This window comes from Streptomyces violaceus (genome assembly GCF_036014075.1).
Taxonomy (GTDB): Bacteria; Actinomycetota; Actinomycetes; order Streptomycetales; family Streptomycetaceae; genus Streptomyces; species Streptomyces violaceus.
Map to the genome: position 1 here is coordinate 2,512,902 of NZ_CP107911.1, position 230,686 is coordinate 2,743,587.

At 71.0% G+C, this 230,686-nt stretch carries 201 protein-coding genes, 5 tRNA genes, 5 pseudogenes and 3 riboswitches (2 of these 214 only partly in view); of the genes and pseudogenes, 73 read left to right on the top strand and 138 right to left on the bottom strand.

The features are described from left to right. On the top strand, positions 1 to 1,286 hold the 3' portion of the coding sequence (locus tag OG542_RS11080; RefSeq protein WP_328410334.1) for an NADase-type glycan-binding domain-containing protein. Its footprint begins 223 nt before the window's first position; the window shows 1,286 of its 1,509 coding nt (coding positions 224–1,509); its start codon lies off the left edge, out of view; the stop codon is at positions 1,284 to 1,286. A gap of 74 nt (positions 1,287 to 1,360) precedes the next feature. Here OG542_RS11080 and OG542_RS11085 read toward each other — a convergent pair whose 3' ends face one another. Beyond that, positions 1,361 to 2,800 (bottom strand): gamma-aminobutyraldehyde dehydrogenase, encoded by a 1,440-nt coding sequence (locus OG542_RS11085; protein ID WP_328410336.1) that lies wholly within the window; start codon positions 2,798 to 2,800, stop codon positions 1,361 to 1,363. Between the two features lie 164 nt (positions 2,801 to 2,964). Here OG542_RS11085 and OG542_RS11090 point away from each other — a divergent pair, with 164 nt between their 5' ends. The 7 genes from OG542_RS11090 (at position 2,965) to OG542_RS11120 (ending at position 9,787) form a co-directional block, all read left to right on the top strand. Then, on the top strand, positions 2,965 to 3,504 hold the full coding sequence (locus OG542_RS11090; RefSeq protein ID WP_184598469.1) for an Lrp/AsnC family transcriptional regulator: 540 nt from the start codon (positions 2,965 to 2,967) through the stop codon (positions 3,502 to 3,504). Between the two features lie 13 nt (positions 3,505 to 3,517). Beyond that, positions 3,518 to 4,885 (top strand): aspartate aminotransferase family protein, encoded by a 1,368-nt coding sequence (locus tag OG542_RS11095; RefSeq protein WP_328417864.1) that lies wholly within the window; start codon positions 3,518 to 3,520, stop codon positions 4,883 to 4,885. A gap of 206 nt (positions 4,886 to 5,091) precedes the next feature. Continuing rightward, positions 5,092 to 5,841: an ABC transporter ATP-binding protein gene (locus OG542_RS11100; protein WP_184598471.1), complete on the top strand. Its 750-nt coding sequence runs from the start codon at positions 5,092 to 5,094 to the stop codon at positions 5,839 to 5,841. Beyond that, positions 5,823 to 7,277: a hypothetical protein gene (locus OG542_RS11105; protein ID WP_328410340.1), complete on the top strand. Its 1,455-nt coding sequence runs from the start codon at positions 5,823 to 5,825 to the stop codon at positions 7,275 to 7,277. The genes OG542_RS11100 and OG542_RS11105 overlap by 19 nt, the downstream gene beginning before the upstream one ends. 110 nt (positions 7,278 to 7,387) lie before the next feature. After that, on the top strand, positions 7,388 to 7,795 hold the full coding sequence (locus OG542_RS11110) for a VOC family protein (protein ID WP_311127962.1): 408 nt from the start codon (positions 7,388 to 7,390) through the stop codon (positions 7,793 to 7,795). Positions 7,796 to 7,819: 24 nt separating this feature from the next. Beyond that, positions 7,820 to 8,941 carry an LOG family protein gene (locus OG542_RS11115; RefSeq protein WP_328410342.1) on the top strand — a complete coding sequence of 374 codons (1,122 nt, stop codon included), beginning with the start codon at positions 7,820 to 7,822 and terminating at the stop codon, positions 8,939 to 8,941. A gap of 183 nt (positions 8,942 to 9,124) precedes the next feature. After that, positions 9,125 to 9,787 carry an LAETG motif-containing sortase-dependent surface protein gene (locus OG542_RS11120; RefSeq protein ID WP_328410344.1) on the top strand — a complete coding sequence of 221 codons (663 nt, stop codon included), beginning with the start codon at positions 9,125 to 9,127 and terminating at the stop codon, positions 9,785 to 9,787. Between the two features lie 100 nt (positions 9,788 to 9,887). On the opposite strand, the gene OG542_RS11125 is transcribed toward OG542_RS11120, so the two are convergent. The 11 genes from OG542_RS11125 to rpsB all read right to left on the bottom strand — a co-directional run bounded on the left by OG542_RS11125 (position 9,888) and on the right by rpsB (position 21,364). Further along, on the bottom strand, positions 9,888 to 10,688 hold the full coding sequence (locus OG542_RS11125; RefSeq protein ID WP_328410346.1) for a maleylpyruvate isomerase family mycothiol-dependent enzyme: 801 nt from the start codon (positions 10,686 to 10,688) through the stop codon (positions 9,888 to 9,890). Positions 10,689 to 10,712: 24 nt separating this feature from the next. Then, positions 10,713 to 11,732, bottom strand: a complete 1,020-nt coding sequence (locus OG542_RS11130) for an ABC transporter ATP-binding protein (protein ID WP_328410348.1) — start codon at positions 11,730 to 11,732, stop codon at positions 10,713 to 10,715. Further along, positions 11,732 to 13,414 (bottom strand): ABC transporter permease, encoded by a 1,683-nt coding sequence (locus tag OG542_RS11135; RefSeq protein WP_328410350.1) that lies wholly within the window; start codon positions 13,412 to 13,414, stop codon positions 11,732 to 11,734. Before OG542_RS11135 ends, OG542_RS11130 begins: the two co-directional genes overlap by 1 nt. Beyond that, positions 13,390 to 14,427, bottom strand: coding sequence for a thiamine ABC transporter substrate-binding protein (locus OG542_RS11140; RefSeq protein WP_328417866.1), 1,038 nt, complete (start codon positions 14,425 to 14,427; stop codon positions 13,390 to 13,392). The genes OG542_RS11135 and OG542_RS11140 overlap by 25 nt, the downstream gene beginning before the upstream one ends. Before the next feature lie 124 nt (positions 14,428 to 14,551). Further along, a riboswitch (TPP riboswitch) is annotated at positions 14,552 to 14,658 on the bottom strand. Between the two features lie 39 nt (positions 14,659 to 14,697). Next, positions 14,698 to 15,804 (bottom strand): 23S rRNA (adenine(2503)-C(2))-methyltransferase RlmN, encoded by a 1,107-nt coding sequence (gene rlmN / locus OG542_RS11145; protein ID WP_184598485.1) that lies wholly within the window; start codon positions 15,802 to 15,804, stop codon positions 14,698 to 14,700. A gap of 76 nt (positions 15,805 to 15,880) precedes the next feature. Beyond that, positions 15,881 to 16,330 (bottom strand): SRPBCC family protein, encoded by a 450-nt coding sequence (locus OG542_RS11150; protein ID WP_328410353.1) that lies wholly within the window; start codon positions 16,328 to 16,330, stop codon positions 15,881 to 15,883. Positions 16,331 to 16,569: 239 nt separating this feature from the next. Continuing rightward, a complete protein-coding gene (locus OG542_RS11155; protein WP_328410355.1) occupies positions 16,570 to 17,697 on the bottom strand; it encodes a phosphatidate cytidylyltransferase in 1,128 nt (375 codons plus the stop codon). Next, positions 17,697 to 18,254 (bottom strand): ribosome recycling factor, encoded by a 558-nt coding sequence (gene frr / locus OG542_RS11160; protein WP_184598490.1) that lies wholly within the window; start codon positions 18,252 to 18,254, stop codon positions 17,697 to 17,699. The genes OG542_RS11155 and frr overlap by 1 nt, the downstream gene beginning before the upstream one ends. A 163-nt stretch (positions 18,255 to 18,417) precedes the next feature. Continuing rightward, positions 18,418 to 19,176 carry a UMP kinase gene (pyrH, locus tag OG542_RS11165; protein WP_311127943.1) on the bottom strand — a complete coding sequence of 253 codons (759 nt, stop codon included), beginning with the start codon at positions 19,174 to 19,176 and terminating at the stop codon, positions 18,418 to 18,420. Positions 19,177 to 19,360: 184 nt separating this feature from the next. Further along, positions 19,361 to 20,197 carry a translation elongation factor Ts gene (gene tsf / locus OG542_RS11170; RefSeq protein WP_193481951.1) on the bottom strand — a complete coding sequence of 279 codons (837 nt, stop codon included), beginning with the start codon at positions 20,195 to 20,197 and terminating at the stop codon, positions 19,361 to 19,363. Positions 20,198 to 20,371: 174 nt separating this feature from the next. Continuing rightward, the gene (gene rpsB / locus OG542_RS11175; RefSeq protein ID WP_328410357.1) at positions 20,372 to 21,364 is read right to left on the bottom strand and encodes a 30S ribosomal protein S2; all 993 of its coding nucleotides are present in this window, start codon (positions 21,362 to 21,364) and stop codon (positions 20,372 to 20,374) included. A gap of 273 nt (positions 21,365 to 21,637) precedes the next feature. On the opposite strand from rpsB, the gene OG542_RS11180 reads away from it, so the two are divergent. Continuing rightward, positions 21,638 to 22,207, top strand: coding sequence for a murein hydrolase activator EnvC family protein (locus OG542_RS11180; protein WP_328410359.1), 570 nt, complete (start codon positions 21,638 to 21,640; stop codon positions 22,205 to 22,207). A gap of 171 nt (positions 22,208 to 22,378) precedes the next feature. On the opposite strand, the gene OG542_RS11185 is transcribed toward OG542_RS11180, so the two are convergent. The 18 genes from OG542_RS11185 to proS all read right to left on the bottom strand — a co-directional run bounded on the left by OG542_RS11185 (position 22,379) and on the right by proS (position 36,986). After that, entirely contained in the window at positions 22,379 to 22,936 is a 558-nt protein-coding gene (locus OG542_RS11185) for a TetR/AcrR family transcriptional regulator (protein WP_311130407.1), read from the bottom strand. A gap of 93 nt (positions 22,937 to 23,029) precedes the next feature. Further along, positions 23,030 to 23,872: an RNA polymerase sigma factor WhiG gene (gene whiG, locus OG542_RS11190; protein WP_184598498.1), complete on the bottom strand. Its 843-nt coding sequence runs from the start codon at positions 23,870 to 23,872 to the stop codon at positions 23,030 to 23,032. 271 nt (positions 23,873 to 24,143) lie between these two features. Then, complete coding sequence (gene dprA, locus OG542_RS11195; RefSeq protein ID WP_328410361.1) at positions 24,144 to 25,304, bottom strand: DNA-processing protein DprA; 1,161 nt, start codon at positions 25,302 to 25,304, stop codon at positions 24,144 to 24,146. After that, the gene (locus OG542_RS11200; RefSeq protein ID WP_328410363.1) at positions 25,301 to 26,926 is read right to left on the bottom strand and encodes a YifB family Mg chelatase-like AAA ATPase; all 1,626 of its coding nucleotides are present in this window, start codon (positions 26,924 to 26,926) and stop codon (positions 25,301 to 25,303) included. The genes dprA and OG542_RS11200 overlap by 4 nt, the downstream gene beginning before the upstream one ends. Continuing rightward, positions 26,926 to 27,327, bottom strand: a complete 402-nt coding sequence (locus OG542_RS11205; protein WP_328410365.1) for a YraN family protein — start codon at positions 27,325 to 27,327, stop codon at positions 26,926 to 26,928. Before OG542_RS11205 ends, OG542_RS11200 begins: the two co-directional genes overlap by 1 nt. Positions 27,328 to 27,404: 77 nt before the next feature. Continuing rightward, positions 27,405 to 27,713: a DUF2469 domain-containing protein gene (locus tag OG542_RS11210; RefSeq protein WP_003993268.1), complete on the bottom strand. Its 309-nt coding sequence runs from the start codon at positions 27,711 to 27,713 to the stop codon at positions 27,405 to 27,407. A 56-nt stretch (positions 27,714 to 27,769) separates the two neighbouring features. Then, positions 27,770 to 28,294 carry an NUDIX hydrolase gene (locus tag OG542_RS11215; protein WP_193481945.1) on the bottom strand — a complete coding sequence of 175 codons (525 nt, stop codon included), beginning with the start codon at positions 28,292 to 28,294 and terminating at the stop codon, positions 27,770 to 27,772. Then, the gene (gene lepB, locus OG542_RS11220; RefSeq protein ID WP_328410367.1) at positions 28,284 to 29,063 is read right to left on the bottom strand and encodes a signal peptidase I; all 780 of its coding nucleotides are present in this window, start codon (positions 29,061 to 29,063) and stop codon (positions 28,284 to 28,286) included. The genes OG542_RS11215 and lepB (OG542_RS11220) overlap by 11 nt, the downstream gene beginning before the upstream one ends. Before the next feature lie 51 nt (positions 29,064 to 29,114). Then, positions 29,115 to 30,077 (bottom strand): signal peptidase I, encoded by a 963-nt coding sequence (lepB, locus tag OG542_RS11225; RefSeq protein WP_261680121.1) that lies wholly within the window; start codon positions 30,075 to 30,077, stop codon positions 29,115 to 29,117. Beyond that, positions 29,965 to 31,056 (bottom strand): signal peptidase I, encoded by a 1,092-nt coding sequence (lepB, locus tag OG542_RS11230; RefSeq protein ID WP_328410370.1) that lies wholly within the window; start codon positions 31,054 to 31,056, stop codon positions 29,965 to 29,967. Before lepB (OG542_RS11230) ends, lepB (OG542_RS11225) begins: the two co-directional genes overlap by 113 nt. After that, positions 31,049 to 31,777 carry a signal peptidase I gene (lepB, locus tag OG542_RS11235; protein ID WP_311127934.1) on the bottom strand — a complete coding sequence of 243 codons (729 nt, stop codon included), beginning with the start codon at positions 31,775 to 31,777 and terminating at the stop codon, positions 31,049 to 31,051. Before lepB (OG542_RS11235) ends, lepB (OG542_RS11230) begins: the two co-directional genes overlap by 8 nt. Before the next feature lie 45 nt (positions 31,778 to 31,822). Then, complete coding sequence (gene rplS, locus OG542_RS11240) at positions 31,823 to 32,173, bottom strand: 50S ribosomal protein L19 (protein WP_030852073.1); 351 nt, start codon at positions 32,171 to 32,173, stop codon at positions 31,823 to 31,825. A gap of 135 nt (positions 32,174 to 32,308) precedes the next feature. Beyond that, positions 32,309 to 33,142 carry a tRNA (guanosine(37)-N1)-methyltransferase TrmD gene (gene trmD, locus OG542_RS11245; protein ID WP_328410372.1) on the bottom strand — a complete coding sequence of 278 codons (834 nt, stop codon included), beginning with the start codon at positions 33,140 to 33,142 and terminating at the stop codon, positions 32,309 to 32,311. Beyond that, positions 33,142 to 33,684, bottom strand: a complete 543-nt coding sequence (gene rimM / locus OG542_RS11250) for a ribosome maturation factor RimM (protein ID WP_184598511.1) — start codon at positions 33,682 to 33,684, stop codon at positions 33,142 to 33,144. The genes trmD and rimM overlap by 1 nt, the downstream gene beginning before the upstream one ends. Before the next feature lie 81 nt (positions 33,685 to 33,765). Further along, the gene (locus tag OG542_RS11255) at positions 33,766 to 34,005 is read right to left on the bottom strand and encodes an RNA-binding protein (RefSeq protein WP_115744409.1); all 240 of its coding nucleotides are present in this window, start codon (positions 34,003 to 34,005) and stop codon (positions 33,766 to 33,768) included. Positions 34,006 to 34,007: 2 nt separating this feature from the next. Beyond that, a complete protein-coding gene (gene rpsP, locus OG542_RS11260; protein ID WP_311127932.1) occupies positions 34,008 to 34,427 on the bottom strand; it encodes a 30S ribosomal protein S16 in 420 nt (139 codons plus the stop codon). A 284-nt stretch (positions 34,428 to 34,711) separates the two neighbouring features. Beyond that, positions 34,712 to 35,320, bottom strand: coding sequence for a hypothetical protein (locus OG542_RS11265; RefSeq protein WP_184598513.1), 609 nt, complete (start codon positions 35,318 to 35,320; stop codon positions 34,712 to 34,714). A 250-nt stretch (positions 35,321 to 35,570) separates the two neighbouring features. Then, entirely contained in the window at positions 35,571 to 36,986 is a 1,416-nt protein-coding gene (gene proS / locus OG542_RS11270) for a proline--tRNA ligase (protein ID WP_328410375.1), read from the bottom strand. A gap of 199 nt (positions 36,987 to 37,185) precedes the next feature. Here proS and OG542_RS11275 point away from each other — a divergent pair, with 199 nt between their 5' ends. After that, a complete protein-coding gene (locus OG542_RS11275) occupies positions 37,186 to 38,040 on the top strand; it encodes a methyltransferase domain-containing protein (protein WP_328410377.1) in 855 nt (284 codons plus the stop codon). 139 nt (positions 38,041 to 38,179) lie between these two features. Continuing rightward, on the top strand, positions 38,180 to 38,782 hold the full coding sequence (locus OG542_RS11280) for a hypothetical protein (RefSeq protein ID WP_328410379.1): 603 nt from the start codon (positions 38,180 to 38,182) through the stop codon (positions 38,780 to 38,782). Between the two features lie 82 nt (positions 38,783 to 38,864). On the opposite strand, the gene ffh is transcribed toward OG542_RS11280, so the two are convergent. The 5 genes from ffh to nsdA all read right to left on the bottom strand — a co-directional run bounded on the left by ffh (position 38,865) and on the right by nsdA (position 46,485). Continuing rightward, positions 38,865 to 40,415, bottom strand: coding sequence for a signal recognition particle protein (gene ffh, locus OG542_RS11285; protein WP_261680128.1), 1,551 nt, complete (start codon positions 40,413 to 40,415; stop codon positions 38,865 to 38,867). Between the two features lie 81 nt (positions 40,416 to 40,496). Continuing rightward, entirely contained in the window at positions 40,497 to 42,944 is a 2,448-nt protein-coding gene (locus tag OG542_RS11290) for a [protein-PII] uridylyltransferase (protein WP_328410381.1), read from the bottom strand. A gap of 28 nt (positions 42,945 to 42,972) precedes the next feature. Beyond that, complete coding sequence (locus OG542_RS11295; RefSeq protein WP_030231663.1) at positions 42,973 to 43,311, bottom strand: P-II family nitrogen regulator; 339 nt, start codon at positions 43,309 to 43,311, stop codon at positions 42,973 to 42,975. After that, complete coding sequence (locus OG542_RS11300; protein ID WP_311127928.1) at positions 43,308 to 44,651, bottom strand: ammonium transporter; 1,344 nt, start codon at positions 44,649 to 44,651, stop codon at positions 43,308 to 43,310. Before OG542_RS11300 ends, OG542_RS11295 begins: the two co-directional genes overlap by 4 nt. 340 nt (positions 44,652 to 44,991) lie before the next feature. Continuing rightward, entirely contained in the window at positions 44,992 to 46,485 is a 1,494-nt protein-coding gene (nsdA, locus tag OG542_RS11305; RefSeq protein WP_328410384.1) for a transcriptional repressor NsdA, read from the bottom strand. A gap of 446 nt (positions 46,486 to 46,931) precedes the next feature. Between nsdA and OG542_RS11310 the strand changes: the two genes are divergently transcribed. Beyond that, a complete protein-coding gene (locus OG542_RS11310; protein WP_261683557.1) occupies positions 46,932 to 47,597 on the top strand; it encodes a bifunctional DNA primase/polymerase in 666 nt (221 codons plus the stop codon). Between the two features lie 102 nt (positions 47,598 to 47,699). On the opposite strand, the gene ftsY is transcribed toward OG542_RS11310, so the two are convergent. Then, complete coding sequence (ftsY, locus tag OG542_RS11315; protein WP_193481931.1) at positions 47,700 to 48,899, bottom strand: signal recognition particle-docking protein FtsY; 1,200 nt, start codon at positions 48,897 to 48,899, stop codon at positions 47,700 to 47,702. Between the two features lie 152 nt (positions 48,900 to 49,051). Here ftsY and OG542_RS11320 point away from each other — a divergent pair, with 152 nt between their 5' ends. Both OG542_RS11320 and OG542_RS11325 read left to right on the top strand, forming a co-directional pair. Then, positions 49,052 to 50,023, top strand: coding sequence for an LLM class flavin-dependent oxidoreductase (locus tag OG542_RS11320; protein ID WP_328410386.1), 972 nt, complete (start codon positions 49,052 to 49,054; stop codon positions 50,021 to 50,023). 67 nt (positions 50,024 to 50,090) lie between these two features. Beyond that, positions 50,091 to 50,237: a hypothetical protein gene (locus OG542_RS11325; protein ID WP_328410388.1), complete on the top strand. Its 147-nt coding sequence runs from the start codon at positions 50,091 to 50,093 to the stop codon at positions 50,235 to 50,237. 212 nt (positions 50,238 to 50,449) lie between these two features. On the opposite strand, the gene OG542_RS11330 is transcribed toward OG542_RS11325, so the two are convergent. The 4 genes from OG542_RS11330 to OG542_RS11345 all read right to left on the bottom strand — a co-directional run bounded on the left by OG542_RS11330 (position 50,450) and on the right by OG542_RS11345 (position 56,744). After that, a complete protein-coding gene (locus tag OG542_RS11330; RefSeq protein WP_261684007.1) occupies positions 50,450 to 51,868 on the bottom strand; it encodes a sugar porter family MFS transporter in 1,419 nt (472 codons plus the stop codon). Between the two features lie 222 nt (positions 51,869 to 52,090). Further along, positions 52,091 to 55,669, bottom strand: coding sequence for a chromosome segregation protein SMC (gene smc, locus OG542_RS11335; protein ID WP_328410390.1), 3,579 nt, complete (start codon positions 55,667 to 55,669; stop codon positions 52,091 to 52,093). A 210-nt stretch (positions 55,670 to 55,879) separates the two neighbouring features. Further along, positions 55,880 to 56,083 carry a hypothetical protein gene (locus tag OG542_RS11340; RefSeq protein WP_030852030.1) on the bottom strand — a complete coding sequence of 68 codons (204 nt, stop codon included), beginning with the start codon at positions 56,081 to 56,083 and terminating at the stop codon, positions 55,880 to 55,882. Positions 56,084 to 56,462: 379 nt separating this feature from the next. Continuing rightward, entirely contained in the window at positions 56,463 to 56,744 is a 282-nt protein-coding gene (locus OG542_RS11345) for an acylphosphatase (protein WP_189727968.1), read from the bottom strand. A gap of 162 nt (positions 56,745 to 56,906) precedes the next feature. Here OG542_RS11345 and OG542_RS11350 point away from each other — a divergent pair, with 162 nt between their 5' ends. Beyond that, on the top strand, positions 56,907 to 58,055 hold the full coding sequence (locus OG542_RS11350) for a CAP domain-containing protein (protein WP_328410392.1): 1,149 nt from the start codon (positions 56,907 to 56,909) through the stop codon (positions 58,053 to 58,055). 69 nt (positions 58,056 to 58,124) lie between these two features. Next, complete coding sequence (locus OG542_RS11355; RefSeq protein ID WP_189727964.1) at positions 58,125 to 58,523, top strand: winged helix-turn-helix transcriptional regulator; 399 nt, start codon at positions 58,125 to 58,127, stop codon at positions 58,521 to 58,523. On the opposite strand, the gene mutM is transcribed toward OG542_RS11355, so the two are convergent. The 8 genes from mutM to recG all read right to left on the bottom strand — a co-directional run bounded on the left by mutM (position 58,513) and on the right by recG (position 65,779). Further along, the gene (gene mutM / locus OG542_RS11360) at positions 58,513 to 59,373 is read right to left on the bottom strand and encodes a bifunctional DNA-formamidopyrimidine glycosylase/DNA-(apurinic or apyrimidinic site) lyase (protein ID WP_328410395.1); all 861 of its coding nucleotides are present in this window, start codon (positions 59,371 to 59,373) and stop codon (positions 58,513 to 58,515) included. The genes OG542_RS11355 and mutM overlap by 11 nt on opposite strands. A 75-nt stretch (positions 59,374 to 59,448) precedes the next feature. Further along, positions 59,449 to 60,243, bottom strand: coding sequence for a ribonuclease III (gene rnc, locus OG542_RS11365; protein ID WP_311130406.1), 795 nt, complete (start codon positions 60,241 to 60,243; stop codon positions 59,449 to 59,451). A 19-nt stretch (positions 60,244 to 60,262) separates the two neighbouring features. After that, positions 60,263 to 60,436, bottom strand: coding sequence for a 50S ribosomal protein L32 (gene rpmF, locus OG542_RS11370; RefSeq protein ID WP_003951102.1), 174 nt, complete (start codon positions 60,434 to 60,436; stop codon positions 60,263 to 60,265). Between the two features lie 2 nt (positions 60,437 to 60,438). Further along, the gene (locus tag OG542_RS11375) at positions 60,439 to 61,083 is read right to left on the bottom strand and encodes a YceD family protein (RefSeq protein WP_184598546.1); all 645 of its coding nucleotides are present in this window, start codon (positions 61,081 to 61,083) and stop codon (positions 60,439 to 60,441) included. A 128-nt stretch (positions 61,084 to 61,211) separates the two neighbouring features. Continuing rightward, a complete protein-coding gene (locus OG542_RS11380; RefSeq protein ID WP_328410398.1) occupies positions 61,212 to 62,279 on the bottom strand; it encodes an ATP synthase F0 subunit B in 1,068 nt (355 codons plus the stop codon). A 58-nt stretch (positions 62,280 to 62,337) separates the two neighbouring features. Beyond that, the gene (gene coaD, locus OG542_RS11385) at positions 62,338 to 62,817 is read right to left on the bottom strand and encodes a pantetheine-phosphate adenylyltransferase (protein WP_053668759.1); all 480 of its coding nucleotides are present in this window, start codon (positions 62,815 to 62,817) and stop codon (positions 62,338 to 62,340) included. A 26-nt stretch (positions 62,818 to 62,843) separates the two neighbouring features. Beyond that, a complete protein-coding gene (rsmD, locus tag OG542_RS11390; protein WP_328410400.1) occupies positions 62,844 to 63,431 on the bottom strand; it encodes a 16S rRNA (guanine(966)-N(2))-methyltransferase RsmD in 588 nt (195 codons plus the stop codon). A gap of 110 nt (positions 63,432 to 63,541) precedes the next feature. Next, positions 63,542 to 65,779, bottom strand: a complete 2,238-nt coding sequence (gene recG, locus OG542_RS11395; RefSeq protein ID WP_328410402.1) for an ATP-dependent DNA helicase RecG — start codon at positions 65,777 to 65,779, stop codon at positions 63,542 to 63,544. Positions 65,780 to 65,967: 188 nt separating this feature from the next. Between recG and OG542_RS11400 the strand changes: the two genes are divergently transcribed. Next, positions 65,968 to 67,806 (top strand): HSP90 family protein, encoded by a 1,839-nt coding sequence (locus OG542_RS11400; protein WP_328417871.1) that lies wholly within the window; start codon positions 65,968 to 65,970, stop codon positions 67,804 to 67,806. Next, positions 67,803 to 70,745: a tetratricopeptide repeat protein gene (locus tag OG542_RS11405; RefSeq protein ID WP_328410404.1), complete on the top strand. Its 2,943-nt coding sequence runs from the start codon at positions 67,803 to 67,805 to the stop codon at positions 70,743 to 70,745. Before OG542_RS11400 ends, OG542_RS11405 begins: the two co-directional genes overlap by 4 nt. Before the next feature lie 9 nt (positions 70,746 to 70,754). On the opposite strand, the gene OG542_RS11410 is transcribed toward OG542_RS11405, so the two are convergent. Then, entirely contained in the window at positions 70,755 to 72,566 is a 1,812-nt protein-coding gene (locus OG542_RS11410) for a DAK2 domain-containing protein (protein WP_328410406.1), read from the bottom strand. A 246-nt stretch (positions 72,567 to 72,812) separates the two neighbouring features. Between OG542_RS11410 and rpmB the strand changes: the two genes are divergently transcribed. Then, a complete protein-coding gene (rpmB, locus tag OG542_RS11415) occupies positions 72,813 to 72,998 on the top strand; it encodes a 50S ribosomal protein L28 (RefSeq protein WP_004924906.1) in 186 nt (61 codons plus the stop codon). Positions 72,999 to 73,084: 86 nt separating this feature from the next. Here the strand turns inward: rpmB and thiD are convergent, their stop codons facing one another. Together thiD and OG542_RS11425 are read right to left on the bottom strand one after the other, a co-directional pair. After that, the gene (gene thiD, locus OG542_RS11420) at positions 73,085 to 73,876 is read right to left on the bottom strand and encodes a bifunctional hydroxymethylpyrimidine kinase/phosphomethylpyrimidine kinase (protein ID WP_328410408.1); all 792 of its coding nucleotides are present in this window, start codon (positions 73,874 to 73,876) and stop codon (positions 73,085 to 73,087) included. Next, positions 73,873 to 74,838, bottom strand: coding sequence for a thiamine-phosphate kinase (locus OG542_RS11425; RefSeq protein WP_193481917.1), 966 nt, complete (start codon positions 74,836 to 74,838; stop codon positions 73,873 to 73,875). Before OG542_RS11425 ends, thiD begins: the two co-directional genes overlap by 4 nt. 206 nt (positions 74,839 to 75,044) lie before the next feature. Between OG542_RS11425 and OG542_RS11430 the strand changes: the two genes are divergently transcribed. After that, on the top strand, positions 75,045 to 75,278 hold the full coding sequence (locus tag OG542_RS11430; protein ID WP_193481916.1) for an Lrp/AsnC family transcriptional regulator: 234 nt from the start codon (positions 75,045 to 75,047) through the stop codon (positions 75,276 to 75,278). 20 nt (positions 75,279 to 75,298) lie between these two features. Further along, complete coding sequence (locus tag OG542_RS11435; RefSeq protein WP_385867185.1) at positions 75,299 to 75,817, top strand: DUF3515 domain-containing protein; 519 nt, start codon at positions 75,299 to 75,301, stop codon at positions 75,815 to 75,817. A 24-nt stretch (positions 75,818 to 75,841) separates the two neighbouring features. On the opposite strand, the gene OG542_RS11440 is transcribed toward OG542_RS11435, so the two are convergent. The 3 genes from OG542_RS11440 to OG542_RS11450 are packed head-to-tail and all read right to left on the bottom strand — an operon-like array spanning position 75,842 to position 78,869. Continuing rightward, entirely contained in the window at positions 75,842 to 76,999 is a 1,158-nt protein-coding gene (locus OG542_RS11440) for a D-alanine--D-alanine ligase family protein (protein ID WP_328410410.1), read from the bottom strand. A 59-nt stretch (positions 77,000 to 77,058) separates the two neighbouring features. Further along, positions 77,059 to 78,069, bottom strand: a complete 1,011-nt coding sequence (locus OG542_RS11445; protein WP_328410412.1) for an NAD(P)H-dependent glycerol-3-phosphate dehydrogenase — start codon at positions 78,067 to 78,069, stop codon at positions 77,059 to 77,061. Beyond that, positions 78,066 to 78,869, bottom strand: a complete 804-nt coding sequence (locus OG542_RS11450) for a lysophospholipid acyltransferase family protein (protein ID WP_311127912.1) — start codon at positions 78,867 to 78,869, stop codon at positions 78,066 to 78,068. Before OG542_RS11450 ends, OG542_RS11445 begins: the two co-directional genes overlap by 4 nt. Positions 78,870 to 79,028: 159 nt before the next feature. Between OG542_RS11450 and cofC the strand changes: the two genes are divergently transcribed. Together cofC and OG542_RS11460 are read left to right on the top strand one after the other, a co-directional pair. Then, positions 79,029 to 79,667 carry a 2-phospho-L-lactate guanylyltransferase gene (cofC, locus tag OG542_RS11455; RefSeq protein WP_328410416.1) on the top strand — a complete coding sequence of 213 codons (639 nt, stop codon included), beginning with the start codon at positions 79,029 to 79,031 and terminating at the stop codon, positions 79,665 to 79,667. A gap of 9 nt (positions 79,668 to 79,676) precedes the next feature. Further along, a complete protein-coding gene (locus OG542_RS11460) occupies positions 79,677 to 79,880 on the top strand; it encodes a hypothetical protein (RefSeq protein WP_184598572.1) in 204 nt (67 codons plus the stop codon). A 72-nt stretch (positions 79,881 to 79,952) separates the two neighbouring features. On the opposite strand, the gene OG542_RS11465 is transcribed toward OG542_RS11460, so the two are convergent. The 4 genes from OG542_RS11465 to leuC form a co-directional block, all read right to left on the bottom strand. After that, the gene (locus OG542_RS11465) at positions 79,953 to 80,597 is read right to left on the bottom strand and encodes an HU family DNA-binding protein (RefSeq protein ID WP_189727937.1); all 645 of its coding nucleotides are present in this window, start codon (positions 80,595 to 80,597) and stop codon (positions 79,953 to 79,955) included. A 136-nt stretch (positions 80,598 to 80,733) separates the two neighbouring features. Continuing rightward, positions 80,734 to 80,964 carry an SCO5555 family protein gene (locus OG542_RS11470; protein ID WP_193481910.1) on the bottom strand — a complete coding sequence of 77 codons (231 nt, stop codon included), beginning with the start codon at positions 80,962 to 80,964 and terminating at the stop codon, positions 80,734 to 80,736. Between the two features lie 277 nt (positions 80,965 to 81,241). Then, positions 81,242 to 81,835: a 3-isopropylmalate dehydratase small subunit gene (gene leuD, locus OG542_RS11475; RefSeq protein ID WP_193481909.1), complete on the bottom strand. Its 594-nt coding sequence runs from the start codon at positions 81,833 to 81,835 to the stop codon at positions 81,242 to 81,244. Between the two features lie 6 nt (positions 81,836 to 81,841). Beyond that, positions 81,842 to 83,272 carry a 3-isopropylmalate dehydratase large subunit gene (leuC, locus tag OG542_RS11480; protein ID WP_193481908.1) on the bottom strand — a complete coding sequence of 477 codons (1,431 nt, stop codon included), beginning with the start codon at positions 83,270 to 83,272 and terminating at the stop codon, positions 81,842 to 81,844. 196 nt (positions 83,273 to 83,468) lie between these two features. Here leuC and ndgR point away from each other — a divergent pair, with 196 nt between their 5' ends. After that, complete coding sequence (gene ndgR, locus OG542_RS11485) at positions 83,469 to 84,185, top strand: IclR family transcriptional regulator NdgR (RefSeq protein ID WP_184598579.1); 717 nt, start codon at positions 83,469 to 83,471, stop codon at positions 84,183 to 84,185. Positions 84,186 to 84,373: 188 nt separating this feature from the next. Here the strand turns inward: ndgR and OG542_RS11490 are convergent. The 9 genes from OG542_RS11490 to OG542_RS11530 form a co-directional block, all read right to left on the bottom strand. Next, positions 84,374 to 84,446: transfer RNA gene (locus tag OG542_RS11490), tRNA-Glu, on the bottom strand. Positions 84,447 to 84,474: 28 nt separating this feature from the next. Continuing rightward, positions 84,475 to 84,546: transfer RNA gene (locus OG542_RS11495), tRNA-Gln, on the bottom strand. Positions 84,547 to 84,566: 20 nt separating this feature from the next. Then, positions 84,567 to 84,639, bottom strand: a tRNA-Glu gene (locus OG542_RS11500). Positions 84,640 to 84,680: 41 nt separating this feature from the next. Next, positions 84,681 to 84,753 (bottom strand) — tRNA-Glu (locus OG542_RS11505). Positions 84,754 to 84,774: 21 nt separating this feature from the next. After that, positions 84,775 to 84,846, bottom strand: a tRNA-Gln gene (locus tag OG542_RS11510). A gap of 92 nt (positions 84,847 to 84,938) precedes the next feature. Continuing rightward, entirely contained in the window at positions 84,939 to 85,670 is a 732-nt protein-coding gene (locus OG542_RS11515) for an HAD family hydrolase (RefSeq protein WP_311127909.1), read from the bottom strand. A 203-nt stretch (positions 85,671 to 85,873) separates the two neighbouring features. Further along, a complete protein-coding gene (gltX, locus tag OG542_RS11520) occupies positions 85,874 to 87,358 on the bottom strand; it encodes a glutamate--tRNA ligase (RefSeq protein ID WP_328410419.1) in 1,485 nt (494 codons plus the stop codon). Continuing rightward, positions 87,351 to 88,127, bottom strand: a complete 777-nt coding sequence (locus OG542_RS11525) for a fumarylacetoacetate hydrolase family protein (RefSeq protein ID WP_328410421.1) — start codon at positions 88,125 to 88,127, stop codon at positions 87,351 to 87,353. The genes gltX and OG542_RS11525 overlap by 8 nt, the downstream gene beginning before the upstream one ends. 173 nt (positions 88,128 to 88,300) lie before the next feature. Then, a complete protein-coding gene (locus OG542_RS11530) occupies positions 88,301 to 88,492 on the bottom strand; it encodes a hypothetical protein (protein ID WP_328410423.1) in 192 nt (63 codons plus the stop codon). A 602-nt stretch (positions 88,493 to 89,094) separates the two neighbouring features. Between OG542_RS11530 and OG542_RS11535 the strand changes: the two genes are divergently transcribed. From OG542_RS11535 to OG542_RS11570, 8 genes are all read left to right on the top strand, one after another. After that, on the top strand, positions 89,095 to 92,991 hold the full coding sequence (locus OG542_RS11535; protein WP_328410425.1) for a sensor histidine kinase: 3,897 nt from the start codon (positions 89,095 to 89,097) through the stop codon (positions 92,989 to 92,991). Between the two features lie 9 nt (positions 92,992 to 93,000). Next, positions 93,001 to 93,414, top strand: a complete 414-nt coding sequence (locus OG542_RS11540; RefSeq protein WP_030231800.1) for a roadblock/LC7 domain-containing protein — start codon at positions 93,001 to 93,003, stop codon at positions 93,412 to 93,414. Between the two features lie 111 nt (positions 93,415 to 93,525). Continuing rightward, positions 93,526 to 93,921, top strand: a complete 396-nt coding sequence (locus OG542_RS11545) for a DUF742 domain-containing protein (protein WP_053668780.1) — start codon at positions 93,526 to 93,528, stop codon at positions 93,919 to 93,921. Then, on the top strand, positions 93,902 to 94,477 hold the full coding sequence (locus OG542_RS11550) for a GTP-binding protein (protein ID WP_104781463.1): 576 nt from the start codon (positions 93,902 to 93,904) through the stop codon (positions 94,475 to 94,477). The genes OG542_RS11545 and OG542_RS11550 overlap by 20 nt, the downstream gene beginning before the upstream one ends. A 377-nt stretch (positions 94,478 to 94,854) precedes the next feature. Continuing rightward, positions 94,855 to 98,163, top strand: coding sequence for a sensor histidine kinase (locus tag OG542_RS11555; RefSeq protein WP_328410427.1), 3,309 nt, complete (start codon positions 94,855 to 94,857; stop codon positions 98,161 to 98,163). A 10-nt stretch (positions 98,164 to 98,173) separates the two neighbouring features. Next, a complete protein-coding gene (locus tag OG542_RS11560) occupies positions 98,174 to 98,587 on the top strand; it encodes a roadblock/LC7 domain-containing protein (protein ID WP_003993185.1) in 414 nt (137 codons plus the stop codon). Positions 98,588 to 98,681: 94 nt separating this feature from the next. Beyond that, complete coding sequence (locus tag OG542_RS11565) at positions 98,682 to 99,260, top strand: DUF742 domain-containing protein (protein WP_184598587.1); 579 nt, start codon at positions 98,682 to 98,684, stop codon at positions 99,258 to 99,260. Further along, positions 99,241 to 99,822, top strand: a complete 582-nt coding sequence (locus tag OG542_RS11570; protein WP_009314218.1) for a GTP-binding protein — start codon at positions 99,241 to 99,243, stop codon at positions 99,820 to 99,822. The genes OG542_RS11565 and OG542_RS11570 overlap by 20 nt, the downstream gene beginning before the upstream one ends. Before the next feature lie 158 nt (positions 99,823 to 99,980). On the opposite strand, the gene OG542_RS11575 is transcribed toward OG542_RS11570, so the two are convergent. The 4 genes from OG542_RS11575 to OG542_RS11590 form a co-directional block, all read right to left on the bottom strand. Further along, positions 99,981 to 100,175, bottom strand: coding sequence for an acyl-CoA carboxylase subunit epsilon (locus OG542_RS11575; protein ID WP_020271460.1), 195 nt, complete (start codon positions 100,173 to 100,175; stop codon positions 99,981 to 99,983). A gap of 35 nt (positions 100,176 to 100,210) precedes the next feature. After that, positions 100,211 to 101,794 carry an acyl-CoA carboxylase subunit beta gene (locus OG542_RS11580; RefSeq protein ID WP_184598588.1) on the bottom strand — a complete coding sequence of 528 codons (1,584 nt, stop codon included), beginning with the start codon at positions 101,792 to 101,794 and terminating at the stop codon, positions 100,211 to 100,213. A 154-nt stretch (positions 101,795 to 101,948) separates the two neighbouring features. Further along, positions 101,949 to 104,336 carry a polysaccharide lyase 8 family protein gene (locus OG542_RS11585; protein ID WP_328410431.1) on the bottom strand — a complete coding sequence of 796 codons (2,388 nt, stop codon included), beginning with the start codon at positions 104,334 to 104,336 and terminating at the stop codon, positions 101,949 to 101,951. A 156-nt stretch (positions 104,337 to 104,492) separates the two neighbouring features. Then, positions 104,493 to 105,332, bottom strand: a complete 840-nt coding sequence (locus tag OG542_RS11590) for an SDR family NAD(P)-dependent oxidoreductase (RefSeq protein ID WP_328410433.1) — start codon at positions 105,330 to 105,332, stop codon at positions 104,493 to 104,495. 372 nt (positions 105,333 to 105,704) lie between these two features. Here OG542_RS11590 and OG542_RS11595 point away from each other — a divergent pair, with 372 nt between their 5' ends. Both OG542_RS11595 and OG542_RS11600 read left to right on the top strand, forming a co-directional pair. Then, positions 105,705 to 106,310 carry a YceI family protein gene (locus OG542_RS11595; protein ID WP_328410435.1) on the top strand — a complete coding sequence of 202 codons (606 nt, stop codon included), beginning with the start codon at positions 105,705 to 105,707 and terminating at the stop codon, positions 106,308 to 106,310. A gap of 217 nt (positions 106,311 to 106,527) precedes the next feature. Further along, positions 106,528 to 107,313 carry a S1 family peptidase gene (locus OG542_RS11600; protein WP_328410437.1) on the top strand — a complete coding sequence of 262 codons (786 nt, stop codon included), beginning with the start codon at positions 106,528 to 106,530 and terminating at the stop codon, positions 107,311 to 107,313. A 513-nt stretch (positions 107,314 to 107,826) separates the two neighbouring features. Here the strand turns inward: OG542_RS11600 and OG542_RS11605 are convergent. Beyond that, entirely contained in the window at positions 107,827 to 108,405 is a 579-nt protein-coding gene (locus OG542_RS11605; protein ID WP_328410439.1) for a YdeI/OmpD-associated family protein, read from the bottom strand. A gap of 39 nt (positions 108,406 to 108,444) precedes the next feature. Then, positions 108,445 to 109,029 (bottom strand): TetR/AcrR family transcriptional regulator, encoded by a 585-nt coding sequence (locus OG542_RS11610; protein ID WP_328410441.1) that lies wholly within the window; start codon positions 109,027 to 109,029, stop codon positions 108,445 to 108,447. A 71-nt stretch (positions 109,030 to 109,100) separates the two neighbouring features. On the opposite strand from OG542_RS11610, the gene OG542_RS11615 reads away from it, so the two are divergent. Next, a complete protein-coding gene (locus OG542_RS11615) occupies positions 109,101 to 110,039 on the top strand; it encodes a DMT family transporter (RefSeq protein WP_311127899.1) in 939 nt (312 codons plus the stop codon). 164 nt (positions 110,040 to 110,203) lie between these two features. After that, on the top strand, positions 110,204 to 111,376 hold the full coding sequence (locus tag OG542_RS11620; protein ID WP_328410444.1) for a Cmx/CmrA family chloramphenicol efflux MFS transporter: 1,173 nt from the start codon (positions 110,204 to 110,206) through the stop codon (positions 111,374 to 111,376). A 72-nt stretch (positions 111,377 to 111,448) separates the two neighbouring features. On the opposite strand, the gene OG542_RS11625 is transcribed toward OG542_RS11620, so the two are convergent. Continuing rightward, a complete protein-coding gene (locus OG542_RS11625; protein WP_328410446.1) occupies positions 111,449 to 112,813 on the bottom strand; it encodes a hypothetical protein in 1,365 nt (454 codons plus the stop codon). A gap of 172 nt (positions 112,814 to 112,985) precedes the next feature. On the opposite strand from OG542_RS11625, the gene OG542_RS11630 reads away from it, so the two are divergent. Further along, positions 112,986 to 113,645 (top strand): SLATT domain-containing protein, encoded by a 660-nt coding sequence (locus tag OG542_RS11630; RefSeq protein WP_311127896.1) that lies wholly within the window; start codon positions 112,986 to 112,988, stop codon positions 113,643 to 113,645. A 345-nt stretch (positions 113,646 to 113,990) separates the two neighbouring features. Here the strand turns inward: OG542_RS11630 and cimA are convergent, their stop codons facing one another. The 4 genes from cimA to OG542_RS11650 form a co-directional block, all read right to left on the bottom strand. Further along, a complete protein-coding gene (gene cimA, locus OG542_RS11635) occupies positions 113,991 to 115,595 on the bottom strand; it encodes a citramalate synthase (RefSeq protein WP_311127895.1) in 1,605 nt (534 codons plus the stop codon). Between the two features lie 302 nt (positions 115,596 to 115,897). After that, positions 115,898 to 117,145, bottom strand: a complete 1,248-nt coding sequence (locus tag OG542_RS11640; protein ID WP_328410449.1) for a hypothetical protein — start codon at positions 117,143 to 117,145, stop codon at positions 115,898 to 115,900. 286 nt (positions 117,146 to 117,431) lie between these two features. After that, the gene (locus tag OG542_RS11645) at positions 117,432 to 118,520 is read right to left on the bottom strand and encodes a branched-chain amino acid aminotransferase (RefSeq protein ID WP_193481889.1); all 1,089 of its coding nucleotides are present in this window, start codon (positions 118,518 to 118,520) and stop codon (positions 117,432 to 117,434) included. 244 nt (positions 118,521 to 118,764) lie between these two features. After that, positions 118,765 to 119,808 (bottom strand): 3-isopropylmalate dehydrogenase, encoded by a 1,044-nt coding sequence (locus OG542_RS11650; protein ID WP_328410451.1) that lies wholly within the window; start codon positions 119,806 to 119,808, stop codon positions 118,765 to 118,767. A 153-nt stretch (positions 119,809 to 119,961) separates the two neighbouring features. Between OG542_RS11650 and OG542_RS11655 the strand changes: the two genes are divergently transcribed. Further along, positions 119,962 to 121,539, top strand: coding sequence for a purple acid phosphatase family protein (locus OG542_RS11655; protein WP_328410453.1), 1,578 nt, complete (start codon positions 119,962 to 119,964; stop codon positions 121,537 to 121,539). A 46-nt stretch (positions 121,540 to 121,585) separates the two neighbouring features. Here the strand turns inward: OG542_RS11655 and OG542_RS11660 are convergent, their stop codons facing one another. From OG542_RS11660 to OG542_RS11675, 4 genes are all read right to left on the bottom strand, one after another. Next, positions 121,586 to 121,717 carry a hypothetical protein gene (locus OG542_RS11660; RefSeq protein WP_010048656.1) on the bottom strand — a complete coding sequence of 44 codons (132 nt, stop codon included), beginning with the start codon at positions 121,715 to 121,717 and terminating at the stop codon, positions 121,586 to 121,588. Positions 121,718 to 121,963: 246 nt separating this feature from the next. Continuing rightward, a complete protein-coding gene (locus OG542_RS11665) occupies positions 121,964 to 122,506 on the bottom strand; it encodes a GNAT family N-acetyltransferase (RefSeq protein WP_328410455.1) in 543 nt (180 codons plus the stop codon). Positions 122,507 to 122,582: 76 nt separating this feature from the next. Next, entirely contained in the window at positions 122,583 to 124,214 is a 1,632-nt protein-coding gene (gene pruA, locus OG542_RS11670; RefSeq protein ID WP_328410457.1) for an L-glutamate gamma-semialdehyde dehydrogenase, read from the bottom strand. A gap of 34 nt (positions 124,215 to 124,248) precedes the next feature. After that, a complete protein-coding gene (locus OG542_RS11675; protein ID WP_193481884.1) occupies positions 124,249 to 125,175 on the bottom strand; it encodes a proline dehydrogenase family protein in 927 nt (308 codons plus the stop codon). Positions 125,176 to 125,365: 190 nt separating this feature from the next. On the opposite strand from OG542_RS11675, the gene OG542_RS11680 reads away from it, so the two are divergent. The 6 genes from OG542_RS11680 (at position 125,366) to OG542_RS11705 (ending at position 133,154) form a co-directional block, all read left to right on the top strand. Further along, positions 125,366 to 126,751, top strand: coding sequence for a PucR family transcriptional regulator (locus tag OG542_RS11680; protein WP_328410459.1), 1,386 nt, complete (start codon positions 125,366 to 125,368; stop codon positions 126,749 to 126,751). A gap of 102 nt (positions 126,752 to 126,853) precedes the next feature. Beyond that, complete coding sequence (locus tag OG542_RS11685) at positions 126,854 to 128,167, top strand: vanadium-dependent haloperoxidase (RefSeq protein ID WP_328410461.1); 1,314 nt, start codon at positions 126,854 to 126,856, stop codon at positions 128,165 to 128,167. Positions 128,168 to 128,253: 86 nt separating this feature from the next. Further along, positions 128,254 to 129,747, top strand: coding sequence for an ABC transporter substrate-binding protein (locus OG542_RS11690; RefSeq protein ID WP_328410463.1), 1,494 nt, complete (start codon positions 128,254 to 128,256; stop codon positions 129,745 to 129,747). Then, positions 129,744 to 131,513, top strand: coding sequence for an ABC transporter permease subunit (locus OG542_RS11695; protein WP_328410465.1), 1,770 nt, complete (start codon positions 129,744 to 129,746; stop codon positions 131,511 to 131,513). The genes OG542_RS11690 and OG542_RS11695 overlap by 4 nt, the downstream gene beginning before the upstream one ends. Beyond that, positions 131,503 to 132,471: an ABC transporter ATP-binding protein gene (locus tag OG542_RS11700; protein WP_328410467.1), complete on the top strand. Its 969-nt coding sequence runs from the start codon at positions 131,503 to 131,505 to the stop codon at positions 132,469 to 132,471. The genes OG542_RS11695 and OG542_RS11700 overlap by 11 nt, the downstream gene beginning before the upstream one ends. Further along, entirely contained in the window at positions 132,468 to 133,154 is a 687-nt protein-coding gene (locus tag OG542_RS11705) for a dipeptide/oligopeptide/nickel ABC transporter ATP-binding protein (RefSeq protein ID WP_328410468.1), read from the top strand. Before OG542_RS11700 ends, OG542_RS11705 begins: the two co-directional genes overlap by 4 nt. Here the strand turns inward: OG542_RS11705 and OG542_RS11710 are convergent. Beyond that, a complete protein-coding gene (locus OG542_RS11710) occupies positions 133,141 to 133,719 on the bottom strand; it encodes a TetR/AcrR family transcriptional regulator (RefSeq protein ID WP_193481879.1) in 579 nt (192 codons plus the stop codon). The genes OG542_RS11705 and OG542_RS11710 overlap by 14 nt on opposite strands. A gap of 112 nt (positions 133,720 to 133,831) precedes the next feature. Here OG542_RS11710 and OG542_RS11715 point away from each other — a divergent pair, with 112 nt between their 5' ends. After that, on the top strand, positions 133,832 to 135,373 hold the full coding sequence (locus OG542_RS11715; RefSeq protein ID WP_328410469.1) for an MFS transporter: 1,542 nt from the start codon (positions 133,832 to 133,834) through the stop codon (positions 135,371 to 135,373). A 7-nt stretch (positions 135,374 to 135,380) separates the two neighbouring features. On the opposite strand, the gene serA is transcribed toward OG542_RS11715, so the two are convergent. From serA to OG542_RS11745, 6 genes are all read right to left on the bottom strand, one after another. Further along, positions 135,381 to 136,970 (bottom strand): phosphoglycerate dehydrogenase, encoded by a 1,590-nt coding sequence (serA, locus tag OG542_RS11720; protein WP_311127882.1) that lies wholly within the window; start codon positions 136,968 to 136,970, stop codon positions 135,381 to 135,383. Between the two features lie 220 nt (positions 136,971 to 137,190). After that, on the bottom strand, positions 137,191 to 138,189 hold the full coding sequence (gene ilvC, locus OG542_RS11725) for a ketol-acid reductoisomerase (RefSeq protein ID WP_248507267.1): 999 nt from the start codon (positions 138,187 to 138,189) through the stop codon (positions 137,191 to 137,193). A 121-nt stretch (positions 138,190 to 138,310) separates the two neighbouring features. Then, positions 138,311 to 138,835, bottom strand: a complete 525-nt coding sequence (gene ilvN / locus OG542_RS11730; RefSeq protein WP_193481876.1) for an acetolactate synthase small subunit — start codon at positions 138,833 to 138,835, stop codon at positions 138,311 to 138,313. Positions 138,836 to 138,856: 21 nt separating this feature from the next. Then, positions 138,857 to 140,707 carry an acetolactate synthase large subunit gene (locus OG542_RS11735; RefSeq protein ID WP_311127881.1) on the bottom strand — a complete coding sequence of 617 codons (1,851 nt, stop codon included), beginning with the start codon at positions 140,705 to 140,707 and terminating at the stop codon, positions 138,857 to 138,859. A gap of 225 nt (positions 140,708 to 140,932) precedes the next feature. Then, on the bottom strand, positions 140,933 to 143,944 hold the full coding sequence (locus OG542_RS11740) for a putative bifunctional diguanylate cyclase/phosphodiesterase (RefSeq protein ID WP_328410474.1): 3,012 nt from the start codon (positions 143,942 to 143,944) through the stop codon (positions 140,933 to 140,935). 336 nt (positions 143,945 to 144,280) lie between these two features. After that, positions 144,281 to 145,231 carry a 2-hydroxyacid dehydrogenase gene (locus OG542_RS11745; protein ID WP_311127879.1) on the bottom strand — a complete coding sequence of 317 codons (951 nt, stop codon included), beginning with the start codon at positions 145,229 to 145,231 and terminating at the stop codon, positions 144,281 to 144,283. A 77-nt stretch (positions 145,232 to 145,308) separates the two neighbouring features. On the opposite strand from OG542_RS11745, the gene OG542_RS11750 reads away from it, so the two are divergent. Together OG542_RS11750 and OG542_RS11755 are read left to right on the top strand one after the other, a co-directional pair. Further along, entirely contained in the window at positions 145,309 to 146,307 is a 999-nt protein-coding gene (locus tag OG542_RS11750; RefSeq protein ID WP_311127878.1) for an aldo/keto reductase, read from the top strand. Between the two features lie 100 nt (positions 146,308 to 146,407). Then, a complete protein-coding gene (locus OG542_RS11755) occupies positions 146,408 to 147,613 on the top strand; it encodes a PQQ-dependent sugar dehydrogenase (protein WP_311127877.1) in 1,206 nt (401 codons plus the stop codon). Between the two features lie 234 nt (positions 147,614 to 147,847). Here OG542_RS11755 and OG542_RS11760 read toward each other — a convergent pair whose 3' ends face one another. From OG542_RS11760 to OG542_RS11790, 7 genes are all read right to left on the bottom strand, one after another. Continuing rightward, positions 147,848 to 148,030 (bottom strand): DUF6191 domain-containing protein, encoded by a 183-nt coding sequence (locus OG542_RS11760; protein ID WP_328410477.1) that lies wholly within the window; start codon positions 148,028 to 148,030, stop codon positions 147,848 to 147,850. Between the two features lie 48 nt (positions 148,031 to 148,078). Continuing rightward, on the bottom strand, positions 148,079 to 151,123 hold the full coding sequence (locus OG542_RS11765) for a helix-turn-helix transcriptional regulator (protein WP_328410479.1): 3,045 nt from the start codon (positions 151,121 to 151,123) through the stop codon (positions 148,079 to 148,081). Positions 151,124 to 151,260: 137 nt separating this feature from the next. Beyond that, the gene (locus OG542_RS11770) at positions 151,261 to 151,446 is read right to left on the bottom strand and encodes a hypothetical protein (protein WP_311127874.1); all 186 of its coding nucleotides are present in this window, start codon (positions 151,444 to 151,446) and stop codon (positions 151,261 to 151,263) included. Positions 151,447 to 151,642: 196 nt separating this feature from the next. Further along, complete coding sequence (locus tag OG542_RS11775) at positions 151,643 to 152,206, bottom strand: hypothetical protein (RefSeq protein ID WP_311127873.1); 564 nt, start codon at positions 152,204 to 152,206, stop codon at positions 151,643 to 151,645. A gap of 35 nt (positions 152,207 to 152,241) precedes the next feature. Next, positions 152,242 to 152,814, bottom strand: a complete 573-nt coding sequence (locus tag OG542_RS11780; RefSeq protein ID WP_311127872.1) for a GNAT family N-acetyltransferase — start codon at positions 152,812 to 152,814, stop codon at positions 152,242 to 152,244. Next, the gene (locus OG542_RS11785; protein WP_328410481.1) at positions 152,792 to 155,038 is read right to left on the bottom strand and encodes an MMPL family transporter; all 2,247 of its coding nucleotides are present in this window, start codon (positions 155,036 to 155,038) and stop codon (positions 152,792 to 152,794) included. The genes OG542_RS11780 and OG542_RS11785 overlap by 23 nt, the downstream gene beginning before the upstream one ends. 158 nt (positions 155,039 to 155,196) lie before the next feature. Beyond that, positions 155,197 to 155,658, bottom strand: a complete 462-nt coding sequence (locus tag OG542_RS11790; RefSeq protein WP_328410483.1) for a hypothetical protein — start codon at positions 155,656 to 155,658, stop codon at positions 155,197 to 155,199. 191 nt (positions 155,659 to 155,849) lie between these two features. On the opposite strand from OG542_RS11790, the gene OG542_RS11795 reads away from it, so the two are divergent. Next, entirely contained in the window at positions 155,850 to 156,653 is an 804-nt protein-coding gene (locus tag OG542_RS11795) for an SAM-dependent methyltransferase (protein WP_328410485.1), read from the top strand. A gap of 61 nt (positions 156,654 to 156,714) precedes the next feature. On the opposite strand, the gene gatB is transcribed toward OG542_RS11795, so the two are convergent. From gatB to OG542_RS11845, 10 genes are all read right to left on the bottom strand, one after another. Then, the gene (gene gatB / locus OG542_RS11800) at positions 156,715 to 158,229 is read right to left on the bottom strand and encodes an Asp-tRNA(Asn)/Glu-tRNA(Gln) amidotransferase subunit GatB (protein WP_328410487.1); all 1,515 of its coding nucleotides are present in this window, start codon (positions 158,227 to 158,229) and stop codon (positions 156,715 to 156,717) included. Positions 158,230 to 158,244: 15 nt separating this feature from the next. Continuing rightward, entirely contained in the window at positions 158,245 to 158,484 is a 240-nt protein-coding gene (locus OG542_RS11805) for a hypothetical protein (RefSeq protein WP_184598645.1), read from the bottom strand. Continuing rightward, complete coding sequence (gatA, locus tag OG542_RS11810) at positions 158,481 to 159,974, bottom strand: Asp-tRNA(Asn)/Glu-tRNA(Gln) amidotransferase subunit GatA (RefSeq protein ID WP_311127867.1); 1,494 nt, start codon at positions 159,972 to 159,974, stop codon at positions 158,481 to 158,483. Before gatA ends, OG542_RS11805 begins: the two co-directional genes overlap by 4 nt. A gap of 5 nt (positions 159,975 to 159,979) precedes the next feature. Then, the gene (gene gatC, locus OG542_RS11815) at positions 159,980 to 160,276 is read right to left on the bottom strand and encodes an Asp-tRNA(Asn)/Glu-tRNA(Gln) amidotransferase subunit GatC (protein WP_095936815.1); all 297 of its coding nucleotides are present in this window, start codon (positions 160,274 to 160,276) and stop codon (positions 159,980 to 159,982) included. Positions 160,277 to 160,404: 128 nt separating this feature from the next. Continuing rightward, complete coding sequence (locus tag OG542_RS11820; protein WP_328410489.1) at positions 160,405 to 162,702, bottom strand: putative bifunctional diguanylate cyclase/phosphodiesterase; 2,298 nt, start codon at positions 162,700 to 162,702, stop codon at positions 160,405 to 160,407. 257 nt (positions 162,703 to 162,959) lie between these two features. Continuing rightward, positions 162,960 to 165,155: an NAD-dependent DNA ligase LigA gene (gene ligA / locus OG542_RS11825; RefSeq protein WP_311127865.1), complete on the bottom strand. Its 2,196-nt coding sequence runs from the start codon at positions 165,153 to 165,155 to the stop codon at positions 162,960 to 162,962. 15 nt (positions 165,156 to 165,170) lie between these two features. Next, positions 165,171 to 166,178: a methionine synthase gene (locus OG542_RS11830; RefSeq protein WP_328410492.1), complete on the bottom strand. Its 1,008-nt coding sequence runs from the start codon at positions 166,176 to 166,178 to the stop codon at positions 165,171 to 165,173. A gap of 147 nt (positions 166,179 to 166,325) precedes the next feature. Next, the gene (locus OG542_RS11835) at positions 166,326 to 167,024 is read right to left on the bottom strand and encodes an SDR family oxidoreductase (protein WP_311127863.1); all 699 of its coding nucleotides are present in this window, start codon (positions 167,022 to 167,024) and stop codon (positions 166,326 to 166,328) included. 182 nt (positions 167,025 to 167,206) lie between these two features. Further along, complete coding sequence (locus OG542_RS11840) at positions 167,207 to 167,746, bottom strand: LOG family protein (protein ID WP_184598654.1); 540 nt, start codon at positions 167,744 to 167,746, stop codon at positions 167,207 to 167,209. Next, on the bottom strand, positions 167,743 to 168,546 hold the full coding sequence (locus OG542_RS11845; RefSeq protein ID WP_328410495.1) for a class I SAM-dependent methyltransferase: 804 nt from the start codon (positions 168,544 to 168,546) through the stop codon (positions 167,743 to 167,745). The genes OG542_RS11840 and OG542_RS11845 overlap by 4 nt, the downstream gene beginning before the upstream one ends. Positions 168,547 to 168,625: 79 nt before the next feature. Here OG542_RS11845 and OG542_RS11850 point away from each other — a divergent pair, with 79 nt between their 5' ends. Both OG542_RS11850 and OG542_RS11855 read left to right on the top strand, forming a co-directional pair. Continuing rightward, entirely contained in the window at positions 168,626 to 168,949 is a 324-nt protein-coding gene (locus OG542_RS11850; RefSeq protein ID WP_328410497.1) for a DUF427 domain-containing protein, read from the top strand. 61 nt (positions 168,950 to 169,010) lie between these two features. After that, complete coding sequence (locus OG542_RS11855) at positions 169,011 to 169,793, top strand: alpha/beta fold hydrolase (RefSeq protein WP_328410499.1); 783 nt, start codon at positions 169,011 to 169,013, stop codon at positions 169,791 to 169,793. 11 nt (positions 169,794 to 169,804) lie between these two features. Here the strand turns inward: OG542_RS11855 and mnmA are convergent, their stop codons facing one another. Then, positions 169,805 to 170,935, bottom strand: coding sequence for a tRNA 2-thiouridine(34) synthase MnmA (gene mnmA / locus OG542_RS11860; protein WP_311127859.1), 1,131 nt, complete (start codon positions 170,933 to 170,935; stop codon positions 169,805 to 169,807). Positions 170,936 to 170,995: 60 nt separating this feature from the next. Between mnmA and OG542_RS11865 the strand changes: the two genes are divergently transcribed. Further along, positions 170,996 to 171,661, top strand: coding sequence for an N-acetylmuramoyl-L-alanine amidase (locus tag OG542_RS11865; RefSeq protein ID WP_311127858.1), 666 nt, complete (start codon positions 170,996 to 170,998; stop codon positions 171,659 to 171,661). 34 nt (positions 171,662 to 171,695) lie between these two features. Here OG542_RS11865 and OG542_RS11870 read toward each other — a convergent pair whose 3' ends face one another. The 4 genes from OG542_RS11870 to OG542_RS11885 form a co-directional block, all read right to left on the bottom strand. Further along, a complete protein-coding gene (locus OG542_RS11870) occupies positions 171,696 to 172,295 on the bottom strand; it encodes a hypothetical protein (protein WP_328410501.1) in 600 nt (199 codons plus the stop codon). Then, on the bottom strand, positions 172,292 to 173,461 hold the full coding sequence (locus tag OG542_RS11875; RefSeq protein ID WP_328410503.1) for a cysteine desulfurase family protein: 1,170 nt from the start codon (positions 173,459 to 173,461) through the stop codon (positions 172,292 to 172,294). The genes OG542_RS11870 and OG542_RS11875 overlap by 4 nt, the downstream gene beginning before the upstream one ends. Before the next feature lie 140 nt (positions 173,462 to 173,601). Next, positions 173,602 to 173,868, bottom strand: coding sequence for a DUF4190 domain-containing protein (locus tag OG542_RS11880; protein ID WP_311127855.1), 267 nt, complete (start codon positions 173,866 to 173,868; stop codon positions 173,602 to 173,604). A 50-nt stretch (positions 173,869 to 173,918) separates the two neighbouring features. Beyond that, positions 173,919 to 174,086 (bottom strand): hypothetical protein, encoded by a 168-nt coding sequence (locus tag OG542_RS11885; RefSeq protein WP_311127854.1) that lies wholly within the window; start codon positions 174,084 to 174,086, stop codon positions 173,919 to 173,921. Between the two features lie 115 nt (positions 174,087 to 174,201). On the opposite strand from OG542_RS11885, the gene OG542_RS11890 reads away from it, so the two are divergent. Beyond that, on the top strand, positions 174,202 to 174,840 hold the full coding sequence (locus OG542_RS11890) for a TetR family transcriptional regulator (protein WP_311127853.1): 639 nt from the start codon (positions 174,202 to 174,204) through the stop codon (positions 174,838 to 174,840). A gap of 99 nt (positions 174,841 to 174,939) precedes the next feature. Here OG542_RS11890 and OG542_RS11895 read toward each other — a convergent pair whose 3' ends face one another. Both OG542_RS11895 and OG542_RS11900 read right to left on the bottom strand, forming a co-directional pair. Further along, on the bottom strand, positions 174,940 to 175,344 hold the full coding sequence (locus OG542_RS11895; protein WP_328410506.1) for a hypothetical protein: 405 nt from the start codon (positions 175,342 to 175,344) through the stop codon (positions 174,940 to 174,942). Positions 175,345 to 175,475: 131 nt separating this feature from the next. Then, positions 175,476 to 176,336 carry a thioesterase family protein gene (locus tag OG542_RS11900; RefSeq protein ID WP_328410508.1) on the bottom strand — a complete coding sequence of 287 codons (861 nt, stop codon included), beginning with the start codon at positions 176,334 to 176,336 and terminating at the stop codon, positions 175,476 to 175,478. A gap of 143 nt (positions 176,337 to 176,479) precedes the next feature. Here OG542_RS11900 and OG542_RS11905 point away from each other — a divergent pair. Next, positions 176,480 to 177,246, top strand: a pseudogene (locus tag OG542_RS11905) (hypothetical protein). Here OG542_RS11905 and OG542_RS11910 read toward each other — a convergent pair. The 9 genes from OG542_RS11910 to OG542_RS11950 form a co-directional block, all read right to left on the bottom strand. Further along, positions 177,137 to 177,811: a trimeric intracellular cation channel family protein gene (locus OG542_RS11910; protein ID WP_189727788.1), complete on the bottom strand. Its 675-nt coding sequence runs from the start codon at positions 177,809 to 177,811 to the stop codon at positions 177,137 to 177,139. The pseudogene OG542_RS11905 and the gene OG542_RS11910 sit on opposite strands and share 110 nt — an antisense overlap. Positions 177,812 to 177,873: 62 nt before the next feature. Further along, positions 177,874 to 179,010: an ABC transporter ATP-binding protein gene (locus tag OG542_RS11915; protein WP_311127851.1), complete on the bottom strand. Its 1,137-nt coding sequence runs from the start codon at positions 179,008 to 179,010 to the stop codon at positions 177,874 to 177,876. A gap of 14 nt (positions 179,011 to 179,024) precedes the next feature. Continuing rightward, positions 179,025 to 180,107: an ABC transporter ATP-binding protein gene (locus OG542_RS11920; protein WP_328410513.1), complete on the bottom strand. Its 1,083-nt coding sequence runs from the start codon at positions 180,105 to 180,107 to the stop codon at positions 179,025 to 179,027. After that, positions 180,104 to 181,114, bottom strand: coding sequence for an ABC transporter permease (locus OG542_RS11925; RefSeq protein ID WP_193481846.1), 1,011 nt, complete (start codon positions 181,112 to 181,114; stop codon positions 180,104 to 180,106). Before OG542_RS11925 ends, OG542_RS11920 begins: the two co-directional genes overlap by 4 nt. 90 nt (positions 181,115 to 181,204) lie before the next feature. Then, a complete protein-coding gene (locus OG542_RS11930; RefSeq protein WP_328410515.1) occupies positions 181,205 to 182,938 on the bottom strand; it encodes an ABC transporter substrate-binding protein in 1,734 nt (577 codons plus the stop codon). Positions 182,939 to 182,979: 41 nt separating this feature from the next. Further along, positions 182,980 to 183,978, bottom strand: coding sequence for an ABC transporter permease (locus OG542_RS11935; protein ID WP_193481844.1), 999 nt, complete (start codon positions 183,976 to 183,978; stop codon positions 182,980 to 182,982). Positions 183,979 to 184,320: 342 nt separating this feature from the next. Beyond that, entirely contained in the window at positions 184,321 to 185,121 is an 801-nt protein-coding gene (locus OG542_RS11940) for an enhanced serine sensitivity protein SseB C-terminal domain-containing protein (RefSeq protein ID WP_328410519.1), read from the bottom strand. Positions 185,122 to 185,283: 162 nt separating this feature from the next. After that, a complete protein-coding gene (locus OG542_RS11945; RefSeq protein ID WP_328410521.1) occupies positions 185,284 to 186,072 on the bottom strand; it encodes an enhanced serine sensitivity protein SseB in 789 nt (262 codons plus the stop codon). A gap of 444 nt (positions 186,073 to 186,516) precedes the next feature. Further along, the gene (locus OG542_RS11950) at positions 186,517 to 187,191 is read right to left on the bottom strand and encodes an AAA family ATPase (protein ID WP_328417873.1); all 675 of its coding nucleotides are present in this window, start codon (positions 187,189 to 187,191) and stop codon (positions 186,517 to 186,519) included. Positions 187,192 to 187,367: 176 nt separating this feature from the next. Beyond that, a riboswitch (glycine riboswitch) is annotated at positions 187,368 to 187,468 on the top strand. Between the two features lies 1 nt (position 187,469). Then, a riboswitch (glycine riboswitch) is annotated at positions 187,470 to 187,596 on the top strand. A gap of 38 nt (positions 187,597 to 187,634) precedes the next feature. Here OG542_RS11950 and gcvT point away from each other — a divergent pair. The 6 genes from gcvT (at position 187,635) to OG542_RS11980 (ending at position 194,201) form a co-directional block, all read left to right on the top strand. Next, positions 187,635 to 188,756: a glycine cleavage system aminomethyltransferase GcvT gene (gene gcvT / locus OG542_RS11955; RefSeq protein ID WP_328410523.1), complete on the top strand. Its 1,122-nt coding sequence runs from the start codon at positions 187,635 to 187,637 to the stop codon at positions 188,754 to 188,756. A 101-nt stretch (positions 188,757 to 188,857) separates the two neighbouring features. Further along, positions 188,858 to 189,235, top strand: a complete 378-nt coding sequence (gcvH, locus tag OG542_RS11960) for a glycine cleavage system protein GcvH (protein WP_184598686.1) — start codon at positions 188,858 to 188,860, stop codon at positions 189,233 to 189,235. 14 nt (positions 189,236 to 189,249) lie between these two features. Next, on the top strand, positions 189,250 to 190,527 hold the full coding sequence (glyA, locus tag OG542_RS11965) for a serine hydroxymethyltransferase (RefSeq protein ID WP_184598687.1): 1,278 nt from the start codon (positions 189,250 to 189,252) through the stop codon (positions 190,525 to 190,527). A gap of 103 nt (positions 190,528 to 190,630) precedes the next feature. Continuing rightward, positions 190,631 to 191,998, top strand: coding sequence for an L-serine ammonia-lyase (locus OG542_RS11970; protein ID WP_311127843.1), 1,368 nt, complete (start codon positions 190,631 to 190,633; stop codon positions 191,996 to 191,998). A 102-nt stretch (positions 191,999 to 192,100) separates the two neighbouring features. Continuing rightward, entirely contained in the window at positions 192,101 to 193,513 is a 1,413-nt protein-coding gene (locus OG542_RS11975) for an MFS transporter (RefSeq protein ID WP_328410527.1), read from the top strand. Between the two features lie 130 nt (positions 193,514 to 193,643). Next, complete coding sequence (locus OG542_RS11980; RefSeq protein WP_193481833.1) at positions 193,644 to 194,201, top strand: glycoside hydrolase family 25 protein; 558 nt, start codon at positions 193,644 to 193,646, stop codon at positions 194,199 to 194,201. Between the two features lie 13 nt (positions 194,202 to 194,214). On the opposite strand, the pseudogene OG542_RS11985 reads toward OG542_RS11980, so the two are convergent. Continuing rightward, positions 194,215 to 194,592: pseudogene (locus OG542_RS11985) on the bottom strand (NADPH-dependent F420 reductase); the annotation flags it as partial. Positions 194,593 to 194,802: 210 nt separating this feature from the next. On the opposite strand from OG542_RS11985, the pseudogene OG542_RS11990 reads away from it, so the two are divergent. Next, positions 194,803 to 196,434 (top strand): annotated as a pseudogene (locus tag OG542_RS11990) (IS200/IS605 family accessory protein TnpB-related protein). 5 nt (positions 196,435 to 196,439) lie between these two features. Here OG542_RS11990 and OG542_RS11995 read toward each other — a convergent pair. Both OG542_RS11995 and OG542_RS12000 read right to left on the bottom strand, forming a co-directional pair. Continuing rightward, positions 196,440 to 196,719, bottom strand: a pseudogene (locus tag OG542_RS11995) (NAD(P)-binding domain-containing protein); the annotation flags it as partial. An 88-nt stretch (positions 196,720 to 196,807) separates the two neighbouring features. After that, positions 196,808 to 197,071 carry an FCD domain-containing protein gene (locus tag OG542_RS12000; protein ID WP_311127840.1) on the bottom strand — a complete coding sequence of 88 codons (264 nt, stop codon included), beginning with the start codon at positions 197,069 to 197,071 and terminating at the stop codon, positions 196,808 to 196,810. Between the two features lie 5 nt (positions 197,072 to 197,076). Here OG542_RS12000 and OG542_RS12005 point away from each other — a divergent pair. Continuing rightward, positions 197,077 to 197,292 (top strand): annotated as a pseudogene (locus OG542_RS12005) (ABC transporter ATP-binding protein); the annotation flags it as partial. A gap of 74 nt (positions 197,293 to 197,366) precedes the next feature. Here OG542_RS12005 and OG542_RS12010 read toward each other — a convergent pair. Continuing rightward, entirely contained in the window at positions 197,367 to 197,579 is a 213-nt protein-coding gene (locus tag OG542_RS12010; protein WP_031144255.1) for an EF-hand domain-containing protein, read from the bottom strand. Between the two features lie 56 nt (positions 197,580 to 197,635). Next, positions 197,636 to 198,550, bottom strand: a complete 915-nt coding sequence (locus tag OG542_RS12015) for a MerR family transcriptional regulator (protein ID WP_328410532.1) — start codon at positions 198,548 to 198,550, stop codon at positions 197,636 to 197,638. Between OG542_RS12015 and OG542_RS12020 the strand changes: the two genes are divergently transcribed. After that, complete coding sequence (locus tag OG542_RS12020; RefSeq protein WP_408057747.1) at positions 198,549 to 199,271, top strand: GNAT family N-acetyltransferase; 723 nt, start codon at positions 198,549 to 198,551, stop codon at positions 199,269 to 199,271. The two genes, OG542_RS12015 and OG542_RS12020, sit on opposite strands and share 2 nt — an antisense overlap. Here the strand turns inward: OG542_RS12020 and OG542_RS12025 are convergent. The 6 genes from OG542_RS12025 to OG542_RS12050 all read right to left on the bottom strand — a co-directional run bounded on the left by OG542_RS12025 (position 199,225) and on the right by OG542_RS12050 (position 205,481). After that, a complete protein-coding gene (locus OG542_RS12025; RefSeq protein WP_328410536.1) occupies positions 199,225 to 199,842 on the bottom strand; it encodes an ADP-ribosyltransferase in 618 nt (205 codons plus the stop codon). The two genes, OG542_RS12020 and OG542_RS12025, sit on opposite strands and share 47 nt — an antisense overlap. A gap of 91 nt (positions 199,843 to 199,933) precedes the next feature. Beyond that, on the bottom strand, positions 199,934 to 201,112 hold the full coding sequence (locus OG542_RS12030) for a YncE family protein (RefSeq protein ID WP_328410538.1): 1,179 nt from the start codon (positions 201,110 to 201,112) through the stop codon (positions 199,934 to 199,936). A 112-nt stretch (positions 201,113 to 201,224) separates the two neighbouring features. Further along, positions 201,225 to 201,728, bottom strand: a complete 504-nt coding sequence (locus tag OG542_RS12035) for an ATP-binding protein (RefSeq protein WP_261682114.1) — start codon at positions 201,726 to 201,728, stop codon at positions 201,225 to 201,227. 272 nt (positions 201,729 to 202,000) lie between these two features. Further along, positions 202,001 to 202,768, bottom strand: coding sequence for an enoyl-CoA hydratase/isomerase family protein (locus OG542_RS12040; RefSeq protein WP_193481824.1), 768 nt, complete (start codon positions 202,766 to 202,768; stop codon positions 202,001 to 202,003). A 79-nt stretch (positions 202,769 to 202,847) separates the two neighbouring features. Further along, entirely contained in the window at positions 202,848 to 204,080 is a 1,233-nt protein-coding gene (locus OG542_RS12045) for a L,D-transpeptidase (RefSeq protein WP_328410541.1), read from the bottom strand. A gap of 156 nt (positions 204,081 to 204,236) precedes the next feature. Next, positions 204,237 to 205,481, bottom strand: a complete 1,245-nt coding sequence (locus tag OG542_RS12050) for a L,D-transpeptidase (RefSeq protein WP_328410543.1) — start codon at positions 205,479 to 205,481, stop codon at positions 204,237 to 204,239. A gap of 188 nt (positions 205,482 to 205,669) precedes the next feature. On the opposite strand from OG542_RS12050, the gene glgX reads away from it, so the two are divergent. Then, on the top strand, positions 205,670 to 207,937 hold the full coding sequence (gene glgX / locus OG542_RS12055) for a glycogen debranching protein GlgX (protein WP_328410545.1): 2,268 nt from the start codon (positions 205,670 to 205,672) through the stop codon (positions 207,935 to 207,937). A gap of 189 nt (positions 207,938 to 208,126) precedes the next feature. After that, a complete protein-coding gene (locus OG542_RS12060; RefSeq protein ID WP_328410547.1) occupies positions 208,127 to 209,533 on the top strand; it encodes a sulfatase family protein in 1,407 nt (468 codons plus the stop codon). On the opposite strand, the gene OG542_RS12065 is transcribed toward OG542_RS12060, so the two are convergent. Genes OG542_RS12065 through OG542_RS12080 form a run of 4 tightly spaced genes read right to left on the bottom strand, consistent with a single transcriptional unit; the run spans position 209,530 to position 213,116 of the window. Further along, complete coding sequence (locus OG542_RS12065; protein ID WP_328410549.1) at positions 209,530 to 210,177, bottom strand: response regulator transcription factor; 648 nt, start codon at positions 210,175 to 210,177, stop codon at positions 209,530 to 209,532. The two genes, OG542_RS12060 and OG542_RS12065, sit on opposite strands and share 4 nt — an antisense overlap. Then, a complete protein-coding gene (locus OG542_RS12070) occupies positions 210,170 to 211,423 on the bottom strand; it encodes a sensor histidine kinase (RefSeq protein WP_328417875.1) in 1,254 nt (417 codons plus the stop codon). Before OG542_RS12070 ends, OG542_RS12065 begins: the two co-directional genes overlap by 8 nt. A gap of 44 nt (positions 211,424 to 211,467) precedes the next feature. Beyond that, positions 211,468 to 212,217 (bottom strand): ABC transporter permease, encoded by a 750-nt coding sequence (locus OG542_RS12075; protein ID WP_328410551.1) that lies wholly within the window; start codon positions 212,215 to 212,217, stop codon positions 211,468 to 211,470. Further along, positions 212,214 to 213,116: an ABC transporter ATP-binding protein gene (locus OG542_RS12080; RefSeq protein WP_328410553.1), complete on the bottom strand. Its 903-nt coding sequence runs from the start codon at positions 213,114 to 213,116 to the stop codon at positions 212,214 to 212,216. The genes OG542_RS12075 and OG542_RS12080 overlap by 4 nt, the downstream gene beginning before the upstream one ends. A 184-nt stretch (positions 213,117 to 213,300) precedes the next feature. Between OG542_RS12080 and OG542_RS12085 the strand changes: the two genes are divergently transcribed. From OG542_RS12085 to OG542_RS12115, 7 genes are all read left to right on the top strand, one after another. Beyond that, entirely contained in the window at positions 213,301 to 215,094 is a 1,794-nt protein-coding gene (locus OG542_RS12085) for an ABC transporter ATP-binding protein (RefSeq protein ID WP_328410555.1), read from the top strand. Further along, complete coding sequence (locus OG542_RS12090) at positions 215,091 to 216,941, top strand: ABC transporter ATP-binding protein (protein ID WP_328410557.1); 1,851 nt, start codon at positions 215,091 to 215,093, stop codon at positions 216,939 to 216,941. The genes OG542_RS12085 and OG542_RS12090 overlap by 4 nt, the downstream gene beginning before the upstream one ends. Positions 216,942 to 216,963: 22 nt before the next feature. Then, positions 216,964 to 218,718: an ABC transporter ATP-binding protein gene (locus OG542_RS12095; RefSeq protein ID WP_328410559.1), complete on the top strand. Its 1,755-nt coding sequence runs from the start codon at positions 216,964 to 216,966 to the stop codon at positions 218,716 to 218,718. Next, on the top strand, positions 218,715 to 220,487 hold the full coding sequence (locus tag OG542_RS12100; RefSeq protein WP_328410561.1) for an ABC transporter ATP-binding protein: 1,773 nt from the start codon (positions 218,715 to 218,717) through the stop codon (positions 220,485 to 220,487). Before OG542_RS12095 ends, OG542_RS12100 begins: the two co-directional genes overlap by 4 nt. 153 nt (positions 220,488 to 220,640) lie before the next feature. Further along, on the top strand, positions 220,641 to 222,722 hold the full coding sequence (locus tag OG542_RS12105; RefSeq protein WP_408057748.1) for a M4 family metallopeptidase: 2,082 nt from the start codon (positions 220,641 to 220,643) through the stop codon (positions 222,720 to 222,722). Positions 222,723 to 222,972: 250 nt separating this feature from the next. Further along, on the top strand, positions 222,973 to 224,616 hold the full coding sequence (locus tag OG542_RS12110) for a M4 family metallopeptidase (protein ID WP_328410565.1): 1,644 nt from the start codon (positions 222,973 to 222,975) through the stop codon (positions 224,614 to 224,616). Between the two features lie 69 nt (positions 224,617 to 224,685). Next, positions 224,686 to 225,207, top strand: a complete 522-nt coding sequence (locus OG542_RS12115; RefSeq protein WP_328410567.1) for a DUF1990 domain-containing protein — start codon at positions 224,686 to 224,688, stop codon at positions 225,205 to 225,207. Positions 225,208 to 225,256: 49 nt separating this feature from the next. On the opposite strand, the gene OG542_RS12120 is transcribed toward OG542_RS12115, so the two are convergent. Beyond that, positions 225,257 to 227,875 (bottom strand): glycosyltransferase family 1 protein, encoded by a 2,619-nt coding sequence (locus tag OG542_RS12120; RefSeq protein WP_328410569.1) that lies wholly within the window; start codon positions 227,873 to 227,875, stop codon positions 225,257 to 225,259. Between the two features lie 289 nt (positions 227,876 to 228,164). Between OG542_RS12120 and OG542_RS12125 the strand changes: the two genes are divergently transcribed. Together OG542_RS12125 and OG542_RS12130 are read left to right on the top strand one after the other, a co-directional pair. Continuing rightward, entirely contained in the window at positions 228,165 to 229,367 is a 1,203-nt protein-coding gene (locus OG542_RS12125) for a S8 family peptidase (RefSeq protein ID WP_328410571.1), read from the top strand. A 215-nt stretch (positions 229,368 to 229,582) separates the two neighbouring features. After that, positions 229,583 to 230,686, top strand: partial view of an alpha-1,4-glucan--maltose-1-phosphate maltosyltransferase gene (locus OG542_RS12130; RefSeq protein WP_328410573.1) — the 5' portion only. Its footprint extends 1,017 nt past the window's final position; the window shows 1,104 of its 2,121 coding nt (coding positions 1–1,104); it begins with the start codon at positions 229,583 to 229,585; its stop codon lies off the right edge, out of view.

Sequence of the window (230,686 nt, forward strand, 5' to 3'; positions counted from 1 at the left end):
GCGGCGCCTCCTCGTCCCCCTCGCCCGAGCCCGGCTGGGACGCCTTCGCCCGGCCGGACGGCGGGACGGGTCTGGCCCGCGCACCCCGCGACCGGCTGGGCACGGGCACGGCGACGCAACAGGCCTCCGCCCGCGCCGCCACCCCCGAAGCGGCCCCCCGTCATCCGGACCACCACGGCACGCCCGACGACAACACCGGCAGCCCCCACACCCACGCCCGCCCCGACACCACCGCTCACCCGGACACCACCCCCCGCTCCCCCTCCCCGACCACCCCACCCCCGGACGAAACCGCCCCCACCGAGCCCCTCACCGAGCCCATCCCCCCGGCCACACAGACCCCGCACCCCACCGACGCCGACGCCGACGCCGACACGCACGGCATGACCGACCGCGCCCGCAGCCTCCTCATCCCGGTCGGCGACCCCGAACCGCAGCCCGCCCCGCACCCCTCCGTCACCCCGGTCCTGCCCGGCCGCCCCGAGCCCCAGCGCCCGCAGGCCGTACGCGCCCCCGGTCAGGAACACGGCATGGACGGCGGCGCCCCCTGCCCCTGGTGCGCCACAGGCAACCGGCCCGAGCGGCACTTCTGCGCCCGGTGCGCGATGCCCATGGCCGGCGACGGACCGGCCGGCCCGGTCCGGCTCCCCTGGTGGCGACGGCTCGGCCCCTTCGGCAGCCAGGAGGCCCCGTGGGCGGGCGATCGCCCCCGGCTGCGCCGTGCCTTCGACCGTGTCCTGTCCTGGCTGGGCATCGTGCTCGTGCTGTCCCTGCTGATCGTTCTGGTGATCAACATCCCCCAGGGCATCCAGGCCACCCGCGACCACTTCGCCAAGCGCGCCGAGGTGTCCCCGGACCGCTACGCCGCGTCCCGCTACTTCCCGGGCCACAAGCCGGACCTGGCCTTCGACAAGCTCAACGACACCTGGTGGGGGCCGGGCGTGTCCCAGGCGGGCGAGGGTCAGTGGGTCGAGGCCCGCTTCGACCAGCCGACCCGGCTCCTGGACCTGATCATCACGCCGGGTGTCTCCACCCGCCCCGACAAGCTCCGCGAGTCGGCGCTCCCGCACCGCGTCGAGGCCACGATCACCGGGGCCGACGGCAAGAAGACGACCCGTCAGCTCACTCTCGACCAGGGCGCGGGCCCCCAGCGGCGTGCCTTCCGCGTGGGCGCGGTCACCGCCGTCCGCTTCACCATCGAGTCCGCCCACGGCATCTCGGCGAGCAAGCAGGTCGCCATCGCGGAGATCGAGTTCTTCGGCCCGTCGAGCGCGAACTCCTCCTGACCCCGGGCCCTCTCACCGACACCGCGGCCCCGGACGGAAACCAACCGTCCGGGGCCGCGGCGCTGACCGGGTGACTACGCGTCCAGCGACGTCATCACGTGCTTGATCCGCGTGTAGTCGTCGAAGCCGTACGACGAGAGGTCCTTGCCGTAGCCGGACTTCTTGAAGCCGCCGTGCGGCATCTCGGCGACCAGCGGGATGTGGGTGTTGATCCACACACAGCCGAAGTCGAGCTTCTTGGACATGCGCATCGCGCGGCCGTGGTCCTTGGTCCACACGGACGAGGCGAGCGCGTACTCGACGCCGTTGGCCCACGTCACGGCCTGGTCCTCGTCGGTGAAGGACTGGACGGTGATGACCGGGCCGAAGACCTCGTTCTGGATGATCTCGTCGTCCTGCTTCAGACCCGAGACGACGGTCGGCGCGTAGAAGTAGCCCTTGTCGCCGACCCGCTTGCCGCCGGCCTCCACGCGCGCGTGCGCGGGCAGCCGGTCGATGAAGCCCTCGACCTGCTTGAGCTGGTTGGGGTTGTTGAGCGGGCCGAACAGCACGTCCTCGTCGTCCGGCTGACCGGTCTTCGTCTCGGACGCGGCCTTCGCCAGCGCGGAGACGAACTCGTCGTGGATGGACTCGTGGACGAGCACGCGCGTGGCGGCCGTACAGTCCTGGCCGGCGTTGAAGTAGCCCGCGACCGAGATGTCCTCGACGGCCTTCGCCATGTCGGTGTCCTCGAAGACCACGACCGGTGCCTTGCCGCCCAGCTCCAGGTGGACGCGCTTGACGTCCTTGGAGGCGGACTCGGCGACCTGGATGCCGGCGCGCACCGAGCCGGTGATGGAGGCCATCGCCGGGGTGTCGTGCTCGACCATCATGCGGCCGGTGTCGCGGTCGCCGCAGATGACGTTGAAGACGCCCTTGGGGACGATCGAGCCGATGATCTCGGCCATGAGGGCCGTCGAGGCCGGGGTGGTGTCCGACGGCTTCAGGACGACGGTGTTGCCCGCCGCGAGCGCCGGGGCGAACTTCCACACGGCCATCATCATCGGGTAGTTCCACGGCGCGACCTGCGCGCAGACGCCGACCGGCTCCCGGCGGACGATGGAGGTCAGGCCCTCCATGTACTCGCCGGCCGAGCGGCCCTCCAGCATCCGCGCCGCACCCGCGAAGAAGCGGATCTGGTCGACCATCGGCGGGATCTCCTCGGAGCGGGTCAGCCCGATGGGCTTGCCCGTGTTCTCCACCTCGGCCGCGATCAGCTCCTCGGCGCGCTCCTCGAAGGCGTCCGCGATCTTCAGCAGGGCCTTCTGGCGCTCGGCGGGCGTGGTGTCACGCCAGCCGGGAAAGGCCTCGGCGGCCGCCGCCATCGCGGCGTCCACGTCCGCCTGCCCGGACAGCGGAGCGGTCGCGTACGCCTCACCCGTCGCGGGATTGACCACCTCGGTGGTCCGTCCGTCGGCGGCGTCCCGGAACTCACCGCCGATGTAGTTGCGCAGACGACGAAGCTCGGTGCTCACTGCCGGCCCTCCAGTTCGGATGTCCAGTACTTGAGACACCCACCCTAGCCGCCCGGTCCACGTTTTCAACACCCCCACTCCCTTCAATCGTGCGGAATCCGCAGGCTTTGGCAACCTAAACAACGGATTTCATCGATCACGCCTTGCGGAAGTGACGAGACCTCGTGCACAGTGAGCGCGTGGCCAGTCGAAGCGCAGAACAGAAGGGGTCGCGGGAACTCCGCGAGTCCTCCCGCGAGTCCAGGAACGGCAGCTCGCCCCAGCTGGACGCCGTCTCCCTCGCCATCATCGAACAGCTCCAGGAGGACGGCCGCCGGCCGTACGCCGCCATCGGCAAGGCCGTCGGCCTCTCCGAGGCGGCCGTGCGCCAGCGCGTCCAGAAGCTGCTCGACCAGGGCGTGATGCAGATCGTCGCCGTCACGGACCCGCTCACCGTGGGCTTCCGCAGACAGGCGATGGTCGGCGTCAACGTCGAGGGCGACGTGGAGTCGGTCGCGGACGCGCTGTCGGCCATGTCCGAGTGCGAGTACGTCGTGATGACCGCAGGCTCCTTCGACCTGATGGTGGAGATCGTCTGCGAGGACGACGACCACCTCCTCGAGGTCATCAACAAACGCATACGGGCCGTGCCCGGAGTGCGCTCCACCGAGAGCTTCGTCTACCTCAAGCTCAAGAAGCAGACCTACATGTGGGGAACCCGATAACCGTGAGGACCCGATAGCCGTGAGCAAGGACCTCTCCCAGTCCGCGTACGACCACCTGTGGATGCACTTCACGCGCATGTCGTCGTACGAGAAGGCCCCCGTACCCACCATCGTCCGTGGCGAGGGCACCTACATCTACGACGACCAGGGCAAGCGCTACCTGGACGGTCTCGCCGGACTGTTCGTGGTGCAGGCCGGGCACGGTCGTGTCGAGCTCGCCGAGACCGCCTTCAAGCAGGCGCAGGAGCTGGCGTTCTTCCCGGTGTGGTCCTACGCCCACCCCAAGGCCGTCGAGCTGGCCGAGCGCCTCGCGCACCACGCGCCGGGCGACCTGAACAAGGTCTTCTTCACCACCGGCGGCGGTGAGGCCGTCGAGACCGCCTGGAAGCTCGCCAAGCAGTACTTCAAGCTGGTCGGCAAGCCCACCAAGCACAAGGTCATCTCCCGCGCGGTCGCCTACCACGGCACCCCGCAGGGCGCCCTGTCCATCACCGGCCTGCCGGGCCTGAAGGCCCCCTTCGAGCCGCTGGTCCCCGGCGCGCACAAGGTGGTCAACACCAACATCTACCGCGCCCCGATCTTCGGCGACGACCCGGAAGCCTACGGCCGCTGGTGCGCCGACCAGATCGAGCAGCAGATCCTCATGGAGGGCCCGGATACCGTCGCCGCGGTCTTCCTGGAGCCGGTGCAGAACGCGGGCGGCTGCTTCCCGCCCCCGCCCGGCTACTTCCAGCGGGTCCGCGAGATCTGCGACCGGTACGACGTACTGCTCGTGTCCGACGAGGTCATCTGCGCCTTCGGCCGACTGGGCACGATCTTCGCCTGCGACAAGTTCGACTACGTCCCGGACATGATCACCTGCGCCAAGGGCATGACCTCGGGCTACTCCCCGATCGGCGCGTGCATCATCTCCGACCGCCTGGCCGAGCCGTTCTACAAGGGCGACAACACCTTCCTGCACGGCTACACCTTCGGCGGCCACCCGGTCTCCGCGGCCGTGGGACTCGCCAACCTCGACCTGTTCGAGCGCGAGAACCTCCCCCAGCACGTCCTCGACAACGAGGGCGCGTTCCGCTCCACCCTGGAGAAGCTCCACGACCTGCCGATCGTCGGCGACGTCCGCGGCAACGGCTTCTTCTACGGCATCGAGCTGGTCAAGGACAAGAACACCAAGGAGTCCTTCAACGAGGAGGAGACGGAGCGCGTCCTGTACGGCTTCCTCTCCAAGGCGCTGTACGACAACGGCCTGTACTGCCGTGCCGACGACCGCGGCGACCCGGTCGTCCAGCTCGCCCCGCCGCTGATCTCCGACCAGTCGACGTTCGACGAGATCGAGCAGATCCTCAGGGTCACCCTCTCGGAGGCCTGGACGAAGCTCTGAGCGTCGTCGCTCCGATCGTCTGACTGGATGATCAACACCAGCCCCGGTGCCGCCCGTTCGAGTGAGAAACGGCGGCCCGGGGCCGCGTGCTGTCCGGCGTCCCGCCGCCTACTGCCTAGCGTGCCCAGTGACTGATCGGCCCCGCCTTCGTTCCCCCGCACGGGGGATGGCACGGGAACTACGGATCTGAACCGAGGTGTACGCCCATGGAGGCCCCGCCGGACAACGACGTGCTCTGGGCACGCGCCCTGCACTTCCAGCACCACGACGGCTCGCCCGCGCTCTGCGGCGTCTCCCTCGGCGTCCGGGAGAGCGAGATCCTCGCCGTCAGCGGCCCGCGCGGCAGCGGCAAGACGACCCTGCTGCGGTGCCTGTCCGGCCTGGCTCCCGTCCGGCGCGGCGAGGTCTGGTTCAACAGCGTGCCCGTGCACACCATGGGCGCCCTCACCCGCGAGCGGCTGCGCCGCGACCGCTTCGGCTGGATCGACCCGGTCCCCTCGCTGGTCCCGGAACTCAACGCCTGGGAGAACGCCGCCCTGCCGCTGATGCTGCGCGGCACCAGCCGGCGCCGCGCCAAGAGAGCGGCCCTGGAGTGGCTGGAGCGCCTCGACATCGGCGACGGCGCCCGCAAGCGCCCGCACCAGCTGGTGCAGGCCGAGCGCCAGCGGGTGTGCATCGCCCGCGCCCTCGCCCCGGCACCCTCGGTCCTGTTCGCCGACGAGCCGACGGCGCCCCTGCACCGCGCCGACCGCGCCCACGCGCTGCGCACCCTCACCACGGCGGCCCGCTCGCACGGCATCACGGTCGTCCTCGCCACCCACGACCCGGACACCGCGGCCCTCGCCGACCGCACGGTCTTCCTGCTCGACGGGCGGCGCGTGCAGACGGTGCACCTGCCGCCGGTCGCCGAGACCACCGAGCCGGAAGGCCGGGCGGCGTGCTCGCTCTCCGTCTGACCCGCGCCGCCCACCCCGCCGTCCAGCTGCGCCGCCTCCTGGTCGCGGCGGCCTCGGCGGGCACGGGTTTCCTGCTGCTCTGCGCCCTGGGCTACGCGCTGGGCCACCCCGGCTCCCCCGGCGCCGCCCTGCTGCGTCTGGCCTGGTGCGCGGCGCCCCTCGCCGCCACGGTGTACTTCGCCCTCGCGGTGGCCCGCACCGATCCCGGCACCAGGCCCCGCACCGGCCTCTCCGCGATCGGCCTCGGCCCGCTGCGCCTGATGGCCGTCTCGGCGACGACGACGGCCCTGTCCTGCACCCTGGGCTCGATGCTGGCCCTGCTGTTCTTCCTGCACCTGCGGGGCGACCTGACGGGCCTGCCGTTCGACGGCGCGGCGGCCGAGGCCCTCGCGGCGGACCAGCCGCTGCCGCTGCCGGGAGCCCTGACGCTGCTGGCGCTCGTGCCCGCGGGCTCGTCCATCGCGGTGGTGCTGGCGCTGCGGCCCAGGGAGCAGCGGGCGGCCGCGGCGGCCAGGGTGGTGTACGGCCGCTTCGGCGCGTACCGGCGCACAAGCACGCTCGAGACCTTCGGGGCGTACGGCCGTTTCGGCCGGCAGATCACCCGACCCGGGGGCGCCCGCGCCGGCGAGCCCGCCGGGCAGCAGAGCGGCCCCCCGCAGGCCCGGGCCGGCGAACCGGCCTCGGCGGCGACCGTCGCGGACGCCGGGAGCACGGTGAGCACCATCGAGGACCCCGCTCAGCCGTCCGCCCGGCACACCGCGGCACCGGACACCGCGGACACCCCCGCTGCGTCCGAGGCGGTGCTGCCGGACGCCGTCACGGCCGGTGGTTCCCCCACCGCCGCCCCCTCCGGCCTCCCCTGGGGCATCACCGTCCTGGCCGCGGGGCTCGCCGTGGAGACCTACGCGAGCCGTACCGCCCCCACGGCGCCCGACCTCACCTTCTCCGGCGCCTCCCCCGGCGTCATGGCGGGCTGGACACTGGCCACCGTCGGCCTGGCCCTGGCCGGTCCCGGCCTGACCCACCTGTGCGGCCGTCTGCTCCAGTCGGCCCGCCCCGGCGCCCTGCGGCTCCTGGCCGGCCGCATCCTCATGACGGAGGCCACCCGCATCGGCCGCCCCCTGGGCGTGGTCTGCGCGGTGCTGTCGGCCACGTACGCGATGGCACTGCTGCACGCCCCGGACGGGCTGTCGCTCGGTCCGCTCACCCTCCTCGGCGTGCTCCTCGTGACCGGCTGCACCGTGGCGACGCTGCTGACGGCCGCGGTCGAGGCCCGTCAGGCCCGGGCCGACACCACCTCCGCGCTGCTGCGGCTGGGCGCCCCCGCGACCATGCTGCGCAGTGCCGCGGCCCTGCGCGCGGGCGCGCTGCTCGCCCTGTTCGCACCGCTCACCCTGACGGTCGCGGAGCTGGCGGCGCTGCCGCTGGCGCGCTGAGGACTCGTGTGAAAACTCGTACGAAAAAAATCTCCGGACCGCGATGAGTTCCGCGCCGGCCCCCGGTCTATCCCCGCGTAACGACACGGACCTGATGGGAGAGACCGGACATGTACCAGCAGATGATCTTCGTGAACCTGTGTGTCAGCGACGTCGCCGCCTCGAAGAAGTTCTTCTCGGAGCTCGGCTACACGATCAACGAGCAGTTCAGTGACGACACCACCGCCTCGGTCGTGATCAGCGAGACCGTCGTCGTGATGGTGCACACCGCCGAGAAGTACTCCCAGTTCACGAAGAAGGAGATCGCGGACTCGAAGAAGACCAGCGAGGTGCTGATCGCGCTGAGCGCCGAGAGCCGCGAGAAGGTGGACGAGCTGGTCGGGAAGGCGGTCGCGGCCGGCGGCTCCGTCTCCGGCGAGACCCAGGACCACGGTTTCATGTACGGCCGCGCCTTCGACGACCTGGACGGCCACACCTTCGAGGTCGTGTGGATGGACCCGGCGGCCGTCCAGGGCTGAGACGTGCTGTGCCAGCATGGGCGGGTGCAGACGATGCCCGCCCATGCGGCCCACCATGACGACCGTGAGATCGAGACGCTCGAGGAGTTCGACGCGACCGTCTCGGCGCGCGGCACACTCGCCGGTCACCGCGTCCAGGCCGTCGACCTGACGGACCGTACGCGCGAACTGCTCACCACGGACACGGCAGGCGCGATCTTCCTCGGCTGCGCGATGCGCGAGGAGGCGGCCGCCAAGATACGCGCCGACGGCGCCTTGGTCTTCCCGCCTGTCCCGGATCTGCCCTTCGACCCGTACCGCGGCCTGGTCTACTCGCCGGACGATCTCTTCGCGTCGCTGGCGGACGGCTACGAGGCCACGCCCGACGCCCGCGCCTACGCCTGGTTCCAGCGCACGAAGGCCGACGGCGACATCTACGCGTCCATGCTGCGCGCGGTCCACGACGACTCCGTCTCGGACGCGCTCGACGAACTCCTGTCCGGCGCCCGGGTCGTGGGCGTGATGGGCGGCCACGCGATGGCCCGGGGCACCGAGGAGTACGCGGGGGCGGCGCGGCTCGGCCGCGAACTGGCCCGCGCCGGTTTCACGGTCGCCACCGGCGGCGGCCCGGGCGCGATGGAGGCGGCGAACCTCGGCGCGTACGCGGCCCCGTTCGGCGACGAGATGCTCACCGAGTCACTGGAACTGCTCGGCAAGGCACCGCACTTCACGCCGTCGATCACCCAGTGGGCAGCGGCGTCCTTCGAGATCCGCACCCGCTGGCCGCAGGGCGGCCGCTCCGTGGGCATCCCGACCTGGTTCTACGGCCACGAGCCGCCGAACGCCTTCGCCTCGCACATCGCCAAGTACTTCGCCAACGCCACCCGCGAGGACGGCCTGCTGGCCCGGTCCACCGCGGGCGTGGTGTTCCTGCCGGGCGCCGCCGGCACCGTGCAGGAGATCTTCGACAACGCGACGCCGAACTACTATGAGTCGCGCGGCGAGCCGACGCCCATGGTGCTCGTGAACCGCGCGCACTGGACGGAGAAGCTGCCGACGTGGCCGCTGCTCCAGTCGCTGGCCAGGGGGCGTTCGATGGAGGCGCGGATCGCGCTGGTCGAGCGGATCGAGGAGGCGCCGGAGGCGTTGAAACGCCTCGGCGGTTAATAAGCAGGCAAAGCAAGTGCTTGCAACCTGCATATGCGTTGACACTACTTATGCAGCGCTTATAAACCTGTGAGTCTCCTGGTAGTGCTGATGTTCCGTCACCACTGCCTCAGCCCCCCGCTTTAACACATCCTGTAAAGGACAAACGTGGCAGTTCTGTCCGTATCTCCCCGCGCACGTGCCGTGCGCGTCCTCGGTGTCGTCACCGCCTCGGCCGCGCTCGCGCTCGGTGCCGCCGGCAACGCGCTCGCCTGCAACATCAACGAGTTCTCCGCCGAGGCGAAGTGTGACGGCGACAAGGGCGTCATCACCGTCACCGACGTGGACCCCGCCGGCATCGCGGCGACGGTCACCGTGTACCTGCAGAACAACGGCGCCGACGCGAAGAAGGTCGGCGAGCAGGTGGTCAAGGGCTCGCGCGAAGGCACCACCATCACCTTCACCGAGGACTGGAAGCCGAACGCGGAGTACCGCATTCACGTGAAGGCCACTCCGTACGTCGACGAGGACATCAAGCCGAACCTCGTCACCCCGGCCACCGCCTGCAAGAAGAAGGAGGAGGAGCCCCCGGCGACTCCCCCGGCCACGCCGACCCCGTCGGCCCCATCGGCCTCCCCCTCGAAGCCGGCCGAGGAGACCGACACCCCGGCTCCTACGCCGTCCGAGAGCGAGAGCACCACGCCGGCGGGCAACGCGCCCGGCCCGGCCGGTGACTCCAACCTCGCCGAGACCGGCGCCAACTCCAACACCGGCATCATCGCCGGCATCGCGGCGGCCCTGGTCGTCGTCGGTGGTGGCGCGGTGTTCTTCGGTATGCGCCGTCGTGGGGCGAGCAGCGACAGTTGACGCCCGCGCTTCCGTGCACGGTGGTGGCCCGTCCCTCTCGCGAGGGGCGGGCCATCGCCCTTCCCGAACCGCCGCGCGGGGCGGCGTGTCCGTCCCGGCCCTATCCGAACGTCGCCCGCTCCAGCCAGAACTCCAGCAACTCCCGTTCCCCCAGCACCTCCAGCTCCGGAGCATCCAGCGGCAGCCGCCGGTAGAACGCGAGCAGGACGGAGGTGAGCGGCCCGCGCAGGGCGACCGTGGCCTTCTCGTGGCCCCGGCGCCAGGTGACACCGTCCTCGGTGAGCGCGACCAGCCACTCGGCGTTCACCTCAGGCCCGGTGTCGGTGGCGTGCAGATGGATGCTGCGGCCCGGGCCGCGCAGTTCCCTCGCCGCCTCGTCGTGCGGGTCCGTCCGCTGCACGTACTCCACGATCTGCAGCCACTCGTCGATCGCGTCGGCGGCGATGTCGGGCGCGACCTCGTAGGGCAGTCCGGCGGCGAGCGTGGCGTCCGCCCGGTGCACGGTGATCTCGTGCGCCATCCGGCGGGCCCAGAACCCGGCGCTGAGGATCCCCGCCCAGCCCCACACCTTCGCGTCCGGCCCGGCCTCCCGCAGCGCGGCGACGACCTGCTCGCCCGCTTCCCCCAGCCAAGCGTCCAGCGCGGCGGCGTCGCCCCGGACCTCGGGCCCTTCGGCGCCCGGCACCTCCTCCTCGGGCACCTCTTCCTGCGCCCGGGTCCGCACCATGAGTTCCACCCAGCGCAGGGCGCCGCCCGTGTGCCGGACCAGCTCCTCCAGCGACCAGTCCGGGCAGGTCGGCACGGTGGCGGACAGGTCGGTCCCGGAGGTCACCATCGACCTCAACTGGCCGATCTGATGGGCGATTTCGTCGCAGTAGCGCTCGTGTGCGAGGAGTGTCATGCCCGCACCATAAGCGGGCGGCGATCAGTCGAGCACGGCGATTTCCGCCGCGTCGAACTCCACCCCGACCTCGTCCCCGACCTCGGGCGCCGCCCGCAGCGCGCACGCCGCCTCCAGGCGCGGGGCGTCTTCCGGCTGGAGGTGGACGGCGACATGGGTGCCCTTGAAGGTGCGGGCGGTCACCGTACAGCGCAGACCCTCGTCGGCGGGCACCAGGCGTACGCCGGCGGGCCGCACCAGGAGGGTCCGCGTGCCCTGCGGGGCACCCTCCGGCACCGGCACCTTGCCCCACGGCGTGTCCGCGGCCTCCGCGCCCACCGTCGCCTCGACGACGTTCTCGAAGCCGAGGAAGCGGGCCACGAACGCGTCGGCCGGCCGCTGCCACACCTGAAGCGGCGTACCGGACTGGGCGATCCGCCCGTCCCGCATCACCACGACCCGGTCGGCCAGCGCGAAGGCCTCCCCCTGGTCGTGCGTCACGGCGAGCACGGTCGTGCCCAACCGGCCGAACAGCTGGCGCAGTTCCACGACCAGCCGCTCCCTGAGCGACCGGTCGAGCTGGCCCAGCGGCTCGTCCAGCATCAGCAGCTTGGGGCTCGGCGCCAGGGCCCGGGCCAGCGCCACCCGCTGCTGCTCCCCGCCGGACAGCGCGGCGACGGCCCGGCGGGCCGCGCCCGGCAGCCCGACGAGGTCCAGCAACTCCTGTACGTGCTCGGCCCGCTGGCGCTTCGACACCCCGTGCATCCGCAGCCCGAAGGCGACGTTGCCGCCCACGTCCCGCTGCGGGAACAGCTGGTGGTCCTGAAACATCAGCCCGACTCCGCGCCGGTGCGCGGGCACGCCCGCCTGGTCGCGCCCGTCGAGCGACACCCGCCCGACCTCGAGCGGTTGCAGCCCCGCCACCGCCCGCAGCAGCGTCGACTTGCCGCTGCCGCTGGGCCCGAGCACGCACACGATCTCGTGCTCGGCGACCTCCAGATCGACGGCGTCCAGCACGGCCCGCCCGCCGAAACGGACCGTCGCGCCCTCCAGCGCCAGCAGCATCAGAACTCCCCTGTCCGGTCGGCGGTCCTGAGCCTCTCCAGCACCAGCAGGGCCACGGCGCACACCACCATCAGAATCGTCGAAAGGGCCATAGCCTGGCCGTAGTTGAGGTCCCCGGGCCGCCCCAGCAGCCGCGCCACGGCCACCGGCAGCGTCGGGTTGTCGGGCCGCGCGATGAACACCGTCGCCCCGAACTCCCCGAGCGACACCGCGAAGGCGAACCCGGCCGCGATCAGCAGCGCCCGCCGCACCATCGGCAGGTCCACCTCCCGCCGCACCCGCCAGGGCGAGGCCCCCAGCACCGAGGCCGCCTCCCGCAGCCGCACGTCCACCGCCCGCAGGACGGGCAGCATGGTCCGGACGACGAACGGCACACCGACCAGCGCCTGCGCGAGCGGCACCAGGATCCACGAGGACCTCAGATCCAGCGGCGGCTCGTCGAGGGCGATCAGGAACCCGAACCCGACGGTCACGGCGGACACCCCGAGCGGCAGCATCAGCAGCGCGTCGAAGCCGCGCACGAACCGCCCGGCGTCCCGGCGGGTGAGGGCCACAGCGGCGAGGCCGCCGATCACCACGGCGATGACGGTGGCGGCGACGGCGTACTCCAGCGAATTGCCGATCGCCTCGATCGGCGGCACCAGGAACACCCCGCCGTCGGCCCTGGTCAGCGCACGATAGTAGCCGAAGCCGGGCGCGTCCAGGGACCGCTGGACCAGCACGGCGAGCGGCAGCATCAGCAGCACGACGACCGTGACCAGCACTCCGCCCAGCAGCGCCCACTGCCCGGCGCCGCGCGGCCGGCGCGCGGTCACCGACGCGTCCACCAGCCGCAGCGCGGTCTCCCGCCGCCGCACGGTCCAGGCGTGCAGGGCGAGGATCCCGCCCACGGCCACGAACTGGATCAGCGTCAGCACGGCCGCCGTGGACAGGTCGAAGATCTCCGACGTCTGCCGGTAGATCTCCACCTCGAGGGTCGAGAAGGTGGGCCCACCGAGGATCTGGACGACACCGAAAGACGTGAAGGTGAACAGGAAGACCATGAGCGCGGCGGCGGCCACCGCGGGCCCGAGCGCCGGCAGCGTGACCTGCCGCCAGGCCTTCCAAGGGGACGCCCCGAGCATCCGCGCGGCCTCCTCCTGCCGCGGGTCGAGCTGCGCCCAGAGCCCGCCGACGGTCCGTACGACGACCGCGTAGTTGAAGAAGACGTGCGCGAGCAGGATCGCCCACACGGTGGTGTCCAGCCGTACGCCCCACAGCTCGTCGAGCAGCCCGCCCCGCCCGACCAGCGCCAGGAACGCCGTACCGACGACGACCGTCGGCAGCACGAACGGGACGGTCACAGCCGCGCGCAGGACCTGCTTGCCCCGGAAGTCGAAGCGCGCGAAGACGTACGCGCCGGGGAGCGCGATCAGCAGGGTGAGCGCGGTGGAGACGAGCGCCTGCCAGGTGGTGAACCACAGGACGTGCCGGACGTCGGGCTGCGCCAGCACCTCCCCGATCCGCCCGAACCGCCAGGCCCCGTCGACCTTCAGACCGCGCGCGACGATCGCGGCGACGGGATAGGCGAAGAAGACGGCGAAGAACGCGACGGGCAGGGCGATGAGCCCGAGCCGCGCCGCGCTCCCGCGCCGGTCCTTGCGGACGGCTGCTTCGGTTACTTCAGTACGAGCGAGGTCCACGACTTGACCCACTGGTCACGGTGGTCGGCGATCTTCGCCGGGTCCATGGTCTCGGGATCCTTGGCCTGCGGCCCGTACTTCACGAACTCCGGCGGCACCTGGGCGCCCTCGCGCACCGGGTACACGTACATGTTGAGCGGCATGTCCTCCTGGAACCGCTCGCTGACCAGGAAGTCCAGGAACGCCTTGCCGCCCTCGGTGTTCTTGGCGTTGCTCAGCAGCCCCGCGTACTCGACCTGCCGGAAGCAGGTGCCCTGCGCGACGCCGGTCGGCGCCGCGCTCGGCTTCGGGTCGGCGTAGACGACCTCGACGGGCGGCGAGGAGGCGTACGACACGACGAGCGGCCGGTCGCCCTTGGCCTTCTTCCCGCCGGCCGAGCCGGAGAACTCCTCGTTGTAGGCCTGTTCCCAGCCGTCGACGACCTTCACGCCATTGGCCTTGAGCTTCTTCCAGTAGCCCTCCCAGCCCTCGTCGCCGTACTTCGCGGCGGTGCCGAGCAGGAACCCGAGGCCGGGCGAGGAAGCGGAGGCGTTCTCGGTCACGAGCAGGTTCTTGTACTGGGGCTTGACCAGGTCGTCGAAGCTCTTCGGCGGGTCGAGCTTGTGGTCGGCGAAGTACTTCTTGTCGTAGTTGACGCAGATGTCACCGGTGTCGACGGGCGTGACCCGGTGCTTGCCCTGGTCGGCGCGGTACTCGGGCTTGATCCGGTCCGAGCCCTTCGCCTCGTACGGCTGGAACAGGCCGTTGTCGAGGGCGCGGGACAGCAGGGTGTTGTCGACGCCGAAGAAGACGTCGCCCTGCGGGTTGTCCTTGGTCAGGATCGCCTTGTTCACGGCCTGCCCGGCGTCACCGTCCTCCAGAACGTCGACCTTGTAGCCGGACTGCTTCTCGAAGGCGGCGATGACGCCCTTGGACGCGGCCCACGAGTCGTGGCTGACGAGGGTCACGGTCTTGGAGTCGCCGGAGCCCTGGTCGCCGCCGGACGACCCGCACGCGGCGAGCGTGCCGGCCATACCGAGCCCGGCGACCACAGCCGTCAGCCGCTTCTTGTTGTTGCTCACTGGATTCCTCCTGGATGACCAGGAGAAGACGCGGCCCCGCCCGGGAACTCAAGGGATCCCGGGCAGGGCGCAACAGCTCGAGTGATGACCGATCTCCCTACCCAGAATGACCTGGGCCAGGTTCGGAGGGTCTGCGGCCGTGTGCCGCACTCTCAGCGCTGTGGCGCTCCCCTGTCGGAATATGCAGGTGTCGGATATGCAGATGTTCTTACGCCGGTCAGACTACCGTTCGGTGGCCGCGAGCTGACCACACGCCCCGTCGATCTCCTGTCCACGGGTGTCCCGGATCGTCACCGGCACACCATGGGCGGCGATGGCCTCGACGAACGCCTTCTCGTCCTCGGGCCGTGAGGCCGTCCACTTGGACCCGGGCGTCGGGTTCAGTGGAATGAGATTGACATGCACGGGCTTGCCCTTGAGCAGCCGCCCGAGCCGGTCACCCCGCCAGGCCTGGTCGTTGATGTCCCGGATCAGCGCGTACTCGATGGACAGCCGCCGCCCGGACCTGGCGCTGTACTCGAACCCGGCGTCCAGCACCTCCCGGACCTTCCACCGCGTGTTCACGGGGACGAGGGTGTCGCGCAGCTCGTCGTCGGGCGCGTGCAGCGAGATGGCGAGGCGGCACTTGAAGCCCTCGTCGGCGAAACGATGGATCGCCGGGACGAGACCGACCGTCGAGACGGTGATCCCCCGCTGCGAGAGCCCCAGCCCGTCGGGCTCGGGGTCGGTGAGCCGCCTGATGGACCCGATGACCCGGTTGTAGTTGGCGAGCGGCTCGCCCATGCCCATGAACACGATGTTGCTGAGCCGCGCCGGACCGCCGGGGACCTCACCGTCCCTGAGGGCCCGCATGCCGTCCACGATCTGGTGCACGATCTCGGCGGTGGACAGATTCCGGTCCAGCCCCGCCTGCCCGGTCGCGCAGAACGGGCAGTTCATCCCGCACCCCGCCTGCGAGCTGATGCACATCGTCACCCGGTCCGGATAACGCATCAGCACGGACTCGACGAGCGTCCCGTCGAACAGCCGCCACAGCGTCTTGCGCGTGGTGCCCTGGTCGGTCGACAGATGCCGCACGACGCTCATCAGCTCGGGCAGCAACGCCTCCTGCAGCTTCCCCCGGGCACCGGCCGGAATGTCGGTCCACTGCTCCGGCTCGTGCGCGTACCGCGCGAAGTAGTGCTGCGAGAGCTGCTTGGCACGAAACGGCTTCTCCCCGACAGCCGCAACGGCCTCCTTGCGCTCGGCAGGAGTGAGATCGGCGAGATGCCGCGGCGGCTTCTTGGCTCCGCGCGGGGCGACGAAAGTGAGTTCTCCGGGCTTAGGCATGACCGAACCAGTGTCGCAGATCCCCGGCGGTGGCCCGTGCCCGCCTGCCCGCCCGCGACACCGGAGGGCACACGCCCTACTCGCCCACGTGCTCCAGCCGCTCCTTGAGGAGCTGCTCGTTGCGCGGGAGTTCCTTGCGGACCTGGGGTCGCATGACGAGCGGTACCAGGACCTTGCCGACGCCGTGGCCCTCGAAGTCGACCTCGATCGTCACGTGGGAGCGCTGTCCCTCGTCGAACGGCTCGACCTCGCCGTGCACCCGCGCCCGGACCGGGCCGTCCACACCGCGCATGCCCCAGGTGTGGGGCGGGTCGTACTCGACGACCTCCATGGTCATCGGCATAACGCGACGGCCGACGTGCCGGGTGACCCGGAACCGGGAGCCGATGCCGAAGGGCCCCTCGTCGAGGCGTTCCGCGGACACGGCGCTCAGCTGCCACTCCGGCATCCGCGGTGTGTCCATGACGTAGTCGTAGACGTCCTCGGGACGCCGGTCGACATCGATGCTCTGTCGAATGGTGGACATGATGGCCCCCTTTGCGGTGTACACCTGAATCGTCCCACTTGCCGCCCTTCGATGCCTCCCCGGAACGACAGCGAGCTCCCGCCCACAAGGACGGGAGCTCACTGGACGAGGTCCACTCAGCCGGACCCCACGAAGAGCACGAACAACAACCACACCACCGGAGCCTGGGCAACAGCGAATCCAGCCGGTCCATGCTGTATCCATGTGCCGCTACCGCGGCGCGGCGCCATGACCCGGCTTCAGCCAGACCCAACGAACAGCACGAACAACAACCACACCACCGGAGCCGTGGGCAACAGCGAATCCAGCCGGTCCATGATGCCGCCATGACCGGGCAGCAGCGTGCCCATGTCCTTGATGCCGAGGTCCCGCTTGATCATGGACTCGCCGAGGTCGCCAAGCGTGGCGCTGACCGCGACCGCGAGGCCGAGCACCAGACCCTGCCACCAGGCACCGTCGTCGATGAGGAACTCCATGCACAGCGCGCCCGCCACCATGGCGAAGGCGACCGCCCCGAGCAGGCCCTCGCGGGTCTTGCCGGGGCTGATGCGCGGGGCGAGCTTGTTCCGGCCGAAGCGCCAGCCGACGGCGTAGGCACCGGTGTCGCTGACGACCGTGAGCAGCAGGAAGGTGAGCACCCGCTGCGGCCCGTCGTCCGCGGTCAGCATCATCGCGACGAAGGTCGCCAGGAACGGCACGTAGAACGCAGCGAAGACGCCCGCTGTCACGTCCCTGAGGTAGCCCTCGGGCGGTTCCGTCATGCGCCAGACGAGCACGGCCAGTGTGGTGAGCGCCATGGCGACCCAGGCGCCCTCGGCGCCTCGGACGTACCCGGCGACGACCATCGCTGCACCGCCGAGCGCGAGCGGAACGAGCGGCGCCCGGATGCCCTTGCGTTCGTCCAGCCGCTTGGTCAGCTCCCACAGGCCGACCACGACGGCGACCGCGACGACGCCGACGAACACGGCCTTGACGACGAACAGCGACGCGACGATCACCGCGCCGAGCCCGACCCCGACCCCTATCGCGGCACTCAGGTCGCGACCCGCGCTCTTCTTCGGCGGCTTGGGTGCCGGCTGCGAGGCGTCGGGCATGGGTTCCGGATTCGTCTCGTTTCGGACCGGGGGGCCGCTCATCCGAGCAGCCCTCCGGTCGTCATCCTGGTTTTCGCCGTGGCCGGCTACGTCAGGCACGATGGGCATGGGGCGAGTCTGAGGCGCTTCATACGCATCGTATGCGGGACCCGCCGGGGCGGCTCCCTGGACGTGCCCATGGCCAGGGCTCTGTACGTGCCCGTGGCCATGCCCTTGGTCGGTGGGCCCCCAGTAGCCGGCCTGTGGCGGCGCCCCCCAGGAAGAGTCGTTCATCAGACCTCGAGCAGCTCCGCTTCCTTGTGCTTCAGGAGCTCGTCCACCTGCGCGACGTACTTCGCGGTGGTGTCGTCGAGCTCCTTCTCCGCACGGCGGCCCTCGTCCTCGCCGACCTCGCCGTCCTTGATCAGCTTGTCGATGGCCTCCTTGGCCTTGCGGCGGACGGAGCGAATGGAGATCTTCGCGTCCTCGCCCTTGCTCTTGGCGACCTTGATGTACTCGCGGCGGCGCTCCTCGGTCAGTTCGGGGAACACCACCCGGATGATGTTGCCGTCGTTGCTCGGGTTGACGCCCAGGTCGGAGTCGCGGATCGCCTGCTCGATGTTGCGCAGGGCCGTCTTGTCGAACGGGGTCACTACCGCCATGCGCGGCTCCGGCACGGAGAACGAAGCCAGCTGGTTGATCGGCGTCGGCGCGCCGTAGTAGTCGGCCACGATCTTGTTGAACATCGCCGGGTGCGCACGGCCGGTGCGGATCGCGGCGAAGTCCTCCTTGGCGACCACGACGGCCTTCTCCATCTTCTCCTCGGCCTCGAGGAGGGTCTCTTCGATCACCACTTGCTCCTGCGTGTCTTGAGTAGGCCCGGCTGCGGTTCCATGTGGGGCGGCGGCCGGCTGCGTCGCGTCTTCTTCCTGCACGGTTCCCGACCGGCAGGACATTGTCCATCCCCCGGCCCGGCTCCGTCCCGTCCGTCCCCCGGACGGGGTGGTGCGGTCCTCAGTCCCGGCTGGCCTGGTCCCCCACAAGCGTGCCGATCTTCTCACCCTTGACGGCGCGCCCGATGTTGCCCTCCGCCAGCAGCTCGAAGACCACGATCGGGAGCTTGTTGTCGCGGCACAGCGTGACGGCCGTGGCGTCGGCGACCTTCAGGTCGCGTGTGATGACCTCGCCGTAGCCGAGGTGGTCGAACCTGACCGCGTCCGGGTTGGTCCGCGGGTCGGAGTCGTAGACCCCGTCCACACCGTTCTTGCCCATCAGCAGCGCCTCGGCGTCGATCTCCAGGGCGCGCTGTGCGGCGGTGGTGTCGGTGGAGAAGTACGGCATGCCCATACCGGCGCCGAAGATCACCACGCGGCCCTTCTCCAGGTGCCGTACGGCGCGCAGCGGGATGTAGGGCTCGGCGACCTGGCCCATGGTGATGGCGGTCTGCACCCGGGTTTCCACGCCCACCTTCTCCAGGAAGTCCTGGAGGGCGAGGCAGTTCATGACGGTGCCGAGCATGCCCATGTAGTCGGAGCGAGCCCGGTCCATGCCGCGCTGCTGGAGTTCGGCACCGCGGAAGAAGTTGCCGCCGCCGATGACGACCGCGACCTGCGCGCCGTCACGCACGACGGCCGCGATCTCGCGGGCGATCTTGTGCACCACGTCGGGGTCGACGCCCAGGCCCCCGCCACCGGAGAAGGCCTCTCCGGACAGCTTCAGCAGAAACCGGCCGCGCACTTTGCCGTCGTCACTCTTCTGGGGCTTGGTGGTCATGGGGGATCCCGCCTCTTTCACGTGTTGCACATACCAAGAAGGCCATTGCCGGTGGGGCGTGTTTCGCATCCCATACGGCAATGGCCTCCTTGTCAGATCTGCTGTCGTCCGCCACCCATGTGACGGCGTACACGGACGACTGCTGCCGACCTTATCGGGGTCGGGCGTCGATCGCGGTACGGACTCAGATGCCGACCTTGATGCGCGAGAAGCGCTTCAGGGTGACACCGGCCTCGTCCAGGACCTTCTGGACGGACTTCTTGTTGTCCAGCGCGTAGGGCTGGCCGAGCAGCGTGGCGTCCTTGAAGAAGCCGTTGAGGCGACCCTCGACGATCTTCGGCAGGGCGGCCTCGGGCTTGCCCTCGGCGCGGGTGGTCTCCTCGGCGACGCGGCGCTCGGACTCGACGACCTCGGCCGGCACGTCCTCCTTGGAGAGGTACTTCGGCGCGAAGGCGGCGATGTGCTGGGCGACGCCCTTGGCGATCTCGGCGTTCGGCTTGTCCAGCTCGACGAGGACACCGATCTGCGGGGGCAGGTCGGGCATCGTGCGGTGCATGTACGCCGTCACGTAGCCGTCGGCGAACTGCGCGAAGCGGTCCAGGACGATCTTCTCGCCCAGGTTGGCGTTGGCCTCGTCGACGAACGCCTGGACGGTCTTGCCGGCCTCGATCTCGGAGGCGAGCAGCGCCTCGAGGTCGGCCGGGGCGGTCTTGGCAACGTGCTCGGCGATGGTGGTGGCCACGGCCTGGAACTTGTCACCCTTGGCGACGAAGTCCGTCTCGCACTTCAGCTCGACGATGACACCGGAGGAGTTGTCGTCGGCGATGATCGAGACGACGGCACCGTTCTCGGCGGAACGGCCCTCGCGCTTGGCGACGCCCTTCTGGCCCTTGATGCGGAGCGCCTCGACGGCCTTCTCGACGTTGCCCTCGGCCTCGTCCAGCGCCTTCTTGCAGTCCATCATGCCGGCGCCCGTGAGCTCACGGAGCTTCTTGACGTCGGCGGCGGTGTAGTTCGCCATGAGTCTGTGAATCTCTCTCGAAGTCTGGAAGATCGAAGATCTGCGGATACGCCCCATGGAGCCGGAGGGCGCTGTCCTTCCGCTGACCTACGGGTGAACGGCGGGAGCGGACTTCACCGCGCCGAAGGCGCTATGGATGGAGTGCCGCTCCCGCCGTCACCTCGGACTGACGGGTCAGGCCTGCTCGGCCTCGGCGGCCTTCTCGCCCTCGGCCGGCTTCTCGGCCTCGGCGGCGGGGGCGGCCTCAGCCTCGGCGGCCGGAGCAGCCTCGGCGGCCGGAGCAGCCTCGGCGGCCGGAGCAGCCTCGGCGGCGGGGGCGGCCTCAGCCTCAGCGGCCGGAGCAGCCCCGGCCGGCTTCTCGGCCTCGGCGGCGGGGGCAGCCTCGTCGGCCTTCTTCTCGCCCTCGAGCAGGTCGCGCTCCCACGCGGCCAGCGGCTCGCCCGCGGCCTTGTCGCCCTTGCCCTCGGTGGCGACACCGGAGCGGGAGATGAGGCCCTCGGCGACCGCGTCCGCGATCACACGGGTGAGCAGGGTGACGGAGCGGATCGCGTCGTCGTTGCCCGGGATCTTGTAGTCGACCTCGTCGGGGTCGCAGTTGGTGTCGAGGATCGCGACGACCGGAATGTTCAGCTTCCGGGCCTCACCAACGGCGATGTGCTCCTTCTTGGTGTCCACGATCCAGACGGCGCTGGGCACCTTCTGCATCTCGCGGATACCACCGAGGGTCTTCTCCAGCTTGGCCTTCTCGCGCGACAGCACGAGAAGCTCCTTCTTGGTCAGACCGGACGCGGCGACGTCCTCGAAGTCGATCTGCTCAAGCTCCTTGAGGCGCTGCAGACGCTTGTAGACGGTCGAGAAGTTGGTGAGCATGCCGCCCAGCCAGCGCTGGTTGACGAAGGGCATGCCGACGCGGGTGGCCTGCTCGGCGATGGCCTCCTGCGCCTGCTTCTTCGTGCCGACGAACATGACCGTGCCGCCGTGGGCGACGGTCTCCTTGACGAACTCGAAGGCGCGGTCGATGTACGACAGCGACTGGAGCAGGTCGATGATGTAGATGCCGTTGCGCTCCGTGAAGATGAAGCGCTTCATCTTCGGGTTCCAACGACGGGTCTGGTGACCGAAGTGGACGCCGCTCTCCAGCAGCTCCCGCATCGTGACGACGGCCATGGCCGTATCTCCTTGAATTTCTCGGTTGTGCCGCGGATGCCGGACGGCTTCCGCGCCTGACGCCCACTGCGCGCCGTTCCACGAGGGACCGAGGGGCGCTGATACAGCCCGTTGCCGGGGTGCGTATCGGGGCGTGCGAAGTCGACCCGGTGACCCGGGTCGCCACCAGAAGTGTACGGGACCCGCGGGGCACCGGGTGACGCCGTTGTCCACAACCGAACAGTGGTCCACAGCCACGGACGGTGACCGGCGGTGGTACGGGACGCTCTGCGCATGCGAGCGAAGCGATGTGTGCGTGTGTGTACGCGGCTGATCCTGCTGGTGGTCCTGACGCCGGCCATCCTGCTGTCCCCGCCGCCGCGGCTGTTCGCGGCGGCACCCGCCCCGGACGCCACGGTTCCGGCGGTGGGACGCGCGTGGCCCGTCGGATCACGCCCGGAGGTCCTCCGCGGCTGGGAGCCCCCGGCGACGGCGTACGGCCCGGGCCACCGGGGCGTGGACCTGGCGGCAGCGCCGGGAACGCCGGTAAGGGCGGTGGCCGGAGGCCGGGTGTCCTTCGCGGGCCGGGTGGCAGGCAAGGGCGTCGTCTCGGTGGAACTCCTCCCGGGGACCGGCGAACCACCCCTGCGGACGACGTACGAACCGGTGACGGCGACGGTGGAGAAGGACGAGGAGGTGGCACCCGGCGAGGTGATCGGCACGGTGGACGCGACGGGCTCGCACTGCACGGCCACGTGCCTGCACTGGGGCCTGCGCAGAGGCGAGACCTACTTGAACCCGCTGTCGCTCCTGCCCCCATGGCTACTGCACAGGGGCCCGTCGAGGCTGCTGCCCGTGTACTGACCCGCTGAGCCTGCGGGCAGTCGTGCCTCCCCAGTGCCTTGAGGGCCTGGGAGGTGCCCCCAGGGCGGCACGGGTGGGCGGTGGGGGTCCCCCCGCTCGACGAAGCCGAGAGTGGGTGCGCACCCCGCTACGCCGGGCTGCGCACCCACCCGCCCCCGGCGCAGACGCAGCTCAGCCCAGCACACCCCGCAGCGCCATACCCACCGCCGCATCCGCGATAACGCCGGGCTCCTCCGCGGCCCCCAGCTCGATCCGCCGCACGGCCGCGTCCACAACCCCCTGCAACAGCATCGCCGCCAGCCGGGGCTGCCCATGCCCCATCTCGGCCAGCGCCTCGACGATCATCGCGACCAGCCCACCGTGCGCCGCCCGGATCTTCTCCCGGGCCCCCGCATCGAGTTCGCTCGCGGAGATCGCGACCACGGCCCGATGCCGCCGGTCCCCGACCAGCTCCAGCTGCTGGCGCACATACGCCTCGACCTTGGCCTCGGCCGTCTCCGCCCGCTCCATCGCCGCCGACACATCCGCCGCCCAGACCGGGAAGTCGACCTCGCACAGCTCCTCGACCACGGCCCCCCGTGACCGGAAGTACTCGTAGACGGACGATCGCGCGAGGCCCGTCCGCTCGGCCAGGGCCGGGAAGGTCAGCGCCTCCGTACCGCCCTCGGACAACAAGGAACGAGCCGCGTCCAGCAGGGCGGCTCGCTGCATCGACCGGTGCTCGGCCACGGAGGCCGCTCGAATCCTTGGCACGTCAACACTCTACGGACGCGTCACGCCCGACGGGAGTGGCTCACGCCGACTCATCGACATCCGTCCAGGTCAGCGGCCGAAGCTCGCCAGTTTCGCTCTGAGCTGCAGCACGGACTTGGTGTGGATCTGGCTGACCCGGCTCTCGGTCACGCCCAGCACGTTCCCGATCTCGGCCAGGGTGAGCCCCTCGTAGTAGTACAGCGTGACCACGGTCTTCTCCCGCTCGGGCAGCGTGTTGATCGCCCGCGCCAGGAACCTCCGCAGTTCCCGGTCCTCGGCGACCTCCACGGGGTTGTCGGCGGCGGTGTCCTCCAGCGTGTCCATCACGCTCAGCCCGTCGCCGCCCTCGCCCCCGCCGTGCAGCAGCTCCTCCAGGGCCACCACGTTGGCCAGCGACAACTGGCTGAACACCGCGTGGAGTTCCTCCACCGCGATGCCCAGCTCGCCGGCCACCTCGCCCTCCGTCGGAGTCCGCCGCAGCCGCGCCTCCAGCGTGGCGTACGCCCGCTCCACGTTGCGCGCCTTCTGCCGCACCGAGCGGGGGATCCAGTCGAGCGCCCGCAGCTCGTCGATCATCGCGCCCCGGATCCGGGTGATCGCGTACGTCTCGAACTTGATCTCCCGGTCGATGTCGAACTTCTCGATCGCGTCGATCAGCCCGAACACCCCGGACGAGACGAAGTCCGCTTGCTCCACGTTGGACGGCAGGCCCACGCTGACCCGTCCCGCGACGTACTTCACGAGCGGCGAGTAGTGCAGGATCAGCTGCTCCCGCAACCGCTCGTCCCCCGTCGCCTTGTACGACCGCCACAGCTCGTCGAGCGTCGAGGGAGCGGGCGGCCGTACGCTGCCACCGTCACGGGCGGCTGGGGGGATCGCCGCCCGGTCGGACCCGGAGGTGTGCTGGGGCATTCGTCGCCTTGTGCCGTTCTGCTGCGGAGTGGTGCTGCTGGGGTGGGCTGTCTGTCTGATGTCGAGTTGCCTGTCCGTGTCGGGATCCTCGTGAGCGTAGCGTGACTGCGGTGTCGCGGTGTGCGAAGGACGGAGGGCAAGGCGGACGCGGATACGTTCCGGAGGTGCCCCGGCGGATCGGCGCGGTCGCTCAGTGTGATCACCGGAGGACCTCAACTGGGCGCATTTCCAAGGGATGTCGAGGTTCCCCCGGACGGCCGAACACGCGCGGTCAGCATGGTCCGGGACCACCGCGGACCGACATCACCGCCTGGCGTGTCAACTTCCAGCCATCGCCGTGTCGTTCGACGTAACCGAGTGCCCGGAGTTCGTACAGTCTCGCGATCGCGTCATCCTGTGCGGTCTGTGCGCGGCGCGCGATCTCGTCCGGCCGGGCGGCCCGGCCACCCGGCAGGGCGGCAAGCACCTGCCGGGTCGCGGGTTCCAGCAGATCCCGGGGCAGGACGGGGCCGCGCCGGTCGGGAGCCAGTTGTCCGATGTCGCCGACCAGTTCGACGACGTCCGCGGCGTCGGTGACCAGGGCCGCCTCGCCCCGCAGCAGTTCGTGCACTCCGGCGGAGAGCCCGCTGGTGGCCGGGCCCGGTACTCCCATCGTGTGACGGCCCAGGCGCTGTGCCGCCCGAGCCGTGACCAGGGAGCCGCTGCGGTGGGCGGCCTCGACGACCACGGTGCCGCGGGTGAGCGCCGCGATCACCCGGTTCCGCAGGATGAACCGGCTCGGTGTCGGATGATCGCCGGGCGGCAGCTCACCGACGACCAGCCCCTGTTCGGCGATTCTGCTGATCAGCTGGGTGTGTCCGCGCGGGTAGGGGCGGTCTACACCGCAGGCGAGGACGGCGACCGTGGCTCCGCCCGCGCCGAGGGCGCCGCGGTGAGCGGCACCGTCGACTCCGTAGGCACCGCCGGACACCACGACCCAGCCCTGCTCGGCGAGGCCGGCGGCGAGGGTGGCCGCCATGTGGGCCCCGTATTCGGTGCAGGCCCGGGCGCCGACGACGGCCACGGACTTCAGCGCCCACATCCGCAGACTGGCCCGCCCTCGCACCCACAGCCCGAGGGGCCGGGCATCCCCGAGATCATCGAGCTGCCCGGGCCACTCCGGGTGCCCGGGGCACACGAACCGCACCCCGGCCTCCCGGGCGACGGCGAGGTCCTCGCGGGGCCGTGCCGCCTCGGCCCTGGCCAGCATCCCCTTCCACCGCTTGTGGCTCACTCCGGGCAGGGGCCGCCCGCCCTCCGTCAGCCGCCGAACCACTTCTCCGGCCCCGAACTCCCGCACCCACCGCCCACCGGCCTCGTCACCGGGCTCGACGACCCGGGTCAGAAACACCCGGGCGAGCAGTTCGTCGTCCGGTGCGCCGACGACGCTCACGTCAGTGCCCCGAGTGCCATCGGGACGCCCCGTGGCACACCGGTGCGCAGCTGGAGCGCGAGGGCGACGTCCGTGGCGTCGGGCTGGTCGTGGCCGACGAGGTCGGCGACGGTCCAGGCCACTCGCAGGACGCGGTCCAGTCCGCGGGCGGTCAGAGCACCCCGCTCCAGGTTCCGCTCGGCCTCGTCCATCGCGCCGGGCACCGCGTACCAGCGGCTGCGCAGCTCGCGGCCGGGTACCTCGCTGTTGGTGCGCCAGGGAGTGCCGGCGAGGCGCTCCGAAGCCCGTTCCCGGGCAGTGCGGACCCGGTCGGCGACCGTCGCCGTGGACTCGCCCCGCGCGCCTAAGGCGGTCAGCTCGGTGCGGGTGACGCGGTCCACCTCGACGCGCAGGTCGACCCGGTCGAGCAGCGGACCGGAGAGCCTGGCCTGGTAGCGGCGGATCGCCGAGGGCGGGCATTCGCACAGGTCGTCCCGCTGCGAGAACCTGCCGCACGGGCAGGGGTTGGCCGCGAGCACCATGAGGAACTTCGCCGGGAAGCGCACGACTCCCGCACTGCGCGCGATCACGACATGCCCCGCCTCCAACGGCTGACGCAGGGCGTCCAGGGCCCGGCTGCTGAACTCGGGCGTCTCGTCCAGGAAGAGCACTCCCCGGTGGGACAGCGACACCGCGCCGGGCCGCGCGATGCCCGGGCCGCCGCCGACGAGTGCCTGCATCGTGGCCGAGTGGTGCGGGGCGCAGTAGGGGGCGACGTCGATCAACGGCTTGCCCGGGGGCAGCAGGCCCGCCACCGAGTGGACCGCGGTGACCTCCAGCGACTCCTGCCGGCCGAGCAGAGGCAGGATGGCCGGCAGCCGCTCCGCGAGCATCGTCTTGCCCGCGCCGGGAGGCCCTTCGAGGAAGAGATGGTGCCCGCCCGCCGCGGCCACCTCCACCGCCGTGCGTGCCGAGGTCTGCCCGACGACGTCCGCGAGGTCGTGACCGTGGTCGTGCTGGGCCGCTCCGACGCCGTGCATGCCCGTGGCCGCGCCCGTACCGGGCACGCGCAGGCCGGCGAGGAGCGGGTCCGGGCGACCCTGTTCGTCCGGCTCCTCGTCGGGCACGGGTTCGTCGGCCAGGATGGCGATCAGCTGCCGCAGGCTCCTGACTCCCAGCACCGACACCCCGGGCACCAGGGACGCCTCGGCGGCGGCGCACTCCGGCACCACCACCTGCTCATACCCCGCGTCCGCCGCCGCCAGCACCGCCGGCAGCACCCCGCGGACCGGCCGGACCCGCCCGTCCAGCCCCAGTTCCCCGATCATCACGATGTCGGCGAGGACCCGCGGGTCGATGCGCTCCGCCGCGCCGAGGACGGCCGCGGCGACGGCCAGGTCGAAGCCGCTGCCGGACTTCGGGACGGAGGCCGGGCTCAGGCCCACCGTGAGTTTCTTCTGCGGCCATGCCGCGCCCGAGTTGACGACCGCGGCGCGCACCCGGTCCCGGCTCTCCGTCAGACTCTTGTCGGGCAGCCCCACCAGCGTGAACGCCGCGACACCCGGTTCGAGATCGGCCTGGACCTCGACGACCACACCCTCGACGCCCACCAGCGCCACCGAACACGTACGGGCGAATCCCATCAGGCCACCCCCCGCACATGCTCGACCACGGCCGCGCCGCGGTTCGGCAGGAGCACGCCCACCACGTCGATGCGGACCCCGCCGGGCGGTGCGCCCCCGTGGGTCTGGATCCACCGCTCGGCGAGATCCCGCAGCCGCTCCGCCTTCGGCGGGGTCACGGCCGCCATCGGATGCTCGAAGGGACCCTCCCTGCGGGTCTTCACCTCGCAGACGACCAGGACGTCACCGTCCATGGCCACGATGTCGATCTCACCCGTCCGGCCGGAGCGCCAGTTGCGCTCCACAACCGTCAGACCGGCCGCCGTCAGCCGCCGCGCGGCCAGGCTCTCGCCGTACTTGCCCATGGCGCTGCGCGCCCGATGTGCGTTCATGTCGGCACCACCTCCGGCGCCAACGATCACGCACCCGCCCCCACGAAGTGGATCTTGGTGGATGACTCAGCGGTTGTGGACAACCCCGTCACCCACTCGAGAGAACCTCACCCGCTCGGCAGCTCGAGATCGCTCTTGTTCAGCTCCTCGATGTTCACGTCCTTGAACGTGAGAACCCGAACCTGCTTCACGAACCGCGCCGGCCGATACATGTCCCACACCCAGGCATCCGCCATGGACACCTCGAAGAACACCTCACCCTGGACCGAGTGCACCTGCATCTCGTAGTCGTTGGTCAGGTAGAAGCGCCGCTCGGTCTCGATCACGTATTTGAACAGACCGACGACATCGCGGTACTCCCGGTAGAGCTTCAGCTCCATCTCGGTCTCGTACTTCTCGAGGTCCTCGGCGCTCATGGCATGTTCCCCTTCAGCCGTGCGATCCCACCATTGTGCGCCAGTCCTGTGAGCCCCTAGACGATTTCCGGGTCAAGGATCACGGGCCTGGCCGGGGGACCTTCGTCGAGCAGCGTACGCAGCAGCCCGGCGAGTCTGGTCGGATACACCGTCTCATGTGCCCGGGTCAGTTCCCGGCACGTCCACCAGCGCGCTCCGGCGACACTGCGCCGCTCCAGCTCGGTCAGCCCGGCGGCAGCGATCTCCGTACGGTCCGTACGAGCCAGGTAGTACCACTCGTCCTGGTCCCAGCGGCGGCCCGCGAACGGGAACGAGCACTTCCGCCGCCACAGCACCGGGCCGAGCTCGACCTCGGTGATGCCCGTCTCCTCCATGAGTTCCCGCAGGGCGGCCTCTTCACGGGTCTCGTCGCCCTCCACTCCGCCACCGGGGGTGAACCACCAGTCGTCGGCCGGATCGTCGGGCTCGTGCCCGTGCAGCAGCAGGATGCGGTCCTGCGGGTCGAGCAGCACGACCCGGGCGACCTTGCGCAGCCCGCCCTCGTAGGAGTCCTGGCCCGCACCCACGGCCTCAGCGGGCACTCGCGGGCTCCGCGTTCGCCCGCCGGGCACGGGCCGCGCCCGCCCGCTTGGCGATCGGGCCGTAGGCGCCCCCGCCCAGGACGAGCACGGCGCCGGCGATCACCAGAGCGGCGATCGTCCGCAGCGGTCCGGGCGAGGAGAGGGCGCCGAGCGGCTCGAAGCCGGTCGGGCGCTCCAGCATTCCCTTCATGGGCCACACGACGGAGTCGACGCGGGCGTCCACGGCGGAGCGTGCCACCGTGCCGCTGGCGGCGTCGGTCAGGTGGGCGGTGGAGTCCAGGGAACTGCCACGCTCGTCTCCGAGCAGGAACAGCCGCCCCTCCGGGACGGTCACGGTCGGGAAGCCGGTGATCTCGGCCGGTTCCCCCTTGGGCAGGTAGGGCTCGTCGATCTCCTTGCCGTTGACCTTGAGCCTGCCGTCCTGGCAGCAGGAGACCGTGTCCCCGCCGATGGCGACCACGCGCTTGACCATCGGCACATTGCCCCAGGTCGCGTCCTTGAAGACGACGACGTCACCACGGCGCACATCACCACCGTCGACGCGCTGCGCCAGCATCCGATCGCCCGCGTCGATCGTCGGCGTCATCGAACCGGTGGGCACGGTGTAGGGCCGGTAGACCACCGCTCCCCAGGCGAACCCCCCGAGGAAAAGCACGAGGCCCAGCGCGACGGCCAGCCCGGACAACCGCTGTCCGGTCCGGCTGCCCACCGGGCCCGTACCTGTGCCACCGCCGCGCGGGGCCGTGTGCGTCATGCTCTCGCCACCCATGGGTCCGCACCCTACCCGGGGGTACCAGCCGGGGTCAGCCCGCCGTCGGAATCACCGCTTCCGGCGCCACCACAGCACCACGGGCACCACACCGGCGAGCGCCAGTCCCTGCGGAGCCACCGCCCAGCCCGCCGCGGCCGGCTGAGCGTTGAGGCCGGACTGGTCGAAGGTGTCCGGCACCGGCAGGTTGTCCCAGCGGTTGATCGGCCAGGCGATGACGACGGCCCGTCCGACGACCTCCTTCACCGGGACCATGCCCTTGTGCCGGTCCGCCTGTTGGTAGCGGGAGTCCCGGGAGTTCTGCCGGTGGTCGCCCATGACCCAGATGGAGCCCTCGGGGACCTTCACCTTGAACTGGCCGCCCTGGTCGTCGACGCTGCACGGCGTGTTGCCCGGGTAGACGTACGACCGGTCGTCCAGCGCCTTGCCGTTGACCTTCAGCGGGCCCGTGCCCTTGCACTCGACCGTGTCGCCGCCGACGCCGACGACGCGCTTGATGAGGTCCTTCTCCTCCACGGACGGCATGAGGCCGATCCAGCTGAGGAACGTCTGCAGGGCGTTCGGATCCGTGGTCGGCTCGCCCGCCAGCCAGTTGTCGGGGTCGTGGAAGACGACGACCTCGCCGCGCTCGGGCTCGGAGCCGAACCAGGGGGTGAGCTTGTCGACCAGGACACGGTCGCCCTGCTGGAGCGTGTTCTGCATCGAGTCGGACGGGATGGAGAACGCCTGCACCAGGAAGGTCTTGATCAGCAGCGCCAGCACCAGCGCGATGCCGATCAGGATGGGCAGCTCCTTCCAGAAGGAGCGTGCCTTCTTCGGCGTCCGGTTCGTACCGCCCGGCCCTTGGTTCTCGGCTGTGGTGTGCTTGCCTGTCACCCTGTCGTCCTCGGCTGCCCCGGAGTCATTCCCGGAGGTCACGGCGCTGTCCGCGGCCGGGACGGCGGATTCCGCAGGGCGCCCGCGATGCTCCTCGCCGTCGTGTCCGGACCGTGCGCCAACCGCCACATCCCCCACGCCAACTCCTCACTCTGTGCCGCCGCCTGCCCCATACACGGCGCAGGCCCACCACTCCCATAACGAGCGGGAGTTCCGCAGGGGTCGGGAGCTGGATCGTTACGTTCGAATCGTCGGAGGCAACCCTATGCGACAGCTGGGCGGCAGCGGTCGACCCGGTGGCCGAGTCGGACACGGAGGCGTAGGTATTCGGTTCCTCCAGCATGTTCCAGTGGCCGAAGGGCCAGGCGATGACCATGGCGCGGCCCACGACCTCGTCCTCGGAGACCGTGCCGCCGTAGTCGGTGTCCTGGTGGGCGCGGGAGTCCGCGGAGTTGTTCCGGTGGTCGCCCATCACCCAGTACCGCCCCTGGGGGACCGTGATCTCGAACGGCGTGTCGGACGGGGCGTTGCCGGGGTACAGGTAGTCCTCGTTCAGCGGGATGCCGTTGACGGTCACGCGCCCTTGGGTGTCGCAGCACTTGACCCGGTCGCCGCCGACGCCGACGACCCGCTTGATGAGGTCCTTCTCGTTCTCCGACGGCAGCAGGCCGATGAAGGTGAGCCCTTCCTTGACCTGCTTGATGACGACGGGGTCCTCCTGCGGGGTGCCGGTCTGCTCGTCCTGGAGCCAGCCGCCGGGGTCCTTGAAGACGACGACGTCCCCGCGCTGCGGCTCGGAGCCGAACCACGGGGTGAGCTTGTCGACCAGGACGCGGTCGCCGATCTGGATCGTCTGCTCCATGGAGCCCGACGGGATGACGAAGGCCTGGACGAGGAACGTCTTCAGCACCAGGGCTATGAGGACGGCGACGCCGACGAGGAGCGGTATCTCCTTGACGGCACCGCGCCTGCGGCGTCGCTTGACCTTGCGCTGGAGCTTGCGCCGCTCGGCACGGGTGCGTCCGCCGGACGGGCTGGCGGCGCGCCGGGCGCCGGTGGGCAGCAGGTTTTCCGCGGCAGTAGTGGCGACGCCGCGCGGCTTGCCGCGGTTACCCATGGGCGCCCGCCCTTCCGGCGGCGGGAGCGGGCACACGCGCGTAGGCGTCGGGGCGCTGCAGCCGGGTGGCGTGGCCGAAGGGCCAGACGATCCAGTCGGCGCGGCCGATCACGCCGCCGACCGGGATCATGCCGCCGCCCGGGGAGCCGAGGTGGTCGCGGGAGTCGCTGGAGTCGCCGCGGTGGTCGCCGAGGACGAACAGGGTGCCGTCGGGCACCACGACGTCGAAGGGAACCGTGGAGGGGCTGTCCCCGGGGTACAGGAAGCCCGACTCGTCGACCGGCCGGCCGTTCACCTCGATCTTCCCCTCCTTGTCGCAGCAGACCACGCGGTCCGCTCCCACACCGACAACGCGCTTGATGTAGTCCGCGTGCCCGAAGTACCCCGTCCCGTCGAACACGACGATGTCTCCCCGCTGCGGCTGGGCACCGAAACGGTACGCCAACTTATTTACGAGAACGCGGTCCCCGATCCTCAATCCTGGCTCCATGGATCCGCTGGGGATCTGGAACGGCCGCAGCACGAACGTGCTGAGCAGCAGCAGGAAAAGCAGGCAGGTCAACAGGGTCAGAGTGATCCGGCCGCCCGGGACCCATGCACTGACACGCGACACCAACGCGAAACGCGACCGTTCCTCCGGCCCTCCTGGGTCCGAGGTCTCCTCGGAGTCGGAAGGGCGGGAAGAGCGGTCGCGCTCCGTCGGCTGTGCTTCGGTGTCCATCGGAGCCAGATGTTATCCGGCCCCGACGCGAACCCCGGAGAGCGCTCAGTTCTCGCGCTTCTCCTTGATCTTCGCGGCCTTGCCGCGCAGCTCGCGCAGGTAGTACAGCTTGGCGCGGCGGACGTCACCCTTGGTGACGAGCTCGATCTTCTCGACGATCGGGGTGTGCACCGGGAAGGTGCGCTCGACGCCGACGGAGAAGGAGACCTTGCGGACCGTGAAGGTCTCGCGCACGCCGGAGCCCTGGCGGCGGATCACAACGCCCTTGAACTGCTGCACACGGGAGCGGTTGCCCTCGATGACGCGGACGTGCACGTTGACGGTGTCGCCCGGACGGAAGGCGGGGACATCGCTGCGCAGCGACGCGGAGTCGACGGTGTCGAGCAGGTGAGACATTTCGTCTGCTTTCCTCGCTGATGCCACAGGTCATCAACGGAAACTAGGTGTTTCGGATCAGGGCTGTACGCGTCGGAACGGGCGTCATCTCCCCCTGTGGCAGGGGCGCACGCCGGACGGACGCACAACAGCGACCTATTGTTCCATGCCCTCGGTCCTGCGCCAAAATCGGCCGTACGGCTCCCCCGCGGGGTCAGGTGCCCAGCCCAGGATGGACAGCATCTCGCGGTCCTTCTTGTCGAAGGCCTTGGGCTCGCACCGCTCGATGAGGTCGGGCCGGTGGGCGGTCGTACGCTTCAGGGCCTCGTCCCGGCGCCAGCGCGCGATCTTCCCGTGGTGGCCGCTGAGCAGCACGTCGGGGATGTCCCGGCCGCGCCACTCGGGCGGCTTGGTGTAGACCGGCCCCTCCAGCAGGCTCGCCATGGCACCGGGCGCGAAGGAGTCGTCCCGGTGGGACTCGGCGTTGCCCAGGACGCCCGGCAGCAGCCGCGCCACGGCCTCCGTGACGACGAGGACGGCCGCCTCGCCACCGGCCAGCACGTAGTCGCCGATGGACACCTCGTACACCGGCATCCGTGTCGCGTACTCGTCGACGATCCGCCGGTCGATGCCCTCGTAGCGGGCCGGCGTGAAAATCAGCCAGGGGCGCTCGGAGAGCTGGACGGCGAGTTCCTGGGTGAAGGGGCGCCCGCTGGGCGTGGGCACGATGAGGGCGGGCTCGTGGGAGCCGGTCTCGTAGCCGTCGGCCAGGACGGAATCGAGCGCGTCCCCCCAGGGCTCGGTCTTCATGACCATGCCGGGGCCGCCGCCGTAGGGCGTGTCGTCGACGGTGTTGTGGCGGTCGTAGGTCCAGGAACGCAGGTCGTGCACATGGACGTCGAGCTGTCCACGCGCGCGCGCCTTGCCCACGAGGGAGACGTTCAGCGGTTCCAGGTACTCGGGGAAGATCGTGACGACGTCGAGGCGCATTACGACTCGTCCCGGCTGGAGGCGATCTCGGCGCGGTCGTCGATCAGGCCCGGCGGCGGGGTGATGACGGCCTTCTGCTCCTCGAGGTCGATCTCGGCGACGATCTCCTCGACGAAGGGGATCAGCACCTCGCTGCCGTCGGGGCGCTCCACGATGAACAGGTCCTGGGAGGGCAGGTGCGAGATCTCCGTGATCCGGCCGACCTCCGTGCCGTCCGCGGTGACCACGTCGAGGTCGATGAGCTGGTGGTCGTAGTACTCGTCCTCACCCTCGGGCAGTTCCTCCGGGTCGATCTCGGCGATCAGGAGGGTGTTGCGCAGGGCTTCGGCGCCGGTGCGGTCGCTGACGCCCTCGAAGCGCAGGAGGAGACGGCCGCTGTGGACGCGGCCCGTCTCGATGGTGAGCGGTCCCGTTGCGGCGGGATCGGTGGCGAGTACGGCGCCGGGCGCGAGCCTGAGCTCCGGCTCGTCGGTACGGACCTCGACGGTGACCTCACCCTTGATGCCATGGGCACGGCCGATCCGTGCGACTACCAGCTGCACGTGTCCAACTCTCCTGTCATACGACTGCGGGCCGGGGACGGCCCTCAGGCCCTCCCCGGCCCGAGCCGGTTGCGATAAGCGTCAGCGGACGTGGTCCACGTCGACGAGGTCGACGCGGACGCCGCGACCGCCGATGGCGCCCACGACGGTACGCAGAGCGCGTGCGGTGCGGCCGTTGCGGCCGATCACCTTACCGAGGTCGTCCGGGTGCACCCGGACCTCGAGCACTTGCCCGCGGCGCAGGTTGCGCGAGGCGACCTGCACATCGTCAGGGTTGTCGACGATGCCCTTCACGAGGTGCTCGAGAGCCTCCTCGAGCATGCTCAGGCCTCGGTCGACGCGGACTCGGCGGCCGCCTCGTCCTTCTTCTCAGCCTTCTTCTTCTGGGTGATCGCCTCACCCTTGCCCTCGTCCTCGCCACCGATGGCCTCGAACGACGGGCGGGCCGACTTCTCGGCGGCCTGCAGCAGCGGAGCCGGGGCGGGCTCGCCCTTGTACTTCTGCCAGTCGCCGGTCTTCTTGAGGATGGCGAGCACGGGCTCGGTCGGCTGCGCGCCGACACCCAGCCAGTACGCCACACGCTCGGCGTCGACCTCGATCACCGACGGGTTGTACGTCGGGTGGTACTTGCCGATCTCCTCGATGGCCCGGCCGTCACGGCGGGTACGGGAGTCGGCGACGACGATGCGGTAGTGAGGCGAACGGATCTTGCCCAGACGCTTCAGCTTGATCTTGACTGCCACGGGAGTGGATTCTCCTGGATTTGACGTGGTTGGGCACGGCGAGACGGCCGCGTGGGGTTGCGGTACCCGAGTGCCCGATGGACGCGTCAGCCGGAGGAGAGAGGGGTCCTGTGCGACTGTCGAGTACAGCTAGCCATTGTGCCACACCCTGCCGGTCGGCTTTGCCGGGGGTGCGCCGCCGCACGGGCATGCCGGGCCGGCACCCGGCGCGGAGGTGAGGTACGTCGGGTGCACACCCCGGCAGCGCGTCTCGACCGGCAGCCACGAGATGCCGGTTGCCGACGTCAGCCCGCCACCGCTCCCGCTCCCACGACGTCCGGGATACGGAACGGCTTGCCGCAGCCGCCGCAGACGATCGGCGCCTGGGCGAGCACGGACGGCACCACGCGTACGTTGCGGCCGCAGTCGCAGACCGCCTTGACGCGTACGCCGCCGCCGGAGGAGCCGTGGCGTGCGGCCGGGCCCCGGAAGGTGCGGGAGGTGTCGGAGGAGGTCGCGGCCGTGTGGGCCTTCAGTGCGCGCTGGAGGCGTTCCATCGTCGGGCGGTAGCGGCGCTTCGCCTCGGGGGTGAGCGTGACCAGGGAGAAACCGCTGCTGGGATGCGGTTCCTCGGGGTGGTCCAGGCCCAGCTCCTCGGCGATCGCGAGGAATCTGCGGTTGTGGTAGCGGCCGGCACGGGAGGTGTCGCGGACGCCGCGCGAGGCGGCGATGCCATGGACTGCCTCATGGAGCAGTCGCTCGAAGGAGAGCTCGTGACCGCACGCGGACGACGACTCCCCGATCAGGGACTCTGGCGCGGCAAGGTCGGGCAGCTCGGGGTGGTACCGCTGAATATCGGCCCACGCCTGTGCCAGCTCTGCGGCGAGAACAGGTGGTGTCTGTGTCGTGCTCACGTAATGACAACGAGCCGGGGTGCCACAGTGTTCCGATTCCGGGCCATCCCAAATAATTTGCACGTACCCGTCAGTTGCCTCTGATGCGTCCTGACGAGGGCGCGTGCGCTGATCTGCGGAGAAGCCTCGCAGCTCACCACAAGGTGGTGCGTAGGTCCGCATACGCCCCGGCGCGTAGGGGATGTCCGCGCGCCGGGGACCCAGGGGCCCGCGGGTGCGCAAGAGGCGTTTCGGCCGCCTTGCGTCCCGCTCAGTAAGCGCGTGCCACGACGGCGACGTTACCGGGTGCGTCGTCGGCGTCCGGCACCGACCCGTCCTCGGCGACCAGACACCGTACGGTCGCCGCGTGATCGGCGAGCTTGGACTCGCCCTCCTCGCCGAGCACGGCCCAGGGGATGCGCGCCCAGCCACCGGCGGTGGCCGCCTCGACGGCCTCCTCGAACGTCGAGACCTCGGCCGTGCGGGACTCGCGGCGCTCGCGGGACTGTTTCAGCAGCAGTGCCTGGTCCTCCTCCAGGACCGTCGGCAGCAGCGACACCAGGGAGTCCAGGGACACCGGCTCCTTGCCTCCCGGGATGCGGCGCGCCAGCATCGCCGTGCCGTTCTCCAGGTCGCGCGGGCCGACCTCGATGCGCACGGGGACGCCCTTGAGCTCCCAGTCGACGGCGCGGCGGCCGAAGGGGGTGTCGGTGCGGTCGTCGACCTGGACGCGGACGCCGGCCGCCTTCAGCCGGTCGCCGAGCTCGCGGACTTTGGCCAGAACCGCCTCGTCGCCCTTGATCGCGAGCACCACGGCCTGGATCTGCGCGAGCCGCGGCGGGACGCGCAGGCCGTTGTCGTCGCCGTGCATCATCACCAGGGCGCCGATCATGCGGGTGGTGGAACCCCAGGAGGTCTGCCAGACCAGCTCCTGCCGGCCGTCCTTGGCCAGGTACCGGGTGTTGAAGGCCTTCGCGAAGTTCTGGCCGAGTTCGTGGCTCGTGGCCATCTGGAGGGCCTTACCGTCACCCATCATGCCTTCGAGCGTCAGGGTGTTGACGGCGCCGGCGAACCGCTCCTTGACGGTCTTGCGGCCCGGGACGACGTCCATCGCGAGCACGTTCACCATGAAGTCCTCGTAGACCTGCCGGTGAATGTGGGCGGCGAAATCGCGCGCCTCCTCGTACGTGGCGTGCGCGGTGTGGCCCTCCTGCCAGAGGAACTCGGAGGTGCGCAGGAACAGGCGGGGCCTGAGCTCCCAGCGCACGACGTTCGCCCACTGGTTGATGAGCAGCGGCAGGTCGCGGTAGCTCTGCACCCACTTCGAGAAGTAATCGTTGATGATCATCTCGGAGGTGGGCCGGACCACGGCGAGCTCTTCGAGTTCCTTGCCGCCACCGTGGGTGACCACGGCCAGCTCGGGCGCGAAGCCCTCGACGTGGTCCGCTTCCCTGGTCAGGTACGACTGAGGGATCAGCAGCGGGAAGTACGCGTTCTGGGTGCCCGTCTCCTTGATGCGGGTGTCCATCTCGGACTGCATCCGCTCCCACAACCCGTACCCGTACGGCCGGATGACCATGGTGCCGCGCACCGGACCGTTGTCGGCGAGTTCCGCCTTGGTGATCAAGTCCTGGTACCAGCGCGGGAAATCGGCCGCCTGGGGGGTGAGAGCGGGTGCCTTGGCCATGGCGAGACGCTACGGGCCCAAGTTGCCGGAATGTGAAATCTCGCCATAGGCACATGACAACTCATATGACGGGGCGCATTCCACTGGACGACAGGTCGAGGGGGGAGTTTCCTGGCATACGGGGGTAGTGCGAGCGCACTGTCACGGGGGCCATGGAATCGGGCAAGAGGCAACTCTCGGCGGATTGGGGCGCTTACTTATGACACCTACGCTCGTGCGGCAGCACCTGCCTCACGCGGGGACCGCACCCCGCGTGGACCTGCGTGCACGCGCGCGTGACTGGTCCGAGATCCAGGAGCGGATGCTCGTCCCGCTCTATGAGGCCGTCTACGAGCGACTGGACGTGGGTCCCGCCACGCGGCTGCTCGGCCTCGGCTGCGGTTCCGGGCTCGCCCTGCTGATGGCCGCCGCCCGGGGAGCGGCGGTCACCGGTGTCGACTTCTCCCCCGAAAGAATGACCTTCGCGCGGGAGCGGCTGCAGCCCGAGGCGTGGGGCACGCGTGCGCGTGCGGAGACCCGGCTGGTCGAGGGCTCGCCCCGGGACGCGGCGGTGCCGGGTGCTCCCGCGTACACCCTGGTGACCGCTTTCGAGCCGATCGGGTGCCTCGCGGGCGACTCGGAGGGGATGAGCGGGCTGCTCGCGGAGGCGACGCCGCTCGGCGAGCGAGGTGCGGCCGTGGTGCTGGCCGGCTGGGGTCCGCCGGAGCGGTGCGCCACGACGTCCGTGCTGCGGGTGGCCACGAAGCTGGCGGAGCCGCTGCGCAACGCGGGCAGCTGGCGTCCCGCCCTCCGTGACGACCTGGAGGACGTCGCCCAGCGGGCTGGGCTCAAGCCGGACGGGTCCGGGCGGGTGGCGTGCCCCTTCGGCTACGCCGACGTGGACAGCGCGGTACGCGGGCTCAAGTCGACAGGGCTGTTCGACGCGGCGATGACCGCGACCGACCAGGTGCAGGTCGACAAGGAGCTGACCGAGGCGCTGCATCCGCACCAGCGGCAGGACGGGACCGTGTGGATGCCCAATGTGTTCCGGTACCTGATCGCCCGAGTTCCATAAAGATCAAGCTTTGTCCGGTGCAGGTGTAAATGGTGTGAAGAAAGCACGGTGCGGTGCTTCTGGTGCCCCCAAGTGGATCATGACCGCTTAATCTGATCCACCGCTCGGGGGATCTACACATCTGCATACAGGAGCCGCTTTGCCGCACCACACGACCGCGCTGCGTCTCGTCGCGCCCGTCGCCGTCCTCGCTCTGTCGCTCACCGCCTGCGGAGGCGGCGACGACAACGCCGACGCGAAGAGCCCGGCCACCGAGAAGGCCAAGGTCTTCCCGTCGCCGGAGCCCACCTCCGGCGGCGCCATGAAGGCCGGCGAGAGCGCCACGGGCAAGGTCGAGGAGGACCCGGGCAAGGTCACCTACGAGATCCTGGCGCAGAAGGTCGACGTCGGCACCGAGGCAGAGGCCGCCAAGGCCGTCTCGGAGCCGGACAAGGTCAAGGGCCAGGTGCTGGCCACCGCGTACCTGAAGTACACGCACAAGAGCGGCCCCGCCCTCACCGACGGTGCCGACGTGCACGACGGCACCACGGTCTTCGCCGACGGACAGCGCGGCACCGTCCTCATCGGCGCGTCCGAGGACGCCGCGGGCTGCGAGGACCCGTACGACGTCGACAGCTGGAAGCAGGGCGAGAGCCACGTCTTCTGCGAGACCTACGTGATCCCCGCGAACGCCAAGAACGTCGAGGTCCACTGGTCCGAGGAGGACGGCGAACCCTACATCTGGAAGTTCCCCAACGCCTGACCGGCCGGTCGCTGACAGAGCACTGAGGGCGCCCCCTTCCGGAAAGAAAGGGGGCGCCCTCAGTGACGTGCGGTACGGGCCGTCAGCCCATGAACTTCTTGAACTCGTCGGGGAGTTCGAAGTCCTTGCCGCCCTGCTGCGGCAGCCCGAAGGCGCTGCCGCCCTCGGCGGCCGCGGCGCGACGGGCCTCGGCCTCCTGCTCCTGCTGCTTGCGCTTCATCGGGTTGCCGGAGCGCTGCTTGCCCTTGGCCTGCTTCTGCTTCTTCTTCGTCCGGCCGGGACCGCCGCCCATGCCCGGCATGCCGGGCATCCCGGGCATGCCGCCGCCCTGGGCCATGCGGGACATCATCTTGCGGGCCTCGAAGAACCGCTCGACCAGGTTCTTCACCGCGCTGACGTCGACACCCGAACCACGCGCGATACGGGCGCGGCGCGAGCCGTTGATGATCGTCGGCTCCTGGCGCTCGGCCGGGGTCATCGACTTGATGATGGCGGCCGTACGGTCGACGTCCCGCTCGTCCAGGTTCTGGATCTGGTCCTTCATCTGGCCCATGCCCGGGAGCATGCCGAGCAGCTTGGAGATGGAGCCCATCTTCCTGACCTGCTCCATCTGGGCCAGGAAGTCGTCCAGGGTGAAGTCCTGGCCCTTCTTGGACGCCAGCTTGGAGGCCATTTTCTCGGCCTCTTCCTGGCTGAACGTCTTCTCCGCCTGCTCGATCAGGGTGAGCAGGTCACCCATGTCGAGGATGCGGGAGGCCATCCGGTCAGGGTGGAAGGCGTCGAAGTCGTCGAGCTTCTCGCCGTTCGACGCGAACATGATCGGCTTGCCGGTGATCTGCCGGATCGACAGGGCCGCACCACCGCGGGCGTCACCGTCGAGCTTGGAGAGCACCACGCCGTCGAAGCCGACACCGTCGCGGAAGGCCTCGGCGGTGTTGACCGCGTCCTGGCCGATCATCGCGTCGACGACGAACAGGATCTCCTCGGGGCTGACCGCGTCCCTGATGTCAGCGGCCTGCTGCATCATCTCCTGGTCGATGCCGAGGCGGCCGGCGGTGTCCACGATCACGATGTCGTGGACCTTGGACTTGGCGTGCTCGATGGAGTCCTTGGCGACCTTGACCGGGTCGCCGACGCCGTTACCCGGCTCCGGCGCGTAGATGCCGACGCCCGCGCGCTGGGCGACGACGCTGAGCTGGTTCACGGCGTTCGGGCGCTGGAGGTCACAGGCGACCAGCAGCGGCGAGTGGCCCTGCTCCTTCAGCCAGTGGCCGAGCTTGCCCGCGAGGGTGGTCTTACCCGCACCCTGCAGACCCGCCAGCATGATCACGGTGGGCGGCTGCTTGGCGAAGCGCAGGCGCCGGGTCTCGCCGCCGAGGATGGTGACGAGTTCCTCGTTGACGATCTTGAGGACCTGCTGGGCCGGGTTCAGCGCCTTGCTGACCTCGGCACCGAGGGCGCGCTCCTTGACGTTCTTGATGAACGTCCGGACGACCGGCAGCGCCACGTCCGCCTCGAGGAGCGCGATCCGGATCTCCCGGGCCGTGGCGTCGATGTCCGCTTCGCTGAGACGCCCCTTGCCGCGCAGGTTCTTGAAGGTCGCTGAGAGGCGATCGGAAAGAGTATCGAACACGGCGCTCGCGGTCCTCAGGGTTGGTGGCTACAGGGAATCGCCCTCCAGGGTATCCCGGCGTGACAAGTCGCCGGGTCGGCCTCACCCACGCAGCGTCTCCTCCAGCTTCCGCGCCACCGACGCCGCCTCGTCCCCGGGCAGGGGCGCGCCCTCCGGGCCGGTCACGTAGAAGGCGTCCACGGCGTTGGCGCCGAGCGTCGAGACGTGCGCGCTGCGCACCTGTACGCTCGCGTCCTCCAGGGCGCGCCCAATGCGGAACAGCAGGCCAGGGGCGTCCTGGGAGCGTACCTCGATCACCGTGGCCAGCCGGGAGGCGGCCGGGTGGACCGACACCCGGGGCGGCGGGGCGACCACGCCTCGGCGGCGTGGATAGGCCGCGTCCCGTTCGGCGAGGCGGCCCGCGATGTCCAGTGAGCCGTCCAGGGCCCGGACCAGGTCCGCGCGCAGCCGGGCGGCCTGCGGCAGGGAGCCGTACTCGGCGGCGACCCGCCAGTCCAGCAGCAGGACGGAGCCGTCGACGCCGTCCGGCAGGGTCAGGGAACGCAGTTCCGCCGTGCGCACGGTCAGCCGGTGCATGGCGAGGACACCGGCCACCGCGGGCAGCACGTGCGGCTGGTCGGGGACGGCGATGAGCAGCTCCACGCCCAGCGGCTCGGGGTCGCCGGACGGCTCCTGACCGGCGGGCGGCTCGGTCTGTGCCCGCAGGGCGAGGACGGGGCTGCCCGTCGCGGCCGCCTCGAGCGCGAGCCGCTCCTGCTCGGCGGTCGGCGCGCCCTCCTCGGGGTCGTCCGGGGCGTCCCCGGCGAGCACCGCGGAGACCCGCTTGACGAGGTCGGCGACGAGTGAGCCACGCCAGGACGACCAGGCGGCCGGTCCGGTGGCCAGGGCGTCGGCCTCGGTGAGCGCGTGCAGCAGTTCCAGGGTGCCCTGGGAGCCGACGGCCTCGGCGACGGAGCGCACGGTGGCCGGGTCCTCCAGGTCGCGCCGGGTGGCCGTCTCGACGAGGAGCAGGTGGTGCCGGACGAGGGTGGCGACGACTGCCACGTCGTGGCGGTCGAAGCCGATGCGGGCGGCCACGTCCTTGGCGATGATCTCGCCGGCCACGGAGTGGTCTCCGGGCCAGCCCTTGCCGATGTCGTGCAGCAGCGCGGCGACCAGCAGCAGGTCGGGACGGCTGACCCGGCGGGTGAACTCGGAGGCCTGCACGGCGGTCTCGATGAGGTGCCGGTCGACGGTCCACAGGTGCACGGCGTTGCGCTGCGGGCGGCAGCGCACCCGCTCCCAGTCGGGCAGCAGCCTGGTGATCAGCCCCTCGGCCTCCAGCGCCTCCCAGACCTCGACGGTCGGGCGCCCGGAGCCGAGCAGGGTCACGAGCTGTTCGCGTGCCTCGGCGGGCCAGGGCGTGGGCACCGGGCGCGTGGCGGCGGCCATGCGCCGTACGGCGTGCAGGGAGAGCGGGAGTCCGGCCTGCGCGGCTGCCGCCGCGGCGCGCAGCGGCAGCACCGGGTCGCGCTCGGGGCGCGCGGCACGGGCGAGCACCACCTCGCCGTCCTGCTCCACCACCCCTTCGGCCAGTGGAGACCGCTCCGTCACGGGCTTCCCGCCGCCCAGCATGGCGCGCAGCCGTGGCCGCACGGCGCGAGACCGCAGCACGCGCCCCACCTCGCGCCAGGTGACATCACTGGCGTACGAGACGAGCCGCGCCGCCTCGTACACCTGCCGCAGCAGTGTGTCGGCGTCGAGCAGACCGAGCTCGGCGGCCACCTGGTCCTGCTCCTGGAGGGCGAGCCGGTCGGTCGCGCGCCCGGTGGCCAGGTGCAGGGCGTCCCGTACGTCGAGGAGCCGGCGCCGCGCGTCGGCGAGGCCCTCGCGCGGGGCGTCGGCGAGCCAGGAGGCGGCGACGGCGCGCAGGGCGGTGGCGTCGCGCAGCCCGCCCCGGGCCTCCTTCAGGTCGGGTTCCAGCAGGTACTGCAACTCGCCTTGCCGCTCGGCGCGTTCGGCGCACAGTTCCTGGAGTTCGGGGAGGCGTTTCGGCGCCTGGTTGCGCCAGTCGGCCAGCACGGCCGTACGCAGTCCGGCGGTGAGGCCGAGGTCGCCGGCGATGTGCCGGGCGTCCAGCAGGCCGAGCTGCACCTTGAGGTCCTCGCCGGCCGTCTTGCGGGCCTCGACGGGTGTGCGGACGGAGTGGTCGAGGTCCAGACCCAGGTCCCAGACGGGGTACCAGAGCCGGTCGGCGAGGGCGGCGACCGCCTTGGTGTCACTGCCGTCGTGCAGCAGGAGCAGGTCGAGGTCGCTGCGCGGGGACAGCTCGCCGCGTCCGTAGCCGCCGACGGCGACCAGGGAGGCCCCGCGCAGTCCCTCCGCGCCCGCGGCGAACAGGCCGGTGAGCCAGTCGTCCGTCAGTTCGGCCAGGGCCGCACGGCGCGGCGGCCCGGACCGCGTCTCCTCGGTGAGGAGACGCAGCCGGGCCGCCGCGTAGCCGCTGGGTCCCGAGTCCTCTGCTTCCTTCTGCACGTCCGTACCCGTCACCCAGCGACTCCTGTTCTGTTTGCCTGCCTCAGAGCGCGTCGGGGCCGCGCTCGCCGGTCCGGACCCGTACGGCCGTCTCGACCGGGATGGACCAGACCTTGCCGTCACCGATCTTGCCGGTGCGGGCCGCCTTGACCACGACATCGATCAGCTGCTCGGCGTCGTCGTCCTCGACCAGGACCTCGATACGGATCTTGGGGACCAGGTCGACGGTGTACTCGGCACCGCGGTAGACCTCGGTGTGGCCCCGCTGACGACCGTAGCCGCTGGCCTCCGTGACCGTCAGACCGTGTACTCCGAAGGCCTGCAGGGCCTCCTTGATCTCGTCGAGCCGGTGCGGCTTCACGACGGCGGTGATGAGCTTCATGCGTCCACCTTCTTGCTCGCGGCCGCGGCGACCGGGGCCGTGGCGGCGGTCTTGGCGGCACCGCCACCGGCACCGCTGAAGTCGTATGCGGTCTCGGCGTGCTCGGCCTGGTCGATCCCGGCGACCTCCTCGTCCTCGGAGACCCGCATACCGATGGTCTTGTGGAGGACGAAGGCGAGGATCGCGGAGACGATCAGGGAGTAGGCGAGCACACCGCCGACACCGGCGAGCTGCTTCCACAGCTGGTCGAACTTGTGGTCGCCGTAGAACACGCCCGTGGCGTCGGACTGGCCCTTACCACTGGCGAAGAAGCCGATCAGGATGGAGCCGACCACACCACCGACGAGGTGGACACCCACGACGTCGAGCGAGTCGTCGTAGCCGAACCTGTACTTCAGGCCCACGGCCATGGCGCACAGGACACCGGCGATGGCACCGACGGCGATCGCGCCCATCGGAGTGACCGAACCACCGGCCGGGGTGATGGCGACCAGACCCGCGACGGCGCCGGAGGCGGCGCCCAGCGTGGTGAACGCACCGTGGCGGATCTTCTCGTAGGCGAGCCAGGCCAGCATGGCGGCGGCGGTGGCGACCTGCGTGTTGACGAACATCAGGGAGCCGACGCCGTCGTCGTTGCCGAGCCACGAGCCCGCGTTGAAGCCGAACCAGCCGAACCACAGCAGACCGGCGCCGAGCATGACGAGCGGAAGGCTGTGCGGGCGCATCGGGTCCCTCTTGAAGCCGACGCGCTTGCCGATGACGAGGATCACGCCGAGCGCCGCGGCACCCGCGTTGATGTGGACCGCGGTACCACCGGCGAAGTCGATCACGCCCATGTCGAAGGCCCAGCCGCCCTCACCCCAGACCCAGTGGGCGACGGGGAAGTAGACGATCGTGGCCCACAGCGCGATGAACAGCGCCCAGGCGGAGAACTTCACGCGGTCCGCGAGAGCGCCGCTGATCAGGGCGGGCGTGATGATCGCGAACATCAGCTGGAAGACCATGAAGGCCAGGAGCGGGATGTTGTACGTGCCCCAGAGCTCGCTCTTGTCCACCCCGGTGAGGCCGACCCAGTCGGAGTTCCAGCCGATGAGGTGGCCGGAGTCGGTGCCGAACGCCATGGAGAAGCCGTACAGCACCCACAGGATGGTGACGATCCCGAGGCTGATGAAGCTCATCATCAGCATGTTCAGGGTGCTCTTGACGCGGACCATGCCTCCGTAGAAGAAGGCCAGACCCGGGGTCATGAGCATCACCAGGGCGGAACAGATGAGCATGAACCCTGTGTTGGCGGCAGACAGCTTGGGTGCTTCTGCGGCAAGGGTGATGGCTGGTGCCATCGGCGTCTCCTCGTCGTTGGTACGGCCCCGTGCGGGCGAAGCCTCGAGCGGAATGAGGGGCGGGCCGGTTATGCGCCACGAGATTGGCGCAGCGCGGTTTCGGTGGGAGCCCCTCGTTGTTTCGCGGCCGTGACGAAGGCGCGTTCTGTGTTACGCGTCGATGAACTGCCGGATTGTGGGCGCGCTGATCGTTATCGTGGCGCAACCTTCGGTCCCGTTGTCTTCAGGACGCACAGGCCGGCCGCGGTCGGCCTTCCGATGACCTGGCATGGGGGAGCCGAGTCGGGCAGTTCGGGAGGGCCGGCCGCGGCCGGGGTTCAGGGGTTTCGGAGGGTGGCGGTCAGACCGCCTCCGCGGCCTCGGGCAGCTCGGCGGCCAGCCGCTCGGTGAGGTCCACGACCTCACCGAGGTCGCCGAAGTCGCGGGCGGCCGTGTCGACCGTCTTTCGGATACGAGTGTTGACCCGCTCGGAGCGGACCTTCTTGGCCACCTGCATGGCCTGGGCGGCGAAGACCGTGCTCTGCTCGGCCTCGCGCCGGAGGAGGTGCACGGTGGCCATGCCGATCAGGTTGAGCGCGTACGACCGCTGGTGCTCGCCGTCCGCGGCGAACAGCTTCACGGCCCGCTCCATCAGGGGCTCGGCCAGCGAGGCGTAGGTCGGGCTGCGGCCGGCGACATAGGCCAGATCGCGGTACGAGTGGGAGTTCTCGCCGTACAGCTCGGCCTCGGAGAAGAAGCGGATCCAGTCGGGGTCCGGCTCGTCCCACTCGCCGGCGTCGGCGAAGGTGTCCTCGGCCATCCGGACCGCCCGCTTGCACTTGCCGGGCTGGCCCATATTGGCGTAAGCGCGGGCCTCCATCGCATACAGCATCGACTGGGTGCGCGGGCTCGCGCAGTCGCGGCTGCCGTACTGCGCGAGGTGGATCAGCTCCAGCGCGTCGTCGGGCCGGCCGAGGTGGATCATCTGCCGGCTCATGCTGGACAGCACGTAGGAGCCGAAGGGCCGGTCACCGGCCTCCTTCGCGGCGTGCAGCGCGAGGACGAAGTACTTCTGCGCGGTCGGCTGGAGCCCGATGTCGTACGACATCCAGCCGGCCAGCTCGGCGAGTTCGGCGGCGACCTTGAACAGCCTCCGGGTGGTGGCCTCGGGCTGGGACTCCTGGAGCAGGTCCGTCACCTCGTGCAGCTGGCCGACGACCGCCTTGCGGCGCAGGCCGCCGCCGCACTGGGCGTCCCACTGCCGGAACATCACGGTCGTGGACTCCAGGAGGTCCAGCTCCGGCTTGGAGAGCCGGCCCCGGGCGCGCCCGGAGGAGCCGGGCTCGGGCTCCGACCGCTGGGCCGGGGGCGAGGGGACGAGCCAGCGCTGCATGGGCTCGATGAGGGCCGGGCCCGCAGACAGGACCAGCGAGCTCCCGAGGAAGCCGCGCCGCGCCAGCATCAGGTCGCTGCGCGAGAACTCGCTGAGCAGGGCCACGGTCTGCGGGCCCGTCCAGGGCAGGTCGACGCCGGTCGCGGAGGGTGACTGACGCGCGGTGCGCAGCCCCAGGTCCTCGACGGAGACGACGACACCGAAACGCTCCGAGAACAGCTCGGACAGGATCCTGGGGATCGGCTCGCGGGGGTTCTCGCCATCGAGCCAGCGGCGGACGCGCGAGGTGTCCGTGGAGATGTGGTTGGCGCCCAGCTGGCGTGCCCGGCGGTTGACCTGGCGGGCCAGCTCGCCCTTGGACCAGCCGCTGCGCACGAACCAGGAGGTGAGCAGCTCGTTCGGGCGCTTGTCAGCGTGCGTCGCGCTCGCAGCGTTCGTTCCGCTTCCGCCGTTGCCGCTCACTGGAACGCCCCCATCCCTGAGACCACTTGTCGCCGAGTGCGCCAAGCCCTATCAGCATGCCGGTTCGTACGGCCGCTCGTCCGGCCCTTGTCACCCATCGAACGGAATACCGACTTGCCTCCGGCATACCCACGAGTGCATGTGCCCCCAGGACTCGTGCACACAAAGTAATCCTACGATCACCCGTCCAGCCACGGCTCACACGGAAACGCCACCATTCGCCACCCCTTCGAATGAACTCACGTACGCCTCCACGCGATTCACTTGACACAGCACAACCAGGAGCGGGTGCAGTGACGCACTGAGGGGCGCGTGTCGCCGAGCACACCACCCTGGGCACTTCTGGGCGCTGAGTGAACGGACCGCCACCCGGGAAGGCGGAAACAGAGAGTCACGCAGGGCAACCGCTGCGTAACCACCGGTGCGTCGGACCCGTTGGAGGGGGCATGGGCTTCACGATCGGCATCAGCCGGGGCATGCGCGACATCCGGTCCGGCTCGCGCCGCCGCGGCCGGACGTCGGACGGCATCGCCGTGGCCGAGTACACCGGGCTGTGGGGCTGGGACGTGCTGCCGGGCGCCCGGGCCTCGGCGGGCGCCTGCTCCTGCGGCCGCCGCGACTGCCCGGCGCCGGGCGCGCATCCACTGGACTTCGCGCCGGTGATCCCCGCCGGGGCGACGCTGGACGACGTGACCGAGTCCTGGGGCGAGTTCCCCGGTGCCTCGGTGATGCTGCCGGTCGGCCGGGCGTTCGACGTCATCGAGGTGGCCGAACCCGCCGGCTGCCGTGCGCTGGCCCGGCTGGAGCGCATGGGCCTGCCCGTCGGCCCGGTCGCGGCGACCCCGGACGGCCGCGCCCACTTCTTCGTCGCCCCCGGCGCCGCCGCCGATCTGCCCGGCCTGCTCTACCGCATGGGCTGGGACGACCCGGACTCCCTCGACCTGCGCGGCCTCGGTCCCGGTACGCACATCACGGCGCCGCCCTCCGACCGCGGCGGTCTCGGCCCGGTGCGCTGGCTGCGCTCGCCCGCCCTGGACTCGGCGTCCAGGGCGCCTGAGGCCCGCCTGGTGCTGGGCACGCTGGCGTATGTGGCGCACCGGTCACGGGCCTGACCCCGTACACGGCGAAGCGCCCGACCCGACGGTGTCTCGGGGCGGGCGCTTCGCCGTGCACATCCGGATTCTCGGAGGTGCTCCACTCGGCTGGTTCGGAACTCACTCCCCGATAAGGGCGTCAACGAACGCCTCCGGCTCGAACGGCGCCAGGTCGTCCGCGCCCTCGCCGAGCCCGACGAGCTTGACCGGAACGCCCAGCTCGCGCTGGACCGCGACCACGATGCCGCCCTTGGCCGTGCCGTCCAGCTTGGTGAGCACGATGCCGGTGATGTCGACGACCTCGGCGAAGACCCGGGCCTGGACCAGGCCGTTCTGGCCGGTGGTGGCGTCGAGCACGAGCAGCACCTCGTCCACCGGGGCGTGCTTCTCCACGACCCGCTTGACCTTGCCGAGCTCGTCCATGAGGCCGGTCTTGGTGTGCAGACGGCCGGCGGTGTCGATGAGCACGACGTTCGCACCCATCTCCTTGCCCTCCTTGACCGCGTCGAAGGCGACGGAGGCCGGGTCGCCGGCCTCCGGTCCGCGCACGGTGTGGGCGCCGACGCGCTCGCCCCAGGTCTGGAGCTGGTCGGCGGCGGCGGCCCGGAAGGTGTCGGCGGCGCCGAGGACCACACTCTGGCCGTCGGCCACCAGGACGCGGGCGAGCTTGCCGGTGGTGGTGGTCTTGCCGGTGCCGTTGACCCCGACGACCATCACGATGCCCGGCTTGCGGTCCTCAGGCTCGGTCTTGACCACACGGTCCATGTCCCGGCCGACCAGCGTGAGCAGTTCCTCGCGCAGCAGGGTGCGCAGCTCGTCGGGCGTGCGGGTGCCGAGCACCTTTACGCGCTCGCGCAGGCGCTCGACCAGTTCCTGGGTGGGCTGCACGCCGACGTCGGCGGTGAGCAGCGTGTCCTCGATCTCCTCCCAGGTGTCCTCGTCCAGGTGCTCGCGCGACAGCAGCGTGAGCAGCCCCTGACCGAGGGCGTTCTGTGAGCGGGACAGACGGGCTCGCAGCCGGACCAGGCGACCCGCGGTGGGCTCCGGGATCTCGATCTCGGGAGCTTCGGCGGGCGGCTCCTCGACGGTGACGGGAGCCGAGCCGTCCGGGAGATCCACCTCCTCTATCGTGCGCCGCGGTTCCTCCCGCGGCGTCTCGGCCTCGTCGCCGACGTGCGGCTCGGCCGGTGGGGCGGTGATGTCGGGCGCTGCGGGCGGGGGCGGGGGCAGCTGCTTCTTGCGCCGGCTGCCGACGATGAGCCCGCCGAGCGCGCCGAGCACGACCACGGCGATGACTACAGCAAGGATGACGATGTCCATAACGCGTCCAGTATCAGCCATGGGCCCCCGGGTCACCCCGCTTGTGCCGTCCTCCGGGGCCGAGGGCCGCCGGATCTCCACACCCCTGGATGTCTGACGCCCCGTCAGCTAACGTCCCCCCGGACACCCGCCCGGTGAAGGGAGACGTCCCCATGCCCGTCACGGTCGCACGTTTCAACCTCGTGGCTCCCAGGGCCGGCCCCGCCGAGCTCGGCGCCCGTTACCGGGCGGCCCTGGAGATGGCCGCGTACGCCGACGACCGGGGCGTCACCACCGTGCAGACGGAGGAACATCACGGGGCCGACAACAACTGGCTGCCGTCGCCGTTCGCCTTCGCGGGGGCCGTCTTCGGTGCGACCCGGCGTGTCGCGGTCACCGTCTCGGCGATCATCGGCCCGCTGCACGAACCGCTGCGGCTGGCCGAGGAGATCGCCGTGCTGGACCTGCTGAGCGGCGGCCGGCTGGTGACGGTCGCCGGGATCGGGTACCGGCCCGAGGAGTACGACCTGTTCGGTGTGGACTTCGCCCGGCGCGGCCGGCTCCAGGACGAGCTGCTGGAGACGCTGCTGAAGGCGTGGACGGGTGAGCCCTTCGCCTACCGGGGCCGCACGGTCCGCATCACCCCGCGCCCGTACACCGACCCGCACCCGCTGCTCCTGGTCGGCGGCTCCTCCAAGGCCGCCGCCCGCCGGGCCGCCCGGCTCGGCCTGCCCTTCTTCCCCAGCGCGCATCTGCCGGAGCTGGAGGCGTACTACAAGGACCGGCTCGCCGAGTACGGCACGGAGGGCTGGGTCATGATGCCGGCGGCCGAGACACCGCTGCTGCACCTGGCCGAGGACCCGGACCGGGCCTGGGCGGAGTACGGCGAGCACTTCCTGCACGAGGCGCGGACGTACGCCGCCTGGCAGTCGGGCGGGGTGCGCTCGGCGGTGAAGTCGGCCGCGACGACCGTCGGGGAACTGCGCGCCGAGGGCGTGTACCGGATCCTCACGCCCGACGCGTGCGCGGATCTGGGCCTGGACTCCTATGTGCTGCATCCGCTGGCGGGCGGGATGCCGCTGGAGGAGGGGTGGCGCAGTCTGCAGCTGTTCTGCGAGCGGGTGCTGCCGGGTCTGGGGAGCTGACGCTCACGGTGACGACTCGGCCGGGTTCGAATCCTGGCGGACGAGGGTGTGGGGGGGGGCGGAGCCGGTGCACGCGCTGGGTGCCCGGTTCCTTCCCGTACCGGCCGACGGCGACCTCGAGGTCGGGGCTGAGAGCGTCGCGGAGTTCCTGGGTGAGGTGGCGCTGCTGCGTGGCCGTCTCGACGCGATCGCCGAGAGCACGCAGCGGCCGTGAGGGCTCGCCGAGCACCGGGAGGGGCTGGTGAGGCGGCTGCGGAACCTGGAAGTGGCCGCCGTGCACGCCCGGGTGATCGGGGCGGCGTCATCGTCCGGTGACACGGCAGACCGCCGCCCCGGCTCGGGCAGTGGCCGAACCGGGGCGGCGGCGGGTTACGGGGAGAGGGGCAGCGGGGACTTTGGCCCTTCTCCCCGAGTGCGGGGGCGGGCTCAGCCCATCTCCTCCAGGGCCTTGCCCTTCGTCTCGCTGACGAACTTCAGGATGAACGGGATGGAGAGCGCGGCGAAGGCCGTGTAGATCACGTACGTCACGGAGAGGTTCCAGTCGGCCAGCGACGGGAAGCTCGCGGTGATGGCCCAGTTGGCGATCCACTGCGCGGCGGCCGCCACACCCAGGGCCGCGGCACGGATCCGGTTGGGGAACATCTCGCCGAGCATGACCCAGACGACCACGCCCCAGGACAGGGCGAAGAAGAGGACGAAGACGTGCGCGGCGATCAGGGCGATCCAGCCCTGCGCGGCCGGCAGCCTGCCGTCGACCAGGGGGTGGGAGAACGCCCAGGCCTCCAGCGCCAGGCCGACGACCATGCCGACCGAGCCGATGATCGCGAGGGGCTTGCGGCCGATACGGTCGACGAAGATCATCGCGATGACGGTGCCGACGATGTTGATGATCGACGTGGTGAAGGAGTAGAAGAACGAGTCCGCCGGGTCGACGCCGACCGACTGCCACAGCGTCGAGGAGTAGTAGAACGCGACGTTGATGCCGACGAACTGCTGGAAGACCGACAGGCCGATACCGATCCAGACGATCGGCTTGAAGAAGAAGCTCCCGCCGAGCAGGTCCTTGAAGCTGGACTTGTGCTCGCTCGTCATGGCGTGCTCGATCTCGGCGACGCGGGCGTCCAGGTCGATGTCCTTGCCCTCGACCTCGGTGAGGATCTCCCGGGCGCGCTCGTGCTTGCCGACGGAGATCAGGAAGCGCGGGGACTCGGGGATCGCGAAGGAGAGCAGGCCGTACAGGACGGCCGGAATGACCATGACGCCGAGCATGACCTGCCAGGCCTCCAGGCCCATCAGCTTGCCGCGCTGGTCACCGTCGGCGGCGTTCAGCACACCCCAGTTGACCAGCTGCGACACGGCGATGCCGATGACGATCGCGGCCTGCTGGAAGGAGCCGAGCCTGCCGCGGTAGGCGGGCGGGGCGACCTCGGCGATGTAGGCCGGGCCGATCACGGAGGCCATACCGATGGCGAAGCCACCGACGACGCGCCAGAAGGCGAGGTCCCACAGGGCGAAGGGGAGCGCGGACCCGACGGCGCTGATCGTGAAGAGGACCGCCGCGATCTGCATGCACCGGATGCGGCCGATGCGGTCGGCTATCCGGCCGGCGGTCGCGGCGCCGATGGCGCAGCCGATGAGGGCGACGGCGATGACCTGGGCGAGTGCTGCGGAGCCGATGTCGTAGCGGCCGCGGATGGCCTCGACGGCGCCGTTGATCACGGAACTGTCGTAGCCGAAGAGGAAACCGCCCATCGCGGCCGCCGCCGCGATGAAGATGACGTGCCCGAGATGTTCGGGGTGAGCCGTCCTGGCTCCGGACTTGGGTGCCTGCGCTGTGCTGGTCACGTGTACTCCTCGGGCCACCGGCAACGCTGCCGGAGGGGATCAGCCCTTCGAGGTCCACCTGAAGGTACCTGAAGGTAAAAGGAACGTTGCCGAGACTATTCCTTCAAGTTTCGAAGTCAAGAGGTCGCGAGACGTGAATCTGCGCCAGGAGTGTGAGGGCAATGTGTTCAAGTATTGAAGTCACCAAGAGTCGCAGGTGAAACAGGTGTATACAGCATCCACCTAGCGCAGGCGCTGGCTGATGACCTTCGACACACCGTCGCCCTGCATGGAGACGCCGTACAGCGCGTCGGCGACCTCCATCGTGCGCTTCTGATGGGTGATCACGATCAGCTGCGAGGCTTCCTGCAGCTCCTGCATGATCCGGATGAGCCGCTGGAGGTTGGTGTCGTCCAGGGCGGCCTCGACCTCGTCCATGACATAGAACGGGCTGGGCCGCGCCTTGAAGATCGACACGAGCATCGCCACGGCGGTCAGCGACCGCTCACCGCCCGAGAGCAGCGACAGCCGCTTGACCTTCTTGCCCGGCGGCCGGGCCTCTACGTCCACGCCCGTGGTGAGCATGTTGTCTGGGTCGGTCAGGATCAGCCGCCCGTCACCACCGGGGAACAGCCGGCTGAAGACGCCCTCGAACTCCCGGGCCGTGTCCCGGAAGGCCTCGGTGAAGACCTGCTCGACGCGCTCGTCGACCTCCTTCACCACTTGCAGGAGGTCCGCCCGCGTCTTCTTCAGGTCCTCGAGCTGCTCGCTGAGGAACTGGTGGCGTTCCTCCAGTGCCGCGAACTCCTCAAGGGCGAGCGGGTTCACCTTGCCGAGCTGCTGGTAGGCACGCTCGGCCGACTTCAGACGTTTCTCCTGCTCGGACCGGACGAACGGCTTCGGCCGGTTGCGCGGGTGCTCCGGATCCTCCGGCAGCTCCTCGCCCTCGGCGGGGGGCGAGGGCGGCACGAGCTGATGCGGTCCGTACTCCGCCACCAGTCCGGCCGGTTCGACACCCAGCTCCTCCAGCGCCTTCGTCTCCAGCTGCTCGATCCGCAGCCGCTTCTCGGCGCCGAGTACCTCGCCTCGGTGGACCGAATCCGTCAACTTGTCGAGTTCGGCCTTGAGATCGCGTCCCTCGGTGCGGGCGCGGGCCAGTTCCTGCTCACGGCGGGCCTTGGCGGCCTCGGCTGCGGTGCGCTCCTCGTCGGCGCGGGCCAGGGAGACCTCGACGTGCGCGAGCAGCTGCCGTGCGCCCGAGCCGACGGCCTCGGCGACGGCGGCCTCGTGCCGCAGCCGGGCCCGCCGCTGCTCCGCACGCGCGCGTGCCTCGCGTTCGGCGCGGGCGGCCCGGTCGAGCGAGTCGGCCCGTCCGGCCAGGCCCTTGACGCGTTCCTCGTGCGTACGGGCCTGGAGGCGGGCCTCCATCTCGGTCTGGCGGGCGTTGGCACCGTCGGCGGCGAGCCGGTCCCGTACGGAGGGGTCGGGCTCCTCCTCGATCGGCATCTCCTCGGCGACGGCGAGCCGCTCGGCGAGTTCCTCGACCTCGGCGAGGGCATTGTCGAGGGCTTCCTGTGCCCGGGCGGCGGCGGCCGTGGAGCGCTCTGCCTCCCCCGCCGCTCCCCGGGCCTGCCCGGCGAGCCTGCCGAGCTGCTGGGCGACGGACGACTTCTCCCGGTCGGCGGCCCGGCGCCGCTCCCCCACGTCCTCGACGAGCGCGGCGCACTCCTTGCGCCGTCCGACGGCCTCGTGCTGGGCCTCAGTGAGCTCCTCGCAGCGGACCGCCAGCTCTTCCAGCTCGGCGGCGGCCTCGTCCACGGAGGCCTGTACCTCGAGGAGGCTGGGGGCGCCGGCGGATCCGCCGTGGGCGAAGTGTGCGCCGAGGAGGTCGCCTTCGGCGGTGACGGCGGTGAGGTCGGGGTGGGTGTAGACGAGGTCTTCGGCGTCTTCGAGGGTGTCGACCACGACGATGCCGTGGAGGAGCCGTCGTACGGCGGGCATCAGCTCGGTGGGGCCACGGACCAGGTCGGCAGCCAAGATCCGTCGTTCGTCTGCGGGCTCGCTGGGGCTGGTCGCGCAGTTCCCCGCGCCCCTAGGGGCGGGAGCCCCTGCCAAGAGCAGAGTCGCCCTGCCCCCGTCCTGTTTGCGGAGGAGTCTGATCGCGTCGGCCGCTGATGCCGGGGTCGTCACGGCGATCGCGTCCGCCGCCGCGCCGAAGGCCGCTGCCAGGGCGACCTCGTGTCCCGGGGTCACGGTCAGGAGTTCCGCCGCCGGGCCGAGCAGGCCGGAGAGGCGGTCCTTCGCCGCGAGCAGTATTCCGGTGCCGTCCTTGCGGCGCAGGCCCAGTGCCAGGGCTTCGTGGCGGGCCTGGGTCGCGGCGCGCTTCCGTTCCGCCGCCGTGGCCGCCTCGCGGGCTGCCGTGAGGGCGGCCTCGGCGTCGGCGAGCTGCTGCTTCGCCGCCTCGTGCTGTTCGGCGAGTTCGGCGTCTCCGGCGTCGAGGCCGTCGACCTCGGCCTTGAGCGCTTCGTACTCTTCCTGGGCGGCGACGGCCCGCTCCTGGGCCTCGTCGCGGGCGGCGGCGAGGCGTTCGATCTCGGCCTGGGCCGAGGCCGCGCGCGAGCGGGCCGCGTTGACCTGGCCGCTGAGCCGGGCCAGTCCCTCGCGCCGGTCGGCGATGGCGCGGGCGGCGTCCTTCAGGCGCCGTTCCTCCTGGGTCAGCGCGCGCTCCAGCTCGGCGCGGTGGGCGACCGTGTCCTCCAGGGCGCGTTCGGCCGCCTCCAGGGCCGCCTCCAGCTCGGCTTCCTGCTCGCGGATGCGGGCGGCCTCGCGCTCCATGTCCTCGGGGTCGCGGCCGCGCCGCTCCTCGGGGGGCGCGGAGGTGGCGCTCTTCACGCGGGCGTCGGCCAGCGAGATCGTGCCGCGCACCCGCTCGGCGAGCTGGGAGAGCTCGTACCAGGTCTGCTGGGCGCGCTGGAGGCGGGGCGTGAGCTGGCGTACCTCGTCCTCCAGGAGGGCCTCACGCTGGAGCGCTTTGCGCAGGTCCTGCTCGGCGGCCTCCTTGCGCCCCTTCAGCGCGGCCTCGTCGGCGACCTCGGCGTTGAGGGCTTCCTTCAGCCGTACGAGGTCGTCGGCCAGCAGCCGCAGGCGGGCGTCGCGCAGGTCGGCCTGGATGACGGCGGCCCGGCGGGCGACGGCGGCCTGGCGGCCGAGCGGCTTGAGCTGGCGTCTGAGCTCGTCGGTCAGGTCCTGCACCCGCGCGAGGTTGGCCTGCATCGCGTCCAGCTTGCGCAGCGCCTTCTCCTTGCGCTTGCGGTGCTTGAGGACGCCGGCGGCTTCCTCGATGAAGGCCCGGCGGCCCATGGGGTCGGCGTGCAGTACGGAGTCGAGCTGGCCCTGCCCGACGATGACGTGCATCTCGCGGCCGATGCCGGAGTCGGAGAGGAGCTCCTGGATGTCGAGGAGGCGGCAGGTGTCGCCGTTGATCTGGTACTCGCTGCCGCCGTTGCGGAACATGATCCGCGTGATGGTGACCTCGGCGTACTCGATGGGCAGGGCCCCGTCGGAGTTGTCGATGGTCAGGGACACCTCGGCGCGGCCCAGCGGGGGGCGGCCGGTGGTGCCGGCGAAGATGACGTCCTCCATCTTGCCGCCGCGCAGCGATTTGGCGCCCTGCTCGCCCATGACCCAGCTGAGCGCGTCCACGACGTTGGACTTGCCCGAGCCGTTCGGTCCTACGACGCACGTGATACCCGGCTCGAACCGGAGTGTGGTCGCCGAGGCGAACGACTTGAACCCGCGGAGGGTCAGGGCCTTGAGGTGCACGCCGCCGGACTCTACCGCCCGGGTTCGTCTCACTCCATGAACCCACGGTTTCGCCGCTGAACGCGTAGGGCACACCACACGTTAAAGACGGTGAAAGGATGCGGGGGAAAGAAAGAAGGGACGCCGACGGCGTCCCTTGCACTTCTGACAACTTAGCGGTTATGACGGGCGGCCCAACCACTGCTGTGCTGTTGTGGAGCGGTGCAGTGATCAGGTGAGCGCAGGCTCCGCCTGGTGTGCGTCAACGCTCTCCATGATCCTGTCGTGAGAAGCGGCAGCCGTCAGCGCCTCGTTCTCGGCCTGGATCCGTCCGAGCTCGGATTCCAGGTCCTGGACGCGCTGCTGGAGCCGTCGCATCTCGGCGAGGAGTCGAGGGTCGGAGCCGCCGACGTAACCGAGAAGCGCCTTTGCCATGATGGATGGTCCTCCACAATGCGTGACCGACCGATGCGGTGTGGGTCGTGAGGGATTCGCACCCGCGATGTTTGGCAGGGCCTGGAGTTGTACCGCCGTTCAGCCATGCCAAACAGCTAAGGTGCGCGGGGCTTTCAGCGTCTCACCAAAAAGTTTGACGGTCAACACGATCACGCCCCGTATCGGGGGCCGACCGGGCGCGCACGGCCTGAAACGGCGACACTGCGGCTTCTGCGGGGCCCTCGGGGCGTGGCGATCATCCTTGCGTGCGGAGCCTGCCAAGGCAAGCGATTCTTGGCAATCACCAGCCACTTTCCGTCCTGGGCGGCCGTCGGCGGCCTGCCTGCGGCGCCCCTGAGGCCCGCCCCTCAGCGCGGGATCAGCGGATGGCGAAGCCGTCGTAGCCGCCGCGAGGTGTGTCCCAGATCTCGGTGACGCCGTCCACACGGCCGGGCGTGTCGTCACCCTCGAGCCACTCCAGCAAGCCTTCACAACCCTCTCGCGCGCCCTCCGCGACCACTTGGACCCGGCCGTCGCCCAAATTGAGAGCAAAACCACTCAGGCCGCCGATCTCCAGCGCCTTGGCCCGCGTGAACCAGCGGAAACCCACACCTTGGACGCGTCCACGCACCCAGGCGACCAGTCGCACATCCTCACTCATGACTGCAACCTAACCGCCCAATCTCCCTCGGGCTCACTTCCTCCACTTGCGCCATGCGGTACCGTCCCCACCCAACGAATCTCATATGAAACTCACACCATCGAGTGAGTTTGGTGTTGATCTCGAGGACGAGTCGACTGCCAGGACGAGGAAGGCCAGAACATGGGACGCCACCGTCGCTCCGACGCCGGCCGCGCCGCCACGGGCAGCGCCACGGGGATCATGCAGGCCGACGGCACCGCGGAGGGCCACGATCCGCTGCACGACGCGGAGTACGGCCCGACCATGGGCATCGCGCCCTATCTGAACCCGGAGGCGTACGCCGGCACCTACGCGCGGAGCGAGGCCTACCTGTTCGAGACGGAGGCCCCCGCGGCGGGTGACGGGTACGCCGCCATTCCCCGCCAGCGGACCGCCGAGACGGCCGTCTTCGCGAGCGACGGCTACACCCCCGAGGGCGGCACCCGGCGGGCGGGCTCGCACCGCCGCCGGAAGAAGGCCGCACGGCCGATGCGCACCGGTCTGCTCGGCGTGTCCGCCGCGGTCGCCATCGGCACCGTCGCGGTGGCCACGGGCGCGGTCCCCGGCCTCGAGAACTACAAGCTCGGCGGCGACGGCGGCGCCGACAAGGTGCAGGCCGCGAACACGCCGACCAACACCCCGTCCCAGCAGGGCGGCACCTCCGGCAGCGCCGACGGCCGGGGCGGCACGCCCACGAGCCGGGACGCGGAGCGCTCCCTGTCGCCGTCACCGTCCGGCTCGACGTCGTCGGCCGCGCCGACGAAGACGCCCGAGAAGCCGGAGAAGACGCAGGAGAAGACGCCGGAGAAGAAGAAGCCGGCGGCGACCCCCAGCGAGAAGCCGGAGAACACGCCCTCCCGCACGGCCACGCAGGCGCCCGAGAAGCCCAGCGCACCCGCCGCCCTCTCCGAGGAGTCCGCCGCCGCGGCCCAGGTGCTCAAGCTGGTGAACGAGGAGCGGGCCAAGGTGGGCTGCAGCGCGCTCGCCGCGAACAGCGCGCTGACCGAGCTGGCGCAGAACTACAGCGAGGACATGCGCGCCCGGGGCTTCTTCGACCACACCGACCCCGACGGCAAGACGCCGTGGGACCGGGCCGAGAAGGCCGGGATATCCAACCTCGGCGGGGAGAACATAGCCCGCGGCCAGGCGGACGCCGCGGCCGTGATGGATGCCTGGATGAACAGCCCCGGCCACCGCGCCAACATCCTGAACTGCGACTTCAAGACGCTGGGCGTCGGTGTCGAGCTCGGGTCGGGCGGCCCGTGGTGGACCCAGAACTTCGGCTACTAGACCCTGCATGCACTAACCAAAAGTTAGCGCAACCTGTTGGCCAGCGCTGTGCTGGCGTATTCTGGGGGCATGACCACCACCCAGGAGCTCACGGAGGGGCTGGACGACCTTCCGTACAGCGTGTTCGCCAAGGCGTGCCCTTCGCGTGGCACGCTCGAGCACGTCACAGGCCGCTGGGGCGGGCTCGCGCTGACCGCTCTGTACGAGGGGTCGCTGCGCTTCAACGAGCTGCGCCGCCGGGTCGACGGTGTGAGCGAGAAGATGCTGTCCCAGACACTGCACGCGCTGGAGCGCGACGGCCTGGTCCACCGCGAGGCCCAGCCGACCAACCCGCCCCGTGTGGACTACGAACTGACGCCGCTGGGACGCGGGGTGGCCGAGCGGCTGCTCGCCCTGATCCACTTCGTGGAGGGCAGCATGGACGACGTCCTGGCCGCGCGCGAGCGGTACGACTCCGCTAGGGCGTGATCCGCGGCGGTCGCTGGCACTTCGGGCAGTAGTAGCTCGACCGGTTCATCCAGGGCCGCCGGCGCATCGGCGTGCCACAGCGCCGGCAGGGCAGGCCCTCGCGGCCGTACGCGTCCAGAGACCGGTCGAAGTAGCCCGACTCGCCGTTGACGTTGACGTACAGGCTGTCGAAGCTGGTGCCTCCCACGGCGAGGGCGGAGTTCATCACGTCCCGCACATGGCCCAGCAGCGACAGCGTGCGTGGACGTGTGAAGGTCGCGGTCGGGCGCTCGTAGTGGATGCGGGCGCGCCACAGCGCCTCGTCCGCGTAGATGTTGCCCACGCCGCTGATCAGCGACTGGTCGAGCAGGGCCCGTTTGATCGTGGACCGCTTGCGGCGCAGCGCCCGGTGGAAGGCCTCTTCGTCGAAGAGCGGGTCGAGCGGGTCGCGGGCGATGTGCGCGATGACGTCGGGCAGGCCCTCGGGTGTGTTGTCGTGCAGTGACAGACCGCCGAAGGTGCGCTGGTCGACGAAGCGGAGTTCGGTGTCCCGGGCGTCGGTGAAGCGGGCGCGGATGCGCAGGTGCTTCTCGTCGGGAGCCGCGTGCGGCTGCACCAGCAGCTGGCCGCTCATGCCGAGGTGGGCGAGGATCGACTGGTCCGTGTCCTCCAGGGGCAGCCACAGGTACTTGCCCCGGCGGCTGGGCGTGCCGATGCGATGGCCCTTCAGGCGGTCCGCGAAGTCGTCGCCGCCCGCGAGGTGGCGGCGCACCGCGCGCGGGTGCAGCACCTCGACCTCGGCGACCATCCGGTGGGCGACCCACCGCTCCAGGCCGCGCCGTACGACCTCGACCTCGGGCAACTCGGGCATGGGCTCCCCCGGTGTACGAGCCGAGCGCCCGCCCCCGGGCAGGGGCGGGCGCTCGGGTGCGCTGTTTCTGTTCGGTCAGGCGGATGCCGGCTCAGGGCCGGCGCTCTCGTCGGCGACGGCCTGCTGGGCGGCCGTCTCCTTGGCGCGCTCGTCCGCCGCGGCCCGGATGGACCTCCAGGCGGACTCGGCGGCCTGCTGCTCCGCCTCCTTCTTGCTGCGGCCGGTGCCGGTGCCGTACGAGACGCCTCCGACGCGGGCGGCAGCAGTGAAGGTCTTCTCGTGGTCGGGTCCGGTCTCCGTGACCAGGTACTCGGGCACACCGAGCCCCTCGGTCGCGGTGAGTTCCTGGAGACTGGTCTTCCAGTCCAGGCCGGCTCCGAGGTTCGAGGACTTCTCGATCAGGGGGTCGAACAGACGGTGCACGAGCTCCGCCGCGGACTCCAGCCCCTGGTCGAGATAGACCGCACCGATCACCGCTTCAAGGGTGTCGGCGAGGATGGACGCCTTGTCCCTGCCGCCCGTGCCCTCTTCACCGCGGCCGAGCCGGATGAAGGAGCCCAGGTCGAGCCCACGGCCCACCTCCGCCAGCGCACGCGAGTTGACCACCGCGGCCCGCAGTTTGGCCAGTTGGCCTTCGGGCAGGTCGGGGTGGGTTCGGTACAGCGTGTCCGTGACCACGAGGCCGAGGACGGAGTCCCCGAGGAACTCCAGGCGCTCGTTGGTCGGCAGACCGCCGTTCTCGTACGCGTAGGAACGGTGGGTCAGCGCACGCACCAGAAGGGCGGACTCGAGCTTGTACCCGAGCCGCCCTTCCAACAGCGTGTGGGACGAGGCCTGGTTGTCCGCAGAGTTTTTCTTCGGCGTGGACACAGTGCCTCTCACCAGCCGCTCAGACCTCGAGGACCTGGCGCTTGTTGTAGGTGCCGCAAGACGGGCACGCGATGTGCTGCTGCTTGGGCTCGTGGCAGCGCTCGCACGCAACCAGGGTGGGGACCGCAGCCTTCCACTGCGACCGGCGGTGGCGCGTGTTGCTGCGCGACATCTTCCGCTTCGGAACAGCCACGGCTACTTCTCCTGCTTCTCGTCGACGCCCGGTTCGGCGCCGCTCATCTCGTCCTTCTCGCCGTCCTGCATGGTGCCGGCGAGTCCCTGCAAAGCCGCCCAACGGATGTCGACGGCGTCGTGGTGGTGGTCCGGGTCGTCCGCCAGCCGCGCACCGCACTCGGCACACAGACCAGGGCAGTCTTCCTGGCACACCGGCTGCATCGGCAGTGCGAGCACCACCGCATCACGCAGCACGGACTCGAGGTCGAACAAGCCGTCCTCGAGGAAGAGCCTGTCCTCGTCGTCCTCGGCGTCGTCGCCCGGTTCCGCGATCACACGGCCCCGGTCGTCGGCGTCAGGGTACGAGAACATCTCCTGGAACTCCGCTTCGACGTCGAGCTGAAGCGGCTCCAGACACCTTACGCACTCCCCCTCGGCCCCGGCACGGGCGGTGCCTGTGACAAGCACCCCTTCCATGACCGACTCCAGGCGGAGTTCGAGCTCCACCGGGGCGCCTTCCGGCACTCCGATGACTCCCTTGATACCGAAGTCCTTGGGAGCGTCGACCGTGCGGGTCAGGCGCTGCAGCGCACCGGGCCGCCGGCCCAGCTCGTGCGTGTCGAACACGAGGGGGTTGCGGTGGTCAAGGCGGGCGTTCAGAGCCATTCCTGCTTTCGATCTTGCGAGCTGAGAGGGTTGCCGCCCTTCGGTGTTGCGGGCAGCGTGGATCGCGGACGTACGCGCGACCGAAGAGCCAGGATACTGGACCTTTCGCTGTCGGCCCAATCCGGTGCTCAGCCGTTGCCGCGACCCTGCTCGTAGGCCCTCAACTGCTCGGCGCTGATCATGCCGGTGTCGAAGAGGCTGGTCTCGTCGAGGGCGTATCCCTGGTGGCCCTGCTGGGCTTGTTGCGCCTGCTGGGCCTGCTGGACCTGGTTCGGGTCGTACGCGGCCTGCTGGGCGTCGTAGCCCTGGTAGCCATAGGGGTCGGCCTGCTGATAGCCGTACGGGTCCTGCTGGGCGGCGTAGGCCTGCTGCTGGTAGCCGCCGCCGTAGGGGGCGGGCTGCTGCTGATAGCCATAGGCCGGCTGCGGCTGTCCGTAGTCCTGCTGCTGGGCGGGCTGCTCGGCCGGGGGCTTCTGCTCCGCGAGGGCGGCCAGGTCGGCGAGGTAGTCGGCGTCACTGGAGTGCTGGACCGTGCTGAGGTCGTCGGCGAGGGCGCCGAGGTCGTCGCTGGCGATACGGCCGTGCAGCTTCTGCCGACCGCGGCCGACTGCCTCCAGGGTCTTGGCGAGGACCGCCTCGAAGGAGCCGAGCTTGGCGTGGACGTACTCGTCGGCGGTACGGCGCAGGGTTTCCGGGTCGTGGCTGCGCTCGGGGGCGTCCTCGTCCTCGTAGCCCTGCTCGTCGACGCCGGGGCCGGTACCGAGGAGCTTCTCGCGGCCGCGGCCGACGGAGCCGAGGGTCTTGGTGAGGACGACCTCGAAGTTGGCGAGCTTGGAGTCGACGTAGTCGTCGGCCTCGGCGCGGACCTCCTCGGCCTCCTGGCGGGCCTCGGCGAGGATCCGGTCGGCCTCGGCCTGGGATCGGCGGGCGACCTCGGTGTCGGAGATCAGAGAGCCGCGCTCGGCGTGCGCCTGCCCGATGATGCGCTCGGCCTCCTGGCGGGCGTGCTCGACCATCTGCTCGCGGCCGCCGATCAGCTCCTGGGCCTGGGCGAGCGAGTCGGGCAGCGCCGCGCGCACCTCTTCCAGCAGCGAGAGCAGTTCGGCGCGGTTGACCACGCACGAGGCCGACATGGGCATGGACCGGGCGCCGGAGACCGCGGAGACGATCTCGTCGAGCTTCTTCTGCACGTCCACCGTGTGCTCGCCACTCTCTACAGATGCGTTGGAGACGGACGGGTCGACTGTAGTCCCATCAGTCCTTGCGCAGACGCTCGTTGAGGACCTCGAGGACCTCCGCCGGGACCAGGTGGGAGACGTCGCCGCCCCAGGTCGCGACCTCCTTGACCAGGGAGGACGACAGGAAGCTGTAGGTGGGGTTGGTGGGGATGAAGAGGGTCTCCACGCCCGAGAGGCCGTTGTTCATCTGGGCCATCTGGAGCTCGTAGTCGAAGTCGCTGACCGCGCGCAGGCCCTTGACGATGGCGGGGATGTCGCGCTGCTTGCAGAAGTCGACGAGCAGGCCGTGGAAGGCCTCGACACGGACGTTCCCGTACTCGGCGGTGACCCGGCGGATCAGGTCGATCCGCTCCTCGATCTCGAACAGGCCCTTCTTGGCCTGGTTGATCATCACCGCGACGTAGACCTCGTCGTACAGCCTGGAGGCGCGGGAGATGATGTCGAGGTGTCCGTTGGTGATCGGGTCGAACGACCCGGGACAGACGGCACGGCGCACTTGCGTTCCCTCGCTCTCCGGTCCGGTCATCGTGCGTCTTCGCACGTAGAGGCGGCGCGACCGTACCAAAACGTTCCCTCGCCGTAGCGACGGGCCCGGAGGGCTTCGAAACCCTCGGGCCACCGGAATTCACCGCCTCTGGTGCTGCGCTCCACGGTGACGAGGGCTTCTTCGGCGAGCCAGCCTTCCGAGCGGAGTGTGAGCAGGATCTCGCGAAGATCGTCGTCCGTGACGGCATAGGGCGGATCGAGAAAGACGAGGTCGTACGGGTCGCCGGGGGGTGGCGTGCGGATGATCTGTTCCGCTTTGCCTGATCTGACCTCGGCGCCGGGGAGTCCGAGGGACTTCACGTTGTCGCGGACCGTGCGGGTCGCTCGCGCGTCGGCCTCGACGAGGAGGGTGTGGCCCGCGCCCCGGGAGAGGGCCTCCAGGCCCACGGCGCCTGAGCCCGCGTAGAGGTCGAGGACGCGTTCGCCTTCCAGGGGGCCGCCGAGGAGGGACTGCCAGGTGGAGAAGAGGCCTTCGCGTGCGCGGTCGGATGTGGGGCGGGTGCCGGTGCCTGGGGGTACGGCCAGGCGACGTCCGCCGGCTGCGCCGGCGATCACGCGGGTCATCTTCGGTCCTTGGTCGTGGACGGCTTCAGGTATCAGTGTGGCTGGTCGCGCCCGCGCGGCGGTAGCCGCATATGGAGTACAGCCCCGCGCCCCTGAAGGGTCAGTCACCCTCACCCCTTTTCCAGGTACTGCTCCCTCTCCTCGTCCAGAAGGGCGTCCAGAGCCGTACGCAGTCCGGGAAGGCTGGTCAGCTCCGGGTCGGCCGCCACCACCGCTGTCGCCTCCTCCCGGGCCTCGGCGATGATCTCCTCGTCCTCGATGACGGCGAGCATCCGCAGGCTGGTGCGGGCGCCCGACTGGGCCTGGCCGAGGACGTCACCCTCGCGGCGTTGTTCCAGGTCGATGCGGGAGAGCTCGAAGCCGTCGAGGGTGGCGGCGACGGCGTTCAGGCGCTGGCGGGCCGCGCTCGCCTCGGGCATCTCGCTGACCAGGAGGCACAGGCCGGGCGCCGAGCCACGGCCGACGCGGCCGCGCAGCTGGTGGAGCTGGGAGACGCCGAAGCGGTCGGCGTCCATGATCACCATCACGGTGGCGTTGGGGACGTTGACACCGACCTCGATGACCGTCGTGGCGACCAGGACGTCGGTCTCCCCCGCGGCGAAGCGGCGCATGACCGCGTCCTTGTCGTCGGGCTGCATACGGCCGTGCAGGACCTCCACCTTGAGGCCGCTCAGCGGGCCCTTGGAGAGCTGGTCCGCCACGTCGAGGACGGCGAGGGGCGGGCGCTTCTCCGCGGCGTCCTCCGGGGACTCGGAGGACTTCTTCTTCGCGGCCTTCTTCGGGTCGTCCTCCTCGTCGCCGATGCGCGGGCAGACGACGTAGGCCTGATGGCCGTTGCCCACTTCCTCGCGCACCCGCTCCCACGCTCGTGCCAGGAAGTGCGGCTTGTCGGCGGCCGGGACGACATGGCTGGCGATCGGCGAGCGGCCGGCCGGGAGCTGGTCGAGGACGGAGGTCTCCAGGTCGCCGAAGACCGTCATGGCCACCGTGCGCGGGATGGGCGTGGCGGTCATGACCAGGAGGTGCGGGGGCTGTTTGCCCTTGCCGCGCAGGGCGTCGCGCTGCTCGACGCCGAAGCGGTGCTGTTCGTCGACCACGACCAGGCCCAGGTCGTGGAACCGCACCTTGTCCTCGATCAGCGCGTGCGTACCGATGACGATGCCGGCCTCGCCTGTGGTGAGGTCGAGCAGGGCGTGACGGCGGGCGGCCGCCCCCATGGACCCGGTGAGCAGCACCACCTTGGTGGCCCGCTCGGCCCCGCCCAGCATGCCGCCCTCGGCCAGCTCACCCATCATCTCGACGACGGACCTGTGGTGCTGCTGGGCGAGCACTTCGGTGGGCGCGAGCATGGCGGCCTGCCCACCGGCGTCGACCACGGCGAGCATGGCGCGCAGGGCGACCATCGTCTTCCCGGAACCGACCTCCCCCTGGAGCAGCCGGTGCATCGGATGGTCGGTGGCCAGGTCGTCGAAGATCTCTCTGGAGACCCGCCGCTGGCCGTCGGTGAGGGTGAAGGGGAGACGGGCGTCGAAGGAGGTGAGGAGGCCGTCGGGGGTGGGCTTGCGGGGAACCGCCGGGAGTTGGGCGTCCGCGTGGCGGCGGCGGGCGAGGGCGACCTGGAGGACGAAGGCCTCGTCCCACTTGAGGCGGGCGCGGGCATCCTCGATGTCCGCCTTGGTGTGCGGGCGGTGGATCTTCAACAGGGCCTCGGGGAGGGGGACCAGGCCGCGGCCCTGGCGCAGGGAGTCCGGCAGCGGGTCGACGGCCTCCTGGGCCGTGGGCAGGACGGTCTGGAGAGCCTTGCCGATCTTCCAGGACTCCAGCTTGGCGGTGGCGGGGTAGATCGGGATCAGGGCGCCGGCCCAGGTCTCGACGGACTCGCCGGCTTCGTCGGGGTCGCCGCGCAGCAACTCATAGGCCGGGTGGGCCAGTTGGAGGCGACGGTTGAAGACGGAGACCTTGCCCGCGAACATCGCGCGCGTGCCCGGCAGGAGCTCTTTGTGGGGCTTGTGAACACCGGCGCCGAAGAAGACCAGTTGGAGGCGGCCACTGCCGTCCGTGATGGTGACTTCCAGGCGCTGGCCCCTGCCGCGCGGGGCCTTGGCGGAGGCGAAGCTGTGCAGGCGCGCGTCGGCCACCTGGGCGACCACCGTGACGTGCTCGTCCATGGGGAGCTCGGCGAGGTGGGTGAGCTGGCCGCGCTCCTCGTATCTGCGCGGGTAATGGTGGAGGAGGTCGCCGACGGTGAGCAGGCCGAGGTGCTCGGCCATCACCTTCGCGGTGGCGGGGCCGAGCACCGACTTCAGTGGTTGTTGCAGCGGTTCTTCCAGTGCGGGCACGAGATCCATTGCACACCACACCACTGACAATGCCGTAGAGGCCGCGGTGGACGTCGCCGTATACGTCCCGGAAATCCCTGGTCAGACGGCTGGTTCGGGCCTTAGGATGGCGCGCTCCCGGCCCTTCTTCGCGGTCACCGCCCCACCGGGACCGCCCGACCCCGCGCCGTCTCGAGTCCCCCACCGGCGCCGTGATGATGGATTCCGAGACCTCACAGGCTTCCCAGGCACCCCGTTCGCCCCAGTCACCTCATACGTTCCAGGTCGACCTGCGTGGTCTGGTGGACCTGCTCTCCCACCACCTCTACTCCAGTCCCAAGGTGTATCTGCGCGAGCTGTTGCAGAACGCGGTGGACGCCATCACCGCCAGACGCGTGGCGGAGCCCGACGCCCCGGCCCGGGTGCGGTTGTCCGCGCAGGGCGGCATCCTGCGCGTCGAGGACACCGGCGTGGGGCTCACCGAGGCGGACGTGCACAGCCTGCTGGCCACGATCGGGCGCAGTTCCAAGCGTGCCGAGGGGCTGCAGGAGGCCCGCTCCGACTTCCTCGGGCAGTTCGGCATCGGGCTGCTGGCCTGTTTCGTCGTGGCCGAGCGGATCCGGGTGGTCAGCCGCAGCGCCCGTACGCCCGGGGCGCCGCCCGTGGAGTGGACGGCGCGCGACGACGGTTCGTACACCGTGCGGACGCTGCCGGACGCCGAGCGGCCCGAACCCGGCACCACCGTGCATCTGGTGGCCCGGGCGGGGGCCGCGGAGTGGCTCACGCCCGAGCGGGTCACGGCCCTGGCGCGGGACTTCGGGTCGCTGCTGCCGTACGACGTCCGGGTGGGCGACGAGGCGGTCACCGACCTCCCCGCGCCCTGGGACCGTTCGTATCCGAGCCCGGCCACCCGCCGCGTCGCCCTCGCCCGGCACTGCCACGACCTGTTCGGCTTCACCCCGTTGGACACGATCGACCTGGCCGTGCCGCTGGCCGGCATCCGCGGGGTGGCGTATGTGCTGCCGTCGGCGGTCAGCCCGGCCCAGCGCGCGGGTCATCGCGTGCATCTCAAGGGCATGCTGCTGACCGAGCGGGCCGAGCAGCTGCTGCCCGACTGGGCGTTCTTCGTGCGCTGCGTGCTCGACACGGACAGCCTGCGGCCGACGGCCTCGCGCGAGTCGCTGTACGAGGACGAGACCCTGGCCGCCGTACGGGAGGCGCTGGGCGAGAGGATCCGCGCGTGGCTGACGGGCCTGGCGGCCGGTGATCCGGAGCGGCTGGCCGCGTTCCTGTCGGTGCACCACCTGGGTGTGAAGTCGCTGGCCCGGCACGACCACGAGATGCTGCGCACGATGCTGCCGTGGCTGCCCTTCGAGACGACCGACGGACGGCTGTCCCTGGAGGAGTTCGCGCAGCGGCACCCGGTGGTGCACTTCACGCGCACCGTCGAGGAGTACCGGCAGGTCGCGCCGATCGCGTCCGCGCAGGGCATCGGAGTGATCAACGGCGGTTACACGTACGACAGCGAGCTGGTGGAGGCGCTGCCTTCGGTGCGGCCGGGGACCGTGGTCGCCGAGCTGGACGCGGACACGGTGACCGCCCATCTGGACGCCGTCGACCCGGCCGAGGAGCTGGCCCTGTCGGGCTTCCTGGCGGCGGCGCGGGCCCGGCTCGACCCGCTGGGCTGCGATGTGGTGCTGCGGGCCTTCCACCCGCTCTCGGTGCCCGCGCTGCACCTCGACGACCGGGACGCCCGGCACGAGCAGGCCCGGGCCGACGCTCAGGCGCAGGCCGACGACCTGTGGGCGGGCATCCTCGGTTCGCTGCGCGGCAGCGCCCCACGCGCGCGTCTGGTGCTCAACCACCTCAATCCGCTGGTCCGGAAGATCAGCGCGCTGCACGACCCGGAGCTGATCGGCACGGCGACGGAGTCGCTGTACGGGCAGGCCCTGCTGATGGCGCAGCGGCCGCTGAGGCCCGCCGACTCGGCGCTGCTCAACCGCGCGTTCATCGGTCTCCTGGAGTGGGCCACGCACAGCGAGGACGGTCAGGTATGAGTGAGATCACCGACTTCGACGCCCTGCGCCGGGCGATGGCGGAGAACTCCGACGAGCCGGAGGGGCCTGCCCGCAACGCGCGCGCGGAGGAGCTGCTGGCGGCGGCCGAGAAGCTGAACATCCCGCTCGCCGTGATCGAGGCGCTCGGGCACCAGCTGAAGGTCTACAACTACAGCTCCGAGAAGGGGAAGATGTTCGTCCCCTTCGCGCGGCTGCTGCGGCTGTGGGACGAACGCCCCGAGGACTTCGACGAGTACGAGACCCACTCGCTGCACTGGGTCTTCAAGTGGGTGTCGTCCGGCATGCTCGACCAGCCGCACATCCCGCTCGCGTCGATCGAGAAGTGGCTCGGCGAGATGGAGCACCGCTACCGGCTCGCCGGGCACTCCGAGCGGGCCGTGCGCAGCGCCGAGCACAGCGTGGCCGCGCATGTCGGGGACATCGCGCGGACCGAGCGGGCGTACGCCGCGTGGCTGGCCGCCGACCGGGACACCATGGCCGACTGCCATGCGTGCGAGCTGCACGGGCAGGGCTGGTGGCAGGCGGGGCAGGGCCGGGACGCGGAGGCCGTGGAGCTGTGGCGGCCGGTGCTGGAGGGCGAGTACACCTGTGCCCACGAGCCGCACACGGCCCTCGCCTCCTCCCTGGTGCCGCTGCTGCGGCTGGGCCGCCCGGACGAGGCACGCGCGAACCATCTGCGGGGCTTCCGGCTCGTACGGGCCATGGAGAGCATGCGCGGGGCGTACGCGGAGCACGTGGAGTTCTGCGCGCTGACCGGCAACGAGGCGCGCGGTCTCGAGCTGCTCGCGGAGCGGCCCGCGTACTTCACGGACGACGGGCAGCCGCAGAGCAGGCTGGAGTTCATGAGCGTGGTGGCCCTGCTCATGGACCGTCTGACCGGCCTCGGTCTCGGCGACCGGCAGGTGCCGGGCCCGGCCGGCCGGGAGTGGACCGCCCGGGAACTGGCCACGCACGCGCGTGCGGAGGCCCTCGCCCTGGCGGCGCGCTTCGACGAGCGCAACGGCACGGGATACGTCAGCGAGCGGGCACGCGCGCGGATGGCGCGGCAACCCCTGGTGGAGCGGCTGCCACTGGGGGTGCGGTCGGTGCGGCCCATCCCTCCGCCCGCTCCCCCGGCCGTGACGACCGCTGTCACCGGGCGGCCGGATCCGCAGGCGCTGCTGGCCGAGGCACGGCGGCTGTCGGACAACCTGCTGCCCGACGCGGTGGAAGCGTGGGCGGCGGTCGGCGGGGCCGCGGAGGGCGTCGAGCTGGACCCGCGCGACCGGGCCGAGATCGCGGACCACGAGGCGATGGGCCTCGGCCCCGAGGGTGCCGTGCTCTTCGAGCGGGCCGCCGAGCTGTACGCCGAGGCGGGCGACCCGGGCGAGGCCCTGGCGGCACGCGCGCGTGCGGCGTACGTACGCGCTCTCGGGGGCGACGTGGACGGGGCGGTCGCGGCCGTGGCCGGCCCGTACGACGAGATCCTCGCGCTGCACGCCGCCGGCGGCACGGGACTGCGGCAGACGGCGTCCGTCCTGATGGGACGGGCCCGGATCCTGATGCGCCGGGCGCACGAGGCCGAGGGGCCCGGGACGGAGGCGGTGCTCGCCGAGGCCGAGGCCGCCGTCCGCGAAGTCCTGGCGCTCGTCGACGGGCGGACCGGGGAGGACGTACGGCTGGCCGCGCGGACCGCAGAGGCGCAGGCGATGCTCGCCGAGCTTGCGGGACTGGCCGGGGATCTGAAGACGGCCGCGGGGCTGTTCGCGCGGGGCGCGGCGGCGTTCGTGGCGGCGGGGCTGCCCTGGTTCGCGGTGGAGTACGAGGCCCGGCTCGCCGCCCTGGCCCACCACCTCGACGACATGGCGGAGGCGGAGCGGGCGCTGCGGGCGGCCCTGGAGCACGGCGGGGCCCATCTGGAGGCGCCCGGCCGGGCCCAGCTGCATCTCCAGCTCGCCGAGGTGGTCGGCGGCCGGGGCGAGGCCGTGGAGGCCGCCGAGCACGCCTTGCAGGCGGCGCACTGGGCCGACGAGGCGGGCGAGAGCGCGACGCTGGGTGCCTGGGCACGGCAGCAGCTCGGCGGGTTCCTGCTGCGGCAGGGGCGGTGGGCCGAGGCCGCGGAGGTGCTGGAGTCCGCGCTGCCCGATCTGACCGCCGAGACGCACGGCGACGGGGCGGTCGTGCAGACGCGGTGGTGGCTCGGCGACTGCCTGAGCGAACTCGGCGAGCACCGCGCGGCCGCCGAACGGCGTCTGCAGGCAGCCGAGATCGCCCGGCACTGGCCCGAGCAGCACGACCACGCCACCCTCGCCCACCTGGCCGGTGAGTCCCTCGGGCAGGCCGGACTGGCAGCCGATGCGGACCGGGCCTACACGCGCGCGGGCCATCTGTGGCGCGAACTCGGCAACACCCACGGGCTGGTCCGCTCTCTGCGCGCCCGCGCCCGGCTGGCGTTGCACGCGCGGGACGGGCTGGAGGAGGCACGGGGCCTGATGGCGAGCGCCATCCGGGAGTGCGAGGCGGCGCGGGACACGGCCGCCGAGGAGGAGTCCCGGCTCCGGTTCGAAGCCGAACTCGGCCACACTCACCGGCAGTTCGGCGACCTGCTCGCCCGTTCCGTCTCCGAAGGCGCCGAAGACGCCTCGAGCCGGACCGTGATCGAGGAGGCCCTGTCCCAAGTGGTCCGGTCGGTCGAGGTGTTCACGGCCCTCGGCGACAGCGCCCTGCACAGCCGCACCGGCGCCGAGCTGGCCGCGGGCTGGCTGGAGGCCGACCTGGGCCGCCCCTCCGAGGCCGTGGCACGCGCGCGTGCGGTGCTGGCGGCGTACGAGGGACACGACGGCTTCGATGACACGGGGGCCGTCGAGGGCCAGGAGGTGCGGGCCCGGCGGGCGGAGGCCGGGCACCTGCTCGAGTCCGTGGCGGCGCCGCAGGGGTGAGTCGCCGCCCTACTCCACGCCGATGAGGAGCAGGGCCCCCTGCCGTCCGCCCCGGTACACGACCGTGTCGACGGCGAGGTACCCCTCGCGGACCCGGCCCTCCAGATGTTCGGCGATCGCCTCGGGGGCGTCGTCGCCGAGCACCAGGGTGACCATCTCGCCCCCGGCCGCGAGCATCCGGTCCAGGACGGTCCCGGCGGTGGCCGCGACATCCGCGCCGATCACGGCCACGTCGCCGTCGATCAGGCCGAGGACGTCGCCGGCCTGGCAGATGCCGGCCATCGTCCAGGACTGGCGTTCGGCGACGGTGACCTCGGCGTAGCGGGTCGCGCCGGCCGCCGAGGTCATCGACACGACGTCCTCGTCGAAGCGGCGCTCCGGCTCGTGCACGGCCAGTGCGGCGATGCCCTGGACCGCCGAGCGGGTCGGGATGAGGGCCACGCGGATGCCCTCCGTGCGGACCTGCTCGGCCGCCGCCGCGGCCGTGTGACGCAGTTCGGCGTCGTTGGGCAGCAGCACGACCTCGCGCGCGTGGGCCCGCCGTACGGCCTGCACGAGTTCGCCGCTCGCGGGCGGCTCCCCGGGGCGTGCGAGCACGGTGGTCGCGCCGGCCTCGGTGTACAGCCCCGCCAGGCCCTCACCGGGCACGACGGCCACGACGGCACGCTGGGCGCGCTCCCGGGGCGGCCGCTCGGCGCCGGTGGTGTGCACGTCGCCGGCGCCGAAGTGCGTGATGCGGATCCGGTAGGGCCGGCCGGCCTCGATGCCGGCCTCGACGGCGGCGCCCGCGTCGTCGACATGGATGTGAACGTTCCACAGCCCGTCGCCCCCGACCACGACCAGGGAGTCCCCCAGGGCGTCCAGCCGCTCCCGCAGCCGCGCCACGGCCGCGTCCTCGGCCTCCAGGAGGTAGATCACCTCGAAGGCGGGCCCGTCCTGGGCCGCCACGGCGGTGCTGTCGGCGCACCGACCGCCGACGGGTTCCACGCGCGTGTGGAGGTCTTCGTCCGGGCCGGGGCCCAAACCCACCGGGCCCTCAGCCACCCCTCCCCCGGACGCCCTGGCCCCTGGAACGCTCGCCGCACCAGCCACACCACCAGCAGCCGCAGCCGCGCCCTCCATCCCCGCGCTCACCCGCACCGCACCCGCCACCACCGCCCGCGGCATCTCCCCCGTGAACGTCTCCACCAGCGCCCCGAGCACCGCCACCAGCCCTCGCCCACCGGCGTCGACCACCCCGGCGCGTTCCAGGACGGGCAGCTGGCCCGGGGTCGCGGCGAGAGCCGTGCGCGCTCCCTCGTAGGCCACCCGGGCCACCTTCCCGCAGTCGCCCTCGGCACCGTCGGCGGCGTCGGCGGCGGCCGAGGCGACCGTGAGGACGGTGCCCTCGACGGGGTGGGCCACGGCCTGGCGGGCGGAGTCGGCCGCGTGCCGCAGGGCGAGCCGCAGGCCCTGGCCGTCGGCGTGGGCGGCCTCGTCATCGGCCAGCACCTGGGCCATGCCGCGCAGCAGCTGGGCGAGGATCGTCCCGGAGTTCCCGCGGGCGCCGATGAGCGCCCCGTGCGCCATCGCCCGGACGGCATCGGCGAGCGTCGGCCCTTCGGGGCCCGACCCCGCCGCATGGCCCGCGAACACCGCCTCGACCGCCGCGACCGCGGACTCCACGGTCAGGTACAGGTTCGTGCCGGTGTCCCCGTCCGCCACGGGGTAGACGTTGATCGCGTCGATCTCCTCACGCGCCCGCCCCAGCGTCTCGAGAGCGAGACCACACCAGGTGCGCACCGCGACAGCATCGAAGAATGTCTGCGGCACCTGCGCCACTGCGCCTCCCTCAGCTGCTGGACGTGGCACGCAGCGTAGTCACCGGGGCGGCCCGAACCGGAAGCGGGCCGGAGCCGGCCCCTGAGCTGCCATGGTAGTTTCGCTCTACGGGTGCAGCCGTTGTATGCTGCTCCGGTTGCCCGATCTGATCGGGCCTTCCTCCTGGCAGCGCCACTCAGATCCTCGATCCTGATCCCGGCATGCCGGGATCAACCGTAAGTGCATCTGAAGTCTTTGGAGTGACCCGTGGCTGCCAACTGCGACGTCTGCGGCAAGGGGCCGGGCTTCGGCAACAACATCTCGCACTCGCACCGCCGTACGCCCCGTCGCTGGAACCCGAACATCCAGCGTGTGCGTACCGTGGTGGGCGGGACGCCGAAGCGCGTGAACGCTTGCACCTCGTGCATCAAGGCCGGCAAGGTCTCGCGCTGACGCTCAGCTAGCGCGCGGCCACTGCTGGTTCGCTCAAGAGAGCCGGTCCACCCCTGGTGGACCGGCTCTTTGCCGTGCCTGGATCCTCAGGAACCGACCCGGAACCGCCAGCCGTGATCCACCGGGCCGATGCCCCCACCGAGCGCGAAGCCGGCCGCGACGGCCCCCGTGACGTACTCCTTGGCCGCCGTCACCGCCTCCGGCACGGACCGCCCCTTCGCGAGCTGTGAGGCGATCGCGGAGGCCAGGGTGCAGCCCGTACCGTGCGTGTGCCGGTTGTCATGGCGCGGCGCCCGCAGCCAGTGCTCCTCGGAGCCGTCGGTGAGCAGATCGACGGCGTCCCCGGGCAGATGCCCGCCCTTGATCAGCACCCACCGCGGCCCGTACGCCAGCACGGCCGCCGCGGCCCGCCGCAGCTGCTCCTCCGACTCGACCCGCACCCCCGTCAGCTGGGCCACCTCGTCGAGGTTCGGGGTGGCGACCGTCGCCACCGGCAGCAGCTTCGTACGGACGGAGTTTAGGGCCGAGGCGGCGAGCAGGGAGTCGCCGTGCTTGGAGACGCCCACCGGGTCGACGACCGCCGGGGCGTCCGTCACCGCGAGCAACTCGGCCACCGCCTCCACGAGTTCCGCGGAGGCCAGCATCCCGGTCTTGACCGCCTGGACGCCGATGTCGTCGACGACACTGCGGTACTGGGCCCGCACCGCCTCCACGGGCAGCTCCCAAGCCCCCTGCACGCCGAGGGAGTTCTGCGCGGTCACCGCCGTGACGACGCTCATGCCGTGCACGCCGAGCGCGAGCATGGTCTTCAGGTCGGCCTGGATGCCCGCGCCTCCGCCGGAGTCGGAGCCCGCCACGGTAAGGACGTTGGGGATCATGACTCCATGTCTCCGAAGTGGTCCCAGCCGCCCTTGCTGGTCCACGGCGCTCCGTCCACCGTGACCTGGGGCAGCGCCGAGGGGTTGAGGACCTCGCCGATGACCTTCCAGCGGGCGGGCAGCTTCACGTCCGACGGGAAGGTCGCCACGATCGCGTGGTCCTCTCCCCCGGTCAGCACCCACTGCATGGGGTCGACGCCGACGGCCTGCCCGATGTCGTTCATCTGGGTCGGGATGTCGATCGCCCCGGAGCGGATGTCGATCCGCACCTTGCTGGCCTCGGCGATGTGCCCGAGGTCGGCGATCAGTCCGTCGCTCACATCGCACATCGCGGTCGCCCCGAGCCCGGCGGCGGCCGGACCCGCGTGATAGGGCGGCTCGGGACGCCGATGGGCCTCCACGAACGCGCGCGGCGAGCGGAACCCCCGCGACAGCACCGCGTACCCGGCCGCCGACCAGCCCAGCCAGCCGGTCACCGCGACGAGGTCGCCGGGCTGGGCGCCCGCCCGCGTCACGGGCTCCTGGTTGCGCAGATCGCCGAGCGCCGTGATCGACACCATGATCGAGTCGCCGCGTACGACGTCACCGCCGACCACGGCGGCGCCCGCAACCTGGCATTCGTCGCGCAGGCCGTCCATCAGCTCGCTCGGCCAGGTCACCGGCAGTTCGGCCGGGACGACCAGACCGAGCAGCAGCGCGGTCGGTACGGCGCCCATGGCGGCGATGTCGGCGAGGTTCTGCGCGGCCGCCTTGCGGCCCACGTCGTAGGCCGTCGACCAGTCCCGGCGGAAGTGCCGGCCCTCCACCAGGATGTCCGTACTGGCCACGACCCTGCGGTCGGGCGCGGCCACCACGGCGGCGTCGTCGCCGGGACCGACCCGGACCGCCGGGGTGGTGGTCAGACGGGAGGTGAGCTCCCTGATGAGCCCGAACTCACCGAGCTCACCAACAGTGCCCTTCATTTCCCTCTCTCCCCTTCTGTCCCTGTCCATGCCCGGTCGCGAGGCATCTGGGGCCTCGCTACGGTCGAAGTGACCGTCACGTTCTGCCGGACCCGCACCCCGGCGCGCAAGACCCGGCCCCCGCGGGTCTCCCCGTGGTGAGCGGCGACGCGATACCGTGGCGTTCCTTTTCCCCACATGATCCTCGTGGCCGCCCTGGAGGTTCCGTGGTACAGGCGTACATCCTGATCCAGACGGAGGTCGGCAAGGCGTCGACCGTCGCCGAGACGATCAGCAAGATCCCTGGGGTCGTCCAGGCCGAGGACGTGACAGGACCGTACGACGTCATCGTGCGGGCCCAGGCCGACACCGTCGACGATCTCGGTCGCCTGGTGGTCGCCAGGGTCCAGCAGGTGGACGGCATCACCCGCACCCTGACCTGCCCGGTCGTCCATATCTAGCCCCCGTCTACCCTGTGCCGGTGAACTCTTTCCGTCACCGGCACCGTTCTGTCTTCCGTATGGTCCGCCTGCCCGCTCTCGCGCTGTTGATCACTGTCGCGGGCTGCTCCTCAGCAGACGACAGCGCGTCGGCGGCGGTTCCCAGTCCGGGCACCAAGGCCATGGAACTGTGCCGGAACCTGGACAAGGTACTGCCCGCGAAGGTGGACGATGAGCGTCGCGAGGATCCCGAGCCGGCGTCGGCGCTGACGGCGGGCTGGGGCAGCCCGGCGATCATACTGCGCTGCGGTGTTCCGCAGCCGCCGAAGATGATCGATCCGAAGGTGGCGGACGGACGTGATCCGGACGCGGTCGCCGGGGGTGTGAACGGGGTGGACTGGCTGATGGAGGAGCGGGGCGACGGGGGGCATGTCTTCACCACCGCCAACCGGGAGGCGTACGTGGAAGTGCGCGTCCCGGAGGGGCCGGACAGCTCCGGGGTGCTGATCGATCTGGCCTCCGCCGTGAAGAAGGCGATCCCCGAGGGGATCGCCTCCTGACACCTCCTGCGACGCGCGGTCGACTCAGCGCAGGCCCGTCGAACGGCGCAGTGCCGCCTGCACCAGGAGGTCCAGCAGCTCCGGGTAGGACACCCCGCTGGCCTGCCACATCTGCGGGTACATCGAGATGGGCGTGAAGCCGGGCATCGTGTTGATCTCGTTGATCACGAACTCGCCGTCCTCGGTGAGGAAGAAGTCCGCGCGGACCAGACCCTCGCAGGACGCCGCGTCGAAGGCGTCGACCGCCAGGCGCTGGACCTCGGCCGTCTCCTCCGGCGTCAGCGGCGCCGGCACGATCCCCGGCGTCGAGTCGATGTACTTGGCCTCGAAGTCGTAGTAGGCGTGCGCCTCGGCAGTGGGGATCTCGGCGGGGGCGGAGGCCCGGGGGCCGTCCTCGAACTCCAGGACGCCGCACTCGATCTCGCGGCCGCGCAGCGCGGCCTCCACGAGGATCTTCGGGTCGTGCCGCCGGGCCTCGGCGATCGCCTCGTCGATTCCGGAGAGGTCGTCGACCTTGGTGATGCCGATCGACGAACCGGCGCGCGCGGGCTTCACGAACAGCGGCCAGCCGTGCTCGCCGGCGAAGTCCACGATCCTCTTGCGGGCGGCGGTCTCGTCCTGGTCCCACTCGCACGGGCGGACCACCATGTACGGGCCGACCCTGAGCCCGAAGGAGGTGAACACCCGCTTCATGTACTCCTTGTCCTGGCCGATGGCCGAGGAGAGCACACCCGAACCCACGTACGGGATGCCGGAGAGCTCCAGGAGGCCCTGGAGGGTGCCGTCCTCGCCGTACGGGCCGTGCAGCACCGGAAAGACCACGTCGACCTCGCCGAGCGCCTTGGGAACCGATCCCGGCTCGCTGTAGACGACTTCGCGGTTGGCGGGGTCGACCGAGAGGATCACTCCGCCCTCGTCGGACTCGGCGAGCGCGTCGACACTCGGCGGGCGCCGGTCGACGATCGCCATCCGCTCCGGTTCGTCCGCCGTGAGCGCCCAACGGCCGTCCTGGGTGATGCCGATCGGCAGGACGTCGTACTTGGTCCGGTCGATGGCCTTGAGGACGGCGCCGGCGGTGACCACGGAGATCCCGTGTTCGGAGCTGCGCCCGCCGAACACGACGGCCACACGCGGCTTGCGAGGCGGCTGCTCGGGGCTCTGGGGGAGGTTCTCGGTGCTCATATCGGGTTGAGAGTACCCGTTGGTAGGGCCGGGAGACAGCGCCCCCGGCGTCGCGTCGCTCAGCGTCGCTCGGGCTTCGCGCTGCGCGACATCAGCTCCTTGAGGGCCACGACCGGAGGCTTTCCCTCGTGCACGATGTCGACGACCGTCTCGGTGATCGGCATGTCGACTCCGTGCCGGCGGGCCAGATCCAGCACCGACTCGCAGGACTTGACGCCCTCGGCGGTCTGCTTGGTGACCGCGATGGTCTCCTGCAGGGTCATGCCCTTGCCGAGGTTGGTGCCGAACGTGTGGTTGCGGGACAGCGGCGAGGAGCAGGTGGCCACCAGGTCGCCCAGGCCCGCGAGTCCGGAGAAGGTCAGCGGGTCGGCGCCCAGGGCCATGCCGAGCCGGGTGGTCTCCGCGAGACCGCGGGTGATGAGCGAGCCCTTGGCGTTGTCGCCGAGGCCCATGCCGTCCGCGATGCCGACGGCGAGCCCGATGACGTTCTTCACCGCGCCGCCGAGTTCACAGCCGACGACGTCGGTGTTGGTGTACGGGCGGAAGTACGGCGTGTGGCAGGCGGCCTGGAGCCGCTGGGCGACGGCCTCGTCGGTGCAGGCGACCACGGCGGCGGCCGGCATCCGCGCGGCGATCTCCCGGGCCAGGTTGGGCCCGGTGACCACGGCGATGCGGTCCGGACCGACCTTGGCGACGTCGTCGATCACCTCGCTCATCCGCATCGCGGAGCCGAGTTCGACGCCCTTCATCAGCGACACGAGGACCGTGCCGGGGGCCAGCAGCGGGGCCCAGTCGGCGAGATTGCCGCGCAGGGTCTGCGAGGGGACCGAGAGGACCGTGAAATCGGCGTCCGCCGCGGCTTCCGCGGGATCCGTCGTGGCCCATACGTTCTCCGGCAGCTCGACGCCCGGGAAGTAGTCGGGATTGGTCCGGGTGGAGTTGATCGCCTCCACGAGTTCCGGACGGCGCCCCCACAGGGTGACCTCGCACCCCGCGTCGGCGAGCACCATGCCGAACGCCGTACCCCACGAACCGGCGCTCAGGACCGCCGCCTTGACCGGTTTGCTCACTTGCCCAGCCCCTCTTCCTGCGCCGACTGCACGGACTGCACCGATTCCTGCCCGCCCCGCTGTGTCTGCGCCTGCGTGCGGCGCCGCTGTTCGATCCGCTCCCGGCGCGGGTCGTAGGGCGTATCGGGCGCCCTCTGCCCGCGGACCTGCTCCAGCTGACAGGTGACGGCGGCCATGATGACCTCGGTGGCTTCCTTCAGGAGCTCCGCGGTCATCTCCCGGTCGTAGAACCGCGTGAGGTCCACGGGCGGTCCGGCGAGCACGCGGTGCGTCTTGCGCGGCAGAAGGTGCGGCTTCTTCGCGTACGGCGGCAGCAGCTCGTTGCAGCCCCACTGGGCGACGGGGATCACCGGGCACTTGGTCTCCAGGGCGACGCGCGCCGCCCCGGTCTTGCCGGTCATGGGCCAGCCTTCCGGGTCGCGGGTGAGAGTGCCCTCGGGATAGAAGGCGACGCATTCACCGCGGTTCACGGCGTCGATCGCGGCCCGGAATGCGCTGAGCGCGTCCGTGCTCTCGCGGTAGACGGGGATCTGCCCGGTGCCTCGCATGGCGGCCCCGACGAATCCCTTCTTGAAAAGCCCGCTCTTCGCGAGGAATCGCGGGACGCGCCCGGTGTTGTACTGAAAGTGCGCGTAAGCGAAGGGGTCGATGTGCGAATTGTGGTTCACCGCGGTGATAAATCCACCATCAGCCGGAATGTGCTCGATTCCGCGCCAGTCCCGCCTGAGCAGAACCACCAGCGGCGGTTTGCAGATCACCGCAGCTAGGCGGTACCAGAAGCCGATTCTGCGGCGGGGCACGCGGACACCTTCCTCTAGGGCCTGAAGCGGGGGCCACCGGGGGGCCGCACAAGTGTCGCCCCAGGCCGCCGGTCTGTCGAGAACACCGTACGCCCCGCCCCACCCGCCGCCCGATGCCCCGGGTGACAATGACCGCGACAAGAGAGGGACGGAACACCTGTGCAGTGGACGTTGGTCGTACCCCTGAAACCCCTGGCCCAGGCCAAGAGCAGGCTTGCGGACACCGCGGACGACGGGCTGCGGCCGGGCCTGGCGCTCGCCTTCGCCCAGGACACCGTGGCGGCCGCGCTGGCCTGCCCCGCGGTACGGGATGTGGCAGTCGTCACCAACGACGCCCGGGCGGGCCGTGAGCTGGCCGTACTCGGCGCCGCGATCATCCCCGACGAGCCCGGCAGCGGCCTCAACGCCGCTCTCGCGCACGGGGCGGGGATCATACGGTCCACCCGCCCCGGAAGTCCGGTGGCCGCGCTCAACGCCGATCTGCCGGCTCTGCGCCCGCCGGAATTGACTCGGGTACTCGACGCGGCCACTGAATTCCCGCGCGCATTTCTCCCGGACGCGGCCGCAATCGGTACGACCCTGCTGGCCGCCACCCCGGGCCGTGAATTGCTCCCCATCTTCGGCACCGATTCCCGGGCCCGGCACCGCGCCTCAGGGGCCGTCGAACTGAGCCTTGCCGACGTGGATTCCGTACGCCAGGACGTGGACACCGGCGACGACCTGCGCAACGCGCTGGCCCTGGGGGTCGGTCCTCATACGGCCGCGGCCGCCGCGCGGTTACTGATCCCCGGGCAGTAGGCTGCGGCCATGCAGGCGACCGCGTACACGTACGACCCCGAAAGCCGCAGCGGGCAGGTGCTCCTGGACGACGGCACCCCGGTGCCCTTCGACGCACCGGCGTTCGACGCGGGGGGGCTCAGGCTGCTGCGCCCTGGGCAGCGCGTGCGCATCGAGGTGGAAGGCGCCAAGGACGACCTCAGGATCACTCTGGTGACGCTGCAGACCCTCTGACCTCTGCTTGAACACGCCGCGGGCCGGACTCCATGCGGGAGTCCGGCCCGTCGCGTGAGTACCCCGGCGCCCTTACTTCTTGCGGGCGGTGGTCTTCTTGGCGGTGGTCTTGCGCGCCGTCGACTTCTTGGCGGGCGCCTTCTTGGCCGTGGCCTTCTTCGCCGGGGCCTTCTTGGCGGTGGTCTTCTTCGCGGCGGTGCTCTTGGCGGTCGCCGTGGTCTTCTTGGCGGGCGCCTTCTTCGCCGTCGTCTTCTTCGCGGCCGCCGTCTTCGTGGTCGCCTTCTTCGCCGTCGTCTTCTTGGCGGTGGCCTTCTTCGCGGCGGCCTTCTTCGCGGTCGTCGCCTTCTTCGCCGCGGCCTTCTTGACCGTCGCGCCGGCACCGCCGGTCAGGCTGCCCTTCGGCGCCTTCTTGACCGAGACCTCGCCACCGCGCGGCAGCTTCTTCGAGCCGCTGACCAGGTCCTTGAAGCCCTGACCCGCGCGGAAGCGCGGAACGGAGGTCTTCTTGACCCGAACCCGCTCGCCCGTCTGGGGGTTACGAGCGTAGCGCGCCGGACGGTCGACCTTCTCGAACGAACCGAAGCCGGTGACCGAGACCCGCTCACCCGAGACGACCGCGCGGACGATGGCGTCCAGTACGTGGTCGACAGCATCGGCGGCCTGCTGGCGGCCGCCCATCTTGTCGGCAATCGCTTCTACGAGCTGCGCCTTGTTCACGTCTTCCCCTTCGGAGACATCGCCAGAACGAAAGTGTTCAAGCTTTTTCGCACGTTAGGCAGATATATACCGCAAATCAAACACGAAACGGGCTTCTCACCCTTGTGCCGCAACGAACTCGACGGTGTCGTCCGGTTCAGCGTTCCTCGTCGGGGAGATGCCCCTCGTCGAGGTCCACGGTGAACCGTTCCAGCCGCCTTGCCGCTTCGGCGAGATCGTGCTTGGCCGCGGCCGTAATGACCAGCAGCTTCCGGGTCAGCGCCATCCGTACGCCCTCCGGGACTTGCAGTGCGCGCACTCTTGCGTGCGCTTCCTTGAGTTGGCCCGCGACTGCCGCATAGAGCTCGAGTTGGCCGTCGTGTTCCATGCACAGATTGTGCCATCTGGGGCGAGTTGTCGCCTGCGCAGGGGACAACTACCGCCGCAAACGGCCTTCCGGGCACACGTGGAAGTCACGGCTGTACACCTCGCGTACCCCGGCAACCACCGGCATAACGTGGGAAGTTGAGTGGCGCCCTCCGGGCGGGCAGGGCCGTTCGGGTGCAGACACAGCTGTACCCCCGATCGGGCTGATCGGGGGTACAGAGGGGGTGTTGCGGTGGCCGAAAGTCGCCTTGTTCAGGAGCGGCGGATCGTGCTCCGGATCAGATCTGGAGTGTCTGCGGCTTGAACACGGGGCGCTTCGCCTCGTACGCGGCGATGTCCGCCTCGTTCTGGAGGGTGATCGAGATGTCGTCGAGGCCGTTGAGCAGCCGCCAGCGGGAGTTCTCGTCCAGCTCGAAGGAGGCGGTGACGCCCTCGGCGCGCACCTCGCGGGCGACCAGGTCGACGGTGATCTCGGCCTGCGGGTCCTTCTCGGCGAGTTCCATCAGCGCGTCCACGATCTTCTGCTCCAGAACGACCGTGAGCAGGCCGTTCTTGAGCGAGTTACCGCGGAAGATATCGGCGAAGCGGGAGGAGATCACGGCCTTGAAGCCGTAGTTCTGCAGCGCCCAGACGGCGTGCTCGCGGGAGGAGCCGGTGCCGAAGTCGGGGCCGGCGACCAGGACGGTCGCGCCCTGCCGCTCGGGCTGGTTGAGCACGAACGACGCGTCCTTGCGCCAGGCCTCGAACAGCCCGTCCTCGAACCCGTCGCGCGTGACCTTCTTGAGCCAGTGGGCGGGGATGATCTGGTCGGTGTCGACGTTGCTGCGGCGCAGCGGGACGGCCCGGCCGGTGTGGGTGGTGAAGGCTTCCATGGCTGATCAGACTCCAGCGGGCGTACGGGTGTCGGCGGCGGACAGGTCGGCCGGGGAGGCCAGGTGGCCCAGGACGGCGGTCGCGGCCGCGACCTGCGGCGACACCAGGTGCGTGCGGCCGCCCTTGCCCTGCCGGCCCTCGAAGTTGCGGTTGGAGGTGGACGCGGAGCGCTCACCCGGGGCCAGCTGGTCGGGGTTCATGCCCAGGCACATCGAGCAGCCCGCGTGCCGCCATTCGGCGCCGGCGTCCTTGAAGACGACGTCCAGACCCTCGGAAACGGCCTGCAGACCGACCCGCGCGGAGCCCGGGACGACCAGCATCCGTACGCCGTCGGCGACTTTGCGGTCCTTGACGATCTCGGCCGCGGCACGCAGGTCCTCGATGCGGCCGTTGGTGCAGGAGCCTACGAAGACGGTGTCCACCTTGATGGAGCGCAGCGGCTGTCCCGCCTCCAACCCCATGTACTCCAGGGCCTTTTCGGCGGCGAAGCGCTCCGATGCGTCTTCGTACGAAGCAGGGTCGGGGACGGACGCCGAAAGGGGTGCGCCCTGGCCGGGGTTGGTGCCCCAGGTGACGAACGGCGCCAGCTCGGTGGCGTCGATGACGACCTCGGCGTCGAACTCGGCGTCCTCGTCCGTCCTGAGCGTCTTCCAGTACTCGACGGCCGCGTCCCAGTCGGCGCCCTCGGGGGCGTGCGGGCGGCCCTGGAGGTACGCGAAGGTGGTCTCGTCCGGGGCGATCATGCCCGCGCGGGCGCCGGCCTCGATCGACATGTTGCAGATGGTCATGCGGGACTCCATCGAGAGCTTCTCGATGGCCTCGCCGCGGTACTCCAGGACGTAGCCCTGGCCGCCGCCGGTGCCGATCTTCGCGATGATCGCCAGGATCAGGTCCTTGGCGGTGACGCCGTCGGGCAGTTCGCCGTTGACCGTGATCGCCATGGTCTTCGGGCGGGACATCGGCAGCGTCTGGGTGGCCAGCACGTGCTCCACCTGGGAGGTGCCGATGCCGAACGCCAGCGCGCCGAAGGCGCCGTGCGTGGAGGTGTGCGAGTCGCCGCAGACGACGGTGGTGCCGGGCTGGGTCAGACCCAGCTGCGGCCCGACGACGTGCACGACGCCCTGCTCGACGTCGCCCAGCGGGTGCAGGCGCACGCCGAAGTCGGCGGCGTTCTTGCGCAGCGTCTCCAGCTGGATCCGGGAGACCGGGTCGGCGATGGGCTTGTCGATGTCGAGGGTGGGGGTGTTGTGGTCCTCGGTGGCGATGGTGAGGTCGAGGCGCCGCACCTTGCGGCCGCTCTTGCGGAGGCCGTCGAAGGCCTGCGGGCTGGTCACCTCGTGCAGCAGGTGCAGATCGATGAAGAGAAGGTCGGGCTCGCCCTCGGCGCGCCGGACGACATGGTCGTCCCAGACCTTCTCCGCGAGTGTCCTACCCATCGCTGTTCCCTCCGGCCGACGACGATCCGCCGGCCCAACTAGAGATCTTGAGGAGGCGGGCCCGCGCCCCTGGATTCCGCGCATCCGCCGCCAGGCCCGTACGTCACGGGCCGTTGTGACTTCGTGTCTTCCAGAGTGGCGGGTTCCACGGAAAATTGAACTTGCGTTTCACAGAGTGAGACGCGAGTATCGTTTCATGGACAACAGTAGCGGCGTCGGCGTTCTGGACAAGGCGGCCCTCGTCCTGAGCGCTCTGGAGTCCGGTCCGGCCACCCTCGCGGGCCTGGTCGGTGCCACCGGACTGGCACGACCCACGGCCCACCGCCTGGCCGTGGCCCTGGAACACCACCGCATGGTGGCGCGCGACATGCAGGGCCGTTTCATTCTCGGCCCTCGCCTGGCGGAACTCGCCGCGGCCGCGGGTGAGGACCGTCTCCTCGCGACCGCCGGCCCGGTGCTCACCCACGTCCGTGACATCACGGGCGAGAGCGCGCAGCTCTACCGCCGCCAGGGCGACATGCGTATCTGTGTCGCCGCGGCGGAGCGTCTGTCCGGACTCCGGGACACGGTCCCGGTCGGCTCGACGCTCACGATGAAGGCCGGATCCTCGGCACAGATCCTGCTGGCCTGGGAGGAGCCGGAGCGGCTGCACCGCGGTCTGCAGGGCGCCCGTTTCACGGCGACTGCCCTGTCGGGTGTGCGGCGCCGGGGCTGGGCCCAGTCGATCGGCGAGCGCGAGCCGGGCGTCGCGTCCGTCTCCGCGCCGGTGCGGGGACCGTCGAACCGTGTGGTGGCGGCCGTGTCGGTGTCCGGCCCCATTGAGCGCCTGACGCGCCACCCTGGCCGAATGCATGCCCAGGCCGTGATCGACGCGGCGGGACGCCTTTCCGAAGCGCTGCGACGCACTGGCTGAACCGACTGATCGCTTTCGGGGAGAGCAGGCCTCAACGCCGCGGCAGGCTTTCCCCGACAGGCGCCGTGGCAGGGACGGTTTCGTCGTCGGGTGCGCGGCCGGCAGTGGTTGCGCGCAGTTCCCCGCGCCCCCAAGAAATGGGCGTACGCAAGAGGCCCTACACCGAAGTGAAGGGCCTCTTCTCTGCGTACCCCCGACCGGATTCGAACCGGCGCTACCGCCTTGAGAGGGCGGCGTGCTAGGCCGCTACACAACGGGGGCGTGGAGCCTGCGTTTCCGCAGGTCCGAGCTGGTCTACCTGGACTCGAACCAAGACTAACTGAACCAGAATCAGCCGTGCTGCCAATTACACCATAGACCAATGTGGTTTAGACCAGTCAGTACCCCCGACCGGATTCGAACCGGCGCTACCGCCTTGAGAGGGCGGCGTGCTAGGCCGCTACACAACGGGGGCCCTAGCAGTTCCGAGATGATCGTCGATCCTTCGGAACCCTGTACCCCCGACCGGATTCGAACCGGCGCTACCGCCTTGAGAGGGCGGCGTGCTAGGCCGCTACACAACGGGGGCCTTGCAGATGAGCTCTGCGAGCTGGCCTACCTGGACTCGAACCAAGACTAACTGAACCAGAATCAGTCGTGCTGCCAATTACACCATAGGCCACTGGAACGCAAGCCCCCTAAGGGGTTCTTGTTCTAGTTGTGCGCCTGGGGTTCCTGGCCTTCCGGCCCGCTTCCCGCGGCGCAGGAAGAACATTACCTGAAGGTGGACGGGGCTCCAAAACGACTATCCGGGCCGAGCAGTGAGGGCAGTTCGGCGAGGGAGGCGATGCGGTGCGGACCGACGGGCGGCTCGATCGTGGCGTACATGCCGCCGCGGTCGATCCACACCGACAGCAGCCCGGCGTCGGCGGCGCCCCGCCCGTCGATCTCCGGGTGGTCACCGACGTAGGCGACCTGGTGCGGCGGCAGATCGAGGGCCGTGCAGGCGGCGAGGAACGCCCCGGCCTCGGGCTTGGAGACGCCGAGCTCGGCGGCGCACAGGATGCTCTCGAAACGGTCGTGGACGCCGAGGACGCGCAGCTTGTGGTCCTGGACGTGGATGCTGGAGTTGGAGAGCACGGCGTGCCGGTGGCTGGCGGCGAGGGCGTCGAGGACCGGCAGGACGTCCGGGAAGAGGGTCCAGACCTCCTCGTAGTGGGCGCGGTACCGCTGGAACCACGCGTCGGCCTCGGCGTCGGTCAGCTCCCGGCCCAGGAACACCCGTACGCGGTCGCGCCGCTGGGCCTCGAAGGTGGCCTCCCCTGCCGCGAAGCGCGCCCATTGCAGGTCGGTGATCTCCCGCCAGCGCGCGAGGGCCTGGTCGACGGTGTCGTAGTCGTCGAGCAGGCCTTCGGTCGTCAGGTGGGCGCGCATGCCGAGGCGGTCGGCGGTGGTGTAGTCGAAGAGGGTGTCGTCGACGTCCCAGACCACGGCTTGGATGCTCATGGTCCGACCGTACCCACCGCGCCCCGGGCTCAGCCCAGGGTCATCGTGCCCGTAGCCGCCGGAGGGGCCCGGCGCCGGTGGCGGTGGTGCCGTCCCGGGCGGGGAGCCGGAGTTGGCCGGGAGGGTGAACTCCGGGTGGCGGCTGGGCGGGCACGACGAGGGCGGCGTCCGAAGCGGACGCCGCCCTCGTGGTGGGTGGTGCGTTACGCCGCCAGCTTCTCCAGCGCCGCGTCGATCCGGGCCAGGGTCTGCTCCTTGCCCAGGACCTCCAGGGACTCGAACAGCGGCAGGCCGACCGTGCGGCCGGTGACGGCGACACGGACGGGGGCCTGGGCCTTGCCGAGCTTGAGGCCGTGGGCCTCACCGGCGGCCAGGACGGCCTCCTTCAGAGACTCGGCGGAGGTCCAGTCGGCGGCCTCCAGCTTCTCGCGGGCGGTGCGCAGGAGGGCGTCCGAGCCTTCCTTCATGGCCTTGGTCCAGCTGGCCTCGTCCACCGCCGGCTCCGGCAGGAACAGGAAGTCGACGTTGTCGGTGATCTCGGAGAGCACCTTGAGGCGGGTCTGCGCGTGCGGCGCGATGGCCTGCCACTTCGCCTCGTCGAAGGCCTCCGGGTCCCAGGGGGCGAAGGGGGCCCGGAGCCACGGGGCGCAGCGCTCCGTGAAGTCCTTCACATCCAGCAGGCGGATGTGGTCGCTGTTGATGGCCTCGCACTTCTTCAGGTCGAAGCGGGCCGGGTTGGGGTTCACGTCGGAGATCTCGAACGCCGCGATCATCTCGTCGATCGAGAAGACGTCCTGGTCGGCCGAGAGGGACCAGCCGAGCAGGGAGAGGTAGTTGAGCAGGCCCTCGGGGAGGAAGCCGCGCTCCCGGTAGAGGTTGAGGGACGACTGGGGGTCGCGCTTGGACAGCTTCTTGTTGCCCTCGCCCATGACGTACGGCAGGTGGCCGAAGGACGGGATCTCCTTGGCGATGCCCAGCTCGGTCAGCGCCTTGTACAGGGCGATCTGGCGCGGGGTGGAGGAGAGCAGGTCCTCGCCGCGCAGGACGTGGGTGATCTCCATCAGCGCGTCGTCGACCGGGTTGACCAGCGTGTAGAGCGGGGCGCCGTTGGCGCGGACGATGCCGTAGTCCGGGACGTTCTCCGGGGTGAAGGTCAGCTCGCCGCGGACCAGGTCCGTGAAGGTGATCGTCTCGTCGGGCATCCGGAAGCGGACGATCGGCTCCCGGCCCTGGGCCTTGTACTCCTCGACCTGGGCGTCGGTCAGCTCGCGGCAGTGGCCGTCGTAGCCGGAGGGCTTGCCGGCGGCGCGGGCGGCCTCGCGGCGGGTGTCGAGCTCGTCCTGGGAGCAGTAGCAGCGGTAGGCGTGGCCGGCGTCGAGCAGCTTGGCCGCGACGTCCTTGTACAGGTCCATGCGCTGCGACTGGCGGTACGGCGCGTGCGGGCCGCCCACCTCGGGGCCCTCGTCCCAGTCGAAGCCCAGCCAGCGCATCGAGTCGAGCATCTGGGTGTACGACTCCTCGGAGTCGCGGGCCGCGTCGGTGTCCTCGATGCGGAAGACCAGAGTGCCCTGGTGGTGCTTGGCGAACGCCCAGTTGAACAGGGCGGTGCGCACCAGGCCCACGTGCGGGTTACCGGTGGGCGACGGACAGAAACGGACGCGTACGGGAGTGCCGGGTGCGCTAGCCACGCTTGACAACCTTGTTGGTGAGAGTGCCGATGCCTTCGATGGTGACGGCGACCTCGTCGCCGACGTTCAGGGGGCCGACCCCAGCCGGGGTGCCCGTGAGGATCACGTCGCCGGGGAGCAGCGTCATGGCCTCGGAGATGTTGACGATCAGGTCCTCGATGGAGTGGATCATCTCGCTCGTACGGCCCAGCTGGCGCTGCTGGCCGTTGACCGTGAGCTGGATGGTGAGGTCGGCCGGGTCCAGGTCCGTCTCCACCCAGGGGCCGAGCGGGCAGGAGCTGTCGAAGCCCTTGGCCCGGGCCCACTGCTTCTCGCGCCTCTGGACGTCGCGGGCGGTGATGTCGTTGGCGCAGGTGTAGCCGAAGATCACGTCCTTGACGCGCTCGCGCGGGACCTCGCGGCACATCCGGCCGATGACCACGGCCAGCTCGGCCTCGTGGTGCACCTCCTCGGAGAAGGAGGGGTACTGGATGTCGTCGCCGGGGCCGATCACCGAGGTGGAGGGCTTGAAGAAGGCGAAGGGGGCGTCGGGGACCTCGTTGCCGAGTTCCCTGGCGTGCTCGGCGTAGTTGCGGCCGAAGGCCACGACCTTGTTGGGAAGCACCGGCGGCAGCAGCCTGACCTTGCTCACCGGCACCTTCGTACCGGAGAGTTCGAAGTCCGCGAACGGGATGCCCTTGATGATGTCCAGGACGAGCTCGTCCTGCTTTTCGCCCTCGATGGCGCCGAAGGCGACGTTCCCGTCGATGGAGAATCTGGCGATGCGCACGGGATGCTTGGCCCCTTGACTGAAGCGGCTGGAGTCTGACGCTCCAGGCTAACGCGGGCAGGTGTCCGCGCCGCGCTCATGGTGAAGGGCGCCCCCCGTCGTCGGAGGGCGCCCTCGATGTTCGGGTCCTGCCGCCTTGAGCAGTCGGCGGCCGGTGCGCGTACTACCTGGTGTCACACCGCGGCCGCGGCGGCCGCGGCGGGGACCTCGGTGAGGATGGTGCGCTTCGGGTTGGCGGTCTGGGCGGGGAGTTCGACGCGGTGCTCCGGCTGCTCCGGCGTCTGCAGTTCGTCGGCGTCGTCCAAGTGCGCCAGCGTCGTGCGTCGCGGGTTTGCGATCTTGTGGAACATCGTCGTCGTCTTCACTGTTTACTTGCACCCTGTCCTGTGACGGCGCCGGGCGGGTCCATGGACCTCGCGCCGGGCGCGGGTTGTCGGTTTTGCCATCGCTGTAAAGCGTCAGGCTAAACATGGGATTCCCGGCGCAATCGCGGAGGGACCATGATCAGCATGTGAGTTTCCTCACGAATCAGGGGGCGAATCGGTCAATCGGGGCTCATGCCCCACCCCCACGAAACGGACATCACCCCACTGAAGCCCTCATTCCGCTCCTGATCATGGCGACTGGGACACCCGTCGGGTATTGACGACTCGCGGGCTTACGTCCGAAATGGACGAACTCATTTTCTACGTCCGGTGATCCGGCCCTCACGTGGTGTCACCTATGTCACGGCCTGGCATACGGGCCTTGTTGGAGATCCTGTGCTGTGCTGGAATCTCACGGACCGCCGCAGGATCGAGCCGGCGCACAGGGGGCGCACAGACGCGCCGAGCGGCGGCGAGAAGGGGGAGCCAGCGCCGGTCACTCACGACCACCACGGGGGCGTACTCAGGGCGTCCCCAGAACGCCGACACCGTGCCCCGCCGCTTACCGCGACGGGGTGCCTGGTCCAGAGGTTGCGACGCTAGTGCAGGGACGTTTCAAGAGGGATGGCAGCGCTTCGGCGGAGCCGGAGCCGCACGGCGGGACTGGCCCCATGAAGGGTGGCCCCGCGCCCCAGCACGCCCAGAACCCGGGCTCGGCCGGCGACGGCGGCGAGCGCTCCGGGCGGTCCGGTACATCGGCCCCCTCGGGCGCCGCGAGCCCGTCCCCGGCGCTGAAGCCGCCGACGGGCCCCACCGGCCCCGGCCCGCGAATAGCCCTGCGCAACTGGCGCATCTCCACCCGACTGGTCTCGCTGCTCGCTCTCCCGGTCGTCGCGGCCACCTCGCTGGGCGCGCTGCGTATCAACCAGTCCATGGACGACATCCAGCAGCTCGACAACATGAAGCTGCTGACGGACATGACCAAGCAGGCCACCGAGCTGTCGGCCGCGCTCCAGGAGGAGCGCGACCAGTCGGCCGGCCCGCTCGCGCACGGCGGCAAGGCGACCGACTTCACGGTCAAGGGTCTGCGTGAGAAGACCGACCGGGCGATGAAGAACTTCCTCGACAGTTCCGAGGAGATCGACAGCGCCAGCAAGGAAGGCAACCTCAAGGGCGTCCGCGAGTACCTCATCCAGCTCGCCGGCGAGCTGGGCGACCTGGCGCAGATCCGCAAGAGCGCCTACGCCTCCGAGGGCAACTCCACGCAGACGATCGAGGCGTACCACCGTCTGATCGAGAACCTGGTCGACCTCTCCCAGGACATGGCCGAGGCGACCAGCAACCCGGACATGATCCAGCGCACCCGCGCCCTGGCGGCCTTCTCCTCCGCCAAGGAGTACTCCTCGATCCAGCGCGCGGCCCTCGCGGCGGCGCTGCCCGCCAGCAACACCACGACCGGCAAGCTCTCGCCGAACGACCGGCTCTACGCCGAGTCGTCGCTGGAGAGCCAGAAGTCCGAGATCCGCAGCTTCAAGAGCATCTACGGCGAGGACGCCGCCGCCGAGCTGCTGAAGCCGATCGAGGACGGCGGCAACTCCACGATCAAGGCCACCGACACCTATGCGGGCCGTGCCCTGGTCTCCGCGAGCGGTCTCGCCCAGCAGGACAAGCGGTCCTACCGCGACTGGCTGGACGACAGCTCCACCAAGATCCAGCAGATGAAGAACATCGAGCACACGCTGCTCGAGGAGATGGAACAGAAGGCCCGCGAGCTGCGCAGCGCCACCGAGCGCGACGCGATCATCTCCGGTGCGCTGATCCTGATCGTGCTCGGTGTGTCGCTGGTCGGCGCCTTCGTCGTCGCCCGCTCCATGATCCGCTCGCTGCGCCGCCTGGAGGAGACCGCGACCAAGGTCGCCTCCGACCGGCTGCCCGAGCTGGTCAAGCAGCTGTCCGAGTCCGACCCGCAGGACGTCGACACGTCCGTGGAGTCGGTCGGTGTGCACTCCCGGGACGAGATCGGCCGGGTGGCCGCGGCCTTCGACGACGTGCACCGCGAGGCGGTCCGCCTCGCCGCCGAGCAGGCCCTGCTGCGGGGCAACGTCAACGCGATGTTCACCAACCTCTCGCGCCGCTCCCAGGGTCTGATCCAGCGCCAGCTGTCGCTGATCTCCGAACTGGAGTCCCGCGAGGCCGACCCGGACCAGCTGTCCTCGCTGTTCAAGCTCGACCACCTCGCCACTCGTATGCGCCGTAACGGTGAGAACCTCCTCGTCCTCGCCGGTGAGGAGCCCGGCCGCCGCTGGACCCGCCCGGTCCCGCTGGTCGACGTGCTCCGCGCCGCCGCGTCCGAGGTGGAGCAGTACGAGCGCATCGAGCTGGCCTCCGTGCCGACCACCGAAGTGGCCGGCCGGGTCGTCAACGACCTCGTGCACCTGCTCGCCGAGCTGCTGGAGAACGCGACCTCGTTCTCCTCGCCCCAGACCAAGGTCAAGGTCACCGGTCACGCGCTGCCCGACGGCCGTGTGCTGATCGAGATCCACGACACCGGTATCGGTCTGTCGCCTGAGGACCTGGCCGCGATCAACGAGCGGCTCGCCTCTCCCCCGACGGTGGACGTCTCCGTCTCCCGCCGCATGGGTCTGTTCGTGGTCGGCCGTCTGTCGCAGCGGCACGGCATCCGCATCCAGCTGCGCCCGTCCGACTCCGGTGGTACGACCGCGCTGGTCATGCTGCCCGTCGATGTCGCCCAGGGCGGCAGGAAGCCCCAGCCCAAGCAGCCCGGCCAGCCGCCGCTCGGAGGCGGCGGTCCGGCCGCCGCGCAGGCCGCCGCCGGTGTGGCCGCGGCCCGGCGTGGCGCCGGTGCCGGCCAAAGCGGCAACGCTCTCGGTGCGGGTCCCTCCGGTGGCGGTGCCTTCGGTGCCGGTGCGTCCGGCGGGGGCCGGCTCGGTCCGGGCCAGAGCCCGCGGGCCGCGCTGCCCGGGCGGGACGCGGACGGCGGCCGTCAGGGAGCGCCGGGCGGAGCGCGCGGACCTCAGGGTCCCGACAAGTCCCCGTCGTTGTTCGACCAGGGCCCTCCCTCCGCGCCCCCGCAGGGCCGTCCGGCTCCGGCCGGTGCCGGGTTCGGGCAGGCCCCGGGTGCCCCGCAGGGCCTGCAGGCCGCGGGCACGAACGGGCCGCAGGGCCAGGAAGCCTTCGGTGGCCGTGGCCAGCAGCGCCCGGGCGGCAACGCCGAGCAGGGCCAGGGCCGTCGGCCTCAGCTGCCGCCGCGCGGCGGTCCGCGGGCCGAGCTGCCCGGTGGCGAACCGCAGCCGCGCGTGCCGAGCTGGAGCGATGAGAACGCCCAGCCGCCGGTGCCCCGTGCCTCGCTGGACGCCCCGCGTGGTCACGAGGAGCCGGACGTCTCCCGTACGTCTCAGATGCCTCGGATCGACGACCGCCAGGGCCCGGGCGCGACGGCGGAGATCCCGGCCGTGCCGCGTGACGACGACCGGCAGGGCCCCGGCTCGCCGGGCGACTTCGGGATGGGCGGCCCCCAGCACCCGGACCAGTTCGCCTCCGGCACGAACGGATCGCAGGACCCGGGTCAGTTCGTCCGCCCGGACGTCTTCGGCGCCCCGGCCGGCCGCCGCGACCCATCGTCCACGACGGGCCAGTTCCCGGCCCCGCAGGCCCCGCAGTCCTACGACAACGGCTCCACGGGCCAGTACCCGGCGCCCCGCCAGGACAACAGCGGCAGCCAGTACCCCGCGCCGCGTCAGGACAACGGGTCGACCGGCCAGTACCCGGCGCCCCGCCAGGACAACGGCTCCACCGGCCAGTACCCCGCACCGCGTCAGGACAGCGGCTCCGGTCGGCCCACCCTTCCGGGTCCGGCCACTCCGGCCGACCCCGGTGGCACGGGCCAGTTCGAGCGGCCGCAGGTCAACGGCGGCCGGGGCGGGTCCGACTTCGGCGCACCGCGGCCGCCTGCCCCGCAGGCCCGGCCCGCACGGCAGGAGCCCGAGGCCCTGCCGCCGGCGTCCGGCCCGGGCGACGGACGTACGCCGCTGTACGACACACTCGAGACCAACTGGTTCCACGGCCAGCACGGCCAGCAGGAACAGCAGGAGCAGCAGGAGCAGCAGCCGCAGAACAACGGCTCGGCTCCGGCCTCGCAGCAACCGCAGGGACCCACCGGTCCGCAGCGGTCGTCCGCACCCGCCGGCTGGCGCAGCTCGCCGAACGACGATCTCGGCCGCCAGGCCGAGCGCGTCCGCCAGCCCGCCGCCGGCGGTGTCACCACCTCCGGCCTGCCTCGCCGGGTGCCCCGGGCAAACCTCGTCGCGGGCACGGCGCAGCAACAACCGCAGCAGCAGAGTGGTCCGCAGATCTCCCGGGCGCCCGATGACGTCCGGGGCCGGCTGACCAATCTCCGTCGCGGTATCGCACAGGGTCGTCAGGCCGGGTCCACCCAGACCGGCAGCTTCCCTCGACCCTCTCACCAGCAGGAGCGTTAGTTGAGTCCGATGAGCCAGGCGGCACAGAACCTCAACTGGTTGATCACCAACTTCGTGGACAACACCCCCGGGGTGTCCCACACCGTCGTCGTGTCCGCCGACGGTCTCCTTCTGGCGCTGTCGGAGGGCTTCCCACGCGACCGCGCGGACCAGCTCGCGGCCGTCGCCTCCGGCCTGACGTCACTGACGGCAGGCGCCTCCCGGATCTTCGAGGGGGGCGACGTCGCGCAGACGGTCGTAGAGATGGAGCGTGGGTTCCTTTTCCTGATGTCCGTCTCGGACGGCTCGTCGCTGGCCGTCCTGGCACACCCTGAATGCGACATCGGCCTCGTCGGCTACGAGATGGCGCTCCTGGTCGACCGCGCGGGCGCGGTCCTCACCCCAGACCTGCGAGCTGAGCTCCAAGGCAGTCTGCTCCACTGATCGGCCCCGGCAACACCCGTCTCACCACATCACCGTCCGGCCGCCACACACCCCACACAGGCCCCGTCAGACGGCTCGACTGACCGACTTGCTGTCCCGCCCGGAGGACCCATGACCCCGCCCCCCGCCTCTCATGATCCGTACGCGGAGCCGTACGAGGACGAGGGCGATCAGCCGCTGGTACGGCCTTACGCCATGACCGGCGGCCGGACGCGGCCGCGCTACCAGCTGGCCATCGAGGCTCTGATCAGCACGACCGCGGACCCCGCGGCACTCATGGGGCTGCTGCCGGAGCACCAGCGCATCTGCCACCTGTGCCGTGAGGTGAAGTCGGTCGCCGAGGTCTCGGCGCTGCTCAACATGCCGCTGGGTGTGGCCAGGATCCTCGTCGCGGACCTCGCGGAGGCCGGTCTCGTCGCGATCCACCAGCCGGGCGGCGACGACGCCACCGGCGCGCCGGACGTGACACTGCTCGAAAGGGTGCTCAGTGGACTTCGCAAGCTCTGACGCGGGTCGTTCCACCACGTCCGCGAAGATCGTGGTGGCGGGTGGCTTCGGCGTGGGCAAGACCACGTTCGTCGGTGCCGTCTCGGAGATCAACCCGCTGCGCACGGAGGCCGTGATGACCTCCGCCAGCGCGGGGATCGACGACCTGACCCACACCGGGGACAAGACCACCACCACGGTGGCCATGGACTTCGGCCGTATCACCCTGGACCAGGACCTGATCCTGTACCTGTTCGGTACGCCGGGCCAGGACCGCTTCTGGTTCATGTGGGACGACCTGGTGCGCGGCGCCATCGGCGCGGTGGTCCTGGTGGACACACGCCGGCTGGCCGACTGCTTCCCGGCCGTCGACTACTTCGAGAACAGCGGCCTGCCCTTCGTCGTCGCGCTGAACGGCTTCGACGGCCAGCAGCCCTACCAGCCCGAGGAGGTGCGCGAGGCGTTGCAGATCGGGCCGGACACCCCGATCATCACGACGGACGCCCGCCACCGCGCCGATGCGAAGAGTGCCCTGATCACGCTGGTCGAGCACGCTTTGATGGCACGGCTGAGGTAGCACCCAATTCAAGAGCGCCATACGGCAGTTGTCGTAGATACACCGGATCCGACTGTGTCCTTTGACACGGTCGGCCAAGGTGTTCATAACGTTTCGGCAGAGGAATCGGGTGGTACGGCCACGCGTCGCGCACATCCGGTCTCGCTGCGCGCACAATCGCCCCGCCTTTTGGCGGGGCTCGCTCTTTATGACCGTTTTATCTGGGGCTTACATCACTCTGAATCGGCGCCCCGGACTGTTTGGAAGAGCGCAGGTCGTCGTGCTGGAATGCCTGAACTGCCCAATAGTCAACGACGTACTCGTCCGTCGATGGAGTGTTGGGCGCTGAGACACTGCGGCACAACGTTGGTGCCGACCGCCGAGAGGTTGTTGGTCGAGTGAGGCGAAGCAAGAACAGTCCCGAGCCGTCGGCCCGGGGCAACTTCACCCCGCCGCCGCGCACAGCGGCGCCCGCCCCCGTGCCCGGTTCGGAGCCGACGGCCGCGGCCGCCGAGAGCAGCGGCCGTCTCTCCCCGCGCAACTGGCGCGTGGCGACCAGGCTCAACGCGATCCTGCTCATACCCGTGCTGGTCGGCCTCGTCATGGGCGGCTTCCAGGTGAAGAGCTCGATCGACACCTGGCAGGAGGCCGAGGACGCGCAGAACACCGCGCGCCTGGTGCGGGCCTCCCTGCTGTATGCCAACGCCCTCTACAACGAGCGCGACACCTCGGCGGCGCCCCTGCTGAAGGGCAGCGCCCAGACGGCCCAGGACAAGGCGACCGTCACCCAGGTCCGCAAGGCCACCGACGAGGCCGCCGACGCCTTCGACACGGCGGCCCAGAGCATGCCGGCCAAGCCCGGCCTCGAGCGCCGTCTGAAGCTGTTCCGCGAGGCGGAGCCGAAGCTGCAGACCCTGCGCCAGGTCGCGTACACCTCCAAGCTCAAGGGTGTGCAGACCGAGGAGGGCTACGTCGAGGTCGCCCACCCGCTGACGGAGTTCGCCAACGAGCTGGGCCTGGGCACCGGCAACATCACCAGCTACGGCCGGACCGTGTACGCCATCGAGCTCACCAAGGCGGCCCTGTCGCTGCAGCGCTCCATCGGCATGCACATCCTGGTCAAGCCGGGCCCGGACGACGGCAACCTGGCCAGCCAGCGCATCGCCCTGTCCTCGTACGCCTACCTCGAGCGCATCGCGATCGAGGAGTACATCGGCGGCGGTACGGAGCAGGACGCTGCCAAGCTCAAGGCCGCCGAGGCCAAGATGAAGACCGACGGCGCCGCGATGGCCCGGGAGGCCAAGGCCAAGAACCCGGACTACGTCCCGCCGCCGTCCAACCCGACGACGATGGTCTCGGCCGTCGCGACGCTCCCGAGCACCGACCCGAGCGCCCGTGCCGCACTCGGCGAGAAGGGCGTCACCGCCGAGAACTGGTGGGCGGTCAACACGCTCAAGTTCAACGCGTACGAGAAGATCGAGGCGGACATGGCCGACAAGGCCGTGAGCGAAGCCTCCGACATCGCCGACGACGCCCAGCGTGATGCCTACATCACCGGTGCCGCCGTCGTGGTCGCCCTGCTCCTCGCCTTCATCCTGGCCGGCGCGGTGGCCCGCCAGATGAGCCGCTCGATGCGCCAGCTGCGCAACGCCGCCTTCGGCATCGCCGAGCAGCGTCTGCCGATGCTGGTCGACCAGCTCTCGCGCACCGACCCCGGCCGCGTCGACACCCGTGTCCAGGCCATCCCGATCACCACCACCGACGAGATCGGCGAAGTCGCCCGCGCCTTCGACCAGGTCCACCGCGAGGCCGTCCGGCTCGCCGCCGAGCAGGCCCTGCTGCGGGGCAACATCAACGCGATCTTCACCAACCTGTCGCGGCGCAACCAGTCGCTGATCGAGGGCCAGCTGACCCTGATCACCGACCTGGAGAACAACGAGGCCGACCCGGACCAGCTGGAGAACCTCTTCCGCCTGGACCACCTCGCGACCCGCATGCGCCGCAACGGCGAGAACCTCCTGGTCCTCGCCGGCGAGGAGCCCGGCCGCCGCTGGGACCAGCCGGTGCCGCTGGTCGACGTGCTGCGCGCCGCCTCCTCCGAGGTGGAGCAGTACGAGCGCATCGAGCTGTCCGGTGTTCCGGAGGCCGAGATCCACGGCCGCGCCGTGACCGACCTCGTGCACCTGCTCGCCGAGCTGCTGGAGAACGCCACGACGTTCTCCTCCCCGCAGACCAAGGTTCGCGTGACCGCCACCCGTCTCCCAGACGGCCGGGTCATGATCGAGATCCACGACAAGGGCATCGGCCTCACCGCCGAGGACTTCGCGGACATCAACCACAAGCTGGCCAACCCGCCGACCGTGGACGCCGCGATCTCGCAGCGCATGGGCCTCTTCGTGGTCGGCCGGCTGTCCGACCGGCACGGCATCCGCGTCCAGCTGCGCCCCTCGGGCGAGCAGGCCGGTACGACCTCGCTGGTCATGCTGCCCGACGCGATCACCCACGGCGGTGGCGGCGAGCAGCACGTGGACCGCGACGAGTTCACCGTCTCGCAGATCATCCCGGAGCAGAACTACGGCGGCGAGAACTTCAGCCAGCCCATGCGCACGGCTGCGGAGCTCGGCTTCGACGACAGCCGCTACTCCGAGGTCCCGGACGACATACGTGAGCTGGACCCCGTCGGCCGCTCCCTGATGCGCGAGGAGCGCAGGGCGGCCCTGGAGTCCCAGTCGCACGATCAGCCCGCCCTGCCCGGACGGAACCCGCAGGACCCCGACGAGGGGCACGCGTACCCCGAGGACTTCAACGGGCAGCAGGGCTACGACACCGGCCAGGCCTACGACACGGGCCAGACCGGCTACCCCCAGCAGCAGCCCTCCGCGTACGACCGTCAGGCGACGTACGAGGACCAGCAGGCGCAGTACGAGGAGCAGCGGCACACGGCGTACCAGGAGCCGCAGCGCCCCGCGTACGACGAGCAGTACTACGCGCCGAACGGCGGCATGCCGCAGAACGACACCTTCTCGCCGAACGGCGGCTACCCGGAGCCCTCCTATGCGGAGCCGGCTCAGGAGGAACCCCCGGCGCAGGGTGCGGGCGGGCAGGGCGGTTTCGCCGCGTTCGAGCAGCGGCGTCACCAGGACGACTGGCCGCAGCAGGACGGTTACCAGAACGGCTACCCGAGCCAGTACCCTTCTCAGGCCCAGAAAACGGAATCTGCGCAGGCCGCTGACGCAAGTGAGCAGGACCGCGTAGGCTTCGACCGTCCGGGACCGGCCCACTCCGCCGCCCCCTCGATGACCGACGCGGGGCTTCCCCGCCGCGGATCCACTGCGAGCGGTGCGAACGGCACGGGCGGCGCGCGGCACATGGGCCAGGAGCCTGAGGCCTCCACCCCGGAGAGCAACGGCGGCAGCGACTGGCGCTCGGCGAACGACGAGCGGTGGCAGCAGGCATCGCAGCTCCGGAAGCCCAGGGCGGGCGGGGTCACCTCCTCCGGCCTGCCGAGGCGGGTACCCAAGGCCAACCTGATCGAGGGTGCCGCCGAGAGCACCCAACAGGGAGGCCCACAGGTCTCCCGCGCCCCGGAGGACGTCCGGGGCAGGCTGAGCAACCTGCGTCGCGGCGTGGAACGCGGACGCAACGCAGGCAGTGAAACGAACGGCCAGGGCTTCGGTCCTGACAGCACCTACAACCAGGAGCGTTAGTGTGAGCCCGATGAGCCAGGCGGCACAGAACCTGAACTGGTTGATCACCAACTTCGTGGACAACACCCCGGGGGTGTCCCACACGGTGGTGGTCTCCGCCGACGGACTCCTTCTGGCTATGTCCGAAGGCTTCCCCCGCGACCGCGCCGACCAGCTCGCGGCCGTCGCTTCCGGTCTGACGTCCCTGACGGCAGGCGCCTCCCGGATCTTCGAGGGAGGCGCTGTGAACCAGACGGTTGTGGAGATGGAGCGGGGATTCCTCTTCATCATGTCCGTATCCGACGGTTCTTCGCTCGCGGTTCTCGCACATCCCGAGGCGGACATCGGTCTCATCGGGTACGAGATGGCACTGCTGGTCGACCGAGCCGGTACGGTCCTGACACCGGACCTTCGTGCGGAGCTCCAGGGGAGCCTGCTCAACTAACGGACGGACGGTGCGTTTTGGCGTCCCGTGGCCGTAAAGTTTCGGGACGCGGCTCCACAGCGATGGGTGCCAGGCACAGTCGGAGGAGGAGAAAGTGGCAACACCCCCAGGCGGTTCGTCTTCGGGCAACTGGTCGTACGGCCCTGCCCAGGGCCAGAACGACGGTGCCCAGAACCCGAACCGTTACAACTTCCCCTCCACACCGAGCCACCGGCAGCCATACGCGCCGCAGGGCCCCGGCCCGTCGCCGTACGACCAGCCACCGGCCCCGCGTATCCAGCCTGTGCAGCCGCAGCGCCGCACCCCCGAGCCGGCGCCCGCCGGGGCGTCGAACAACCCGCTGGTGCGTCCGTACGCCATGACTGGTGGCCGGACCCGCCCGCGCTACCAGCTCGCCATCGAGGCGCTGGTGCACACCACTGCGCAGCCGCACCAGATGCAGGGCCAGTTGCCCGAGCATCAGCGGATCTGCAACCTCTGCCGGGAAATCAAGTCGGTCGCCGAGATCTCGGCGCTCCTCACGATCCCTCTCGGCGTGGCCAGGATCCTCGTCGCCGACTTGGCGGAGGCGGGACTGGTCGCCATCCATCAGCCCGGCGGCGACGAGAACGCCGGCGGCCAGCCAGACGTGACACTGCTCGAAAGGGTGCTCAGTGGACTTCGCAAGCTCTAGCGGCGGTCCTTCCCGCTCCACCACCTCAGCGAAGATCGTGGTGGCGGGTGGCTTCGGCGTGGGCAAGACCACGTTCGTCGGGGCCGTCTCGGAGATCAACCCGCTGCGTACCGAGGCCGTCATGACGTCCGCTTCGGCGGGCATCGACGATCTCACCCACACCGGGGACAAGACCACCACCACGGTGGCCATGGACTTCGGCCGTATCACCCTGGACCAGGACCTGATCCTGTACCTCTTCGGCACACCCGGCCAGGACCGCTTCTGGTTCATGTGGGACGACCTGGTGCGCGGCGCCATCGGCGCGATCGTCCTGGTGGACACGCGGCGTCTCGCCGACTGCTTCCCGGCGGTCGACTACTTCGAGAACTCGGGTCTGCCGTTCGTGATCGCGCTGAACGGGTTCGACGGGCAGCAGCCGTACAACCCGGACGAGGTGCGGGAGGCTCTGCAGATCGGGCCTGACACGCCGATCATCACGACGGATGCGCGGCATCGGGCGGATGCGAAGTCGGCGTTGATCACGCTGGTCGAGCATGCGTTGATGGCACGGCTTCGTTAGCTTCTTGCTGTGGGACAGCCCCCGGCGGCCTCTGGGCTGCCGGGGGCTGTTGCGTTGCCGGGTGCGGGTTGTGGGTGGTTGTTCGCGCAGTTCCCCGCGCCCCTGAAACAAAAGACAAGAGGCCCCTCCGGGTGGAGGGGCCTCTTCGGGTGCTGGGGTCAGCGCCAGCTGTGGGGGGCGCGGAAGCCCGGCTCGCGCTCGAGGCGGCGCCAGCCGGCCTTTACGCGGCCGCGGTGCGTCGGGGTGGGGTCGGTGGGGCGGGCGGCGGCGCGGGCCAGGAGGATCGCCGTGATGGCGGCGACTTCCTCGGGCTCGGCGTGGCCCTTCTCGACGCGGATGTCAGGGGTGTCCATGGGTGTCAGTCTCCGTGAGAGAGATGTCCGCGAGGTTACTGCGGAGGGTTGCCGTGCTTGCGGGAAGGCAGGTCGGCGTGCTTGGTCTGGAGCATCGCGAGGGACTTGATGAGGACCTCGCGGGTCTCGGCGGGGTCGATGACGTCGTCGACCAGGCCACGCTCCGCCGCGTAGTACGGGTGCATCAGCTCGGACTTGTACTCCTTGACCATGCGGGCCCGCATGGCCTCGGGGTCCTCGGCCTCGGCGATCTGGCGGCGGAAGATGACGTTGGCCGCACCCTCCGCGCCCATGACGGCGATCTCGTTCGTCGGCCAGGCGTAGGTGAGGTCCGCACCGATGGACTGGCTGTCCATGACGATGTACGCACCTCCGTAGGCCTTGCGCAGGATCAGCGAGATCCTCGGCACGGTCGCGTTGCAGTACGCGTAGAGCAGCTTCGCGCCGTGGCGGATGATCCCACCGTGCTCTTGGTCCACGCCCGGCAGGAAGCCGGGGACGTCCAGAAGAGTGACGATCGGGATGTTGAAGGCGTCGCACATCTGGACGAAGCGGGCCGCCTTCTCGGAGGCCTCGATGTCCAGGACACCGGCGAGCGCCTGCGGCTGGTTGGCGACGATGCCGACGACCTGGCCGTCCATCCGGCCCAGCGCGCAGATGATGTTCCGCGCCCAGCGCTCGTGGACCTCCAGGTAGTCGCCGTCGTCGACGATCTCCTCGATGACCTTGGCCATGTCGTACGGCCGGTTGCCGTCCGCCGGGACCAGGTCCAGGAGCACGTCCGAGCGGCGGTCCACCGCGTCCGTGGCCTCCGCGCGCGGCGGGTTCTCGCGGTTGTTCTGCGGGAGCATCGAGAGGAGGTAGCGCACCTCCGCGATGCAGGTCTCCTCGTCGTCGTACGCGAAGTGGCAGACGCCGCTGGTCTCCGCGTGCACGTCGGCGCCGCCGAGGCCGTTCTGGGTGATCTCCTCGCCGGTGACCGCCTTGACTACGTCCGGGCCGGTGATGAACATCTGCGAGGTCTCGCGGACCATGAACACGAAGTCCGTCAGGGCGGGGCTGTAGGCCGCGCCGCCCGCGCACGGGCCGAGCATCACCGAGATCTGCGGGATCACGCCCGAGGCCTTGGTGTTGCGCTGGAAGATGCCGCCGTAGCCGGCGAGGGCGGAGACGCCCTCCTGGATGCGGGCGCCGGCGCCGTCGTTCAGGGAGACCAGAGGAGCCCCGGCCGCGATGGCCATGTCCATGATCTTGTGGATCTTCGTGGCGTGGGCCTCGCCCAGCGCGCCGCCGAAGACCCGGAAGTCATGGGCGTAGACGAAGACCGTCCGGCCCTCCACCGTCCCCCAGCCGGTGATCACACCGTCGGTGTACGGCTTCTTGGCCTCCAGGCCGAAGCCCGTGGCCCGGTGCCGGCGGAGCTGCTCGACCTCGCGGAAGGAATCCGGGTCGAGGAGAAGCTCGATGCGCTCCCGCGCGGTCAGCTTGCCCTTGGCGTGCTGCGCCTTGGTCGCCTTCTCGCTCGGTCCGGCCACCGCCTGCGCACGGATCTCGTGCAGTTCGGCCACGCGTCCGCGCGCGTCAGTCGGCTCACCCGGCGCCTCATCCAAAACGGTCATGTAGCGACCTTACGAAGCCAACCCACGAAAGCGGGCCGTCGACTCCTCACAGTCTCCGGCGTGTTTTCCTGGTACCCCTGAACAGAACCATGGTGGAGTGCAGCCAATCCGACTGCTCAGAGGGTGTGCGGCTTGTAGGGGTCGCACAAAGACCTCAACCGAGAGTCACCTCACATCGGTGCGTCGCGCATGCCTCCCCCGGGGTGACGCGCAGCCTCAGTCGAGGGCCGGTCGAGAGCACCTCGACGGTCTCGTCCGCGCGGACGACCCGGCGGACCGGGCGGTCCCAGGTGATCTCCAGCGGCCGGCCCGAGCGGGGTGGCTCGCTCGCACAGAGGGTAGCGGTACGGCCCCGGCGGACGGTCAGCACGCTCGCGCCGGCGGAAGCGGTGAGCGGGCCCGCCGTGCCGGCCTGCCAGAAGTTCGCGGCCGTGCAGCCGAGGGAGGGCACGGTGACCGCCTGGCAGGTCGTGTCGTTGGCGAGGACCGACAGCCATCGGCGGCCGGCGGCGCGGCGTGCGACCGCACGGCGGGACGCCCCGGGCATGAGGACGTAGGCGTACGCGGCGTCCTCCGGGTCGGTGCCGTGGTCGAGCCAGAGGGTCTGCCAGCGGCGGGTGCGCCGCTCCGGGGTGCTTCCGGTGTTGATGTCGGCCCAGGCGCCGGTGCGGTCCTCGCGCAGCGCCTTCGGCTCGCCGTCGAGCAGGACCCAGCCGCCGTGGTCCTCCAAGTGAGCCCAGTTCCGGTCCCGGTTCCGGCCCTGGACGAAGCTCTGGGTGCCGGACTCGCCGAGGTTGCGGTTGTCGACGACCGTCTCCACCGGGACGCCGTCGGCGCAGCTGATCCCGACGCCGAGGCAGATCACCGCGTCCGCGACGCAGAACCAGGACTTGCGGGCCTGGAGGGTGGAGCCGAGGCCCTTGAGGTGCTGGCCGATGGCCGCGTACGTGCCGTCGGTGGTGCCGCCGACCCAGCGCGCGTCCGGCCTGGCGGTGCCCCACTCGCCGCCCTCCCGGTCGGCCAGGCGTTTGGTGGAGACGGTGGTGCCGGGCAGGCGGTACCAGTCCACCGTCGGCCAGAACCAGTCCGTGTACTGGTCGCTCGCGCCGGACCACCAGCTCACCATCCCCGCGCCGGTGTGCCAGCCGCGTGGGTTCTCGCCGTTGCCGCACTCGTAGTGGGCGACGCGGTCGCTGGCCATGGCGATGTTCACGGTGAAGCCGGGGCGGCGGTGGACGGCACGGTCCATGGCGGCGAAGAGGTGGTGTCCGGTGGGTTCGGGCGCGGCCGGGGCGGACGAGGCGGCGATGGCGTGCAGCCGGGCCAGGTCGGCCACGCCGAACTGGGGTGCCGTCAGGATCGGGGTCACCGTGTCCCGTTCGATCCAGCCCTTGACGCGGGCGTGCCAGCGGTCGCGTTCCGCCGGGCTCGCGGCGGCCGCCAGGAGTGCGATGGCCGCGATGAGCTGCTGGCCGTGGAAGTGGTCGCCGCGCATGACCTTGCGGTCGTCGGTGGTGAGGTAACCACGGCTGATGGCCCGGCCGTTGACGCTGTCCATGACCAGTCCGTCGTGGACGAGCGGCGCGTAGGCCTGCTCGACGCTGTCGAGGATGATCTGCCGGTTGGGGTCGGTGACCGCCCAGTCGGATCCGGCGAGCAGGGCGAAGAGCCGGCCGAGGCCGTCGAGCATGACCTGTCCGTAGGTACCCGAGTAGGCGACCCAGGTGTGCTGGACGAAGGAGCCGTCGGCGTAGAGGCCGTCGCCCCGGGTGACGTACGGGAAGACCGGGGAGAGCGCGTCCCGGGCCAGGGCGATCTTGGCCGGGTCGCGGCCGAGGACGCCGCGCAGGGCGACGGAGCGGCACAGGTCGACGCGGTTGGCGCCGGTGGAGGTGCCGGTGTAGTCGCCGAGGGCCGCGTCGGGGACGAAGTGGTCGACGGCGGCGCAGGCGGTCCGCACCCGGGGGCCGCCCAGCTCGTCGTACAGGGCGGCTGTGATGTCGGTGAGCAGGCGGGGGCTGCCGATCTGCCATTCCCACCAGTTGCCGTAGCGGGTGGTGCCGGGGTTGTAGACGGTCGAGGAGAGGTGGTCGAGGCCGCGCAGGATGTCGGCGAGGAGGTCCGGGTCGGCGGTCGAGCCGGTGCCCTGCTGGACGTAGGCCCGGGTCATGGTCCACAGGCGGCCGTAACTGAGGGTGATGCCGGCCGGCGGGTCGAAGGGGTGGCCGGGCCAGAGGGAGTTCGCCGCCGGAGCCATGGAGGCGCGCAGGCGGCGGGCGAGTTCGCCGGTCTCGGCGAGCCGGGAGGCGTACGGCTGCGCGGCCGGGTCGTAGCCGTCGCCGAGGGCGATGCCGAGCCAGCGCCGGCGGAGGGTGTCGTACGGATCGGCGTCGGAAGCATCCGTGCCGCGGGGCGCGGGCGTCGCACCGCCGGTCGCCGCCAGTGCCGCGGCCGCGAGCAGCAGGGCCCGGCGGCTGGGCCGGAACAGGGTGGCGGCGGCCTTGGCCGTACGGCGGGGGACGACACGACGCTGGGGAGTCATGCCCATGCCCTACCACGGGGAGACGGTCACCTGAACGGAGGATCCGGCCGGAGTGACCGGGATGGGCGAGCGAGGGGACGCGAAGAGGCGAGCGGTCGCGCCGTGGGGCCGCTCTGCGGGCGGTCGGGCGGGGGCTGGGGGGCGTACCGGTGCCGATCAGCCGAAGGGGTTCAGCAGGCGGCGGTAGAGCGCCGGGGCCAGGGTCCGGATCCGGGCCGGGAGGGTTCGCCAGGCGGGGGCGTACGCCTCGTCGCGGTCCTGGCGTACGGCCTCCCAGACTTCGCGGGCGACGCAGCCGGGCGAGACCGGCCGGGGGGTGGCACGGTCGTAAGGTCCGCACCTGCGGGTGGGGCCGACACGGCCGGGCACGACGAAGGTCACGCCCACGCCTGTGCCGCGCAGTTCCTGGCGCAGCGCGTCGGCGAAGGCGGCGAGGCCCGCCTTGGCGGCGGAGTGCACCGCTTCCTCCCGTACGCCCACGCAGCCCGCGACCGAGCCGAGCAGCACCACCCTGCCCCGGCCGGCCGCGATCATGGACGGCAGCACCTCGCGCACGAGGTGGAGCGTGGCGTTGAGGTCCAGGGCCAGCACCCGGTCGATGTCGGTGTGCGGCATGGCGGCGAACGGGCCCGTCCAGCCGATGCCCGCCCCGGCGAACAGGACGTCGATCCGGCCGGTCGCGTGCAGTGCGGACTGGGCCAGCAGGCGCGGACCGCCCGGGGCGGCGAGGTCGGCGGGCAGCACGAGGGCCGAGGTGCCGGACGCCGTCTGCTCCAGGCAACGCCGGTCGCGTCCGTTGAGGAGCAGTTGCCAGCCGTCCATGGCGAATCGCCGTGCCGTGGCCGCCCCGATACCCGAGGAGGCCCCGGTGACCAGGACCACGCGCCGGTCCAGACGCCGTGCCGGCCCGTGCTCGCGCACCCGGGAAGGGGCCGCGGGGCCGCGTGGGGTGGGGCCCGGTGGGTCGTAGGCCGAGCCGGATCCGGTGAGTGTCATCGGTCGGTCTCCCTGCGCTGTACGTCCGCCGTGGTCTCGGCTGTCTCCCTGCGGGTCCCTTCACACGGAACCTCGTCTTCCAGGACACCGCCCTTTCGGTGCACCGCGCCAGTGCTGGAGCCCTCTCACGGGCCTGGCTCACCCTGTCCGACGTGCCCGTTTCCGTGGGCGGTCCATGGGCTGGGCCCGTCCGCGACGGCCGTCGCAGGACCACCCCTGCGGGCCGCGCGGTGCCGCCAGGCGGCGGTATCGCGACACAGCGTCCAATAATGTTGAACATTGAACTGGAATAGGTCTACGGTGGTGCGCGTTGATGTAGTTAAAGATTCAACATCAAGAGTCGTCATCACATCACTCGCAGGAGGCGCACCCATGAGCATCTTCAGCAGCAAGGACACCGAGACCGCCACCGCCACGTCCGGCGCCGTGCGGCCGGAGCTGGCCGCCCTGACCGGCGACTACACGATCGACCCCGCCCACTCGACGATCGGCTTCGTCGCCCGCCACGCCATGGTCACCAACGTCAAGGGCGGCTTCCAGGACTTCACGGGCACGCTCCGCCTCGACGGCACCGACCCCTCGCAGTCCTCGGCCTCCCTCGACGTCGTGATGGACAGCATCGACACGGGCAACGCCGACCGGGACGGCCACCTCAAGAGCGCGGACTTCTTCAAGGCGGACGAGTTCCCGACCATGACGTTCCGCTCCACCGAGGCGGAGTCCCTCGGCGGCGACGACTACCGCATCACCGGCGACCTGACGATCCTCGGCACGACCCGCCCCCTCGCCATCGACCTGGAGTTCAACGGCGCCGCGAAGGACCCCTTCGGCAACGAGCGCGTCGGCTTCGAGGGCAAGGCGGAGATTCTGCGCTCCGAGTGGGGCCTGACCTGGAACGCCGCCCTGGAGACCGGCGGTGTGCTCGTCTCCGACAAGATCAAGCTCAACTTCGACATCTCGGCGATCAGGAACGCCTGACCCTCCGGCCACGCCGTACGGGGCGACTCCGTACGGCGTGGCCGAATCGGGCCTCTTGTGCGAGGACTCGCGGCGTTCTCATAATCCAGCAGCAGAATTTTGACCAGTCCATGCCAGCACATGGACGTTCTTTTTGCCCTCACTGCTGACATGAGCTCGTCAAACGGATGCTTCGGTTGCACCTCTCCCCAGTCAACCCCCCACGGAAGGCATCACGTTGAAGAGACTCCTCACGGCCCTCAAGAGATGCGCGGCCCTCGGCGCCGCCGCGCTCGCGATCGCCAGCCTTCAGCCCGTCTCCGCCGCCCAGGCCGCCCCGTCGCCCGTCGTCGGCGGTACGCGGGCCGCGCAGGGCGAGTTCCCGTTCATGGTCAGGTTGTCCATGGGTTGCGGCGGCGCGCTCTACACCCAGCAGATCGTGCTCACGGCCGCGCACTGCGTAGGCCGTTCCGGCAACAACACCGGCATCACGGCCACCGCGGGGGTCGTCGACCTCCAGTCCACCAGCGGCCGGGTCCAGGTCCGCTCCACCAAGGTGCTCCGCGCGCCCGGCTACAACGGCACCGGCAAGGACTGGGCGCTCATCAAGCTCGCCCAGCCGATCAATCTGCCGACCCTGAAGATCGCCACGACCGCGCAGTACAACACCGGGGACTTCACCGTCGCCGGCTGGGGCGCGAACCGTGAGGGCGGTTCCCAGCAGCGCTACCTCCTGAAGGCGACCGTGCCGTTCGTCGGCGACGCCGCCTGCAAGGCCTACGGCGGTCTGTACAGCGGCCTCGTCGCGAACGAGGAGATCTGCGCCGGCTTCGACGCGGGCGGCGTCGACACCTGCCAGGGCGACTCCGGCGGCCCGATGTTCCGCAAGGACAACGCCGGCGCCTGGATCCAGGTCGGCATCGTCAGCTGGGGCGAGGGCTGCGCCCGGCCCGAGGCCCCCGGCGTCTACACGGAGGTCTCCACGTTCGCCTCCGCCATAGCCTCGGCGGCGTCCACACTCTGACCCGCCCTCGGTGCCAGAACACCTCACGGGTCCGGTGCTGTTGAGCGCCGGGCCCGTGCTCGTGCGGTGCTGTTGAGCCCCGGACCCGTGCTCGTGCGGTGAGGTGACCGCCGGTCGGGTCGGCGCGTGCGGTGGCGGTCCGGCGCCCGTGCGGTGAGTTTCCCTCCGACCAAGCCGGCCCGTCCGGTGCCGAGTGCGCGCCCGTACGGGGAGGCGACCGCAGCCGCCCTGGCCCGTCCGACGCCAGCCCCCGTCCAGTCGACGGGGCGACCTCCCGTAGCCCCGGCCCGTCCGACACCGAGCCTGCGTCGCGCGGTGAGACGCCCCCCAGCCAACCCGACCCTCCGATGGAGAGTCCCGCCGAGCCATGGCACGACCTCCCGCCGAGCCGGCCCGCCCCGCCACCAAACCCGCGCCGTACGGTAGGGGCCCCTGGTCGGCCCGGCCCGGCCGGTGCCGAGGCCTCGATCGAGCGGCTGGGCAACTCCGGCGGCCCAGCCCGCCCGGTCGGGCTCATCGGTCCCGTCCGTCGGCCTCCAGCTTCGCGACCGCCGTCGCCACCTGTGCTGCCCGGCTCCGCGGTGTCCGGGCGCGGAGGACACCGAGCATGGTGAGGTAGCGGTCCGTCCGTCCGAGTTCCTCGAAGGCCGCCGCGGCCCGTGGGCTGGCTTCCAGCGCCGCCGTGAGGTCCTCCGGGACCTCGGCCTCCTGCTGGGACGCGTAGGCCGCATCCCAGCGTCCGTCCGCCTGCGCGGACGCCACCTCGTCGCGCCCACCGGGGCGCATCCGCCCGGCGGCGGTCAGTTCCTCCACTCGCCGGACGTTGACCATGGACCAGAGGCTGCCGGGGCGCCGTGGGGTGATCCGCTGGAGGTAGTGCGATCCGTCGAGGCCCTTGCGCTGCCCGGTGATCCACCCGTGGCAGAGCGCCACGTCGTTGACGTCGGCGGCGCTGACGGAGGGGATGCCCGAACCCTTCTTGGCAATCTTGACCCAGAGGCCGGGATGCGGGGCGGGGTGGGCGGTCAGCCAGGAGTCCAGGTCCGCCACGGTGGCGAAGGGGAGCGGGGCCGTGCCGTCGGAGGTGGTCATGGCACCACCGTAGGGACCGAGTAGGACAGGTTCCGTCCGCTACCCGAGCAGGGCGCGTGCCTGTTCGCGGGCGTGCTCGATGGCGTCCGGGAAGATGCCGAGGCCGTGGGCGACGAGCGCGCCCTCGTGCAGCAGCATCAACGCCCGGGCCACAGAGGCCGGTTCGTCCGGGGCGATGTCCGCGGCGAGGCCGGTGAACAGGTCGAGCATCCACTGCTTCTGGCCGGTGATGATCGGGTGGGCCGGGTGGGCGGGGTCGCTGATCTCCGCGTGGGCGTTGACCATGCCGCACCCCTTGGGGCTGCTGTCCCGCGCCCATGCGCGTGAGGCGTCGAAGACCGTCAGGACGCGCTCCCTCGGGTCCGGTCCGGCCGCGTCGAGGCGCTCGCCGAGGAAGACTCGCCAGCGCTCGTCGCGGTCGGCGAGGTACTCCACGACGATCTGCTCCTTGGAGCCGAAGCGGTCGTAGAGGGTCTTCTTCGTCACCCCGGCCTCCGCGGCGATGAGGTCGACCCCGACGGCATGGATGCCGCGCTCGTAGAACAGCCGCGCGGCGGCCTCCAGGGCGCGACGGGCGGCGCGCGTCAGCGTGATCCGGCGGGGGTTCTCGGCGGTGGTACCCATGCATTCGAGTATACCGATCTGTATAGTCGAGGGCGAACGAGTAAACCGATCTGTCTAGTGGTTGTGATGCCGTGAACATCCTGCTCTCCCTCGCCTTCGTCCTGTGCTGGAGCTCCGGGTTCATCGGAGCCAAGCTCGGTGCGGGCAGCGCGTCCGCGCTCACGGTCCTGATGTGGCGGTTCCTGCCGCTGGCCGTCGTCCTCGTCGCCGTCGCCGTCCTCACACGGTCGGCGTGGCGGGGGCTCACCGCCCGGGACGTGACCCGGCAGGCCGTGATCGGGGTGCTGTCCCAGAGCGGCTATCTGCTGAGCGTCTACTACGCCATCCAGCTCGGCGTCTCCAGCGGCACGACGGCCCTGATCGACGGAGTCCAGCCCCTCGTCGCCGGAGCCCTCGCGGGACCGCTGCTCGGGAGTTACGTCTCGGGCCGGCAGTGGATCGGTCTGGGCCTGGGGCTGAGCGGTGTCGCCGTGGTCACCCTGGCCGACGCCGCGGCCGGGGCCGGCGTGGCCTGGTGGGCGTACGCCATTCCGCTGCTCGGCATGCTGTCCCTGGTCGCGGCGACGTTCCTGGAGAGCCGGTCCCGCACCCGGGTCGCTCCCTCGGTGTCGCTGACCGTCCACTGCGCCTCCAGCGCCGTCCTCTTCACCGCACTCGCTCTCGGCGCCGGAGCCGCCGCGCCGCCGGCCGAGGGCGCGTTCTGGGTGGCGGTCGCCTGGCTCGTGGGCCTGTCCACGTTCGGCGGGTACGGGCTGTACTGGCTCATCCTGAAGCGCTCCGGCGTCACCGAGGTCAACACCCTGATGTTCCTCATGGCCCCGGTCACGGCGGTCTGGGGCGCGCTCATGTTCGGTGAGCCGTTCGGCGTCCAGACCGCCCTCGGGCTGGCCGTCTGCCTCGCGGCCGTCGTCATCGTCCACCGCGGTGGGGGCCGGGGGAACGCCGCCCTGACCGCCGCCCGGGGAGAGCGCAAGGAAAACCGGTGGACCCGGTCCTCCGAAGCCGCCTAACGTGCCTGTCGTGTCCAGCCCCGAGGCGTCCAGACTGCGGCCACCGGCTCTCCGGTGGCTGCTGTTCGTGATGCCGGGCCGCTGAGGCCCCTTCTTCGCTCCGCCGCCGGATCGCCGACCGACGTGTCGTGTTCGTCGTCGACTTCCGGGTGCGGAGTTTCTTCATGCCGTTCGCTCTTCTTCTGCTGGGCCTTGCCGTGTTCGCGCAGGGAACGTCCGAGTTCATGCTGTCCGGGCTGGTCCCGGACATCGCGCGGGATCTGGGGGTGTCCGTTCCCGCGGCGGGCGCGCTGACCTCCGCCTTCGCGGCGGGAATGGTCATAGGTGCGCCGCTCGTGGCGGGTCTCGCGCGGCGCTGGTCGCGGCGGGGCGCCTTGCTGGCGTTCCTCGTCGTCTTTCTCGCCGTCCATGTCGTCGGTGCTCTCACCGGCAGTTTCGAGGTGCTGCTCGCCACGCGGGTCGTGGGGGCGCTCGCAAACGCCGGGTTCCTCGCCGTCGCCCTCGTGGCCGCCGTGGACATGGTCCCGGCGGATGCGAAGGGCCGGGCGACGTCCACGCTGCTGGGCGGGGTGACGCTGGCGTGCGTGGCCGGGGTGCCCGCCGGGGCCGTGCTGGGCGGGCTGTGGGGCTGGCGTACGGCGTTCTGGGCCGTGGCGCTGGTGTCACTGCCGGCTTTGGTGGCGGTGGCGTGGTCCGTGCCGGGCGGTGCGGCCGAGGGTGCGCCGCCCGCACTGCGCGGTGAGCTGCGGTCGCTGCGCAGCCCCCGGCTGGTCGTCACCCTGCTGCTGGGTGCCCTCGTGAACGGCGCGACGTTCTGCACCTTCACCTATCTCGCGCCGCTGGTCACCGAGGTGACCGGGCTGGGCAGCGCCTGGGTGCCCGGGGTGCTCGCGCTGTTCGGGGCCGGGTCGTTCGTGGGCGTGACCGCCGCGGGGCGCATCGCCGACCGGAGTCCCGTGCCGGTCCTCGCAGGCGGGGGCGTCGCGGTCTGCGTGGGCTGGTGCCTGCTGGCGATCGGGGCCGGGCACCCGGTCCTGGCCCTCCTGCTCGTCTTCACCCAGGGAGCGCTGTCCTTCGGCGTCGGCTCCACGCTGATCGCCCAGGTGCTGTATGCGGCCCCGGGGGCGCCCACGCTGGGCGGGGGTTTCGCCACGGCCGCGTTCAACGTGGGTGCGGCGCTGGGCCCTTGGGCCGGTGGCGCGGCGATCGGCGCCGGGTTCGGGTACCGGTCGCCGGTGTGGGTGAGCGCGGGACTGGTCGCGCTCGCGGGCGTCGTGGCCGGGACGGTGTGGCGGCATCGGGAGCGGCTCGTGGGCCAGGAGACGCGCGGCTCTTAGGCCAGGACGCGCTACGGCTCGTAGCCCAAGAGGCGCTACGGCACCGAACTCAGGCGGGCTGGGCGGGGCGGGTCAGAACCCGCCCCCGAAGTCCCCTCCCCCACCGCCGAAGCCTCCACCGCCGAAGTCCCCTCCGCCGAAGCCGCCCCCGTAGTCGCCGGAGTCGAAGTTCGCGCCGGAGACGTCGCCGCCCTCGTAGCCGCCGAAGTCGCCGTAGCCGGAGCCGTAGTCGGCCGCGTAGGCGGGGGCGGCCATCATGCTGCCGAGCATGGTGCCGATGAGGAGGCCGGGCAGGATGCCGCCGGCGAAGTAGCCGCCGGCCCAGGGGCCGTACGCCGGGCCGGCCTCCCAGTACGGGCGGCGGCCGTACTCGGTGTCGACCTCGCGGATCACCGGGTCGCGGCCCTCGGCGAGCCGGGTCTGGTCGGCCGCGCAGACGGGGACGTCGCGCGTGGTGCCGCCCGAGGGCGTCCAGCTCACGTCGGCGACCGAGGGACCGTGGCGTGGGTCGAAGAAGCAGGGCGGGCGGCGTTCCGGCAGCCGGTCGCCCTCGCGCCGGGCAGCGAGTCGCGCCAGGGAGAAACGGCCGTCCTCCACGGCCTGGGTGACGGGCCGGACATCCTCCGGTTTCGTCGCGGCCGCCATCAGGGACTTCGCCTGTTCGTAGGAGTCCAGGCCGCGCTCGTAGTCGGCGCGCATCGCGTCGTCGGCGCCGGGTTCCCCGGGGTGGAAGTCGAGGCGGTCGAGCTCCTCGCCGAAGGCGGTGATGTCCTCGTCGACCACCACCCGCAGCTTCTCCAGCGCGGCCCGCTGCTCCTCCTCGTGGCGGCGCCGGTTGCGCCGGACCACCGCGTAGGTGCCCGCGCCGCCGGCCGCGACCAGGGCGCCGAACGTGATCAGGCCGCCGACCGGGACGTCGGTGCCCGAGCCGTCACTCCAGCTGCTCGGCGCCGAACCGTCCACGCTGCGCAGGGCGCCGTCGACGAAGTCGTTCAGCTGGGCCTTGGTGTCGCCCGCGTCCCGCACGGCCGTGACCAGGTTGGACACCGCCTGGCGGCTCATCACCGCGCTGTCGGCACGAGCGTCGAACTTCTCGCCGACGCGGACGCCGTACAGGCCGGTGACGCCGGTCTCGGTGCGGAGGTTGCGGAAGAGGTCCTGCTTGGGGACGTCGGCCGGGAGGACCGCCACGAAGACGGGCTTGTCCGCGTCCTTGATCTTGTCGGCGAGCGCCTCGGCGTCCGATGCGGCCAGCTGGTCGGAGGCGGCCGGATCGACGTAGACGGGGTTCTCGCGCAGTTCCTCGGCGACTTTCGAGAGGTCGGTGGCCGCGTGCGCACCCGGCGCACCGGCCGTCATCACCACCAGCACCGCCACCAGGGCGGCGACCGGCGCGATCAGCAGTCGTACGACGGTACGCACCAGTGCGGCCTTCATACGTTCGAAGCTACCTGAAATCGGCACAGAAGGGATATCGATAAGGACGGGGATTTCGGGACGCCGCTGCGCCTACGATGCCTTCTGGCTCACTGCCGTGGGCCGGGCCGGTCCACCGGTCACAGCGGAAGGGCGGATCAGGGGCATGTTCGGAAGACGCAGGGCCGCGGACATGACAGTGTCCGCACTCGCCGAGCTGGACCGTTCGCGTTCGCGTGCGGACCTGTTGTGGGAGCTGTTCCGGCATGCCGAGGCGGAGGTGACGACGGCGATCGGCTGGTACCTGGCGCGGCGCCGGGGGCCGTCGCTGTGGTCGCGGTCGCTGCGGGCGCTGGCCGCGCTGCTGGGCATCGTCGGCACGCTCACTCCGCTGGTGCACGCGGCCGCGCCTACGACCGTGCGGCCCGAGTGGGGCTTCGTGTTCCTGGCCGGCGGGGCGGGCTGTGTCCTGTTCGACCGGATCTTCGGCTTCTCGGCGTCGTGGACGCGTTACATCCGTACGCAGCAGGCCCTGCAGCAGATCCTCAAGAGGGCGCAGTCCGAGTGGGCGCAGGCGTATCTGCGGACCACCGACTCCCCCAGCGACAAGGAGCAGGCCGCGCTGCTCGGGGTGATCGAGCGGTTGCGGACGGACGCGCAGCGGCTCATCGAGGACGAGGGCTCGGCCTGGGTCGGCTATCTGGCCGACGGGGTCGAGGAGCTGACCCGCTCCACCGCCCACTCCCCCGGCCAGCGGGCGAACGGGGCAGGGCTCTTCCGGCTGGACCGTGCGCCGGGGCGGGACCGGGGTGACGCCCACTCGGTACCGCGGCCCCGGGACACGGCCATGTGAGACCCACCTGGGCCGCTTCCAGGTACTCGGCGTCGTCGCTCGGGCCGGGTGGGTCCGCAGCCCGGCGTAGCGGGGTGCCTCCCCCACTCTCGGCTTCGCTCGAGCGGGGAGACCCCCACCGCCCACCCGTGCCGCCCCTAGCGGCACGCATGCCCGCAGCTGGGGCCGAACGCACCCGCACCCGCCGACGCACGGAAGGGGACGTGACGGGGGGTGTCCGCCCGCAGCGGTTGGCGCGTCAACGAACAGCTAGTCGGCGTGAGACCCCATCGCACCGTTCCGAGGACGGACACCCCCCGACACGTCCCCGACCCACCACCGGCGAACAGGCGCAGACGCGGCCCGCTACTCCGCCGGAGCCACCCCCGCCCGCAGCAAGCCGTACGTGTACGCGTCCTCCAGAGACTGCCAGCTCGCTGCGATGACGTTCTCGGCGACGCCCACCGTGGACCACTCGCCCGAGCCGTCGGACGTGGAGATCAGGACGCGGGTCGTGGACTGGGTGCCGTGCTTGCCTTCGAGGATGCGGACCTTGTAGTCGACGAGCTCGAGCTTGGCGAGCTGGGGATAGATCTTCTCCAGGCCGACGCGCAGGGCGCGGTCGAGGGCGTTGACGGGGCCGTTGCCCTCGGCCGTGGCGACGATGCGCTCGCCCTTGGCCCACAGCTTGACCGTGGCTTCGTTGGCGTGGGACCCGTCGGGCCGGTCCTCGACGATGGCCCGCCAGGACTCGACCTCGAAGTAGCGCAGCGGCTTGCCCTGGACCTCGGTGCGCAGGAGCAGTTCGAAGCTCGCGTCGGCCGCCTCGTAGGTGTAGCCCTGGAGTTCGCGTTCCTTGACCCGCTCCACGACCCGGCCGACCAGCTCCCGGTCGCCGCCGAGATCGATGCCGAGTTCCTTGCCCTTGAGCTCGATCGACGCGCGGCCCGCCATGTCGGAGACCAGCATCCGCATGGTGTTGCCGACCAGCTCGGGGTCGATGTGCTGGTACAGGTCCGGGTCGACCTTGATGGCCGAGGCGTGCAGCCCGGCCTTGTGGGCGAAGGCGGAGAGGCCGACGTAGGGCTGGTGCGTGGAGGGGGTGAGGTTGACGACCTCGGCGATCGCGTGCGAGATACGGGTCATCTCGCGCAGGTGGCCGTCGGGCAGGACCTTCTTGCCGTACTTCAGTTCCAGCGCCGCCACGACCGGGAAGAGGTTCGCGTTGCCCACCCGCTCGCCGTAGCCGTTGGCCGTGCACTGCACATGCGTCGCACCCGCGTCGACGGCGGCCAGCGTGTTCGCCACCGCGCAGCCCGTGTCGTCCTGGGTGTGGATACCGAGCCGGGCGCCCGTGTCGGCCAGGACCGTGGAGACGACGGCCTGGATCTGCGCCGGGAGCATGCCGCCGTTGGTGTCGCACAGGATCACCACGTCCGCACCGGCCTCGGACGCCGTACGGACCACCGCCTTCGCGTACTCCGGATTCGCCCGGTAGCCGTCGAAGAAGTGCTCGCAGTCGACGAAGACCCGGCGGCCCTGCTCCGTCAGGAACGACACCGTGTCGCGGATCATCTCCAGGTTCTCGTCCAGGGTGGTGCGAAGGGCGAGCTCGACATGGCGGTCGTGGGACTTCGCGACCAGCGTGATCACCTCGGCGCCCGACTCCAGCAGCGCCTTGACCTGCGGATCCTCCGCCGCCTTCGCCCCCGCGCGACGAGTCGCCCCGAACGCGACCAACTGGGCGTGCCGGAAGTCGATCTCCTGCTGGGCGCGGGCGAAGAACTCGGTGTCCCGGGGGTTCGCACCCGGCCAGCCGCCCTCGATGAAGCCCACGCCGAAGTCGTCCAGGTGCCGTGCGATGGCCAGCTTGTCGGCGACGGTGAGGTTGATGCCCTCACGCTGGGCGCCGTCGCGCAGGGTGGTGTCGAAGACGTGGAACGAATCGTCGAGTTCGCTGGTTGCGGTCATGGTCTCAAGGCTCCTGAGGATCGGATCTCGGTCGTACCGGAATGACCGGCTCCACCGCCCCCACATACTCCCTCGCGCTCTCGCTCCTGGCTTCGGGTGGGGCCAGAAATGCGAAAAACCTCTCGCGGGTGCGAGAGGTCTGCGCGCGGGTCGAGGACGACGGTGTCCGCCCGTACCTGGTCGTACGTGGCGGTCACTGCGGACCGGCGCGCCTGCTGCCAATAATCATGGCGAACGAGAGCACGGGGGCAGTCTGGCACAGCCCCCGTGCCTGGCTCACGGTTGTCTCAGGATGCGGTCGGTCACCTCATGTGACGGACGTAGACGTGCGAGGTGTCGTACGTGTCGCCGGGCACGAGGTCGGGTGAGGAGCTGCCGAAGGCGACCTGGCGGCCGTGCCGGTCGATCACCGGGGCGGACACGCTCTGGTCGTTCGGCCCGCCCTCGGCGTCCGGGCTGGCCAGGACCGTGCGCCCGGTGCCCAGGTCGCGGACGTACGCGCGCGTCGTACGGTCCGGGTCGCCCGGGTCGGCCGAGACGAAGGCGAGGTACCGGCTGTCGGCGCTGAGCCGCGGGAACGCGGTGAAGGCGGCCGGGTCGGCGGCGTCGATCCGGCGCAGATCCCCCGTCTTGAGGTCCCGGACGAAGACGTTGTGGCCCTGGTTGGTGTCGCCCGGGGTCAGCCGCGAGTCGAGCGAGTTGAAGACCGCGTACCGGCCGTCGGCGCTGATCTGCGGGAACTCGGTCTGCCCGTCGGACTTCAGGCCGTCCGGCGCCAGGTCGGCGTGGAACAGCTTCCCGCTCGGCACGTCACGGACCCAGGCGTCGCTCCAGTCGCCCGAGGAGGGGTGCGGGACGAAGAACTGGTAGCCGACGCGGCGGCCGTCGGCGCTGATGGACAGGTTGGTGGCGGCGGTCTTCCGGTCGGTCGCGGCGGGCACCTGGCTGATGCGGACGGCCTCGCCGCTGGTGCGGTCGACGCGGTAGACGCGTTCCCGGACGTCCTCGCCCTCGGTGAACTCGGAGCGCTGGGCGACGAAGGCGACGTAACGGCCGTCGGCGCTGATGGCGGGCTGCCTGCCGGTGTCGTAGCCCGTGTCGACGGTGTCCTCGATGCGCTGGAGGGTGCCGTTCTTCAGGTCCTCGACCCAGATGTGGCTGCGGCCGTCGCTCGCGGCGGTGGCGGCGAAGGCCAGGTAGCGGCCGTTGCCGCTGAGGGCGACGGCGTCGACGGAGCCGTCCACGCCGCCGCCGGCCAGCCGGGTCGTGCCGGTGTCGAGGTCGCGCACGAAGGCGTCGGCGACGCCGTCGGTGTCACCGGCGACGAGATTGTCGGCGCTGGAGACGAAGGCCAGATGGCGGCCGTCGGCGCTCAGGCTCGGCCCGCCCGAGGCGGCGTCGCCGTCGCTGCCGTCCGGTGCGACGCTCGCCTTCTCGGTCCGCGGCACCGGCGCCGGTGCGGCGGTCGCGGGCAGCGCGGCGGCGGTGCCGAGCGTGACGGCCAGGGCCAATCCGAGCGCGACGGACGTGGCCCTCCTGGTGCTGGTCATGTGTTCCCCCTGTGTTCCCGCATCCCCGTGTCCCCGTGGACGCTTCTCCCCGGCCCCGCGCCGAGGGCTCCCCAGAGCCAACATCATCACGAGGGAGAGGGGCAATCCGCCGAATTGAGTACAACGCGGGCGGGAGTTCAGGTGTCCGCGAGGAGGCTGTCCGCGAGGATCGCGGACACGATCCGTGCCGCCGGACTCCAGGAACGGTTCGCAGGTGCCGGTCGCCGCGTTCGAGGGGCATGGGCCGGGGGTCCGGGGGCCGAAGCCCCCGGAGTTGGGGGCGGACTCAGCCCAGCGGGTGCATCCAGCCGTGCTTGTCCTCGGCCGTACCGCGCTGGATGTCGAGCAGGGCCTGGCGGAGCCGGAGCGTGACCTCCCCCGGCTCGCCCCCGCTCTGCTTCCACTCCACCCCGGCCCGCTTCACCGTACCGACCGGCGTGATCACCGCGGCCGTACCGCAGGCGAACACCTCGGTCAGCGACCCGTTCTCCGAGTCCCGCTGCCACTGGTCGACCGAGACCCGGCCCTCCTCGGCCTCGTACCCGAGGTCACGGGCGACGGCGAGCAGGGAGTCCCGGGTGACGCCCTCCAGGATGGACCCGGTGAGGGACGGGGTGACGATCCTGTCCCCGTACACGAAGTACAGGTTCATGCCGCCCAGTTCCTCGACCCACGTGTGCTCGACGGCGTCGAGGTAGCAGACCTGGTCGCAGCCCTTGGTCGCGGCCTCGGCCTGCGCGAGCAGGGACGCCGCGTAGTTGCCGCCCGTCTTGGCGTCGCCCATGCCGCCGGGGACGGCGCGGACGCGGTCCTCGGAGACCCAGATGGAGACCGGCTTGACGCCGCCCGGGAAGTAGGCGCCGGCCGGGGAGGCGATGACAAGGAACAGGTACTCGTTGGCCGGCTTCACGCCCAGCCCGACCTCGGTCGCGATCATGAACGGGCGCAGGTAGAGGGACTCCTCACCGCCGTGCGCCGGGACCCACCCCTTGTCCTGCTTCACCAGCGCGTCGCACGCCTCGATGAACGTCTCGACCGGCAGTTCGGGCATCGCGAGCCGGCGTGCGGAGCGCTGGAAGCGCTCGGCGTTCTTCTCCGGACGGAACGTGGCGACCGACCCGTCGGGGCGGCGGTAGGCCTTCAGGCCCTCGAAGATCTCCTGCGCGTAGTGCAGAACCGTGGTGGCGGGGTCGAGGGAGATCGGCGCGTACGGCACGAGCTGTCCGTCGTGCCAGCCGCGGCCTTCCGTCCACTTGATCGTCACCATGTGGTCGGTGAAGTGGCGGCCGAACCCGGGGTTGGCCAGGATCGCCTCGCGTTCTGCGGCGGAGAGCGGGTTGGCGGAGGGCTTGAGCTCGATCGTGGGCGTCGTCATGGGTTGATGTCCTTCACCGGTTGTAGTGACGGGCCGCGCTCGGTACTGCTCTGATGGTGACCAGTGCTAGGACGTCCGAGCATTCCCTCATTCCGCGGCCTCGCGTTCGATTATCGCCCGGGGGCGGCGGCGGAAGGAACGGGGTGAATGCGACCCGGTGGTCGATGGTGGCACCCGGCGGGGAACATGCGAAAGCCGCCGGGTGCGGATGCGACCCGGCGGCTTTACGAAAAGCAGCGGCGGGTCAGCCGGCTACTCGTACGGCGAGCGCGTCGCCGATCTCCGTGGTGGAGCGGGCGGGCTTGCCGGTGCGCTCCGACAGGTCGGCGGCGACCGCCTCGTCGATGCGGTCGGCCTCGGCCTCGTGGCCGAGGTGGCGCAGGAGCAGGGCGACGGACAGCACCGTGGCGGTCGGGTCGGCCTTGCCCTGGCCGGCGATGTCCGGGGCCGAGCCGTGCACGGGCTCGAACATGGACGGGAAGTCTCCGGACGGGTTGATGTTGCCGGAGGCCGCCACGCCGATGCCGCCGGAGACGGCCGCGGCGAGGTCGGTGACGATGTCGCCGAAGAGGTTGTCCGTGACGACGACGTCGAAGCGCTCGGGCTGCGTGACAAGGTAGATCGTCGCCGCGTCCACGTGCATGTACTCGGTGGTGACCTCGGGGAACTCCTCGGCCACCTTGTTGAAGATGTTGGTCCACAGGTGACCCGCGAAGGTCAGCACGTTGTTCTTGTGGATCAGCGCCAGCTTCTTGCGCGGGCGGGCCTGGGCACGGGCGAACGCGTCACGCACGACACGCTCCACACCGAAGGCCGTGTTCACGGAGACCTCGGTGGCGACCTCGTGCTCGGTGCCCTTGCGGATCGTGCCGCCGTTGCCGGTGTACGGGCCCTCGGTGCCCTCACGGACCACGACGAAGTCGATCTCCGGCTCGCCGGCCAGCGGGGTGGCGACACCCGGGAGCAGCTTCGACGGGCGCAGGTTGACGTGGTGGTCGAAGGCGAAGCGGAGCTTGAGCAGGAAGCCGCGCTCCAGGACGCCGGACGGCACGCTCGGGTCGCCGATCGCGCCGAGCAGGATGGCGTCGTGCTTCTTCAGGGCGTCGAGGTCGGCGTCGGTGAGGGTCTCACCGGTGGCGTGGTAACGCTTGGCGCCGAAGTCGTAGTCCTTGGTCTCCAGCTTCACATCCTGCGGAAGGACGGCGGAGAGGACCTTCAGGCCTTCGGCCACGACTTCCTGGCCGATGCCGTCACCGGGGATCACTGCGAGATTGATGCTGCGAGACATGCGGGCACCCTACTCCTCGTCCCATGGGATGACACGGGGTGTCCGTGATACGGACAAGACCGGACACCCGCTCGAGTGACGGCACGCGTCCGTCAACCTGTGTTCACCCTTATGTATTGCGGCTGTTGGCCTCCGCTGGGAAGTTCACTCGACATGGAGATCCCCCACTTCGGCATCCCGCCCGAGCTCGCGCGCCGGATGAGCATGGCGGAACAGCACGAGTACCTGCGGACGCGACTGTCGCGTCGGCGCACGCTGGTGACGGCGGGCGCGGTGGCGGGCGGTCTGCTGACCGGCTGTGGCTCCGGCTCCCGCTCCGGCCGGAGCGGCGCCACGGCGACCGGGAGCCCCTCGCCGAGCACGTCGAAGGCGCCCGGCTCCTTCATCACCCCTTTCGGCCGCCATCTCGCGTTCGGCTCCGACCCGAAGACACGGATGCGGATCTCCTGGCAGGTGCCGCTCGCGGTGAAGAAGCCCTACGTCCGGGTGGGCCTGCGCCCCGACGACCTCGGCCGCAAGATCGAGGCGGAGCTGCGCGACCTGCACACCCCGGCGCTGAAGGGCGTACGGGCGGCGGTCGACCAGTACTACCTGCACGCGGCACTGGACGGCCTGCGCCCGGACACGACGTACTACTACGGCGTCGGCCACGAGGGCTTCGACCCGGCGTCCCCCCGGCACCGGTCGACCATCACGTCCTTCCGCACGGCACCCGCGAGCCCGCCGGAACGGTTCGTGTTCACCGCGTTCGGCGACCAGGGCGTCGGCGAGGAGGCGGCCCTCAACGACCGTCTGCTGCTGCGCCAGAGCCCCGCCTTCCACCTGCACGCCGGCGACATCTGCTATGCCGACCCGACCGGCAAGGGCAAGGAGTCGGACGTCTTCGACGCGGGGCAGTGGGACCGGTTCCTCAAGCAGACCGAGCCGGTCGCCAAGTCGGTGCCGTGGATGGTGACGACCGGCAACCACGACATGGAGGCCTGGTACTCACCGGACGGCTACGGCGGCCAGCTCGCCCGCTTCTCCCTGCCGGACAGCGGCTTCGACGCGCGTACGGCACCGGGCGTGTACGCCTTCACGTACGGCAACGTCGGCGTGGTCGCGCTGGACGCGAACGACGTGTCGTACGAGATCCCCGCCAACTTCGGCTACACGGAGGGGAGGCAGACGAAGTGGCTGGAGAAGAAGCTCGGCGAACTGAGGGCCGCGGAGGACGTCGACTTCATCGTCGTCTACTTCCACCACTGCGCGTACTCGACGTCCACGCACGCCTCCGACGGCGGGGTGCGCGCCGAGTGGCTGCCGCTGTTCGCCCAGCACGAGGTGGACCTGGTGATCAACGGGCACAACCACGTGTACGAGCGGACCGACGCCGTCAAGAACGGCGAGGTGGGCAGGCCGGTACCGGTCGGCGGAACGACGGACCCCAGGCGGGACGGGATCGTGTACGTCACCGCGGGCGGCGGCGGCAAGGAGCTGTACGGCTTCCCGGACGGCGTGAAGGAGAGCTACGAGGGGAACACCGCCGACCGCGAGTCGGTCGCCACGTTCCGGTGGACCAAGTCCCAGGACACGAAGGCGGAGTCGGTGCAGTGGTCGCGGGTGCGCTACCGCGGGTTCTCGTTCCTCTCCGTGGAGGCGGAGAGCGGCGCCGCACCGAAGTTGAAGGTGTCGGCGCTGGCGTCGAGCGGTGAGCGGATCGACCATTTCGAGGTGCGGCGCGGGGCGTGAGGCCCCGCACCGCGCCTCGTCGGGCGGCTCCCGTTCCTGGGGCGGCTCAGTGGCCGGTGGATCCGCCGTTGTCCCTGCGGTCGAGGGCGCGCTGGAGCGCGGCGGCGGCGTTCTTGCGGTCGGACTCGCTCGTACGGGAGACGTGACGGACTCGGCGGCGGACGGTCGTCTCGGCCATGGGAAATCGACTCCTTCGACAGCGTGGAGCGCAGATGGGAGATACGAGACGCCGGTGGGGCGGGGAGCGGTGCCGCAGGGGTTGCCTGCACGGGGCCCGGCTCACGACCGCCATTCGCTTGGTCGAGCGAGACGTTCGGCTCCTACAAAACTAAGGGAGGCCGGAGCGTCTGTCTCCACAATTACTCGGACTTCCTACTATCTGAGACGGTGGACTACGTCACACCGCTCCGACCTGCGGTGATTTCTAGAGCACGTCTCCGTCGCGCCAGTCGAAGAGCAGCTCCTGCCCGGGGTCGAGGGAGCCGGCCAGGGCGGTACGGACGTAGGTGCTGCCCTCCTCGTCCGGCAGGCGGACGACGCCGTCCCGCGGGCTGAGGGCGTGCACCCGGCCGGGCCACGGCTCCCAGCCGCGGGAGGTGTAGAGCCGGGCACCGTCGTCGCTCCCGGAGAGGGCGCCGAGGTCGTAGGCGCGGTCGACGACGCGTTCCAGTTCCGCCATGACCAGCCCGCCGAGGCCGGTGCGGCGCACGTCGGCGCGGACGGCGACGTTCTCGACGTACCCGGTGCGCAGCCACCGGCCGCGGTGCCGAACCCGGCGCATCACGACCGCGCCGTGCGCGGCGAGCCCCGAGCCGTCGTGGACGAGGGCGTGTATGCCGCCAAGGCCGTGGTCCCAGTCCTCGTCGCCGAAGTCGCCCTCGAAGGCGGCCTCCAGGAGGCGGCGCACGGCGTCGAGTTCAGGGGTGCTGAGGTCGGCGGTGTGGACGGTGCGCGCTCGGGTGGTCATCGGCCCAGTCTTCCCTCCGGACATGCCGACGGGCCAGGTCAATTCGTGACCTGGCCCGTCGGTGCGCCGCGGGGTCTCAGCCCATGTGCGGGTACGTGTAGTCCGTCGGCGGGACCAGCGTCTCCTTGATGGCGCGGGTCAGGGTCCAGCGCATCAGGTTCTGCGGGGCGCCGGCCTTGTCGTTGGTGCCGGAGGCACGGCCGCCGCCGAAGGGCTGCTGGCCGACCACGGCACCGGTCGACTTGTCGTTGATGTAGAAGTTGCCGGCCGCGTAGCGGAGCTTGTCCGCCGTGTAGGCCGCGGCCGCGCGGTCGTTCGCGATGACCGAGCCGGTCAGGGCGTAGTCGGAGACGGACTCCATCTGGGTCAGCATCTCGTCGTACTTCTCGTCCTCATAGACGTGCACGGCGATGATCGGGCCGAAGTACTCGGTGCGGAAGACCTCGTTCTCCGGGTCGGTGCACTCGATGACGGTCGGGCGGACGAAGTAGCCCTCGGAGTCGTCGTAGGTGCCGCCCGCGACGATCGTGCAGGAGGCGTCCTCCTTGGCCCGGTCGATGGCGGCCTTGTTCTTGGCGAAGGCACGCTCGTCGATGACGGCGCCGATGAAGTTCGACAGGTCGGTGACATCGCCCATCTTGATGCCGTCGACCTCGGCGGCGAGCTCCTCCTTGAAACCGGAGTTCCAGATCGAGGCAGGGATGTACGCGCGCGAGGTGGCGCTGCACTTCTGGCCCTGGAACTCGAAGGCACCCCGGGTGAACGCCGTCTTCAGGATGGCCGGGTCGGCCGAGGGGTGGGCGACGAGGAAGTCCTTGCCGCCGGTCTCGCCGACGAGGCGCGGGTAGGTGCGGTACTTCTCGATGTTCGCGCCGACCGTCTTCCACAGGTACTGGAAGGTGGGGGTCGAGCCGGTGAAGTGGATGCCCGCGAGGTCGCGGTGCTCCAGGGCGACCTTCGAGACCTCGATGCCGTCACCGGTGACGAGGTTGATGACGCCCTTGGGCAGGCCCGCCTCCTCCAGCAGCTGCATGAGCAGCACGGCGGCGTGGGTCTGCGTCGGGGACGGCTTCCAGACGACGACGTTGCCCATCAGGGCGGGGGCCGTCGGGAGGTTGCCCGCGATGGCGGTGAAGTTGAAGGGCGTGACCGCGTAGACGAAGCCCTCCAGCGGGCGGTGGTCCAGACGGTTCCACACGCCCGGGGAGTTCGCCGGGGGCTGCTCGGCCAGCAGGTTGCGGGCGTAGGCGACGTTGAAGCGCCAGAAGTCGATCAGCTCACAGGGCGTGTCGATCTCGGCCTGCTGGGCGGTCTTGGACTGGCCGAGCATGGTGGAGGCGGCGAGCGTCTCGCGCCAGGGGCCCGACAGCAGCTCGGCGGCGCGCAGGATGATCGCCGCGCGGTCGTCGAAGGACAGGGCACGCCAGGCGGGCGCGGCGGCCAGGGCCGCGTCGATGGCGTCCTGGGCGTCCTGCTGTGTGGCGTTGCGGTACGTGCCCAGCACGGCCTTGTGGTTGTGCGGCTGGACGACCTGGAAGGCCTCGCCGCCGCCCATCCGCTTCTCGCCGCCGATGGTGCAGGGCAGGTCGACGGGGTTGTCGGCCAGCTCCTTCAGCCTGGCCTCCAGCCGGGCACGCTCGGGCGAGCCGGGGGCGTAGCCGTGCACCGGCTCGTTGACGGGGGTGGGGACCTGGGTCACAGCGTCCATGTTTTCCCTAACTCCTTACTGAGCGGTGTGTCGGTCAGCCGTTGGTGAGCATCGATCGTGCGAAGAACCGCAGGTTGGCCGGTTTCTCGGCGAGTCGGCGCATGAAGTAGCCGTACCAATCGGTGCCATAGGCGGTGTACACGCGCACACGGTGGCCCTCAGCGGCGAGGCGCGACTGCTCGTCGCTGCGGATGCCGTAGAGCATCTGGAACTCGTACTCGTCCAGCTTGCGCCCGGCGCGATGGGCGAGCTCCTGGCCGATGGCGATCAGGCGCGGGTCGTGGGACCCGATCATCGGGTACCCCGTCCCCGCCATCAACGTACCGAGAATCCGCACGTACGTCCGATCGATCTCGTGTTTGTCCTGGTACGCGACCGAGGCGGGCTCCTTGTACGCCCCCTTGACCAGGCGCACCCGGCTGCCGTTCCCGGCGAGGCGGCGGGCGTCGGCCTCGGTGCGGAACAGGTAGGCCTGGATGACGCAGCCGGTCTGCGGGAAGTCCTTCCGCAGCTCCTCGTGGATGGCGAACATCGAGTCCAGGGTGGTGTGGTCCTCGGCGTCGAGGGTGACCGTGGTGCCGATCTCGGCGGCAGCCTCGACGACCGGGCGGACGTTCTTCAGGGCCAGCTCGTGGCCGTCCTCCAGCGCCTGCCCGAACATCGACAGCTTCACCGACATCTCGGCGCGGGTGCCGAGCTCCAGCGGCTTGAGGCGGTCGACGAGCTCCAGGTAGGCGTCCCGGGCGGCGGCGGCCTGCGCGGGGTTGGTGATGTCCTCGCCGACGACGTCCATCGTCAGCTCCAGACCCCGGCCGGCGAGGCCCCGGACCACCGGGACGATGTCGTCGACGCCTTCGCCCGGGATGAAGCGGTCGACGACCTGCTTGGTCACCGGGGCCGCCGAGATCAGACGTCGCATCCGGTCGCTGCGAGACGCGGCGAGAATCACGGGACCCAGCACGGGGCACCTCCAGAGCACAACCAAACGGATGGCCGACCCCGGGCGGATGACGCTTCGGGTACGGCGCGGAGAACCACCGTGAAACCTAAGGATCCCTTGGATCGTCGGCCATCGACAGCTGTCACGCATCCGTGCCGCAGATCTCAGACAGATGTATGAAGGGTCTTGGACGGTGAGGGACAATGCCCGCATGACGTCGGAACACCGGGGCGACTACGAGGAGCTGGTCGACGAGATCTCGGAGCTGCTCGGCGCGCCCGCGACGCTGGAGAACCGGGACTTCGAGCTGATCACCTTCGGGGCGTACGACAGTGAGGGCGACCTCGATCCGTCGGCCCTGGATCCGGTGCGCACCCGTTCGATCCTCACGCGCCGTTCGACCGCGGCCGTCCGGGCGTGGTTCGAGGGCTTCGGCATCACGCGCGCGACCGGCCCGGTGCGTATCCCGCCGACGCCGGAGGCGGGGGTGAACCGGGGGCGGATCTGCCTCCCCGTCCGCCACCGGGGCGTGGTCCACGGCTATATCTGGCTCCTGGACGACGATCCCGGCCCGAGCGAACGCCAGCTCTCCGCCGCCATGCAGGTCACGATCCGGATCGGCGCGCTGCTCGCGGACGAGGCCCAGCACGGTGCCGACCTCAGCCGCGAACTGCGAGCCGTCCTCACCGCGGAACGCGACTGGCAGCGCGACATGGCCATCGCGGAACTCCGCGCCGCACTCGGCTCCCGCGCCGACGGTCTGCACACGGTGATCTGCGTGGCCCCCTGGCCCTCGGCCGACCCCGACGACGCCCCGTCGGTCCGCACGATGCCGGGCGCGACAGCCCTGTGCACGCTGCCGTGGGGGGCGTCGGCCCAGTGCGTGGCCCTGCTGGTCCGCCTGCGCTCGACGGACGTACTGACTCCGGCGACCACGGCGGCGGCGCGGCTGCTGGAGCGGGCGGGCGGCAGCGCTTCAGGGGGTGCGGCCGCCGGCGCGTCGGGCGGAACGGCTCCTCGCGGCACGGGCGGAGCCTCCGCCGGCGCATCGGGCGGATCTTCCGGCCGGACCTCTCACGAACCGGCCGGCACCACCCGCGGTGCCTCCGCCGGGTCCGGGTCTGGGCAGGCCGGCATCCGCACCCACGGGCCCGCCGGCAGCGCCGCCGGCCTCGCCACCCCCCGCTCCGGCCTCGCAGAGCTGGGCACCGCCTGGTGGGAGGCGTCCGCTGCGGCTCGGGCCGCGTTGGCCGAGGCTCGGCTGGGGCCCGTCGCGCAGTGGGCGTCGATCGGACCGTTCCGGCTGCTCACCGCCCTGCCGCCGGACGTGGCCCGCGACCCCGCCGTACACGCCCTGCTCTTCCCGGCGCACCGGGAACTCGCCCGTACCGCCGAGATCTACCTCGACTGCGCCGGCCAGGCCGCCCGGGCCGCCGCCGAGCTGGGCATCCACCGCCAGACCCTGTACTACCGCCTGTCCCGGATCGAGAAGCTGACCGGCCTGGACCTGGACGACGGCGAGGACCGCCTGCTCCTGCACATGGCGTTGAAGGGCGCCCGGCTCGCGCACGGTCAGGACATCGGGCCGTCCGGATGACAACCGTCGCCCGAACGGGCGGTGTTCGGGCCGGACCCGCACCGCCGGGCGCCGCGCGTGGTCACAGTTCTCCCCGTGCGCCATCGGCCGGGAGGAGTTCACGTGCGGAACCGACGCGCCTGGTCTGCGACGCGAACGGTGGTGGCGGGGCTGGCCTGCGGGGTGCTCGCGCTCGCGCTGCCGGGCACCCACGCGAGTGCCGGGGCCGGCCGTACCGCGGGAGCGGCGCACGGGGCCGAGCAGGGCAGCGAACGGAGCGCGGCGACCGTCATCGAGTGGATGCGCACGGCGGATGCCACCATCGACGCCGAGGCCGGCCCCGTGCCGCCCGAGTCGTTCATCTGGGAGGCGTACGTCTCCACCGCCGTCTACAACGCCGTCGTCGGCATCGAGGGCCGCTTCGGCCCGTACAAGTGGGACCAGCGGGCGCCTCGTACGGCCTCGTCCGCGGCGGCTGCCGCCTCGGCGGCGCACCAGGTACTGCGTCACCACTTCCCGGGGGCCGCGCCCCGGCTGGACGCCGCCCTGACCGGCTCCCTCGCGAAGATTCCCGACGGCGCGGCCGAGGACGAGGGCGTCGCCTTCGGGAAGCTCGCCGCCGACCACATCATCGACCTCCGCCGCGATGACGGCCGCGGCGCCTCGGTGCCCTTTCCCGCCCGCCCGCACCCCGGCGTCTGGCGTCCCACCCCGCCCGGTCACGAGCCCTTCGCCAATGCCTGGATCGGCAGGCTCCGGCCGCTGCTGCTGGACTCCCCGCACCAGTTCCGCCCCGGCCCACCGCCGGCCCTCAGCTCCGCCCAATACGCGAAGGACCTGAACGAAGTGGCGGCCTACGGAGGCCGGACCGGCTCGCAGCGGACCCCCGAACAGACGGACACCGCGCGGTACTTCACCAACCTGGACCTGCTGGGGGCCCTGGGTGACCACGCCACCCGGCACCATTTCGGCATCGCCGAGACGGCACGTCTGTACGCGGCGGCCAACACGGCCCAGGTGGACGCCGTCATCACCGCCTGGGACGCCAAACTCCACTACGGCACCTGGCGCCCCGTCACCGCCATCCGCGAGGCGGACACCGACGGCAACCCGGCGACCCGGCCGGACCGGCACTGGGAGCCGCTGCTCGTCACCCCCGCGCATCCCGACTACCTCAGCGGCCACGCCACCATGGGCGGTGCGCTGATGCGCGCGCTGACCGGGGTCCTCGGCACCTCGCGCGTCGACCTGCACATCCGGTCGAGCACCACCGGTACGTCACGCCACTACCGCTACGCCCACGAGTACGAGCGGGACGTCGTCGACGCCCGGGTCTGGGGCGGCATCCACACCCGGACAGCCGACGAGGTGGGCAACGCCACCGGCCGGCAACTAGCGGCCTGGGCGCTGCGGAAGTACTTCCGTCCCATGCCTTGAAAATCAGCCACTTCTGAAAACGATTATCATCATGCTACGGTCATGGCGCGTTCAACCATTTACCAGGCCTTGACCGAGGTGTCCCCGTGCGCGTCCCCGCCCGACTCATCCCCCTTGCCGCCGTCACCGCGGCCTCCGCCCTGCTCACCGGCTGTTTCTCCGGTGGGCAGTCGGCCACGGACGACTCCGGGGCAGGGGGCAAGCGCGTACGCGTCGCGATGATGCTGCCACCGCGCTCGGCGCTGTCCCCGCTGTCGGACGACGCCTTCAAGCTGTCGCGCTGGTCGACGGCGGAGACCTTGGTGAAACTGGACGCGGACGGTGACGCCGAGCCGGCGCTGGCCACCGAGTGGGCCCAGTCCGGCCGGAGTTGGACCTTCACCCTGCGCGACGGCGTCACCTTCCACGACGGGACGAAGCTCACCGCCGAAGCCGTCGTCAACTCCCTCACCAAGGCCGCCGCCGCCTCCCCCAAGCCCCGCATCCTCGACGGCGTGGAGCTGACCGCCAAGGCCGACGGCGACAAGGTCACCGTCACCACCGCCACCGAGGACCCCCTGGTCCCGCAGCGGCTCAGCTCCCCCCAGCTGTCGGTCCTGGCGGCCAAGGCCTACAAGGGCAAGACCGTCGACCCCGTCGGCGCGGGCACCGGCCCCTTCGAGCTGACGAAGGTCAACGGCACCTCCTCCGCCGCCCTCGACCGCTACGACGGCTACTGGGGCAAGAAGGCCAAGGCCCCCGGCATCGACGTGCGGTTCGTGCCGGACGGCACCGCCCGCGCCGCGGCCCTGCGCAGCGGCGAGGCCGACATCGTCGAGGCGGTCCCGGTGTCACAGGCCGCCGTCCTCGACCAGGACCTGATCACCGAGGTCCCGATGCCGCGCACCAACACCCTCTACCTCGACACCGAGAAGGGTGTCTTCAAGAACGCCGCGCTGCGGGCGGCGGCCCGCGAGGCGATCGACGCCGAGTCGATCGTGAAGGGCGTGTACGAGGGGCGCGCCGACGTCGCCGACGGGCTGCTCGGGCCCGCCCTGCCGTGGGCGGCCGAGCTGCGGAAGCCGGTACAGCGGACCAAGGCCGGTGCCCCGGCCGGCAAGACGATCACCATCGGCACCTTCACCGACCGCGCCGAGCTGCCCGAGGTCGCCGCCGCACTGCAACAGCAGTTGCAGAAGGCCGGGTTCAAGGTGAAGCTCGACGTCCGCGAGTACGCCAACATCGAGTCCGACGCGCTGGCGGGCGAGTTCGACGCGTTCATCCTCTCCCGCGCCACCGTCCTCGACTCCGGCGACCCGGCCGCCTATCTCTACAGCGACTTCGCCTCCGACGGCTCCTTCAACATCCCCCAGCTCGCGGACCCGGCCGTGGACAAGGCCTTGAAGAAGGCCGGCGAGACGCCGACCGGCGACGCCCGGCGCAAGGCGGTCATCGCCGCCGAGGCCGCCGTGCTCCGTACGGACGCGGCCGTGCCCATGCTGCACGAGCGCGTGATCCAGGGCGACGCCGCCGACGTGACCGGCGCCGCCCACGACCCGCGCGAGCGGGAGCTGGTCACGGCGGACACCTACGTCAGGTGAAAGCCCGTATACGGCGGTTGGCCGGTGCCGCCGCGCTGACCCGCCTGCTCTGCCTGGTCGCCGTCCTGGCCGCCGTCGGCCTGCTGCCCTGGCTCTCCGGCAGGGACCCGGCGCTCGCCGTGCTGCGGGCCCGCTCCGCCGAGCAGGACCCGACCGAGGAAGCCCTGGACTCCGTACGACGGGACCTCGGTCTGGACGCCGGCCCCCTGTCGCTGCTGGGCGGCTGGGCCTCGGACCTCCTGCGCGGCGACCTCGGCACGTCCTGGGTGTCGGGCACCGAGGTCCTGCCCTCCGTGATCTCCGGGCTCCAGGTGTCGCTGGCGCTGATGGGCGCCTCGCTCGGCGTGGCGCTGCTGCTGGCGTGCGCGCTGGTCACGCCGGTGCTGGTACGGGGCCGGGCCTCGGCCGGGGCGTGGGCCGCGATGCTGGCCGCCGTACCCGAGTTCCTGCTGGCCACGGTCGCGCTGCTGGTGTTCGGGGTGTGGCTGGGATGGCTTCCGACGTCCGGCTGGGTGGGGCCGCAGAACATGGTTCTGCCCGCCGTGGCCCTCGGCGTCCCCGGCGGTGGACTGCTCGGCCGTCTGGTCGCGGACGCGCTGCCCGCCGTGCTCGACGAGCGGTGGGTGGAGCTGTGGCGGGGCGCAGGGGTGAGCCGGGCGCGGATCGCGGGGGCGGCGCTGCGCCGCGTTCTGCCGCCACTGGTCCCGCAGTTCGGGATGGTCGCCGTGGGGCTCACCGGTGGCGCGGTCGCCGTGGAGACGGTCTTCGCCGTGCCGGGCATCGGCCGTACCGCGCTCGGCGCGGCCAAGTCACAGGATCTGCCGCTGCTCCAGGGCTCGGTCCTCGCGCTGCTCTCACTCGGCCTGGTCACGGGCGCGCTGGCGGCGTTCGCCCGGCGGCGGCTGCTGGGCCCGGCCCTGCGTGACGCCTCGCTGGCACTGCCTCCGGCACGGCCGGTGCGCGCACACCCCGCGATCCCGTTGGCGCTGTTCACCGTCCTCGCCGTGACCATCGGCTGGGGCCTGCTGCGCGACCCGTACGCCGTGAACACCACGGCCCGGCTGGCCGCGCCCTCCTGGCCCCACCCGCTTGGCACCGACGGTCTCGGCCGTGACGTGCTCGCCCGGCTGGGCCACGGCGCCGCCTCCACGGCCGGCACGGCGGCGGCCGTCTGCCTGCTGAGCCTGCTGGTCGCGCTCGCCCTGGGCTTCCTGCCCCGGATCGCGGAGGGCGCGGCGGACATCGCCAACGCCCTGCCCCCGGTGATCGTCGGCATTCTGATCGCGGCGGCCCTCGGGCCGGGCACCGGCGGGGCGGCCCTGGCGATCGCGCTGATCTCCTGGCCGGCCCTGTCCGCGCATGCGGCGGCCCTGGTGCAGGAGGTGCGGGCGTCGGCGTTCCTCACCACCCAACGGGCCATCGGCGCAAGCCCGTTCTGGATCCTCACCCGGCATGTCCTGCCGTCCGTGGCCGGCCCGGTCGCCCGCCATGCCCTGCTCCGGCTGCCGGGCATCGCCCTGGCCCTGGCCTCCCTCGGCTTCCTGGGCCTGGGCGCCCAGCCGCCCGCCCCCGAGTGGGGCCTGCTGCTGGAGGAGTCCCGGGCCTATGTGGAACGCGCCCCGTGGGCGGCCCTCGCCCCGGCGGTGGCCCTGGCGCTGCTGGCGGGTCTCGCGGTGTCGGGCGCGGCGCTCACCCAGGGCCGGAAAATACGGCGAGCCACCCCGGCTCCGGTCAAGGCCGAGAAGGAGGCCCCCGTTGGAGTCTGAGCCACTGCTGTCGGTACGCGAGCTGCGGATCGCCTTCGACGGGGTCGAGGCCGTGCGCGGCCTGTCCTTCGACGTCCGCCCGCGTGAAGCGCTGGCGATCGTCGGCGAGTCGGGGGCTGGCAAGTCCCTCACGGCCCGCGCCCTCCTGGGCATGCTGCCGCGCGGCGCGACCTCGAGCGGGACGATCACCCCGGACCTCTCGGCCCACCGCGGCCGCCGTATCTCCCTCGTCCCGCAGGACGCCCTGTCCGCCCTCTCCCCCGTGCACCCGGTCGGCGACCAACTCGCAGCCGCCGTACGGTCGGTGTCCGGAGTCCCCCGCAGGGAGGCCCGGGCCCGGGCGGTCGCGGCCCTGGACCGCGTCGGCATCCCCGACGCGGCACGCAGGGCGCGGGCGTATCCGCACGAGTACTCCGGCGGCATGCGGCAGCGCGCCGTGATCGCCATGGCCACGATCAACGAGCCCGACCTCGTGGTCGCCGACGAACCTACCACCGCCCTCGACGAGGAGCGCCGCGACCAGGTGCTGCGGCTGCTCGCCGAGCAGCGGGAAGCGGTCGGCGCCGCGCTGGTCCTGGTCACCCACGACATGGACGCCGTAGCGGGCCACGCGGACCGGGTGCTGGTCATGTACGCCGGGCGCCTCACCGAACTGGGCGCGGCGGACGAGGTACTGACCCGCCCCCGCGCCCCCTACACGGCCGGCCTGCTGGCGTCCCTCCCGCAGCACGCTCCCCCGGGCCGCCGCCTCCCCGCCCTGCGCGGCACCCCGCCCGCCCCGGGCACGCTCCCGCCGGGCTGCGCCTTCGCCCCGCGCTGCCCGCTCGCGGCGGACCCCTGCCACACGGCGGAACCGGAACCCCGGCCGGTGGCCGGACGCCTGGTCGCCTGCCACCGCTGGGAGGAACTCCCCCACCCCGCGACCGAGTTGTTCCTGAAGGAGGGTCAGCCGGCATGAACGATCCCCTGCTCGACGTCCGCGACCTGGTCGTCCGCTACGGCCCGGTCACCGCCGTGGACGGCCTCTCCTTCTCCCTGGCCGCCGGCGAGACCCTCGCCCTGAACGGCCCGTCGGGCTGCGGCAAGTCCTCCACGGCTCTGGCGGTGCTCCAGCTGCGTCGCCCGGCCGGCGGTGAAGTCCATTTCGAGGGACGGGAGTTGACGTCACTCCCGGAACGGGAGTTGCGTCCCCTGCGCCCTCGCATGCAGCCCGTCTTCCAGGACCCGTACGGCTCGCTGAGCCCCCGCCACCGCATCCGGGACGCCGTCGCCGAACCGCTGAAGGTCCAGGGCCGCTGGCATCCCGCGGACGGGCCCGCCCGCGTCACCGAGCTCCTCGACCGGGTCGGCCTCGATCCCGCGTATGGCGACCGCCGGCCGCACGAACTCTCCGGCGGCCAGTGCCAGCGCGCCGGCATCGCCCGAGCCCTGGCGTCCGAACCGCGGCTGCTGGTGCTCGACGAGCCCGTGTCATCACTCGACCCGTCGGTACGCGCGGGCGTGCTGAACCTGCTCGCCGACCTCCAGGACGACCTTGGCCTCGGCTACCTGTTCATCTGCCACGACCGGGCGGTCGTGCGGCACTTCGCGGACCGGGTGATCGAGATGCGCGAAGGGCGCCTCGCCGTCACTTCGGGGTAGCGCCCTCGATCACCTGGCGGAGCCCCGCGGCCAGCTGAGCGGCCTCCGGCGCGCTCTTCGGATCGAAGGTCCACTGCGCCATGAGGCCCATCATCAGGGTCAGGTAGAAGTAGCCGAGGGTGTCCACCCGCTCCTCGGGGACGTCCTCCTCGCGACCGCCGTGGAAGAGCGTGACGATGCCGCGCGCTCCTTCCCGCTGGGCCCGCGCGAGATGCTCCCGCACCTCCGGCAGCTGATCGCCCATGGCCACGATCTCCATGCTGAGCCGCCACATCGAACCGGGCTCCCGCATGGTGCCGATGATGTTCGCCCACACCTCGGTGAACCGCTCCAGCGACCCCGGCTCCCCTTGCAGCTCACCGCCCCCCTCGAAGGCGTCGGACATCCCCTCCACCATCCCGATGTACGCCTGCGCCACCAGCGCGTCCTTCGAGCCGTAGTGGTAGCCGATCGACGCCAGGTTCGTCCCCGACTCCTTGACGATGTCGCGCGCGGTCGTACGCAGGAAGCCCTTCGCCAGCAGGCAGCGCTGGGCGCCTTCGAGCAGATCCTCACGGTGTCCCATGGCACGTCACCCTACCTCGGAGCCCATACGCGCGTCCCATACGAACGTCCCAGACGGACGTATTAAACAAGCGTACTAGACAAGCGTTTAAGACGTCCGTACAGTCCAGCCCATGACGACGAACCCCACCTCTCCGGCCCGCGCCGGCCGCCGCGAATGGACGGCGCTCGGCGTGCTGATGCTGCCGTTGCTGCTGGTCTCGATGGACGTCTCCGTCCTCTACTTCGCGATCCCCGCGATCAGCGCCGACCTGGAGCCGAGCGCCACCCAACAGCTGTGGATCTTCGACATCTACGGCTTCGTCCTGGCCGGCCTGCTGATGACGATGGGCTCCCTGGGCGACCGCATCGGCCGCCGCAGGCTCCTGCTGTTCGGCGCGGCCGCCTTCGGTACGGCCTCCCTGGTGGCGGCCTACGCGAACAGCGCCGAGACCCTGATCGCCGCCCGCGCGATCCTCGGCATCGGCGGCGCGACGCTGATGCCCTCGACGATGGCGCTGGTGCGCACGATGTTCACCGACCCCGCACAGCGCACCAAGGCGATCGGCGTGTGGTCGGGTGTGATGACCGCGGGCATCGCGCTCGGCTCGGTGATGAGCGGTGTGCTCGTCGAGCACTTCTGGTGGGGCTCGGTCTTCCTGGTCAATCTGCCCGCGATGGTGCTGCTCCTGGTCCTCGGGCCTCTCCTGCTGCCCGAGTCCAAGAACCCGCGCCAAGGCCGCTTCGACTGGCTGAGCGTTCCCCTGTCGATGGCGGCGGTGCTTCCCGTGATCTACGGCCTGAAGGAGCTCGCGTCGGAGGGCTGGAACGTGCGGTACGTGCTGTCGGTGACGATCGGCCTGCTCTTCGCCGCGCTGTTCGTCCACCGCCAGCGCACGGCGGTGTCCCCGCTGATCTCACCGGAACTGTTCCGGAACCGCGGCTTCAGCCCGTCCGTCGTCCTCAACCTCGTCGCCGCCTTCGGCATGATGGGCTCGGCGTACTTCACGACCCAGTACATCCAGTCGGTTCTTGACAAGAGCCCCCTCGAGGCAGCGCTGTGGAGCCTGCTGCCGTCGGTACCCATCGGACTGGCGGCCCCGGCCGGCGCACAGCTCGTACAGCGGGGCGTTCCCCGCGCGTACGTCGTCGGCGCAGGCTTCGCGGTCACCGCGTGCGGCTACGTACTGCTGGCCCTGACCGACACGAATTCCCTCTGGCTGCTGCTGACCGCGTGCGGCGTGTTGGCCAGCGGCGTCGTCGTCGTCATGTCCCAGGTGGCCGACCTGGCCCTGAGCGCCGCCCCGGTGGAGAAGGCGGGCGCGGCCTCGTCCCTGCTGGAGACCGGCACGGAGTTCGGCGGCGCGCTGAGCATGGCGTTCCTGGGCTCGATCGGTACGGCCGTCTACCGCCACGAGATCCCGGCCTCGGCGTCCGCCCCGGCCCGCGAGACACTGGGCGGCGCCCTGGCCGTCGCCGACCGGCTGCCGGGGCGCGCGGGAGACGCCCTGGCCACGGCGGCACGCGAGGCCTTCACCAGCGGTATGCACGCGGCGGCGATCACGAGCGCGGTGCTGCTGGCCGGAGCGGCGGCAGCGGCGACGCTGACGCTGCGGCGGGTCCAGGTACGCGAAAACGCCGGACAAGCTGATCAACTCAGCCCGTCCGGCGTTTGACCGAAGGTCAGACCAGGTTCACGGAACGAGCGGAGGTCGTACCGATCTCCGCCGCCACCTCGGCCAGCACCCCGGCGGTCACCGTGTCGTCGACGGTCAGCACCGCCAGCGCCTCGCCGCCGGCCACGGCCCGAGACACCTGCATGCCTGCGATGTTGATGCCCGCCTCGCCGAGGATGCGGCCCACGGTGCCGACGACACCCGGCCGGTCCTCGTACCGCAGCACGACCATGTGCTCGGCGAGCGCGAGGTCGACGTCGTACTCCCCGACCGCGACGATCTTCTGGAGGTGCTTGGGGCCGGCCAGCGTGCCGGAGACCGACACCTCCTCGCCGTCGGCGAGGGTGCCGCGCACGGTGACGACATTGCGGTGCTCGGACGCCTCGGAGCTGGTGGTCAGGCGCACCTCGACCCCGCGCTCCTGCGCGAACAGCGGCGCGTTCACGTAGGACACCGTCTCGTCGACGACGTCCTCGAAGACACCCTTGAGGGCGGAGAGCTCCAGCACCTTCACATCGTGCTGGGTGATCTCGCCGTACACCTCGACATCGAGGCGGACCGCGACCTCACCGGCGAGCGCGGTGAAGATCCGGCCGAGACGCTCGGCGAGCGGCAGGCCCGGCTTGACGTCCTCGGCGATGACACCGCCCTGCACGTTCACCGCGTCCGGCACGAGCTCACCGGCGAGGGCGAGGCGCACCGAGCGGGCGACGGCGATACCGGCCTTCTCCTGCGCCTCGTCGGTGGAGGCACCGAGGTGCGGGGTGGCGACGACCTGGTCGAACTCGAAGAGCGGGGAGTCGGTGCACGGCTCCTTGGCGTACACGTCGAGACCGGCACCGGCGACCCGGCCCTCCTTGAGGGCGGAGTACAGCGCCTCCTCGTCGACGATCCCGCCGCGCGCGGCGTTGACGATGCGCACGCTCGGCTTGACCTTGCGCAGCGCCTCGTCGCCGATCAGACCGACCGTCTCGGGCGTCTTGGGGAGGTGGACGGTGATGAAGTCGGAGACCTCGAGCAGCTCGTCCAGCGACAGCACCTTGACGCCCATCTGCGCGGCGCGGGCCGGCTGCACATAGGGGTCGTAGGCGACGACCTTCATGCCGAAGGCCGACATGCGCTGGGCGACGAGGGCACCGATACGGCCGAGGCCGACGACACCGAGGGTCTTCTCGGCCAGCTCGACGCCCGTGTACTTGCTGCGCTTCCACTCGCTGTTCTTCAGCGCGGCGTTGGCCTGCGGGATGTTGCGGGCGGTGGCGAGCAGCAGACCGCAGGCGAGTTCGGCGGCGGTCACGATGTTCGAGGTGGGGGCGTTGACGACCATCACGCCGGCCTTGGTGGCGGCGGAGACGTCCACGTTGTCCAGGCCGACGCCGGCTCGCGCGACGACCTTGAGCTTGTTCGCTGCGGCGATCGCCTCGGCGTCGACCTTGGTGGCCGAGCGGATCAGGATCGCGTCGACATCGGCGATGGCCGGGAGCAGCTCGGCTCGGTCCCCGCCGTTGCACTGCCGGATCTCGAAATCCGGGCCAAGCGCGTCGACGGTGGCGGGCGACAGCTCTTCAGCGATGAGTACGACGGGTTTCGAGCTCACGTGAGTCCTCACAAGTCCAGTGCTGCGGACGGCCGTCCCGACGGCCGCAGGCGGTGGAGGGGTGCATGCCGCGTGGAAGACGCACGACGCTGTGGGCCTGACGCGTATATATGCAGCAGTGTAGTGGTGCTGCGGAGGGCGCCTCACGCCTGTGCGGAAGGATCACCCGGACGAGAATGGGTCCGGCTGCGGCACCGGTGCCGCAGCCGGACCCAGGGGCTCACGCCTCCTCGTCGACCCAGCTCATGAGCTTGCGCAGCTCCTTGCCGGTGGTCTCCAGCAGGTGCTCGGAGTCCTGGGTCTTGTACTCGTTGTACTTCTTCAGACCGCCGTGGTACTCGTCCATCCACTGCTGGGCGAAGGTGCCGTCCTGGATCTCGGCGAGGACCTTCTTCATCTCGGCCTTGGTGGCGTCCGTGATGATGCGCGGGCCGGTGACGTAGTCGCCCCACTCGGCGGTCTCGGAGATCGACCAGCGCATCTTCTCTAGGCCGCCCTCGTACATGAGGTCGACGATCAGCTTCAGCTCGTGCAGGCACTCGAAGTAGGCGATCTCCGGCTGGTAGCCGGCCTCGGTGAGGGTCTCGAAGCCCGCCTTGACCAGCGCGGCCGTACCACCACAGAGAACGGCCTGCTCACCGAAGAGGTCGGTCTCGGTCTCCTCGGTGAAGGTCGTCTTGATGACGCCGGCGCGGGTGCCGCCGATGCCCTTGGCGTACGACAGGGCCAGCGCGAAGCCGTTGCCCGTGGCGTCCTGCTCGACGGCGGCGATGCACGGAACGCCGCGGCCCTCCTCGTACTGGCGGCGCACCAGGTGGCCCGGGCCCTTGGGGGCGACCATGCAGACGTCCACGCCGGCCGGGGGCTTGATGAAGCCGAAGCGGATGTTCAGGCCGTGGCCGAAGAACAGCGCGTCGCCGTCCTTCAGGTTGTCCTTGATGTGCTCCTCGTAGACCTGGGCCTGGATCGGGTCCGGGACGAGGATCATGATGACGTCGGCCTCGGCGGCGGCCTCGGACGGGCTCACCACGCGCAGGCCCTGCTCCTCGGCCTTGGCCTTGGACTTGGAGCCCTCGTGCAGACCGACGCGCACGTCGACACCCGAGTCACGGAGCGACAGCGCGTGGGCGTGGCCCTGGCTGCCGTACCCGATGACCGCGACCTTGCGGCCCTGGATGATGGACAGGTCGGCGTCGGCGTCGTAGAACAGCTCGGCCACTTTGGGTTCTCTCCTCGGGAGTGCAGGTGTTGCGTCCCACCGTATGACGGGGGGCGGAAGGGAAGTCTGAGGGTCTCGGAATACGGGCGGCCGACAGCGCGCCGACCGCCCGGTTCAGGTCTTACGCCGACCGGTCCAGGGCGCGCAGCGACCGGTCCGTGATGGAGCGGGCGCCGCGGCCGATCGCGATCGTGCCGGACTGGACCAGCTCCTTGATGCCGTACGGCTCCAGCATCTTGAGCATGGCGGAGAGCTTCTCGCCGGATCCGGTGGCCTCGATCGTGACGGCCTCCGGGGAGACGTCGACGGTCTTGGCGCGGAACAGCTGGACGATCTCGACGATCTGGGAGCGCGTCTCGTTGTCGGCGCGCACCTTCACCAGAACGAGTTCGCGCTGCACCGCATGCGACGGCTCCAGCTCGACGATCTTGAGCACGTTGACGAGCTTGTTGAGCTGCTTGGTCACCTGCTCCAGCGGCAGGTCCTCCACCCCCACGACGATGGTGATGCGGGAGATGTCGGGGTGCTCGGTGACACCGACGGCGAGCGAGTCGATGTTGAAGCCGCGGCGGGAGAACAGCGCGGCGATCCGGGCGAGGATGCCGGGCGTGTTCTCCACCAGGACGGAGAGCGTGTGCTTGGACATGATCTGCTTCCTTTACGGCTCTCAGTCGTCTTCGTTGTCGCCGAAGTCGGGGCGGACGTCCCGGGCGGCCATGATCTCGTCGTTGGAGGTGCCGGCGGCGACCATCGGCCACACCATCGCGTCCTCGTGGACGATGAAGTCGACGACGACCGGGCGGTCGTTGATCGAGTTCGCCTCTTCGATGACCTTGTCGAGGTCGTCCGGGGACTCGCAGCGGATCGCGTAGCAGCCCATGGCCTCCGACAGCTTCACGAAGTCGGGGACGCGGGTGCCGCGGGCCTCGGGGTTGACGTCCTCCGGGCCGGAGTGCAGCACGGTGTTGGAGTACCGCTGGTTGTAGAAGAGGGTCTGCCACTGGCGGACCATCCCGAGAGCGCCGTTGTTGATGATGGCGACCTTGATCGGGATGTTGTTCAGGGCGCAGGTGGCGAGCTCCTGGTTGGTCATCTGGAAGCAGCCGTCGCCGTCGACGGCCCAGACGGCCCGCTCGGGTGCGCCGGCCTTGGCGCCCATGGCGGCCGGGACGGCGTAGCCCATGGTTCCGGCGCCGCCGGAGTTCAGCCAGGTGCCCGGCTTGTCGTACTCGATGAAGTGGGCGGCCCACATCTGGTGCTGGCCGACGCCCGCCGTGAAGATCGTGCCCTCGGGAGCGAGCTTTCCGATGCGCTCGATGACCTGCTGCGGGGAGAGCGAGCCGTCGTCGGGCTGGTCGTAGCCGAGCGGGTAGGTGTCGCGCCAGCGGCTCAGGTCCTTCCACCAGGCGCTGTAATCGCCCTGATGGCCCTCGCTGTGCTCCTTCTGGACGGCCTGGATCAGGTCGGCGATGACCTCGCGGGCGTCCCCGACGATCGGCACGTCGGCTTCGCGGTTCTTGCCGATCTCGGCCGGGTCGATGTCCGCGTGGACGATCTTGGCGAAGGGCGCGAAGCTGTCCAGCTTGCCGGTGACGCGGTCGTCGAAGCGGGCGCCGAGGGCGACGATCAGGTCGGCCTTCTGCAGGCCGGTGACGGCGGCCACCGAGCCGTGCATGCCGGGCATGCCCAGGTGCTGCGGGTGGTTGTCGGGGAACGCGCCGAGCGCCATCAGGGTGGTGGTGACGGGCGCGCCGGTGAGCTCGGCGAGGACCTTCAGCTCGGCGGTGGCCTGGGCCTTGAGCACGCCGCCGCCGACGTACAGGACGGGCCGCTTGGCCTGGGTGATCAGCTTGGCGGCCTCGCGGATCTGCTTGGCGTGCGGCTTGGTCACCGGGCGGTAGCCGGGCAGGTCCATGGCGGGCGGCCAGGAGAAGGTCGTCTTCGCCTGGAGGGCGTCCTTGGCGATGTCGACCAGGACCGGGCCGGGACGGCCGGTGGAGGCGATGTGGAAGGCCTGGGCGATGACCCGCGGGATGTCGTCGGCCTTGGTGACGAGGAAGTTGTGCTTCGTGATCGGCATGGTGATGCCGACGATGTCCGCTTCCTGGAAGGCGTCCGTGCCGATCGCCTTGGACGCCACCTGGCCGGTGATCGCGACCAGCGGCACGGAGTCCATGTGCGCGTCGGCGATCGGGGTGACCAGGTTGGTGGCGCCCGGCCCCGAGGTGGCCATGCAGACGCCGACCTTGCCGGTGGCCAGCGCATAGCCCTCGGCCGCGTGACCGGCGCCCTGCTCGTGGCGGACCAGGACGTGGCGCACCCTGGTGGAGTCCATCAGCGGGTCGTAGGCCGGGAGGATGCAACCGCCGGGAATGCCGAATACCGTGTCGGCGCCGACCTCCTCGAGAGAGCGGATGAGGGACTGCGCGCCCGTCACCTGCTCGGGGGCGGAGTGTCCTCCGGATCGGGGCCGGGGCTGCGGGTGATGGGCCCCGGTGGCCTGCTCGGTCATCGGCATTCTCTTCTCAGATGCTGAGGGTTTTTTGCGAGGTTTGTACGGTATTCGGCTGCTGCACGTAAGGCGCCTGTGCAACAAAAAACCCCTCGTGCCATAAGGCAAGCGAGGGGAGCGCGCCGGGTGGAGTCGCTGAGCGGTCGAGGCTCAGCGTCAGCCGACGCGCTTTCCAAGTACGAGAATTCGGGTGCGCATGGCACAGACCCTCCCCCCGGCGCACACTCACTGTCAAGTGGGTGGGACGGGAGTCTCATTATGTGAGCGTAGGCCCGTACCGCCTCCGATGACGGACACTCCCGAGCTGTACACCCGCGGGGCACCGCCCGCGAACGCCGGCTCGGCCGGTCCGTTCGGCACCGGATAGTGACCGCCGGCGAGTGCCCGGCGCAGCCGGTACTCGTCGAGCGGTCCGGAGAACGCCATGCCCTGCCCGTGCGTGCAGCCCATCGCGCGCAGGGCGACGACCTGCTCGGGCAGGTCCACCCCCTCGGCCACGGACTTCAGACCGAGATCGGTGGCGATGCGCAGCAGCCCGCTGGTGATCTTGAACAGCCGGGCGGACTCGACGACACCCTCGACCAGACCGCGGTCGAGCTTCAGGATGTCGACGGGGAGCCGCCTGAGGGCCGTGATCGCCGCGCAGTCGCCGCCGAACCCGTCGAGCGCGATCCGGACGCCGACCCGCCGCAGGGCGCCGAGACGCCGCTCCAGCTCGTCCGGCGAGACCTTCGGGTCGGCGTCGGACAGCTCGATGATCAGCGACCCGGACGGCAGCCCGTGCCGCGTGAGCAGCGCCTCGATCGAGCCGAGCGGCATCGACCGGTCCAGCAGCCGGCGGGCGCTCATCCGGACGACGACCGGCGCGGACAGCCCGGTCGCCTGCCGCTCGGCGGCCTGCTCGACGGCCTCCTCGATCATCCACCGGCCCAGCTCGGCGGTCTTGTCGCTGTCCTCGGCCACGCGCAGGAACTCCGCCGGAGTGAAGAGCACCCCCTGCGAAGAGCGCCAGCGCGCCTGCGCGGACACCGACGTGATCCGGCCGTCCTCCAGGCAGACCACCGGCTGGTGCAGCAGGGCGAACTCGCCGTCGTGCAGCGCGGCCCGCAGGCGAGTGGCCAGCTCCGCCTTGCGTACGACGTCCTGCTGCATCTGAGGCTTGTACAGCTCGACGCGGCCCTTGCCGCCGGCCTTGGCGCGGTACATGGCCAGGTCGGCGTTGCGCAGCAGCTCGCCCGCGCCGAGGCCCGCTTCCGCGAAGGCCACACCGATGGAGGCGTTGACACGGACATCGTTGCCGTCGATGAGGTACGGCTGGGACAGCGTCGTCCTGAGCCGGTCGGCGAGTTCCACTATGTGCCGTTCCCGGGCGGCCCGGTCTCGGGTGTTGTCCCCGACGATCAAGGCCGCGAACTCGTCGCCGCCCAGCCGGGAGGCGGTGTCGCCCTGCCGGACCGAGTCCTGGAGTCTGCGGGCGGCCTGGACCAGCAGCTCGTCCCCCGCCTGGTGCCCGATCGTGTCGTTGACGGCCTTGAAGCCGTCGAGATCGATGAACAGCACGGCCGTGTTCCGCAGGGCCAGGCCCCGGTCGGAGGCCCGGCGGCCGGAGAGCGCGTGCTGGACGCGCTTGGTGAACAGGGAGCGGTTGGGCAGGTCCGTGAGCGGGTCGTGCTCGGCGTTGTGCTGCAACTGGGCCTGGAGCCGGACCCTTTCGGTCACGTCCCTGCTGTTGAAGATGAGGCCGCCGTGATGGCGGTTGACGGTCGACTCGACGTTCAGCCAGCCTCCGTCACCCGACCGGAAACGGCACTCGATGCGCGTGGTGGGCTCCTCGCCCGGGTTGGCGGCGAGGAATCTCCGCGCCTCGTGCACGACGCAGCCCAGGTCCTCCGGGTGGATGAGACTGGCCAGTTCCGTGCCCACCAGATCCTCCGCCGAGCGGCCGTACACACCGGCGGCGGCCGGGGAGACGTACCGGAGGACACCGCTGGGCGCGGCGATCATGATCACGTCGCTGGAGCCCTGCACCAGGGAGCGGAAGTGGTTCTCCTTCTGCGCCAGTTCCTGGGTGAGGGTGATGTTGTCGAGCAGCATGATGCCCTGGCGCACGACGAGCGCGAGCACGACCGTGCCCCCGGTCAGCAGGACCACGCGGTCGACGCTGCGGCCGTTGAGGACGTTGTAGAGGATCCCCAGGGTGCACACGGCGGCCGCGAGATAGGGCGTGAGGGCGGCGAGGGAGCCGGCGATGGGCCGGGTGGCCGGATACCGGCCGAGCTCGCCTCCGGGCGCGGGTGGATGGTGGTGCGGGCCGCTGCGCTGCCCGGGCACGTGCTCGTGCACCACGCGCGTGTGCCCCACCGTGCTCTGCCGGTCCGGGCCGTGCCGGTCGGTGTCCGGCGTGCGGGACCCGGCCCACGGGGCGTACGCCAGGAGCAGCGAGCCCGCGAACCAGCCCGCGTCGAGCAGCTGACCGGAGCGGTAGTGGTGGTGCATCAGCGGCGAGGTGAACAGGGCGTCGCACATCACGGTCAGCGCGAGCGCCCCGATGGCGGTGTTGACCGCGGAGCGGTTCACCGCCGACCGCCTGAAGTGCAGCGCGAGCACCATGCTGACCAGCGCGATGTCGAGCAGCGGATAGGCCAGCGACAGCGCGGTGTGCGCCACGCCGGGCCCTTCCGACTTCGCGGCCTGGGCGAGGGCGAGGCTCCACGCCAGGGTGAGCAGCGAGCCGCCGATCAGCCAGGCGTCCAGCCCGAGACAGACCCAGCCGGCCTTGCTCACCGGCCGCTTGGCGAGCACGAGCAGACCGACGATCGCGGGCGGCGCGAAGCACAGGAAGAACAGGTCGGCGTAGCTGGGACTGGGCACGGGCAGGCCCAGGACCACCTCGTACCAGCCCCAGACCAGATTGCCGAGGGATGCCATGGCCGAGGAGAGGCCGAACAGCAGCCAGGCGGGCCGAAAGCGGGTGCGGCGGTTACGGGCGTAGAGGAAGCACGAGAGGGAGGCGGTGGCCGCTGCGGCGCTCAGCCCGAAGTCGCCCATGATGAGGGCCACTTGGTACGAGCCCCAGCCGAGCGCGGCACCGACGGCATACCCCGCGCAGACCACGGCGAGGACGAGTTGGAGGGCCGGGCCCGGCCGATGGCCGCGGGCCGGCGTCCGGGGCAGCAGTACCCCTGGCGACGAAGGCTGTGCCCGCAGCGCTCCGTCCAGCATGGGGGTCGGCGGCGCGCTCACCGGACCCTCCCGGTCCGTACCCCTCGATGGTGATCACTGTGGTGGGTGTGGTGGCCGCCGTGATCGGCGTGGTGACCGCGTCTGAACGCGGCTGTCCGCCAGGGTCGCCGCCGGCCGCCCCGCCCCGTCGGATCGCTCGTCCATAGGCCGTGCATCGCCTGTCGCCCCCCTCACAGTCCGAAGTCCCCGGCGCCGAATACCCCCGGCGCTGCCCCTGTCGGGACGATACACCAGTCTCGTCACTCAGGGACATAGGTTCTCTACTCTCCGTGACGATCAACAGATATATGAGTACCCACCGCACCCGAAGGATTGCGGACGGTGCCCGAGGTCGGTTCAGCCTGTTGATGCACCCGTCGTAAGGATCACGTTGCGCAGCGGCTCCCGGTTCACATAACGGTTCAACTGGTCCACCAGGAGCCGCTTGGCGCGCGGAAGGAACGCGGAGGTGGGTCCGCCGACGTGAGGGCTGATGAGTACCCCCGGCGCACGCCACAACCGGTGTTCGCGCGGCAGGGGCTCCGGGTCGGTGACGTCGAGGGCGGCGGTGATGCGGCCGGTCTCCACCTCGGCGAGCAGGGCTTTGGTGTCGACGACGGGGCCGCGGGCCACGTTGACCAGGAGCGCGCCGTCCTTCATCCGGGACAGGAAGTCGGCCCCGGCCAGTCCACGGGTGGTTTCGGTGAGCGGCGTGGACAGGATGACGATGTCCGCTTCCGGGAGCAGAGTGGCGAGTTCGGTGAGCGGATGCACCGGACCGCGCGCCGTGGTGCGCTCGGAGCGCGCGATGCGCGCCACCCGCGCCACCTCGAACGGCACGAGCCGGTCCTCGATGGCCTCGCCGATCGATCCGTAGCCCACGATGAGAACGTTCTTGTCGGCGAGCGCGGGCCGGAACCCGCCGAGCCACTCCCCCCGGTCCTGCGCCCGGACGAAGTCGGGGATCCCGCGCAGCGAGGCCAGGATCAGCGCGAGGGTGAGCTCTCCGGTGCTGGCCTCGTGCACCCCGCGCGCGTTGCACAGCCGCACGCCCGGACGCAGGTGCCGCAGCCCGGGCTGCACGTGGTCGATCCCGGCCGAGAGGGTCTGCACGACCTGTACGTGGCTCATCTCCGGCATGGGGCGCACGCACAGCGGGCTGGGCTTCATGTAGGGGACGACGTAGAAGGCGCAGTCCGCCGGGTCCGCGGGGAAGTCCTCCCCTCCGTTCCAGTAGCGGTAGCCGGGACCCTCGGGGAGTCCCTCGATCTCGTCCGGCGGGATGGGCAGCCACACGTCAGCAGTCATGCTCTGGAGGCTATGTCAGGAGCGTGGGACGGCAGAGGTTAGGTTGGGGTGGCCGGAACAGGGAGGGTCACGACCAGGTGGAGCGCAGGACGATCGGCGCGGCGGCGCTCGCGGTGGGGGCCGTCGGACTCGGGTGCATGCCGATGAGCTGGGCTTACAGCACGTCGCGACAGCGTGGCGACGAGTCGCTCAGGGCGGTGCACCGGGCGCTCGACCTGGGCGCGTCCCTGCTGGACACGGCCGACATGTACGGCCCCTTCACCAACGAGTTGCTGGTGGGGCGGGCGTTGAAGGAGCGCCGGTCCGATGCCTTCGTGTCGACCAAGGTCGGTCTGCTCGTGGGCGACCAGCACATCGTCGCCAACGGCCGCCCGGGGTACGTGAAACGTGCCTGCGACGCCTCGCTGCGGCGCCTCCAGACGGACGTCATAGACCTCTACCAGCTGCACCGGGCCGACCCGGAGGTGCCCGTCGAGGAGACGTGGGGCGCGATGGCGGAGCTCGTCCAGGCCGGGAAGGTGCGGGCGTTGGGCCTGTGCGCGGTCGGCGCGCGGGCCGGCCGCCGCGGCGGGGCCCGGCTGCACGACGCGACGATAAGGCAGCTGGAGCGGGTGCAGCAGGTCTTCCCGGTGAGCGCGGTGGAGGCGGAGCTGTCGGTGTGGTCCCCCGAGGCGCTGGAGAACCTGCTGCCGTGGTGCGAGACGCGGGGCGTCGGCTTCCTCGCCGCGATGCCGCTCGGCAACGGCTATCTGACCGGCAGGCTGCGGACCGGCGCGGGCTTCGAGCCGGACGACCTGCGCGCCCGGCACCCCCGTTTCACGGGCGAGATGATGGCCGCGAACCAGCCGATCGTCGCGGGCCTGCGCCGCGTGGCCCGCCGCCACGGCGAGCACGTCACCCCCGCCCAGGTCGCCCTCGCCTGGGTCCTGGCCCAGGGCCCGCACGTGGTCCCGGTCCCGGGCGCGAAGCAGGAGCGCTGGGTCACGGAGAACGCGGCCGCGACGGCCCTGCGTCTCACGCCCGACAATCTGCGGGAAGTGGCACTGCTGCCCCGGGCTCAGGGGTCGTGGGACTGAGCCGGGTCCGACCCCGGGGCGTTCGGCACAAACCCGCCCAGGGCCCCCTGTTCGCGGTTCGGGGTTCGGTGATCGGGAACTTGTGAGGCGCGAGCGGTGTATGACAAGGAGAACCCGCCGCGTCGAAGGGACCATGATCGTGCAACGTCGAGCCGTGCCGGCCGTGTTGGCCGCCGCCGCGCTCCTGCTGACGGCCGGCTGTTCCTCCGACGGTGGAGGATCATCCGGCTCGGACGAGGGAGCCTCCCCGAGCCGTACGGCACCGCAGTCCTCCGCGCCGCCGCGGCAGGCCGCCGAAGAGACACCTCCCGCCAAGGGCTCGGTGCGGGTGGTGCGCACCGTCGCCGAGGGCCTGGACTCCCCCTGGGGCCTCGCTCCCCTGCCGGGCGGAGGCCTGCTCGTCTCCTCCCGGGACGACGGGACGATCGTCCGGGTCGACGAGAAGACCGGGAAGAAGACCGAGCTGGGCGAGGTGCCGGGCGTATCGGCCGCCGGCGAGGGCGGCCTGCTGGGCATCGCCCTGTCACCCGACTACGCCTCGGACCACATGGTCTACGCGTACTTCACCTCCGCCGGCGACAACCGCATCGTCCGCATGCTCTACGACGAGAAGAAGCCCGCCGGTGAACAGCTCGGCGCTCCCGACACGGTCTTCAGGGGCATCCCCAAGGGCTTCATCCACAACGGCGGCCGGATCGAGTTCGGCCCGGACAAGATGCTCTACGTCGGCACCGGCGAGAGCGGCGACACGGGCCTGTCCCAGGACAAGGACTCCGTCGGCGGCAAGATCCTGCGCCTGACTCCGGAGGGCGAGCCCGCGCCGGGCAACCCGACCGCCGGCTCGCCGGTGTACTCGTACGGGCACCGCAATGTGCAGGGCCTCGCCTGGGACACCAAGCAGCGGCTCTTCGCCTCGGAGTTCGGCCAGGACACCTGGGACGAGCTCAACGCGATCAAGCCGGGCGACAACTACGGCTGGCCGGAGGCCGAGGGCGAGTCGGGCGACGGGGACTTCCACAACCCGATCGACCAGTGGACCACGGCCGAGGCGTCCCCCAGCGGCATCGCCTACGCCGAGGGTTCGATCTGGATGGCGGGCCTGCGCGGCAAGCGGCTGTGGCGCGTCCCGCTGAACGGCACGGAGGCCTCGGCCGACCCGCAGGCCTTCCTGGAGGACGAGTACGGCCGGCTGCGCACGGTCGTCCCGGCGGGCGGCGACCGGTTGTGGCTCGTGACCAGCAACACGGACGGCCGGGGCAGCCCCAAGGACGGGGACGACCGGATCCTCGAGGTGCGGGTGCGGTAGCCCTCGCGGGGCTGAGGCCTGTCGTTTGGATCAGGTCGCAGGAAATCGACGGCACCTTGTCAGCGCCGTGAGCGGGGTCTGGTGCGTGCAGCTGCAAGGCGGAGGAGGGAGTCGACGCGATGGGGGCACCGCCCGCGCGAGCGCAGCCGAGCGTGGGGGAGTCGGGGACCGACGACAACGCGGCAGATGTGCGTGCCAGACCCCGCGTCTGCGGCGTGATCCAAACGACAGGCCCTAGACCTCGCGGTCTTCCGGCTCCTGCTGCGAACGTACGACGACCTTTCCGGACGCCAGGTCTATCGGCCCGCGTCCGGGATCGCCGTCGCCGGTGTCCTCCCGGGTCAGTTCCAGGCGGTTCTGCTCGTCGCGGGTGTGCTTGCGGCCAGGCGAGAAGAGTTCCTCGAACACGTTGAACACGGTGCCTCCCTCGGCCGCGGCGATACGGCCTCCCTTACAGCGTATGCCTCAGCCCGCCGGGCGGGGTATGAGCGATTCGGCCGGAAACAGCCCCAGCCGGTGCGCCACCGCCGCCGCCTCGCCGCGCCCGGAGACGCCGAGCTTCGCCAGGATGTTGGAGACGTGGACGCTCGCGGTCTTGGGGGAGATGAACAGTTCCTCGGCGATCCGGCGGTTGGTGTGGCCGACGGCCACCAGGCGCAGTACGTCCCGTTCCCGGCTGGTGAGGCCGAGGGCCTCGGCGGGGTCGGCGGGAGCGAGGGCCGGTTCCGAAGCGGGCGCGAGCGGGAGGCGGGCGCGCTGGGCAAGCGCGGTGGCGGACTCGGCGAGCGGCCGGGCGTCGAGGTGGCGGGCGACGGCGTGGGCGAGGCGCAGCAGCTCCGTGGCGCGGTCGCGCTCGTCCTCGCCGCCGCCCGTCAGCAGGGACTCGGCCAGGCGGTACCGGACGCGGGCGAGGTCGTAGGGCCGCTCCAGGGGTTCGAAGGCGGTGACCACCCGCGACCAGGTGTCCGGGGTGCTCCGGCCCTCGGCGCGCTGGAGTTCGGCGCGTACCCACAGCTCGTGGGCGAGCCAGACGGGTGCGTTGGTGGTGAGGCGCTTGGCGGTCCTGAGGATGCCGTCCAGGGCCTCCGCGCGGCCGTCCCGGGCGGCGGGCAGGGCACGGGCGTCGGCCTCCGCGGTGGCCGCTTCGAGCAGCAGCGGCCAGGCGTAGCGCTGGGTGCCGGGCGGGAGGCCGGACTCCATGGTGCGGGCCAGTTCGGCGCGGGCGTCGGGGAGGCGGCCCTCGGCGACGGCGACGGCGATGGTGAGGCAGGAGACCGGGAGGTCGTGCTGCGGCATGGGGTCGTGCGGGCCGTAGGCGGCGCGCCCCTCGGCGAGGTGGCGGGCGGCCTCGGGGACATGGCCGCGGGCGAGCGCGAGGAACGCCAGGTGGTTGGCGCCTGACCCGTGCGGCCCGGCCGTCTGCCCGCGCCGCTGGGCGTTGCCGGCGGCCTCGGCGGCCTCGTCCCAGCGGCCGAGCGAGATGAGCGACTCGGCGAGGTTGCTCCAGATCCAGGCCTCGGCGTCCCGCAGGCCCATCGCCCCGGTGAGCCGCAGGCCCTCGCGCAGGATGCCGACGGACTCCTCGGAGCGGCCGACGCCTTCGAGGACGGAGGGCAGGTTCACATGGCTGCGGCCCACGATCGCCGCGAGGCCCCGGGCTGCCACCTCGTCCCTGACCTCGTACATGTGCGTGAGCCCGGCCTCGATCTGGCCGGCGTCGACCATGAGGCCGCCGAGAGTGAGCCGGGCGTTGGACTCGATGTCGTCGGCGTTCACCATGCGCGCGTACTCGACGGCCCGTTCGGCGGCTGTCAGGGCGTCCGGTCCTGGCTCGTGGAGCATCGACCAGTGGGCGGCCGTGGCGAGCACCTCGGCGTGCACCTCGGACGGCGGCAGGCCCCGGACCAGCTCCTGCGCCGTGGCGATCTCCTTCCAGCCGTCGCCCCGGGCGAGCCCCTGCACCAGCCGGGAGCGCTGGATCCAGAACCACGCGGCGCGCAGGGGGTCGTCCTCGTCTTCCAGCAGGCGCAGCGCCCGCCTGGTGATCTTCAGGGCGCGTTCGCGTTCCCCGCAGAGCCGTCCGGCCACGGCCGCCTCCGCCAGCAGGTCGAGGTGGCGCAGCGCGGTGGTGGCCGGGTCACAGCCGCAGGGAGGGTAGACCTCGGCGTAGTCGACGGGGCGCAGGGTGCGGCGTACGGCGTCGGGGGCGGCGTCCCACAGTTCCATCGCCCGCTCCAGCAGCCGCAGTTGCTCGGCGTAGGCGTGGCGGTGGCGGGCCTCGACGGAGGCGTCGAGGACGGCCGGCAGGGCCTTGGCGGGGTCGTGGGCGTGGTACCAGTAGCTGGCCAGGCGGGCCGCGCGCTGGTCGGCGGGGACGAGGGTCGGGTCGGTCTCCAGGGCTTCGGCGTAGCGGCGGTTGAGGCGGGAGCGTTCGCCGGGGAGCAGGTCGTCGCTGACGGCCTCGCGGACCAGGGAGTGGCGGAAGCGGTAGCCGTCGCCGCCGGGTGCGGGGGTGAGGATGCTGGCGTTCACGGCGGCCCGCAGCGCCTCGATGAGGTCGTCCTCGGCGAGCCGGGCGACGGCGGCCAGCAGCCGGTACTCGACGGTGGAGCCGCCCTCGGCGACGATCCGGGCGGTGTGCTGGGCGGGTTCCGGCATCCCTTCCACGCGGACGAGCAGCAGGTCACGCAGGGAGTCGGTCAGGCCCGTGCGGCAGCCCTCGTGGCCGGCGACGGCGAGTTCCTCGACGAAGAAGGCGTTGCCGTCGGAGCGTTCGAAGATCGCGTCGATCCGGTCCGGCTCGGGTTCGTGGGCGAGGATGCCGGCGACCTGGCGGCACACCTCTTCGCGGTTGAAGCGGGCGAGTTCGAGGCGGCGGACCGTGCGGAGCCGGTCGAGCTCGGCGAGCAGGGGCCTGAGCGGGTGGCGGCGGTGGATGTCGTCGGAGCGATAGGTGGCGAGGACGACGAGCCGGCCGGTGCGCAGGGTGCGGAAGAGGTAGGAGAGCAGGTGGCGGGTGGAGGCGTCGGCCCAGTGCAGGTCCTCCAGGGCGAGGACCACGGTGTGCTCGGCGGTGACGCGTTCCAGCAGGCGTGCGGTGAGTTCGAAGAGGCGGGCCATGCCGTCCTCGTCGTGCCGCCCGGTGCCCGACTCGCCCAGCTCGGGCAGCAGCCGGGCCAGCTCCTCCTCCTGTCCGGCGGCCGCGCCGGCCAGCTCGCCGGGGAGTTCGCGGCGCAGGGCGCGCAGCGCGGTGGAGAACGGCGCGAAGGGCAGTCCGTCGGCGCCGATCTCCACACAGCCGCCGAGTGCGACCACCGCCCCCCGGCGGCGGGCGGCGGCGGCGAACTCCTCGACCAGGCGGGTCTTGCCGACTCCGGCCTCCCCGCCGATGAGCAGGGCCTGCGGCTCGCCCTCGCGGGAGCGGGCGAGCGCGTCGTGCAGCGTGCCCAACTCCTCGGCACGGCCGACGAACACGGGACTGACGGACCTGGTCTCCACGGCCCCGAGCATCGCATGCGCGTCCGACAGCGCGGGACCGGTTTTACCGCGGACGGCCAGATCACCGGCCTGCGTTCCCGTCCGAACGGCCGGATCGCCGGCCGCCGCGTCTGTGCGAGCGGCCGCGGCGGCCGGTGCCGCCCCGCCGTTCACGCGGTCCGGGCGGACCGGGTTCGGCGGAAGCCGCGGGTATGGCTTTCGTGCTCGGCGGAGTTCTGAGCCGCCGCGCTGCGGGCGGTACGGCGGGCCCGGGTGGCCTCGCGGACCAGGCGCTCGTGATCGGCCCGGCGGATGAGGTCGGCGGTGCGCAGCTGCTGGAGCTCGTACTCGTACATGGCGTGTCCTTGGTGAGAGGTCGGTCACGGAGGGCTTCTCCGTGATGACTTCACTCTCGTCTCCCAGGCGGGTCGGCCACATCGGGAGAGTTCCGCATCTTCGGCGGCGGTCGGGGCCTTAGACACGGCTGAGGGGCCCCAGGGGCTCCGTAAGGTGCTTACGGAACTCCTAAGACCCCTCAGGACCTGCGGTGACTCAGCCCGCGGACGGCAGTCCGAGCAGGATGCCGGTGTACTTGAGGACGGCCAGGAACAGGCCGATGACGCCGAGCGAGACGCCCGCCCAGGCCACGGACTTGATCCAGGGGGCCTGGATCCTGCCGGGCGTGCCGAACGCGGGCCGGGCGAGCGTCACGACGCCGACGACCAGCGCGAGCGCCGCGAACAGTCCGCCCCACAGGGCGGTGGCCTGCCAGGCGTCGCCGTAGACCGCCTGGATCTGCTGGGCCACGCCGGCCCCCTGTGCGGTCTCCAGCTGACCGACCAGGTTCTGGCGCGCCGCGGCGATCGTGCCGACCCAGCTGCCGGTGAGCGAGACGACGCCCAGCGCGGCGGAGACCACGGCGGCGGCACCCTGGCCGATGCCGGAGGGGGCCTCCTCCTTGGCCTCCGCGACCTCTGTCTCGGCGACCTCTGTCTCGACGACCTCGGCCTCGGCCGGGGTCTCGGTGCGGGTCGCCTCGTCGGACTCGGTGGTGTCCACCGCCTTCTTGGTCGTGGCCTCGGTGGCCTTGGTCTCGTCCACTGCGTTCGTTGCCATGTCTCGCACCGTAAAGTCGCTGTCTGAGAAGTCTCTTAATGATCGTTGTGAGCGGCACGCGCGCGTGCGGCCCGCCACTCGGGCGCCAGCACCGACCAGACTTCGAGATCGTGCCGTACGCCACGATAGGGGTGCGCCTCGCGTCGCACACCGTCGCGGGTCATGCCGAGGCGCTGGGCCACGTTCAGACTCGGCCGGTTTCCCGAGGCGGCGACCCACTCGATCCGGTGAATGCCGCGCTCTTCTACCGCCCAGTCGATGAGGACGCGCATCGCCCGGGTGACCAGACCACGTCCGGTCCCGGCGGGCTCCAGCCAGCAGCCGACCTCGCAGTTGCCGGTGGCGGCGTCGAAGTTCAGGAACAGCACGCCGCCCACGAGCTTGCCGTCCAGCCACAGGCCGTGCAGCGAGCACGTGTCGGCGGCGCGCATGTCGGCGTACCGCTGGAGCATGGCCCGCGCGGACTCCACGTCCGTCTCCTGCGACCCGAAGCTGATGAACTGCCCGATGAACTCCCTGCCCCGCTCCAGGTGCGCGAAGAACTCCTCGGCGTGCCAGGGCTCCAGGGGCCTCAGCTCGGCGTCGTCACCCAGGGATATCGCGTACATCCCGCTGCCGCTCCTCCTCCGCCAGGACGTCCGCCACCTCGGCGTCCGTCGCGGCGGCCAGCCTCTCATGGGCGGCCCGGGCCTCGGGCGGTTCGATGCTGATCCGCGGCAGGCGTTTGCCGAGCCAGCGAGGCAGCCACCAGTTGGCGCCGCCGAGCATGTGCATCAGGGCGGGGACGAGGAGCGTCCGCAGGACGAAGGCGTCCAGGGCGACGGCGGCGGCCAGGGCGATGCCGAACATGGCGATCACGCGGTCGCCGCTGAGGACAAAGGCCAGGAAGACGGAGATCATGATGACCGCCGCCGAGTTGATCACCCGGCTGGTCTCGGCGAGGCCTACCCGCACGGCACGCCGGTTGTCGCCGGTCTCCAGCCACTCCTCGTACATCCGGCTGACCAGGAACACCTGGTAGTCCATCGAGAGGCCGAAGAGCACCGACACCATGATCACCGGCAGGAAGGGCTCGATGGGGCCCGCACTGCCGAGGCCGAGCAGTTCGCTGCCCCAGCCCCACTGGAACATCGCGACCACCACCCCGAATGCGGAGGCCACGGCTGCGACGTTCATCGCGGCGGCCTTCAGCGGGATGCCGATCGACCGGAAGGCGAGCAGGAGCAGCAGACAGCCCAGCCCGATGACGACCCCGACGAAGACGGGCAGTTTGGAGACGATGACGTCGGCGAAGTCGTCGTAGCCGGCCGTCATACCGCCGACCTGCACGTCGAGCGAGGTACCCGCCTCGGCGCGCGGCAGCACCTCGTCGCGCAGCCGGTCGACGAGGTCGCTGGTCCGCTTCGACTGCGGCGAGGAGTCCGGTACGACGGTCAGGTACGCGGTGTGACCGCCGGAGTCGAAGGTCACCGGGGTGACCGAGGCGACCCCGTCGGTGGCGCGGAGCGTGCCGTCGAGGTTGTCCAGGGCCAGCTTGTCGTCGGCTCCGTCGACCTTCGTGACGAGGGTGAGCGGGCCGTTCACGCCGGGGCCGAAGTCGTCGGCGAGCAGGTCGTAGGCCTGGCGGGTGGTGGCTGTCTTCGGGTCGTTGCCCTGGTCGGAGGTGCCCAGGTGCAGGGAGAACGTGGGCAGCGCGAGGACGGCCATGACGACCAGGGCGATGGTGCCGAGCACCTTGGGGTGGCGCTCCACGAACGCCGACCAGCGGGCGGCGAAGCCGGTGGGCAGTTCCGGTTCGGGCCCGTGCTCCGCCAGGCGGCGGCGTTCTCGGCGACTGAGCGCGCGCATGCCGATGAAGGACAGCAGGGCGGGCAGCAGCGTCACGGAGGCCGCGACGGTGAGGACCACGGTCAGACTGGCCGCGATGGCGACGCCGTTGAGGAAGCCGAGCCGGAGGATCAGCATGCCGAGCAGGGCGATGCAAACGGTGGCACCCGCGAAGACGACCGCCCGTCCCGTGGTCGCGACGGCGTTCGCGGCCGCCTCGGTAACCGGCAGACCGCGTTTCAGCCCGCGCCGGTGCCGCGTCACGATGAACAGCGCGTAGTCGATGCCGACGCCGAGCCCGATCAGCATGCCGAGCATGGGCGCGAAGTCGGCGACGGTCATGGCGTGCCCGAGCAGCACGATCCCGGCGTAGGCGGTGCCGACGCCGACCAGTGCGGTGGCGATGGGCAGCAGGGAGGCGGCGAGCGAGCCGAAGGCGAGGAACAGCACGACCGCGGCGACGGCCACGCCGACGATCTCGGCGACGTGCCCGCCGGAGGACTCGGTGAGCGCTACGGCGCTGCCGCCCAGCTCCACCTGGAGCCCGTCGGTCTCCGCGCTCTTCGCGGTGTCGACGACGGCCCTGGCCTCGCCCTGGTCGATGTCCTCGGCCTGCTCGTCGAAGGTGACCGTGGCGTACGCCGTACGGGCGTCCTCGCTGACGCGGCCCGTGCCCGGCCCGTCGTAGGGGCTGGTCACGGAGGCCACGCCGGGCAGGTTCTCGATCCGGTCCAGGGTGCGGGTCATCGTCTGCTCGACGTCGGTGGCGCGGACGGTGCCGGACGTGGTGTGCCAGACGACGGTGTCGCTGTCTCCGCCGAGCTGCGGGAAGCCCTCGTGCAGCAGCTGGGTGGCGCGGCCCGACTCGGTGCCGGGGACCTGGTAGTCGTTCGAGTACGCGGAGCCGGCGACGGCGGCGCCCGCGGCGACCCCTGCGCAGGCGAGGAGCCACAGCAGAACGGTGACCAGACGGCGTTGGACACACCAGCGTGCTAGGGCTGCCACGAATCGTGCTCCCAGGGTGACTTTTTGTGGATCTTTGACCGGGAGTGGTCGTCCATGACCTGAACAGCCCGCAAAGAACGCATGAGCAATGCGGAATCACTCTTACAGCCGCATGAGATCATTTGTCGGTTTCGTGGGCTTGTTCACAGCGGCCGACTTCAGTCGAACTGGTCCCCCAGCGCCATCACCATCGTCCCCGCGATCAGCAGCCACAGCGCCCGCCGGGTGCGTCCCCGGGAGCCCAGCACGGCGGCGCCGGCGCACACCATCGCCCCGCAGGCGTACGCCGCCGGGACGAATGCCGGGGCGGGGCGGGTGAGGCGGAGCAGCGCCGCGGCCAGGCCCGCGAGGGTCAGCAGGGCCCCGGTCCCGGCCGCGGTCCAACGGGCCCGCCGCGCGTCCTCGGCCGGATCGTCGTCGTCCGGATCGTCGTCATCGTTGTCCGGATCATCGTCATCGTCGTCATCGTCGTCCGGATCGTCCGCGTCGTCGTCCGGCTCCTCGTCCGGTTCGTCCTCCGGCTCCGCGTCCTGGCCCGCTTCCTGGCCGGCTTCCTGAACGGCGGCCGCCTCCGAGACCGCTATCTCTGCGTCGGTGTCGGAATCAGCGCGTCCACTCATGGCCGAGACGGTAGCGCGTCGTGAACGAAAACCGGGTGCGGGGTCGGGCGGCCCCCTGTTAGCGTCCGCCGGTCCGAGGAATCGCCCGCGGCAGCCCGCCGCCCGGCCGAAGCAGGTGCATTGTTTGACGGTCCGACCGAGCTCCTACGCATCCCCCTTCTTCCTCAAGGACTCAAGGAGCCCGTTCACCGATGTCGGACATCACTTCCCGGACCCCGAACGCCCCCCTCTCTGACCGCACCGGCAACCCCCGCTACCCGCGCAGCAACCGCTACGACGCCCGCTGGACCATCGACAACCAGATGGGCCCGCACGCGCTCTGGCTGCTGGAGTGGCTCGCCCCGGCTCTGGGGCTCGACACCCTGAGCCCCGGCTCCCGCGTGCTCGACCTGGGCTGCGGACGCGCCATGACGTCGATCTTCCTCGCCAAGGAGTACGACGTTCAGGTCACCGCCGCCGACCTGTGGGTCAAGCCCGGCGAGAACGCCCCGCGCATCGCCGAGGCGGGCGTGGCCGACCGTGTCCTGCCCGTGCTCGCCGAGGCGCACGACCTGCAGTTCGGCGAGGGCAGCTTCGACGCGATCGTCTCCGTCGACGCCTACCAGTACTTCGGCACGAACGACCTGTACCTGCCCGAGCTGACGCGGCTGCTGAAGCCCGGCGGGCGGATCGGTGTCGTCGTACCGGGGCTGCGCGAGGAGATCGACGGCGTCGAGCCTCCGGAGCATCTCAAGCCGTTCTGGGAGCCCGGATTCTGGTGCTTCCACACCGCCGCCTGGTGGCGGCGCCACTGGACCCGCAGCGGGGCCGTGGAGGTCGAGACGGCCGACTGGCTCGAGGACGGCTGGCGCGACTGGCTGCGCTGGTGCGAGGTCGTCGCCGACGAGCACACGGACGAGTGGCACATCCGGATGGCCGGCCAGTGCGCCGAGATGCTGCGGCTCGACCAGGGCGGCACGCTGGGCTTCGTCCGGGTCGTGGGGCGCCGGCTGTAGAGCGCATGCGCAGGGGGGATGCACCGGATCCGGTGCATCCCCCCTGTGGGGTCCGCGGAGGTCAGCCCTCGCTGACGCCCAGCTTCTCCAGGATCAGCTCCTTGACGCGCGCCGCGTCCGCCTGCCCTCGAGTCGCCTTCATGACCGCGCCGACCAGGGCGCCGGCCGCGGCCACCTTGCCACCACGGATCTTGTCCGCTACGCCCGGGTTGCCGGCGATGGCCTCGTCGACGGCCGTGCCGAGCGCGCCCTCGTCGGAGACGACCTTCAGACCGCGCTTGTCGACGACCTCGTCCGGGGTGCCTTCGCCCGCGAGGACGCCTTCGATGACCTGCCGGGCCAGCTTGTCGTTCAGGTCGCCCTTCGCGACCAGCTCGGTGACCCGGGCGACCTGCTGCGGCGTGATCGCCAGTTCCTCGAGCGCCTTGCCCGACTCGTTGGCGCTGCGGGCCAGCTCGCCCATCCACCACTTGCGGGCGGAGGCGGCGTCGGCCCCGGCCTCGATGGTGGCGACGATGGGCTCCAGCGCACCGGCGTTGAGGATCGCCTGCATGTCGACGGCCGAGACGCCCCACTCCTCACGGAGCCGGCTGCGGCGGACCAGCGGCAGCTCGGGCAGCCCGGCCCGCAGCTCCTCGACCCACTCGCGCGACGGGGCCACCGGCACCAGGTCCGGCTCCGGGAAGTACCGGTAGTCCTCGGCCTCCTCCTTCACGCGGCCCGAGGTCGTCGACCCCGTGTCCTCGTGGAAGTGCCGGGTCTCCTGGATGATCGTGCCGCCGCTGCTCAGCACGGCCGCGTGCCGCTGGATCTCGTAGCGGGCGGCGCGCTCCACGGACCTGAGCGAGTTCACGTTCTTCGTCTCGGAACGCGTGCCGAACTTCTCGGTGCCGTTCGGGCGCAGCGACAGGTTCACGTCGCAGCGCATCTGGCCCATCTCCATCCGGGCCTCCGAGACGCCGAGCGCCTTGATGAGCTCGCGCAGCTCACGGACGTAGGCCCGCGCGACCTCGGGGGCACGCTCGCCCGCGCCCTCGATCGGCTTGGTGACGATCTCGATGAGCGGGATGCCGGCGCGGTTGTAGTCGAGCAGGGAGTGGGACGCGCCGTGGATACGGCCGGTGGCGCCGCCGACGTGCGTCGACTTGCCGGTGTCCTCCTCCATGTGGGCGCGCTCGATGTCCACGCGGAAGGTCTCGCCGTCCTCCAGCTGCACGTCGAGGTAGCCGTTGAAGGCGATCGGCTCGTCGTACTGGGAGGTCTGGAAGTTCTTCGGCATGTCCGGATAGAAGTAGTTCTTCCGGGCGAAACGGCACCATTCGGCGATCTCGCAGTTCAGCGCGAGGCCGATCTTGATCGCGGACTCGACGCCGGTCGCGTTGACGACCGGGAGCGCGCCGGGCAGGCCGAGACAGACGGGGCAGGTCTGCGCGTTGGCGTCCTGGCCGAGCGCGGTCGAACAGCCGCAGAACATCTTGGTCTTGGTGCCGAGTTCGACATGGACCTCGAGGCCCATGACGGGGTCGTACGACGCGAGTGCTTCCTCGTACGACGCCAGGTCGGTCGTGGTGGTCACGGTGAAACTTCCCTCTCAGCCCAGCAGGACGTCGTCGTCGCCCAGCCGCTTCAGCTCGCGGTAGAGGATGGCGAGGCCGGTGACGATGGCGACGGCGGACACGGTGGCGTCGATCAGGACCAGCGTGTCCTGCTCGGCGCGGGCCTTCTTCAGCCGCTTGGCGACGCCGATCGCGCCGAACGCGGTCCCGGCGATGGACAGGTACGTGCCGGACTTGGACTTCTTGAAGCCCTTGGCCTTGGTCAGTGCACTCACAGTGACGGAGCCTCCTCGATCAGCGGATGGCCCCACTTTTCCACGAAGGCGGCCTCTACGGCGGCTCCCACCTTGTAAAGGCGGTCGTCCTTCATGACCGGGGCGATGATCTGCAGGCCGACCGGGAGGTTGTCCTCCGGGGCGAGACCGCACGGCAGCGACATGGCCGCGTTGCCCGCCAGGTTGGTCGGGATGGTGCACAGGTCGGCGAGGTACATCGCCATCGGGTCGTCGGCGCGCTCGCCGATCGCGAAGGCGGTGGTCGGGGTCGTCGGCGAGACGATGACGTCGACCTGCTCGAACGCCGTGTCGAAGTCCTGCTTGATGAGCGTGCGGACCTTCTGGGCGCTGCCGTAGTACGCGTCGTAGTAGCCGCTCGACAGGGCGTACGTGCCGAGCATGATGCGGCGCTTGACCTCGGGACCGAAGCCGGCCTCGCGGGTGAGGGAGGTGACCTCCTCGGCGGAGTGCGTGCCGTCGTCGCCGGTCCGCAGGCCGTAGCGCAGGCCGTCGAAGCGGGCGAGGTTGGAGGAGCACTCGGACGGCGCGATCAGGTAGTACGCCGACAGCGCGAGGTCGAAGGACGGGCAGTCCAGCTCGACGATCTCGGCGCCCAGCTCCTTCAGCAGCGCGACGGACTCGTCGAACCGCTGGATGACGCCGGCCTGGTAGCCCTCGCCGCGGAACTGCTTGACGACACCGACGCGCATGCCCTCGACGCTGCCGTTGCGGGCGGCCTCGACGACCGACGGGACGGGCTCGTCGATGGAGGTCGAGTCGAGCGGGTCGTGCCCGGCGATGACCTCGTGCAGCAGGGCCGCGTCCAGGACCGTGCGGGCGCAGGGCCCGCCCTGGTCGAGGGAGGACGAGAAGGCGACCATGCCGTAACGCGACACCGCGCCGTACGTCGGCTTCACACCGACCGTACCGGTGACGGAGGCGGGCTGGCGGATGGAGCCGCCGGTGTCGGTGCCGATGGCGAGCGGGGCCTGGAAGGAGGCGAGCGCGGCGGACGAACCGCCACCGGAGCCGCCGGGGATCTTGGTGAGGTCCCAGGGGTTGCCGGTCGGACCGTACGCGCTGTTCTCCGTGCTCGACCCCATGGCGAACTCGTCCATGTTGGTCTTGCCGAGGATGACGACGTCGGCGGCCTTCAGGCGCTGGGTGACGGTCGCGTCGTACGGCGGGATCCAGCCCTCGAGGATCTTCGAGCCGACGGTCGTGGGCACGCCCTCGGTGGTGAAGATGTCCTTGAGAGCGAGGGGCACGCCGGCCAGCGGACCGAGCTTCTCCCCCCTGGCGCGCTTCTCGTCGACGGCACGGGCCTGGGCGAGGGCACCCTCGCGGTCCACGTGCAGGAAGGCGTGCACCTTCTCGTCGACGGCCTCGATCCGGGCCAGGTGGGCCTCGGTGACCTCGACCGCGGTGAGTTCGCCGGAGGCGATCTTCGCGGCGGTCTCGGCGGCCGTGAGCTTGATGATGTCCGTCATGGCGATTAGTCCTCCCCCAGGATCTGCGGCACCTTGAAACGCTGCTGCTCCTGGGCCGGGGCGCCGGAGAGCGCCTGCTCGGGGGTGAGCGACGGACGGACCTCGTCCACGCGCATGACGTTCGTCAGCGGGAGCGGGTGCGAGGTCGGCGGTACGTCTTGGTCGGCGACCTCGCTGACGCGGGCGACCGCGCCGATGATGTCGTCCAGCTGTCCCGCGAAGTGGTCGAGCTCTTCGGGCTTCAGCTCCAGACGCGCCAGCCGGGCGAGGTGGGCGACCTCCTCGCGCGTGATGCCAGGCATGCAGCGATCCTCTGGGGTGGTGAGTGAGTGTGGTTTGGCCCAATCCTATGGGGCGGGAGGCCATGCCCGTGAAACGGTTTCGCGGGTACCCGCGCCCCGGCCCCGCCAGGGCGCTTCAGGTACGGAACCTAGCCGACCCGGCCCGAGTCGTCCGCCGTCGCCGCCGGCAGGGCGGCGCGGGGCCGCTGCCAGCCGCGGGAGCCCCGGGCACGGAGCCAGGCCGTGGTCTCCTCGGGGGGCATCGCGGCGGCGACCAGCCAGCCCTGGACGGCGTCGCAGCCGAGGTCGCGCAGGCGCTCCCAGGTCTCGTCGTCCTCGACGCCCTCGGCGACGACGAGCAGGCCGAGAGAGTGCGCGAGGTCGACCGTGCAGCGCACGATCTCCGCGTCCTCGGTGTCGACCGCGAGCCGCGCCACGAACGAGCGGTCGATCTTCAGTTCGCTGACCGGGAGCCGGCGCAGGTGCACGAGCGAGGAGTACCCCGTGCCGAAGTCGTCCAGGGACATCTTCACGCCGTGCCCGGTCAGAGCGTTGAGGGTGTCGGCGGCGCGCTGCGGGTCCTCCAGGAGGACGTGTTCCGTTATCTCCAGTTGGAGCGCTCCCGCGGGGACGCCGTGCCGGGCCAGCCGGGCGGCGACGGAGCCCGCGAAGCCGGCGGTGTGCACATCACGCGGGGAGACGTTCACCGCGACCGGTACGAACAGGCCCTGGGAGCGCCAGCGCGCGACCTGGCCGAGCGCGGCCTCCAGGACGTACTCGGTGAGGTGGGGCATCAGGCCCGAGGACTCGGCGATCGCTATGAACTCGTCCGGCGGCACCTTGCCCCGCTCGGGGTGCACCCAGCGGACCAGGGCCTCCAGGCCCACGACCTGTCCGTCGAAGCGGACCTTCGGCTGGTAGTGCAGATGCACTTCATTGGCTTCGAGGGCGCGGCGCAGATCGCCCAGCAGACCGAGCCGGTCGGGGGTGTTCGAGTCGCGCTTGGACTCGTAGACCTCCACGCCCGTACGGTCCCGCTTCGCCTGGTACATCGCCACGTCCGCCCGCCGCAGCAGCCCTTCGGCGTCCAGGGCGTGGTCGGGGAAGACGGCGACTCCGGCGCTGGCCTCCAGCACGAGGGTGAGACCGTCGAGGTCGAGGGGGGAGCTGAGCGCTGCGACCAGGCTGCGGGCGACCCGGGTCGCGGACGTCGTGGAGTCGGCGACCGGCAGTAAGACGGCGAATTCGTCCCCGCCCAGCCGGGCGGCCTCCGCCCCCCGAGGCAGCGCCACCCGCAGCCGGTCGGCGATCTGCAGCAGCAGCCGGTCACCGGCGAGGTGACCCAGCGTGTCGTTGACCGACCGGAACCGGTCGAGGTCGATCAGCATCAGGGCGGCGCGGGCGTCGATCCGCTCGGCGTCGTCCAGCGCGGTCCAGATGCGCTCCAGCAGCCACTGGCGGTTGGGCAGCCCGGTCAGCGGGTCGCGCAACTGCTCCTCGGCCCGGGCCCTGGCTATCCACAGGGTGGAGTCCAGCGCGATGAGGGGGATGGAGAACAGGGGCAGCAGGATCGGCTTGGCGACGCCCACCACGCAGACCAGCGGCGCGATCCCCAGCAGCGCGACCGCGACCAGCCCCTGTCTGACCAGGGCGGTGCGGGCGACCGTGGGCAGTCCGGGGCGCGGGGCGTGCAGATACCAGAGCAGGACGCGGGTGACGGTCAGGTAGGCGGCGGCGACCAGGGCCACCTCGGGTGCGGTGGCGAGCGTCCAGGCATCGGGTTTTGCGGGCGACTCGACGGACGGCACGGTTCCGAAGGCGGCGAGCACCAGGGCGCCGGCGCCGATGCCGAGGAGGTCGGCCGACCCGTGCAGCACGCCCTGGCGCCAGCGGTTGCGGCGGGCCGCGCCGACCAGCACGACGACCGTGAGGCTGACCATGCCGGCCGGCACCCAGCCGTAGAGCAGCAGCACGGCGAGGGTGAGGGCCGCGCCCGAGCCGGTGCCGCCCCACCAGCGGGAGCGGCCGAGCATGACGAGGTGGCCGACGATGATGCCGGTCAGCACGGCCAGCGCCCAGCCGGCCGTGCCGGACGGGAACAGCGCGTGGCCGCCGGTGAAAGCGCGGTAGAAGCCGGCGCCCAGGACGAACCCGGCCGCCGCTACGACCGCGGCGGGCAGCGCGGGCCAGGACTGGTGCCGTTCGCTGTCCGCGTCCTCGCCGGTCAGTCCGGGGGTGTGCTCGGTGCCCGGCTGTGCGGCGCCGCGGCCGTCCGCTGCGGCGCGCCCTCCGAGGGCACGCCCTTCCGCGGTGTACTGTCCGACGGCGCGCACCTCCACACCCGGACGCCCCGCCGGCCGTCCGGCCCCACGGACTGCACGCCACGCGACCGCCATGCGGCGCAGGCGCAGCCGTGAGCCCGGCACGGCGCTCTCGGTCGGTTCCATTCCCGTCCCTCTCACAGCCGGCGGTGCCCACGCCCCGCGGCCCGGTGCCCGACAACCCTCGACGGCCCGCGTTGGAAACCCTTCCCCGCGCTCTGTGCGAGCACGAAGATGCCCCGACCGCAGCTGGGCACGGCAGGCGCACATCTCAACAGTAGGCCGCAGAAGGCTTCCACGGGCAGCGGTCGCGGACGGTTGCCCGAATGCGCCCCGGCCACCCGTATGCATCTGGTATGCGCCGAACGGGTGGCCTTCAACCGCTACTCCTCGGCCGAAAGCGCGACTTCAGCCGCCGCTTCCGGCCCTTCTTCCAGCAGAACGCCGAAACCTTCCTCGTTCAGGACCGGAACCTTCAGCTGCATCGCCTTGTCGTATTTCGATCCGGGGCTGTCACCCACAACGACGAATGACGTCTTCTTCGAAACCGATCCGGTCACCTTCGCTCCGCGGGTCTGCAGCGCCTCCTTGGCGCCGTCCCGCGTGAAGTGTTCGAGAGTGCCGGTGACGACGACGGTGAGCCCTTCGAGCGGGCGCGGCCCCTCGTCCTCGCCGGTGCTCTCCTCCTCCATGCGGACGCCGGCGGCCTTCCACTTGCGGATGATTTCGCGGTGCCAGTCCTCGGCGAACCACTGCTTGAGGGAAGCGGCGATGGTCGAACCGACGCCCTCGGTGACCGCCAGTTCCTCCTCCGTGGCCTGGTCGATGCGCTCGATCGAGCGGAACTCGCGGGCCAGCGCCTCGGCGGCTACAGGTCCGACGTGACGGATCGACAGGCTGGTGAGGATGCGGGCGAGCGGGCGCTGCTTGGCCGCCGCGATGTTCTCCAGCATGGCCAGCGCGTTCTTCCGGGGGTTGCCCTCCTGGTTCGCGAAGATCGTGGCGACCTTCTCCTCGCCGGTCTTCGGGTCGCGCTTGGGCAGGCCGCTGTCCGAGTCGAGGACGTACGCCTTGATGGGCAGCAACTGGTCGATGGTGAGGTCGAACAGGTCGCCCTCGTCGACCAGCGGCGGGTCCTTCGGCTCCAGCGGCGCGGTGAGGGCCGCCGCTGCCACATAGCCGAAGTGCTCGATGTCCAGCGCCTTGCGGCCCGCGAGGTAGAACAGGCGCTCGCGCAACTGGGCCGGGCAGGTGCGGGCGTTCGGGCAGCGCAGGTCGACGTCGCCCTCTTTCATCGGCCGCAGCGCCGTACCGCACTCGGGGCACTCGGCCGGCATCACGAACTCGCGCTCGCTGCCGTCGCGCAGATCGGCGACCGGCCCGAGGATCTCGGGGATGACGTCACCGGCCTTGCGCAGCACCACCGTGTCGCCGATGAGTACACCCTTGGCCTTGACCACGTCCTGGTTGTGCAGCGTGGCGAACTCGACCTCGGAGCCGGCGACCGTGACCGGCTCGACCTGGGCGTACGGCGTGACCCGGCCCGTGCGGCCCACGCCCACGCGGATGTTGACGAGCTTGGTGTTGACCTCCTCCGGCGCGTACTTGTACGCGATGGCCCAGCGCGGCGCGCGCGAGGTGGAGCCGAGGCGGCCCTGGAGCGGGATCTGGTCGAGCTTGACGACGACGCCGTCGATCTCCCACTCCACGGAGTGGCGGTTCTCGCCGAAGTACGCGATGAACTCCCGGATGCCGTCGAGGCCGTCGACCACCCTGTTGTGGCCGGAAACGGGCAGGCCCCAGGTCTTCAGCAGGTCGTAGGCCTGGGAGAGGCGGGTCAGGCCGGTGAAGCCCTCCAGGGCGCCGATGCCGTGGACCACCATGTGCAGGGGGCGGGTGGCGGTGACGCGCGGGTCCTTCTGGCGCAGTGAACCGGCCGCCGCGTTGCGCGGGTTGGCGAAGGGCTTGTCGCCGGCCTCGACCAGACGGGCGTTGAGCTCCTGGAACTTCTCCATCGGGAAGTAGACCTCGCCGCGGATCTCCACGAGGTCGGGAACGGAGTCGCCCTTGAGGCGCTCCGGGATCTCGGCGATCGTCCGGACGTTCGGCGTGATGTCCTCGCCGGTGCGGCCGTCGCCGCGGGTCGCCGCGCGGGTGAGCCGGCCGTGCTCGTAGGTGAGGTTCACGGCGAGGCCGTCGACCTTCAGCTCGCACAGGAAGTGGTAGTCCTGCTCGCCCAGTTCCCTGGCGATGCGCTCCGTCCAGGCGGCCATCTCCTCGTCGTTGAACGTGTTGTCGAGGGAGAGCATGCGCTGGCGGTGCTCGACCGCCGTGAACTCCGTCGCGTACGAACCGGACACCTTCTGGGTCGGCGAGTCCGGGGTGCGCAGCTCCGGATGGTCCTCCTCCAGCGCCTCCAGGGAACGCAGCAGTTGGTCGAACTCCGCGTCGCTGACGACGGGAGCGTCCTTCACGTAGTACCGGAAGCGGTGCTCCTCGATCTGCTCAGCGAGGCGCGCGTGCTTCTCCCGTGCCTCGGCGGGCACCGTCGTCGTCTCCGCTTGCTTGTCCCCGGCCACCGTGTCGTCCTCCCGTTACTCTGGGTTGTCCGCGAGAGATCTCGCCGCCCGGACGCAGTGGGCGAGTACCGTGCGCGCGTACCCCGGGGAGGCCCCCGCGAGTCCGCACGCCGGAGTGACGGTGACCGCCTCCGCGAGAAGCCCCGGTGACAGCCCCAGCCTGCGCCACAGCGTCCTGACACCCATGACGCTACCGGCAGGGTCTGACAATGGGCCCTCCGCGGACGGGACGACACCGGTGAAGAGCCGGGTGCCGGCCTCCACCGCCTCGCCGATCGTGTCGTCGTCACGCTCGGTGAGCAGGGAGAAGTCGAAGGAGACGGCCGCCGCTCCCGCCCGGCGGAGCAGGGCGAACGGCACGTCCGGTGCGCAGGAGTGGACGACGACCGGGCCGTCGGCGTGCACCCCCATGGCGTCGCGGAGCGTGGCCTCGACGATCTGCCGGTCGACGGCCCGGTGGGTGCGGTACCCGCTGGCGGACTTCACCTGGCCGCGCAGGACGGCGGTGAGGGACGGCTCGTCGAACTGGAGGACGAGCTGCGCCCCGGGGATGCGCCGCCGGACCTCGGCCAGGTGCAGCCGGAGTCCCTCGGCGAGGGAGGCGGCCAGGTCGCGGCAGGCTCCCGGGTCGGAGAGGGCGGCCTCGCCGTTGCGCAGCTCCAGGTTGGCGGCGAGGGTCCAGGGCCCGACGGCCTGGACCTTCAGCGGCCCCTCGTACTCCTGTGTGTGCTCCTCCAGCGCGTCGAGGTCCTCGCCGAGCCAGGAGCGGGCCCGTTTGGTGTCCCGCCCGGGCCGGTCCCCGAGGCGCCAGCCGCTGGGCTCCACGCGCGCGTACAGCTCGACGAGCAGTCCGGCGGTCCGCCCGATCATGTCCGCTCCCGGTCCCCGGGCGGGCAGTTCGGGCAGGAAGGGGAAGTCCTCGAAGGTTCCGGTGACGGTCTTGGCGGCTTCTCGGGCGTCACCACCGGGCAGGGAGCCCACACCGGTGGCTGCGCCGAAGCTGAACGGGGTGTTGTTGCTCACCCCCGAAGCCTACGTAAGCCGGGCCGGCCCCGTCCCCGGGGGCTGCCGCCCCCAGACCCCCGCTTCGGCCTGAACGGCCTCGTCCTCAAGCGGTCGTCCAAGCGCCGGACGGGCTGATGGACACGCACCGGCGCCGACCGGAACAGGTCAGTTCCCCGGTCGCACCGTCAGGTCGTTGACCTCGGCGTCCCTCGGCAGGTCCAGGGCCGTCAGGATCGTCGTGGCCACGGATTCCGGGTCGATCCACTTGGAGGCGTCGTACTCCTTGCCCTCCTGCTGGTGGACCTTGGCCTGCATGGGGCTGGCCGTGCGGCCGGGGTAGACCGAGGTGACGCGGACGCCGCCCGCGTGCTCCTCATGGCGCAGGGAGTCGGCGAGGGCCTTCAGGCCGTGCTTGGAGGCGGCGTACGCGGACCAGCCGGCGTGGGCGTTGAGGCCGGCGCCGGAGTTGACGAAGACCACGTGGCCCCGGGCGGCGCGCAGCTGGGGAAGGAAGTGGCGGGTCAGCTCGGCCGGGGCGACGAGGTTGACGTTGAGCTGGTGGCGCCAGGTCTTCGGGGTGAGGTCGCCGACCGGGCCGAGGTCGACGACCCCGGCGATGTGCAGCAGCGAGTCCACGCGGTCGGGCAGCGACTGGTGGGAGAAGGCCCAGGAGAGCTTGTCGGGGTCGGCCAGGTCGCCGACGAGGGTTTTCGCCCCCGGGAACTCGGCCGCCAGCTCCTTCGCGCGGCCCGCGTCGCGCGCGTGCAGCACGAGGTCGTCCCCGCGCGCGTGCAGACGGCGGGCCACGGCCGCGCCGATGCCGGAGCCCGCTCCGGTGATCACATGAGTAGCCATGCCCGCCATGCTCGCATCAGCGTAGGGGCCTTGTGATCGATCTCCGCAGGAGAAGGAGCGGCGTTCGGTGCGTGCGATCGGCGTGCGGTGCGGAGGGTCATGTGGCGGAGCCACCTGTCCCTTCGCGCCGTGCGGCGAGGGTGCGTGCCGGGCGTCGCGACGCTGCGGAGATCCATCACAAGGCCCCTAGGTCACTCGATGCCGCGGCTCTCCTCCAGGTACGCCAGGGCCCCCACCGGCTCCTCAGCGAAGAAGACCAGGTCGGTGAGCGGGCGGGGCAGGAAGCCCTCGTCCTCCATGCGGCGGAACTGCTCCTTCAGACCGTCGTAGAAGCCCGCGGTGTTGAGCAGGACGACCGGCTTGTCCGTGTGGCCGTGCTTCTTCAGCTCCAGGATCTCGGTCGCCTCGTCGAGCGTGCCGGTGCCGCCGACCATGACGACCACGGCGTCGGCCTTCTCCAGGAGGAGCCTCTTGCGCTCGGCGAGGTCCTTGGCGACGACCATCTCGTCGACGCCCGGGCGGGCCTTCGCCGAGAGGAACTGCACGGAGACGCCGGTGAGCCGGCCGCCCGCCTCCTGCACCCCGTCGGCGACCACCTTCATGAGGCCGACGTCCGAGCCGCCCCACACCAGGGTGTGACCGCCCTTGCCCAGCAGGGTGGCGAACTCCCGCGCGGGCCGGGTGTAGCGCTCGTCGAGGTCGGCGGCGGAAAGGAAGACACAGATGTTCATGAGCCCACCGTACGGGCACGGTCAGGCGCCGTGGTGACCCGCATTTTGGACTGCCGGTGCGGGAGTTCCTCCCAGTCGTCCATGAAGCGGGCGTACAGGCCGTGCTTCGCGGCGAGTTCGGTCAGCGTCCGGGTCCGGTAGTAGAAGTCCTCGTGGAGCACCTGGTGCTCCACGCCCTCGGTGCGGTCGAACGTGAAGTCGAAGAATCCGCCGGGTGCGAGGATCCGGCCGACGTGGGCGAAGCACTCCTCTATGACGTGCAGCGGTGAGTGTGAGAAGACGCTGTGCGCGTGCACGACGTCGAAGTGCCCGTCGGGCAGGAAGGCGAAGGTGAGGTCGTCGGCGAGCGCCAGGTAGGGCAGTTTGGTCTGGAGGCCCTCGGAGACGAGGGTGTCCTGGGCGGCGAGCAGGATGTGCGGCGAGATGTCGATGCCGTAGTAGTGGCCGGCGTCGAGGTGGTCGATGAACAGGCGTCCGGCGCGCAGATTGCCGCAGCCGATCTCCAGCATCCGGTGCTGCGGCTGGAGGCCGTGCCCCACCAGGTAGTCGAACTGCATGCGCCCGATCCGCGTCCACGCCTCGCGCGAGGGGTTGTGGCCCACCGCCGCCTCCGCGCTGCGCGCCGCGTCCGAGGCCATGACGGCGCGGTAGTACGCGATGTGGTCGCGGTAGCGCAGCCGCAGCCAGACGTCCCGCGCCGCGCGCCGGGCGTGCGCGGGCACGCGCCCCGGGTGGCGCAGAGCGTACCTGAGCTGGTGGGCCAGGGTGCTGCGGTCTCCGGCCGGTTCTGCTGCTCGCATGGGGCCTCCTGCGGCGAGGGAAGAACTCCGCTACAGCGTGCGCTGTATCGAGGGACTCGGCTACCCAAGGAGGGCGATCGTGACCACAGGGCATCGCATCACCATCGAGCGGAGCGGGCGGCACGTGCGCGTGGTGCACGGCGAACAGGTCCTGGCGGAGAGCGAGAGGCCGCTGGTCCTGCGGGAGACGGGCTGTCCCGAGCGGTTCTACATCCCGGCCGAGGACGTACGCCTGGACCTGCTGACGCCGTCCGGCTCCCAGACGTACTGCCCGTTCAAGGGCACCGCTTCCTACTGGTCGCTGCCGGGGGCGCCGGACCTCGTGTGGGCGTATCCGGATCCCAAGCCGGACGTCGCGGAGATCAAGGACCACCTGTGCTTCTACGAGGTGGAAGTGATGTGATCGGCTGACGCACGGCCCGCCTCACCGATGAACACCCTGCCGTGCGGCAGTCTGCATGAGCATGGACAAGAAGATCCTTTCGCGCGACGGCACCCGCATCGCCTACGAGAGCACCGGACAGGGCCCCGCGGTCGTTCTGGTGAGCGGCGCGATGTCGACGGGCGGCACCCTGGCGCCGCTGGCCGTGTCGCTCTCGGAGCGTTTCCAGGCCGTCGTGTACGACCGCCGGGGACGCGGTACCAGCGGGGACACCGCGCCGTACGCCGTGGAGCGCGAACTCGAGGACCTGGCGGCGGTGATCGAGGCGGTGGGCGGCGAGGCGCTCCTGTACGGCATCTCGTCGGGCGGGGCGCTGGCCCTGGAGGCGGCGGCGAGCGGACTGCCGGTGCGGCGCCTCGCGGTGTACGAGACGCCGTTCGCGATGTCCGAGGAGGGCGCCCAGGAGCGCGCGGAGTACACCGGGCGGCTGACGGAGGCGCTCGGCGAGGGACGGCGCGGGGACGCGGTCGAACTGTTCCTGCGGCTGGCCGGCCTGGCCGAGGGGGTGATCCAGGGGGCCCGCCAGTCCCCCATGTGGGCCGGCATGGAGGCGATCGCCGCGAGCCTCGCCTACGACGACGCCGTCATGCGCGACGGCCGGGTCCCCCGCGACCGGCTGGCCGCGGTCGGCGTCCCCGTCCTGGCGGTCGCGGGCGACGCGAGCCCCGCCTGGCTGCGTGAGGCGGCCCGGGCGATCGCGGACTCGGTCCCCACGGGCGCGTACCGCACGCTCCAGGGCCAGACGCACATGGTCGAGCCGAACGTGCTGGCACCGGTGCTGACGGACTTCTTCCTGCAGGGCTGACGGGCCCGGCGTCAGGCCACGCCCGCCGTCGCCCGGGTCGTCGAGGCGATCGTCGCCGAGCCCACCACGCGGGTGCCGTCGTACAGCACGATCGCCTGGCCGGGGGCGACCCCGCGGACCGGCTCGGTGAAGGCGACCTCCAGGGAGCCGTCGACGAGCTCGGCGGTCACCTCGGTCTCGCCGCCGTGGGCGCGGAGCTGGGCCGTGTAGGTGCCCGGGCCCGAGGGGGCGGCACCGCACCAGCGCGGCTTGATCGCGGTCAGGGCGCTGACGTCCAGCGCGGCGGCCGGGCCGACCGTGACCGTGTTGTCCACCGGGGAGATGTCGAGGACGTAGCGCGGCTTGCCGTCGGGGGCCGGGGTGCCGATACGCAGGCCCTTGCGCTGGCCGATGGTGAAGCCGTACGCGCCCTCGTGCGTGCCGATCCGGTGGCCGGACTCATCGACGATGTCGCCCTCGGACCTGCCGAGCCGCTCCGCCAGGAAGCCCTGGGTGTCGCCGTCGGCGATGAAGCAGATGTCGTGCGAGTCGGGCTTCTTCGCCACCGCCAGGTCCCGGCGCTCGGCCTCCGCGCGGATCTCGTCCTTCGTGGTGACCGTGTCGCCGAGCGGGAAGAGGGCGTGGGCGAGCTGCCGGTCGTCCAGCACGCCCAGGACGTACGACTGGTCCTTGGCCATGTCGGAGGCGCGGTGCAGCTCACGGGTGCCGTCGGCGAGCGTGACGACCTTGGCGTAGTGGCCGGTGCACACCGCGTCGAAGCCCAGCGCGAGCGCCTTGTCGAGGAGGGCGGCGAACTTGATCTTCTCGTTGCAGCGCAGGCAGGGGTTGGGGGTGCGGCCGGCCTCGTACTCGGCGACGAAGTCCTCGACCACGTCCTCGCGGAACCGGTCGGCGAGGTCCCACACGTAGAACGGGATCCCGATGACGTCCGCGGCGCGGCGGGCGTCGCGTGAGTCCTCGATGGTGCAGCAGCCGCGCGCGCCCGTCCGGAAGGATTGGGGGTTGGCGGAGAGGGCGAGGTGGACGCCGGTCACATCGTGGCCCGCCTCGGCCGCGCGGGCGGCGGCGACGGCGGAGTCGACTCCGCCGGACATGGCGGCCAGGACGCGGAGGGGACGGGAGCGCTGCGGGGTGTCAGTCATAGCCCCTCCAGGGTAAGGGGGCGCGGGAACCAAGGCCGCCGGGTATCCGTTGACGATCACATGGGGGCGAGGCGAGCATCCAAGGACACGGACCGGCGCATCGGGCGGCGGGCCCTGATCGTCGGCGGTGTGGCGGCGGCCGCGGGGTCCGCGGCGCTGGCCCGTGACGAGCTGGGCCGGCTGTGGTGGCGCGTACCGGGCGTGGAGAAGCCGCGCAAGGACGGCGAGGTGGACTACACGGGAGCGCGCTGGGTGGCGGCGTCGGACGCGAACTGGCGCCGCGCGGACCGCCCCGACGACTACGGCATAGAGATGGTGGTCGTCCATGTCACCCAGGGCAGCTTCGACAGCGCGGTGAAGGCTTTCCAGGACCCGTCGCACGGGGCGGCCTCGCACTACATCGTCCGCAAGGACGGGCACATCTCCCAGATGATCCGCGAGCTGGACGTGGCGTACCACGCGGGCAACCGCGACTACAACGAACGCAGCGTCGGCATCGAGCACGCGGGCTTCGTGGACCGCCCGCAGGACTTCACGGACGAGATGTACGAGGCCTCCGCCCGCCTCACGGCCCGCATCTGCGCGCGCTACGACATCCCCGTGGACCGCGAGCACATCATCGGCCACGTGGAGGTCCCGGGCACGGACCACACGGACCCGGGGCCGCACTGGGACTGGGAGAAGTACATGCGGCTGGTGCGGGAGGCCCGTACGGGGCGGGCTTGACCCGGATGCCGGCGCGGCCGCTCGTCCCAGGGCATCACGCCGGCCCCGCGAACATGTCCAGCAGGTTCGACGACCTGCCGATGAAGGCGCGAACGGCCCCACCGCGGGTGAGATTACGGGTGTTGACGCCGCACATCACGGCGGCCAGGGCGAGGTCGGTGGCGTCCGCCGGGCCCACGACGGTGAACGTGGCCTTCTTCCGTGCACCCCTGCCGTGCCGGCGCGTCCGGATCTCGACGCCGTCGCGGATCAAAGCCCGGTCGCGGTGCCGGGCGCTGGTCGCGAGGTAGCGGTACTCCCGCCCGGCGACCCGCATCCGCAGCGCCCGTCCGGCTCTGGTCTGAGCCCAGCGGTTGCGCTTGAGCCGGATTCCGTCCCCGGCGACACTGAGCTGCGCCGAGAAGAGCGAGGGCTTTCGTCCGTAGGCCCAGCCGTCGAACGAGGTGGTGGGCACGCTGTCCCCCTTGACCTCGGTGACGTGACGGTCGCCGTGCCGCCTGGCCGGGTAGATCACCTCGATCTTTCCGAACGGCCCTGCCGTCCCCCGGTACCCGAACTTCCAGACAGTTCGATGCCCCGAGCGGTCCTCCCAGCGGTCGAGGGCGTACACGTGCTGTCGCAGGGTTCCTCTCACGTCAGCCCCGCCGCCCGCGCCCGTTCCACCGCCGGGCCGATGGCCTTCGCGAGGGCCTTGATGTCGGACTCGGTGGAGGTGTGGCCGAGGGAGAAGCGGAGGGTGCCGCGGGCCAGGTCGGGGTCGGTGCCGGTGGCGAGGAGGACGTGGCTGGGCTGGGCGACGCCGGCAGTGCAGGCGGAGCCCGTGGAGCATTCGATGCCCTGGGCGTCGAGCAGGAGCAGCAGGGAGTCGCCCTCGCAGCCGGGGAAGGTGAAGTGCGCGTTGGCCGGGAGGCGACCCTCCGGGTCCGGGTCGCCGCCGAGGATCGCGTCCGGCACGGCCGTGCGGACCGCGGTGACCAGGGCGTCGCGCAGGGCGCCGATCTCGCGGGCGAACCACTCGCGCTGCTCGGCGGCCAGCCGCCCGGCGACCGCGAAGGAGGCGATGGCGGGCACGTCGAGGGTGCCGGAGCGCACATGGCGTTCTTGGCCGCCGCCGTGCAGGACCGGTACGGGAGCGTGTTCGCGGCCGAGGATCAGCGCGCCGATGCCGTAAGGGCCGCCGATCTTGTGGCCGGACACCGTCATCGCGGCGAGGCCGGAGGTGGCGAAGTCCACGGGGATCTGGCCGAAGGCCTGGACGGCGTCCGAGTGCAGGGGGACACCGGACTCGGCGGCCACGTCGGCGAGTTCGCGGATCGGCAGGACCGTCCCGATCTCGTTGTTGGCCCACATGACGGTGGCGAGGGCCACGTCGTCGGGGTTGCGGGCGATCGCCTCGCGCAGGGCGTCCGGGTGGACGCGGCCGTGGGCGTCGACCGGCAGGTACTCGATGGTGGCGCCCTCGTGTTCGCCGAGCCAGTGGACGGCGTCGAGGACGGCATGGTGCTCGACGGGGCTGGCGAGGACGCGGGTGCGGGCCGGGTCGGTGTCGCGGCGTGACCAGTACAGGCCCTTGACGGCGAGGTTGTCGGCCTCTGTGCCGCCCGAGGTGAAAACGACCTCGCTGGGGCGGGCGCCGAGGGCTTCGGCGAGGGTCTCGCGGGCCTCCTCGACGGTACGGCGGGCCTGCCGGCCGGATGCGTGGAGGGAGGAGGCGTTGCCGGTGGCACCCAGGTGCGCGGTGAGCGCCTCTGCCGCCTCCGGAAGCATCGGGGTGGTCGCGGCGTGGTCGAGGTAAGCCATGGTGAGCCCGATTCTACGGCTCTGCCTCCACGGGCCTCAGAGCAAGGTTGGCCGAACGTGAACCGCTTTCCCGCGCGGCTGCGGCCCGTCGTCCCCGGGCCCGGCCGCACCGTGCCGGCGCACGGTCGTCCGACGGTGGCTCAGAAGCTCCAGGAGATCGTGCTGTCGAACTCCATGAACGCCGCCAGGACCAGCAGGTCGGCGATGCCCAGACCCAGACCCAGGTAGGCGCGGCCGGGGCGCTCGGTGCCGCGCCACAGGGCGACGCTCGCCAGCACGATGGCGATCGGGCCGAGGAAGATGTTGAGGACGAGCAGGCCGAGCAGGCCGAGGACGAAGGACGCGACGGCCATGCCGTCGGTGTCGCGGATACCGGTGCGGCGCGTGGCCGGAGCGGTGAGCTGCATGATGATCGACTCCCTGTCGGGTCGGCGGGACGGTGGTCGTGGGCCGGTGCTCAGTGGGCCTGCGTGTGACGCCGGCGGCTGTGGCGCTCGCGGATCGCGAAGATGCCGAGCCAGGCGGCGATGACCACGCCGGCGGCGACGGAGAAGGTGACCGGCGCGTGGGCCACGGTGCCCAGCACGACCCCCAGCAGCAGGAGTGCGGCAACGATGAACAGCATGGGAAAAGCCCCCAGGGTTTCGGTGAACGATTGTAGTTACAGTTGTTCACTGACTTCCCAGTCTAGCGCCTCCCATGACTTTCCAATTCCAGAGAACAGTTGTTAACTGCATGGTATGAGTCACACTCTCGGCATCCGGCAGGCCCAGAAACAGAAGACCCGGCAGGCACTCCTGGACGCGGCCCTGGGACTGCTCGAGGGGCAGAGCCTGAGCAGCCTGGGGCTGCGCGAGGTCACGCGCGCCGTCGGTGTCGCCCCGACGGCCTTCTACCGGCACTTCCGCTCCACGGCGGATCTGGGCGTGGCCCTGGTCGAGGAGGCACTGGGAAGCCTGCACCCGATGATCCGGACGACGGTGTCCGCGACCGGCGACCACGAGGAACGCATCACGCGCGCCATCGAGCTGATCGCCCGTCACGTCGACGGGTACCCCGCACATGTCCGGTTCATCGCCCGCGAACGACATGGCGGGGTCCAGCCGGTGCGGGAGGCGATACGGGAACAACTGGCCCGTTTCGCCCAGGAGGTCAAGGACGAGCTGGCCAAGGACCCGGTGTCCGAGGGCTGGACCGAGGACGACCTGCTGATGCTCGCACACCTCTACGTCGACCAGATGCTGATCACGGCGTCGCTCTTCCTGGAGGCGCTGGAGGGCCCGGAGGAGGAGCGTGCGCAGCGGACTCGACACGTCGCGCAGGTGGCGACGCGCCAGATGCGGCTGATCGGCCTCGGCCGCCACCACTGGCTGGACTGACACCCAGCACAACGCGCCGGGGCGGCACGCCCGTTCACCGAGCACGCCACCCCTGCCCTGTTCCGGAGGGCTCTGTCGGCGCCTCCGCCGACTCTCCGCCTACTGCTCCTTCTGCGCCTGCGGGGTCCGCTGCCCCTGCCCGCCCGAGGCCTGGCCGCAGCCGCCGCCCTGGCCACCGCCGGGACCGCCCTGCCCGCCGCCCTGAGCCCCGCCCGGCGCTCCACCGGGCGCGCCCGACGGCGCTCCGGACGGCGCACCCGACGGCTTGGCACCCCCGGAAGCAGCGCCGGACGGCGCCCCGGAGGGAGCCCCCGAAGGCGCACCGGAAGGACGACCCGACGGAGCCCCGGATGGAGCGCCCGAAGGCGCCTGGCAGGCCTGCTGCCGCCCGGAGCCACCGCCACCGTTCGAGGACGACGAGGAGTCACCCGAGCCGCAGGCCACCAGAGCCAGGGGCGACAGCGCCAGCAGGGCGACGGCCGGAATGAGACGCACACGCTTCATGGGAAACAACTCCAGGAGGATGAGGGAGTCCTGAGACGGGCACTCAACCAACTCCGCTCAGGACTCTCCTGGGGCCGCCCTGTGCCCGGCCTGTCAGTGAGGCAAGGCGCACCTCAAGGCACGGTTACGGCCTAGCCGAGCCTGACCCGGGCGAGCTGCCGGGACTGGGCGACCAGGCGGTCGGCGCTGTCCCAGACCTCGGCGTCCTCCTCCAGGAAGCCGCCTGCGAGGTTGCTCGTGGTGATCGAGACGCGCAGGGGGCCCGGTGCCGGGCGGCAGCGGACGTGCACGGTCAGCTCGACGGTGGGGACCCAGCCCTTCAGCCCGAGCTCGAACGCGGTGGGCGGCAGGGCGTCCACCGCGAGCAGCAGGGAGAGCGGGTCGTGGTCGCGGCCGTCCGCGAGCCCGAACCAGGCGCGCATCTCGCCCTTGCCGGACGGCTGTCCGAGGGCCCAGCCCAGCGTCGACGGGTCGAGCTTGAGCATCAGGCGGTCGGCGATGGCCGAGCTGCCGGAGACGGGGGCCGGACCGTCCTCGGGGCCGAAGCAGTGCTCCATCGGCGGGATCGCGGGCGGCTCGGCCGTCGTACGGACGTCGTCGGGCAGGGCGTCCAGGTCGCCGTAGGAGGCGAGGACGCGGATGCGTTCGACCTCTCGGCCCTCGTCGTCGTACTGGAAGAGGGAGGCCTGGCCTGTCGACAGGGTGCGGCCGGTGCGGACGACGTCCGTGCGGACGACCGCCGGGCCGGGCTGGGACGCGGTCAGGTAGTGCGCCGAGACGGTGAACGGGTCGGCGTGCGGCAGGGCGCCCGCGAGGGCGCGGCCCAGGACGGCCAGCAGGTAGCCGCCGTTGACGGCGCTGATGATCGTCCAGCCGGCGGAGAGTTCGATGTCGTAGACGCCGGGCGCGCGGGGGGTGAGCGCGGTGTCGCGGTCGAACTCGCTGTCGCCGATCGTGGCCCGGGCGGCCGGGGCGGTGGCTGCTTCTGGCATGGCTGAACAGTACAAGAACTAACTACTAAGCGGTAGCTTTGCCCGCTCGTCCAGCGCCCCGACTTGGTGAGACCCGGGCAATTCCTCGGTGAGTGTCCGACTCGTCCGGACACCCACAGGCCGTCCCCGGCCTCTGTCAGAACATGAGCCTCACCGGGACCCCGTTCCTCTGCACGCTGGTCGTGCTGTCCGTCGTCGCCCTCGCGCTGCCGCTGGTCCTCTGGTCGCGCCTCCGCGGGCCCTGGGTCCTGCGGGCCGCGGCCCGGACGCTGATGCTGCTGTTCGCGCAGGGGACGGCCGTGGCCCTGGTCTTCACCCTGGTCAACAACGCCAACAGCCTGTACGACACCTGGGGCGACCTGCTCGGCACCGGCGACCATGTGCGACAGGCGGCCGATCTGGGCGCCGACGGCACCGGCGGCCTCGCCCTGGAGCGGCTCCCCGCGGTGCGCCAGAGCTTCGAGCCGGCCACCGTGCCCGGTATCGTCTGTCCGGCTACAACGACCCGATCGGCGAACGCGACTCGCTCGGCGCGCAGAGCCCCGCCCTGCGCGCCGAGAACAACCCCTGCGTGCTGCTGCGCGAGGCGTCCGCCCCGCCGCGGATCGCGCTCTACCTCTCCGGCCAGCCGCACGACGGCTACGAGGCGGCCGTGGCGCTGGAGCAGGCCGCGAAGGCCCCGACGAGCGTGCACGTCGTGTTCGTGCCGAGGAGCGCGGGCGGTCACACCATGGCGCTGTGGCGGCCGCAGGTGGTCCCGGCGTTCCGCTGGCTGACGGAGATGACCGGCCGCCGCCCCGTCACGGCAGGAGGGGCTGCTCCTCCTCGCTCACCGTCGACCGCCGGTGCCACGCCCGCGGAGCTCGCCAGTGGTATCGCATGGCGAGCAGCCGCAGGACGAAGCCGGTGATCACCGCGAGGGCGCTGGTCAGCGGGGACAGGACGTCGTAGCGGATGAACAGCACGACCATCGTGGCGCCGACGATCGCCGGGACCGCGTACAGATCCCGGTCCCAGCGCAGCAGCGAGGGCACCTCGTTGGCGAGCACGTCCCGCAGCACACCCCCGCCCACCGCGGTGGCCAGTCCCAGACAGGCGGAGGCGGTCAGGCCGAGCCCGTACTCGTACGCCTTCGTCGTCCCGGCGACGCAGAACAGGCCGAGGCCGGCCGCGTCGAAGACGTTCACGGCGACCTGGATGCGTTCCACGTGGGGGTGGAGGAAGAAGACCAGGAGGGTGGCGAGCAGTGGGGTGAGGAAGTACCCCAGGTCCGTGAAGGCGGCGGGCGGTACGGCCCCGATGACCAGGTCACGGAAGAGACCGCCGCCCAGCGCGGTGACCTCGGCGAGGACGGCGATGCCGAACACGTCGAAGTTCTTCCGGACGGCCAGCAGGGCGCCGGAGATCGCGAAGACGAAGATGCCGATCAGCTCGAGCGAGTGCTGGACGGACGGGGTGAAGAGTTGCTGGAGCACCCGAACATTTTTACCCATGCCCGAGCCCCCGCCCCCGACTGCGGGGCGGGGGCTCCGGTGGGCTACTTCTCCACGGACTCCCCGGAGGCGGCCTTCTCCACGGACGAACCGTTCGCCGCCTCCTTCGCCGAGGACAGCAGCTCGGTGTCCTGCGGCTGCTGGTCCTCGAAGTTCTCCGGGTGGTGGCAGGCGACGCGCTGCCCGGCCCGCAGCTCCACCAGCGGCGGCTCGGTCGTCTTGCACATCTGCGTCGCCTTCCAGCACCGGGTGTGGAAGCGGCAGCCGCTCGGCGGGGAGATCGGCGAGGGCACGTCGCCCTTCAGCAGGATGCGCTCGCTCTTGACGCCCCGGCGCTTCGGATCCGGTATCGGCACGGCCGACAGCAGGGCCTTGGAATACGGGTGCATGGGCGACTTGTACAGCTGGTCGCGTTCGGCCAGCTCGACGATCTTGCCGAGGTACATCACCGCGATCCGGTCCGAGACGTGCCGGACCACCGACAGGTCGTGCGCGATGATCACGTACGTCAGGCCCAGTTCCTCCTGGAGGTCGTCCAGCAGGTTCACCACCTGCGCCTGGATCGACACGTCCAGCGCCGAGACCGGCTCATCCGCCACCACCAGCTTGGGGTTGAGCGCGAGCGCACGGGCGATGCCGATGCGCTGGCGCTGGCCGCCGGAGAACTCGTGCGGATAGCGGTTGTAGTGCTCGGGGTTGAGGCCGACCACCGACAGCAGCCGCTGGACCTCCTTCTTCACCCCGCCCTCGGGCTCGACGCCCTGCAGCCTGAAGGGGGCACCGACGATCGTGCCGATCGTGTGCCGGGGGTTCAGCGAGGAGTACGGGTCCTGGAAGATCATCTGCACGTCACGGCGCATCGGGCGCAGATCGCTCGTGCCGAGGTGCGTGATGTCCTTGCCCTGGAACTCGACCGTGCCGCCGGTCGGTTCGAGCAGCCGGGTGACCAGCCGGCCCATCGTGGATTTGCCACAGCCCGACTCGCCCACGACACCGAGCGTCTCGCCCTTGCGGACCTCGAAGTCGATGCCGTCGACGGCGCGCACCGCGCCGGTCTGCCGCTGGAGCAGTCCCTTGCGGATCGGGAAGTGCTTCTGCAGGCCGGTCACCTTCAGCAGGATCTCGCCGTCGGCGGCGGAGTCCTTGGTGAGGGTGGCCCCGCTGGTGTCCGGTTTGCTCACCGGTTTTTCGTCGCTCACAGCTTCGGCGCAATCTCTTCGGTCCAGATACGCTCCCGCTGCTCCTGGGTCATGTGGCAGGCGGCCCAGTGCCCGCCGCCGACCTCGGTCAGCTCGGGGCGGACCGTGCGGGTGACGTTGTCCTTCGGGATGTCCGCGTACGGGCAGCGCGGGTTGAAGGCGCAGCCGGACGGGAGGTTGATGAGGGAGGGCGGCGCGCCCTTGATCGGGATGAGCCGGTCCGTCTCCTCCCGGTCCATACGGGGCATCGAGCCGAGCAGCCCCCAGGTGTAGGGGTGCCGGGGCTCGGAGAACACGTCCTCGGCGGGACCGCGCTCCACGCACCGGCCGCCGTACATGACCAGCAGATCGTCGGCCATCTCGGCGACCACGCCCAGGTCGTGGGTGATCATGATGACCGCGGAGCCGAACTCCTTCTGCAGATCATGGATCAGATCGAGGATCTGCGCCTGCACGGTGACGTCCAGGGCGGTGGTCGGCTCGTCGGCGATGAGCAGCTCGGGGTTGTTCACCAGGGCCATGGCGATCATGGCGCGCTGGCGCATACCGCCGGAGAACTCGTGCGGATAGCCGTCCACGCGCTTGGCGGGCTCGGGGATGCCGACCCGGTCGAGCATCTCTATCGCCCGCCGCTTGGCGACCTTCTTGTTGACGTCGTGGTGGACCCGGTACGCCTCGACGATCTGCTGCCCCACCGTGTAGTAGGGGTGCATCGCCGACAGCGGGTCCTGGAAGATCATGGCCATCTTCCGGCCGCGCAGCCGCCGTACGTCGTCGGGGTCGGCCGCGATCAGCTCCTGGCCGTCCAGCCACACCTCACCGGAGACCTTGGCACGCGCCGAGCGGTGCAGGCCCATCACGCCGAGGGAGGTGACGGACTTGCCGGAGCCGGACTCGCCCACGATGCCCAGGGTCTTGCCCTTGCGCACGTCGAAGCTGACGCCGTCCACCGACCTCACCAGACCGTCGTCCGTGTCGAAGTGGATGCGCAGATCCCGTACGGACAGGAACACGTCGTCCGCGGTGGACGGGGCGACGGAGTCCGGTTCGCCGAGCGCGGCTTTGTCGAGCTTGCTCACGAGTACCTCACCCGGGGGTCGATGGCGGCGTACACCAGGTCGACGATCAGATTGCAGAAGACGATGAAGAACGCGGCGACCAGGGTCACGCCCATCACGATGGGCAGGTCGTTGTCCTTGATGGCCTGGACCGAGTAGGCACCGATGCCCTGCAGGGAGAACACGGTCTCGGTGAGCACCGCGGTGCCTACGAGGGTGCCGAAGTCCATGCCGAAGATGGTGACGATCGGGGTGAGCGCGGAGCGCAGGCCGTGCTTGGCGACGACCGTGCTCTCCTTCAGACCCTTGGCCCTGGCCGTTCTGATGTAGTCCTCGCCCATCGTCTCCAGCATGCCCGCCCGGGTGAGCCTGGCGTAGAGCGCGGAGAAGAGGAAGGCGAGGCTGACCCAGGGAAGCACCATGTGCCATGCCCATTCGGCCGGGTTCTCGGTGAACGGGACGTAGTCGATGCTCTCCCAGACGGGGATCTCGTAGACGAAGAGCGCGAGCAGGATCTGGCCGGTGAAGAAGATCGGGAGCGAGACGCCGGCGAGCGCGATGAACATCGAGATGCGGTCGATCGGCTTGCCCTTGCGCAGTGCCGAGATCACGCCGGTGGTCACACCGGAGATCAGCCAGATCACCGCCGCACCGACGGCCAGCGAGAAGGAGACCGGGATCCGCTGCTCCAACTGGGGCCACACCTCGATGTGGCTCTTGAAGGAGTACCCGAAGCAGGGTGCGCCGCAGTGCGTCGCGTCGGGACCGAACTTGTAGTCGGCGCCCACCACGAGGCCCTTGATGAACTCCCAGTACTGGACGTAGACCGGCTGGTCCAGCCCGAGGTTCTGCTTGATCGCGGCGACGGACTCGGGGTTCGCGTCCTTGCCGACGTACTGGGTGGCCAACTGGTCGGCCGTCTGGCCCCCGAGGCGGGGCACCAGGAAGAAGATGGCGAAGGTGACTGCGCTGACCACCAGCAGCAACAGCACCGCGCCCATGACGCGTCGGAGGATGTACGCAGCCACAGCTGTACGGCCCCGGGTGGCCGCGGCGGGATCGTCCGCCGCGGCCACCCGGTGCCTTCACCTGCCTTTCGAAAGGATCCGGCCTGCTGGTTACTTCGAGGAGCTCATCAGCAGGTAGTCGTACATGCCGAGGTAGGCCTGCGTGACCGTGACGTTGGCCGCGGACGTCGGCCTGAGCAGCAGGTTCTTGCGGTAGATGACCGGGACGACCGAGGCGTTGTCGAGCACCATCTTGTCGATGTCGCCCCAGGCCTTGGTGCGGGCCGCGTCGTCGGTGTTGGCGATCGCGTCCGTCAGGGCCTTGTTGATCTTCGGGTCGTCCAGCTCCATCAGGTTGTTGCCGCCCGAGGGCTTGATGGCAGCGCCGTTGACGACCTGGTCGAGGAAGCCGTAGCCGGTCGGCCAGTCAGCGCCCCACGCCATCGAGAGCATGCCGAGCTTGTTGTCGTGGACGTAGCTCGGGACACCGGCGAAGTTGGAGAAGTACTTGCCGGAGGGGAACTGCTTGATCTCGATGTTGATGCCGATCTTCTTCAGCGAGGCCTGGACGGCCGTGGCCTGCGCCACCTCGGCGGGCCGGTCGGAGCGGGCCGTCAGGATCGTGTTGAAGCCGTTCGGCTTGCCGCACGCCTTCAGCGCCGCCTTGGCCTTGGCCACGTCACCCTTGTGACCTTCGGTCGCGTAGGTGTCGAACTTGGTGTAGCCGTTCACCGACGGCGGCAGCAGCGTGGTCGCCACGTCGCCCTTCGGCGTGCCGCCCATGGCGTCGAGCACCGACTGCTTGTCGAGGCCCCACTGCACGGCCTTGCGGCAGTCGGCGTTGTCGAACGGCTTCACGTTCACGTTCAGCGCGATGTACTGCGTCGCACCGGCGTACGAGCTGTCCGTCTGGTTGGCGTACTTGCCTTGCAGCACCTTCGGCTGGGTCTGCGGCTGCACACCCGTGCCGGCCGCGTCAGCCGTGATCTTGTCGGAGAGCAGGTTGTTGTCGACCGTGACCGGGTTGACCTTGAACTTGATCGTGACCTTGTCCGGCAGAGCCTTGCGGATCGGGTCCGTCTTGGCGTCCCACTGCGGGTTGCGCACGAGGGTGGCGCCGCGGCCCTCCTCGTAGGACTGGAACTGGTACGGGCCGGAGGACTGGATGGCCTGCACGTACTTCGCACCGGTGTCCTTCGACTGCGGCACCGGGGCCGTCTGCGAGAACGTCGCCAGGTAGTCGAAGTCGGCGAACGGCTGCTTCAGCTTGAAGACGATCGTCCGGTCGTCCGGCGTCTCGATGGACTTGAGGCCCTCGGCGGACTTGTCCTTGTACGGGCCCTTGTACTTGTCGCCGCCCTCCAGATACGACTTGAAGTACGTCGGGCCGTTGGACAGCGCCTCGGGCGCGAAGTTGGAGCGCTCGATGGCGTACTTCACGTCCTTGGACGTCACCGGGGTGCCGTCCTGGAACTTCACACCCGCACGCAGCTTGTACGTCCAGGTCTTGGCGTCCGGGCTGGACTTGCCGAGGCCCTCGGCGAGGTCCGGCACCACCGTCAGGCCTTCCTTGCCCGCCGCCGGTTTGAACGTGGTGAGCGTTCTGCCGTAGAGGCGGGAGAAGTTCTGCACCCAGCCGTAGTACGTGTTGCCCGGGTCGAGGGAGTCCGGCACGTCCGAGTGCTCGTACGAGACCGTCCCGCCCTTCTTGCTCGACGCGTTGACGATCGAGTTCAGCGCGGCGTCCTTCTTGCCGTTGCCTCCCCCGTCGTTGTCGTCACCTCCGCCGCCGCACGCGGCAGCACCCAGCGACAGCGCCAGGACCGACGCAACGCCGGCGGTCACCCTTCTCGTCTTCACCTGAGGAAGCCCCCTCTTTCGATGGATCACTTGCTGCGAGGGTCGAGGGCGTCACGCAGCCCGTCACCCAGCAGGTTGAAGGCCAGGACGGTGATGAAGATCGCCAGTCCGGGCACGAACATGTACTGCGGATCAGCCGTGTAGAGATCCACAGCGTTGCTGAGCATGCCGCCCCAGGAGGCCTGCGGCGGAGCGATACCGACACCGAGGAAGCTCAGCGCGGCCTCGAACAGGATGTTCGTCGGAATGATCAGCGTCGAGTAGACGAGGATCGGCGCGACGAGGTTGGGGAGCAGTTCCCGGAACAGGACGTACGGGCCGCGTGCTCCGAGGCTCGTGGCGGCCTCGATGAACTCCCGCTTGCGCAGGGTCATCGTCTGCGCCCGCACGATGCGGCCGATGTACGGCCAGCTGAAGAAGCCGATCACGAAGATCAGCACGCAGATGCGCAGGGACAGCCCGTCGAGTCCGAAGAAACCGTCCTGCACCGAGGCCGAGATCGAGATGGCGAACAGCAGCAGCGGGAACGCGAGGAAGGTGTCCATCAGCCTGCTGATGACGCTGTCGATCCAGCCGCCGTAGTACCCGGCGACGACACCGAGCACGGTGCCGAGGCACACGGACAGCAGCGTGGCGCCGCCCGCGACCAGGAGGGAGACCCAGGAGCCGTCGATGATGCGGGCGAGCATGTCCCGGCCGTACTGGGGGTCCACGCCGAGCGGGTGGTCCCAACTCATGCCTCCCCAGCCGCCCTTGGGGGCGAGCAGCGCCGGGTCGATGAGGTCCTGGTTGAACTTGTTGGGATCGAGGTTGAAGATCCACTGGATCGGCTTGGAGAACACCGCCATCGTCACGAGCAGAATGACGATGACGCCTCCGGCCATCGCCACCTTGTCCCGCTTGAAGCGCATCCAGGCGATCTGAGTGAGCGAGCGCCCTTCGATCTGGCTCTTCTTGACCCCGGCGAGCACGGCCTCGGGCTGTGCTCCGGCTTCCGCCCCGGTGGTCTCGATCGGTGCGGTCACGGTGCGATTGACCCCTCTCGACCCGGCGATCGCCGAGCCCCTGGCTGCCGCTGTAGCGGTTTTGTTTGTCTCGTACACGCGACCGACCCGGCCCGTGTCTTGCGGGGAGTCTTCAACGCTTTGGCGATCTGTTGCCAGACTTGGCGGTGAAAGGATGCGTAAACGTGATGCTGTCTGGGGGGTTCCGTTATCCGGACAACGGGTAACAGGGGTCGGACGCGCTGCGACAGGGGCACTTTAGGACATCCCTGCTCTTTTCACCCTTATCTACGCGCGGAGAGTCGAGCGGTTGTCGCGTTCGGGGATGGTGCGGGAAGGGTCTCGGAGTGACCTGTGGAGGGGTCAGTACCTGCCCTGGGCGGGCGGGTATCCGTAGCCCGACGCGGGGGCCTGGACGGGGGCGGTGGCGTGGGCCTCGCGGTCGTAGAAGGGGCGTGCGCCGGCGCGCAGCCACATGGCGACCGGGTCGTGCTCGTCGGACATCGCGACGGTCGACACGGGGAGCCCGTCCGGAACGGCGCCGAGGGACTGCTGCATCATCGCGCGCACCGCGTCCACGGCCGGTGGCGAGGCGTCGTAGACATCGAGCCCGATGGCGAGATACGGCGCACCGAGCGCGGGTTGCACCCAGGCGCGGCGCAGCGAGCGGACGGCCGGGGTGCGGTGGGCGTTCTGCGCGAGCAGGGCGTAGAACTGCGGGATCTCGATGGCCGGTTCGGACAGCCGCAGGGGTCCGGCGGGCTGGCGGTCCAGGCCCGTGGCGATCCGGCGCAGGTCGAGCCAGGGGACGCCGACGCCGCCGCCGGGGGCGTGCGGGTTGAGCCAGAGGCCGTAGTGGTCGGGGTAGAGGGCGCGGGCCACGTCGACTCCGTCGACCACCTCGTAACTGCGGTTCCAGCCGCTCGCCGAGAGCTCCTGCGCGGAGGTCACACAGGGGGCGTAGCCGCAGCCCTCGACCTCCATGTTTCCGTACTGGGCGTCGGGGGATCCGGCCTGACCGTGCCACAGGAGCATCCAGATCTGGCCGCTGTGCGGGGTCGCGAGCGCGCGCAGGAGGGCCTCATAGGCGTCATAACGCCCGGGCGTGACCTGGCGCAGCATGTGCTCGACCTGTCCGGCCGCGGCCGTGCCGCTCGCGCTCACCTTTACCGCCCCTTCGTACAACGCCTCGACCGTGACCTAGCTTAAGCCCGCGCAGGTGCCCGGGGCTTGGTGCTGCCCTGCGGGTGCGGGCCGTTTGTGGTTCTCGCGCCCACGCGGCGGAGCCGCATGGTGTCACGGCCCCGCGCCCCTGGGGTACCTGACCTACCGCTGGAAGAAGGGCCGGACCCTGTCGCGCATCCAGTTGCCGACCGGATCCTCCGCCACGTCCAGGAGCACCAGGTTGACCGGCCAGGGGGCCGGGGCGGCGGTGACGGCGCGGGTGAGGGCTTCCAGGGGGAGGGCGCGCCGGTCGCCTTCCCACTGGGAGAGTTCGACGCCGACGAACATCACCGGGTCGGCGGTCTCGATCGCGGCGAGGCAGCGGCGGGCGGTGACGACGACGCCGATCGCCTCGAACTCGGCGGAGGCGGCGGCGAGGAAGTCCACCGGGTCGTCCTGCCAGTCGGGCTCGAAGAGGCGGACCCGGCCGCCGCTCGCGGGGCCGTCCAGCGGGGTCCGGCCGGCCCGGCACAGCTCGGCCACGGCCGGCGGCGGGAGCGGGATGCCGACGACGCCGCCCGGGTTGATGGCCATCCCCGCGTGCGGGGGCAGACCGCGGGCGAACTCCACGGCCGGCGCGATGGTGTACGACATGTGCGAGCCGACGACCTGGCGGAACTGCTCCTCGGAGCTGAACACCGGCACGTACGCCTGGCCCTCGATCTCGATGCCGGGGAGGTCGAGGGGGCCGCTCCGCGGGCCGCCGCCACTGGGCAGCGGAATCCACACGAAGCTCCGGCCGAGCACCTCGACGATCCGCCCGCCGGCCGAGGGACCGGCGCCGAGGGATGCCGAGAGCACCTCCTCCAGCTCGTTGCCGGGCCATCCGCCGTGCGGGTGGGTCTGCGTCTGCGCCGGGAAGTCCGCGGAGAAGTCCGCCGGGAAGTCCATCTGCCTACCGCCTGCCTGAAACCACTGCTGTGACTCAAAGGCTAGCGGCTCGGGAACGGCGGACGGCCACCCCGTGAACCACGGACCGCGGACGGCCACCCCGTCCGGGGGCCCCTGCCCCACGAACACGGCTCACGGGCCGCGGCCGGCCGGCCTGTGAACACCGGCCACCGGCCACGGACAGCCGGACCCGCGAACACCAGCTCACCGACCACGGACAGCCGGACCCGCGAACACCAGCTCACCGACCACGGACAGCCGGACCCGCGAACACCAGCTCACCGACCACGGACAGCCGGACCCGCGAACACCAGCTCACCGACCACGGACAGCCGGACCCGCGAACACCAGCTCACCGACCACGGACAGGCCAGGCCCATGAACACCAGCTCACCGCACACGGACAGGCCAGGCCCATGACACCGACTCACCGGCCGGGGCGGGTCAGCCCACGAAGCCGATGCGGCGCAGGGTGTTCGCCGCGTCGCGGTCGGCGAGGATCGCCGAGCCGCAGCCGGCCGGCAGTTCGCCCCGTTCCACCTCGCGCAGCAGGCGGGTGGTGGCCGCGCGGTGGCGCAGGAACGCGTACCGCGAGACGCCACGGCCGCGGTCGCGCTGGCCGGCCAGGGCCTGCTCGGGGGTGACGTCGAGCATCAGCAGGTGGAGCGTGCCGCCCCGGCGGCGGGCCTCGCGGGCCAGCCAGCGGCGGACCCAGGCCTGCGTGCCGCAGTCGTGCACCACGACGGCCTCGCCGCCGCGCAGCGAGCGGCGCAGACCGGCGTAGTGGGCGAGGCGGACGAGCGGGCGGTAGACCGCGTACGGCAGGGCCCGCGGCATGCGTCGGTCCCAGTGGTCGCGGGTGTCCTGGGAGTCGATGCGCCGGCCCGGCACGGTGCGCCGCATCAGCGTGGACTTGCCGCTGCCGGGCAGGCCCGTGACCACGACGATGTCGCGGGGTCCGAACAGCAGCGCGTGCGGGCCGCGGCCCGCACGCTCGCGCAGGTCGCGGACGACCGGCACCGGCTGCGGGCCGCAGGCCGCACGCGCCGGAGCGGTCGGCTGCTCGGGCAGCGCGATGCCCGATGTCGTGGCATACGCGGTGGTCCTGTTCACCGTGATCGTCCTCCCCTGGGGCCAGGTACGGAGTCCCTTGCCCGCCGAGTGTAAAGAGAAGGTAATGCCCGATCTCTCTGGTTTTAGTCCTCTTCCTGCAACAGGCCTGCTACAGGGTGGTCCCCCTGCCACCCCAAGACAATGCGTGCAATGATGAGCGCGCCAACTGCATACCGGCCGTTTGAATCCGCGCGGGAGAGTCCCCAGCACCGTCCGACGCTGGGGCGCCGAAGGAGCAAGTCCCTCCCTTGAATCTCTCAGGCCCCGTTACCGCGCGGGCGAGGCACATCTGAAAAGCGGGCCGCACCCTTGTCCGGAGTCCGGGGAAGCGGCGTGGCTCCACCCAAGGTGCAAGCCGTGTCCCGTGTGGTCATGGCGAACCTCTCAGGTTCCGATGACAGATGGGGAGGAACGACCTCGCCCGTCATGCCCCTGGGAGACGACGACCGATGAGCAGTACAGGAGAACTCCGCCACACCGCGCTCGATGCGCTGCATCGTTCGCTCGGCGCGACGATGACCGACTTCGCCGGCTGGGACATGCCCCTGCGCTACGGCTCCGAGCGCGACGAGCACAACGCCGTGCGCACGAAGGCCGGGCTGTTCGACCTCTCCCACATGGGGGAGATCACCGTCACGGGGCCGGGGGCCGCCGCCCTCCTCGATCACGCGCTGGTCGGCAACATCGGCGGGGTCAAGCCCGGCCGCGCCCGCTACACCATGATCTGCCAGGCCGACGGCGGCATCCTCGACGACCTGATCGTCTACCGGCTGGCCGAGCAGGAGTACATGGTCGTCGCCAACGCCTCCAACGCCCAAGTGGTCCTGGACGCGCTGGTGGAACGTTCCGCCGGCTTCGACGCCGAGGTGCGCGACGACCGGGACGCCTACGCGCTGCTCGCCGTACAGGGCCCGGAGTCCCCGGGGATCCTGAAGTCCCTCACCGACGCCGACCTCGACGGCCTGAAGTACTACGCCGGCCTGCCCGGCACGGTCGCGGGCGTCCCGGCCCTCATCGCCCGCACCGGGTACACCGGCGAGGACGGCTTCGAGCTGTTCGTGAAGCCGGAGCACGCCGTCGAGCTGTGGCAGGCCCTGACCAAGGCGGGCGAGGGCCCCGGCCTGGTCCCGTGCGGGCTGTCCTGTCGCGACACACTGCGCCTGGAGGCGGGCATGCCGCTGTACGGGCACGAGCTGAGCACCTCCCTGACGCCCTTCGACGCCGGACTCGGCCGGGTCGTGAAGTTCGAGAAGGAGGGCGACTTCGTGGGGCGCGAGGCCCTGGCACAGGCCGCCGCCCGCGCCGAGCAGAACCCGCCCCGCGTCCTGGTCGGCCTCGTCGCCGAGGGCCGCCGGGTCCCGCGCGCCGGGTACCCGGTCGTCACCGGCGGCCAGGTGATCGGCGAGGTCACCTCCGGCGCTCCCTCCCCCACGCTCGGCAAGCCGATCGCGATGGCCTACATCGACCCCGCGCACGCGGCGCCCGGCACACCCGGTGTGGCCGTGGACATCCGGGGCAGTCACGAGCCGTACGAGGTCGTGGCGCTGCCGTTCTACAAGCGCCAGAAGTAGACACTGGCCGCGGGCCGCTCCGGCGGCCCGCAGGCACCACATCCCCGCTCACCAGCGGTCCCCTTCATCAGCACTCCCGCGCGTACAGGAGAATCCAGGCCATGAGCAACCCCAAAGAGCTGCGGTACAGCAAGGAGCACGAGTGGCTGTCGGGCGCCGAGGACGGCGTCTCGACGATCGGCATCACGGAGCACGCGGCGAACGCGCTCGGCGACGTCGTCTTCGTCCAGCTCCCGGAGGTCGGCGCCGCCCTGTCCGCGGGCGAGACCTGCGGCGAGCTGGAGTCGACCAAGTCCGTGTCCGACCTCTACTCCCCGGTCTCCGGCGAGGTCACCGAGGTCAACGAGGACGTGGTGAACGACCCGTCGCTGGTGAACTCGGCCCCCTTCGAGGGCGGCTGGCTGTTCAAGGTGCGCGTCACGGACGAGCCGGGCGACCTGCTCTCCGCCGACGAGTACACCGCGTTCTCCGCCGGCTGAGGAGTCGTAGCCGTATGTCCGTCCTGAACACATCCCTGCACGAGTTCGACCCGGCCGTGGCCGCCGCGGTCGACGCCGAGCTGCACCGGCAGCAGTCCACGCTCGAGATGATCGCCTCGGAGAACTTCGCCCCGGTCGCGGTCATGGAGGCACAGGGCTCGGTCCTCACCAACAAGTACGCCGAGGGCTACCCGGGCCGCCGCTACTACGGCGGCTGCGAGCACGTCGACGTGGTCGAGCAGATCGCGATCGACCGGGTCAAGGAGCTGTTCGGCGCCGAGCACGCCAACGTCCAGCCGCACTCGGGCGCCCAGGCCAACGCCGCCGCGATGTTCGCGCTGCTCAAGCCGGGCGACACCATCATGGGTCTGAACCTCGCGCACGGCGGGCACCTGACCCACGGCATGAAGATCAACTTCTCCGGCAAGCTCTACGACGTCGTCGCCTACCATGTCGGCGACGACGGCCGGGTCGACATGGCCGAGGTGGAGCGGCTGGCGAAGGAGTCCAGGCCGAAGCTGATCGTCGCGGGCTGGTCGGCCTACCCGCGGCAGCTGGACTTCGCCGAGTTCCGCCGGATCGCGGACGAGGTCGGCGCGTATCTGATGGTCGACATGGCGCACTTCGCGGGACTGGTGGCGGCGGGGCTGCACCCGAACCCCGTTCCGCACGCGCACGTGGTGACCACGACGACCCACAAGACGCTGGGCGGCCCGCGCGGCGGTGTGATCCTCTCCACGGCCGAACTGGCCAAGAAGATCAACTCCGCTGTCTTCCCCGGTCAGCAGGGCGGTCCGCTGGAGCACGTGATCGCGGCCAAGGCGGTCTCGTTCAAGGTCGCGGCCTCCGAGGACTTCAAGGAGCGCCAGCGCCGTACGCTGGAGGGTGCCCGCATCCTGGCCGAGCGTCTGGTGAAGGACGACGTCCGGGCCGTGGGCGTGGACGTCCTGTCCGGCGGCACGGACGTGCACCTGGTCCTGGTCGACCTGCGCCACTCGGAGCTGGACGGACAGCAGGCCGAGGACCGGCTCCACGAGGTGGGCATCACGGTCAACCGCAACGCGATCCCGAACGACCCGCGCCCGCCGATGGTGACATCCGGTCTGCGGATCGGCACGCCGGCCCTGGCGACCCGGGGCTTCGAGGCCGAGGACTTCGCGGAGGTCGCGGACGTCATCGCCGAGACGCTGAAGGCGCCCGCTCCCTTCGGGGCCGCCGACGCCGACGCGCTCAAGGCCCGGGTGAAGGCCCTGGCCGACAGGCACCCGCTGTACCCGGGCCTGAACAAGTAACGAAGAAACCTTTCAGGGCGCCGTACTCGCCGGTGACGGCACCGGCGGGCACGGCGCCCACCCCCTTGCACCACCCCGTACCACCCCGTAGTCAGGAGTTCCCGTGGCCATCTCGGTCTTCGACCTGTTCTCGATCGGCATCGGCCCGTCCAGCTCCCACACGGTCGGCCCGATGCGCGCGGCCGGCCTGTTCGCCCGGCGGCTGCGCAACGAGGAGCTGCTGGAGAAGGTGGGATCGGTCCGTGCCGAGCTGTACGGCTCGCTCGGCGCCACCGGCCACGGCCACGGCACGCCCAAGGCGGTCCTGCTCGGCCTGGAGGGCGAGTCGCCCCGCACGGTGGACGTGGAGAAGGCCGACGACCGGGTGGACGCGATCAGGACCGACGGCCGGCTGAACCTGCTGGGCGAGCACGAGATCGCGTTCTCCTTCGACGACGACATGGTCCTGCACCGCCGCAAGGCCCTGCCGTACCACGCGAACGGCATGACCCTGTGGGCGTACGACGCCTCGGGCGCGGAGCTGCTGACGAAGACCTACTACTCGGTCGGCGGCGGCTTCGTCGTCGACGAGGAGGCCGTCGGCGCGGACCGCATCAAACTCGACGACACCGCCCTGAAGTACCCCTTCCGCACGGGCGACGAGCTGCTGCGCCTGGCCGAGGAGACGGGCCTGTCCATCTCTGCGCTGATGCTGGAGAACGAGCGCGCCTGGCGCACCGAGGAGGAGATCCGCGAGGGCCTGCTGGAGATCTGGCAGGTGATGCGGGACTGCGTGGCACGCGGCCTGTCCCAGGAGGGCATCCTGCCCGGCGGCCTCAAGGTCCGCCGGCGCGCCGCGAACACCGCGCGCAAGCTCCGCTCGGAGGGCGACCCGAAGGCCCTCGCCATGGAGTGGATCACCCTCTACGCGATGGCGGTCAACGAGGAGAACGCGGCCGGCGGCCGGGTCGTCACCGCCCCCACCAACGGCGCGGCCGGGATCATCCCCGCGGTCCTGCACTACTACGTCAACTTCGTGCCCGGCGCCGACGAGGAGGGCGTGGTCCGCTTCCTGCTCGCCGCGGGCGCGATCGGCATGCTGTTCAAGGAGAACGCCTCCATCTCCGGTGCCGAGGTCGGCTGCCAGGGCGAGGTCGGCTCCGCCTGCTCGATGGCCGCGGGCGCCTTGGCCGAGGTCCTCGGCGGCTCCCCGGAGCAGGTCGAGAACGCCGCCGAGATCGGTATGGAACACAACCTGGGCCTCACCTGCGACCCGGTCGGCGGGCTGGTCCAGATCCCGTGCATCGAACGCAACGGCATGGCCGCGGTCAAGGCCGTCACCGCCGCCCGCATGGCCATGCGCGGCGACGGCTCCCACAAGGTGTCCCTGGACAAGGTCATCAAGACGATGAAGGACACCGGTGCGGACATGTCGGTGAAGTACAAGGAGACGGCCCGGGGCGGGCTGGCGGTGAACATCATCGAGTGCTAGGTCGCGCCGGGCCCGGTGTCTCACGATGCGAGAAGTTGATACCGAAAAACAAGATGGCTGACATCGTTGCAATGCCCATGTTTCAGCGTGAAAGACCGAGCGATGTCCGCACCAGCCACCGGTTCAGCCCCTCCGCCCGTCAACCCGCGGTCCCGCGTCCTCGTCGCCAGCCTCATGGGCACGACGATCGAGTTCTATGACTTCTACATCTACGCGACCGCCGCGGTGCTCGTCTTCCCCCAGCTCTTCTTCCCGAGCAGCGACCCGACCACCGCGCTGCTGTCGTCCTTCGCGGTCTTCGGCGCCGCGATGGTCGCCCGTCCGATCGGCGCCGTCGTCTTCGGGCACCTCGGTGACCGGCTCGGCCGCAAGAAGACACTCGTGGTCTCGCTCCTGACCATGGGCATCGCCACGTTCCTCATCGGCGTTCTGCCCACCTACGCCCAAGCCGGCTGGGTGGCCACCGCGCTGCTCGTGCTGATGCGGCTCGCGCAGGGCTTCGCGCTCGGCGGCGAGTGGAGCGGCGCCGCCCTGGTCGCGACCGAGAACGCCCCCAGCGGCAAGCGCGCCCTGTACGGCACCTTCCCGCAGCTGGGGGCCCCGCTCGGCTTCATCATCGGCAACGGCCTTTTCCTGGTCATCGGCGCGCTGCTGCCGTCCGCGGCCGGCGCCGACCCCTCGCAGCCCTCTGAGGCCTTCGTCAGCTGGGGCTGGCGCATCCCGTTCCTGTTCTCCGCCGTGATGGTCGCGATCGGCCTGTGGGTGCGCTCCCGGCTCGTCGAGTCGGCGGTCTTCGCCAGGACCCGCGAGTCCGGCGGGGTGCGGCGGCTGCCGCTCGCCACAGTGGTGCGCAGCCACGGGAAGCAGTTGGTCCTGGGCACCTTCATCATGCTGGCGACCTACGTGCTCTTCTACCTGATGACCACCTTCTCGCTCAGCTACGGACGCGCGGCGAAGGATGCCGCCGTGCCCGGACTGGGGTACGACTACACCACGTTCGTGCTCATGATGATCTTCGGTGTGCTGTTCTTCGCCGCGTTCACCCTGATCTCCGGTCCGCTCGCGGACCGGTACGGGCGGCGCGCCACCCTGATCTGGATCACCGCCGCGATCATCGTCTTCGGACTGGTCTGGGTGCCGCTGATCGATCTGGGCACCCTCGGCGTGGTGCTGTGGCTCGTCCTCGGCTTCACCCTGATGGGCATGACGTTCGGCCCGATGGGCGCGCTCCTGCCCGAGCTCTTCCCGACCAGCGTGCGCTACACCGGCTCCGGCATCGCGTACAACGTCAGCTCGATCCTCGGGGCGGCGGTCGCCCCGTTCATCGCCGTGGCGCTGTGGGAGACCGGCGACGGCTCGCCGTGGCTGGTCGGCGTCTACCTCTCGGCGATGGCGGTGCTGACGCTGATCGCGCTCCTGCTCGGCAAGGAGACCAAGCACGTCTCCTTCGACGACCGCGAAGCCGCCTCCGCCGACGACGCGCCCCGCACCGAGGCCGCCTCCCCCACCTCCTGAAGCCGACCGGCGTTCACCACCGCCGGGCCGCGAGCCTCCTCGCGCCCGGCGTACGGCCGTCGTCTGGGGGCATAACAACAACCCCCGAACCAAGGGAACTTCCGCCCCACCCGCACCAGAGGGAGCCCCCATGCTGCGCGGCATCGACGTGAGCGCCTACCAGTCCTCCTCCTACGGCACCGACGGCCTCTCCTTCGTCTTCGTCAAGGCGACCGAGGGGCGTTCCTACGTCAACCCCAAGCTCGCCGCCCAGACGAAGCGGGCGCGTGACGCCGGGCTGGTCGTCGGCTTCTACCACTTCCTGTGGCCCGGCAACCTCACCGCCCAGGCCGAGTACTTCGTCGGCAAGGCCCCGGACCGGGCGGGCGACATCCTCGCCGTCGACTGGGAGACGACCAGCAACGGAACACACGCGAGCAACGCGGAGAAGGATCTGTTCATCCGGAAGCTGAAGGACCTCCGGCCGAACAACCAAGTGGTGCTCTACTGCAACCGGAACTTCTGGCTCAACATCGACACGACGTCCTACTCGGGGGACGCCCTGTGGATCGCCGACTACGTCTCCGCGGGCAAGCCCCGCATCAAGGCGAGGTGGCGCTTCCACCAGTACACCGACGACCCGCTGGACAAGAACGTGGCCGACTTCGAGAGCAAGGCCGCGCTGCGGAGATGGGCCGAGGACGCCTGACCGGCCGGGTGGCCTAGCCGCTGAACCCCGGTGTGCGTTCCGGGGACGCCTCCGCCAGGGCCTTCGTGACCGCCTCGGTGCCGCCTCGCAGGCCGTAGACCGGCGTGTCGGGCTGCTGGCGCCAGGAGTCGTCGATGCCGCCCGCGTCCACCGTGTCGAAGCCGAGAGCGTCGATGAGGTCCCGCACCTTGCGCTTGGCCGGCTCGTCGTCGCCGGCCACCGGGAGGGCCATGCGGTCGGGGTCGCCGGCCGGGAGCGGGCGGTCCAGGATGTCCTGGGCGTAGGTGCCGTTGAAGGCCTTGACGACCGGGTGGCCGATCTGGCGTTCCGTCCAGCGGCTCTCGGTGAGGCCGTCGTCCTCGATGGCGGCGATCCTGCCGTCGCGTTGCCGGGAGTTTGGAGCTGCTGTCGCCGGAATGCGTTCCAGAGTGTTCTGGTGAGCCGGAGTGAGTGTGGGTGGTCGGTGTCGTGTCGCGTGGTCCGGTTGTGGGGTCGGTTTCAGCGGGAACTGGCGTTCTCACATCGAATGCGTGACCTTCGTGGATGGTGCTCGTTTCCCATGGCGACGGGATCTTCGGGTGAGGCCGGGCGGGGGTGACGGGTGGGTGAGCTGAGGAGGGTGGCGGAGCCGTTCGTGGCGTCCGGTGCGAGTGGTGTGGCCGTCCGGACCCGCCTCAAGCATCTGACGCCGGACGATGAGGAGGTGCTGCGTCTGGTGGGTGCGTATCTGGGGTCGCTGGCCTCGAAGGATCTCAGGGCGCGTTGCCGGGACGGGCTGGAGCACTCGGCTGACACGTGGACGGGGCGCAAGCGAAAGCTGACGCCGCTCTCGTCGTCACGCTGGGCGGGCAGTATCACCAAAGCCACTCACGACCAGTGGGCGCTGGCCCGCCGCTGCCAGCTGGCACGCATCCACCACCTGGAAGCCGGTATTCGCACCATCGAGCACCGGCTGTCCCAGCCGGTCGGGCAGAAGGGGACGAAGAAGGCGCCCGGGGGTTACCGGTCCCAGCGGGAGTGGCATGCGAAGTCCCGGCGGCTGCGGGTACTGGAAGACCGGCTGGCCGCCGCGCGGGCCGACCGTGAGGCCGGCATCGTGCATGTGGTGCGCGGTGGCAAACATCTGGCCCGCACCCGACATCACCTGGAGGCGGCCCAGCTCACCGAGTCCGGATGGCGCGGGCGTTGGGAGGCGGAGCGCTGGTTCTGTCAGGCGGACGGTGAGTCCGGCAAGCGGTACGGCAACGAGACCATCCGTGTCAGCCCGGACGGTGAGGTGAGCATCAAACTCCCCGCGCCGCTCACGCATCTGGCCAACGCCCCGCACGGCCGCTATGCCCTCGCGGGCCGGGTCGCGTTCGCGCACCGAGGTGAGCAGTGGGCGGATCGTGTCACAGCGAACCGGGCGATCGCCTACCGCATTCACCGCGATACGGGCCGGGAGCGCTGGTATCTGACCGCCTCCTGGCAGATCCCGCTCACCCCCGCCATCCCCATTGAGGCCGCGCTCGCCCACGGGGTGATCGGCGCCGACATGAACGCCGACCACCTCGCCGCCTGGCGCCTGGACATCCACGGCAACCCGATCGGCAGCCCGCGCCGCTTCTTCTACGACCTGACCGGCACCGCCCAGCACCGCGACGCCCAGGTCCGCCACGCCCTCACTTGCCTCCTTCACTGGGCCCGCACCTGCGGTGTCAAGGCGATCGCGGTTGAGGAACTGGACTTCGCCGCGGAGAAGACCCGGGAGAAGCACGGCCGCCGCACCCGCTTCCGCCAGCTCATCTCCGGCATGCCCACCGGCAAGCTCCGCGCCCGACTGACGTCGATGGCCGACCAGACGGGGATCGCGATCATCGCCGTCGACCCGGCCTACACCAGCCGCTGGGGCGCCCAGCACTGGCAGAAACCCCTCATGACGACAACCAGGAAGACCACCCGCCACGACGCAGCCGCCGTGGCGATCGGAAGACGCGCCCAGGGACACCCGGTCCGGCGACGGACGGCACCGCCCCCACACGACCGGAGTGATCGTGCGGGGCATCGGACCGTCCAGGCCGGACCAGGCATCCCTGGGCGTGAGGGACCCCGCCCCCGCATCCCCGAACCACGGACACGATCCGTCCGGCCCGGACGCGGAGCGAACGCGGGCAACCAGAACGCCCAACACCGTCCGGGGCGTTCGGCCGAGCCTGAGACCTGGCAACAGGACTCACTCCCGCTCAGCCTCTAGGAACGGTAGTAGTTGCCGGTGTCGATGACCGCGACTCCCTCCGCCGCCTCGTCGAGGAGACCGGACGGCAGAGCCGGGACCGCCTTCAGCGGGACGGTGATCACGACGATCTCGGCGCCCCGCGGCGCCTCCTCGACCGTCACGGCGTCGCGCCGGTCTCCTCCGCGAGGGCCGTGAGTGTGTGAGGCCTCGAGAGTTGGCGACGGACCCGTCGTGGCCAAGGGCGGTGAGCCGCCGGGTCAGATTGCCGCCGATGTTGCCCACTCCGATGATGCCGATCTTCATGTCCTCGCCCCGCCCTTCCGGTGATCGGTAGCGCCTGGGCCTCCTCGCGGAGCCTTCGTGACCAGGGTCAACGGCCGGTACGGAAGGGCTACAGCGGGTCGCGGGCAGGCGCGACGGGACCCTGGGCCGGCGCGAACGAGTCCCCCAGCTCCCCGCGCAGCACCTCCGCCGCCCCCTCTGCGTCCCCGTCCGCCACCGCCCGGACGAGCTCCTCATGGCCTCGTCGCTGGTGTTCGGGTCGTGGGGTGCGCAGGCCGGTCAGGGTCAGGAGTTCGATCAGGCCCTCGCGCAGGACGGGGGTGAACTCGGTGAACAGGTCGGCGAGCACCGGGTTGTGGGCGGCGGCGATCACGGTGGCATCCGCACATGGCGACGGTCCTGGTCACCCACCACCTGGAGGAGCTTCCGTCCCACACCACGTACGCCCTGCTGCTGCGCGAGGGCCGTCCGCTGGCCGGTGGTCCGGTGGCCGAGGTGCTGACCGCCGACCGTCTCGGCAAGGGCTTCGACCTGCCGCTGGCCCTGGCACGGCAGGACGGCCGCTGGAGCGGGCGCACGGCTCGCCGGGCATGACGAGGGGCCCGGTCCGACCGAGGTCGGACCGGGCCCCTTCGTTCAGGAAGCGGAGTGCCTCCGGCAGCGGGCGACTACTTGTTCAGGTAGGCCCAGAACTCGTCGAAGCTCAGCTGCTTGTCGCCGTCGAGGTCGCGGGTCTTGATGACGACCTCGGCGACCGACTCGGTGACGTTCCAGTCACCCGACCGGGCCAGGGCGGCCTTGAACTCGGCAGCGGTGATGAATCCGTCGCCGTCCGTATCGATCCGCTCGAACTGCTTGCGTGCTTCCTCGATGTCCGCCACCGGTCCGCCCCTACTCTCGTGCTCTCGTGTTCTGCGTCGTGCTGACGCAGGTCAGATTAACTGGCCGTGCGCGCCTCCAGCGCGGCGACCACCCAGGCGAACTCCTCGTCATAGGTCGGCTGGGGGCCGAGGCCGTTGACGATGGCCTGCAGTTCGCGGTAGCGGGCGACCCGTACGTTGGAGGCGGCCGTGAGGCGTTCGAGTACGGCGGCCCGGTCGGTGTCGCCGAGCAGGTCCCTCAGGACATCGTCGGCCTCCGGCGCCTCGGGGGCGATGCCGCGCTGCCGTGCCTTGGCCGCGAGCTGAACGAGCCGGCTCATGAACCACAGGGACGAACCGGCCGGGACGTCCGGCCCCCGGTCCGCCGCGTTGAACTCGATCATCTGCCGCATCTGCGCGCGGAAGCCGGGGTCCTGGATCAGCTCGGCGAGCTCCACCCAGGCGTCCACCTGCTCGGGCGTGGGGTCGTCGGGCAGCTTGGCCGCCGTGAAGCGCAGCCTGCGCCGGATGTCCGGGTCGGCCGTGTCGATCCCCTCGAAGATCTCCGCCATGAAGTCCTCGACGATCCGCCGCCGTTCAGCCGCCGAGAGCCGTGCCAGTCTGTTCATGAGTGTCATCTCCTCCGCGCTGGACCCACGTTTCGCCACCGTCGACAGCACCGCACGGGTCACCTCGAGCGACCGGATCTGCGCGTCCAGCGCGACCACGTGCGCGGCGGCGACCTGCGCGACCGTCGTCTCACCGGCCAGGACCCGGTGGACGTCCGCCAGGCCGAGGCCGAGTTCGCGCAGGGTGCGGATCAGCTCCAGGCGGGCCACGGACGCGGCGTCGTACAGCCGGTAACCGCCCGCAGACCGGGCCACCGGGGGCAGGGCGCCCTCGTCGGACCAGTAGCGGATGGTGCGCACGGTCAGCCCGGTGAGGCGGGCCAGTTCGCCGATGGTGAGCGGTCCGGTGCCGTCGTCGATCATGTCTGCGAGTCTGGGCCCTCCAGTGGGTGGAGACTCAAGGAGCGCGTCGGTGACGGACACTCTGCGGGACATTCTGGACGCGGCGGCGCGGGGCGTCTTCCCGCCGGCGGACGGCGGAACGACGATCGTGAACCAGCCCTCGCCCCGGGACGCGGGGGTCCTCGCCTTCACGGCCCACTCGGTCGTCTTCACGGACGAGGATCCCGGGTGGATACGCCGGACGCTGGCCGGCACCGACTGCGACAGGCTGGCGGCCACGATGAACGCCCGCTTCCTGGCGGCCCTCATGGACCGGACCGGGCGTACGTCCGACACGATCGACGTGCTGCTGACCGGTGCCGCGCTGCCCGGGGAGCCTCCCCTCGCGTTGACGGAGATCGACGATCCCGGCCATCCGCGGGTGGTCTCGGCACGCCGGCGGCGTGACGACGTGCGGGTGTGGGCCGCGGAGGGCGGGGTGCTCGTCCTGGGCCGCGGGGTGGCCGGGCGGTGGGAGGTCGCGGTCGAGGTGGACGAAGGGGCGCGGCAGCGAGGGCTGGGGCGGCGGCTGGTGGTGGCGGCGCGGCATCTGGCCGGGGGCGCGCCGGTGTGGGCCCAGGTGTCGGCAGGGAACGCCCGTAGTCTGCGGGCGTTCCAGGCGGCCGGCTACCGTCCCGTGGGCTCGGAGGTGCTGCTCAGTGCCAGGGCTGGTAGTGCGGGTTGCTCTCGCACTCGCTCATGATCTCGGTCTTGGTCTGCTTGTCGACCGGGCAGACGCCGATGATGTACTGCCGTGCGATACCGCCGGGGAAGGCGACCTCCTGCTGGTCGGCCCACTTGTGGGTGTCGCCGATGGTCTTGTTGACGTCGATGCCGCCGGGGGCGTCGACGTAGTAGTTGAAGCCGGGCCGCCACTTCTTGTAGAGGTCGTGGTCGTACGACGTCGACACGTACGGGGACGGCTGGTTGACCAGGACGTACTTCTCCAGGTCGTACTGGCCGGCGATGACGTCCTTGGGGTGGAAGCCCTCCTCGAAGATGACGGACGGGCCGCGGCCGTCGGCGCGGTAGAGGGTGCCGCAGCTGGTGCGCCAGGACGGCTCGGGGGTGATGCGGTCGACGTCGGCACGGCGGTCGGCGGCGGCCTTGATCTTGTCGTCGAACCGGACGGGACAGGCGGCCGGTGCGGGGGCGGCGGCCGTGGCTGCCGTCGGTGCGGGCGCCTGGGCGGGCGTGGCGGCCGTGGTCGTGAAGACGGCCGCGAGGGAGAGGGCGGCGGCAGCGATCCGCCGCCGCAGGGTCATAGTGATCACGAGGGCACGATGGCGGGTCCGCGGCACCGGGCCTGGGACCCTCACCCGATCAGGGCGTGTCAACTTCCCTTGAGTGGACGGCAGATGGGCCTCACCGGAAGATGCCCGTGTGGCCGAGGGAGTAGCGGCCGGGCTGCGGGTAGACCGCGAGGCCGTGCGGGCCGCTGCCGACGGGGATGCGGGCGAGCTGGGCGCCGGTACGGGTGTCGATGGCGTAGACCTCGGCGTCGTAGCGGCCGGAGAGCCACAGGACCTTGCCGTCGGCGGAGACACCGCCCATGTCGGGGCTGCCGCCGTCGGGCAGGTCCCACTTCTTGGTGAGCTTGTTCCGGGTGAAGTCGAAGACGGAGACGGTGCCTTCGCCGCGGTTGGAGACGTACATCTCGCGGGAGTCGCGGCTGACGTAGAGGCCGTGGCAGCCCTTGCCGGTGGGCAGCAGGGTGGGCTCGGCGAACGTGTCGCCGTCCAGGACCCACATCCCGTGGGCCATCATGTCGGCGATGTAGAACCTCTTGCCGTCCGGCGAGACCTTCACGTCCTGCGGCATGGCGCCCTCGAACGGAAGCCTCTGCTGCCCGACGACCTTCATCTTCTCGGTGTCGACCTTGAGCAGTTCGCCGCTGAACTCGCAGGAGACGATGAAGTAGCGGCCGTCGAGGGAGAAATCGGCGTGGTTGACGCCGTAGCAGGAGACCGGGACCGTCTTCTTGATGTCCATGGTGTGCGGATCGCGGAAGACCAGCTCGCGGTCGAGGGAGGCCATGACGATGGCGTACTTGCCGTTGGGCGTGAAGTAGAGGTTGTACGGGTCGTGGACCTCGACCTCCTTGCCCGCCTTGCCCGTCTTCGGGTCGATCGGGGTGAGGGTGTGGCCGCGGTTGTTGTTGACCCAGAGCGTCTTCAGGTCCCAGGAGGGCACGACGTGCTGGGGCTGCCGGCCCACGGGGATCGTCTCGATGATCTCGTACGTCTTCGGGTCGATGACGGAGACGGTGTCGGACTCGGTGTTGGGGACGTAGACCCGGGACGGGAAGCCCTTGACCACGGGTGACAGCTTGTTCGGGCGGTCGGCCGCGTAGACGTCCTTCGGGTCGAGGACGGGCGGCATGCCCGGCAGGCCCTGGACGGCCTTCTTCTCGGGCGGGGCGGGCACGGCGGCCTTGGTGGGGCGTGTCTCGGAGGTCCGCTCCTCGCCCTGGGTGCCACAGGCGGCGAGAACGGCGAGGGCGGCGCCCGCGACAAGGGCGCTTTTGACGAAGTGGCGGTGCATTGGACCATTTAAGGTGCGCTTCGCGGGGAAACCGGTGATTCGCCCGATCGACGTCCAGGTGAGTCGTCGCAGGTCACACCCCTGGTCGAGCCCCGGCCGCCGTCGGCGGCCGTCAGCGGTCGACGACCCGCATCTCGAACCACGTCGTCTTCCCTCGGGGCAGCAGATCGACCCCCCAGCGGTCGGCCAGCTTGTCGACGAGGAAGAGGCCCCGGCCGCTGACGTCCATCTCCTGGACCGGCATCAGACAGGGCAGCCCCCGGGAGGGGTCGCGGACCTCGACGCGGATCCAACCGCGGCGCCGGTGCAGACGCAGCCCGAAGACGCGGGCGCCGGTGTGGCGTACGGCGTTGCCGACCAGTTCGGAGACGAGTAAGACCGCCTCCTCGGTGATCTTGGGCGTGAGTCCCCAGTGGCGCAGGACCACGACCTGGGTGAGCCGTCTGGCGGTGGCCGCGGACTCGGGGCGGGACGGCAGTGGGACCTCTGCCTCCGTCGGGTTGCCGTACAACTCCAGCGCCTTCAGCGCGTGTTCGTCCTCGACGGTCGGCGACCAGCGCGCCGCGGCCGCATGCGCGTGCCCCCGCGGCTGTTCCATACCCTCCAGCCCCGCCATGCCCCCATCATGGCCGCCCGGGACGCCCGACGGGGCCGTTCCCGGGGAATAGACCCCCCGGAACGGACCCTGAACCGGCAGTCGGACGTCATATGTCAAAGGCACTTCGGAGCGTTCCGCAGGCCGCATGAGCTGCGCATACGACCCGTTCCCGGGCAAGCGACGAAGTTCCCCGCCCGGGCAGGCTTAAGGCTCCCTTAAGGCTGCCATAAACCGCCCCATCGAGGGACCCGGATCAGACGCCGCGTCAATTGCAAGCCCCTGGAGGGTTTTCAGAGGAACTTGGCCTTGCCCGGCCCCTCCTCCACGAAGCTGCGCATGCCGCGCTCACGGTCCTCGGTGGCGAACAGGCCCGCGAACCAGTTGCGTTCGATGGTCAGGCCCGTCTCGATGTCCGTCTCCAGGCCGGCGTCGATCGCCTCCTTCGCGGCGCGCAGCGCGAGCGCCGGGCCCTGCGCCAGCTTCGCGGCCCAGGCGTGCGCCTGCGCGTACACCTCGTCGGCGGGCACGACCCGGTCCACCAGGCCGATCTCCCGCGCCTCGTCGGCCTTCACCATCCGGCCGGTGAAGATCAGGTCCTTGGCCTTGGAGGGGCCGACCAGACGGGCCAGGCGCTGGGTGCCGCCCGCGCCGGGGATCAGGCCGAGCAGGATCTCCGGCTGGCCGAGCTTGGCGTTCTCGCCGGCGATGCGGTAGTCCGCGCACAGCGCGAGTTCGCAGCCGCCGCCCAGCGCGTAGCCCGTCACGGCCGCTACGACCGGCTTGGGGATGCGGGCCACCGCCGTGAACGAGTCCTGCAGGGCGCGGGCGCGCAGGACCATCGCGGTGTGGTCCATCGCCTGCATCTCCTTGATGTCCGCGCCGGCGGCGAACACCTTCTCACCGCCGTAGACCACCACGGCCCGCACGTCGTCGCGGCGCGTGGCCTCCTCGGCGAGTTCCTTCAGCCGGTCCTGCGTGGCGATGTCCAGCGCGTTCATGGGCGGGCGGTCGAGACGCAGCGTGCCGACACCTTCGGCGACTTCGAGAGAGACGGTCATAGGAAGCAGGTTAACGGCCACTAACGGCAAGAGCCCCGGTGCTGTCCGTCACACCAGGGCCCTCGTCGTCAGGTCGGAGCTACTTCTTCCACTTCTCCCACGACATGTTCCAGCCGTTGAGCCCGTTGTCCGGGTCGACGACGCGGTCCTCGGAGTTCTTGACGACCACCACGTCGCCGACCATCGAGTGGTTGAAGAACCAGGCGGCCGGCACCTTCTTGTCCCAGCCGCCGCGCACGTCGCGCAGGCCGATGCAGCCGTGGCTGGCGTTGTACTCGCCGAAGGCGCCGCCCGCCCAGTAGTTGCCGTGCAGGAAGGTGCCGGAGGTGGTGAGGCGGATGGCGTGCGGGACGTCCTTGATGTCGTACTCGCCGCCGTAGCCGACGGTCTCGCCGTTCATCCGGGTCACCGGGAGCATCTCGCTGACGACCATCTGGCCGTTCCAGGTCTCCATGCCGGGCTTGCCGGTGGTGACCGGGATGGTCTTGAACAGCTTGCCGTCGCGCATGACCTTCATCGTGAGCTTCTTGGCGTCCACGACGGAGACCTGGTTGCGGCCGATGGTGAAGTCGACCGTCTTGTCCTGCTCGCCGTAGACGCCGGAGCGCCCCTCGACGCCGTCGAGGTTCAGGTCGACGGTCACCTTGGTGCCGGGCTTCCAGTACTTCTCGGGGCGGAAGTCGAGTCGGTCGTTGCCGAACCAGTGGCCCTCGACGTCCACGGCCGGTTCCGTCTTGATGCGGATGGCCTTCTCGACGTCTTCCGGGTTGGTGATGCCCCGGTCGAAGCGGATGGAGAACGGCATCCCGACGCCGACCTTCGAACCGTCCTCGGGGGTGAAGGTGCCGAGGAAGGTGTTCTTGGGCGTCAGCGTGGTGAAGCCGGCGTCCTCGGCGGCCGTGCGGCCCTCGGCGTCCTTCGCGACCGCGTGGACCGTGTACTTGGTGGCGGCGGCCAGATGGCCGGCCGGCGTCCAGGTGGCGCCGTCGCCGGATATCTCGCCGTCGACCTTCTTGCCCTTGGCGTCCTTGACCTCGACCTCGGTCAGCTTGCCCTTGGCGGCGGTGACCTTCAGCTTCCCGCTGGTGTCGACGGACTTGGCGCCGTCCTTGGGGGTGATGCTCACGACGGCCTCGGACTGCTTGCTCTGCGCGGAGTCCGCGCCCTTGCCCGTGCCGTCGCCCCCGCCGGCACCGGCTCCGCTCTCCCCGCCGCCACACGCCGTGACGGCGAGGAGCAGCACGCCGAGTATCAGCGCGAGCAGTCCGTGCCTGCCCCCAACCGACGCCCCCGATATCGGTCGCCCGTTCAAGTCGTTCTCCCCTCCCCGGGCCTGGTCAGGCCCACAACCCCTGCGCGTCCCCCACGCCCCGGCGCATAGTAACCACAAGGCGCCGGGCACCGGCGGCCCGCGATTGTCACTGTTCCGTCCCAACGGAACGCCGGGTCGATCCGCCCCCCTGTCGGACTACTTCACCGCGCTGCCCGCTTTCCATGCGTTCCAGCCCATGTTCCAGCCTCCGAGGCCATTGTCGGGAGCGACCTCTTTGTCCTTGCTGTTGACGACCTCGACGACGTCCCCGACGAGGCTGCGATCGAAGAACCAGCCGGCCGGGGTGTCCGAGCCGCCGCCCTTCACATCGCGCAGTCCGATACAGCCGTGACTGACGTTGGCCCGTCCGAAGACGGTGTGGTCCGCCCAGTAGTTGCCGTGCAGGAAGGTGCCGGAGTCGGTCAGGCGCATGGCGTGCGGGACGTCCGGGATGTCGTACTCGCCTTTGCCGTCGCGCTTCTTGAAGCCGACGGTGGCGCCGTTCATCCGGGTGACGTCGAGCATCTCGGTCACCACCATCTTCCCGTTGTACGTGGTCGTCTCGGGGGCGCCGGCCGTGACCGGCACGGTGGCGAGGGTCTCGCCGTCGCGCCGGACCTCCATGGTGTGCCGGGCGGCGTCGACCACGGAGACCTGGCCGCGGCCGACGGTGAAGGAGAACGTCTTGTGCTGCAGGCCGTAGACCCCGGGCGCGCCCTCGACGTCGCGCAGGCGCAGGTCGACGGTGACCTGGGTGCCGGGTTTCCAGTAGTCCTCGGGGCGGAAGTCGAGGCGGCTCCGGCCGAACCAGTGCGGGCGGATCTCGACGGCCGGGCGGGAGGTGACCCGCACCGCGCGTTCGACGACGGCGCGGTCGGCGATCTCCCGGTTGAACTCCAGGGAGACGATCATCCCGGTACCGACCGTGGCGCGGTTCTCCGGGGCGACGTAGCCGATGAAGCGTTCCTCGGGGACGTATGTCGTGAAGGTGGTGTGCCGGGCCGAGCGGTGGCCGTCGCCGTCCACGGCCACCGCGTCGACCGTGTACTCGGCGGCGAGCGCCAGCCGCTTCCCCTCGGGCTCCCAGGTCAGGCCGTCGGCCGAGATCCGCCCGGGCACCGGGGACTCCTGCGCGTCCTGGGACCTGGTGACCTTCACCGACTCCAGCCTGCCGTCGGGCACGCGCACCCGCAGCGTCCTTCCGGGGCGCACGCCCCTGCTGCCGTCGTCGGGCGAGACCTTGATGACGTCCTCGGGCGCCGGGGGCGCGCCGAACGCCCCGGCGATCCCGCCCGCGTCGTCCGAGGTACAGCCCGTGGCCCCGGCGAGGAGCCCTGCCCATGTCACTACGGCGGCCAGCGCGGCCCTCGCGCGCCGCGCGCGCCCTTGTACGTGCCTCACGGGGTACCCAACGACCGGCCGCGTCCCCGGGAAACGACCATGCCCGCCCCCGGGGAAACGTGAGTGCGACCCACGCTCTGGGCAGAACAGTGGGGAGGACGACGCGCAGGGGAGCCGCGGCCCGGGCCGCAGTACAGGACCGCACCCCTGAGTCCCCCGTCGTTCCACGAGCCGCGGGAGGCTGACAGGTGTCCAGCGCAGCCGAGCAGGAGGCGGTGGCCGGCCATCAGGCCACCGGGAACGGGCGCCAGGCCGCCGCCGCGAACGGCGTACGGCGGCCCGCGCCGCCGCCCGTGGTGCCCGCCTGGCCGGGCGCGGCGACGCCGCTGGGCGCCCGGTTCCGGGTCGGCCCGGACGGGGTGGCGGGGACCAACTTCGCGTTGTGGGCCGGCGGGGCGGAGGGGGTCGAGCTGTGCCTCTTCGACGAGGCGGGCAAGGAGTCGCGGGTCCGGCTCAGCGAGCTGACCCACGAGATCTGGCACGGCTTCGTCCCGGGCGTGCTGCCCGGGCAGCGCTACGGCTACCGGGTGCACGGCCGCTGGGACCCGTGGACCGGCGCCCGCTGGAACCCGGCGAAGCTGCTCCTCGACCCGTACGCGCGGGCGGTGGACGCCGGCAGGGGAAATGATTACAGGCGGCTGCCGCCGGAGGTGTACGGGCACGTGCGCGACTGGCCGCAGCAGCACGTCGCCGACACCGTGCGCGACGACCGGGACTCGGCGCCGTACGTCCCCAAGGGCGTCGTCGTCCACGATGACGACGACTGGGCCGACGACCGCCGCCCGAAGACCCCGTGGGCGGACTCGGTGATCTACGAGGTGCACGTCAAGGGCTTCACCGAGCTGCACCCGGGCATCCCTCAGGAGCTGCGCGGCACCTACGCCGGCCTCGCGCACCCGGCCGCGATCGAGCACCTGGTGAAGCTGGGCGTGACGGCGGTGGAGCTGCTGCCGGTGCACCAGTTCGCGCACGAGGACCATCTGCTGCGCCGGGGCCTCGGGAACTACTGGGGCTACAACTCCATCGGCTACTTCGCCCCGCACTCGGCCTACGCGGCCTCCGGGACGACCGGCCAGCAGGTCGGCGAGTTCAAGCGCATGGTGCGCGCCCTGCACGCGGCCGGCATCGAGGTCATCCTCGACGTGGTCTACAACCACACGGCGGAGGCGGGCGAACTCGGCCCGACGCTGTCCCTGAAGGGCATAGACAACCGCGGCTACTACCGGCTCCAGGACGACCCCCGCCGCTACGCCGACTACACCGGCTGCGGCAACACCCTGCACGTGGTCCAGCCGCATGTGCTGCGCCTGATCACGGACTCGCTGCGGTACTGGGTGACGGAGATGGGCGTGGACGGCTTCCGCTTCGACCTGGCGGCGGCGCTGGCCCGTTCCATGCACGACGTCGACATGCTCTCCCCGTTCCTGGCGGTCATCGCCCAGGACCCGGTGCTGCGCCGGGTGAAGCTGATCGCCGAGCCGTGGGACGTGGGGTCGGGCGGCTACCAGGTGGGGGCGTTCCCGCCGCTGTGGACCGAGTGGAACGACCGGTACCGCAACGCCGTACGGGACTTCTGGCGGCACGCTCTGCCCGACGTACGGGAGATGGGCTACCGCCTGTCGGGCTCCAGCGACCTGTACGCCTGGGGCGGGCGCAGGCCGTACGCGTCGGTCAACTTCATCACCGCGCACGACGGTTTCACCCTGCGCGACCTGGTGTCGTACGAGCGCAAGCACAACGAGGCCAACGGCGAGGGCAATCGTGACGGCACGAACGACAACCGGGCCTGGAACTGCGGGGCCGAGGGCGAGACGGACGACGAGGGGATCAGGGCCCTGCGGCGCCGGCAGCTGCGGAACCTGCTGACCACGCTGCTGCTGTCGACGGGCGTCCCCATGCTGGTCGCGGGCGACGAACTGGGCCGCACCCAGGGCGGCAACAACAACGCGTACTGCCAGGACAACGAGATCAGCTGGGTGGACTGGGGGCTGCTGGAGGACCCCGGATGGCACGCCCTGTTCGAGCTGACCTCCCGGCTGATCGAACTGCGCCACCGGCACCCGGTGCTCCGGCGCCGGGCGTTCTTCTCGGGCCGGGCGCAGACCGCGGACGGCCTGCGCGATCTGGCCTGGTTCACGTCCCGGGGCACCGAGATGACGGAGCAGGACTGGTACGCGCCCGCCGCCACGCTGGGGATGTACCTGTCCGGCCGGGACATCCCGGGCCGGGACGAGCGCGGGGAGCAGATCCTCGACGACAGCTTCCTCGCCGTGCTGCACGCGGGCGAGGGGCCGGTGCGTTTCGAACTGCCGGGTCCGCCCTGGGCGGAGCGGTACGAGGTCGTCGTCGACACGAGCCTGGAGGAGCAGGGGGAGGCACCCGGCGTGGAGCACCGGGCGGGGACGGAGATCACGATGCCGGCGCGGGCGGTACTGCTGCTGCGGGTGACGGGCTGAGGCATCGTTTCTCCGGCGGGGGCACGGTCGCGGTGCGTGCCGGCGGCCAGGGCTGCGACATTGTTGCGGCGCGTTGCGGGTCCGTGAACTCGGTGGGGATCTTCTTGACCCCGTCGTCGGACCGCTGGCAGCGTCCATGCCGAGCCGCGGCCTCTCCCCTCCTCCTCTCCGAATCTCCAGGACCTCCGCATGCCCGAAATATCCCGTCGTGCCCTCGGTGCTCTCGTCGGCGGTGGTGCCGTGGGCGCCGTCGCCGGTACGGCCACCGGCGCCGAAGCCGTCCCCGCCGAACGGCCGCTCAGGGCCCGCCCCGGTGCCGGGTCCGGCCGTCGCCCCAACGTCCTCGTCATCCTGGGCGACGACCTCGGCTGGGCCGACCTGTCCTCCTACGGCGCCCCCCACATCAGGACACCGAACCTGGACCGGCTGGCCCGCCAGGGCGTGCGGTTCACCGACGCCTACTCCGGCTCCTCGACCTGCTCCCCGACCCGGTTCAGCCTCTACACCGGGCGCTATCCCGGCCGTGCCGAGGGCGGACTCGCCGAGCCGATCGCCGACCGGTCGCAGGGCCTGGACCCCCACCACCCCACCCTCGCCTCCCTGCTGAAGAAGGCGGGCTACGCCACCGCGCTCATCGGCAAGTGGCACTGCGGCTGGCTGCCCGACTACAGCCCCACCAAGTCCGGCTGGGACGAGTTCTTCGGCAATCACGGGGGCGTGCTGGAGTACTTCTCCAAGCTCGGCCAGCTCGGTGACCACGACCTCTACGAGGGGGACGCCGAGTACAAGGACCTGCGGTACTACACGACCGTGCTCACCGAGCGGGCCGTGGAGTACGTCGGCCGGGACCACGACCGGCCCTGGCTGCTCAACCTCAACTTCACCACCCCGCACTGGCCCTGGCTCGCGGAGGGCGACAAGGAGACCGGTGCCGGGATCGCGGCGAAGATCAGGGCGGCCACGTCCAAGGCCGAGGTCAGCAAGGCCCTGAACCACTACGACGGCGGCTCGGTCGCGAAGTACACGCAGATGGTGGAGAGCCTTGACGCGGCTGTCGGCGAGGTGCTCGCCGCCCTGCGCCGCTCCGGGCAGGAGGAGAACACCGTCGTGCTGTTCGCCAGCGACAACGGCGGGGAGCGCTGGTCGTACCTGTGGCCTCTCAGCGGCCAGAAGTTCTCCCTCCAGGAGGGCGGCATCCGGGTGCCCACGATCCTGCGCTGGCCCGCCCGGATCGACGGCCATCAGGTCAGCCACGAGCCGAACTTCTCCCCCGACTGGACCGCGACCCTGCTGGAGCTGGCCGGTGCCCGGCCCGACCCGGCGTATCCGCTGGACGGCACGAGCCTCGCCGGTTACCTGCTGCGGGGCGAACGGCTGCCCGAGCGGGACCTGTTCTGGCGGGTGCGCGGCAACCGGGCGCTGCGGCGCGGGGACTGGAAGTACTACCAGGACTCCGACGGTGAGGACCACCTGTACGACCTCGCCGCCGACTCCCGTGAACAGGCCGACCTCGCCCCCGACGAGCCGGAGTTGCTCACCGCGCTGAAGGCATCCTGGGAGAAGACCGCGGCAGGCTTGCTGCCGTACCCGGGCTAGCCCAGGATGCCTCGCTCGTACCCCGTGGCCACCGCCGCCGCCCGGTCCTTCACACCCAGCTTCGCGTAGAGATGCGTGAGGTGCGTCTTGACCGTGGCCTCGCTGATGAAGAGTTCACGGGCGATCTCGCGGTTGGAGGTGCCCTTGGCGACCAGGGCCAGGACCTCACGCTCGCGGGCGGAGAGGGTGTCGTTGCCGGGGGCCCGGGGAGCGCGGACCGCCGAGACCAGGCGGGAGGCCACGGCCGGGGAGAGGACGGTCCGGCCCTCCGCCGCCGCGCGGACCGCCGCGAACAGTTCGTCCCTCGGGGCGTCTTTCAGGAGGTAGCCCGTCGCGCCCGCCTCGATCGCGGGGAGGGTGTCGGAGTCGGTGTCGTACGTGGTGAGGACGAGGACCTTGGCGCGGGCGCCGGTGCGCGTCAGCTCGCGGATGGCTTCCACGCCCCCGCCGCCCGGCATGCGCAGGTCCATCAGGATCACGTCCGGGTCCAGGGCGGCGGCGAGCGAGACCGCCTGGACGCCGTCCGACGCCTCCCCCAGGACGCGGAATCCCGGCGCGGACTCGAACATGCCGCGCAGGCCGTCCCGTACGACGGGGTGGTCGTCGACGATGAGCAGGGTGATCGCGGCGGCGTCGTCAGTCATGGCGGACCAACGGTACGCGAGCGGAGACCGCCGTACCGTGGCCCGGCTCGGACTCGACGGTGAGGGACCCGGCGACGCGTTCGGCGCGGGCGCGCATGCCGTCGAGGCCGAAGCCGCCGGAGCCCGTGCGTTCGGGGACGGCGAGCGGGTCGAAGCCGCGGCCGTCGTCGCGGATGTCGAGGATGACCTCGTCGCCGAGGAAGGACAGGGTGACACCGACCCGGTCGGCGGCGGCGTGCCGGGCGGTGTTGGAGAGGGCCTCCTGGACGATCCGCAGGAGCGTGGCCGCGATCTCCTCGTGCAGTTGTTCGTCGGTGCCGGTGACCGTGAACTCGGCTCGCACGCCCGTCCGTTCGCCCCATTCGGCGACCGTCTTCTTCAGGGCTTCCGGCAGTCCGGCGTCGGCCAGCGCCACGGGGGCGAGGTTGTGCACGGAGCGGCGGGCCTCGCCGAGGCTGTGCCGGGCCAGGTCCGTCGCCCGGGCCACGTGTGCACGGGCCAGGTCCGCGTCCGGGGTGTTCACCACGACCTGGAGCTGGGCGATGATGCCGGTCAGGCCCTGGGCGATGGTGTCGTGGATCTCGGCGGCCAGCCGCCGGCGTTCGTCGGCGACTCCGGCCTCCCGGGCCTGCACCAGGAGCTGGGCGTGCAGGGCGGCGTTCTCGTCGAGGGCCTGCTGCAGGGCCGCGTTGGTTCGCTCCAGTTCGGTGATGCTGGCGGTCTGTATCCGGGTGCGTTCCTCCTCCCGCGCGGCCAGCTGGCCGAAGACGATCAGCAGCACGATGTAGAAGCACATCAGCCCACCGAACAACGCCCAGTCCAGCGGCCCGTGCAGGGGCAGGCCACCGGCCTGGGAACTCGCCAGGATCACCGCGGTGGCCACCAGCCCGACCATGAGCGGGCGGCCCCGCAGCAGCCGCTCGGGGCCGACGAACCCGGCGGAGCCGTAGAACGCGAAGAACGGGTTGCACCAGGTGAGCACGAAGGCCAGCGCCCAGCGCACGAAGTAGTAGCAGGCGCCCGGCACCGACGGGGCCAGGGGCCGGCCGCGGGACCAGCGCCCCCACCACAGCTGGAGGACCACCGCGGCGCCGACCAGGACGACGGCGGTGTACCGCTCCACCGTGCTCATGCCGACCGCGTCGACCGTGGCCGCCGCGAGCACGGTGCCCGCCGCGAGCATCCCGTACGGCCCCCAGCGGAAGTACGCCGCCCACCGCTGCTCCACACCCGCCACGTCCGTCATGCCCACAGTGTCGGCCACGGCCGTGTCCCCTCCCCGGGCGCCGGTCATTCCCAGCGGAACCAGCGCGCGGCCGACGCCGAGAGGACCGCGGTCCACGCGGCGAGGACGACCAGGTGGCCCCAACTCGGCCAGTCGCCCGCGGCGGCCTGGTCCAGGGCCCGTGCGGCGGCGCCGAACGGGGTGCACTGGACGATGCGTCCCAGCAGGTCCGGCATGGCCTGCACGGGCACCCACACCCCGGCGCAGAACATCATCGGGAAGAAGACGGCGGTCCCGATCGCGGTCGCGATCTTCGTCGTGCGGGCCCGCGCCGAGATCACCGCGCCCAGCGAGATGGCGGCGAGCACGGCGAGGAACAGCGCGAGCAGGTACCCGACGGGCTGTCCGGGCAGCCGTACGTCGTAGGCGAGCCGTCCGACGACGAGCGTGAGCAGCGCGGAAGCCAGGGCCGCCACGCCGTTCACCAGCATCTGGGCGGCCAGCAGTGCCGAGGGCCGGACGGGAGTGGTGGACAGCCGGCGCAGGATGCCGTTCTCGCGGTAACCGGTGAGGGTCGGCGGCATCGCCTGCACCCCGGCCATGATGAGGGCGACCAGCACGCACACCGGCACGTAGACGTCGACGATCCGCAGCCCGCCGAGTCCGTCCTGGGCCTCGCGGAAGGACGGCACGGAACCGAGGATGCCCAGCAGCAGGGCCGGGAACAGCAGGACCCAGAAGAGACTGCCCGGCTCGCGCCGGAAGAGACGGAACTCGCTCCGCAGCACAGCGGGGTTGATCAGTGCCGTGCTCATGCCGAGGCCTCCGTGAGGTCCAGGAACGCGTCGTCCAGCGTGGCGTCGGTGACGCGGAGTTGATGGGCGGTGATGTGATGGCGGGCGAGCAGCGACAGCACCGCGTTGACCGTGTCGTCCGTGCCGGACAGCGTGATCCGGCCCTCCTTGTTCTCGAGGGCGACCAAGGCGGGGAGCGTGTTCAGCTCATGGTCGTCCAGGGGCGTGGACGGGGTGAAGCTGATGACGGTGGCGCCCGCTGAGCGGCGGATCAGCCCGGACGGGGTGTCCAGGGCGGCCACCCGGCCCTTGTCGATCACCGCGATCCGGTCGCAGAGCCGCTGCGCCTCCTCCATGAAGTGCGTGACGAGCAGGACGGTGACGCCGTTCGCGCGGATGTCCTCGATCAGTTCCCAGGTGTCGCGGCGGGCACGCGGGTCGAGGCCGGTGGTGAGCTCGTCCAGGACGACGACCCGGGGGTCGCCGATCAGGGCGAGCGCGATGAACAGGCGCTGCTTCTGGCCCCCGGACAGCTTGGCGAACCGGGTGGTCAGCTTCTCCTGAAGGCCGAGGCGTTCGGCCAGCGGGCGCCAGTCGACGGGGCGCGGATAGAACGCGGCGTACAGCTCCAGCGCCTCACGGACGGTGAGTTTGGGCTGGAGCCGGCTCTCCTGGAGCTGGGCGCCCAGGACCTGGGCGACCCGCTCGTGGTCGGCTACCGGGTCGAGGCCGGTGACGCGGACGCGGCCGGAGTCGGGGACGCGCAGGCCCTCGACGCACTCGACGGTGGTGGTCTTGCCGGCGCCGTTCGGGCCGAGGACGCCGAAGATCTCGCCCTCCTCGACGGCGAACGAGACGCCGTCCACGGCCGGGCGGCCGGCATAGGCCTTGCGCAGGTCGGTGACTTCGATGACGGACATGGACCGAGGGTCCCGGTGCGGCGGGTCCGCGCACATCGCCCGTCGCGCTCGAACGGGCATCAGCCGATCGGCTGATGTGAGCCGTACGACCCCCCGAACATGCAGGTCGTAGGACCAAGGACGGACCCGGACTCGGAGAAAACTCGGTGGGCAGTGTCAGTGGCGATCCGTAGGCTCACTGCTGATGGCCACGACATCTGCCCCCGCCCGGAACCGTTCTGCCGTGCGCACGCTGCTGCGCCTGTGGCCGTACGTACGGCCCGCGCGGGCGCGGCTGTTCACCGCCGCCTTCGTGGCGATACTCGCCTCCAGCGTGGGCCTGGTGATCCCGCTCGTCCTGAAGTGGATGGTGGACGGGCCGGTCGCCGACCGGGACCCGGCCGGGGTGTGGCTCGGAGCGCTGTGCCTCCTGCTGCTCGGCTTCGCGGAGGCCCTGCTGTTCGGGCTGCGGCGCTGGCTGGTGGCGCGGCCGCTGGCGCACGTCGAGGCGTCGATGCGGGCGGATCTGTACCGGCACCTCCAGCGGCTGCCTGTGTCCTTCCACGACCGGTGGGCCTCCGGGCAGTTGCTGTCCCGGGGGATGACGGACCTGATGCTGCTGCGCATGTTCCTCGCCTTCCCGTTGACGTTCCTGCTGGTCAACGGGGTGACGATAGTGATCGGCGTGATCATCATGCTGCTCCAGGACTGGACCCTGGGGCTGGTGATCCTCGGACCCGCCGTGCCCGTGATGGTGACCTGCGTGGTCTTCGAGAAACGGTACGCCGAGGTGGCGCGGCGCGCGCAGGACCAGGTCGGCGACCTGACGACGGTCGTCGAGGAGAGCGTGCTCGGCATCCGCGTCATCAAGGGGTTCGGACGCCACCGGAGCCAGGCGCGGGCGTTCCGGGACCTGTCGGGGAAGCTGCGCGGCACGGAACTGCGCAAGGCGCGGCTGCTGGCGACGATCTGGGGCGTCATCGTGACGCTGCCCGAGGTGGCGATCGGGGCGGCGCTGGTGGTGGGCGTCGTGCAGGTGGCAGACGGCGGGTTGTCCGCGGGAACGTTGGTGGCGTTTTTGTCGACGGCGCTCGCGTTGCGGTGGCCGGTGGAGTCGATCGGGTTTCTGCTGGCCCTGAGCCAGGAGGCGGCGACGGCGACGGAGCGGTACTTCGAGGTGATGGACGAGGAGGTGGAGGAGGCCGAGGAGCGTCGGGCTGCCGCTGCGGGCAGCCGGTCAACCGCCCTTGATGACAAGGGACTTCGCTTTCACGACGTCCAGTTCCGCTACCCCGACGCCCCGCCCGGCTCCCCGCCCGTCCTCCAGCACATCGACCTCCACATCCGCCCCGGCGAGTCCATGGCCCTGGTCGGCTCCACCGGCAGCGGCAAGACCACCCTCACCGCGCTCGTCCCCCGTCTCTGCGAGGTGACCTCGGGCCGCATCACCCTCGACGGCGTCGACATCACCGGCCTGTCGAGGCAGGCGCTGCGCGCCAAGGTCGCCGTCGCCTTCGAGGAGCCCACGCTCTTCTCGGCCGCGGTCGGCGACAACGTTCTCATGGGGGCCGGCGGCACGGCCGGGACGGCGGAGCTGGAGCGCGCCCTCGCCGTCGCCCAGGCCGACTTCGTGCACGCGCTGCCGCAGGGGACGGACACCCAGGTAGGCGAGCAGGGCCTCAGCCTTTCCGGCGGGCAGCGGCAGCGCCTCGCGCTCGCCAGGGCTGTCGTCGGACAGCCGGAGTTTCTCGTCCTGGACGACCCGCTGTCGGCCCTGGACGTGCACACCGAGGCCGCCGTGGAGGCCGCCCTGCGGGACGTCCTCGCGGACACGACCGCCCTGATCGTGGCGCACCGCCCGTCCACCGTGCTGCTCGCCGACCGGGTCGCGCTGCTGTCCGGCGGCCGGATCGCCGCGGTCGGCACCCACCACGAACTGCTGCGGACGAACGCCGAGTACGCGCACCTGATGTCAGGGGAAGAGGAGGGCGCACGATGACGGCGGCCACCAGCACACCGGCCGACCGGAGAGACGACGACCAGGCGCCCGCCACCGGCGACCCCTTCGACCAGGACGTCCTGCCCACTCCGCCGGGCGCCACCGCCGCCCTGCTGCGCTCCCTGCTCGCGCCCCTGAAGGCCCGGGTCACGGTCACGACGGTTCTGCTGCTGCTCCAGCAGGCGGTCGTGCAGGCGGGCCCGCTGCTCGTGGCGTACGCCATCGACCGTGCCGTACCGGCGTTCCGGGCCGGGGACCACGGGCCGCTGATCGCGGTGGGCGCCGGCTATCTGGCGTGCGCGCTGGCCGCGGGCGGGCTGCAGTACGCGTTCGTCTCCGCCGCGGCCCGGGTCAGCCAGGACGTGCTGCTCGACCTGCGCGGCCGGATCTTCCGCCACGCGCAGGCGCTGAGCGTCGACTTCCACGAGCGCTACACCTCGGGCCGGCTCATCTCCCGCTCCACGGCGGACGTGGAGTCGCTGCGCGAGCTGCTGGACGAGGGCCTGCAGGAGCTCGTGACCGTCATCCTGTCCTTCGTCTACATCTCGGCGATGCTGCTCTGGCTCGACCTGGGCCTCGGGAGCGTGGCGGTGGCGTCCCTGGTGCCGCTCTACGCCCTCGTGCGGCTGTACCAGCGGCGGGCCGGGCGGGTGTACCGGGAGCGGTCCACCGCCATCGCGGCCGTCATCGTGAAGTTCGTCGAGACGATGAACGGCATCCGGCCGGTGCGCGCCTTCCGCCGCGAGGCCGTCAACGACGCGGACTTCGGCGCGCTCAACGAGCGGCACGAGCGGACCAACGGCAACGCGCTGCTGGAGATGGCCCGGTACGTCACCGGCTCGCGGCTGGTCGCCAACACGGCGGTGGCGGCGATCGTGCTGTGGGGCGCCTACCGGGTCGCGGGCGGCACGCTGGCCCTCGGTGTGCTGGCGGCGGCCGTGCTGTACCTGCGGCGGCTGTACGACCCGATCGACCGGCTCGGGATGTTCCTCAACTCGTACCAGTCGGCGGCGGCCTCGCTGGAGAAGATCGCCGGGCTGCTCGCCCAGACGCCGTCCGTCCCCGAGCCTGCGGACCCCCGGCCGCTTCCGCCCCTGGCGAGCGAGCACCCGGGGCGCGAGGTCGTCTTCGACGGCGTCAGCTTCGGCTACCGCACCGGCGGCGAGGTGCTGCCCGGCTTCGACCTCACGATCCCGGCCGGGCAGACGGTAGCGGTCGTCGGCTCCACCGGCGCCGGAAAGTCGACGCTGGCCAAGCTGCTGGCCCGGTTCTACGACCCCTCCGAGGGCCGGGTGCTGCTGGACGGCGTCGACCTGCGCGACCTCGCCGTGCCCGACCTGCGGCGCGGGGTGGTCATGGTGACGCAGGAGGCGTTCCTGTTCTCCGGCACGGTCGCCGAGAACATCGCGATCGGCCGCCCGGACGCCACCCGCGAGGAGATGGAGCAGGCCGCGAAGGAGATCGGCGCGCACGACTTCATCAGCGCCCTGCCCGACGGCTACGACACCGACGTACGCAAGCGGGGCGGCCGCATCTCGGCCGGTCAGCGCCAACTGGTGGCGTTCGCAAGGGCGTTGCTGGCCGACCCGGCGGTGCTGATCCTCGACGAGGCGACCAGCTCGCTGGACATCCCGGGCGAGCGCGCGGTGCAGCGGGCGATGGCGACGGTGCTGAAGGGGCGTACGGCGGTGGTCATCGCGCACCGGCTCTCGACCGTGGAGATCGCGGACCGTGTCCTGGTGATGGAGCAGGGGAAGATCGTCGAGGACGGGGCACCGGCCGAACTCGTCGCGGGCACGGGCAGGTTCGCCGATCTGCACCGGGCCTGGCGGGACAGTCTGGCGTAGGACGGCGGCGGAGGGCGGGCGGATGATCGACGCGTACGAGGACCCCGGCACACCCGACCACCGTGGCGGTACCCGTTACCTGTGGTGGCTGGTCGCCCGGCAGCCCTGGCGGTGTGCGGCCGGGGCGATGTTCGGCAGCGTGTGGATGGTGCTGCTGGCGGCCACGCCGTATCTGATGTCCCGGGCGATCGACGACGGCCTCGAGCCCGGCGACACGGGCGCGCTGGCCGTCTGGAGCGGGGCGCTGTTCGCGGTGGGGGCGTTCAACTCCTGGCTGAGCATCATGCGGCACCGCACGATGACCCGGGTGCGGATGGACGCCAACTTCCGCACGGTGAAGGTGGTGGTCGGGCAGGCGGTGCGGCTGGGTGCCTCGCTGCGGCGGCAGGCGAGCGCCGGGGAGGTCGTCACGATCGGTGTGGGCGACGTGCAGACGGTCAGTCAGTCGTTGACCGTGGTGGGGCCCGGCGTCGGCGCCGTCCTGGGCTATCTGGTGATCGCCGTGCTGCTGGTGTCGGTCTCGGGACTCGTCGCCCTGATCGTGCTGCTCGGCATTCCGGTGCTCGCCCTGCTGATGGGGCCGCTGCTCGGCCGGTTGCAGGGGTCGGAGACGGAGTACCGCGAGCGGCAGGGCGTGCTGACCGCGCGGATCGGTGACCTCGCGGGCGGACTGCGGGTCCTCGCCGGCCTGGGCGGCAAGCAGCTGGTGGCGGACGCCTTCCGGCAGGACTCGCGGCGGCTGTGCGAGCAGGGCTACCGGGTGGGGGCGGTGACGAGCTGGGTGCAGGCACTGGGGATCGGGCTGCCGACCCTGTTCCTGGCGGTGGTGACCTGGCTGGCGGCCCGGCTCGCCGCGCAGGGCGACATCACCGTGGGCCAGCTGGTGTCCGTCTACGGCTATGTGGCCGTGCTGGTGTGGCCGGTGGCCTTCCTGGTCGAGTGCGGCTACCAGATCAGCCGCGGCCTGGTGTGCGCACGCCGCGTCGTACGGTTCCTGCGCCTGGAGCCGATGCCCGACACGGGGACCCTGGACGCCCCGTCCGAGCCGTCCGCCCTGTACGACCCGGAGTCGGGCGTACGCGCCCTGCCGGGGCGCCTGACGGCCCTGGTGGCAGAACACCCGGCGGACGCGACGACGGTGGTGGACCGCCTTGGCCGCTACACCCCGTCGAACGCGACGTGGGGCGACAGGCGCCTGGACGACATCGCCCTGACCCAGATCCGGGCACGCATCCTGGTGGCCGACCACGACTCCGACCTGTTCGCAGGAACTCTCCAGGACATGATCCGACCTGCTTCCAGGGGACCGGGGAACCGCGCGGACAACCACAACGCACCCGCACCCGCCGGACAACCCCACCCGGCACCCCGAACGGCGCTCCACACAGCCGCGGCAGAAGACATCGTCCAAGCCCTCCCCCACGGCCTGAACACTCCCATGGACGCCCAGGCCCGCAACCTCAGCGGCGGCCAACGCCAACGCGTCCGCCTGGCGAGAGCCCTCCTCACCGACCCCGAGATCCTCCTGGCCGTCGAGCCCACCTCGGCCCTCGACGCCCACACCGAGGCCACCGTCGCCACGCGGCTGAGGTCGGCAAGGGAAGGCCGCACCACGGTCGTGACCACCACCTCCCCCCTCGTCCTGGACCGCACGGACACCGTCCACTACCTCAGGGACGGCAAGGTCGAAGCCTCCGGCACCCACCAGGAACTGCTCGGCACCAGCCCCGGCTACCGAGCCCTCGTCTCCAGAGAAACCGAAGAGGTCCCGGGATGAGCCACGAACACCTGCCGGTCGCCGAACGGGCGGACGTCCGACGGGCCCTGCTCGGTCTCGTACGGGCCGATGCCCGGGCCTTCGGTGTCGTCCTGGGCCTGAACGCGCTCGCCGCCGTGGCCGGGCTGGCCGGGCCGTGGCTCCTGGGCCGGATGATCGACGACGTGCGGGCCGGGCGGGGGGCGGCCGCCGTGGACCGGCTGGCCCTGCTCCTTCTGCTGTGCGCCCTGGCGCAGGTACTGCTGGCACGCTGGGCCCGGTACGTGGGGCACCGCTTCGGGGAGCGGACCCTGGCCCGGGTGCGGGATCGGTTTGTGGACCGGGCGTTGACGCTGCCCGCCTCGGTGGTGGAGCGGGCCGGCACCGGTGATCTGACGGCCCGGGGGACGGCGGACGTGACGACCGTCGGCAACACCCTGCGGGACGCGGGTCCCATCCTGCTCGTCAACCTGGTCCAGGCGCTGTTCCTCGTCGCGGCGGTGTTCCTGATGTCCCCGGTGCTCGGCGCCGTCGCTGTGCTGGCGCTGACGCCGATCTGGATCGCACTGCGCTGGTACCTGCGCCGGGCCCGGGACGGGTATCTCGCCGAGGGCGCGGCCACATCGGACGTGGCGGAGATCGTGGCGTCGACGGCGGCCGGGGCGCGCACGGTGGAGGCGTTCGGGCTCCAGGAGCAGCGCACCGCCGCGAGCCGGGACGCCCTGGAGACCTCCCGCCGCACCCGCTTCTACACCCTCTTCCTGCGCACGGTGTTCTTCCCGGTGATGGAGACGTCGTACGTCCTCCCGGTCGCCGGAGTCCTGGTGATCGGCGGCGCGCTGCACGCGTCCGGCTCGATGAGCCTCGGAGCGGTCGTGGCGGCGGCGCTGTATCTGCAGCAGCTGAGCGCACCGCTGGACGAGGTCCTGGTGCGGATCGAGCAACTCCAGGCGGGCGGCGCCTCGTTCGCCCGGGTGGAGGGCCTGGCCAGGGCCCCGCGGGCCGCCGAGGAGGGCGACTGTCCGGATCCGGACGGCGACCGCATCGACGTCACCGGCGTGCGCTACGCCTACGACGGGGTCGTCGAGGTGCTGCGCGGCGTCGACCTGACGGTGAGACCCGGGGAGCGGCTGGCCATGGTCGGGCCCTCCGGAGCCGGCAAGACCACGCTGAGCCGGCTGATGGCGGGCATCGACGCGCCGACCGCCGGCTCGGTGACGGTCGGCGGCGTGCCCGTGGTCGGGCTCGGGCCCGAGCGGCTGCGTCGCCAGGTCGTCCTGGTCACCCAGGAGCACCACGTGTTCCTTGGCTCGGTCCGTGACAACCTGCGGATCGCCGAACCGGGCGCCGGTGACGAGGAGTTGTGGGAAGCGCTGGGCGTGGTCGGCGCCGACACCTGGGTGCGGGAGCTGCCGGAGGGCCTGGACACCCGGCTGGGCCAGGGCGGTTGGCGTACGGACGGCTCGCAGGCACAGCAACTCGCCCTCGCCCGGGTGGTGCTGGCGGATCCGCACACACTGATCCTGGACGAGGCGACCGCCCTGCTCGACCCGACGACCGCCCGGCACACCGAGCGTGCCCTGGCCGCCGTCCTCGAGGGGCGGACCGTCATCGCCGTCGCCCACCGGCTGCACACCGCGCACGACGCCGACCGGGTCGCGGTGATGGAGGACGGCCGGCTGACCGAACTCGGCACGCACGAGGAGCTGGTGGCGGCCGGCGGAGCGTACGCGGCCCTGTGGCACTCCTGGCACGGGGACCTGCCCGAGAGCCGTCAAGGGTCCGTATAACGAACATGAACTTCCGGTCAACGAACCGTTTTCCGGCCATACTCTTGACGCGATCCTGACAGAAAGCGCACTCCCCTGCCACGCTTCCGACGACTGCTCCACGGAAACCCCACTGCGACACCTCCACCTCCCCAGGCCGGGCGACCCCCGGCCATGCAGAAGGAGTCAGTGTTGAGAAGCAGTTCCTCGCGCAGAGGCACCTCCCACAGACGCACTCCCCACACCCCTCGCCGTACCGCGGTCGTGGCCTTCGCCGGCGTCGCCGCGCTGATCGCCACCGCCGTGCACATCGGCGCCGCCACCGCGGCCCCGGAGAACAGGGCACCGGCGGCCGCGAGCAAGGCGAAGCCGGGCTCGGAATCGGTCCGGCTCACCCCCGCCCAGCGCGCCGCGCTGATCCGGGAGGCGAACGCCGGCAAGGCCGGGACCGCGAAGGACCTGGGCCTCGGCGCCCAGGAGAAGCTGGTCGTCCGCGATGTCCTCAAGGACCGCGACGGCACCGTGCACACACGCTACGAGCGCACCTACGCGGGCCTGCCGGTCCTCGGCGGCGACCTGGTCGTCGAGAGCACCGAGGCGGACGCCACCGCGTCCGTCACGAAGGCCACCCGCGCCCCGATCGCGCCGGCCACGACGAAGGCGGCGGTGTCCGCGGCGAAGGCCCGGCAGCAGGCCCTGACCGCGGGCAAGGCCGACGAGGCCAAGAGCCCCGGCATCAACCGCGAGCCCCGCAAGGTGATCTGGGCCGCGAGCGGCAAGCCGGTCGTGGCGTACGAGACGGTCGTCGGCGGTTTCCAGCACGACGGCACCCCGCAGGAACTGCACGTGGTCACCGACGCCACCACCGGCGCGAAGCTGTACGAGTGGGAGGCCATCGAGACCGGGACCGGCAACACGGTCTACAGCGGCACGGTCGACCTCACCACGACCCAGTCCGGGTCGACGTACAACCTCACTGACGGCGCCCGCGGCAACCACAAGACGTACAACCTCAACCGCGGCACCTCCGGCACCGGCACCCTCTTCTCCGGCCCCGACGACGTGTGGGGTAACGGCACCCCCTCCAACCTGGAGTCGGCAGGCGCCGACGCCCACTACGGGGCCGCGCTGACCTGGGACTACTACAAGAACGTGCACGGCCGCAGCGGCATCCGCGGCGACGGTGTGGGCGCGTACTCCCGGGTCCACTACGGCAACAACTACGTCAACGCGTTCTGGTCGGACAGCTGCTTCTGCATGACCTACGGCGACGGGTCGGGCAACGCGAACCCGCTGACATCGATCGACGTGGCCGCCCACGAGATGACCCACGGGCTGACGTCGAACACCGCGGGCCTCAACTACAGCGGCGAGTCCGGCGGTCTGAACGAGGCCACCAGCGACATCTTCGGCTCGACCGTCGAGTTCTACGCGAACAACTCCTCCGACGTCGGTGACTACCTCATCGGCGAGGAGATCGACATCAACGGCGACGGGACCCCGCTGCGCTACATGGACAAGCCCAGCAAGGACGGCTCGTCCAAGGACAGCTGGTACTCCGGCATCGGCTCGATCGACGTGCACTACTCCTCGGGCCCGGCGAACCACTTCTTCTACCTGCTGAGCGAGGGCAGCGGCACCAAGACCATCAACGGTGTCACCTACAACTCGTCCACCTCGGACGGCCTTCCGGTCACCGGCATCGGCCGGGACAAGGCGGAGAAGATCTGGTTCCGCGCCCTGACGACGAAATTCACCTCGACCACCAACTACGCGGGCGCCCGCACCGGCACCCTCGCCGCGACCGGTGAGCTCTACGGCACCGACAGCGCCGAGTACAAGGCGGTCCAGCACGCGTGGGCGGGCATCAACGTCGGCACCCGCCCCGGCGACGGAGGCGGCGGCGGCACATCCTTCGAGAACGCCGCCGACGTGGCCATTCCGGACCGGGGCGCGGCGGTCACCTCGCCGGTCACCGTCACCGGCCGGACGGGCAACGCGCCCTCCAACCTCCAGGTCGCCGTGGACATCGTCCACACCTACATCGGTGACCTCCAGGTACAGCTGGTCGCCCCCGACGGCACGGCGTACACGCTGAAGGGCTACGGCACCGGCGGCAGCGCGAACAACATCAACGAGACCTACACGGTGAACGCCTCCTCCGAGGTCGCCAACGGCGTCTGGCAGCTGCGGGTCCAGGACAACGCGGCCATCGACACCGGCTACATCAACAGCTGGAAGCTCACCTTCCCGTAAGCCGTGAGCCGTTGGCCGCTGGTCGTAGGCAGTAGGCAGTAGGCCGCAACGGTTCCCCAAGTCAGGGCGCCGCCCCGGTGGGTTCGACTCCCCCGGGACGGCGCCCGCTTCACATGCCCGGAACCGTCAGCCTGTCGTCGATTTCCGGCCAACATCACGCGTTACTCCTGACATGTACGCGCCCCTGGTGCCACTCTTCCCCCACCCGCCGCACAGCACCCCAGCACTTCCCCCACATCAAGGAGCTCGTGTGACCCCCCTCTACGCGCGTCACAAGCGCACCACGCTGGCCATCGCCACCGCCGTCGCCGCCGGCGCCCTGCTCACCACCGGTCTGACCTCCGGCAGCAGCGTCGCCGCCGACTCCTCCTCCGAGCCGGCCCTCGCCGCCGCCCCCGTCCTGCTCTCCGCGCCCGCCCGCACGGCTCTCGTCAAGGAGCAGCAGGCGGACGCCCCGAAGACCGCCGACGAGATAGGCCTCGGCGAACAGGAGAAGCTGGTCGTCAAGGACGTCGTGGAGGACGCCGACGGCACGGTCCACACCCGCTACGAGCGCACCTACGCGGGCCTGCCGGTCCTCGGCGGCGACCTCGTCGTGCACGAGTCGAAGTCCGGCGGGGCCTTGGGCGTCACCAGAGCGACGAAGGCCGCCCTCAAGGTCGCCTCCCTCAAGCCGGCGGTCGCCGCCGCCAAGGCCGAGAAGCAGGCCGTGACGCTCGCCAAGGCGGCCGGCTCGGAGAAGACCGAGGCGAACTCCGCTCCCCGCAAGGTGATCTGGGCGGCCGACGGCAAGCCCACCCTCGCCTACGAGACCGTCGTCGGCGGCCTCCAGGAGGACGGCACGCCGAACGAGCTGCACGTCGTCACCGACGCCGCCACCGGCAAGAAGCTCTACGAGTACCAGGCCATCGAGACCGGCACCGGCACCACCACCTACAGCGGCAAGGTCGACCTGAGCACCACCAAGTCCGGGTCGTCGTACAACCTCACCGACGGCACGCGCGGCGGCCACAAGACGTACAACCTCAACCGCGGCACGTCCGGCACCGGCACCCTCTTCTCCGGCTCGGACGACGTCTGGGGCACCGGCAACCCGTCCAACCTGGAGACCGCCGGCGCCGACGCGCACTACGGCGCCCAGGTGACCTGGGACTTCTACAAGAACACCTTCGGCCGCAGCGGCATCCGCAACGACGGCAAGGCGGCCTACTCGCGCGTCCACTACGGCAACGCCTATGTCAACGCCTTCTGGTCGGACAGCTGCTTCTGCATGACCTACGGCGACGGCGAGGGCAACACCCACCCGCTGACCTCGCTCGACGTGGCCGCCCACGAGATGAGCCACGGTCTGACGTCGGCCACGGCGGGCCTCAACTACAGCGGCGAGTCCGGCGGCCTGAACGAGGCCACCAGCGACATCTTCGGCGCGGGCGCCGAGTTCTTCGCCAACAACTCCTCCGACGTCGGTGACTACCTCATCGGCGAGGAGATCGACATCAACGGCGACGGCAGCCCGCTGCGCTACATGGACAAGCCCAGCAAGGACGGCTCGTCCAAGGACGCCTGGTCCTCCAGTCTCGGCGGCCTGGACGTCCACTACTCCTCCGGTCCCGCCAACCACTTCTTCTACCTGCTGTCCGAGGGCAGCGGCTCGAAGACCGTCAACGGCGTGACCTACAACTCGCCCACCTCCAACGGCTCCACGGTCACCGGCATCGGCCGCACCAAGGCGCTGCAGATCTGGTACAAGGCGCTGACGACGTACATGACGTCGACGACCAAGTACGCGGCCGCCCGTACGGCGACCCTGAACGCGGCCTCGGCGCTGTACGGCGCGAGCAGCGCCGAGTACAAGGCGGTCGCCTCCGCCTGGTCCGCGGTCAACGTCGGCTGACCGAAGCACGACCCACGGGCGGTACCCGGAGCGACGGCGGCTCCGGGTACCGCCCTACTCTTGGGGACCATGTCTTCGGAGGACTTCACCTACGCCGATGTCGGCGCCACCCGCGAGGAGCACTTCTGCCCGCCGGGCTTCCACCCCATGAACGTGCGCACCCGCCTCGGGGAGGGCGAGGAGGTCTTCCGACGGGCCTCGGAGGCGGTGCTCACCTGGGAGATGCACCGGGCCATGGGCGTCGGCGTCGACGCGAGCGCGGAACGAGCCGCCCCCGGCGTCGACGTCACCGTCACCCTCGCCGGCATGATCAAGGCCCCCTGCCGTGTGGTGTGGACCCTGGAGGAACCCCGCCGCGCCGGCTGGGCCTACGGCACCCTGACCGGCCACCCCGAATGCGGCGAGGAGTCCTTCGTCGTGGACCGCACAGGAGACGGCACGGTCTGGCTCACGGTCAACGCCTTCAGCAAGCCGGCCAAGTGGTACGCGAGGGCGGGTGGCCCGGCGACCAGGGGCTTCCAGCACGCGTACGCGCGCAGGTGCGGCAATGTCCTGCGGAACTTGGCAACGCAGGGTGGTGAGTTCACCTAGGGGCGCGGGGAACTGCGCGACAAGCCCCCACGCGCCCGCAGGCTACGACTCACCGCATAAGCAACCCCGCCGCCTCCACCAACTCCTCCGACGGCCCGGCCACCAGCCCCAACTCCGCGCTGGAAGCCAGCAGCCGATGCGCGGGAAGGATCCGCACCGTATACCCAAAAGGCCCGGTGCGATCCAGGGACAAGGCCCCTTCGTACACCCACCTACCGTCCTCCCCGGGGGACCCGACCGGCTTCAGGGAAACAACGGCCGCATCCCCGATCCGGTCCTCCTCGTCCACCCGCCCCGACACCACCTGAACCTCGACATCATCAGGCCCGAGGTCCCCGAGTCCGACCCGCACGCGCAACCCCAGCGTCGTACCGAGCTCGGCCAGCGCCTGCGACACCGACGTCTCCACATGGTCGACGGTGACGCCCGGCCACGCCGCCCGCACCCGCGCCTTCCACTCGGCGAGCTCCCGCGCCGCGTCCGGTGCCATCGAGCGGTGGGCCAGAGCCGCGGGCGCGTAGAGACGCTCGACGTACTCGCGGACCATGCGCCCGGCCAGCACCTTCGGCCCGAGCAGGCTCAGGGTCTGGCGGACCATCTCGATCCAGCGGTCGGGCAGCCCGCTGCGGCCACGCTCGTAGAAGCGGGGCGTCACCCGCTGCTCCAGCAGGTCGTACAGCGCCGCGGCCTCTATGTCGTCGCGGCGGTCCGGATCGGTCCCGACACCGTCGGCCGTGGGAATGGCCCAGCCGAAGTCCGGCTGGAACCACTCGTCCCACCACCCGTCGAGGACGGACAGATTGAGACAACCGTTGAGCGCGGCCTTCATGCCGGACGTGCCGCAGGCCTCCAGCGGCCGGAGCGGATTGTTCAGCCAGATGTCGCAGCCCGGGTACAGCTTCTGCGCCATCGCCATGCCGTAGTCGGGCAGGAACACGAGGCGGTGCCGCACCCGCGGATCGTCCGCGAACCGCACCAGCTCCTGCACCAGCCGCTTCCCGCCGTCGTCCGCGGGATGCGCCTTGCCCGCCACGACGATCTGGACCGGCCGCTCGGGGTGCAGCAGCAGGTCCATCAGCCGGTCGCGGTCGCGCAGCATCAGCGTCAGACGCTTGTACGACGGGACGCGCCGGGCGAAGCCGATGGTGAGGACGTCCGGGTCGAGCACTCCGTCGATCCAGCCCAGCTCGGCCGTACCGGCCCCGCGCTGCCGCCAGGAGGCCCGCAGCCGCTCCCGCACCTCGGTCACGAGCTGCTCGCGCAGCCCCCGCCGCAGCTCCCAGATCTCCTGGTCGGGAATGTCCGCCACCGCGTCCCAGCGGTCCGAGCCGCCGACGGTCAGCGCGTCCTCGGCGCGCTGGACGCCGATCTGCCGGGCGCCGAGCCGGAAGACCTCGGGGGCGACCCAGGTGGGCGCGTGCACCCCGTTGGTCACGGACGTGATCGGCACCTCGTCGGCGTCGAAGCCGGGCCACAGGCCCGAGAACATCTCGCGGCTGACGTTGCCGTGCAGCAGGGACACCCCGTTGGCGCGCTGGGCCAGGCGCAGGCCCATCACGGCCATGTTGAACAGGTTGGGCTCCCCGCCGGGGTACGTCTCCATGCCGAGTTTGAGGACGCGCCCGACGTCGATGCGGGGCAGCTCCGCGTCGGGGCCGAAGTGGCGGGCGACCAGCTCGCGGTCGAAGCGGTCGATACCGGCCGGGACGGGGGTGTGGGTGGTGAAGACGGTCCCGGAGCGGACCGCCTCCAGCGCCGCGTCGAAGTCCGAGCCCGCCGCGCAGAGTTCGGCGATCCGCTCCAGACCGAGGAACCCCGCGTGGCCCTCGTTGGTGTGGAACACCTCCGGCGCGGGGTGCCCGGTCAGCCGGCAGTACGTCCGGACCGCCCGCACACCTCCTATCCCCAGCAGCATCTCCTGCAACAGCCGGTGCTCGCTGCCGCCGCCGTAGAGCCGGTCGGTCACACCGCGCTCGCCGAGGTCGTTCTCCTCGACGTCCGAGTCCAGCATCAGCAGCGGGACCCGGCCGATCTGCGCCAGCCAGATCCGGGCGCGCAACTGCTTGCCGCCGGGCAGGGCGAGGGCGACCTGGGCGGGGGTGCCGTCCGGCTCCTCCAGGAGGACCAGGGGCAGCTCGTTCGGGTCGAGGACGGGGTAGTGCTCCTGCTGCCAGCCGTCCCGGGAGAGGGTCTGGCGGAAGTAGCCGTGCCGGTAGAGCAGCCCGACGCCGATCAGCGGGACACCCAGGTCGCTGGCCGCCTTCAGATGGTCGCCGGCCAGGATGCCGAGGCCGCCGGAGTACTGCGGCAGGGCGGCCGTGACGCCGAATTCGGGTGAGAAGTAGGCGACCGCGGCGGGAAGTTCCTCGGGCTGGGCCTGGTACCAGCGGTCGCCGGTCATGTAGTCGTGCAGATCGCCCGCGACCGAGGCGAGGCGGCGCAGGAACCGGCGGTCCTCGGCCAGGCCCGCGAGCCGCGCGGGCGGCACGCTGCCCAGCAGCCGGACCGGGTCGCGCCCGGAGGCGGCCCAGCGCTCGGGGTCGACGGACTGGAACAGGTCACGGGTCTCGGCATGCCACGACCACCGCAGATTGCGGGCCAGATCGCTGAGCGGCCGGAGGGGGTCGGGGAGAACGGGTCGGACGGTGAATCGACGGATCGCCTTCACGGGTTCCACCTCGGCGCGTTCGCTGGTTGACGCAGGGCTTTGGCACAGGGCTTCATCGACTTCTCCTACGACAGTACCGGCGGATGTGCCGCCGCCGCTGAGGCTCCGCCGCCGGACCCCCGATCGGCCTGAACAGCACCATTCACGGATATGGCCGATTCCACCCCCATAGGCGTCCTTGTGGTGTTTCACGTGCCACGAGAGGCTGCCCCTGGCGTACCGGCCCGCGCCCGCCGCTCGCGGCGCCGCGCGGCAGCCGTACGCCGAGTCGAGGAGGGGAACTCGGACCATGGCACGGACGCGCACACGGCGCCCGCGCTGGACGGGGGGCCTGGCCGCCGTGATCTGCGCCGCGGCGTTTTCGGCCATCACCCTGCCCGCGCACGCCGTACCGGAGGGGCGGATACTCGGCGCCGGAGGACCCGGCTCCGTGCACGGAAGCTATCTGGTGACACTGAAGGAGGGCACGCGGGCACCGTCGGGGGCCGGAAAGGGCCTCGCCGAGACGTACGGGGTGGACATCAGCCACACCTACGGCACGGTCCTGAACGGCTACGCGATCAGGGCGAACGCGAGACAGGCAGCGCGGCTGGCCGCCGATCCACGGGTCGCCTCGGTCGTCCAGGACACCCGCGTGCGGCTGGAGCGGACGCCGCGCAACCCGGCGTCCTGGGGGCTGGACCGCGTCGACCAGCCGAGCCTGCCCCTGGACCGGAGCTACACCTGGCCCGAGTCGGCGGGTGCCGGGGTGACGGTGTATGTGATCGACACCGGCGTCCGGACCACCCACCGGGACTTCGGGGGCCGGGCGAGCCACGGCTGGGACTTCGTCGGGAACGACAAGGTCGCGGCGGACGCCAACGGCCACGGCACGCACGTGGCCGGCACGGTCGCCGGGACGGCGCACGGCGTCGCCAAGAAGGCCCGGATCGTCTCCGTACGTGTCCTCGACGCCGCGGGCGCGGGCACCACGGCCCGGGTGATCGCCGGGATCGACTGGGTGACCCGGCACGCGAGGAAGCCCGCGGTCGCCAACCTCAGTCTGGGCGGCCCGCGCAACGACCGGCTGGACGCCGCCGTCCGCGCCTCCATCGCCTCCGGCGTCACCTACACGGTCGCCGCGGGCAACGACGGCAGGCCGGCCGGGCTGTACTCCCCGGGGAGCGTCAAGCAGGCGATCACGGTCGGTGCGACCGACCGGAGGGATACAAAACCGGCCTTCTCCAACCACGGCCCGGCCCTCGATCTCTTCGCCCCGGGCGTCGGCATCACCTCCGCTGCGGCCGCGAGCGACACCGCGCGGGCCACGTTCTCGGGCACCTCGATGGCGTCTCCGCACGCGGCGGGCGCGGCCGCGCTGTACCTGTCCGACCATCCGCGAGCGGCTCCGTCCCAGGTCGGGAGGGCTCTGACCACCGGAGCGGCGACCGGGAAGATCTCCGGCCGGGGTATCGGTTCGCCGGACAAGTTACTGCGGGTGCCGCAGCCGTAGGGCGAAGGAGCAGCCACAGACAAGGGCCGGCCTCGTCCGTCGCGGACGAGGCCGGTCTTGTGTGTCGACATACGCGTGAGTAGTTAACAAAGTGCCGGATTGCCCACCCGAATAGGGTGGGAAGGCTCCTGCGGGTACCCCTCTCAGGAGCACCACGCAGGACCCACCTCCCCATAGACATCCGCCCACCCACGTTGACGCGGACAGGAGCGGTCATGCCCGCCAAGCACCCTTCGTCACCACCCCCGACCCGCCGCACCGGGGCGCGCGCGCCCGGCGGCGAGGCACGTCCCGTGCGCCCGGCCGACGCCGGTCCACCGGTCCCGCAACCACCCCCCGTGGGCGAGGCGACCGCCGTCGGGCGCATACCCGTGCTCGATGTCCGCCCGGTCGTCCAGCGCGGACGCCGGCCGGCCAAGGCCGTGACCGGCGAGACCTTCGACATCTCGGCGACCGTGTTCCGGGAGGGGCACGACGCGGTCGCCGCCAATGTCGTGCTCAAGGACCCCGAGGGCCACCCCGGGCCGTGGACACCCCTGCGGGAGCTGGCCCCCGGCACGGACCGGTGGGGCGCCACGGTCACCGCCGGGGAGCCCGGCCTGTGGACGTTCACCGTGGAGGCGTGGGGCGACCCCATCGGCACCTGGCGCCACCATGCGCAGATCAAGATCCCGGCCGGCATGGACACGGACGTCGTCCTGGAGGAGGGCGCGCGCCTGTACGAGCGGGCCGCCGAGGGCATACCCGAGGAGGAGGGCCTGCGGGACGTGGTCTTGGCCGCCGTCGACGCCCTGCGGGACGAGAGCCGCCCGGCGGCCGCGCGGCTCGCGGCGGCGTTGGCGCCGGAGGTGGAGGAGGTGCTGGCCCGGCATCCGCTGCGGGACCTGGTCACCACCTCCGAGCCCTTGCCGCTGCTGGTGGAGCGGGAGCGGGCCCTGTACGGCTCCTGGTACGAGTTCTTCCCCCGCTCCGAGGGCACCTCCGAGCAGCCGCACGGCACGTTCCGCACCGCAGCGCGCCGCCTTCCGGCGATCGCCGCCATGGGCTTCGACGTCGTCTACCTGCCCCCGATCCACCCGATCGGCACGACCTTCCGCAAGGGCAGGAACAACACCCTCTCCCCCGGCCCCGACGACGTCGGCGTGCCCTGGGCGATCGGCTCACCCGAGGGCGGCCACGACGCCGTCCACCCCGATCTGGGCACCCTGGAGGACTTCACCTGGTTCGTCGGCCAGGCCCGCGAGCTGGGCCTGGAGGTCGCGCTGGACTTCGCCCTGCAGTGCTCCCCGGACCACCCCTGGGTGCAAAAACACCCCGAG

Bases quoted from the DNA above. Each gene is read 5' to 3' on its own strand.
- OG542_RS11100 (WP_184598471.1), top strand. From the start codon at position 5,092: ATGGAGGCCCCGCCGGACAACGACGTGCTCTGGGCACGCGCCCTGCAC.
- OG542_RS11110 (WP_311127962.1), top strand. From the start codon at position 7,388: ATGTACCAGCAGATGATCTTCGTGAACCTGTGTGTCAGCGACGTCGCC.
- OG542_RS11125 (WP_328410346.1), bottom strand. From the start codon at position 10,688: ATGACACTCCTCGCACACGAGCGCTACTGCGACGAAATCGCCCATCAG.
- OG542_RS11130 (WP_328410348.1), bottom strand. From the start codon at position 11,732: ATGCTGCTGGCGCTGGAGGGCGCGACGGTCCGTTTCGGCGGGCGGGCC.
- OG542_RS11140 (WP_328417866.1), bottom strand. From the start codon at position 14,427: ATGGCCGGCACGCTCGCCGCGTGCGGGTCGTCCGGCGGCGACCAGGGC.
- rlmN (WP_184598485.1), bottom strand. From the start codon at position 15,804: ATGCCTAAGCCCGGAGAACTCACTTTCGTCGCCCCGCGCGGAGCCAAG.
- OG542_RS11150 (WP_328410353.1), bottom strand. From the start codon at position 16,330: ATGTCCACCATTCGACAGAGCATCGATGTCGACCGGCGTCCCGAGGAC.
- OG542_RS11155 (WP_328410355.1), bottom strand. From the start codon at position 17,697: ATGAACGACTCTTCCTGGGGGGCGCCGCCACAGGCCGGCTACTGGGGG.
- pyrH (WP_311127943.1), bottom strand. From the start codon at position 19,176: ATGACCACCAAGCCCCAGAAGAGTGACGACGGCAAAGTGCGCGGCCGG.
- tsf (WP_193481951.1), bottom strand. From the start codon at position 20,197: ATGGCGAACTACACCGCCGCCGACGTCAAGAAGCTCCGTGAGCTCACG.
- rpsB (WP_328410357.1), bottom strand. From the start codon at position 21,364: ATGGCCGTCGTCACGATGCGGGAGCTGCTGGAGAGCGGCGTCCACTTC.
- OG542_RS11180 (WP_328410359.1), top strand. From the start codon at position 21,638: ATGCGAGCGAAGCGATGTGTGCGTGTGTGTACGCGGCTGATCCTGCTG.
- whiG (WP_184598498.1), bottom strand. From the start codon at position 23,872: ATGCCCCAGCACACCTCCGGGTCCGACCGGGCGGCGATCCCCCCAGCC.
- OG542_RS11200 (WP_328410363.1), bottom strand. From the start codon at position 26,926: ATGGGATTCGCCCGTACGTGTTCGGTGGCGCTGGTGGGCGTCGAGGGT.
- OG542_RS11210 (WP_003993268.1), bottom strand. From the start codon at position 27,713: ATGAGCGCCGAGGACCTCGAGAAGTACGAGACCGAGATGGAGCTGAAG.
- lepB (WP_328410367.1), bottom strand. From the start codon at position 29,063: ATGGGTGGCGAGAGCATGACGCACACGGCCCCGCGCGGCGGTGGCACA.
- lepB (WP_328410370.1), bottom strand. From the start codon at position 31,056: ATGGGTAACCGCGGCAAGCCGCGCGGCGTCGCCACTACTGCCGCGGAA.
- lepB (WP_311127934.1), bottom strand. From the start codon at position 31,777: ATGGACACCGAAGCACAGCCGACGGAGCGCGACCGCTCTTCCCGCCCT.
- rplS (WP_030852073.1), bottom strand. From the start codon at position 32,173: ATGTCTCACCTGCTCGACACCGTCGACTCCGCGTCGCTGCGCAGCGAT.
- trmD (WP_328410372.1), bottom strand. From the start codon at position 33,142: ATGCGCCTCGACGTCGTCACGATCTTCCCCGAGTACCTGGAACCGCTG.
- OG542_RS11255 (WP_115744409.1), bottom strand. From the start codon at position 34,005: ATGCTCGAGGAGGCTCTCGAGCACCTCGTGAAGGGCATCGTCGACAAC.
- proS (WP_328410375.1), bottom strand. From the start codon at position 36,986: ATGGCCAAGGCACCCGCTCTCACCCCCCAGGCGGCCGATTTCCCGCGC.
- OG542_RS11275 (WP_328410377.1), top strand. From the start codon at position 37,186: ATGACACCTACGCTCGTGCGGCAGCACCTGCCTCACGCGGGGACCGCA.
- OG542_RS11295 (WP_030231663.1), bottom strand. From the start codon at position 43,311: ATGAAGCTCATCACCGCCGTCGTGAAGCCGCACCGGCTCGACGAGATC.
- OG542_RS11300 (WP_311127928.1), bottom strand. From the start codon at position 44,651: ATGGCACCAGCCATCACCCTTGCCGCAGAAGCACCCAAGCTGTCTGCC.
- OG542_RS11310 (WP_261683557.1), top strand. From the start codon at position 46,932: ATGGGCTTCACGATCGGCATCAGCCGGGGCATGCGCGACATCCGGTCC.
- ftsY (WP_193481931.1), bottom strand. From the start codon at position 48,899: ATGGACATCGTCATCCTTGCTGTAGTCATCGCCGTGGTCGTGCTCGGC.
- OG542_RS11320 (WP_328410386.1), top strand. From the start codon at position 49,052: ATGCCCGTCACGGTCGCACGTTTCAACCTCGTGGCTCCCAGGGCCGGC.
- OG542_RS11340 (WP_030852030.1), bottom strand. From the start codon at position 56,083: ATGGCAAAGGCGCTTCTCGGTTACGTCGGCGGCTCCGACCCTCGACTC.
- OG542_RS11345 (WP_189727968.1), bottom strand. From the start codon at position 56,744: ATGAGTGAGGATGTGCGACTGGTCGCCTGGGTGCGTGGACGCGTCCAA.
- OG542_RS11350 (WP_328410392.1), top strand. From the start codon at position 56,907: ATGGGACGCCACCGTCGCTCCGACGCCGGCCGCGCCGCCACGGGCAGC.
- OG542_RS11355 (WP_189727964.1), top strand. From the start codon at position 58,125: ATGACCACCACCCAGGAGCTCACGGAGGGGCTGGACGACCTTCCGTAC.
- mutM (WP_328410395.1), bottom strand. From the start codon at position 59,373: ATGCCCGAGTTGCCCGAGGTCGAGGTCGTACGGCGCGGCCTGGAGCGG.
- OG542_RS11375 (WP_184598546.1), bottom strand. From the start codon at position 61,083: ATGGCTCTGAACGCCCGCCTTGACCACCGCAACCCCCTCGTGTTCGAC.
- rsmD (WP_328410400.1), bottom strand. From the start codon at position 63,431: ATGACCCGCGTGATCGCCGGCGCAGCCGGCGGACGTCGCCTGGCCGTA.
- recG (WP_328410402.1), bottom strand. From the start codon at position 65,779: ATGGATCTCGTGCCCGCACTGGAAGAACCGCTGCAACAACCACTGAAG.
- OG542_RS11400 (WP_328417871.1), top strand. From the start codon at position 65,968: ATGGATTCCGAGACCTCACAGGCTTCCCAGGCACCCCGTTCGCCCCAG.
- OG542_RS11405 (WP_328410404.1), top strand. From the start codon at position 67,803: ATGAGTGAGATCACCGACTTCGACGCCCTGCGCCGGGCGATGGCGGAG.
- thiD (WP_328410408.1), bottom strand. From the start codon at position 73,876: ATGATCCCCAACGTCCTTACCGTGGCGGGCTCCGACTCCGGCGGAGGC.
- OG542_RS11425 (WP_193481917.1), bottom strand. From the start codon at position 74,838: ATGAAGGGCACTGTTGGTGAGCTCGGTGAGTTCGGGCTCATCAGGGAG.
- OG542_RS11440 (WP_328410410.1), bottom strand. From the start codon at position 76,999: ATGAGCACCGAGAACCTCCCCCAGAGCCCCGAGCAGCCGCCTCGCAAG.
- OG542_RS11460 (WP_184598572.1), top strand. From the start codon at position 79,677: ATGCAGGCGACCGCGTACACGTACGACCCCGAAAGCCGCAGCGGGCAG.
- OG542_RS11470 (WP_193481910.1), bottom strand. From the start codon at position 80,964: ATGGAACACGACGGCCAACTCGAGCTCTATGCGGCAGTCGCGGGCCAA.
- leuD (WP_193481909.1), bottom strand. From the start codon at position 81,835: ATGGAAGCCTTCACCACCCACACCGGCCGGGCCGTCCCGCTGCGCCGC.
- leuC (WP_193481908.1), bottom strand. From the start codon at position 83,272: ATGGGTAGGACACTCGCGGAGAAGGTCTGGGACGACCATGTCGTCCGG.
- ndgR (WP_184598579.1), top strand. From the start codon at position 83,469: ATGGACAACAGTAGCGGCGTCGGCGTTCTGGACAAGGCGGCCCTCGTC.
- OG542_RS11515 (WP_311127909.1), bottom strand. From the start codon at position 85,670: ATGAGCATCCAAGCCGTGGTCTGGGACGTCGACGACACCCTCTTCGAC.
- OG542_RS11540 (WP_030231800.1), top strand. From the start codon at position 93,001: ATGAGCCAGGCGGCACAGAACCTCAACTGGTTGATCACCAACTTCGTG.
- OG542_RS11545 (WP_053668780.1), top strand. From the start codon at position 93,526: ATGACCCCGCCCCCCGCCTCTCATGATCCGTACGCGGAGCCGTACGAG.
- OG542_RS11560 (WP_003993185.1), top strand. From the start codon at position 98,174: ATGAGCCAGGCGGCACAGAACCTGAACTGGTTGATCACCAACTTCGTG.
- OG542_RS11575 (WP_020271460.1), bottom strand. From the start codon at position 100,175: ATGGACACCCCTGACATCCGCGTCGAGAAGGGCCACGCCGAGCCCGAG.
- OG542_RS11580 (WP_184598588.1), bottom strand. From the start codon at position 101,794: ATGACCGTTTTGGATGAGGCGCCGGGTGAGCCGACTGACGCGCGCGGA.
- OG542_RS11585 (WP_328410431.1), bottom strand. From the start codon at position 104,336: ATGACTCCCCAGCGTCGTGTCGTCCCCCGCCGTACGGCCAAGGCCGCC.
- OG542_RS11590 (WP_328410433.1), bottom strand. From the start codon at position 105,332: ATGACACTCACCGGATCCGGCTCGGCCTACGACCCACCGGGCCCCACC.
- OG542_RS11595 (WP_328410435.1), top strand. From the start codon at position 105,705: ATGAGCATCTTCAGCAGCAAGGACACCGAGACCGCCACCGCCACGTCC.
- OG542_RS11605 (WP_328410439.1), bottom strand. From the start codon at position 108,405: ATGACCACCTCCGACGGCACGGCCCCGCTCCCCTTCGCCACCGTGGCG.
- OG542_RS11610 (WP_328410441.1), bottom strand. From the start codon at position 109,029: ATGGGTACCACCGCCGAGAACCCCCGCCGGATCACGCTGACGCGCGCC.
- OG542_RS11620 (WP_328410444.1), top strand. From the start codon at position 110,204: ATGCCGTTCGCTCTTCTTCTGCTGGGCCTTGCCGTGTTCGCGCAGGGA.
- OG542_RS11625 (WP_328410446.1), bottom strand. From the start codon at position 112,813: ATGAAGGCCGCACTGGTGCGTACCGTCGTACGACTGCTGATCGCGCCG.
- OG542_RS11630 (WP_311127896.1), top strand. From the start codon at position 112,986: ATGACAGTGTCCGCACTCGCCGAGCTGGACCGTTCGCGTTCGCGTGCG.
- cimA (WP_311127895.1), bottom strand. From the start codon at position 115,595: ATGACCGCAACCAGCGAACTCGACGATTCGTTCCACGTCTTCGACACC.
- OG542_RS11640 (WP_328410449.1), bottom strand. From the start codon at position 117,145: ATGACCAGCACCAGGAGGGCCACGTCCGTCGCGCTCGGATTGGCCCTG.
- OG542_RS11645 (WP_193481889.1), bottom strand. From the start codon at position 118,520: ATGACGACGCCCACGATCGAGCTCAAGCCCTCCGCCAACCCGCTCTCC.
- OG542_RS11650 (WP_328410451.1), bottom strand. From the start codon at position 119,808: ATGTCTCGCAGCATCAATCTCGCAGTGATCCCCGGTGACGGCATCGGC.
- OG542_RS11655 (WP_328410453.1), top strand. From the start codon at position 119,962: ATGGAGATCCCCCACTTCGGCATCCCGCCCGAGCTCGCGCGCCGGATG.
- OG542_RS11660 (WP_010048656.1), bottom strand. From the start codon at position 121,717: ATGGCCGAGACGACCGTCCGCCGCCGAGTCCGTCACGTCTCCCGTACG.
- OG542_RS11665 (WP_328410455.1), bottom strand. From the start codon at position 122,506: ATGACCACCCGAGCGCGCACCGTCCACACCGCCGACCTCAGCACCCCT.
- pruA (WP_328410457.1), bottom strand. From the start codon at position 124,214: ATGGACGCTGTGACCCAGGTCCCCACCCCCGTCAACGAGCCGGTGCAC.
- OG542_RS11680 (WP_328410459.1), top strand. From the start codon at position 125,366: ATGACGTCGGAACACCGGGGCGACTACGAGGAGCTGGTCGACGAGATC.
- OG542_RS11705 (WP_328410468.1), top strand. From the start codon at position 132,468: ATGAACGATCCCCTGCTCGACGTCCGCGACCTGGTCGTCCGCTACGGC.
- OG542_RS11710 (WP_193481879.1), bottom strand. From the start codon at position 133,719: ATGGGACACCGTGAGGATCTGCTCGAAGGCGCCCAGCGCTGCCTGCTG.
- OG542_RS11715 (WP_328410469.1), top strand. From the start codon at position 133,832: ATGACGACGAACCCCACCTCTCCGGCCCGCGCCGGCCGCCGCGAATGG.
- ilvN (WP_193481876.1), bottom strand. From the start codon at position 138,835: ATGTCCAAGCACACGCTCTCCGTCCTGGTGGAGAACACGCCCGGCATC.
- OG542_RS11735 (WP_311127881.1), bottom strand. From the start codon at position 140,707: ATGCCGATGACCGAGCAGGCCACCGGGGCCCATCACCCGCAGCCCCGG.
- OG542_RS11745 (WP_311127879.1), bottom strand. From the start codon at position 145,231: ATGACTGCTGACGTGTGGCTGCCCATCCCGCCGGACGAGATCGAGGGA.
- OG542_RS11755 (WP_311127877.1), top strand. From the start codon at position 146,408: ATGACAAGGAGAACCCGCCGCGTCGAAGGGACCATGATCGTGCAACGT.
- OG542_RS11765 (WP_328410479.1), bottom strand. From the start codon at position 151,123: ATGCTCGGGGCCGTGGAGACCAGGTCCGTCAGTCCCGTGTTCGTCGGC.
- OG542_RS11770 (WP_311127874.1), bottom strand. From the start codon at position 151,446: ATGTACGAGTACGAGCTCCAGCAGCTGCGCACCGCCGACCTCATCCGC.
- OG542_RS11775 (WP_311127873.1), bottom strand. From the start codon at position 152,206: ATGGCAACGAACGCAGTGGACGAGACCAAGGCCACCGAGGCCACGACC.
- OG542_RS11780 (WP_311127872.1), bottom strand. From the start codon at position 152,814: ATGTACGCGATATCCCTGGGTGACGACGCCGAGCTGAGGCCCCTGGAG.
- OG542_RS11790 (WP_328410483.1), bottom strand. From the start codon at position 155,658: ATGAGTGGACGCGCTGATTCCGACACCGACGCAGAGATAGCGGTCTCG.
- OG542_RS11795 (WP_328410485.1), top strand. From the start codon at position 155,850: ATGTCGGACATCACTTCCCGGACCCCGAACGCCCCCCTCTCTGACCGC.
- gatA (WP_311127867.1), bottom strand. From the start codon at position 159,974: ATGACGGACATCATCAAGCTCACGGCCGCCGAGACCGCCGCGAAGATC.
- gatC (WP_095936815.1), bottom strand. From the start codon at position 160,276: ATGCCTGGCATCACGCGCGAGGAGGTCGCCCACCTCGCCCGGCTGGCG.
- OG542_RS11820 (WP_328410489.1), bottom strand. From the start codon at position 162,702: ATGGAACCGACCGAGAGCGCCGTGCCGGGCTCACGGCTGCGCCTGCGC.
- OG542_RS11835 (WP_311127863.1), bottom strand. From the start codon at position 167,024: ATGGCGGGCATGGCTACTCATGTGATCACCGGAGCGGGCTCCGGCATC.
- OG542_RS11840 (WP_184598654.1), bottom strand. From the start codon at position 167,746: ATGAACATCTGTGTCTTCCTTTCCGCCGCCGACCTCGACGAGCGCTAC.
- OG542_RS11845 (WP_328410495.1), bottom strand. From the start codon at position 168,546: ATGCGAGCAGCAGAACCGGCCGGAGACCGCAGCACCCTGGCCCACCAG.
- OG542_RS11855 (WP_328410499.1), top strand. From the start codon at position 169,011: ATGGACAAGAAGATCCTTTCGCGCGACGGCACCCGCATCGCCTACGAG.
- mnmA (WP_311127859.1), bottom strand. From the start codon at position 170,935: ATGACTGACACCCCGCAGCGCTCCCGTCCCCTCCGCGTCCTGGCCGCC.
- OG542_RS11865 (WP_311127858.1), top strand. From the start codon at position 170,996: ATGGGGGCGAGGCGAGCATCCAAGGACACGGACCGGCGCATCGGGCGG.
- OG542_RS11875 (WP_328410503.1), bottom strand. From the start codon at position 173,461: ATGGCTTACCTCGACCACGCCGCGACCACCCCGATGCTTCCGGAGGCG.
- OG542_RS11880 (WP_311127855.1), bottom strand. From the start codon at position 173,868: ATGCAGCTCACCGCTCCGGCCACGCGCCGCACCGGTATCCGCGACACC.
- OG542_RS11885 (WP_311127854.1), bottom strand. From the start codon at position 174,086: ATGCTGTTCATCGTTGCCGCACTCCTGCTGCTGGGGGTCGTGCTGGGC.
- OG542_RS11890 (WP_311127853.1), top strand. From the start codon at position 174,202: ATGAGTCACACTCTCGGCATCCGGCAGGCCCAGAAACAGAAGACCCGG.
- OG542_RS11895 (WP_328410506.1), bottom strand. From the start codon at position 175,344: ATGAAGCGTGTGCGTCTCATTCCGGCCGTCGCCCTGCTGGCGCTGTCG.
- OG542_RS11900 (WP_328410508.1), bottom strand. From the start codon at position 176,336: ATGCCAGAAGCAGCCACCGCCCCGGCCGCCCGGGCCACGATCGGCGAC.
- OG542_RS11945 (WP_328410521.1), bottom strand. From the start codon at position 186,072: ATGGACTTCCCGGCGGACTTCTCCGCGGACTTCCCGGCGCAGACGCAG.
- gcvT (WP_328410523.1), top strand. From the start codon at position 187,635: ATGAGCAGTACAGGAGAACTCCGCCACACCGCGCTCGATGCGCTGCAT.
- gcvH (WP_184598686.1), top strand. From the start codon at position 188,858: ATGAGCAACCCCAAAGAGCTGCGGTACAGCAAGGAGCACGAGTGGCTG.
- glyA (WP_184598687.1), top strand. From the start codon at position 189,250: ATGTCCGTCCTGAACACATCCCTGCACGAGTTCGACCCGGCCGTGGCC.
- OG542_RS11975 (WP_328410527.1), top strand. From the start codon at position 192,101: ATGTCCGCACCAGCCACCGGTTCAGCCCCTCCGCCCGTCAACCCGCGG.
- OG542_RS11980 (WP_193481833.1), top strand. From the start codon at position 193,644: ATGCTGCGCGGCATCGACGTGAGCGCCTACCAGTCCTCCTCCTACGGC.
- OG542_RS12020 (WP_408057747.1), top strand. From the start codon at position 198,549: ATGTCTGCGAGTCTGGGCCCTCCAGTGGGTGGAGACTCAAGGAGCGCG.
- OG542_RS12015 (WP_328410532.1), bottom strand. From the start codon at position 198,550: ATGATCGACGACGGCACCGGACCGCTCACCATCGGCGAACTGGCCCGC.
- OG542_RS12030 (WP_328410538.1), bottom strand. From the start codon at position 201,112: ATGCACCGCCACTTCGTCAAAAGCGCCCTTGTCGCGGGCGCCGCCCTC.
- OG542_RS12035 (WP_261682114.1), bottom strand. From the start codon at position 201,728: ATGGCGGGGCTGGAGGGTATGGAACAGCCGCGGGGGCACGCGCATGCG.
- OG542_RS12040 (WP_193481824.1), bottom strand. From the start codon at position 202,768: ATGACCGTCTCTCTCGAAGTCGCCGAAGGTGTCGGCACGCTGCGTCTC.
- OG542_RS12060 (WP_328410547.1), top strand. From the start codon at position 208,127: ATGCCCGAAATATCCCGTCGTGCCCTCGGTGCTCTCGTCGGCGGTGGT.
- OG542_RS12065 (WP_328410549.1), bottom strand. From the start codon at position 210,177: ATGACTGACGACGCCGCCGCGATCACCCTGCTCATCGTCGACGACCAC.
- OG542_RS12070 (WP_328417875.1), bottom strand. From the start codon at position 211,423: ATGACGGACGTGGCGGGTGTGGAGCAGCGGTGGGCGGCGTACTTCCGC.
- OG542_RS12075 (WP_328410551.1), bottom strand. From the start codon at position 212,217: ATGAGCACGGCACTGATCAACCCCGCTGTGCTGCGGAGCGAGTTCCGT.
- OG542_RS12080 (WP_328410553.1), bottom strand. From the start codon at position 213,116: ATGTCCGTCATCGAAGTCACCGACCTGCGCAAGGCCTATGCCGGCCGC.
- OG542_RS12085 (WP_328410555.1), top strand. From the start codon at position 213,301: ATGGCCACGACATCTGCCCCCGCCCGGAACCGTTCTGCCGTGCGCACG.
- OG542_RS12090 (WP_328410557.1), top strand. From the start codon at position 215,091: ATGACGGCGGCCACCAGCACACCGGCCGACCGGAGAGACGACGACCAG.
- OG542_RS12095 (WP_328410559.1), top strand. From the start codon at position 216,964: ATGATCGACGCGTACGAGGACCCCGGCACACCCGACCACCGTGGCGGT.
- OG542_RS12100 (WP_328410561.1), top strand. From the start codon at position 218,715: ATGAGCCACGAACACCTGCCGGTCGCCGAACGGGCGGACGTCCGACGG.
- OG542_RS12105 (WP_408057748.1), top strand. From the start codon at position 220,641: ATGCAGAAGGAGTCAGTGTTGAGAAGCAGTTCCTCGCGCAGAGGCACC.
- OG542_RS12115 (WP_328410567.1), top strand. From the start codon at position 224,686: ATGTCTTCGGAGGACTTCACCTACGCCGATGTCGGCGCCACCCGCGAG.
- OG542_RS12125 (WP_328410571.1), top strand. From the start codon at position 228,165: ATGGCACGGACGCGCACACGGCGCCCGCGCTGGACGGGGGGCCTGGCC.